Annotated in this window: 213 protein-coding genes and 1 tRNA gene (1 of these 214 running past the window's edge); 118 read left to right on the top strand and 96 right to left on the bottom strand. The window is 69.2% G+C overall.

The features are described 5' to 3' along the window. Window positions 1-1,078 carry the 5' portion of a lysine--tRNA ligase gene (locus GGR16_RS09765; RefSeq protein ID WP_183316487.1) on the bottom strand. Its footprint begins 626 nt before the window's first position, so only the first 1,078 of its 1,704 coding nucleotides appear in the window; it begins with the start codon at window positions 1,076-1,078; the stop codon falls past the left edge of the window. Between the two features lie 119 nt (window positions 1,079-1,197). Next, window positions 1,198-2,040: a transporter substrate-binding domain-containing protein gene (locus GGR16_RS09760; RefSeq protein ID WP_183316486.1), complete on the bottom strand. Its 843-nt coding sequence runs from the start codon at window positions 2,038-2,040 to the stop codon at window positions 1,198-1,200. A gap of 325 nt (window positions 2,041-2,365) precedes the next feature. On the opposite strand from GGR16_RS09760, the gene GGR16_RS09755 reads away from it, so the two are divergent. Next, window positions 2,366-4,186, top strand: a complete 1,821-nt coding sequence (locus GGR16_RS09755) for a glycosyltransferase family 2 protein (protein WP_183316485.1) — start codon at window positions 2,366-2,368, stop codon at window positions 4,184-4,186. On the opposite strand, the gene GGR16_RS09750 is transcribed toward GGR16_RS09755, so the two are convergent. Both GGR16_RS09750 and GGR16_RS09745 read right to left on the bottom strand, forming a co-directional pair. Beyond that, a complete protein-coding gene (locus tag GGR16_RS09750) occupies window positions 4,161-4,358 on the bottom strand; it encodes a hypothetical protein (RefSeq protein WP_026015126.1) in 198 nt (65 codons plus the stop codon). The genes GGR16_RS09755 and GGR16_RS09750 overlap by 26 nt on opposite strands. 132 nt (window positions 4,359-4,490) lie before the next feature. Next, the gene (locus GGR16_RS09745; protein ID WP_183316484.1) at window positions 4,491-7,283 is read right to left on the bottom strand and encodes a glycosyltransferase; all 2,793 of its coding nucleotides are present in this window, start codon (window positions 7,281-7,283) and stop codon (window positions 4,491-4,493) included. A gap of 419 nt (window positions 7,284-7,702) precedes the next feature. Between GGR16_RS09745 and GGR16_RS09740 the strand changes: the two genes are divergently transcribed. From GGR16_RS09740 to GGR16_RS09705, 8 genes are all read left to right on the top strand, one after another. Beyond that, window positions 7,703-8,059 (top strand): hypothetical protein, encoded by a 357-nt coding sequence (locus GGR16_RS09740; protein WP_019402135.1) that lies wholly within the window; start codon window positions 7,703-7,705, stop codon window positions 8,057-8,059. 315 nt (window positions 8,060-8,374) lie between these two features. Then, window positions 8,375-11,254: a monovalent cation/H+ antiporter subunit A gene (locus GGR16_RS09735; protein WP_183316483.1), complete on the top strand. Its 2,880-nt coding sequence runs from the start codon at window positions 8,375-8,377 to the stop codon at window positions 11,252-11,254. 2 nt (window positions 11,255-11,256) lie between these two features. After that, on the top strand, window positions 11,257-11,628 hold the full coding sequence (locus tag GGR16_RS09730) for a Na+/H+ antiporter subunit C (RefSeq protein WP_050996604.1): 372 nt from the start codon (window positions 11,257-11,259) through the stop codon (window positions 11,626-11,628). After that, window positions 11,625-13,160, top strand: coding sequence for a monovalent cation/H+ antiporter subunit D (locus GGR16_RS09725; protein ID WP_183316482.1), 1,536 nt, complete (start codon window positions 11,625-11,627; stop codon window positions 13,158-13,160). The genes GGR16_RS09730 and GGR16_RS09725 overlap by 4 nt, the downstream gene beginning before the upstream one ends. 3 nt (window positions 13,161-13,163) lie before the next feature. Beyond that, a complete protein-coding gene (locus GGR16_RS09720; protein ID WP_183316481.1) occupies window positions 13,164-13,655 on the top strand; it encodes a Na+/H+ antiporter subunit E in 492 nt (163 codons plus the stop codon). Beyond that, on the top strand, window positions 13,652-13,921 hold the full coding sequence (locus GGR16_RS09715) for a K+/H+ antiporter subunit F (RefSeq protein WP_019402140.1): 270 nt from the start codon (window positions 13,652-13,654) through the stop codon (window positions 13,919-13,921). The genes GGR16_RS09720 and GGR16_RS09715 overlap by 4 nt, the downstream gene beginning before the upstream one ends. A gap of 21 nt (window positions 13,922-13,942) precedes the next feature. Then, the gene (locus tag GGR16_RS09710; RefSeq protein ID WP_019402141.1) at window positions 13,943-14,335 is read left to right on the top strand and encodes a Na+/H+ antiporter subunit G; all 393 of its coding nucleotides are present in this window, start codon (window positions 13,943-13,945) and stop codon (window positions 14,333-14,335) included. Window positions 14,336-14,451: 116 nt separating this feature from the next. Beyond that, window positions 14,452-15,510: an NAD(P)H-dependent flavin oxidoreductase gene (locus GGR16_RS09705; protein WP_183316480.1), complete on the top strand. Its 1,059-nt coding sequence runs from the start codon at window positions 14,452-14,454 to the stop codon at window positions 15,508-15,510. Here the strand turns inward: GGR16_RS09705 and guaD are convergent, their stop codons facing one another. The 4 genes from guaD to GGR16_RS09685 form a co-directional block, all read right to left on the bottom strand. After that, the gene (gene guaD / locus GGR16_RS09700) at window positions 15,511-16,827 is read right to left on the bottom strand and encodes a guanine deaminase (RefSeq protein ID WP_183316479.1); all 1,317 of its coding nucleotides are present in this window, start codon (window positions 16,825-16,827) and stop codon (window positions 15,511-15,513) included. A gap of 77 nt (window positions 16,828-16,904) precedes the next feature. Further along, window positions 16,905-17,372: a DUF1178 family protein gene (locus GGR16_RS09695; RefSeq protein WP_019402144.1), complete on the bottom strand. Its 468-nt coding sequence runs from the start codon at window positions 17,370-17,372 to the stop codon at window positions 16,905-16,907. A 33-nt stretch (window positions 17,373-17,405) separates the two neighbouring features. After that, window positions 17,406-17,663 (bottom strand): glutaredoxin 3, encoded by a 258-nt coding sequence (grxC, locus tag GGR16_RS09690; RefSeq protein WP_019402145.1) that lies wholly within the window; start codon window positions 17,661-17,663, stop codon window positions 17,406-17,408. Window positions 17,664-17,720: 57 nt separating this feature from the next. Beyond that, the gene (locus tag GGR16_RS09685; protein ID WP_019402146.1) at window positions 17,721-18,497 is read right to left on the bottom strand and encodes a ComF family protein; all 777 of its coding nucleotides are present in this window, start codon (window positions 18,495-18,497) and stop codon (window positions 17,721-17,723) included. 72 nt (window positions 18,498-18,569) lie between these two features. Here GGR16_RS09685 and GGR16_RS09680 point away from each other — a divergent pair, with 72 nt between their 5' ends. From GGR16_RS09680 to GGR16_RS09670, 3 genes are all read left to right on the top strand, one after another. Next, window positions 18,570-19,475: a class I SAM-dependent methyltransferase gene (locus GGR16_RS09680; RefSeq protein WP_183316478.1), complete on the top strand. Its 906-nt coding sequence runs from the start codon at window positions 18,570-18,572 to the stop codon at window positions 19,473-19,475. Window positions 19,476-19,599: 124 nt separating this feature from the next. Then, on the top strand, window positions 19,600-20,757 hold the full coding sequence (locus tag GGR16_RS09675) for an iron-containing alcohol dehydrogenase (protein WP_183316477.1): 1,158 nt from the start codon (window positions 19,600-19,602) through the stop codon (window positions 20,755-20,757). Next, a complete protein-coding gene (locus tag GGR16_RS09670; protein WP_183316476.1) occupies window positions 20,754-21,242 on the top strand; it encodes a thioesterase family protein in 489 nt (162 codons plus the stop codon). Before GGR16_RS09675 ends, GGR16_RS09670 begins: the two co-directional genes overlap by 4 nt. Window positions 21,243-21,472: 230 nt before the next feature. Here GGR16_RS09670 and mutT read toward each other — a convergent pair whose 3' ends face one another. The 3 genes from mutT to GGR16_RS09655 form a co-directional block, all read right to left on the bottom strand. Next, entirely contained in the window at window positions 21,473-21,871 is a 399-nt protein-coding gene (gene mutT, locus GGR16_RS09665) for an 8-oxo-dGTP diphosphatase MutT (protein WP_019402151.1), read from the bottom strand. Between the two features lie 10 nt (window positions 21,872-21,881). Next, a complete protein-coding gene (argJ, locus tag GGR16_RS09660) occupies window positions 21,882-23,123 on the bottom strand; it encodes a bifunctional glutamate N-acetyltransferase/amino-acid acetyltransferase ArgJ (RefSeq protein ID WP_183316475.1) in 1,242 nt (413 codons plus the stop codon). 108 nt (window positions 23,124-23,231) lie between these two features. Continuing rightward, window positions 23,232-24,155, bottom strand: a complete 924-nt coding sequence (locus GGR16_RS09655) for a peptidylprolyl isomerase (protein WP_082312457.1) — start codon at window positions 24,153-24,155, stop codon at window positions 23,232-23,234. A gap of 377 nt (window positions 24,156-24,532) precedes the next feature. On the opposite strand from GGR16_RS09655, the gene secA reads away from it, so the two are divergent. The 3 genes from secA to GGR16_RS09640 all read left to right on the top strand — a co-directional run bounded on the left by secA (window position 24,533) and on the right by GGR16_RS09640 (window position 30,407). Continuing rightward, window positions 24,533-27,310, top strand: a complete 2,778-nt coding sequence (gene secA / locus GGR16_RS09650) for a preprotein translocase subunit SecA (protein WP_183316474.1) — start codon at window positions 24,533-24,535, stop codon at window positions 27,308-27,310. Between the two features lie 105 nt (window positions 27,311-27,415). After that, window positions 27,416-28,549: an AI-2E family transporter gene (locus GGR16_RS09645; protein ID WP_183316473.1), complete on the top strand. Its 1,134-nt coding sequence runs from the start codon at window positions 27,416-27,418 to the stop codon at window positions 28,547-28,549. 64 nt (window positions 28,550-28,613) lie between these two features. Beyond that, window positions 28,614-30,407 carry an SLC13 family permease gene (locus GGR16_RS09640; protein WP_026015128.1) on the top strand — a complete coding sequence of 598 codons (1,794 nt, stop codon included), beginning with the start codon at window positions 28,614-28,616 and terminating at the stop codon, window positions 30,405-30,407. A 189-nt stretch (window positions 30,408-30,596) separates the two neighbouring features. Here GGR16_RS09640 and GGR16_RS09635 read toward each other — a convergent pair whose 3' ends face one another. The 3 genes from GGR16_RS09635 to GGR16_RS09625 form a co-directional block, all read right to left on the bottom strand. Then, window positions 30,597-32,009: a L,D-transpeptidase family protein gene (locus GGR16_RS09635; RefSeq protein WP_183316472.1), complete on the bottom strand. Its 1,413-nt coding sequence runs from the start codon at window positions 32,007-32,009 to the stop codon at window positions 30,597-30,599. A 126-nt stretch (window positions 32,010-32,135) separates the two neighbouring features. Next, window positions 32,136-33,089, bottom strand: coding sequence for an acetyl-CoA carboxylase carboxyltransferase subunit alpha (locus tag GGR16_RS09630; protein WP_019402158.1), 954 nt, complete (start codon window positions 33,087-33,089; stop codon window positions 32,136-32,138). Between the two features lie 157 nt (window positions 33,090-33,246). Continuing rightward, entirely contained in the window at window positions 33,247-34,062 is an 816-nt protein-coding gene (locus GGR16_RS09625) for a class I SAM-dependent methyltransferase (RefSeq protein ID WP_183316471.1), read from the bottom strand. A gap of 162 nt (window positions 34,063-34,224) precedes the next feature. Between GGR16_RS09625 and gloB the strand changes: the two genes are divergently transcribed. Together gloB and GGR16_RS09615 are read left to right on the top strand one after the other, a co-directional pair. Continuing rightward, window positions 34,225-34,995, top strand: coding sequence for a hydroxyacylglutathione hydrolase (gene gloB, locus GGR16_RS09620; protein ID WP_343059713.1), 771 nt, complete (start codon window positions 34,225-34,227; stop codon window positions 34,993-34,995). Continuing rightward, window positions 34,995-35,450: a cupin domain-containing protein gene (locus GGR16_RS09615; protein ID WP_183316469.1), complete on the top strand. Its 456-nt coding sequence runs from the start codon at window positions 34,995-34,997 to the stop codon at window positions 35,448-35,450. Before gloB ends, GGR16_RS09615 begins: the two co-directional genes overlap by 1 nt. A gap of 12 nt (window positions 35,451-35,462) precedes the next feature. Here GGR16_RS09615 and GGR16_RS09610 read toward each other — a convergent pair whose 3' ends face one another. The 6 genes from GGR16_RS09610 to GGR16_RS09585 form a co-directional block, all read right to left on the bottom strand. Continuing rightward, window positions 35,463-36,749, bottom strand: a complete 1,287-nt coding sequence (locus GGR16_RS09610; protein ID WP_183316468.1) for a TRAP transporter large permease — start codon at window positions 36,747-36,749, stop codon at window positions 35,463-35,465. Continuing rightward, on the bottom strand, window positions 36,746-37,243 hold the full coding sequence (locus GGR16_RS09605) for a TRAP transporter small permease (protein ID WP_183316467.1): 498 nt from the start codon (window positions 37,241-37,243) through the stop codon (window positions 36,746-36,748). The genes GGR16_RS09610 and GGR16_RS09605 overlap by 4 nt, the downstream gene beginning before the upstream one ends. A 67-nt stretch (window positions 37,244-37,310) precedes the next feature. After that, the gene (locus GGR16_RS09600) at window positions 37,311-38,303 is read right to left on the bottom strand and encodes a sialic acid TRAP transporter substrate-binding protein SiaP (protein ID WP_183316466.1); all 993 of its coding nucleotides are present in this window, start codon (window positions 38,301-38,303) and stop codon (window positions 37,311-37,313) included. Between the two features lie 112 nt (window positions 38,304-38,415). After that, entirely contained in the window at window positions 38,416-39,309 is an 894-nt protein-coding gene (locus GGR16_RS09595) for a dihydrodipicolinate synthase family protein (RefSeq protein ID WP_183316465.1), read from the bottom strand. Between the two features lie 385 nt (window positions 39,310-39,694). Next, the gene (locus GGR16_RS09590; RefSeq protein ID WP_183316464.1) at window positions 39,695-40,156 is read right to left on the bottom strand and encodes a cyclic nucleotide-binding domain-containing protein; all 462 of its coding nucleotides are present in this window, start codon (window positions 40,154-40,156) and stop codon (window positions 39,695-39,697) included. Between the two features lie 28 nt (window positions 40,157-40,184). Continuing rightward, window positions 40,185-40,871: a response regulator transcription factor gene (locus GGR16_RS09585; RefSeq protein ID WP_019402616.1), complete on the bottom strand. Its 687-nt coding sequence runs from the start codon at window positions 40,869-40,871 to the stop codon at window positions 40,185-40,187. A gap of 144 nt (window positions 40,872-41,015) precedes the next feature. Between GGR16_RS09585 and GGR16_RS09580 the strand changes: the two genes are divergently transcribed. Then, a complete protein-coding gene (locus GGR16_RS09580) occupies window positions 41,016-41,588 on the top strand; it encodes a L,D-transpeptidase family protein (protein ID WP_183316463.1) in 573 nt (190 codons plus the stop codon). Next, window positions 41,585-42,262, top strand: coding sequence for an HAD family hydrolase (locus GGR16_RS09575; RefSeq protein ID WP_183316462.1), 678 nt, complete (start codon window positions 41,585-41,587; stop codon window positions 42,260-42,262). Before GGR16_RS09580 ends, GGR16_RS09575 begins: the two co-directional genes overlap by 4 nt. A gap of 224 nt (window positions 42,263-42,486) precedes the next feature. Here GGR16_RS09575 and GGR16_RS09570 read toward each other — a convergent pair whose 3' ends face one another. Next, a complete protein-coding gene (locus GGR16_RS09570) occupies window positions 42,487-43,173 on the bottom strand; it encodes a YggS family pyridoxal phosphate-dependent enzyme (RefSeq protein WP_210289512.1) in 687 nt (228 codons plus the stop codon). 224 nt (window positions 43,174-43,397) lie between these two features. On the opposite strand from GGR16_RS09570, the gene leuS reads away from it, so the two are divergent. From leuS to holA, 3 genes are read left to right on the top strand one after another with little or no spacing between them, the layout of a single operon-like run. Then, window positions 43,398-46,031 (top strand): leucine--tRNA ligase, encoded by a 2,634-nt coding sequence (gene leuS / locus GGR16_RS09565; RefSeq protein WP_183316856.1) that lies wholly within the window; start codon window positions 43,398-43,400, stop codon window positions 46,029-46,031. Further along, window positions 46,018-46,572, top strand: a complete 555-nt coding sequence (gene lptE / locus GGR16_RS09560; RefSeq protein ID WP_019402621.1) for an LPS assembly lipoprotein LptE — start codon at window positions 46,018-46,020, stop codon at window positions 46,570-46,572. Before leuS ends, lptE begins: the two co-directional genes overlap by 14 nt. 16 nt (window positions 46,573-46,588) lie before the next feature. After that, the gene (gene holA, locus GGR16_RS09555; RefSeq protein ID WP_183316460.1) at window positions 46,589-47,617 is read left to right on the top strand and encodes a DNA polymerase III subunit delta; all 1,029 of its coding nucleotides are present in this window, start codon (window positions 46,589-46,591) and stop codon (window positions 47,615-47,617) included. A gap of 10 nt (window positions 47,618-47,627) precedes the next feature. On the opposite strand, the gene GGR16_RS09550 is transcribed toward holA, so the two are convergent. The 5 genes from GGR16_RS09550 to mnmE form a co-directional block, all read right to left on the bottom strand. Then, a complete protein-coding gene (locus tag GGR16_RS09550; RefSeq protein WP_183316459.1) occupies window positions 47,628-48,509 on the bottom strand; it encodes a ParB/RepB/Spo0J family partition protein in 882 nt (293 codons plus the stop codon). Window positions 48,510-48,625: 116 nt separating this feature from the next. After that, entirely contained in the window at window positions 48,626-49,465 is an 840-nt protein-coding gene (locus GGR16_RS09545; protein ID WP_019402624.1) for a ParA family protein, read from the bottom strand. Beyond that, a complete protein-coding gene (rsmG, locus tag GGR16_RS09540) occupies window positions 49,458-50,117 on the bottom strand; it encodes a 16S rRNA (guanine(527)-N(7))-methyltransferase RsmG (protein WP_246372978.1) in 660 nt (219 codons plus the stop codon). Before rsmG ends, GGR16_RS09545 begins: the two co-directional genes overlap by 8 nt. Window positions 50,118-50,135: 18 nt before the next feature. Next, window positions 50,136-52,004 carry a tRNA uridine-5-carboxymethylaminomethyl(34) synthesis enzyme MnmG gene (gene mnmG, locus GGR16_RS09535; protein WP_183316458.1) on the bottom strand — a complete coding sequence of 623 codons (1,869 nt, stop codon included), beginning with the start codon at window positions 52,002-52,004 and terminating at the stop codon, window positions 50,136-50,138. 48 nt (window positions 52,005-52,052) lie between these two features. Then, window positions 52,053-53,381 carry a tRNA uridine-5-carboxymethylaminomethyl(34) synthesis GTPase MnmE gene (mnmE, locus tag GGR16_RS09530; protein ID WP_183316457.1) on the bottom strand — a complete coding sequence of 443 codons (1,329 nt, stop codon included), beginning with the start codon at window positions 53,379-53,381 and terminating at the stop codon, window positions 52,053-52,055. 136 nt (window positions 53,382-53,517) lie between these two features. Between mnmE and GGR16_RS09525 the strand changes: the two genes are divergently transcribed. Further along, the gene (locus tag GGR16_RS09525) at window positions 53,518-55,530 is read left to right on the top strand and encodes a thioredoxin domain-containing protein (protein ID WP_183316456.1); all 2,013 of its coding nucleotides are present in this window, start codon (window positions 53,518-53,520) and stop codon (window positions 55,528-55,530) included. Window positions 55,531-55,564: 34 nt separating this feature from the next. Here GGR16_RS09525 and rho read toward each other — a convergent pair whose 3' ends face one another. The 3 genes from rho to hemE form a co-directional block, all read right to left on the bottom strand. Continuing rightward, complete coding sequence (rho, locus tag GGR16_RS09520; RefSeq protein ID WP_019402629.1) at window positions 55,565-56,830, bottom strand: transcription termination factor Rho; 1,266 nt, start codon at window positions 56,828-56,830, stop codon at window positions 55,565-55,567. 217 nt (window positions 56,831-57,047) lie between these two features. Next, window positions 57,048-57,476, bottom strand: coding sequence for a protoporphyrinogen oxidase HemJ (gene hemJ, locus GGR16_RS09515; protein ID WP_183316455.1), 429 nt, complete (start codon window positions 57,474-57,476; stop codon window positions 57,048-57,050). A 40-nt stretch (window positions 57,477-57,516) separates the two neighbouring features. Then, a complete protein-coding gene (gene hemE / locus GGR16_RS09510) occupies window positions 57,517-58,557 on the bottom strand; it encodes a uroporphyrinogen decarboxylase (RefSeq protein ID WP_183316454.1) in 1,041 nt (346 codons plus the stop codon). Between the two features lie 451 nt (window positions 58,558-59,008). Here hemE and GGR16_RS09505 point away from each other — a divergent pair, with 451 nt between their 5' ends. The 5 genes from GGR16_RS09505 to dnaQ are packed head-to-tail and all read left to right on the top strand — an operon-like array spanning window position 59,009 to window position 62,695. Then, window positions 59,009-59,839, top strand: coding sequence for a pyruvate, water dikinase regulatory protein (locus GGR16_RS09505; RefSeq protein WP_019402632.1), 831 nt, complete (start codon window positions 59,009-59,011; stop codon window positions 59,837-59,839). 18 nt (window positions 59,840-59,857) lie between these two features. Continuing rightward, a complete protein-coding gene (locus GGR16_RS09500; RefSeq protein ID WP_183316453.1) occupies window positions 59,858-60,502 on the top strand; it encodes a Maf family protein in 645 nt (214 codons plus the stop codon). Beyond that, a complete protein-coding gene (locus GGR16_RS09495; protein ID WP_183316452.1) occupies window positions 60,499-61,356 on the top strand; it encodes a shikimate dehydrogenase in 858 nt (285 codons plus the stop codon). Before GGR16_RS09500 ends, GGR16_RS09495 begins: the two co-directional genes overlap by 4 nt. After that, window positions 61,353-61,976, top strand: coding sequence for a dephospho-CoA kinase (gene coaE, locus GGR16_RS09490; protein ID WP_183316451.1), 624 nt, complete (start codon window positions 61,353-61,355; stop codon window positions 61,974-61,976). The genes GGR16_RS09495 and coaE overlap by 4 nt, the downstream gene beginning before the upstream one ends. Beyond that, window positions 61,970-62,695, top strand: coding sequence for a DNA polymerase III subunit epsilon (gene dnaQ, locus GGR16_RS09485; RefSeq protein ID WP_019402636.1), 726 nt, complete (start codon window positions 61,970-61,972; stop codon window positions 62,693-62,695). The genes coaE and dnaQ overlap by 7 nt, the downstream gene beginning before the upstream one ends. A 48-nt stretch (window positions 62,696-62,743) precedes the next feature. Here dnaQ and secB read toward each other — a convergent pair whose 3' ends face one another. Further along, entirely contained in the window at window positions 62,744-63,229 is a 486-nt protein-coding gene (gene secB / locus GGR16_RS09480) for a protein-export chaperone SecB (RefSeq protein WP_019402637.1), read from the bottom strand. 343 nt (window positions 63,230-63,572) lie between these two features. Here secB and GGR16_RS09475 point away from each other — a divergent pair, with 343 nt between their 5' ends. The 5 genes from GGR16_RS09475 to GGR16_RS09455 all read left to right on the top strand — a co-directional run bounded on the left by GGR16_RS09475 (window position 63,573) and on the right by GGR16_RS09455 (window position 67,585). After that, window positions 63,573-64,289 carry a Tim44/TimA family putative adaptor protein gene (locus tag GGR16_RS09475; RefSeq protein WP_019402638.1) on the top strand — a complete coding sequence of 239 codons (717 nt, stop codon included), beginning with the start codon at window positions 63,573-63,575 and terminating at the stop codon, window positions 64,287-64,289. A gap of 143 nt (window positions 64,290-64,432) precedes the next feature. Next, window positions 64,433-65,557, top strand: a complete 1,125-nt coding sequence (gene mltA / locus GGR16_RS09470; protein ID WP_343059628.1) for a murein transglycosylase A — start codon at window positions 64,433-64,435, stop codon at window positions 65,555-65,557. Then, the gene (locus tag GGR16_RS09465; RefSeq protein ID WP_183316449.1) at window positions 65,554-66,144 is read left to right on the top strand and encodes a Smr/MutS family protein; all 591 of its coding nucleotides are present in this window, start codon (window positions 65,554-65,556) and stop codon (window positions 66,142-66,144) included. The genes mltA and GGR16_RS09465 overlap by 4 nt, the downstream gene beginning before the upstream one ends. Next, the gene (locus GGR16_RS09460) at window positions 66,141-66,521 is read left to right on the top strand and encodes a helix-turn-helix domain-containing protein (RefSeq protein WP_019402641.1); all 381 of its coding nucleotides are present in this window, start codon (window positions 66,141-66,143) and stop codon (window positions 66,519-66,521) included. Before GGR16_RS09465 ends, GGR16_RS09460 begins: the two co-directional genes overlap by 4 nt. 59 nt (window positions 66,522-66,580) lie before the next feature. Continuing rightward, a complete protein-coding gene (locus GGR16_RS09455; RefSeq protein WP_183316448.1) occupies window positions 66,581-67,585 on the top strand; it encodes an adenosine kinase in 1,005 nt (334 codons plus the stop codon). A 166-nt stretch (window positions 67,586-67,751) separates the two neighbouring features. Here the strand turns inward: GGR16_RS09455 and coaA are convergent, their stop codons facing one another. From coaA to hisA, 4 genes are read right to left on the bottom strand one after another with little or no spacing between them, the layout of a single operon-like run. Then, the gene (gene coaA, locus GGR16_RS09450; protein WP_183316447.1) at window positions 67,752-68,726 is read right to left on the bottom strand and encodes a type I pantothenate kinase; all 975 of its coding nucleotides are present in this window, start codon (window positions 68,724-68,726) and stop codon (window positions 67,752-67,754) included. Window positions 68,727-68,758: 32 nt separating this feature from the next. Then, window positions 68,759-69,097: a phosphoribosyl-ATP diphosphatase gene (locus GGR16_RS09445; RefSeq protein WP_063186804.1), complete on the bottom strand. Its 339-nt coding sequence runs from the start codon at window positions 69,095-69,097 to the stop codon at window positions 68,759-68,761. 15 nt (window positions 69,098-69,112) lie between these two features. Continuing rightward, on the bottom strand, window positions 69,113-69,877 hold the full coding sequence (gene hisF, locus GGR16_RS09440; RefSeq protein WP_019402645.1) for an imidazole glycerol phosphate synthase subunit HisF: 765 nt from the start codon (window positions 69,875-69,877) through the stop codon (window positions 69,113-69,115). Then, a complete protein-coding gene (hisA, locus tag GGR16_RS09435) occupies window positions 69,877-70,617 on the bottom strand; it encodes a 1-(5-phosphoribosyl)-5-[(5-phosphoribosylamino)methylideneamino]imidazole-4-carboxamide isomerase (protein WP_063186806.1) in 741 nt (246 codons plus the stop codon). The genes hisF and hisA overlap by 1 nt, the downstream gene beginning before the upstream one ends. Window positions 70,618-70,929: 312 nt before the next feature. On the opposite strand from hisA, the gene GGR16_RS09430 reads away from it, so the two are divergent. After that, window positions 70,930-71,214, top strand: coding sequence for a hypothetical protein (locus GGR16_RS09430; protein WP_157672607.1), 285 nt, complete (start codon window positions 70,930-70,932; stop codon window positions 71,212-71,214). Here the strand turns inward: GGR16_RS09430 and hisH are convergent. The 3 genes from hisH to hisB are packed head-to-tail and all read right to left on the bottom strand — an operon-like array spanning window position 71,195 to window position 72,944. Beyond that, on the bottom strand, window positions 71,195-71,857 hold the full coding sequence (hisH, locus tag GGR16_RS09425) for an imidazole glycerol phosphate synthase subunit HisH (protein WP_183316446.1): 663 nt from the start codon (window positions 71,855-71,857) through the stop codon (window positions 71,195-71,197). The genes GGR16_RS09430 and hisH overlap by 20 nt on opposite strands. Beyond that, window positions 71,854-72,348, bottom strand: a complete 495-nt coding sequence (locus tag GGR16_RS09420) for a DUF2628 domain-containing protein (RefSeq protein WP_183316445.1) — start codon at window positions 72,346-72,348, stop codon at window positions 71,854-71,856. Before GGR16_RS09420 ends, hisH begins: the two co-directional genes overlap by 4 nt. 8 nt (window positions 72,349-72,356) lie before the next feature. After that, the gene (gene hisB / locus GGR16_RS09415) at window positions 72,357-72,944 is read right to left on the bottom strand and encodes an imidazoleglycerol-phosphate dehydratase HisB (RefSeq protein ID WP_019403599.1); all 588 of its coding nucleotides are present in this window, start codon (window positions 72,942-72,944) and stop codon (window positions 72,357-72,359) included. 222 nt (window positions 72,945-73,166) lie between these two features. Here hisB and hslV point away from each other — a divergent pair, with 222 nt between their 5' ends. The 28 genes from hslV (at window position 73,167) to GGR16_RS09275 (ending at window position 99,968) form a co-directional block, all read left to right on the top strand. Then, window positions 73,167-73,733 (top strand): ATP-dependent protease subunit HslV, encoded by a 567-nt coding sequence (gene hslV / locus GGR16_RS09410; RefSeq protein ID WP_019403600.1) that lies wholly within the window; start codon window positions 73,167-73,169, stop codon window positions 73,731-73,733. A gap of 3 nt (window positions 73,734-73,736) precedes the next feature. Next, complete coding sequence (locus GGR16_RS09405; protein WP_183316444.1) at window positions 73,737-74,249, top strand: GNAT family N-acetyltransferase; 513 nt, start codon at window positions 73,737-73,739, stop codon at window positions 74,247-74,249. After that, window positions 74,246-75,553, top strand: a complete 1,308-nt coding sequence (gene hslU, locus GGR16_RS09400; protein WP_019403602.1) for an ATP-dependent protease ATPase subunit HslU — start codon at window positions 74,246-74,248, stop codon at window positions 75,551-75,553. The genes GGR16_RS09405 and hslU overlap by 4 nt, the downstream gene beginning before the upstream one ends. A gap of 39 nt (window positions 75,554-75,592) precedes the next feature. Continuing rightward, the gene (murJ, locus tag GGR16_RS09395; protein WP_183316443.1) at window positions 75,593-77,143 is read left to right on the top strand and encodes a murein biosynthesis integral membrane protein MurJ; all 1,551 of its coding nucleotides are present in this window, start codon (window positions 75,593-75,595) and stop codon (window positions 77,141-77,143) included. Window positions 77,144-77,212: 69 nt separating this feature from the next. Further along, on the top strand, window positions 77,213-78,262 hold the full coding sequence (trpS, locus tag GGR16_RS09390; RefSeq protein ID WP_019403604.1) for a tryptophan--tRNA ligase: 1,050 nt from the start codon (window positions 77,213-77,215) through the stop codon (window positions 78,260-78,262). Between the two features lie 60 nt (window positions 78,263-78,322). Continuing rightward, a complete protein-coding gene (locus GGR16_RS09385) occupies window positions 78,323-78,820 on the top strand; it encodes a universal stress protein (RefSeq protein WP_019403605.1) in 498 nt (165 codons plus the stop codon). 145 nt (window positions 78,821-78,965) lie between these two features. After that, window positions 78,966-79,526 (top strand): NifU family protein, encoded by a 561-nt coding sequence (locus GGR16_RS09380; RefSeq protein WP_019403606.1) that lies wholly within the window; start codon window positions 78,966-78,968, stop codon window positions 79,524-79,526. Window positions 79,527-79,618: 92 nt separating this feature from the next. Further along, window positions 79,619-80,296 carry a tRNA (adenosine(37)-N6)-threonylcarbamoyltransferase complex dimerization subunit type 1 TsaB gene (gene tsaB, locus GGR16_RS09375; RefSeq protein WP_019403607.1) on the top strand — a complete coding sequence of 226 codons (678 nt, stop codon included), beginning with the start codon at window positions 79,619-79,621 and terminating at the stop codon, window positions 80,294-80,296. Window positions 80,297-80,320: 24 nt separating this feature from the next. Then, window positions 80,321-80,821 carry a ribosomal protein S18-alanine N-acetyltransferase gene (rimI, locus tag GGR16_RS09370; RefSeq protein WP_019403608.1) on the top strand — a complete coding sequence of 167 codons (501 nt, stop codon included), beginning with the start codon at window positions 80,321-80,323 and terminating at the stop codon, window positions 80,819-80,821. A 149-nt stretch (window positions 80,822-80,970) separates the two neighbouring features. Continuing rightward, complete coding sequence (locus GGR16_RS09365) at window positions 80,971-81,345, top strand: Fur family transcriptional regulator (RefSeq protein ID WP_245258933.1); 375 nt, start codon at window positions 80,971-80,973, stop codon at window positions 81,343-81,345. A 7-nt stretch (window positions 81,346-81,352) separates the two neighbouring features. After that, window positions 81,353-82,150, top strand: a complete 798-nt coding sequence (gene olsA, locus GGR16_RS09360; RefSeq protein ID WP_183316442.1) for a lyso-ornithine lipid O-acyltransferase — start codon at window positions 81,353-81,355, stop codon at window positions 82,148-82,150. A 128-nt stretch (window positions 82,151-82,278) separates the two neighbouring features. Then, window positions 82,279-83,649, top strand: coding sequence for a tRNA (N6-isopentenyl adenosine(37)-C2)-methylthiotransferase MiaB (gene miaB / locus GGR16_RS09355; protein ID WP_183316441.1), 1,371 nt, complete (start codon window positions 82,279-82,281; stop codon window positions 83,647-83,649). Window positions 83,650-83,700: 51 nt separating this feature from the next. Continuing rightward, entirely contained in the window at window positions 83,701-84,711 is a 1,011-nt protein-coding gene (locus tag GGR16_RS09350) for a PhoH family protein (protein ID WP_019403612.1), read from the top strand. A gap of 2 nt (window positions 84,712-84,713) precedes the next feature. Further along, complete coding sequence (gene ybeY, locus GGR16_RS09345) at window positions 84,714-85,205, top strand: rRNA maturation RNase YbeY (RefSeq protein WP_183316440.1); 492 nt, start codon at window positions 84,714-84,716, stop codon at window positions 85,203-85,205. A 103-nt stretch (window positions 85,206-85,308) separates the two neighbouring features. Then, the gene (locus tag GGR16_RS09340; RefSeq protein ID WP_246372974.1) at window positions 85,309-86,439 is read left to right on the top strand and encodes a hemolysin family protein; all 1,131 of its coding nucleotides are present in this window, start codon (window positions 85,309-85,311) and stop codon (window positions 86,437-86,439) included. Continuing rightward, entirely contained in the window at window positions 86,436-88,091 is a 1,656-nt protein-coding gene (gene lnt, locus GGR16_RS09335; RefSeq protein ID WP_019403615.1) for an apolipoprotein N-acyltransferase, read from the top strand. The genes GGR16_RS09340 and lnt overlap by 4 nt, the downstream gene beginning before the upstream one ends. Then, window positions 88,088-88,519 (top strand): helix-turn-helix domain-containing protein, encoded by a 432-nt coding sequence (locus GGR16_RS09330; protein WP_019403616.1) that lies wholly within the window; start codon window positions 88,088-88,090, stop codon window positions 88,517-88,519. The genes lnt and GGR16_RS09330 overlap by 4 nt, the downstream gene beginning before the upstream one ends. Window positions 88,520-88,760: 241 nt before the next feature. Continuing rightward, complete coding sequence (metK, locus tag GGR16_RS09325; RefSeq protein ID WP_183316439.1) at window positions 88,761-89,945, top strand: methionine adenosyltransferase; 1,185 nt, start codon at window positions 88,761-88,763, stop codon at window positions 89,943-89,945. 22 nt (window positions 89,946-89,967) lie between these two features. Continuing rightward, window positions 89,968-90,657: a class I SAM-dependent methyltransferase gene (gene trmB, locus GGR16_RS09320; RefSeq protein WP_183316438.1), complete on the top strand. Its 690-nt coding sequence runs from the start codon at window positions 89,968-89,970 to the stop codon at window positions 90,655-90,657. Window positions 90,658-90,996: 339 nt separating this feature from the next. Beyond that, window positions 90,997-92,700: a 30S ribosomal protein S1 gene (gene rpsA / locus GGR16_RS09315; RefSeq protein WP_019403619.1), complete on the top strand. Its 1,704-nt coding sequence runs from the start codon at window positions 90,997-90,999 to the stop codon at window positions 92,698-92,700. A 197-nt stretch (window positions 92,701-92,897) separates the two neighbouring features. Next, window positions 92,898-93,866 carry a signal peptide peptidase SppA gene (gene sppA, locus GGR16_RS09310; protein WP_019403620.1) on the top strand — a complete coding sequence of 323 codons (969 nt, stop codon included), beginning with the start codon at window positions 92,898-92,900 and terminating at the stop codon, window positions 93,864-93,866. A gap of 25 nt (window positions 93,867-93,891) precedes the next feature. After that, on the top strand, window positions 93,892-94,221 hold the full coding sequence (ihfB, locus tag GGR16_RS09305) for an integration host factor subunit beta (protein WP_183316437.1): 330 nt from the start codon (window positions 93,892-93,894) through the stop codon (window positions 94,219-94,221). Window positions 94,222-94,234: 13 nt separating this feature from the next. Next, entirely contained in the window at window positions 94,235-94,564 is a 330-nt protein-coding gene (locus GGR16_RS09300) for a LapA family protein (protein WP_096335212.1), read from the top strand. A 90-nt stretch (window positions 94,565-94,654) separates the two neighbouring features. Further along, a complete protein-coding gene (locus GGR16_RS09295; RefSeq protein ID WP_183316436.1) occupies window positions 94,655-95,305 on the top strand; it encodes a phosphoribosylanthranilate isomerase in 651 nt (216 codons plus the stop codon). 205 nt (window positions 95,306-95,510) lie between these two features. Continuing rightward, window positions 95,511-96,686: a tryptophan synthase subunit beta gene (gene trpB, locus GGR16_RS09290; protein ID WP_425486574.1), complete on the top strand. Its 1,176-nt coding sequence runs from the start codon at window positions 95,511-95,513 to the stop codon at window positions 96,684-96,686. Further along, entirely contained in the window at window positions 96,686-97,522 is an 837-nt protein-coding gene (gene trpA / locus GGR16_RS09285; RefSeq protein ID WP_019403625.1) for a tryptophan synthase subunit alpha, read from the top strand. Before trpB ends, trpA begins: the two co-directional genes overlap by 1 nt. Before the next feature lie 186 nt (window positions 97,523-97,708). Beyond that, on the top strand, window positions 97,709-98,614 hold the full coding sequence (accD, locus tag GGR16_RS09280; RefSeq protein ID WP_019403626.1) for an acetyl-CoA carboxylase, carboxyltransferase subunit beta: 906 nt from the start codon (window positions 97,709-97,711) through the stop codon (window positions 98,612-98,614). A 31-nt stretch (window positions 98,615-98,645) separates the two neighbouring features. Continuing rightward, window positions 98,646-99,968: a bifunctional folylpolyglutamate synthase/dihydrofolate synthase gene (locus GGR16_RS09275; RefSeq protein ID WP_019403627.1), complete on the top strand. Its 1,323-nt coding sequence runs from the start codon at window positions 98,646-98,648 to the stop codon at window positions 99,966-99,968. A 49-nt stretch (window positions 99,969-100,017) separates the two neighbouring features. Here the strand turns inward: GGR16_RS09275 and GGR16_RS09270 are convergent, their stop codons facing one another. The 5 genes from GGR16_RS09270 to GGR16_RS09250 all read right to left on the bottom strand — a co-directional run bounded on the left by GGR16_RS09270 (window position 100,018) and on the right by GGR16_RS09250 (window position 103,891). After that, window positions 100,018-100,344: an HPr family phosphocarrier protein gene (locus tag GGR16_RS09270; RefSeq protein ID WP_026015388.1), complete on the bottom strand. Its 327-nt coding sequence runs from the start codon at window positions 100,342-100,344 to the stop codon at window positions 100,018-100,020. A 14-nt stretch (window positions 100,345-100,358) separates the two neighbouring features. Beyond that, complete coding sequence (locus GGR16_RS09265; RefSeq protein ID WP_026015389.1) at window positions 100,359-100,760, bottom strand: PTS sugar transporter subunit IIA; 402 nt, start codon at window positions 100,758-100,760, stop codon at window positions 100,359-100,361. Window positions 100,761-100,845: 85 nt separating this feature from the next. Continuing rightward, window positions 100,846-101,340, bottom strand: coding sequence for an HPr kinase/phosphorylase (locus GGR16_RS09260; RefSeq protein ID WP_246372972.1), 495 nt, complete (start codon window positions 101,338-101,340; stop codon window positions 100,846-100,848). Continuing rightward, window positions 101,337-103,130 carry a sensor histidine kinase gene (locus GGR16_RS09255; protein WP_183316433.1) on the bottom strand — a complete coding sequence of 598 codons (1,794 nt, stop codon included), beginning with the start codon at window positions 103,128-103,130 and terminating at the stop codon, window positions 101,337-101,339. Before GGR16_RS09255 ends, GGR16_RS09260 begins: the two co-directional genes overlap by 4 nt. Before the next feature lie 62 nt (window positions 103,131-103,192). Continuing rightward, window positions 103,193-103,891, bottom strand: a complete 699-nt coding sequence (locus GGR16_RS09250) for a response regulator transcription factor (protein WP_019403632.1) — start codon at window positions 103,889-103,891, stop codon at window positions 103,193-103,195. Between the two features lie 143 nt (window positions 103,892-104,034). Here GGR16_RS09250 and GGR16_RS09245 point away from each other — a divergent pair, with 143 nt between their 5' ends. Continuing rightward, window positions 104,035-104,766, top strand: a complete 732-nt coding sequence (locus GGR16_RS09245) for a HugZ family pyridoxamine 5'-phosphate oxidase (RefSeq protein ID WP_183316432.1) — start codon at window positions 104,035-104,037, stop codon at window positions 104,764-104,766. A gap of 409 nt (window positions 104,767-105,175) precedes the next feature. Then, window positions 105,176-106,819 (top strand): phosphoenolpyruvate carboxykinase, encoded by a 1,644-nt coding sequence (locus GGR16_RS09240; protein ID WP_210289528.1) that lies wholly within the window; start codon window positions 105,176-105,178, stop codon window positions 106,817-106,819. A 50-nt stretch (window positions 106,820-106,869) separates the two neighbouring features. Here GGR16_RS09240 and GGR16_RS09235 read toward each other — a convergent pair whose 3' ends face one another. Beyond that, window positions 106,870-108,738: a potassium/proton antiporter gene (locus GGR16_RS09235; protein WP_183316431.1), complete on the bottom strand. Its 1,869-nt coding sequence runs from the start codon at window positions 108,736-108,738 to the stop codon at window positions 106,870-106,872. Window positions 108,739-109,379: 641 nt separating this feature from the next. Between GGR16_RS09235 and GGR16_RS09230 the strand changes: the two genes are divergently transcribed. Beyond that, window positions 109,380-111,419, top strand: coding sequence for a transglycosylase domain-containing protein (locus tag GGR16_RS09230; RefSeq protein WP_371259738.1), 2,040 nt, complete (start codon window positions 109,380-109,382; stop codon window positions 111,417-111,419). Between the two features lie 6 nt (window positions 111,420-111,425). On the opposite strand, the gene GGR16_RS09225 is transcribed toward GGR16_RS09230, so the two are convergent. The 3 genes from GGR16_RS09225 to GGR16_RS09215 form a co-directional block, all read right to left on the bottom strand. After that, window positions 111,426-112,592, bottom strand: coding sequence for a multidrug effflux MFS transporter (locus GGR16_RS09225; RefSeq protein WP_183316430.1), 1,167 nt, complete (start codon window positions 112,590-112,592; stop codon window positions 111,426-111,428). Window positions 112,593-112,685: 93 nt separating this feature from the next. Further along, window positions 112,686-113,444, bottom strand: a complete 759-nt coding sequence (locus GGR16_RS09220) for a M48 family metallopeptidase (RefSeq protein WP_183316429.1) — start codon at window positions 113,442-113,444, stop codon at window positions 112,686-112,688. A gap of 65 nt (window positions 113,445-113,509) precedes the next feature. Next, a complete protein-coding gene (locus GGR16_RS09215; RefSeq protein WP_183316428.1) occupies window positions 113,510-114,784 on the bottom strand; it encodes a polyhydroxyalkanoate depolymerase in 1,275 nt (424 codons plus the stop codon). Window positions 114,785-115,106: 322 nt separating this feature from the next. On the opposite strand from GGR16_RS09215, the gene GGR16_RS09210 reads away from it, so the two are divergent. The 9 genes from GGR16_RS09210 (at window position 115,107) to GGR16_RS09170 (ending at window position 124,155) form a co-directional block, all read left to right on the top strand. Next, window positions 115,107-116,420 carry an ActS/PrrB/RegB family redox-sensitive histidine kinase gene (locus GGR16_RS09210; RefSeq protein ID WP_246373014.1) on the top strand — a complete coding sequence of 438 codons (1,314 nt, stop codon included), beginning with the start codon at window positions 115,107-115,109 and terminating at the stop codon, window positions 116,418-116,420. 104 nt (window positions 116,421-116,524) lie between these two features. After that, window positions 116,525-117,076 (top strand): ActR/PrrA/RegA family redox response regulator transcription factor, encoded by a 552-nt coding sequence (locus GGR16_RS09205; RefSeq protein ID WP_371179636.1) that lies wholly within the window; start codon window positions 116,525-116,527, stop codon window positions 117,074-117,076. Between the two features lie 112 nt (window positions 117,077-117,188). Continuing rightward, complete coding sequence (locus tag GGR16_RS26070; protein ID WP_210289509.1) at window positions 117,189-119,120, top strand: adenylate/guanylate cyclase domain-containing protein; 1,932 nt, start codon at window positions 117,189-117,191, stop codon at window positions 119,118-119,120. Between the two features lie 94 nt (window positions 119,121-119,214). Beyond that, on the top strand, window positions 119,215-119,772 hold the full coding sequence (locus tag GGR16_RS09195; RefSeq protein WP_019402408.1) for a LemA family protein: 558 nt from the start codon (window positions 119,215-119,217) through the stop codon (window positions 119,770-119,772). Between the two features lie 18 nt (window positions 119,773-119,790). Then, window positions 119,791-120,885 carry a M48 family metallopeptidase gene (locus GGR16_RS09190; protein WP_246373012.1) on the top strand — a complete coding sequence of 365 codons (1,095 nt, stop codon included), beginning with the start codon at window positions 119,791-119,793 and terminating at the stop codon, window positions 120,883-120,885. A 45-nt stretch (window positions 120,886-120,930) separates the two neighbouring features. Beyond that, window positions 120,931-121,392, top strand: a complete 462-nt coding sequence (locus GGR16_RS09185; RefSeq protein WP_183316424.1) for a MerR family transcriptional regulator — start codon at window positions 120,931-120,933, stop codon at window positions 121,390-121,392. A gap of 77 nt (window positions 121,393-121,469) precedes the next feature. Then, window positions 121,470-122,690, top strand: coding sequence for a zinc metallochaperone GTPase ZigA (gene zigA / locus GGR16_RS09180; protein WP_183316423.1), 1,221 nt, complete (start codon window positions 121,470-121,472; stop codon window positions 122,688-122,690). Window positions 122,691-122,712: 22 nt separating this feature from the next. Then, window positions 122,713-123,429 carry a DUF4198 domain-containing protein gene (locus GGR16_RS09175; RefSeq protein ID WP_053193493.1) on the top strand — a complete coding sequence of 239 codons (717 nt, stop codon included), beginning with the start codon at window positions 122,713-122,715 and terminating at the stop codon, window positions 123,427-123,429. Window positions 123,430-123,711: 282 nt separating this feature from the next. Then, the gene (locus GGR16_RS09170) at window positions 123,712-124,155 is read left to right on the top strand and encodes an ion channel (protein WP_019404816.1); all 444 of its coding nucleotides are present in this window, start codon (window positions 123,712-123,714) and stop codon (window positions 124,153-124,155) included. A gap of 18 nt (window positions 124,156-124,173) precedes the next feature. Here the strand turns inward: GGR16_RS09170 and GGR16_RS09165 are convergent, their stop codons facing one another. After that, window positions 124,174-125,346, bottom strand: coding sequence for a M20 aminoacylase family protein (locus tag GGR16_RS09165; protein ID WP_019404817.1), 1,173 nt, complete (start codon window positions 125,344-125,346; stop codon window positions 124,174-124,176). 283 nt (window positions 125,347-125,629) lie between these two features. Here GGR16_RS09165 and GGR16_RS09160 point away from each other — a divergent pair, with 283 nt between their 5' ends. The 5 genes from GGR16_RS09160 (at window position 125,630) to GGR16_RS09140 (ending at window position 131,356) form a co-directional block, all read left to right on the top strand. Beyond that, entirely contained in the window at window positions 125,630-127,225 is a 1,596-nt protein-coding gene (locus GGR16_RS09160) for an ABC transporter substrate-binding protein (RefSeq protein WP_019404818.1), read from the top strand. A 195-nt stretch (window positions 127,226-127,420) separates the two neighbouring features. Beyond that, a complete protein-coding gene (locus tag GGR16_RS09155) occupies window positions 127,421-128,401 on the top strand; it encodes an ABC transporter permease (RefSeq protein WP_183316422.1) in 981 nt (326 codons plus the stop codon). Between the two features lie 8 nt (window positions 128,402-128,409). Beyond that, entirely contained in the window at window positions 128,410-129,381 is a 972-nt protein-coding gene (locus GGR16_RS09150; protein ID WP_183316421.1) for an ABC transporter permease, read from the top strand. Continuing rightward, on the top strand, window positions 129,378-130,364 hold the full coding sequence (locus GGR16_RS09145) for an ABC transporter ATP-binding protein (protein ID WP_183316420.1): 987 nt from the start codon (window positions 129,378-129,380) through the stop codon (window positions 130,362-130,364). Before GGR16_RS09150 ends, GGR16_RS09145 begins: the two co-directional genes overlap by 4 nt. Continuing rightward, a complete protein-coding gene (locus GGR16_RS09140; protein WP_063186860.1) occupies window positions 130,361-131,356 on the top strand; it encodes an ABC transporter ATP-binding protein in 996 nt (331 codons plus the stop codon). The genes GGR16_RS09145 and GGR16_RS09140 overlap by 4 nt, the downstream gene beginning before the upstream one ends. 15 nt (window positions 131,357-131,371) lie before the next feature. Here GGR16_RS09140 and GGR16_RS09135 read toward each other — a convergent pair whose 3' ends face one another. The 6 genes from GGR16_RS09135 to GGR16_RS09110 form a co-directional block, all read right to left on the bottom strand. Next, on the bottom strand, window positions 131,372-132,589 hold the full coding sequence (locus GGR16_RS09135) for a peptide ABC transporter permease (protein WP_183316419.1): 1,218 nt from the start codon (window positions 132,587-132,589) through the stop codon (window positions 131,372-131,374). A gap of 137 nt (window positions 132,590-132,726) precedes the next feature. Beyond that, entirely contained in the window at window positions 132,727-133,629 is a 903-nt protein-coding gene (gene mmsB, locus GGR16_RS09130) for a 3-hydroxyisobutyrate dehydrogenase (RefSeq protein ID WP_183316418.1), read from the bottom strand. A gap of 37 nt (window positions 133,630-133,666) precedes the next feature. Beyond that, window positions 133,667-134,821 carry an isobutyryl-CoA dehydrogenase gene (locus GGR16_RS09125; RefSeq protein WP_183316417.1) on the bottom strand — a complete coding sequence of 385 codons (1,155 nt, stop codon included), beginning with the start codon at window positions 134,819-134,821 and terminating at the stop codon, window positions 133,667-133,669. Further along, the gene (locus GGR16_RS09120; RefSeq protein WP_183316416.1) at window positions 134,818-135,249 is read right to left on the bottom strand and encodes a type II toxin-antitoxin system VapC family toxin; all 432 of its coding nucleotides are present in this window, start codon (window positions 135,247-135,249) and stop codon (window positions 134,818-134,820) included. Before GGR16_RS09120 ends, GGR16_RS09125 begins: the two co-directional genes overlap by 4 nt. Then, window positions 135,246-135,482: a FitA-like ribbon-helix-helix domain-containing protein gene (locus GGR16_RS09115; RefSeq protein ID WP_183316415.1), complete on the bottom strand. Its 237-nt coding sequence runs from the start codon at window positions 135,480-135,482 to the stop codon at window positions 135,246-135,248. Before GGR16_RS09115 ends, GGR16_RS09120 begins: the two co-directional genes overlap by 4 nt. 68 nt (window positions 135,483-135,550) lie before the next feature. After that, a complete protein-coding gene (locus GGR16_RS09110; RefSeq protein WP_019404828.1) occupies window positions 135,551-137,047 on the bottom strand; it encodes a CoA-acylating methylmalonate-semialdehyde dehydrogenase in 1,497 nt (498 codons plus the stop codon). A gap of 262 nt (window positions 137,048-137,309) precedes the next feature. Here GGR16_RS09110 and GGR16_RS09105 point away from each other — a divergent pair, with 262 nt between their 5' ends. From GGR16_RS09105 to GGR16_RS09080, 6 genes are all read left to right on the top strand, one after another. Next, window positions 137,310-138,233: a LysR family transcriptional regulator gene (locus GGR16_RS09105; protein ID WP_019404829.1), complete on the top strand. Its 924-nt coding sequence runs from the start codon at window positions 137,310-137,312 to the stop codon at window positions 138,231-138,233. A gap of 140 nt (window positions 138,234-138,373) precedes the next feature. Then, entirely contained in the window at window positions 138,374-139,363 is a 990-nt protein-coding gene (locus GGR16_RS09100) for a sialic acid TRAP transporter substrate-binding protein SiaP (protein ID WP_019404830.1), read from the top strand. A 90-nt stretch (window positions 139,364-139,453) separates the two neighbouring features. Next, window positions 139,454-140,023 carry a TRAP transporter small permease subunit gene (locus GGR16_RS09095; RefSeq protein ID WP_183316414.1) on the top strand — a complete coding sequence of 190 codons (570 nt, stop codon included), beginning with the start codon at window positions 139,454-139,456 and terminating at the stop codon, window positions 140,021-140,023. A gap of 59 nt (window positions 140,024-140,082) precedes the next feature. Beyond that, complete coding sequence (locus GGR16_RS09090; protein ID WP_183316413.1) at window positions 140,083-141,423, top strand: TRAP transporter large permease; 1,341 nt, start codon at window positions 140,083-140,085, stop codon at window positions 141,421-141,423. Window positions 141,424-141,458: 35 nt separating this feature from the next. Beyond that, a complete protein-coding gene (gene tal / locus GGR16_RS09085) occupies window positions 141,459-142,430 on the top strand; it encodes a transaldolase (protein ID WP_183316412.1) in 972 nt (323 codons plus the stop codon). A gap of 252 nt (window positions 142,431-142,682) precedes the next feature. Next, complete coding sequence (locus GGR16_RS09080; RefSeq protein ID WP_183316411.1) at window positions 142,683-142,991, top strand: GIY-YIG nuclease family protein; 309 nt, start codon at window positions 142,683-142,685, stop codon at window positions 142,989-142,991. Here GGR16_RS09080 and GGR16_RS09075 read toward each other — a convergent pair. The 5 genes from GGR16_RS09075 to amaB all read right to left on the bottom strand — a co-directional run bounded on the left by GGR16_RS09075 (window position 142,975) and on the right by amaB (window position 149,335). Then, the gene (locus GGR16_RS09075; protein WP_183316410.1) at window positions 142,975-144,648 is read right to left on the bottom strand and encodes a thiamine pyrophosphate-binding protein; all 1,674 of its coding nucleotides are present in this window, start codon (window positions 144,646-144,648) and stop codon (window positions 142,975-142,977) included. The two genes, GGR16_RS09080 and GGR16_RS09075, sit on opposite strands and share 17 nt — an antisense overlap. A 4-nt stretch (window positions 144,649-144,652) precedes the next feature. Then, on the bottom strand, window positions 144,653-145,855 hold the full coding sequence (locus tag GGR16_RS09070) for a CaiB/BaiF CoA transferase family protein (RefSeq protein ID WP_019404835.1): 1,203 nt from the start codon (window positions 145,853-145,855) through the stop codon (window positions 144,653-144,655). Continuing rightward, on the bottom strand, window positions 145,852-146,415 hold the full coding sequence (locus GGR16_RS09065) for an endonuclease domain-containing protein (protein ID WP_019404836.1): 564 nt from the start codon (window positions 146,413-146,415) through the stop codon (window positions 145,852-145,854). Before GGR16_RS09065 ends, GGR16_RS09070 begins: the two co-directional genes overlap by 4 nt. Window positions 146,416-146,503: 88 nt before the next feature. Further along, entirely contained in the window at window positions 146,504-147,697 is a 1,194-nt protein-coding gene (locus GGR16_RS09060) for an acyl-CoA dehydrogenase (RefSeq protein ID WP_026015603.1), read from the bottom strand. A gap of 99 nt (window positions 147,698-147,796) precedes the next feature. After that, on the bottom strand, window positions 147,797-149,335 hold the full coding sequence (gene amaB / locus GGR16_RS09055; RefSeq protein WP_183316409.1) for an L-piperidine-6-carboxylate dehydrogenase: 1,539 nt from the start codon (window positions 149,333-149,335) through the stop codon (window positions 147,797-147,799). A gap of 164 nt (window positions 149,336-149,499) precedes the next feature. Here amaB and GGR16_RS09050 point away from each other — a divergent pair, with 164 nt between their 5' ends. Continuing rightward, window positions 149,500-150,423 (top strand): LysR family transcriptional regulator, encoded by a 924-nt coding sequence (locus GGR16_RS09050; protein WP_183316853.1) that lies wholly within the window; start codon window positions 149,500-149,502, stop codon window positions 150,421-150,423. A gap of 133 nt (window positions 150,424-150,556) precedes the next feature. After that, window positions 150,557-151,792 (top strand): NAD(P)/FAD-dependent oxidoreductase, encoded by a 1,236-nt coding sequence (locus GGR16_RS09045; protein WP_019404840.1) that lies wholly within the window; start codon window positions 150,557-150,559, stop codon window positions 151,790-151,792. 6 nt (window positions 151,793-151,798) lie between these two features. On the opposite strand, the gene GGR16_RS09040 is transcribed toward GGR16_RS09045, so the two are convergent. The 3 genes from GGR16_RS09040 to GGR16_RS09030 all read right to left on the bottom strand — a co-directional run bounded on the left by GGR16_RS09040 (window position 151,799) and on the right by GGR16_RS09030 (window position 154,467). Continuing rightward, entirely contained in the window at window positions 151,799-152,245 is a 447-nt protein-coding gene (locus GGR16_RS09040) for a carboxymuconolactone decarboxylase family protein (RefSeq protein WP_072249501.1), read from the bottom strand. Between the two features lie 94 nt (window positions 152,246-152,339). Then, window positions 152,340-153,263 (bottom strand): sigma factor, encoded by a 924-nt coding sequence (locus GGR16_RS09035; RefSeq protein WP_019404842.1) that lies wholly within the window; start codon window positions 153,261-153,263, stop codon window positions 152,340-152,342. Window positions 153,264-153,288: 25 nt separating this feature from the next. Then, a complete protein-coding gene (locus GGR16_RS09030; protein ID WP_183316408.1) occupies window positions 153,289-154,467 on the bottom strand; it encodes a fumarylacetoacetate hydrolase family protein in 1,179 nt (392 codons plus the stop codon). A 149-nt stretch (window positions 154,468-154,616) separates the two neighbouring features. Here GGR16_RS09030 and ugpB point away from each other — a divergent pair, with 149 nt between their 5' ends. From ugpB to ugpE, 3 genes are all read left to right on the top strand, one after another. After that, entirely contained in the window at window positions 154,617-155,930 is a 1,314-nt protein-coding gene (ugpB, locus tag GGR16_RS09025) for a sn-glycerol-3-phosphate ABC transporter substrate-binding protein UgpB (protein WP_246372970.1), read from the top strand. Between the two features lie 66 nt (window positions 155,931-155,996). Further along, window positions 155,997-156,881 carry a sn-glycerol-3-phosphate ABC transporter permease UgpA gene (gene ugpA / locus GGR16_RS09020; RefSeq protein WP_019404845.1) on the top strand — a complete coding sequence of 295 codons (885 nt, stop codon included), beginning with the start codon at window positions 155,997-155,999 and terminating at the stop codon, window positions 156,879-156,881. A 12-nt stretch (window positions 156,882-156,893) separates the two neighbouring features. Continuing rightward, window positions 156,894-157,745, top strand: a complete 852-nt coding sequence (gene ugpE / locus GGR16_RS09015; RefSeq protein WP_183316407.1) for a sn-glycerol-3-phosphate ABC transporter permease UgpE — start codon at window positions 156,894-156,896, stop codon at window positions 157,743-157,745. A 303-nt stretch (window positions 157,746-158,048) separates the two neighbouring features. Here the strand turns inward: ugpE and GGR16_RS09010 are convergent, their stop codons facing one another. The 4 genes from GGR16_RS09010 to GGR16_RS08995 form a co-directional block, all read right to left on the bottom strand. Beyond that, on the bottom strand, window positions 158,049-159,332 hold the full coding sequence (locus GGR16_RS09010; RefSeq protein WP_246372968.1) for an allantoate amidohydrolase: 1,284 nt from the start codon (window positions 159,330-159,332) through the stop codon (window positions 158,049-158,051). A gap of 15 nt (window positions 159,333-159,347) precedes the next feature. Continuing rightward, window positions 159,348-160,097, bottom strand: coding sequence for an SDR family NAD(P)-dependent oxidoreductase (locus GGR16_RS09005; protein ID WP_019404848.1), 750 nt, complete (start codon window positions 160,095-160,097; stop codon window positions 159,348-159,350). A gap of 45 nt (window positions 160,098-160,142) precedes the next feature. Beyond that, complete coding sequence (locus GGR16_RS09000) at window positions 160,143-160,910, bottom strand: glucose 1-dehydrogenase (RefSeq protein ID WP_183316406.1); 768 nt, start codon at window positions 160,908-160,910, stop codon at window positions 160,143-160,145. A gap of 129 nt (window positions 160,911-161,039) precedes the next feature. Continuing rightward, window positions 161,040-162,080, bottom strand: a complete 1,041-nt coding sequence (locus GGR16_RS08995) for an NAD(P)/FAD-dependent oxidoreductase (protein WP_183316405.1) — start codon at window positions 162,078-162,080, stop codon at window positions 161,040-161,042. A gap of 105 nt (window positions 162,081-162,185) precedes the next feature. Here GGR16_RS08995 and GGR16_RS08990 point away from each other — a divergent pair, with 105 nt between their 5' ends. Beyond that, window positions 162,186-163,391 (top strand): alpha/beta hydrolase family protein, encoded by a 1,206-nt coding sequence (locus GGR16_RS08990; RefSeq protein WP_183316404.1) that lies wholly within the window; start codon window positions 162,186-162,188, stop codon window positions 163,389-163,391. 3 nt (window positions 163,392-163,394) lie between these two features. Here GGR16_RS08990 and glpK read toward each other — a convergent pair whose 3' ends face one another. The 3 genes from glpK to GGR16_RS08975 all read right to left on the bottom strand — a co-directional run bounded on the left by glpK (window position 163,395) and on the right by GGR16_RS08975 (window position 167,598). Continuing rightward, window positions 163,395-164,894, bottom strand: coding sequence for a glycerol kinase GlpK (glpK, locus tag GGR16_RS08985; RefSeq protein ID WP_246372966.1), 1,500 nt, complete (start codon window positions 164,892-164,894; stop codon window positions 163,395-163,397). A gap of 134 nt (window positions 164,895-165,028) precedes the next feature. Next, a complete protein-coding gene (gene glpD, locus GGR16_RS08980) occupies window positions 165,029-166,549 on the bottom strand; it encodes a glycerol-3-phosphate dehydrogenase (RefSeq protein WP_183316402.1) in 1,521 nt (506 codons plus the stop codon). 140 nt (window positions 166,550-166,689) lie between these two features. Next, complete coding sequence (locus GGR16_RS08975; RefSeq protein ID WP_019404855.1) at window positions 166,690-167,598, bottom strand: LysR family transcriptional regulator; 909 nt, start codon at window positions 167,596-167,598, stop codon at window positions 166,690-166,692. A gap of 133 nt (window positions 167,599-167,731) precedes the next feature. On the opposite strand from GGR16_RS08975, the gene GGR16_RS08970 reads away from it, so the two are divergent. The 4 genes from GGR16_RS08970 (at window position 167,732) to GGR16_RS08955 (ending at window position 170,661) form a co-directional block, all read left to right on the top strand. Next, window positions 167,732-168,766, top strand: a complete 1,035-nt coding sequence (locus GGR16_RS08970; protein WP_183316401.1) for an aldo/keto reductase — start codon at window positions 167,732-167,734, stop codon at window positions 168,764-168,766. 103 nt (window positions 168,767-168,869) lie between these two features. Further along, window positions 168,870-169,343, top strand: coding sequence for a low molecular weight protein-tyrosine-phosphatase (locus tag GGR16_RS08965; RefSeq protein ID WP_183316400.1), 474 nt, complete (start codon window positions 168,870-168,872; stop codon window positions 169,341-169,343). Window positions 169,344-169,474: 131 nt separating this feature from the next. Beyond that, the gene (locus GGR16_RS08960; protein WP_183316399.1) at window positions 169,475-169,978 is read left to right on the top strand and encodes a MarR family winged helix-turn-helix transcriptional regulator; all 504 of its coding nucleotides are present in this window, start codon (window positions 169,475-169,477) and stop codon (window positions 169,976-169,978) included. Next, window positions 169,975-170,661, top strand: a complete 687-nt coding sequence (locus GGR16_RS08955; protein WP_183316398.1) for a GNAT family N-acetyltransferase — start codon at window positions 169,975-169,977, stop codon at window positions 170,659-170,661. Before GGR16_RS08960 ends, GGR16_RS08955 begins: the two co-directional genes overlap by 4 nt. Before the next feature lie 246 nt (window positions 170,662-170,907). Here GGR16_RS08955 and GGR16_RS08950 read toward each other — a convergent pair whose 3' ends face one another. The 5 genes from GGR16_RS08950 to GGR16_RS08930 form a co-directional block, all read right to left on the bottom strand. Further along, window positions 170,908-172,032: a type I restriction enzyme HsdR N-terminal domain-containing protein gene (locus tag GGR16_RS08950; protein WP_183316397.1), complete on the bottom strand. Its 1,125-nt coding sequence runs from the start codon at window positions 172,030-172,032 to the stop codon at window positions 170,908-170,910. A 176-nt stretch (window positions 172,033-172,208) separates the two neighbouring features. After that, window positions 172,209-172,285 (bottom strand) — tRNA-Arg (locus GGR16_RS08945). A 207-nt stretch (window positions 172,286-172,492) separates the two neighbouring features. Beyond that, complete coding sequence (locus GGR16_RS08940) at window positions 172,493-173,953, bottom strand: sensor histidine kinase (RefSeq protein ID WP_183316396.1); 1,461 nt, start codon at window positions 173,951-173,953, stop codon at window positions 172,493-172,495. Between the two features lie 43 nt (window positions 173,954-173,996). Continuing rightward, window positions 173,997-175,433, bottom strand: a complete 1,437-nt coding sequence (locus tag GGR16_RS08935; RefSeq protein ID WP_183316395.1) for an FAD-dependent oxidoreductase — start codon at window positions 175,431-175,433, stop codon at window positions 173,997-173,999. 31 nt (window positions 175,434-175,464) lie between these two features. Next, window positions 175,465-176,298, bottom strand: coding sequence for a TVP38/TMEM64 family protein (locus GGR16_RS08930; protein WP_019404753.1), 834 nt, complete (start codon window positions 176,296-176,298; stop codon window positions 175,465-175,467). A gap of 380 nt (window positions 176,299-176,678) precedes the next feature. Here GGR16_RS08930 and rpmH point away from each other — a divergent pair, with 380 nt between their 5' ends. The 9 genes from rpmH to GGR16_RS08885 all read left to right on the top strand — a co-directional run bounded on the left by rpmH (window position 176,679) and on the right by GGR16_RS08885 (window position 183,217). After that, window positions 176,679-176,813 carry a 50S ribosomal protein L34 gene (rpmH, locus tag GGR16_RS08925; protein ID WP_019404754.1) on the top strand — a complete coding sequence of 45 codons (135 nt, stop codon included), beginning with the start codon at window positions 176,679-176,681 and terminating at the stop codon, window positions 176,811-176,813. Window positions 176,814-176,833: 20 nt separating this feature from the next. Beyond that, window positions 176,834-177,310, top strand: coding sequence for a ribonuclease P protein component (rnpA, locus tag GGR16_RS08920; RefSeq protein ID WP_019404755.1), 477 nt, complete (start codon window positions 176,834-176,836; stop codon window positions 177,308-177,310). Further along, window positions 177,307-179,136 (top strand): membrane protein insertase YidC, encoded by a 1,830-nt coding sequence (gene yidC, locus GGR16_RS08915; RefSeq protein WP_019404756.1) that lies wholly within the window; start codon window positions 177,307-177,309, stop codon window positions 179,134-179,136. Before rnpA ends, yidC begins: the two co-directional genes overlap by 4 nt. A 94-nt stretch (window positions 179,137-179,230) precedes the next feature. Continuing rightward, on the top strand, window positions 179,231-179,896 hold the full coding sequence (locus tag GGR16_RS08910) for a CatB-related O-acetyltransferase (RefSeq protein WP_053193513.1): 666 nt from the start codon (window positions 179,231-179,233) through the stop codon (window positions 179,894-179,896). Between the two features lie 18 nt (window positions 179,897-179,914). Then, entirely contained in the window at window positions 179,915-180,589 is a 675-nt protein-coding gene (yihA, locus tag GGR16_RS08905) for a ribosome biogenesis GTP-binding protein YihA/YsxC (protein ID WP_019404758.1), read from the top strand. 40 nt (window positions 180,590-180,629) lie between these two features. Then, window positions 180,630-180,995 (top strand): DUF423 domain-containing protein, encoded by a 366-nt coding sequence (locus GGR16_RS08900; RefSeq protein WP_019404759.1) that lies wholly within the window; start codon window positions 180,630-180,632, stop codon window positions 180,993-180,995. Window positions 180,996-181,109: 114 nt separating this feature from the next. Further along, a complete protein-coding gene (argB, locus tag GGR16_RS08895) occupies window positions 181,110-182,009 on the top strand; it encodes an acetylglutamate kinase (protein WP_019404760.1) in 900 nt (299 codons plus the stop codon). 43 nt (window positions 182,010-182,052) lie between these two features. Further along, window positions 182,053-182,388 carry a DMT family transporter gene (locus GGR16_RS08890; protein ID WP_019404761.1) on the top strand — a complete coding sequence of 112 codons (336 nt, stop codon included), beginning with the start codon at window positions 182,053-182,055 and terminating at the stop codon, window positions 182,386-182,388. A gap of 82 nt (window positions 182,389-182,470) precedes the next feature. Further along, window positions 182,471-183,217 (top strand): pyrimidine 5'-nucleotidase, encoded by a 747-nt coding sequence (locus GGR16_RS08885; RefSeq protein ID WP_183316394.1) that lies wholly within the window; start codon window positions 182,471-182,473, stop codon window positions 183,215-183,217. Here GGR16_RS08885 and GGR16_RS08880 read toward each other — a convergent pair whose 3' ends face one another. Further along, window positions 183,218-184,432, bottom strand: a complete 1,215-nt coding sequence (locus GGR16_RS08880) for an MFS transporter (RefSeq protein WP_246372964.1) — start codon at window positions 184,430-184,432, stop codon at window positions 183,218-183,220. Then, on the bottom strand, window positions 184,429-185,007 hold the full coding sequence (locus GGR16_RS08875; RefSeq protein ID WP_026015590.1) for an NADPH-dependent FMN reductase: 579 nt from the start codon (window positions 185,005-185,007) through the stop codon (window positions 184,429-184,431). Before GGR16_RS08875 ends, GGR16_RS08880 begins: the two co-directional genes overlap by 4 nt. A 126-nt stretch (window positions 185,008-185,133) precedes the next feature. Here GGR16_RS08875 and soxR point away from each other — a divergent pair, with 126 nt between their 5' ends. From soxR to GGR16_RS08860, 3 genes are all read left to right on the top strand, one after another. After that, window positions 185,134-185,595 (top strand): redox-sensitive transcriptional activator SoxR, encoded by a 462-nt coding sequence (gene soxR / locus GGR16_RS08870; RefSeq protein ID WP_019404765.1) that lies wholly within the window; start codon window positions 185,134-185,136, stop codon window positions 185,593-185,595. Window positions 185,596-185,730: 135 nt separating this feature from the next. Next, window positions 185,731-186,825: an acyltransferase family protein gene (locus tag GGR16_RS08865; RefSeq protein WP_183316393.1), complete on the top strand. Its 1,095-nt coding sequence runs from the start codon at window positions 185,731-185,733 to the stop codon at window positions 186,823-186,825. A gap of 191 nt (window positions 186,826-187,016) precedes the next feature. Then, window positions 187,017-188,090 carry a lysylphosphatidylglycerol synthase domain-containing protein gene (locus GGR16_RS08860; RefSeq protein ID WP_183316392.1) on the top strand — a complete coding sequence of 358 codons (1,074 nt, stop codon included), beginning with the start codon at window positions 187,017-187,019 and terminating at the stop codon, window positions 188,088-188,090. 8 nt (window positions 188,091-188,098) lie between these two features. Here GGR16_RS08860 and GGR16_RS08855 read toward each other — a convergent pair whose 3' ends face one another. The 3 genes from GGR16_RS08855 to mtgA form a co-directional block, all read right to left on the bottom strand. Further along, the gene (locus GGR16_RS08855) at window positions 188,099-189,814 is read right to left on the bottom strand and encodes a bifunctional diguanylate cyclase/phosphodiesterase (RefSeq protein ID WP_183316391.1); all 1,716 of its coding nucleotides are present in this window, start codon (window positions 189,812-189,814) and stop codon (window positions 188,099-188,101) included. A gap of 204 nt (window positions 189,815-190,018) precedes the next feature. Further along, the gene (rpmF, locus tag GGR16_RS08850; protein ID WP_026014831.1) at window positions 190,019-190,204 is read right to left on the bottom strand and encodes a 50S ribosomal protein L32; all 186 of its coding nucleotides are present in this window, start codon (window positions 190,202-190,204) and stop codon (window positions 190,019-190,021) included. A 148-nt stretch (window positions 190,205-190,352) separates the two neighbouring features. Next, a complete protein-coding gene (mtgA, locus tag GGR16_RS08845; RefSeq protein WP_085952966.1) occupies window positions 190,353-191,060 on the bottom strand; it encodes a monofunctional biosynthetic peptidoglycan transglycosylase in 708 nt (235 codons plus the stop codon). A gap of 99 nt (window positions 191,061-191,159) precedes the next feature. On the opposite strand from mtgA, the gene GGR16_RS08840 reads away from it, so the two are divergent. Beyond that, window positions 191,160-192,080 (top strand): polyprenyl synthetase family protein, encoded by a 921-nt coding sequence (locus tag GGR16_RS08840; protein WP_183316390.1) that lies wholly within the window; start codon window positions 191,160-191,162, stop codon window positions 192,078-192,080. 78 nt (window positions 192,081-192,158) lie between these two features. On the opposite strand, the gene GGR16_RS08835 is transcribed toward GGR16_RS08840, so the two are convergent. The 3 genes from GGR16_RS08835 to GGR16_RS08825 all read right to left on the bottom strand — a co-directional run bounded on the left by GGR16_RS08835 (window position 192,159) and on the right by GGR16_RS08825 (window position 196,217). Beyond that, entirely contained in the window at window positions 192,159-194,084 is a 1,926-nt protein-coding gene (locus GGR16_RS08835; protein ID WP_156332717.1) for a potassium transporter Kup, read from the bottom strand. Between the two features lie 229 nt (window positions 194,085-194,313). After that, window positions 194,314-195,606, bottom strand: coding sequence for a flavodoxin-dependent (E)-4-hydroxy-3-methylbut-2-enyl-diphosphate synthase (gene ispG / locus GGR16_RS08830; RefSeq protein ID WP_019400507.1), 1,293 nt, complete (start codon window positions 195,604-195,606; stop codon window positions 194,314-194,316). Window positions 195,607-195,665: 59 nt separating this feature from the next. Continuing rightward, window positions 195,666-196,217 carry a Fur family transcriptional regulator gene (locus GGR16_RS08825; RefSeq protein WP_156332718.1) on the bottom strand — a complete coding sequence of 184 codons (552 nt, stop codon included), beginning with the start codon at window positions 196,215-196,217 and terminating at the stop codon, window positions 195,666-195,668. A 332-nt stretch (window positions 196,218-196,549) separates the two neighbouring features. Between GGR16_RS08825 and GGR16_RS08820 the strand changes: the two genes are divergently transcribed. The 3 genes from GGR16_RS08820 to GGR16_RS08810 all read left to right on the top strand — a co-directional run bounded on the left by GGR16_RS08820 (window position 196,550) and on the right by GGR16_RS08810 (window position 199,001). Further along, entirely contained in the window at window positions 196,550-197,335 is a 786-nt protein-coding gene (locus tag GGR16_RS08820) for a 3-hydroxybutyrate dehydrogenase (protein ID WP_019400505.1), read from the top strand. Between the two features lie 70 nt (window positions 197,336-197,405). Continuing rightward, complete coding sequence (locus GGR16_RS08815) at window positions 197,406-198,434, top strand: patatin-like phospholipase family protein (protein WP_040403478.1); 1,029 nt, start codon at window positions 197,406-197,408, stop codon at window positions 198,432-198,434. Between the two features lie 21 nt (window positions 198,435-198,455). Then, entirely contained in the window at window positions 198,456-199,001 is a 546-nt protein-coding gene (locus GGR16_RS08810; protein ID WP_183316389.1) for an O-acetyl-ADP-ribose deacetylase, read from the top strand. A 2-nt stretch (window positions 199,002-199,003) separates the two neighbouring features. Here the strand turns inward: GGR16_RS08810 and GGR16_RS08805 are convergent, their stop codons facing one another. The 10 genes from GGR16_RS08805 to GGR16_RS08760 form a co-directional block, all read right to left on the bottom strand. Continuing rightward, window positions 199,004-199,663 (bottom strand): class I SAM-dependent methyltransferase, encoded by a 660-nt coding sequence (locus GGR16_RS08805; RefSeq protein ID WP_019400502.1) that lies wholly within the window; start codon window positions 199,661-199,663, stop codon window positions 199,004-199,006. Next, a complete protein-coding gene (locus GGR16_RS08800; protein WP_019400501.1) occupies window positions 199,660-200,802 on the bottom strand; it encodes a glycosyltransferase in 1,143 nt (380 codons plus the stop codon). The genes GGR16_RS08805 and GGR16_RS08800 overlap by 4 nt, the downstream gene beginning before the upstream one ends. Window positions 200,803-200,808: 6 nt before the next feature. After that, window positions 200,809-201,132, bottom strand: a complete 324-nt coding sequence (locus GGR16_RS08795; protein ID WP_019400500.1) for a type II toxin-antitoxin system PemK/MazF family toxin — start codon at window positions 201,130-201,132, stop codon at window positions 200,809-200,811. Next, window positions 201,129-201,341, bottom strand: a complete 213-nt coding sequence (locus GGR16_RS08790; RefSeq protein WP_019400499.1) for an antitoxin MazE family protein — start codon at window positions 201,339-201,341, stop codon at window positions 201,129-201,131. Before GGR16_RS08790 ends, GGR16_RS08795 begins: the two co-directional genes overlap by 4 nt. A 69-nt stretch (window positions 201,342-201,410) precedes the next feature. Then, window positions 201,411-202,937: a UxaA family hydrolase gene (locus GGR16_RS08785; protein ID WP_053193519.1), complete on the bottom strand. Its 1,527-nt coding sequence runs from the start codon at window positions 202,935-202,937 to the stop codon at window positions 201,411-201,413. Between the two features lie 101 nt (window positions 202,938-203,038). Continuing rightward, window positions 203,039-203,488, bottom strand: a complete 450-nt coding sequence (locus tag GGR16_RS08780) for an RbsD/FucU family protein (RefSeq protein WP_019402752.1) — start codon at window positions 203,486-203,488, stop codon at window positions 203,039-203,041. A 23-nt stretch (window positions 203,489-203,511) separates the two neighbouring features. Next, complete coding sequence (locus GGR16_RS08775) at window positions 203,512-204,546, bottom strand: aldo/keto reductase (protein WP_019402753.1); 1,035 nt, start codon at window positions 204,544-204,546, stop codon at window positions 203,512-203,514. A gap of 11 nt (window positions 204,547-204,557) precedes the next feature. Continuing rightward, a complete protein-coding gene (locus GGR16_RS08770) occupies window positions 204,558-205,853 on the bottom strand; it encodes a TRAP transporter large permease (RefSeq protein ID WP_183316388.1) in 1,296 nt (431 codons plus the stop codon). Continuing rightward, window positions 205,850-206,347, bottom strand: a complete 498-nt coding sequence (locus GGR16_RS08765) for a TRAP transporter small permease (protein ID WP_019402755.1) — start codon at window positions 206,345-206,347, stop codon at window positions 205,850-205,852. The genes GGR16_RS08770 and GGR16_RS08765 overlap by 4 nt, the downstream gene beginning before the upstream one ends. 188 nt (window positions 206,348-206,535) lie before the next feature. Next, the gene (locus GGR16_RS08760) at window positions 206,536-207,534 is read right to left on the bottom strand and encodes a sialic acid TRAP transporter substrate-binding protein SiaP (RefSeq protein ID WP_019402756.1); all 999 of its coding nucleotides are present in this window, start codon (window positions 207,532-207,534) and stop codon (window positions 206,536-206,538) included. Between the two features lie 315 nt (window positions 207,535-207,849). On the opposite strand from GGR16_RS08760, the gene GGR16_RS08755 reads away from it, so the two are divergent. The 4 genes from GGR16_RS08755 (at window position 207,850) to GGR16_RS08740 (ending at window position 212,177) form a co-directional block, all read left to right on the top strand. Continuing rightward, entirely contained in the window at window positions 207,850-208,521 is a 672-nt protein-coding gene (locus GGR16_RS08755; RefSeq protein ID WP_183316387.1) for a GntR family transcriptional regulator, read from the top strand. Window positions 208,522-208,751: 230 nt separating this feature from the next. Continuing rightward, window positions 208,752-210,173 (top strand): glucuronate isomerase, encoded by a 1,422-nt coding sequence (gene uxaC, locus GGR16_RS08750; RefSeq protein ID WP_183316386.1) that lies wholly within the window; start codon window positions 208,752-208,754, stop codon window positions 210,171-210,173. Continuing rightward, complete coding sequence (locus GGR16_RS08745; RefSeq protein WP_183316385.1) at window positions 210,170-211,654, top strand: mannitol dehydrogenase family protein; 1,485 nt, start codon at window positions 210,170-210,172, stop codon at window positions 211,652-211,654. Before uxaC ends, GGR16_RS08745 begins: the two co-directional genes overlap by 4 nt. A gap of 94 nt (window positions 211,655-211,748) precedes the next feature. Continuing rightward, the gene (locus GGR16_RS08740) at window positions 211,749-212,177 is read left to right on the top strand and encodes a hypothetical protein (RefSeq protein ID WP_019402760.1); all 429 of its coding nucleotides are present in this window, start codon (window positions 211,749-211,751) and stop codon (window positions 212,175-212,177) included. 2 nt (window positions 212,178-212,179) lie between these two features. Here the strand turns inward: GGR16_RS08740 and GGR16_RS08735 are convergent, their stop codons facing one another. Next, window positions 212,180-212,416, bottom strand: a complete 237-nt coding sequence (locus tag GGR16_RS08735) for an Lrp/AsnC ligand binding domain-containing protein (protein ID WP_053193522.1) — start codon at window positions 212,414-212,416, stop codon at window positions 212,180-212,182. A gap of 53 nt (window positions 212,417-212,469) precedes the next feature. Continuing rightward, window positions 212,470-213,393 (bottom strand): 2-dehydro-3-deoxygalactonokinase, encoded by a 924-nt coding sequence (locus GGR16_RS08730; protein WP_019402762.1) that lies wholly within the window; start codon window positions 213,391-213,393, stop codon window positions 212,470-212,472. Between the two features lie 227 nt (window positions 213,394-213,620). Here GGR16_RS08730 and GGR16_RS08725 point away from each other — a divergent pair, with 227 nt between their 5' ends. From GGR16_RS08725 to GGR16_RS08715, 3 genes are all read left to right on the top strand, one after another. Continuing rightward, entirely contained in the window at window positions 213,621-214,793 is a 1,173-nt protein-coding gene (locus GGR16_RS08725) for an efflux RND transporter periplasmic adaptor subunit (RefSeq protein ID WP_050996652.1), read from the top strand. Between the two features lie 60 nt (window positions 214,794-214,853). Continuing rightward, entirely contained in the window at window positions 214,854-218,027 is a 3,174-nt protein-coding gene (locus GGR16_RS08720) for an efflux RND transporter permease subunit (protein ID WP_019402764.1), read from the top strand. A 122-nt stretch (window positions 218,028-218,149) separates the two neighbouring features. Continuing rightward, window positions 218,150-220,468 (top strand): Tex family protein, encoded by a 2,319-nt coding sequence (locus tag GGR16_RS08715; RefSeq protein WP_019402765.1) that lies wholly within the window; start codon window positions 218,150-218,152, stop codon window positions 220,466-220,468. Window positions 220,469-220,697: 229 nt separating this feature from the next. Here GGR16_RS08715 and xth read toward each other — a convergent pair whose 3' ends face one another. The 3 genes from xth to GGR16_RS08700 form a co-directional block, all read right to left on the bottom strand. Further along, window positions 220,698-221,513 (bottom strand): exodeoxyribonuclease III, encoded by an 816-nt coding sequence (gene xth, locus GGR16_RS08710; protein ID WP_183316384.1) that lies wholly within the window; start codon window positions 221,511-221,513, stop codon window positions 220,698-220,700. Window positions 221,514-221,641: 128 nt separating this feature from the next. Continuing rightward, complete coding sequence (locus GGR16_RS08705) at window positions 221,642-222,493, bottom strand: LolA family protein (protein WP_053193525.1); 852 nt, start codon at window positions 222,491-222,493, stop codon at window positions 221,642-221,644. Between the two features lie 112 nt (window positions 222,494-222,605). After that, on the bottom strand, window positions 222,606-222,935 hold a 330-nt coding region (locus tag GGR16_RS08700), incomplete at its 5' end, for a DNA translocase FtsK (RefSeq protein WP_281380562.1).

Raw genomic sequence — 222,935 nt, 5'->3', positions numbered from 1 at the left:
TCCACTCCTGCCGGCCATAGGCGTTGAGGAAGCCGAGATAATCGTCGACATGGCGCGGGATGACGTCGAAGAACAGGCGCTTGGCCTCGCGCGGCTTGTTGTACATGAAGAGGGCGAGGCTTTCGGGCGTGCCGTAGCGCAGCCACTCCTCGATGGTGAGGCCGTTGCCCTTCGACTTCGAGATCTTCTGGCCGTTCTCGTCGAGGAAGAGCTCGTAGTTGAAGCCCTCGGGCGGCGCGGCGCCGAGCGCGCGGGCGATCTGGCCCGACAGGCGCACGGAATCGATGAGATCCTTGCCCGCCATCTCGTAGTCGACGCCGAGCGCCACCCAGCGCATCGCCCAGTCCGGCTTCCACTGCAGCTTGGCATGGCCGCCCGTGACCGGCGTCTCGAAGCGCTCGCCCGTGTCGGGATCGCGCCAGACGATGGTGGCGCTGTCCTTCCTCACCTCCTCGATCGGCACCTGCATCACGATGCCGGTCTTCGGATGGACGGGCAGGAAGGGCGAATAGCTCTGCGCCCGCTCCGCCCTGAGGCTCGGCAGCATGATCGCCATCACCTCGTCATAGCGCTCGACGACGAGACGCAGCGTGTCGTCGAAGCGGCCGGCGGTGTAGCACTCGGTCGCCGACATGAAGGTGTAGTCGAAGCCGAAGGCATCGAGGAAGGCGCGCAGGCGGGCGTTGTTGTGGTGGCCGAAGCTCTCGTGCGTGCCGAAGGGATCGGGCACCCGCGTCAGCGGCTTGCCGATATGCGCGGCGAGCATGTCGCGGTTCGGCACGTTGTCCGGCACCTTGCGCAGCCCGTCCATGTCGTCGGAGAAGGCGACGAGCCGCGTCGGGATGCGATCCTCCGTCAGCACGCGGAAGGCGTGGCGCACCATGGAGGTGCGCGCCACCTCGCCGAAGGTGCCGATGTGCGGCAGGCCCGAGGGGCCGTAGCCCGTCTCGAACAGGGCCTCTTTCTTGCCCGACCGCTCCAGGCGCGCAACGAGTTTGCGCGCTTCCTCGAACGGCCAGGCGGCCGAGGCGCGGGCGGCCTCGACGAGCGCGGGATCGAGCTGGAGCGGATGCGTCATGATACTCGTCTCTTCAAGAAGGATGGGGACGCCGGCCAAGGCAAGGCTGCGGCGGGCGCGACACTAGGTAGGGCGCCCGGTTGCGTCAACGCGGCATTTCCGGCCAAATCCCGGAAAGGTCAATAGAAGCCGACCGGGAAATAGCGCAGGTAGAGCTCGGTATAGGTGCCGTTCTCCCACAGGCGCTGCAGTGCGTAGTCGAAGGCGCGCCTCAGCACCTTGTCGTCCTTGCGCAGCACGAAGCCCACGCCCTCGCCGAAATAGCGGCTCTCGAGATAGGGACCGCCGACGAAACGACAGCAGTCGTCGGCCACCCGCCCGTTGAGCCACAGGGCAAGGCTCATCCCGTCCCCGAACAGGTAATCGACCTCGCCGGCCCTCAGCGCCTCGCGCGCGGCGATGAGATTGGCATAGGGCTTCGCCTCCGCCTCGGGGAAATAGGCCTTCAGGAAGGCTTCGTGTGCGCTGTCGGCGATCACCGCGACCGTGTGACCGGCCAGCACCTCGGGCGTGAGCCTGTCCGGCGCCTTCTCGCGTCGCACGACGAAGCGGGCCGGCATGCGGTGGAAGGGAAAGGTGACCGCAAAGCCCTCCCTGAGCGTCGCCGTGACCGGAATGCCGGCCGCGACCACGTCGCCGTGGCCGGCCTCGAGCGCGGGCAGCAGCGTGTCGAACCGCCGGGCCTGGATCGTGCAGGCAACCGAGAGCACCTCGCAGGCGGCCCGCGCGAGCTCGACCGCAAAGCCCGTCGGCACGCCGTCCGGGCCGGCGAAATGCAGCGGCGGGAACTCGTCGTCGGTCATGACGCGGACCACCCGGACCCAGGACAGGTCCGGCTTCTCGATGCGGGTCCGCGTGTCCCAGAAATTGGGCACGACGGGCCCGCTCCCCTCCGCCGCGAAGACGGGTCCGCCGAGGAGGACGAGGAGGGCGAGCACGCCAAGCAGCGATCCCTTGAACACTCCGTCTCCTCCAGCGCCCGCCGACCGCGGCCGGCCGGCGCCTGTAGTTGTGCGCCAGCGGATCAATGCCGGCAAGAGGGCGCCGCAGGCGGCCAGCGATCTGCCTCGGGCGATTCCTACAAAGAAATTTACAAATCCCCGCCTGTGGATAAGCTGTGGAACGGGTTGTGGGGCAAAATAGATGAAGACAGAATTTCTATCCCCCGAAACCATCGGGGGAGCACGAAGCCATTTTGATCAAGAAGATAAAGATGTCTATTTAAGCTATACAAGTTTTACCCACGGAACGGACGGGGACGGCATCGGTTTTCTGCTGCAGCACGGCGTGTCGGGACAGGCTCTCGCCGAGGCTCGCCGATATGCACGCCTGTGGCGGGTCTCGCCGTTCGAGGCGCTGCTGGCCGCTGGCGCCATCGACGAGGAGGGGCTCTATGCCGCCGTCGCCGGGACGCTGGGCATGCCTTTCCTGCGCCGCGACGTGCGCATCGGCGCCGGCGCACGCTTTCCCGAATGCCTGACCGCCGGCGTCGTGCCGCTGCACCCCGACGGGCAGGGCCTGCGCTTCGCCATCGCGCCGGGCGTGCGGCATCTCGGCCGGTTCATGGAGCAGCACGCCCGCTGGCACGATGCCGGCGTGGCGCTCACGACGCCGCGTCTGCTGACCGGGCTGGTGCTGCGTGCCTTTCCCCGACACATCGCCCATCTTGCCGCCAATGGTCTTGCCGATGCGGCCGCCGCGCTCTCCTACCGGGGCCAGATGAGCGGCCTGCAGATCGGCCTGCTCGCGCTCGCCGTGGGCGTCATGAGCTTCCTCCTCGTCCGGGCGCCGGCTGCGGCCTTCGGCCTGTTCGCCTCGCTCTGCGGCCTCGTCTTCATCGCCATGGTGACGGTGCGCCTCGCCTGCTGCCTGGAGCCGCCCCGGCGCCCGCCGCGGCGCGGCCCGGAGGACCACGCGCTGCCGACCTATACCGTCATCGTGCCCCTGCACCGGGAGGCGCGCGTCCTGCCGCAGCTCCTCGCCGCCCTTAAGGGCCTCGACTATCCGCCGGCCAAGCTCGACATCAAGCTCGTCATCGAGAGCGACGACGCGACGACCGCCGAGGCGCTGCGCCGTCGGACGCTTCCGTCCTGGTTCGAGGTCGTCGTCGCGCCGCCGGGCCTGCCGCGCACCAAGCCCCGCGCGCTCAACCTGGCGCTGCAGCTGGCGCGCGGCGAATATACGGTCGTCTACGATGCCGAGGACGTGCCGGAGCCGCAGCAGCTGCGCCTGGCGGCCGGGCATCTTGCGGCCGCGCCTGCGCATGTCGCCTGCCTGCAGGCCCACCTCGCCATCGACAATGTCGACGACGGCCTGCTGACGCGCCTGTTCGCCATCGAGTATGCCGTGCTGTTCGACGTCATCAATCCGGGCCTTGCCGCCTTCGGCTTCCCGGTGCCGCTCGGCGGCACGTCCAATCATTTCCGGACGGCGGCGCTGCGCAGCGTCCATGCCTGGGACGCCTGGAACGTCACCGAGGATGCCGACCTCGGGCTCAGGCTGGCGCGCCTCGGCTACGCGGTCGAGGACCTGCCGTCGACGACGCGGGAGGAGGCGCCGGCGCGCCTGCGGGCCTGGCTCGCCCAGCGCACGCGATGGATGAAGGGATGGCTCCAGGTCTGCGTCACGCATACGCGCGAGCCGGTAACCGCGCTGCGGCAACTGGGCCCCGCCGGCACCCTGGGCGCCGTCGCGACGGTGGCCGGCACGGTGCTGACCGCGCTGTTCTTTCCCATCTTCCTCGTCACATCGGTGCTGATGCTCGCCGACGGCAGCCTGTTCACCGCCGATGCGCCGATGCGCCGCGTCTTCGCCGCCCTCGGCCTCACCCTCTTCGCCGCCGGCAGCCTTGCCATGGTCGTGCCCGCCCTCATCGGCCTGCGCCGCCGCAATCTGCAGCGGCTCGCGCCCTATGTCGCGCTGATGCCGCTCTATTTCGTGCTGATCTCCTTCGCCGCCTGGCTGGGCGTGATCGAGCTCATCCGCAGCCCGTTCCGCTGGAACAAGACGGAACACGGCCTCGCCCGAACCTCCGAAACGGCAAGGCGCCGCACGGATCCGGCCGATATGGCCGTCCGGCCGGTCAGAAGCAGCCGGCGATCGCGGTGAGCAGCCAGTCGGCGAAGACGGCCTGCGACGAATGGCTCCAGAAGAAGAGCCCTGCCGCCAGGAGTGCGACGCCGAAGCCCGCCGAGCCGGCAAGAAGCAACCGCCGCTGCCCGCTCGTCAGCGTGGCCTCGTCCGATGCCCGCACCCCGCCGCTCAGCTTCATGCCATCCACAGCGCACCTCGTCTCACCCGGTGAGGCCGACAGGATAGCAGCTCGCGCCCGAACGCCCAACCACCTGTCGTGACCGGTCTCGCCCGGCCGAGGCTCCCCGCTCTGGCCAGGCCCCCCCTGATCGGAACCGCGCTACGGCAGAAGCTCGAGGATCGTGTTGTTGATCCTCCAGCCGTTGTACTGGAGCGGAACGAGCTTGTGGCCGTGCAACCCACGAATCCGCCGGGCGGCGGCCCCCACGTCGAACAAGACGATCGGCCGCGCCGCCCTCAGCGCCAGCGAGAGGGTGTAGGAATAGGTCTCCGGCCACACGGAGGGCAGGAAGATGACGTCGATATCGAGGGCGTCGATGGTCTCGAGAACGGCGGCATTGTCATAGGGTCCGGTCACGGTGATCCCCGCCTGCGCCGCCTTGCCGTCGTTCTCGGTATAGCCGATGACGATGAACTCGACGGGCAGGCCGCGCAGCCGGGCATCGGTCGCGCAGTCGAGGAGCTTCTCGAAGCCCTTGATGGCGGAGATGGCGCCGAGCACGCCGACGCGCAGGATGCGGGAGCCGGGGCGCGGCCGCTTGAGCAGGGGCGTCGGCATGACGTTGTCGTGCGGCCGGATCTGGAAGCCGATGTCGGGGAAGTAGCCCTTCAGCCGTCTCGCGACGTCCTCGTCGGGCACGACCACGGCTTTCGCGCCGGCGAGCAGCTCGTGATAGTCCGCCCGCCACGCGCCGATGTCCGGCACGCCGAACTCCGTCGGGTTGGCCTGCAGGCAGGCCTGGCAGGCGGGACTGTCGGGCTCCCCGCAATAGACGCCCTTGGCGTCGATGAGGTTGATGCGCGGGCAGATGCCGAAATAGTCGTGCACGACCACCCGCCATGGCCGCTGCAGGTGCCTGAGCAGGTTCAGCACGCCCGAGGCCGGGCGGGAGCCGAAATCCATGATGTGGTGGACGTGGACCTCCGTGATCGCGAGGTCGTCCGCCAGGCGCTGGAGCAGCTGCAGGTCGAGGCCGGTGTGGATCCCCGAGAGCATCGGCATCGTCGCCACACGCGCACCCACGATGTCGAAGCGGTCGTGGAACCTCGGGTCGGCGACGGCACGGAAGACGCCGTACCCTGCCGCCTCCAGGCGCCGCATCTCCTCGCGCACGTGCTGCTCCGTGCCGCCGCCACGGATATGGCTGACGACGAGCACGTTTCTGGCCCGACATGAGCGCCGCAGGCGCTCCCGGTCGATCTGTTCGCGCGCGTGGCGCAGCGGATCCGCCTGGAGGAAGGCCTGCACCTGGGCCTGGTAATGCGGATGCCGCTCGCCGATGACCCGCATGGCGTGCTCGATCCGCTCGCGGCGCTCCTCCCGGAAGGAGGTCGCACCGAGGTGCCGGACGAAGACATTCGGGGCCGCGATGTTCTTCCAGCCGGCATCGATCGCGCGCAGCGAGAAGTCGTTCTCCTCGCCGTAGCCGGTCCCGAATGCCTCGGCATCGAAATAGCCGATCCTGTCGATGAGCCCTCTCTTGATGTACATGCAAAACCCGACGGCGGTCGGCAACTCGATGGCCTCTCCCGCATTCACCGAGGCGGCGATGCGGTCGATCTCCGCATAGGGCACCTCCAGCAGCCGGTCGTTGTCCTCGTTGAAGAAGGGATAGGAGCAGACCGTCCCGTTGTTGGTCAGGGGCGTCACCGTGCCGAAGCGCGCGTCGGCATGCGCGGCCTTCCGCAAGCGGTCGATCCAGTCGCCGAACACTTCCGTGTCGGAATTCAGCAGGATGACGTCACGGACGGGGTGAAGCTGCATCGCCTTGTTGACGGACCTGACGAACCCTTCGTTCTCATGGTTCCGGATCAGCCGGATGTAGCCCTTCTTGGCGAGGAGCCTGAGGACGTCCGACAGGTCCTCTTCCGGCGAGCAGTCGTCGACGACGACGACGCAGGAGGCTGTCTCGTTCTGGGCCGAGAGCACGCGGTAGAGACAGGTGATGGTCTCGCACTTGCCGCGGTAGACGGGAATGATGACGTCGACGGCGGCACGGGAGGCCCAGCCGAAGAGGTGCTGCATCGTCCCCGGACGCGGCAGGGCGAGGATCTTGCGCAGGTAGTGATCGGCGTCGTGATCCTCACCCGCGAAGACGGGATTCTCGGGCTTCGGCGGCAGCGGCACGCCGCGCCTGCGCTCCACCTGGCCATAGCGCACGAAATGCTCGAGCGCCGGCATGCCGCCGGCCGCCACGTCCGGATTGGCGGCGAGATAGCCGCCGGGGTTGAACATGTCGCTGGCGCAGCGACCTTCGGCGATCCCGAAGGTGACGAAATGCCGGAAGGGCTCGCCGCCCCAGCCCGCGATATCCGGATTCTTCTTGAGATAGACGGGATACGAGAACCACGGCGTCGGGCTCTTGCGCCGCCAGCGGCCCACGAGCAGGAAATGCAGCAGCGCTTCCGTCGTGATGAGGGAGCGTCCCGGGAAATGCCGCTGGTAATAGGCCGGATCGAAGAACTGGATCGGCACGACGGTCAGGTTGCCGCGCAGCAGGTCCCGCATTCCGGAGAGCCGCCCGGCCTGGTCGGGCGCCCGATGGAAATGGACGCTGCAGAGCCAGCGGCCGTACTTCTCCAGGACGAGCCCGCTGAGCGTGATCGCGATGCCGTGTCCGACGACCGGGACATGGTGCAGGAGATTGATCGATAGGAAGGCGATATAGCCGCCGGCGCCGATCAGCGTCCGTCTGGCGAGGAGATAGACCCACTGCGCCCCGTATTGCCGGGCCCGAAAGGATAGAACGCGGAAGACCTGCACCAGATAGCGGCATGCCGCGATGATCTTTGTCGCACAGGCGAAGACGATGCTGTCCAGATCCGAGAGAATCCCGGCCCTGTCCGCTTGTTGACGAACGCCGTGTGCCAGCCTGGAAACAATCTGCTGCATCTGAAAATTCCACTGTAATGAACGAACGACGCAACGAATGAAGAAAACAAAGGCGTGGGCATGCGGGAAAAACCTTCCCGCAGCTGTTCACCTCGACCAACCGGACGGATGATGCGGAGCCGGGCACCCCAACCCGGGGCGCCGATCACCGCAGCTCTTCCTTCCCCACCGGGCGGGCGCTGGGCGCCCGCGGCGTGCCGGCCCTGCCGTTGCGGCCGGCGCCACCCTGATGGTATGCGCACTGTCGGCAAATTCGACTCGACAGCGACTGGCAAACTCGGCCAAGAGGCTGACATATCACGCAAAGCTGCTTACGGCGGCTGCGGAGGCGGAAGGATGTGGAAGGTGGGAGTTTGCGTCGCCGCCACTGTGGCGCATGATGCCCGCTCCACGGGAGCGTCTCCGACGGAGGCACGACGATGGCGCCACGCCTGCCTGACCTCGCCAAGCGATCGCTGAAAACAGCCCTCGACGACTTCGGCCACGTGATGGAGCGGGTTCACACCCATGCGCTCAAGCAGCGCATGAGCCCGGATGAGTTCCGCGCGACTGTGGCCGGCCTCGGCTTCTCATCCATGCGCGAGTTCTGCGACCGCACCGGCCTGCCGGAAAGCACCATCGAGAGCTGGTTGCGCTTCGGCCTCTCCCACGATGCGGCCCAGCTGCTCAGCGCCATGATGGGCTACCGCAACCGCGTCAAGGAGGCGATCGAGGCCGCCGACAGCGTGACGAACGCCGGCATCGCCGATTTCTTCGAGGAGCGGCGGCTGCCCTGAAGCCGTTGCTGCGCCGCACAAATCGACCGGCGCGACACCTGAAAGTCTTGACCCGCGCGCAACGGGGATGGCACATCCCCCCGTCGGCATCTTTCCGCTGCCCTTCGGGCTTTCGGCTGGATGACGGCCGGGCCTGACGAGACGGGCGCCCCGTCGGAAACGACGTTGGCGGCGCCTTTCCGGCAGCGGGCATCCTGCCCGCATGCCGAGGCCCGAGGGGGGCTCACGACGTTGTGAACGGCCGTGCCCGGCGTGCCAGCGCGCCGGGGCGGGTGTTCAGATGCGGTCAATCGAAGGTGGGAACGACGCACTCGCATGAAACTGGCGCTCATCACCCTGCTACCGTTTCTCGGAGCCGTCTTCCCCGTCTTCTCCATCCGATCCGGCCGTAATGCGTGCGCCAGCCTCGCCGGGGCGTTCACGCTCGCGGCGCTCGTGCTGCTCCTCACCGAGGCGCCCGCCGTCTACCGGGGCGAGGTGCCGTCCTGGGACGTCGAGTGGCTCGCGCCGATCGGCCTGCGCTTCTCGTTCTTCGTCGACGGGCTCGGCTTCTTCTTCGCCGCGCTCATCCTCGGCATCGGCCTGCTCATCATCCTCTACGCCCGCTTCTATCTCGACCGCAGGGATCCGATGGGGGTGTTCTACACCTATCTCCTGCTGTTCCAGGGCGCCATGGTGGGCATCGCCCTGTCGAACAACGTCCTGATGATGCTGGTGTTCTGGGAGCTCACCTCGCTCTCGTCCTTCCTGCTCATCGGCTATTGGCGCCATCTGCCCGAGGCGCGCCAGGGCGCCCGCATGGCGCTGGCGGTGACAGGCGGCGGCGGGCTCTGCCTCATCGCGGGCATGCTCATCCTCGGCCATATCGCCGGCAGCTACGAGCTCACCGAGATCCTCGCGCGCGGCGAGATCATCAAGGCCTCGCCGCTCTACGGCCCGGCGCTGGTGCTCATCCTTCTCGGCGCCTTCACGAAGTCGGCGCAGTTTCCCTTCCATTTCTGGCTGCCGCACGCCATGGCGGCGCCGACGCCGGTGTCGGCCTACCTGCACTCGGCCACCATGGTGAAGGCGGGCGTCTTCCTGCTGGCGCGGCTGTGGCCGGCGCTCGCCGGCACCGACATGTGGTTCCTCATCGTCACCTCGGCGGGCCTCGTCACCATGCTCGTCGGGGCCTGGATCGCCATCTTCAAGGACGATCTCAAGGCGCTGCTCGCCTTCTCCACCGTCAGCCACCTCGGCCTCATGGTGATGTTGCTCGGTTTCGGCACGCCCATGGCGGCGATTGCCTGCGCCTTCCACATCCTCAACCACGCCACCTTCAAGGCGCCGCTCTTCATGAGCGCCGGCATCGTCGACCACGAGGCGCACACCCGCGACATCCGCCGCCTCGGCGGTCTCACGACGCTGATGCCGATCACCGCGACGCTCGCCCTCCTCGCCGCCGCCTCCATGGCGGGCATCCCGCTCCTCAACGGCTTCCTGTCCAAGGAGATGATGCTGGAGGAGGCATCGCACACCGCCTATGCCGGCATGGCCTGGCTGGTGCCCGCGCTGGCGACGCTCGGCGCGCTCTTCTCCGTCGCCTATTCGGCGCGCTTTGCCATCCGCACCTTCCTCGGCCCCGTCCGGCACGACTATCCGCACCATCCGCACGATCCGCCCTTCGGCATGTGGCTGCCGGTCGCCGTCCTCGTCGTCCCGGTCGTCGCCATCGGCCTCCTGCCGGTCCTCGCCGAGCCCATCGTCGTCCGCACGGCGACGGCGATCGTCGGCGGGCCGCTGCCGGAGTTCCACCTCGCCCTGTGGCACGGCCTGACGCCCGCGCTCTTCATGAGTCTCGTCGCGATCGCCGGCGGCGCCGCGCTCTTCGCGGCCTTCGATCCCGCCAACCGGCTGCGCCTGTCGCTGCCGCGGCCGGAGGCCAAGCGCCTGTTCGACAGGACGATCGGCGCCCTCGTCCTCGTTTCGCGCCGCTTCATCGACGCTTCGCACACGGGTTCGCTGCAGGCCTATGCGGGGGCCACCATCGTCGCCGTGGTCGTCGTCGGCCTCGTCGCCTTCTTCGACGCGCCCCATGGCGGCGGCGAGCGGGCGCCCATGGCGGTCAACCTGCCGGCCGTCATCGCCTGGTTCGTCCTCCTCGGGGCCGCGCTCGCCATCGTCCTGCGCCACGCCGACCGGCTGCTGACGCTCGTCCTCACCAGCGTCGTCGGCCTCATCGTCTCGCTTGCCTTCCTGCAGTTCTCGGCGCCCGACCTCGCCCTGACGCAGATCTCGGTCGAGGTGGTGACGACGATCCTGCTGCTGCTCGCCCTCAACCTCCTGCCGAAGGAGACGGTGCTCGAGAAGGGCATCGGCGTGCACCTGCGCGACGGGGCGATCGCCCTCGTCGCGGGCCTCGGCATCGCCGGCATCGCCTATGCGGTGATGACGCGGGACTTCACCACCATCTCGGATTACCACATCGCCCAGTCCAAGCCCGGCGGCGGCGGCACCAACGTCGTCAACGTGACGCTGGTCGACTTCCGCGGCTTCGACACCTTCGGCGAGATCATCGTGCTCGGCATCGCCGCCCTGACAATCTTCGCCTTGCTTGACAACGCCCTGCGCGGGGCTGCGGCCCGCCGGCTCGACGCCATGCGCCAGGCGTTCGCGGGCGAGGAGGGCAAGGACGCGCATCCGCTCATCCTCGTCGTCGCCACCCGCGTGCTGCTGCCGCTCGCCCTCACGGTCGCCGCCTACATCTTCCTGCGCGGCCACAACCAGCCCGGCGGCGGCTTCATCGCCGGCCTCATCGTCGCCATTGCCTTCATCATGCAGTACATCGCCAGCGGCTATACCTTCGCGGCCGGCCGCGCCCGCGTCGACGCCCAGGTCATGATCGGCGCCGGCGTCGTCATCGCCGGCCTCACCGGCATGGGCGCCTGGCTGTTCGGCAAGCCGTTCCTCACGAGCACCTTCGGCTACGTGCACCTGCCCATCGTCGGCGAGTTCGAGCTCGCCTCCGCCATGGGCTTCGACACCGGCGTCTTCCTCACCGTCGTCGGCGCCGTGATGCTCTCGCTCGCGCAGATCTCCCGCGTCGAGCAGCGGGCCGAGCGCGAGCCGGTGCCGGAGGGCCCCATGGACATCAAGCTGAAGCCGGAGGAGGCGCCCCTGCCGGTCCGCGCCGCAACCGAAGGAGCGGGCGAATGAGCATGGAATTCCTCCTCGCCAGCGCCATCGGCACGCTCACGGCGGCGGGCGTCTACATGACGCTCAGGGCGCGCACCTTCCCGGTCATCATCGGGCTCGCTCTCCTCTCCTATGCGGTGAACCTCTTCCTCTTCTCCATGGGGCGCCTCGTGGTGGACAGGCCGCCGATCATCCATCCGCTCGCCACCACCTATACGGATCCGCTGCCGCAGGCGCTGGTGCTGACCGCCATCGTCATCTCCTTCGGGATGACGGCGCTCATCGTCGTCCTTGCCCTGCGCAGCTTCCTCGAGACGGGATCGGACAATGTCGCCATGCGCGAGATGAACGAAGGCGCGAATATCGAGCCCCGGAGCGAGGAGGCGCCCCGATGAGCCACTGGATCGTCGCCCCCACGCTTCTGCCGGCGCTGACGGCCGCCTACCTCATCCTCTTCGCGCGCAACGACATCTTCCACCAGCGCATCGTCTCCGTCGCCGCGACGCTGATGCTCGTCCTCCTCACCTTCGGCCTCTACCAGCTGGCCGGCGACGGGGAATCGCGCGCCTACCTGCTCGGCAACTGGCCGGCGCCCTTCGGCATCGTGCAGGTGCTCGACCGGCTGTCGGCCACGATGCTCCTGCTGACGGCCTGCCTCGCCTTCATCGTCGTCGTCTACGCCATCCACGGCTGGGACCGGCGCGGCCGCTATTTCCACGCCCTCTTCCAGTTCCAGCTGCTCGGCATCAACGGCGCCTTCCTGACGGGCGACTTCTTCAATCTCTTCGTCTTCTTCGAAGTGATGCTGATCGCTTCCTACGGCCTCATGCTGCACGGCGGCGGGCCGCGGCGGCTCAAGGCCGGCTTCCAGTACGTCACCATCAACCTGATCAGCTCGACGCTCTTCCTCTTCGCCGTCGGCCTCATCTATTCGGTCACCGGCACGCTCAACATGGCGGACCTTGCGGCGAAAGCCGGCCAGGTCGGCGCGGGTGAGGTCGCGCTTCTGCGCACGGGCGCGCTGCTCCTGTTCATGGTCTTCGCCATCAAGGCGGCGCTGGTGCCGCTGCACTGGTGGCTGCCGACGACCTATGCCGCCGCTTCGGCGCCGGTCGCCGCGCTCTTCGCCATCATGACCAAGGTCGGCGCCTATTCCATCCTGCGCATGTACGGCCTCGTCTTCGGCGCCGACGCCGGGCCGCTGGCGCTCGTCGCGGCGCCGTGGGTGATCCCGGCCGCCATCGTCACCCTTGCGATTGGCGCCATCGGCGTCCTCGCCAGCCGCACGCTGCTCGACCTCGTCTGCTTTTCCGTCGTCGCGTCGATGGGCACGCTGTTGATCGCCCTAGGCCTCTTCGACGAGGTGGGCATCGCCGCCGCCCTCTACTATCTCCTGCACAGCACCCTGGCCGGCGCGGCGCTCTTCCTCCTCGTCGACCTCATCGCCGTGCGGCGCGGCCGGGCGCGCGACCGGCTGAACGCCGCTCCCCCCTTCCCGCGCGACTACGTCTATGGCGGGCTGTTCTTCCTCGCCGCCATCGCCATGGTCGGCCTGCCGCCCCTGTCGGGCTTCCTCGGCAAGCTGCTCATCCTCGATGCGACGCGCGAGACCGCCCATGCGGGCGTGATCTGGGCCACCGTCCTCGGCTCGAGCTTCCTTATGCTCGTTGGCTTCTCCCGGGCCGGCAGCGTGCTCTTCTGGAAGAGCGCCGCGCAGCCGCCGCAGGAGGAGGAGGAAGAGCCCAAGCGCCGGGTGCTGCCGACGGTCGCCGCCGGCGCCCTCATCGCCGGCATGGTCCTGCTCTCGGTCTTCGCCGGGCCCGTCTCCCGCGCCGTTACCGACACGGCGCAGCAGGCGCTGGACACGCGCGCCTATGTCGAAGCGGTGCTCGGCAGCATCAAGACAGCCCGCGCGACGGGACATTGAGCCATGCGCAAGATCCTCGTCCCCCACCCCATCCTGACCTTGCTCATCACGCTCGTCTGGCTGCTGCTGGCCAACGAGTTCTCGGCCGGCCACCTCGTGCTCGGCCTCATCCTCGGCGTGCTCATCCCGCAGATCACCAGCGTCTACTGGCCCGAGCGGCCGAAGATCGGCGCACCGCTCACGATCGTCGAATACGCGCTCATCGTGCTGTGGGACATTGTCGTCTCCAACGTGCAGGTCGCGCGGCTCGTCCTCTTCCGCCGCAGCGACGGCCTGCGCTCGACCTTCGTCACCGTGCCGCTCGACATCACGGCGCCGGAGGCGATCACGACGCTCGCCGGGACCATCACCATGACGCCGGGCACGGTGAGCGCCGACCTGTCCGCCGACGGGCGGGCCCTGCTCGTCCACTGCCTTGACGTCGACGACCCGGCGGCAACCGTCGCCCAGATCAAGGCCCGCTACGAGGCCCGGCTGAAGAGGATCTTCGAATGATCACGCTCGCCTGCCAGATCGCGCTTGTCGCCATCGGTCTTTCGGTGGTGTTCAACGTCTACCGCATCGTCGCGGGGCCGGACGTGCTCGACCGCATCCTCGCCCTCGACACCATGGTGATCAACGCCATCGCGCTCATCGTCGTCATCGCCATGCTCTTCGAGGCGCCAACCTATTTCGAGGCGGCCCTGCTCTTCGCCATGGTCGGCTTTCTCACGACGGTGTCGTTCTGCAAGTACCTGCTGCGCGGCAACGTGATCGAATGAACCCCGGCAAGGGACGGACCGATGCCCATCGTCGCTGAATTCCTCATCGCCGCCCTCATCGTCGTCGGCGCCTTCTTCCTGCTCGTCGGGTCCTTCGCGCTCGCCAAGCTGCCGGACATGATGCGCCGCCTGCACGGCCCCACCAAGGCGACGACCCTCGGCGTCGGCTCCGTCCTCGTCGCGTCGATGGCCTATGCGGCGGTGGTGCGCGGCACCCTGTCGATGCACGAGTTGCTCATCACGCTCTTCCTCTTCCTGACGGCGCCGGTGACGGCCTTCATGGTCTCCAAGGCGCATATCCTGCGCGATCGGCCTGAGCGCGCGAAGCTGCCGCCCACCGGCAGCGAGAAGGGCTGGGCGACGCTCGACCCCTCGCCCGGCTCGACGGACGAGCTGGCCGGCTTCGAGCGCTAATGACGGCCATGTCCCGGTCATCTCCGGAAGAGATGGCAGGGATCGCCGAAAACCATTTTTCCTGATGGGGTTCCGGCGCTATCGTTCGTCCATTCCTGAACGAGCGGATCGACATCATGCAGCGCCTCGACCTCACGCACCCGGTCATCCAGGCCCCGATGGCGGGCGGCGGCGACACGCCGGCCCTCGTGGCGGCGGTGAGCGAGGCCGGCGGCCTCGGCACGATCGGCGCCGCCTATCTGTCGCCGCAGCAGATCCTCGACGCGGCCGCCGCCGTGCGCGCCGTGACGACGCGGCCCTTCGGCATCAACCTCTTCGCGCCCCTGCCCGCCCCGCAGATGCCCGCCGAGGCTCGTGCCGCCTTCACCGCCGTCGCTCCGTTCTACGAGGAGCTGGCGCTGCCCGCCCCGCAGATGCCGGTGACAGCCGGTGACGCCTTCGCCGCCCAGGTGGAAGCGGTGCTGGCAAGCGGCGCGAGCCTCTTCAGCGTCACCTTCGGCCTGCCCGGCGCGGATGTGATGGCGGCCGTCAAGGCGAAGGGCATGCTCTTTGCGGCGACGGCGACGACTGTCGAGGAGGCTCTGGCCGTCGAGGCCGCCGGCGCCGATATCGTCGTCGCGCAGGGCAGCGAGGCCGGCGGCCATCGCGGCACCTTCGCCGCACCTTTCGAGCGGGCCATGATCGGCACCATGGCGCTCGTGCCGCAGGTGACGGATGCCGTTTCGATCCCCGTCGTCGCCTCCGGCGGCATCATGGACGGGCGCGGCATCGCCGCCGCCTTGGCGCTCGGGGCCAGCGCCGTGCAGATGGGAACCGCCTTCCTGACCTGCGCCGAGGCCGGGATCCCCGAGGCCTATCGCGAGGCCATTCTCTCGGCGAAGGAAGACGCCACCCGCGTGACCCGCGCCTTCTCCGGCCGGCCCGCCCGCGGCATCGCCAACCGCTTCATGGAGACGGTCGACGCCGGGGGCGCGATCCTCCCCTTTCCGCTGCAGAACGCCCTGACACGGCCGATGCGCACCGCCGCCGCCAAGGCCGGGCGCTCCGAATACCTCTCGCTCTGGGCGGGCCAGGGCGTGCGCCTCGCCCGCCGCCAGGGCGCGGCGGAGCTCATGGCCCGGCTGGCCGCCGAGACGGCCGAGGCCATCGCGAGGCTCTCCAGCCGCAAGGCCTGATCAGGACGCGGCGTGGATGAGCCGGCCGGCTGCATAAGTGGCGCGGACGGCCCGGTCGTCGCCCAGCGTCATGAGCACGAACAGCTCCTCCTCGAGGTCGCCGTCGATCCGGGCCATGCGGTTCGCCATCACCGGCGTCGCGCGCGCATCGAGCACCACCAGGTCGGCGAAGGCCCCCGGCTCCAGCGTGCCGATCTCGCCGGCGAGGCCGAGTGCCGCCGCATTGCCGGCGGTCGCGAGGTGGAAGGCCTCCAGCGCGCTCCAGTTGCGGCCGAGGAGCTGCTGCACCTTGTAGCCCTCGGCGAGGGTACGCAGCATGGAGAAACTCGTGCCGCCGCCGACATCGGTCGCCACCGCGACCCGCATGGCCGGCGCCTCGCGCGCCTGCCCCATCTCGAAGAGGCCGCTGCCGATGAAGAGGTTGGACGTCGGGCAGAAGACGGCGACCGAGCCCGTCTCGGCCATGCGCCGCCGCTCGGCCTCGGTGAGGTGGATGCAATGGCCGAAGAGGCTGCGCTCGCCGGTGAGACCGAAACGATCGTAGACGTCGAGATAGCCGGTGGCCTCGGGAAAGAGCCGGCGCACCGTCTCGATCTCGGCGTGGTTCTCCGACAGATGCGTCTGCACGAGAAGATCGGGATGCTCGCGCTTCAGCGCGCCGGCCGCCGCGAGCTGCTCCGGCGTAGAGGTGACGGCGAAGCGCGGCGTGATGGCGACGCGCTGGCGCCCGCGCCCGTGCCAGCGCTCGATCAGCGCCTTCGTCTCGTCATAGCCGCTCTGGGCCGTATCCGTGAGCGCCGGCGGCGCGTTGCGGTCCATCATCACCTTGCCGCCGAGCATGCCCATGCCGCGCCGTTCGGCCTCGGTGAAAAAGGCATCCGCCGAGACGGGATGCACCGAGCAGAAGGCGAGCGCCGTCGTCGTGCCGTTGCGGGCGAGCTCGTCGAAGAAGAACACCGCCTGCTCGGCCGCATGCGCGGCATCGGCGAAACGCTGCTCCTCGACGAAGGTATATCTCTCGAGCCATTCGAGCAGCTGCGCGCCGTAGGAGGCGATGACCTGCGTCTGCGGGAAATGGATGTGCGGATCGATGAACCCGGGCAGGACGAGCCCGTCCGGGTAATGATCGACCGGCGTATCGGCCGGCAGCGTCGCGAGAAGCGGGCTCGCCTCGCCGACGGCTGCGATGCGGCCGTCCCGCGCCAGCACCAGGCCATCGGCGAGATAGCGATAGCTCGCCCCGTCCCCCGCCCCGAGCGGCGGCGCAAGGAAGGTGAGGACGCGGCCGCGCACGGCGCGCCAGGCGGGATCGGCCATGGCCGGAAGCTCCATTGTTCGTGCCGATCAGATTGACGCCGGCCGGTACCGGCGTCAAAGCCGTTCACGGGGGCGGATCAGTTGCCTTCTTCGGGCAGGCGCGGTAGCGGCAGCACCTCGATGCCCTCCTCGTGGAGGGCATGCACCTCCTCGAGCGAGGCGTCGCCGTAGATGGCGCGCTCCTCCGTCTCGCCCGCATGCATGCGCCGGGCTTCGTCCGGGAAGCGCTCGCCGACGTTCTCGGCGTTCTCCAGGACGTGACGGCGCACCGCGCGCAGGACGGCGCGCATCTGCTGCTCCTTCTCCGACAGGAGTGCGACGGGCGCGGGGGCGGCAGGGGCAGCCGCCGGCACAGGCAGCCGTGGCGGACCGCCCTTGTCGGTGCGCTTCACCGCCGGCGCCATGATGGCCTTCGCCACCTTGGCGGAGCCGCAGTGCGGGCACGTGACGAGCCCGCCGGCCAGGAGCTTCTCGTAGGCGGCGCTGTCGGGGAACCAGCTGTCGAAGGCATGGTCCTTGTCGCAGACGAGGTCGTAGCGGATCATTTCACGCTCACTCCGGCGTCCGGACCGCGCGCCTCACGCCACGAGCAGCGGGTCGAGCCCGCCGCGGGCGTCGAGCGCATAGAGGTCGTCGCAGCCGCCGACATGCTGCTCGCCGATGAAGATCTGCGGCACGGTGGTGCGCCCGTCCGCCCGCTCGATCATTTCCTCGCGCAGCTCGCTGCGGCCGGTGATCTCGATCTCCTCGAACGGGACCCCCTTGCGCTGCAGCAGATCCTTGGCGGCGCTGCAATAGGGGCACCAGGACTTGGTATAGATGACGATGGGAGCCATACTCCTGCCTTACCTTCACGCGCGCCGACCCGCGGCGCCTTTCCTGTCATATAGGGGTCATTCCCCGCCGACGACAACTCGCGCGAAGGCGAGGACGTCGACCTGCCGCGCTCCGGCGCGCAGCAGCGCGCGGCTGGCGGCGTTGGCCGTGGCGCCCGTGGTCAGCACGTCGTCGACGAGGACGACCGAGCGGCCCTCCACCGCCATGCGCCGCTCCGGCGGCACGGCGAAGGCGCCCTGCAGGTTGCCGGCCCGCTGCGGTCGCGTGAGGCCCGCCTGCGGCCGCGTGCGCTTGACGCGGCGCAGCACCTCGGCCTCCCACGGCACGCCGGCGTGGCGGGAGACGACGCGGGCGAGCGCCGCCGCCTGGTTGAACCGTCGCGAGAAGAGCCGCGTGCGGTGCAGCGGCACGGGCAGGAGAACCTCCGCCTCGGCCAGGACCTCGCTGCCCGCCCGCACCATCATGCGGCCCATGGCTTCGGCGAGGTCCATGCGGTCGCCGTATTTCAGCCGGTGCACCATCTCGCGCGCCGCGCCGTCGAACCGGGCGACCGCCCGCGCCCGGGCGAAGACGGGCGGGTCGGCGATGGCCGCCGGCGACAGGAGCAGGCCGCCGATGTCTACGGCGAAGGGCGTGCCGAGCCGCTCGCAGAACGGCCGCTCGATGAAGGCGAGCCCGCCCCAGCAGCGGGGACAGAGCGCATGCGCCTCCGCCGTGGCCGCCCCGCAGGCGACGCAGCGCGGCGGATAGAGGAGGTCCGCCAGCATCGTCCCCGCCCGCCGGACGGAGCGGCGCAGGCGGACCGCGAGGGGCGAGCCGGCGACATGGCTCATGGACGAACGGCCGGCGGAAAGCTTTGACCTTGCCGGCGCAACGGCCCATAAGGCCGCAACGGATCACGCGCCATGACCAACGCCCCCCAGATCTTCGACCGCCGGCAGCAGCGGCTGCGCCTGACGCGCGCCGAGCGTCTCGGCTATGCCGATTTCCTGCTGGCGCGGGTCTGCGACGAGCTTGCCGAACGGCTCGCGGCCGTCAAGCGCAGCTTTACGCGCGCCCTCGACCTCGGCACCCCGCACCGCGGCGCCGTCGCGGCGCTCGCGGCAAGCGGCCAGGTCGAGCACGTCCTGCGCGCCGCCCCGGTTTTGGATCTTTCCCGCCCCGCCCCCTCCGGCGCGGCCGCGGTGGTGGCGGACGAGGAGCTCATCCCCTTCGCGCCGAAGAGCTTCGACCTCGTCGTCTCGCTGCTCGCGCTGCACGGCGTCAACGACCTGCCCGGCACGCTCGCGCAGATCCGCCGCTGCCTCGTCGACGACGGGCTGTTCATCGGCTGCCTGTTCGGCGGCGGCACGCTGAGCGAGCTGCGCGCCGCCTTCGCCACGGCCGAGGCGGAGGTCGAGGGCGGCGTCAGCCCGCGCGTCGCCCCCTTCGCCGATTTGCGCGATGTCGGCGCCCTCCTGCAGCGCGCCGGCCTTGCCCTGCCGGTGACGGATGTCGACACGCTCACCGTGCGCTACGACAACGCCTTCGCGCTGATGCGCGACCTGAGGGCCATGGGCCTCACCAACACGCTCGCCGAGCGGCGTCGCACGCCCTTGCGGCGGGCGACCCTGATGCGCGCCGCCGCCATCTATGCCGAGCGCTTCGCCATGGCGGACGGGCGCATCCCAGCGACCTTCGACATCGTCTGGCTGTCGGGCTGGGCGCCGCATGAAAGCCAGCAGAAGCCGCTGCGGCCGGGCTCGGCGAAGATGCGCCTCGCCGACGCGCTGAAGGGGCTGGAGCCGCCCGGAGAAGGCAAGGACGACTGAGCCCCGCCGCGAAAGCCGCCGCAAAGGTCTTGCAGCAAGGGTCTTGCCAACGGCCGGCGGCTCACGTCTCATTCGCAGGAAACCGGCTTCGGAACGAGTTCCCCGCACGGGACGGGAGGAGGCGATGCACCCCTTCACCTTCAGCACGGCGAAAACGGTCTTCTTCGGCGCCGGCAGCATCGCCCAGATCGGCGACATCGCCCGCGACCAACTCGGCGCGCGCGTCATCCTCGTCACCGACCGCGGCATCATCGACGCGAAGCTGCACGAAAGCGCGCTCGCGTCCCTCGCGGCGGCGGGCGTTGCCGTGACCATCTTCGACGGCGTGACGGCCGACCCGCCCGAGAGGGTGGTGCTCGCCGCGGCCGAACAGGCGCGGCGCGAAGGGGCGGAAGGGGTCGTCGGCTTCGGCGGCGGCTCGTCCATGGACGTCGCCAAGCTCGTGGCGCTGCTCGCCCGCGGCGAGGAGGAGCTCTCCTCCATCTACGGCGTCGGCCAGGCCAGAGGCCCGCGCCTGCCGCTGATGCTGGTGCCGACGACGGCGGGCACCGGCTCGGAGGTGACGCCGATCTCCATCGTCACCACCGGCGAAGCGGAGAAGAAGGGCGTCGTCTCGCCGGTCCTCCTGCCGGACATCGCCCTGCTCGACCCGGAGCTCACCTATGCGCTGCCGCATCACGTGACGGCGGCGACCGGCATCGACGCCATGGTGCACGCTATCGAGGCCTATACCTCGACGAGCGCCAACAACAATCCCGTCTCGCGGCTTCTCGCCAAGGAGGCGCTCAGGCTCCTCGGCGGCGACATCCGCTCGGCCGTGCGCGAGGGCACGCATGGGGAGGCCCGCGCCAACATGCTGCTCGGCGCCATGTTCGCCGGCCAGGCCTTCGCCAATTCGCCGGTCGCGGCCGTGCACGCCCTCGCCTATCCCGTGGGCGGCCACTATCACGTGCCGCACGGACTCTCGAACGCGCTGGTGCTGCCGCACGTGCTGCGCTTCAACGCCGAGACCTGCAGCCGCGCCTATGCCGAGATCGCCCCTTGCGCCTTTCCCTGGCTCGCCGAGGTGCCGGTGGCGCGGCGGGCCGAGGCCTTCGTCGAGGCGCTCACGCATCTGTGCGAGGAGGTCGGCCTCGCCCAGCGCCTGCGCGACGTCGGCATCCCGCGGGAGGACCTCGCCCGGCTGGCGCATGACGCGATGAAGCAGACGCGCCTCCTCGTCAACAATCCTCGTCCCCTGAGCGAGTCCGACGCCCTCGCCATCTACGAGGCCGCCTGGTGAACCATCGTCCGACGACGCCCGCCCCGGCCACTGACCGGCGGACGCGGCCCGCCCGCGCGGCCTATCGCCACTTCCACCCCATCGAGACGCGCTGGCACGACAACGACGCCTACGGCCACGTCAACAACGTGGTCTACTACGGCTATGTCGACACGGCGGTGAACCGCTTCCTCATCGAGAACGGCCTCATCGACATCGCCACGAGCCCGCACATCTTCCTCGTCGCGGAAACCGGCCTCACCTATTTCGCGAGCACCGCCTATCCCGACACGCTCGAGGTCGGACTCGCCGTCTCCCGCCTCGGCCGCTCGTCCGTCACCTATGACGTCGCCGTCTTCCGCGCCGGCGCGGACGAGGCCGTGGCGCGCGGCCACTTCGTCCATGTCTATGTGGAACGAGACAGCCAGAGGCCTGTGGAAATCTCGGACAAGATCAGGACGGCGCTGCAGCCGCTCGTCGCGGAGACGGAGAATATCGCCGGCTAATGATTGGTAGTGGACGTCCCGCGGATGCGAGCTGGCCGCCTGATGTCAGCCTGGCGCAATCGAAACGGAGCAGCGACGCGCAACCTCTCCGCCGTCCTGGCCGGGCTCGTCCCGGCCATCCACGCCTTACAGCCCTGGCGCAATCGTCCCGGCGTGGATGCCCGCGACAAGCGCGGGCATGACGACGGAACTGCCGGTCGGCCGACGCAGGGCATCGGCCGCGATCGCGATCACATCAGCGCCGTCAGGTGCGGGATCAGCGGCTCGTCGGCCGGCGGCATGGGATAGTCGCGCAAGCGGTTCGGCATCACCCATTTGAGTGCCTGCCCCTCGCGCGACATGGGCGTGCCCTCCCAGCGGCGGCAGACATAGAGCGGCATCAGGAGGTGGAAGCTCTCGTAGGCATGGCTGGCGAAGGTGAGCGGGGCGAGGCACGGCTCCGCGACGGTGATGCCGAGCTCCTCGTGAAGCTCGCGGATCAGCGTCTCCTCCGGCCGCTCGCCGGGCTCCACCTTGCCGCCGGGGAATTCCCACAGGCCGGCGAGCTGCTTGCCCTCGGGCCGCTGGGCGATGAGCACGCGCCCGTCGACGTCGAGGAGGGCGCAGGCGGCGACGAGGACGAGCTTCATGCCCAGCGCCTCACGAGCGGTAGTCGCCGTTGATGGCGACATATTCCTTCGTCAGGTCGCAGGTCCACACCGTCGCCTTGCCGCGGCCGAGGCCGAGGTCGACGCGGATGGCGATCTCGTCCCCCTGCATGTAGGCGGAGGTGGCGGCCTCGTCATAGGCGGGATCGCGCGCGCCTTCGTGCGCCACGCGGATGTCGCCGAAGAAGATGGCGAGCCTGTCGCGCTCGGCCGGCTCGCCCGCCTTGCCGACGGCCATGACGATGCGGCCCCAGTTGGCGTCCTCACCCGCCACCGCCGTCTTCACCAGCGGCGAATTGGCGATGGAGAAGGCGATGCGCTGGGCCGAGGCGGCACTGACCGCCCCCTCGACGGTGACGGCGACGAACTTGCGCGCGCCCTCGCCGTCCCGCGCCACCTGCTGGGCGAGGTCGAGCAGGAGCTCGCCGAGCGCCTTGCGGAAGGCGGCGAGCCTGCGATCGCCCGCCTCCTCGATGCGGGGAGCGCCGCGCTTCGCCGCTGCGCCGGTGGCGAACAGCATCAGCGTGTCGGAGGTCGAGGTGTCGCCGTCCACCGTCACCGCGTTGAAGGTGCCCTCGACGCCGCGCGCCAGGAGCCGCTGTAGGGCGGGCGCGGCGATCGGCGCGTCGGTGACGACGAAGGAGAGCATGGTCGCCATGTCCGGCGCGATCATGCCCGCACCCTTGGCGATGCCGTTGATGGTCACCGGCACGCCGCCGAGATTGACCGTGCGCGTCGCCACCTTCGGGAAGGTGTCCGTCGTCATGATGGCGCGCGCCGCCTCGATCCACGGACCGCCTGCGGCACGCTGCACGCAATCGGCCAGCACGCCCTCGAACTTCGTCGCATCGAGCGGTTCGCCGATGACGCCGGTGGAGGCGAGGAACACCTCCTCGGGCCGGCAGGCGGCGGCGGCAGCGGCGATCTTCGCCGTCAGCGCCACCGCATCGCGCCCCTTCATGCCGGTGAAGGCATTGGCATTGCCGGAATTGACGACAAGGGCCCGCGCCGTGCCGGCGGAGAGCTGCTCCCGGCACCAGTCGACCGCGGCCGACGGGCACTTGGAGCGGGTGAAGACGCCCGCCGCCGTCGTGCCCTCGTCGAACACCGCCATCAGCACGTCGGTGCGGTTCTTGTAGCGGATGCCGGCCGCGGCGGTCGCGAAGCGCACGCCCTCGACGGCGGGCATGTCGGGCACGGATTTCGGAGCAAGCGGGGAGACGGTGGTGGACATCGGATGCCTCGGGATGCCCTTGCGCGGTGCCCTCACGGGCGGCGGAGCGGAGCCTCGCGGACGAGCCCGGACGGGCCGGCCCGCGAGGAAGGATGCGCCGGTTGCTGCTCAGTTCTTCTTCGGCTCGGCGGGCGTCGCGCCCTCGGCCGGCTTCTCGCCGGGCTTCGCACCATCGGCCTTGTCGAGGCGCTCGATCTTGGCGTCCTTGCGCAAGGCGAGGATGAGGTCCTGCTGCGCCTTGCGGGCGAGATAGGCCTCGACCTGCTCTTTGACCTCGTCGAAGGTCGGCAGCGGCTTCTCGCGCTTGTCCTCGACCTTGATGACGTGCCAGCCGAACTGCGACTTGACCGGTGCCGAGACCTTGCCGGGCGCGAGCGCGAAGGCGGCCTCGGCGAATTCCTTCACCATCCGGTCCTTCGTGAAGTAGCCGAGATCGCCGCCCTCCTTGGCCGAGCCGGGATCCTTCGACATCTCGCCGGCGACCTTGGCGAAGTCCTCGCCCGCCTCGATGCGCGCGACGACCTTCTTGGCGTCTTCCTCGTTCTCCACGAGGATGTGCCGGGCGCGCACCTCGTCCTCCGGCTTCAGGTTCTTCATCGTCTCGTCGTAGAGCGCCTTGGCCGCCTCCGGCGTCACGGCCTGCTCGACCTGCTTCTGCAGGTATTCGTCGAGCAGCACCTTGTCGCGGTAGTAGGCGACGCGGCGCTCGAAGTCGGGCGTGGCATCGACTTTCGCGGCCTTCGCGGCCTTGGCGCCGAGCCTGAGGTCGATGACATAGCCGATGAGGTAGTCCTGCCGCTGGGCGTCGGCCATGGCCGGCAGCCGGTCGCCGAGATCCTGCGCCGCGATCTCGAGATCGAGGGCGGTGATGGGCTCGCCGTCGACACGGGCGAGCACCTTCGCCTCATCCGCTGCCTGGCTCTGCGCGGGCGCCGGCTGCGCCGGCGCCGACGTCTGGGCCGTGGCCGCCGCACCTGCGAGGAAAGCGGCACCGGTCAGCAGGACGAGGGCATGCGGGCGAAATCGTTTCATGGATCAGTCCGGCGCGAGCAACGTGGGACCAGCGCCGGCGGACCGCTCGCGCTGGGCCGGCCGGCATCATGGTCGGCATGAGTGGCCGATGCGCCGGCGCTTTGCAAGGGACAAATCGTCCGGGGCGCCCCTCTCCCGCTGTTGAAAGCGTTGACATTCCCGTGCCTCGATCCCATGTGGCGCAAGGGTCCCGCCCGCCAGACGGCGCCCCGGCGGACCAGCGACGCGCAACCTCTAGAGCTTATGCTGGACCGGCGCGCCCGCGCCGGGTAATTGTCGCGCGGCGACGGGAGTTCCGCCGTCCCGGCGGTACCCGAGGCGCATGCCCCGCGCGCAGGATCGTACCGCAAGAATTGTATCGTCCGGAAAGGCCATCGATGTTCGGCGCTCTCGCAAAAAAAATCTTCGGCTCGGCCAACGATCGCCGTCTCAAGACGTACCAGCCGAAGGTTGCGGCCATCAACGCGCTCGAGCCCGAGCTTGCGGCGCTGAGCGACGAGGCGCTGCGCGCCCGTACCGAGGAATTCAGGCGCCAGGTCGCGGAAGGGCGCAGCCTCGACGACCTCCTGGTGCCCGCCTTCGCCACCGTGCGCGAGGCGGCGAAGCGCGTGCTCGGCCAGCGCCACTTCGACGTCCAGCTCCTCGGCGGCATGGTGCTGCACGAGAGCGGCATCGCCGAGATGCGTACCGGTGAAGGCAAGACGCTCGTCGCCACCCTGCCGACCTATCTCAACGCGCTCTCCGGCAAGGGCGTGCACGTCGTCACCGTCAACGACTATCTCGCCCGCCGCGACGCCGAATGGATGGGCCGCGTCTACCGCTTCCTCGGCCTCACCGTCGGCATCATCGTCCACGGGCTGGATGACGGTGAGCGCAAGGCGGCCTACGCCTGCGACATCACCTACGGCACCAACAACGAATACGGCTTCGACTACCTGCGCGACAACATGAAGTACGACTTCGCGCAGATGGTGCAGCGCGGGCACAACTTCGCCATCGTCGACGAGGTGGACTCGATCCTGGTCGACGAGGCGCGCACGCCGCTCATCATCTCGGGCCCGCTCGACGACCGCTCCGAGCTCTACAACGCCATCGACGCGGTGATCCCGAAGCTCGTCAAGGAAGACTACGAGGTCGACGAGAAGCAGCGCGCCGTCTCCCTCACGGAAAAGGGCAACGAGCACATCGAGCAGCTTCTCGAGGAGGCAGGCATCCTCAAGGAGGGCTCGCTGTACGAGGCGAACAACGCCACCATCGTCCACCACGTCAACCAGGCGCTGCGGGCCCACACGCTCTTCCAGCGCGACAAGGATTACATCGTCCGGGGCGACGAGGTCGTCATCATCGACGAGTTCACCGGCCGCATGATGCCGGGGCGCCGCTATTCGGAAGGCCTGCACCAGGCGCTCGAGGCCAAGGAGCGCGTGCAGATCCAGCCCGAGAACCAGACGCTCGCCTCCATCACCTTCCAGAACTACTTCCGCCTCTATGACAAGCTCGCCGGCATGACCGGAACCGCCGCGACCGAGGCGGACGAGTTCGCCGACATCTACCGGCTCGAGGTGGTCGAGATCCCGACCAACCTGCCCGTGCAGCGCCTCGACGAGGACGACGAGGTCTACCGGACCGCCGAGGAGAAGTACAAGGCGATCATCCGCGAGATCGAGGCCGCCTCCGCCAAGGGCCAGCCGATCCTCGTCGGCACGACTTCCATCGAGAAGTCGGAGCTGCTCGCCGAGGTGCTCTCCCGCGGCGGCTTCAAGCAGATCGACTTCGGCCGCGAGGATGCCCTGAAGCCGCTGTTCGAGGCGGCCCGCTCAGGCAAGCCCTCGAAGCACTTTGCCGTGCTCAACGCCCGCTTCCACGAGCAGGAGGCCTTCATCGTCGCCCAGGCCGGCGTGCCGGGCGCCATCACCATCGCCACCAACATGGCCGGCCGCGGCACCGACATCCAGCTCGGCGGCAATGCCGACATGCGCATCGAGCACGAGCTCGGCGACATGGCCGAGGGCGAGGAGCGCCGGGCGAAGGAAGAGGCGATCCGCATCGAGGTTGCCCAGTTCAAGCAGCGCGCGCTCGAGGCCGGCGGCCTCTACGTGCTCGGCACCGAGCGCCACGAGAGCCGGCGCATCGACAACCAGCTGCGCGGCCGCTCCGGCCGTCAGGGCGACCCCGGCCGTTCCAAGTTCTACCTGTCGCTTCAGGACGACCTGATGCGCATCTTCGGCTCCGACCGCATGGACGGCATGCTCCAGCGCCTCGGGCTGAAGGAGGACGAGGCCATCATCCATCCGTGGATCAACAAGGCCATCGAGAAGGCGCAGGGCAAGGTCGAGGCGCGCAACTACGACATCCGCAAGAACATCCTGAAGTACGACAACGTCATGAACGACCAGCGCAAGGTCGTGTTCGAGCAGCGCCGGGAGTTCATGGCGGCCGAGTCGGTGCGCGAGACCATCGACGACATGCGCCAGACGGTCATCGACGACATCGTCGCCCGGCACATCCCGCCGGGCGCCTATCCCGAGCAGTGGGACGTCCCCGGGCTCGAGGAGAGCGTCGGGCGGGTCCTCAACCTCGACGTCCCCGTCGCCGACTGGGCGAAGGAGGAGGGCATCGCCGACGAGGAGATGCGCGAGCGCCTGCACAAGGCGGCGAACGAGGCCTATGCCGCCCGCCTCGAGAAGAACACGCCCGAGGTGATGACCTATGTCGAGAAGCAGGTGCTGCTGCAGACGCTGGACCATCTCTGGCGCGAGCATCTCGTCACCCTCGATCACCTCAGGCAGGTCATCGGCTGGCGTGGTCTCGCCCAGCGCGATCCGCTCAACGAATACAAGGCCGAGGCGTTCCAGCTCTTCGACGGCCTCATCGACCATCTGCGCGAGCATGTGACGGCGCAGCTCATGCGCGTCGAGGTCATGTTCCAGCCGCCGGCCGAGGCGGAGCTGCCGCCCATGCAGGCGCACCATCTCGATCCGCTCACGGGCGAGGACGAGCTGGCGCTGGCCCTCGCACCGGCCGCGACCGAGACGGGCGCGCAGGCGGCGCGTGATCCGAGCGATCCCGCGACCTGGGGCAAGGTCGGGCGTAACGATCCGTGCCCCTGCGGCTCGGGCAAGAAGTACAAGCACTGCCACGGCGCCTTTGCCTGACGGGCCCGCAGGGCCGGCGGCGGATGCGCGGAACAATACGACCCGCAGCACGTTGCTTCGCACAGCCATCGCGCGGTGGCGTGCGGGCGGTAACGGGCGGTCGTCATGGATCTGCGCAACTACAGGCGTCGACTGCGCTGGCCCGCATTGTCCCACCGGCGGGACGCGCCTCCCGCCGATCCGGCCGGGATGACGCCCGTCGACGAGGAACTCTTCTGGAAGACGATCACGCGCCTCGCCGTGATCGGCATCTTCGTGATGGCCTTCGGCGCGGTGCTGATGGCGACGCGGGCCGTGACCGCGCCCGTCTGCGCCGCCATCATCGTCGGCAGCATCGTCGGCCCCCTGGTGGAGCACATGGCGCGCCGGGGCGTTCCGCCGTTCCTGAGCTCCATCGGCCTCGTGTCGATCTTCGTCGCGGCGCTCTATCTCCTGGCGCTCACCTTCTCCGACCAGGTCAACACGTGGATCGAGCGCGCGCCGGAGATCGGCGGGATCCTCGAGGAGCGTTTCCAGGCCATGCGCGAATCCGTGGGCTTCCTGCGGCGCATCGAGCGCGGCCTGTCGGATGTCGGCCGGGGCGGGGCGATCGACGTGCAGGTGAGCGAGACCTCGCTCCTGGAGACGGCGCTCGCCGCAGCGACGCCCGCCGTGGCACAGTTCCTTCTCTTCGCCGGCACGCTCATCTTCTTCCTCGCCGGACGGGCGCAGATGAAGCGCAAGCTGGTCGTCGGCTTCATGACGCGCGAGGCGCGTCTCATGGCGCTGCAGATCGTCTCCGAGATCGAGCGGGCACTCGGCCGCTATCTCGGCACGGTCACGATGATCAACGCGGGCCTCGGCATCGCGACCGGCATCGCCATGTGGCTCATCGGCCTGCCCAGCCCCGCGCTATGGGGCCTGCTCGCCTTCGTGCTGAACTTCGTGCCCTATATCGGCGCGGTCCTCACCACGCTGACGATCTTCGCCGTCGGCCTCGTCTCCTTCGAGACGCTCGGCATGGCGGTCCTGCCGCCGGTCGTCTTCCTCGCGCTGACCACGCTCGAGGGCCAGTTCATCACGCCGAGCGTCGTCGGCCGCCGCCTCACGCTGAACCCGTTCATCGTCTTCCTCGCCGTGGCCTTCTGGACCTGGATCTGGGGCCCCATCGGCGCCTTCCTGGCGGTTCCGATCCTCATCGTCACCGTTGTGCTCCTCGAACATGTTTTCCCCAAGGACGAGGTAAGCCTGCCGGGCTGATCTTGCGCACCGCCCCTCCGGCCCGCCAACATCTCAGCCGGTCCCCCCGCCCCCGCGAGGCTGCATGACGCAACCGCAGATGATCCTCTTCGCCCTGATGGGCAGCATCCTCGCCCTGCTGCTCTGGGGGCGGATCCGGCACGATCTCGTCGCCATGGGGGGACTGCTCGTCGGCGTGGTTGTCGGCGTCGTGCCCGAGAAGGATGCCTTCAGCGGCTTTTCCCATCCGGCGGTGATCGTCGTCGCGCTCGTGCTCATTGCCTCGCGCGCGCTGGAGAACAGCGGCGCCCTCTCCCTCATCGCCCGGCGCATCGTCCGGCCCGGCCGCCCCATCGCCATCCATATCGCCGTCATCGGCGGCGTGGGCGCCGCCCTGTCGGCCTTCATCAACAATGTCGCGGCGCTGGCGCTGCTGATGCCCATCGACATCAACACCGCCCGCAAGGCCGGCCGCTCGCCGCGGCTGACGCTGATGCCGCTCGCCTTCGCCACCATCCTCGGCGGCCTGACCACCCTGATCGGCACCCCGCCCAACATTGTCGCCTCAACCTTCCGGCAGGATGCGCTGGGCGCGCCCTACAAGATGTTCGACTTTGCCCCGGTCGGGCTCATCTGCGCCATCACGGGCATCCTCTTCATCGCGCTCGGCGGCTGGCGCCTCATCCCCCGTGCGACGGCGGGCCGGCAGGTGCCGGAGCCGGCCCGCATCGACGACTTCGTCGTCGAGCTCGCCGTCTCGGCCCAATCGCCGGCCATCGGGCGCCTCGTCGCCCAGCTCGACGAGGAGAGCGAGGCAGCGGACGTCGTCATTCTCGGCCTGATCCGCGACGGGCGGCGCCTGCCCGGCCGCGCCCGCTTCGCCACCATCCGCGAGGGCGACCTCTTCGAGGTCGAGGGCTCGGCGGACGCCGTGGCGGCCTTCATCAAGGCGCTCGGCCTCGAACAGGCCAAGGACGACATCTCGGTCGACGCGCCGGAGGCGGAGGACGCCGCCCGCACGGGCGGACCGGCGCTCGTCGAGACCGTGGTGCGAGCCGATTCGCGCATCGCCTGGCGCTCGGCCGAGGCCTTCCGCCTGCGCTCGCGCTTCGGCGTGACCCTGCTCGGCATCTCCCGGCAGGGACGCACCTTCCGCGAACGGATCAGCTCGCGCATCATCGAGCCGGGCGACATGCTGCTGCTGACGGGGCCGCAGGCCGCGCTCGCCCATGTCGTCAACTGGCTGGGCACGATGCCGCTCAGCGAGACGAGCGTGCAGGCGGCCCGCACCTGGCGCATCGTCGTCGCCCTCGGCCTTTTCATCGGCGCGATCATCGCGGCGAGCGCAAGCTTCATCTCCTTCACCACCGCCATCGCCATCGCCGTCGTCGGCTATGCCGCCACGGGCCTCGTGACGCCGCGCGAGGTCTACGATCAGGTCGACTGGCCGGTCGTCGTCATGCTCGCCGCCCTCCTGCCGCTCAGCGCCGCCTTCGAGAGCGTCGGCGGCACGGCTCTGGTCGCCAACGCGATCGTCGCGGTGACGGCAGGCCATTCGCCTGTGGTCGCCCTTGTCGGCCTGATGCTCGTCACCGTCATCCTGTCGGACATGCTGAACAACGTCGCGACCATGGTCATCGCCGGCCCGGTGGCCATCGAGACGGCGCGGACATTGTCGGTCAATCCCGACGCCTTCCTGATGGCGACGGTGGTCGCGGCCTCGCTCGCCTTCCTCACGCCCATCGGCCACAAGAACAACACGCTCATCATGGGCCCCGGCGGTTATTCCTTCGGCGATTACTGGCGCCTCGGCCTGCCCCTAGAGATCCTGATGGTGATCGTGTCCGTCCCCGCCATCCTCATCGTCTGGCCGCTGTAGCGCATCGTCCGCCGAAGCGGTGCCCGCTCGGAGAAGAACCGAAGGTCCGCGTCAGCGACGAGGCTCTATTCTCGAGAAGATAGGCGCTCGTTCCGATTCAGTTGAATCAGAAGGGCTGTAGCGCCGCAAAACGAAAGCGGCCGTCGGGACGGCCGCTTCTGCCTGGAACCGGGATAAGGGCGGAGAGGCTCAGTTCGCCTGTTCCGTATAGGCCGACAGGCCCGACGGCAGGGCCGCCTGGGCACCGCGCATGAGCGGCGGCAGCGCGGCCTGCCGGTCCTTCTTGCCGGCCGCGGAAGAGGCGTCGGCGCCGCGGCGCCGGGGTGGCAGCGGGGCGTCGGTTGGTGCCGGCACCGCCGCGGTCTCGGCCTGCGGCTCGTCCTTGGAGCCGAACAGGCCGCCGAAGGACAGGAGACGGTCGACCAGCGGCCGTCCGTTCGGTCCGTTCGATGCCGAGGCGACGACGGGCTGCGCCTGCGGCGCGGGCGTCACGATGGTCGTCGCAGCCGGGACGGGCGCCGGGGCGGCAGCCGGTGCCGCGACCTGGACCGGCCTCGGCGCCTCGACGGGCCTCTCGCGGCCGCTGCTGTCGAGCTCGACGACCTGCGGGCCGCTCGCCAGCGCATCCGGCCGGCTGACCTCGAGCTCCGGCCGGTTGGACTGCGCGAAGACGCCGACGTTGCTCTCGGCGACGGCGGTCATCTGGCGGCGGAAGGATTCATGCTGGCCACCATCGGCATAGACCAGCTTGATGGCCTTGGTGCCGCTGTTGACGAGATCGGCGACCTTCGCCTCGTCGGCGCGCTGCTTCTGCGCGACGGCCATGGCGATGCCCTCGTCGACATCGAGCGGCGGGCAGGCCGCGGCAGGATCGAGGCGCTGGCCGTTGGCCGCGGTGGCATTGAAGACGTAGCGCTTGCCGCAGACGGCGACCTGCGGCTCCTGCTTCGACACCTCGAAGTGGTCCGCGCCTTCCTTCAGGTTGCGCCAGAAGGCCATGTTCTGGTCGTAGCGATGCTTGGCGAGGTTCTCCGCCGTCATGTGGAAGGGCATCGCCTGCATCTGCACGGCCTTCTGCCCCCCGGCGAAGGCCTCGCGCACGATGGCGTAGACCTCGGCGATCTGCTCGTCCGTCATGGAGTAGCAGCCGGCCGAGGAGCAGGCGCCGTGGACCATCAGATGGGCACCCGTGCGCCCGTAGGCGCGGTCGTAGGCGTTCGGATAGCCCATGTTGAACGAGAGATAGTAGCTCGAGTTCGGATTGAGCTGGGCCGGCGTGATGGCATAGAAGCCTTCCGGCGCCTGCCGGTCGCCCTCGCGCTTCTTCGGGCCGAGCTGGCCCGACCAGCGGCAGATGGGAAAGGTCTTCAGGAGCGCGTACTTGCCGGACTTGGTCTGCTTCCAGACCTCGAGCTCCGATTCCTTCTTGTAGGAGCGGATGAGGACCGGCGCATAGCGCGACATGTCCTTCTGCTCCATCAGCGCGAGCGTCTTGCTCGGAACGGGCTGGGAGGCGCGCACGCTGCGGGAGTAGGTGCCATCGTCCTCACAGGCTGCCACTGCAAGGGCCATCGTCGAGACCAGCAGCAATCGCTTGAGCATAACGCAACCTCTCGCTTCCCTGATGCCGGGCGCGGGGGCCACCGGCACCATCGAGCTTTAAACCCGTTAGCGTTACTCGAACCTTACCGGTGCACGCCGCCACGCACCGGGTCGGTTAACAGATTGTTAAAGCTGGCGCCCGATGGCCAGGAACTTGTCAGCACGCAAGGACCGGATCTCGTCGGGCGAAAGCCCGGCCAGATCCTGAAAAGCCGCTGCGACCGCATCGCCCGCAGCGTTCATGGCTGCCGCCGGATCGCGATGCGCTCCCCCCGACGGCTCGGGGATAATGCCATCGATGACCGAGAAGCGTAAGAGATCTTGTGCGGTGATCTTCATGTTGGTCGCCGCGTCCTGGGCACGCGAGGAATCGCGCCACAGGATCGAGGCCGCGCCCTCCGGCGAGATCACCGAATAGATGGCGTGTTCGAGCATGAGCACGCGGTTGGCCGTGGCGAGCGCGATGGCCCCGCCCGAGCCGCCCTCGCCGATGATGACGGAGACGTTGGGCACGCCGAGCGCAAGGCAGGCCTCGGTCGAGCGCGCGATGGCCTCGGCCTGGCCGCGCTCCTCCGCGCCGATGCCCGGATAGGCGCCGGCGGTGTCGACGAAGCTGATGACGGGAATGCCGAAGCGGTCCGCCATATCCATCAGCCGCACGGCCTTGCGGTAGCCCTCGGGCTTGGCCATGCCGAAATTGTGGCGCAGGCGCGCCTCGGTGTTGGCGCCCTTCTCCTGGCCGATCACGCAGACGCTCTCGCCGCGGAAGCGGCCGAAGCCACCGAGGATAGCCTCGTCCTCGCCGAACTTGCGGTCGCCGGCGAGCGGCGTGAAGTCCTCGATCAGCGCGGCGCAGTAGTCGACGAAATGCGGGCGCTGCGGATGGCGCGCCACCAGCGTCTTCTGCCACGGCGTCAGATTGGCGTAGAGATCCTCGAGGGCCTTGTCCGCCTTGGCTTCGAGGCGGGCGATCTCGTCGCCGATGGAGACAGCGCTGCCGCCTTCGGCCATGGCGCGCAGTTCCTCGACCTTGGCCTCGAGCTCGGCGACGGGCTTTTCGAAATCCAGATAGCTTCGCATGCGATATGGGGCGCCGGGGTTGTCCATCTTCGGGTGGCCCGTCCGCGACATCCGGCCGGGAGGACCCCCGCGGGGTCGGCGCGGGCGGACCTTGGCGACTGGCTGGCGCCAAGTCAAGACGAAGTCAAGAGGAAGTCAGGATCGGTCGGACGCCCGCTCACGACGGCCCCCGTTCGCGATGTGCCCGGCAGCCCGGCGGCCGCACCGTCGGCGGCGACATGTCGTCGCCCGTCGCGAAGCGCGGCGACAGCGCCCCCTGCGCCGGCACCAGCACGGGCCGCAGGCGTGCCGCGCGCCGCATCGCCCGCACCGCGACGGGCCGGTGCAGCTGCTTGACCGCCTCGATGACATGCACGCCGGCGAAGGGCAGCGACAGGCCGGCCCCCGCCCTTTCCCAGGCCACCGCCGAACGCAGGAAGAGCTGGCGCTGCAGCGGCGGCACATAGAGCGCCTCCAGCCAGTTCTCCGGCGAGAACAGCGTGCGGCGCATGAGGCTTGTGAGCTGCGAGCGGCTGTAGGGCTGGCCCTGGCCGAAGGGCGTCGTGTCCATGCGCGCCCACAGGCCGCGCCGGTTGGGTGCGACGAGAAGGACGCGACCACCCGGGCTCAACACCCGCCAGACCTCGCTCATCAACTCGTCCGGCGCCTCGCTCGTCTCGAGCGCGTGGACGACGAGCACGCGGTCGATGCAGGCATCCGGCAAGGGCAGCATGGTGGGCTCGACGAGGGCGGAGGCCGACGGGCCCGACGGCGGCCAGTTCACCACGCCCTGCGCCGCCGGCATGAAGGCGAGCGTGCGCTCGCTGCCGCTCTTGAGGACCGCGAGATAGGGCGTCGCGTAGCCGATGCCGAGAAGCCGCTGGCCGGTAAGGTCCTTCCACAGCCCCTCGACCGCGCGCAGCACGAGGCGCCGCGCCACCACGCCGAGCGGGCTCACGTAGAAATGCCTCAGATCGACCACATCGACCGCCAAAGGGGCTCCTCCTTCCCCCTGATCATCGGGATCGGAACCGCCGGTTGCAAGATGATGGCGCTTCGCGACAGAACGAACACCCGTGATTCGCCTGGCTGGGAAGAGGCTGTAAGGTCGCCTCGATCGTACGGTCGCCCCGGGGGCCGGAAGCCAAGGAGGACCATCGTGCCAGCCGACATCCATGTCTTTCCCTGCCGCAGCGACAATATCGGCGTCCTCGTCCGCGATGCGACGAGCGGCGCCTGCGCCACCATCGACGCGCCGGAGGAGGCCGCGGTGCGCCGGGCCCTCGCCGATACCGGATGGCGCCTGACGCACATCCTCGTCACCCACAAGCATCCCGACCACGTCGAGGGCATTCCCGGCCTCAAGCGGGAGACGGGCGCCACCGTCATCGGGCCGGCGGCGGAGGCGGCCGCCATCCCCGACCTCGACCGGACCGTCGCGGAAGGCGACGTGGTCGCGGTCGGCGATCTCAGCGGCGAGGTCATCGCCACGCCCGGGCACACGCTCGGCCACATCGCCTACTGGTTCGCCGGCGAGCGGGCGCTCTTTGCGGGCGACACGCTGTTCGCGCTCGGCTGCGGACGCCTGTTCGAGGGCACGCCGGCGGACATGTGGGCCGCCCTCGGGAAGCTTGCCGCCCTGCCGGACGACACCCGCCTCTACTGCGGCCACGAATATACGCTCGCGAACGCGCGCTTCGCGCTCGCCGCCGATCCGGACAATGCCGTGCTCGCCAAACGCGCCGCCGACATCGAGGCGACGCGGGCGCGGGGCGAATTGACGGTCCCGTCCCTCCTCGGCGAGGAGAAGGCGACCAATCCCTTCCTGCGCGCGGGCGAACCGGCCCTCGCCGCCGCCGTCAACCTCCCCGGCCGGCCGGCTGAGGACGTCTTCGCCGCGCTCCGCGCCTGGAAGGACCGGTTCTGATGCTGCCAGCGAACGGACAGGAAGCGCTCACGGCGGAGGCCATCGTCCGCCTGCTCGATCTTCAGCCCCACCCGGAGGGCGGCTGGTTCCGCGAGACCTATCGCGACCCGCGGGCGGCAGAGGGCGGGCGCGCCGCCTCGACGCTGATCTACTACCTGCTGGGGCCCGGCGGCACGTCCCACTGGCACCGCGTCGACGCCGCCGAGGTCTGGCACTGGTATCTCGGCGCGCCGCTGGTGCTGACCCTGTCGTCCGACGGGCACGAAACGCAAGCCCATCGTCTCGGCGCCGACCTTCCCGCGGGCGAGCGGCCGCAATGCGTCGTGCCCGCGGGCTGGTGGCAGACGGCGACGAGCCTCGGCGCCTTCACCCTCGTCGGCTGCACGGTGGCGCCGGGCTTCACCTTCGACGGCTTCGAGATGGCGCCGCCCGGCTGGCGGCCGATCCCGCGCTGAGGCCGCGAGGCCTCACCGCCCCAGCACGAGCCCCGGCAGCCAGGTCGTCAGCGGCGGCCAGAAGGTGGCGGCGAGCAGTACCGCGACAAGCGGCAACATCCACGGCACGATGGCCCGCGACATCGCCTCGAAGCGGATGTTGGCGATGCGCGCCGTGACGAAGAGGACGACGCCCACCGGCGGCGTGATCGTGCCGATCATCAGGTTGAGCACGAAGATGAGGCCGAACTGCACGGGATCGATGCCGAACTGGACGGCGATGGGCACCAGGATCGGGATGAGGATGAGCATCGCCGCCAGCGCCTCCATGACGCAGCCGACGACGAGCAGCAGCACATTGACGATGAGAAGGAAGACGAGCGGGTCGCCCACGGCGCCGATGATCATCGGCCCGAGCGTCTGCGGGATGCGCGAGATCGACAGGCACCAGGCGAGCGCCGCCGCGGTCATGACGAGTGCCAGCACGATCCCGGTCGTCTCCACGGTGTCGACGATGATGCGCGGCAATTGCCTCAGGTCGAAGTCACGGTAGACGACGAGCCCGAGGAAGAGGGCATAGACGGAGGCCACGGCGGCGGCCTCGGTCGGCGTCATGATGCCGCTCATCATGCCGCCGAAGAGGATGACCGGCGTCATCAGCGCCCAGTGCGCCCGTCGGTAGGCGACGGCGAGGGTCCTCAAGCCTGCGAAGGGATGGCGCGGCATGGCGCGCCGCGTGGCGACGACCGTGACCATGGCGGAGAGGGCGAGCGCCATCAGCAGGCCCGGAATGACGCCGGCGAGGAACAGCCCGCCGATGGAGACATCGGCGCTGACCCCGTAGATCACCATGGGCAGCGACGGCGGGATGATCGGCCCGATGGTCGCCGAGGCGGCCGTGATGGCCGCGGCGGTCTCCGGATCGTAGCCCTCCTGGCGCATCGCCTTGATCTCGAGCGAGCCGACGCCGCCCGCATCCGCCACGGCCGAGCCCGACATGCCGGCGAAGATCACGCTGGCGAGGATATTGGCGTGGCACAGCCCGCCGCGCATCCAGCTAACGCAGGCGCGGGCGAAGGCGAAGATCCGGTCCGTGATGCCGGCCGAGTTCATGATGTTGCCCATCAGGATGAACAGCGGCGCGGCGAGGATGGGGAAGGAATTGGCCGCCTGGGCGATCTTCTGCGGCACGATGTCGACCGGCATGCCGTTGATGACGACGAAGGCGAAGGCCGCAAGCCCCATGGAGGCGAAGAGCGGCAGGCCGAGCAGGAGCGCGGCGAACCAGACGACGAGGATCTCGGCCATCACGGCGGTCATGGCGCGGCCCCCGCCTCGGAATCGCGCCGGCGTGCGCCAGCGAGCACCTCCGCGATCTCGACGAGCGCCTGCGCCACGACGGCGAAGCCGGCGATCGGCATCGGCACGTAGACGAGCGCAGCCGAGAGCGGCAGGCTGACCCACTCCACGTCGAAGTTGCGCTCGATCAACCCGAAGCTGCGCGACAGGAGCACCATGCCGAGCGCGGCGACCGCGAGCTGGATCAGCACCTCGGCCCCCCGGCGCAGGGGCGGCGGCAGCTGGTCGATGACTACCGTGATGCGGATGTGGCTGCGCCGCCGCGCGGCCAGGATCCAGCCGACGAAGGCCGTCCATACCATCAGGTATTGCGCCATCTCGTCGGACCAGGCGAGCGGCTGGTTCACCAGCCTGAACACGACGCCGAGAAAGACGCAGGCAAGAAGCGCAAGGAGAAGCAGGACCGCGGCGGCGGCAACCGCCCGGTCCGCGAGAAGCCCGGCAAGGCGCAGCATGGCAGCATCCGAAGTCGGGGCGGGGCCTCCACCGGAGACCCCGCATCAGGAGAGGACAGGCGAAACGTCAGAGCGCGGCAAGCGCGTCCCAGGTGCCCTTACCCCATTTCTCCTCGAACTTCGGCGGCAGCTGCTCCAGCACCGGTTTGCGGAAGCTCTCCACGTCAGGCTCGATGATCGTCATGCCCGCCGTCTTCAACGTGCCGATGAGCTCGCCTTCCTGGCGCGAGAGCTCGGCATCCTGCCACTTGGCCCCGTTGGCGATGGCCGCGTCGAGGATCGCGCGGTCCTCCGCCGAGAGCCCCTTCAGGGCCGCCTCGTTGGCGATGACGAGCCGCGGCGTGATGATGTGGCCGGTCAGGACAAGATATTTCTGCACCTCGGCGAGCTTGGCGCTGTGAATGGTCGGCAGCGGGTTCTCCTGCCCGTCGACCGCCCCTTGGCTCAGGGCGAGGTAGAGCTCGTTGAAGTTGATCGGCGTCGCACGCGCCCCCCAGGCCTCGGCCATGGCGCGGAACGTGTCGACCGGCGGCACGCGCAGCTTGAAGCCGGCCATGTCGGCCGCCGAGCGTACCTCCTTGCTGCCCGTCGTCAGGTGGCGCTTGCCGTAATAGGTGATGGCGAGCATGCGCAGGCCGCGCCGGCTGACGAGATCCTCGTTCATCTTGGCGAAGATGGGCGAGGAGCCGGCCTTCGTCATGTGGGCGGCATCGCGCCACAGATAGGGCGCCTCGATCACCGAGAGCTGCGGCAGCAGCGCGCCGAGGGCCGCCGCGCCGTCCGTCGTGAACGCAAGGGCGCCGGAGACGACGGCGTCCATCATGTCCTTGCCTGATCCGAGCTGGCCGTTGGGGAAGCTCTGGATGTCGATGCGCCCGCCGGATTTCTCCTTTACCTCGGCCGCGATGCGGTCGATCATCTGCACCTGCGGGTGCGACTGGGGCAGCATCTCGCCCCAGCGGATCACCGTGGCCTGCGCCCTCGCGATCGCCGGCATGAACACGCCGGCCCCGAGCGCCGCACTGCCGGCGAGAAACGTCCGTCTGCTGACACCGTGCATCGTTTGTCCTCCCATTGGATCATGGCGCGGCTTTGCCGTCGTTCTTGACCCGGCCGATGGGCGGCCGGGCGATCCGTGCCCCATAGCGGCGACAGGCCGCCGCGGGATGGTCTCAGGCGCCAGCCGGCTCGCCGGTGATGGCCTCGAAGGCGGCAACGAGCTGATTCCGATCCGCCGCGGCGAGCGGCACGAGCGGCGGGCGCACGCGACAATAACCCTCGTCGCCGCGCCGGTGGGCGACAAGGGCCTTCACCGCCGGCAGCACTGGCAGGCTCACGATGGCTTCGACGAGCGCATTGACGTGGCGGTCGTCGCGGCCCTCGTGGACGAGGGGCCGCAGCAGCGCCGGGGTGATGTTGGCGAGGCCGCAGATGCTGCCCTCGGCGCCGTGGCGCACCGCGCGCGCCAGCAGGCGCTCGTCGCCGACGAGGACGGCGATGTCGCCGTGGTCGGCGAGGAAGCGCTCCGTCGTCGCCCAGTCCCCCGAGGAATCCTTGATGCCGGCGATGACGCCGCCGAAGGCATCGCGCAGGCGCCGCACCAGGCTGCTCGACAGCGGCACCGCCGTCTGCCCGGGGATATGGTAGAGGATGACGCCGCGCGCCTCGCCGCCGAGGCGCCCGAGAAAATCGCGGAACCAGCCGTAGAGCCCCTCGTCGTCGACGCCCTTGAGATAGAAGGGCGGCGCCACCAGCAGGCCGCGCACGCCGGCCGACAGGGCGAGCTCCGCCTGTTCGGCGGCCTCGGCCACGGTCGTTGCCGATACGCCCGCATAAACCTTGTCCAGCGAAATGCCGGCTCCCGCCACGGCGCCGAGCATGGCGGCGCGCTCGCGCAGCGGGAGGGAGAAGCCTTCGCCCGTCGTGCCGAAAAGCGTGATGCTGTCGCAGCCTTCGGCGAGGACGGCGCGGGCATGGCCGACGAGCCGTGCGAGATCGGGCCCGCCCCGCTCGTCGAACGGTGAAACCAGGGCGGCGGACAGGCCGAAACGTTGCGGCTCGCTCACGTGGATCCCCCCAAAGGATCGTCCCCGCAATGATCAGGGACCGCTTTTATGTTCTTTCTGACATGTTAGCGCGTTCCCGAAGCAGCGCAAGCGCCGCGCGAATCGCGTGCCGGCGCGCGGTCGACAGACATGGTTTGTGAAATGATGCGGGGAGCCGCTTTTGGTGGGCGGCAACATGAACGCAATGGAAATTCAAGTCGCCGCGCGGGGGACTTGATCCCTCCCCTCAAGGGGAGGGTGGATCGCGCCGCAGGCGCGAGACGGGCGGGGTCAAGGCCGGTGCTCTGATGTCAACCGCGCGCCCCCTCCGTCGCCGCTTCACGGCGCCACCTCCCCCATATGGGGGAGGATCGATGCGCGTACCGATTTAAAGCGATCAGGCGCTCTAGCGCTCGATGGACAGGAGGGCGCGCCGCACGGCCGCGAGGTCGCCCGCCATGTCGTTCAGCCGCTCGGCGAAAACCGCGCGCAGATGAACCGCTGCGTCGGGGAACTCGACGAGCACGCGCCGCAGGACGCTGCGCGGCAGCTTCGTCACGGAGGAAGGCTCGCGCGCGATGGCCGTCGCCGGCCGCTTCGTTTCGGCAAAGAGCGCGAGCTCGCCGATGAGCACGCCCGGCCCGACCACGTGATCCGTCGGCGAGCCGTCGTCGCGCGCATCGAGCGCGATCGCTCCCGAGCGCACCAGATAGCCCGCGTCGGCGAGCTCGCCACGGCGGAAGAGGATGTCACCGGCCCTCAGGATCCGCGATTCGGCCGCGAAGGCGATGAGCCGCAGCGCCTCGCGCTCGACGCCGGCGAAGGTCGGCACCACTTCGAGCGCCGCGATATCGTCGTTCAGTCCCATATCTGGCCGCCCGTCAGCGCTCCGATCATCACGGGATGAGTTTGTAGCCGCCCTGCTCGGTCACGAGAATGCGCGCGTTGGAGGGATCCTGCTCGATCTTCTGCCGGAGGCGGTAGATATGCGTCTCGAGCGTGTGGGTCGTGACATTGGCGTTGTAGCCCCAGACCTCGGCGAGCAGCACCTCGCGCGTCACCACCTTCTGCCCGGCGCGATAGAGGAAGCGCAGGATCGCCGTCTCCTTCTCCGTGAGCTTGAGCTTGGAGCCACGCTCGTTGACCAGCAGCTTGGCGCTCGGGCGGAACGTATAGGGCCCGATGGAGAACACCGCGTCCTCGCTCGCCTCGTACTGGCGCAGCTGGGCGCGGATGCGTGCCAGCAGCACCGCGAAGCGGAAGGGCTTGGCGACATAGTCGTTGGCGCCGGCATCGAGGCCGAGCACCGTGTCGCTGTCGGTCGCATGGCCGGTCAGCATGATCACGGGGCTGCGGAAACCGCCCTCGCGCATGCGCTTGACGGCGTCGCGCCCGTCCATGTCCGGCAGGCCGACATCCATGATGACGAGATCGATGTTGTTCTCCTTCACCACATCGAGCGCCTCGGCGCCGGATGCGGCGGTGGAGAGCGTGAACTCGTCGGTCAGCGCGAGCTGCTCGCTCAGCGTCTCGCGCAGGTCTTCCTCGTCGTCCACGATGAGCAGATGGCGGGCGTGGGGCATTGTCCTTCCATTGTTGGGCAGGAGATGCCGGCGCGGGCGGGCCGGAGCGACCCGGCGGCGCAGGAACGCATCCGGGCGAGGAAGTCCTAGACTAAGCGATCCGCGCCGGGCAACAAGTAGGCGAGGTCGACGCACCGGCTTGTGATGAAACGAACCTTCCTTCGCACCGTCAGGGTCCTTCCACGTCCGCTCGATGCCTCGCGCGGGCTTCTCGTCGCAGGACATGTCGTGCTGCCCTGCGCGCTCGGCAAGGGCGGCGTCACGCGCGTGAAGCGCGAGGGCGACGGCGCAACCCCGCTCGGCCGCTTCGCCCTCGGCGTTCTCTACCTGCGCCCCGACAAGGGCGCCCGCCCGCGCGCCGGCCTTCCCGCGCGCAGGACGCGCCCGGACGACGGCTGGTGCGACGCCCCCGGCGACCGCCGCTACAACCGTCCGGTGCGCCTGCCCTATCCGGCGAGCCACGAGCGGATGTGGCGCGAGGACGACGTCTATGACCGCGTGCTCGACATCCGCTACAACCGCGAGCCCATCCGCCCCGGCCGCGGCAGCGCCATCTTCATGCATCTTGCCCGGCCCGGCTTTGCGCCGACGGCGGGCTGCGTCGCCCTGCGGCGGGCCGACCTCAATCGGCTCCTGCCGCGCCTCGGCCCCAAGACCCTTCTCGTGATCGGCAGCGATCCGCGCCGGTCGTCCCCTCCCCGAAAGCAGAAACGATGAGCCGCCCCGCCTTCCTCTTCGACCTCGACGGCACCCTGACCGAAACCGACCACCTGCATTTCGAGGCCTTCAACGCCATGCTCGCCGGCTTCGGCCGCAGCATCACGCCCGAGGCCTATGCGCGAGAGGTGCAGGGCCGTGCCAATGCGGCGATCATGCGCGACATGTTCCCGGACCTGCCCGAGAGCGAGCACATCCGCCTCGCCGACGCCAAGGAAGCCGCCTTCCGCACCATGGCCGAGAGCCAGCTGCAGCCCGCGCGCGGCCTTCTCGACTTCCTGGCGCTGGCGGAGGGGCGGGCGATCGGCTGCGCCGTCGTCACCAACGCGCCGCGCGCCAATGCCGAGATGATGCTCGGCGCCATCGGCCTCGGGCGCCGCTTCGAGGCGATCGTCATCGGCGACGAGCTGCCGCGGCCCAAGCCCGATCCCCTGCCCTACCGCATGGGGCTCGACCTCCTGCGCGCCGACGCCGCGCGCTCCCTCGCCTTCGAGGATTCGGCCTCCGGGGTGCAATCCGCCCACGCGGCCGGGCTTTTCGTGGTCGGCCTGATGACGACCCTCTCCGCCGAGGCGCTCGAGGCCGCCGGCGCGAGCCTCGCCATCGCCGACTTCACCGACCCGCGGCTGATGGAGGTTCTGGACGCGCGGCTCGGCGGCAGCCCCAGAGGATAAGCGAAAACGCCCCTGATCCTCGCTGGCAGAGCCGTGAAGACCGATTCACACGGCCCGAACTGCGGGCGGTGAAGCGCAACGCCTCCTGCCGTCATGCCCGCGCCCGTCGCGGGCATCCACGCCGCTTCGATCGCATGAGGCGGCAAGGCATGGATGGCTGGGACAAACCCCGGCCAGGACGACTGAGAGGCATCCAGGAGCCGTTCCCAGGCCTCCCGCAAGGGCTAATGACGCGCCCCGAAAATGGCGCTGCCGACGCGCACATGGGTCGCGCCCAGCATCACCGCCTGCTCGAAATCGGCGCTCATGCCCATCGACAGGTCGGAGAGCCCGTTGCGCGCTGCGATCTTGGCGAGCAGGGCGAAATGCGGCGACGGCGGCTCGTCCGCCGGCGGGATGCACATGAGCCCGACCACGGGCAGGTTCCAGACATCGCGGCACTGCGCGATGAAGGCGTCGGCCTCGCCCGGCGTGACGCCAGACTTCTGCGCCTCCTCGCCGGTGTTGACCTGCACGAAGAGCCGCGGCCGGCGACCCGTCTTGTCGATCTCGCGCTTCAGCGCCTCGGCGAGGGAAGGCCGGTCGAGGGAATGGATCACGTCGAAGAGCAGGACGGCGTCATGCGCCTTGTTCGATTGCAGCGGCCCGATGAGGTGCAGCTCGACGTCCGGATAGCGCTCCTTGAGCGCCGGCCATTTCGTCTTCGCCTCCTGCACGCGGTTCTCGCCGAAGACGCGCTGCCCGGCCGCGAGCACCGGCTCGATGGCCTCCGCCTCGAAGGTCTTCGACACCGCGATCAACGTCACGGAAGCGGGATCGCGCCCCTCCTCGCGTACCGTGCGCGCGATCGATTCCGCGACGGCCCTCAGTCGCTCGGCGGCCAGCTGCGCCCTGTCGTCCACGGTCCTCATCCTCCTCGTGACCTCTCCAACCGCCGCGGGCGCGTCACGACACCGCGAAAGCGGCGCCGGGCGTTGACCGCAAACGGCATTCGTGTCCTAGTCCGCCCGGCAGCAACGATGCAATGGGTGTCCGCGCCGCGGCGCGGCAGGCCGCGTTGTCGTGCCGCCTCACCGGCCCGCCGCATTGACTGCGACCGGGCCATTTTCGCGAGCATTCCGACTTGACCGAGACCATGACGGTGGAACGATACAACCCCAAGGAGGCCGAACCCAAGTGGCAGGCCGTCTGGGAAGAGCGCGGCATCTTCCATACGCGCAACGACGACCCGCGCGACACGTATTACGTCCTCGAGATGTTCCCCTATCCGTCGGGGCGCATCCACATGGGCCACGTGCGCAACTACACGATGGGTGACGTCGTCGCCCGCTTCATGCGCGCCAAGGGCTACAACGTTCTCCACCCCATGGGCTGGGACGCCTTCGGCATGCCGGCCGAGAATGCCGCCATGGCCAACAAGGTCCATCCCAAGGAATGGACCTACGCCAACATCGCCACCATGCGCGGCCAGCTGAAGTCCATGGGCCTGTCGCTCGACTGGAGCCGGGAGATCGCTACCTGCGATCCCTCCTACTACCGGCACCAGCAGAAGATGTTCCTCGACTTCCTCGCGACCGGCCTCGTCGACCGCAAGACGGCCAAGGTCAACTGGGATCCCGTCGACCAGACCGTGCTCGCCAACGAGCAGGTGATCGACGGCCGCGGCTGGCGCTCGGGCGCGCTCGTCGAGCAGCGCGAATTGACCCAGTGGTTCTTCAGGATCACCGCCTTCGCGGATGACCTCCTCACCTCCCTCGACCGGCTGGAGCGCTGGCCGGAGAAGGTGCGGCTGATGCAGAAGAACTGGATCGGCCGCTCCGAGGGCCTCCTCGTGCGCTTCGCGCTCGATGCGGCGACGACGCCGAACGGCGAGAACGAGCTCGAGATCTACACCACGCGGCCGGACACGCTCTTCGGCGCCCGCTTCATGGCGGTCGCGCCCGACCACCCGCTCGCCACCGCCGCCGCCAGGACCAACCCGGAGCTCGCTGCCTTCATCGAGGAGTGCAAGCGCACCGGCACGGCCGCGGAGCTGATCGAGAAGGCCGAGAAGAAGGGCTTCGATACCGGCATCCGCGCCGTGCACCCCTTCGATCCGGACTGGAAGCTGCCGGTCTATGTCGCCAATTTCATCCTGATGGACTACGGCACCGGCGCCATCTTCGGCTGTCCGGCGCACGACCAGCGCGACCTCGACTTCGTCAATGCCTACGGCCTCGGCGTCACCCCCGTCGTCTGCCCGCCGGGCACGGATCCCGCCGCCTTCACGATCACCGACACCGCCTATGATGGCGAGGGCACGCTGATCAACTCGCGTTTCCTCGACGGCATGACCATCGCCGCGGCGAAGGAAGAGGTCGCCCGCCGGCTCGAGACCGAGATGCGCGGCGGCCGGCCGGTGGGTGAGCGGCGCGTCAACTTCCGCCTGCGTGACTGGGGCATCTCGCGCCAGCGCTACTGGGGCTGCCCGATCCCGATCATCCACTGCGACGACTGCGGCGCGGTGCCGGTGCCGGACGACCAGCTGCCGGTGGTGCTGCCGGAGGACATCGATTTCGACAAGCCCGGCAACCCGCTCGACCGGCATCCGACCTGGAAGCACGTCGCCTGCCCGCGCTGCGCGAAGCCGGCCCGTCGCGAGACGGACACCATGGACACCTTCGTCGATTCGTCCTGGTATTACGCGCGCTTCACCGATCCGCACCTCACGAGCCAGCCGACGAACCGCGAGGTGGTCGACCGCTGGCTGCCGGTGGACCAGTATATCGGCGGCATCGAGCACGCCATCCTGCACCTGCTCTATTCGCGCTTCTTCACCCGGGCGATGAAGGCGACCGGCCACGTGGGGCTCGACGAGCCCTTCGCCGGCCTCTTCACCCAGGGCATGGTGGTGCACGAGACCTACCGCGACGCCGGTGGCGCCTGGGTGCAGCCGGCCGAGGTGCGCATCGAGAGCGAGGGCGGCGCCCGCACGGCCTTCCACATCAGCACCGGTGAGCCGATCAGCATCGGCAGCATCGAGAAGATGTCGAAGTCCAAGAAGAACACCATCGACCCGGACGAGATCATCGGCACTTACGGCGCCGACACGGCCCGCTGGTTCATGCTCTCCGATTCCCCGCCCGAACGCGACGTGATCTGGACGGAGGAGGGCGTGCAGGGTGCCCACCGCTTCGTGCAGCGCCTGTGGCGCCTGATCGGCGAGGTGGTGGCCGTCACCGACGCGACCGACGGGTCGGCCGAGACGACGCTCGACGATGCCTCCCTCATCCTGCGCAAGGCGGCCCACCGCGCCCTGGCGACCGTCGAGGACGACGTCCTCAAGCTGCGCTTCAACCGCTGCGTCGCCCAAGTCTACGAATTGTCGAACGCGCTGCAGGCGGCCCTCAACGGCATCCGCGACGGCGAGCCCCCGGCCGCCGACATGCGCTTTGCCCTGCGCGAGGCAGCCTCGATCCTGGTGCAGCTCGTCGCGCCGATGATGCCGCATCTGGCGGAGGAGTGCTGGAAGGTGCTCGGCTTCGAGACGCTCGTCGCCGAGACGCATTGGCCCAAGGCCGACAAGGCCCTCCTCGTCGAGGACGTCATCACCCTGCCCGTGCAGGTCAACGGCAAGAAGCGCGCCGACGTGACGGTGCCGCGCGACGCGGACAACGCGGCCGTGGAAGCCGCGGCGCTCGCGCTCGAGGCCGTCCAGCGCGCCACCGAGGGGCGGCCCGTCCGCAAAGTCATCGTCGTCCCGCAGAGGATCGTCAATGTCGTCGCCTGACCGTCTCTCCCGCCGCGCTGCCGCCGGGCTGCGCCTTGCCGCCGTCGTCACGCTCGGCCTCGGGCTCGCCGGCTGCCTTCGCCCGCTCTATGCCGAGCGCGCGGACGGCACGACCATGCAGGATACGCTGCGCACCATCGAGGTCGGGTCGATCCCCGACATCGCCGGCCAGGAGCGGCTCGCCCATTACCTGCGCAACGAGCTCGTCTATGAGCTCACCGGCGGCAACGGTGCCCTCGAGCCACGCTACCGGCTGGAGGTCTCGCCGGCAGGCATCCAGGTGCGGACGGCGATCGTCGATACGATCAGCGGCAATGCCCAGTCGGCCAACCTGCAGGCCACCGCGAACTTCGTCCTCACGCGCATCGGCGAGGAGAAGCCCGTGATGACCGGCAAGGCCACCGCCTCGGCGAGCTACGACCGCAACCCGCAGCGCTTCGCCTCGACGCGTGCCGCGCGCGATGCGGAGATCCGCGTCGCCAAGGAGCTCGCCGACCAGATCAGCACGCGCATCGCCGCGACGCTCGCGACCCGCGGCTGAGAAACGGGACTTCAGGATGGTGGCGATCAAGGCGGGCGACGTCGATGCGGCCATCGCCCGGCCGTCGCCGCAGACGGCCGTCTTCCTCGTCTACGGGCCGGACAGCGGCCTCGTGGGCGAGCGCGTGCGCCGGCTCGTCGCCGGGGCCGTCGACAATCCCGACGATCCCTTCCAGCTGGTGCGCCTCGACGGCGACGAGCTCGCGTCCGATCCCCTGCGCCTCGCCGACGAAGCCCACACCGTGCCGCTCTTCGGCGGCCGCCGGGCCATCTGGGTGCGGGCCGGGAGCCGCAATCTCGCACCCGCCCTGACACCGGTGCTGCAGACGCCGCCGCAGGATGCCGTGGTGATCGTGGAGGCGGGCGATCTTTCCCGCACCGCTCCCTTGCGCCAGCTCTGCGAGAAGATGCCCGCCGCCGCGGCCCTGCCCTGCTATGCGGACAGCGCCCGCGACATCGGGGCGCTGATCGACGACATGAGCCGCAAGGCCGGCCTGCGTGTCGAGGCCGATGCCCGCGAACTGCTGCTCGCCTCGCTCGGCGCCGACCGGGCGGCGAGCCGGTCGGAACTCGACAAGCTCCTCACCTATGCCCATGGCCGTGACGTCGTCACGGTCGAGGATGTCGCCGCTGTCGTGGGGGATGTCTCGGCCATCGCCTTCGACGCCGCCATCGACGCCGCCTTCCTCGGCGATTTCGCCACGCTCGACCGCAGCTTCACGCGGCTGCAGGCCGAGGGCATGGATGCCGGTGTGCTCCTCGGCTTCGCCCTCCGGCACGCGCTCACCCTCATGGCGGCGCGGCAGGCCGTCGACATGGGCTCCCCGCCCGCGGTGGCCATCGGCAGCTTCCGCGGCCTGCATTTCAAGCGCAAGGCGGCGGTGGAGCGCCAGTTGCGCCTGTGGACGACGGCGAGCCTCAACCGGACCGCGATGGAGGTCGGCCAGGCCGTCAGCGCGACGCGGCGCCATCCGCAGCTTGCCACACAACACGCCCTGAAGACGCTCTGGGCCGTCGCCGGTATGGCCCGGCGCGCGGCGCGGTAGGTGCCGGGAATCACCCCCGCAGGCGGCGGCAGAGCGCGTCGAGCTGCTCCAGCGTCTTGTAGCGGATGCGCACCTCGCCGCCCTGCGCCTTGTGCTCCACGCTGACGGCAAGGCCGAGCACGTCCTCGAGCGCCTGTTCGAGCGCCCGGGTGTCCGGATCCTTCTCCTTGCGCGGCCGCGGCTCGCGCCCGGGCTCCTCGCCACCGCGCGCTTCCTCCTGCGCGATGCGCTCGACATCGCGCACGTTGAGGCCCTGGGCGACGACGCGCTCGGCGATCGCCTCCGGGTCGCTGACGGACAGGAGGGCCCGCGCGTGGCCGGCCGAGAGCACGCCGTCGTTGACCTTGCTCTTGATGCTGTCGGGCAGGCGCAGGAGCCTCAGGGTATTGGCGACATGGCTGCGGCTCTTGCCGATGACCTGGGCGAGATCGTTCTGCGAATACTGGAACTCCGCCATCAGCTGCTCGTAGCCGACCGCCTCCTCGATCGGATTGAGATCGGCCCGCTGCACGTTCTCGATGATGGCGATCTCGAGCGCCAGGCGATCATCGGCCTCGATGACCACCACCGGCACCTCGTGCAGGCCGGCCCGCTGCGCGCCGCGCCAGCGCCGCTCGCCCGCGACGATCTCGAAGACATCGACGAGATTGGGCACGGCCCGGACGACGATGGGCTGGATCAGGCCACGCTCGCGAATGGAATTCGCCAGTTCGTCCAGGGCCTCGTCGTCGAAGACCTTGCGCGGATTGCGCGGGTTGGGCCGCAGGAACTCGATGGGAACGGCACGCTGCCCGCGAGGACCGCGCCCGGCATCACCGAAGTCCTCGCCAACCTCCCCGATGAGAGCGGCAAGTCCACGACCGAGGCGGGAACGGGCAGGATCATCGACCATCTTTCAACTCCACCATCGCTTGTGCGGCCATCGCATCATCCGGCCGCGACCCGCAACAACACGGCACCGAAACGACATCCCGGCGGCTGCAACGCAGGGGCCGGGAATTTGGCGCCTCAGGCCGCCCGCAGGGTTTTCTCTCGCTGGATGATTTCCGACGCGAGCTTCAGATAGGCCTGCGCGCCAGCGCATTTGAGGTCGTAAAGGAGCACCGGCTTGCCGTGCGACGGCGCCTCGGAAACGCGGACATTGCGTGGAATGATGGTTTCGTAGACCTTCGATCCCATGAACTGGCGCACATCCGCGACCACCTGCCCCGAGAGGTTGTTGCGCGGATCGAACATGGTGAGCACCACGCCGTGGATCGTCAGGCGGGGATTGAGCGCAGAGCGTACCTGCTCCACCGTCCGCAGGAGCTGGCTCAAGCCCTCGAGGGCGAAGAACTCGCACTGCAGCGGCACCAACACCGCATCGGCGGCCGTCAAAGCGTTGATGGTGAGCAGGTTGAGCGACGGCGGGCAGTCGATCAGCACATAGCTGTAGGCAGGCTGCCCGCCCTCGTCCGGTGGCAGGGCCTTGATGGCGGCTGACAGGCGCTGCGCCCGGTCGCGATGGGCGGCGATCTCGAGCTCGACGCCGAGCAGGTCCAGCGTGCTGGGCGCCACCGCCAGGCCCGGAACCGCCGTCTGCAGCGCCGCCGCCTCCAGCGTCGCCGTGGCCGTCATCACATCGTAGGTCGAGACGCGCCGGCTCTTGCGGTCGATGCCGAGGCCGGTCGAGGCGTTGCCCTGCGGATCGAGGTCGATGATCAGGACCCGCTCGCCGATCGCCGCCAGGGCCGTGCCCAGATTGATGGCCGTCGTCGTCTTGCCGACGCCGCCCTTCTGGTTGGCGAGGGCCAGCACCCGCGGCTGGCTGCGGGCAGGCACATGAATGGGTGAGCCGATATCAGCCATGATCCGGACCATGCTCCCGCAGCTGACGGACGATGCAGATGCGCCCCTGAGGATCGGTGACGCTCGGAACAATGTCGTAGTCGATATTCCAAGATTTAGCGGCCACCGTCAATTCGGCCTCTAAATCTTGTCCCTTGGGAAAGACGCCGATCGCCCCGGTTCTCAACAGATCTTTGCCGAGATCAAGGAGATCCGTCAGCGGCGCAAGCGCCCGCGCGGTGAGCACATCCGCTTGGCCGAGGCTGGGCAGGACATCCTCGATGCGGCCGGCATGGACCTGCGCCCGCGCACCTGTTTCACGTGAAACAGCCCGCAGGAAGGCGCATTTGCGGCTGTTGCTCTCGACCAGGTGAACCTCGCCATCCTCGCGATTCCGCAGCAGGATCGCCAGCACCAGGCCCGGGAACCCCGCTCCGGATCCGATATCGATCCACTTCCGCGCCGTCGGCGCCAGTGGCAGCAGCTGTGCCGAATCGGCGATATGGCGCGTCCAGACATGATCGAGTGTCCGTGGCCCCACCAGGTTCTTCACATCCTGCCAACGCCGCAGGAGGTCGACGTAAATATCCAAGGCTGACAGCGCGCCGTCCGGGATCAGACCCAACGACAAGGCTGCTGCGCGATCCCCTCCGGTCGAATTCTTGTTCAGCATGATCGGTCCGGCTCCGAATCATTCTGCCGCAGCGGGGCGACGGGCTCGAGCGACTTCCGCGGCGAGGATGGTCAGCGCCGCCGGCGTCATCCCCTCGATGCGGCCCGCGTGGCCCAGCGTCCGCGGCCGGATCGTCACGAGCTTATGTCGGAGCTCCGCCGACAGTCCGGGCAGCAGGCTGAAATCCAGTCCTTCCGGCAGGACCGCCGCTTCGTCTCGCCGATAAGACGCAATATCCGTGGCTTGCCGGTCGAGATAGACCGAATAAATGGCATCCGTGCTCACACGCTCACGCGTCTGCCGATCGAGCGCCCCGATCTCCGGCCAGATTGCCGCCAGGCGATCGAATGTCACGTCCGGATGAGCCAGCAGCTGGAAGGCCGTGCGACGGCGCCCGTCCCGGTTGATCCACAATCCATGCGCCGCCGCCTCGTTGGGCGTGAGCGCCAGCTGGTCGAGCAACGCCCGTGCTTCGTCGAGCCGCTGGCGCTTGGCCCGATAGGCGGTAGCGCGTCGTCCACCGACGCAGCCGATGGCGATGCCGCGCTCCGTCAGCCGCTCGTCAGCATTGTCAACCCGCAGGGACAGCCGGTATTCGGCACGGGACGTGAACATCCGATAGGGCTCGGTCACGCCGCGGGTGACGAGGTCGTCGACGAGGACGCCCATGTAGCTCTCGGCGCGGTCGAAGACCACACCCTCTCCACCGCCGGCACAACGCGCTGCATTGAGGCCCGCGAGCAAACCCTGCGCCGCCGCTTCCTCATAGCCGGTCGTGCCGTTGATCTGGCCGGCGAGAAACAATCCTCTGACCGCCTTCGTCTCGAGCGTCGGGCGAAGTGCGCGCGGATCGACGAAATCATACTCGATGGCATAGCCGGGCCGGAGGATCTCCACCCGCTCGAGCCCCGGTATGGTCGCGATCATGGCCCGCTGCACGTCTTCCGGCAGCGACGTGGAAATGCCGTTCGGATAAACCGTGTGATCGTCGAGCCCCTCCGGCTCGAGAAAGATCTGGTGGCCGTCGCGATCGCCGAAGCGGACGACCTTGTCCTCGATGGACGGGCAATAGCGCGGACCGCGGCTTTCGATCTCGCCCGAATACATGGGCGCGCGATGGAGATTCGCCCGGATGATCGCATGGGTTTCCGCCGTCGTGCGGGTGATGCCGCATTCGATCTGTGGATTGGCGATCCGCTCCGTCAGAGTCGAAAAGGGTTCCGGCTCAGGATCTCCCGCCTGGCGCTCGAGGCTCGACCAGTCGATCGTCCGACCGTCGAGGCGCGCCGGCGTCCCCGTCTTCAGCCGCCCCAAGGGGAAGCCGAAACGCGCCAAGGCTTTCGACAGGCCGTGCGCCGGCGCCTCGCCCATGCGGCCGGCCGGGATCTTTACTTCGCCGATATGGATGAGGCCCCGCAGGAACGTTCCCGTGGTCAGCACGACGGCGCCTGTCTGCAGGACATCGCCGGACGCCATGACCACGGCGGTGACGCGGTTGCCGTCAAACAGGAGATCGTCCGCTTCTCCTTCGACGACGACAAGATTCTCGGTCGCGCGAATCTCGGCCTGCATCGCCTCGGCATAGAGCTTGCGATCTGCCTGGGCACGCGGACCACGCACGGCCGGGCCCTTGCGGCGGTTGAGCACGCGGAACTGGATGCCACCGGCATCCGCCACCCGCCCCATGAGACCGTCGAGGGCGTCCACCTCGCGCACGAGATGACCCTTGCCCAACCCACCGATCGCCGGATTGCACGACATGGCACCGATGGTGTCGAAGCGATGCGTCACCAGCGCCGTTGACGCGCCCATGCGGGCAGCGGCGGCAGCGGCTTCGACGCCGGCATGCCCACCCCCGATCACGATAACGTCGAACGAACGGTCCATGCGCACAACCTTCGGTCGAATCAGCCCTGTTTCACGTGAAACAGGGACTCATTTTCCGATGCAGAATCCGGCAAAGAGACGGTCGAGAACATCCTCGACATCGACCGTCCCGGTGACACGCCCGAGATAGCGCATCGCCAGGCGAATGTCTTCTGCAAAGAACTCGCCCGGATGATCGGGACCGGCCGAGATCGCGCGTTCCAGCAGGGTGAGCGCCCCCACGAACGCCTCCCGATGCCGCTCACGGGTCACCAACCCACCGTCTGCCACGACATCTTTGGCAACAGCTTCAAGCTTCGCCACGAGCGCTTCGATGCCCTCGCTGGTCGTGGCCGAAAGCTGCAGCTCATCGGCCTGTGCGCCGATGTCACTGTGCTCCGTAGCAAGATCGATCTTCGTCCGGATGGGAATGATCACGGCACCGGGAGCATCTCGAAGATGTTCCGTCGGCGAATCGAATGGGCGGAGCGACAGGATGACGTCGGCGGTCCGTGCCCGATCGCGGGCACGCCGCACGCCCTCCTGCTCGATCGGATCCTGGCTCTCGCGCAGGCCGGCGGTGTCGACCAGGGTGACCGGCACGCCGGCGAGATCCCAGTGCACCTCGATACTGTCCCTGGTGGTCCCCGGTATGTCCGAGACGATGGCGACGTCGCGCCGCGCCAGCGCGTTCAGCAGTGTCGACTTGCCGGCATTTGGCGGACCCGCGATGACCACGGTCAGCCCGCTCCGAATCCGCTCGCCGTTGCGGGCCCGCGCGATCTCCCGGCGTAGCTCATCCGCCACCGAGGTCAGCAGGCCCGTGGCACGCTCGCGCAGACCATGCGGCACATCCCCCTCGTCGGCGAAATCGAGCTCCGCTTCGACGAAGGCCGATGCCTCAATGAGGGTCGTCCGCCACCGCTCCACGGCCTCGCGCAGGTCTCCCTGCATCTGCCGCATCGCCTGTCGGCGTTGCATCTCGGTTTCGGCATCGATGAGGTCGCCCAAGCCCTCGACGGTGCTGAGATCCATCTTGCCGTTGAGGAGCGCGCGGCGGCTGAACTCTCCCGCCTCCGCAAGCCGGCAACCGGGAATGACGACCAGGGCGCCCAGGACGGCAGCGACCACGGCCCGGCCGCCATGGACGTGCAGTTCCGCGACATCCTCCCCGGTAAAGCTGTTCGGGGACGGAAAGAATGCCACCAGGGCCTCGTCGAGCATCTCTCTGGAGCCCGGGTCCCGCAGCGTGCAGAGCTCCAGGCGCCGGGGCTTCGTCACTCGGCCTGAAATCGTTTCGAGGACGAATCGGCATGCCGGACCGGAGATGCGCACCACGGCGATCCCGGCGCGGCCTGCGCCGCTCGCCAGGGCGATGATCGTGTCGTTTCGGTCCATCTGCATCGTTGCGCTGTCGAATCGATTGCTGGGGGGCCATATGGCCACGCCCGAAGCTATACTGGCGTGGGATTTTCCCTTGTGACGGATCTTCCGGCGCTACCGTCTGTTGGGCCGGAAACGGAGGACAAGAATCATGAACCGCCTCGCCAACGAGACCAGCCCCTATCTCCTCCAGCACAAGGAGAACCCCGTGGACTGGTGGCCCTGGGGCGAAGCCGCGCTCGCCCGGGCCCGCAGCGAGAACAAGCCCATCCTCCTCTCGGTCGGATATGCCGCATGCCACTGGTGCCATGTCATGGCCCACGAGAGCTTCGAGGACCCCGCGACGGCCGAGGTCATGAACGAATTGTTCGTCAACATCAAGGTCGATCGCGAGGAACGGCCGGACGTGGACTTCATCTACATGTCGGCCCTGCATGCCCTCGGCGAGCAGGGCGGCTGGCCGCTCACCATGTTCCTCACGCCGGACGGCGAACCGTTCTGGGGCGGCACCTATTTCCCGAAGGAGAGCCGCTTCGGCCGGCCTTCCTTCGTCACCGTCCTGCGTGAGATCGCCCGCCTCGTCGCCCAGGAGCCGGCCCGCGTGGAGCACAACCGCCGCGCGATCGCGACGGCGCTCGCAGCGGAGGCCGACACCGGACCGGTCTTCGGGGAGGAAGCCCTCGGCCAGCTGTCCGAAAAACTCGCCCGCCTGGTCGATCCCGTGAATGGTGGCCTCCCCGGCGCGCCGAAATTCCCCAACCCTCCCCTCATCGAGCTGCTCTGGCGGCATGCCGCCCGTACCGCGCGCGAGGACGACCGCAGGGCCTTCGCACTGACGCTCGAGCGCATGGCGCGCGGCGGCATCCACGATCATCTCGGCGGCGGCTTCGCCCGCTATGCCGTCGACGAACGCTGGCTCGTGCCGCACTTCGAGAAGATGCTCTACGACAATGCCCAGCTGCTGGAGCTCTATGCCCTTGCCGCCCGGGACAACGGTGACCCGCTGTACGAGAGAGCGGCGGAGGGGATCGTTGCCTGGCTCGCGCGCGAGATGACCCTGCCCGGTGGCGGCTTCGCCGCCAGCCTCGATGCCGATTCGGAAGGTGAGGAGGGACGCTTCTACGTCTGGTCTGCCGAGGAAATAGACACCATCCTCGGCCCGGAAGCACCGTTCTTCGCCCGGCACTACGACGTCTCACCAAGCGGCAACTGGGAAGGCAAGGTCATCCTCAACCGACTCGCCGGCGTCCCCGCGACGCCGGAGGAGGAGGAGCGGCTCGATGCCCTGCGCGACAGACTGCTCGCGCAGCGCGCGGGCCGCGTGCCTCCCGGGAAGGACGACAAGATCCTGGCCGACTGGAACGGCCTGATGATCGCCGCCCTCGCCCGCGCCGCCCTCCTCCTGCACCGGCCGCAATGGCTGGCCCCGGCGGAAGGTGCCTACCGTTTCATTGCCGAATCGATGCGGCGGGATGGCCGGTTCGGCCACTCCTGGCGGGATGGTCGCCTGCTCTTCCCCGGAATGGCCAGCGATCATACGGCCTTGGTCCGCGCGGCCCTCGCGCTATACGAGGCAACCGGCAAGAACGGCTATCGGGATGATGCGCAGGCCTGGACCGAACTCGTCGAACGGCACTACCTCACCGACGACGGCATCCTTGCCATGTCGGACAGCGAGGCGGACGACATCATCCTGCGCCCGAAGCCGACGCACGACGACGCCGTGCCCAATGCCAACGGCATGCATGCCGAGAACCTGCTGCGGCTCGCCGCGCTCACCGGCGAACCCGCGGATCAACTCAGGGCCGACCGGTTCCTCGATCAGCTTCTGACGCATGCGGCAAGGGCGCCCCTTGCCCACGCCACCGCCCTCAACGCGCTCGACTTCCGGCTGTCCGGAGCGGCCATCGCGGTGGTCGGGGCTGGAGCTGACGACCTTCTCGCCGTTGCACGGGATGTTCCGTATCCGAATCGAACGGTCGTGGATCTCTCCGGAAGCGATGCGGCAAGTTACCCCGGTATTGCCGCGGGCGTTTCACCCGCTGCCGGCCGCTCCGCAGCCTTTGTTTGCTCCGGCGGCACATGCTCGCTGCCCGTCACGGATCCGAATCGGTTGGGGGAAACGCTGCAGGGCCTGCGGGGAAATAAAAAAGGGCGGGTCTGAACCCGCCCTTTGCGCAACCGTCGTGCCTGACGCGTCAGGTATTCATCGATTCGAAGAAATCCGAATTGGTCTTGGTCTGGCGCAGCTTGTCGAGCAGGAACTCGATGGCGTCGACCGTGCCCATCGGATTGAGGATGCGGCGCAGGACATACATCTTCTTGAGCACGTCCGACGGCACCAGCAGCTCCTCCTTGCGGGTGCCGGAGCGGGTGATGTCGATGGCCGGGAAGACGCGCTTGTCGGAGACCTTGCGGTCGAGGATGATCTCCGAATTGCCGGTGCCCTTGAACTCCTCGAAGATCACCTCATCCATGCGGCTGCCGGTATCGATCAGCGCCGTGGCGATGATGGTGAGGGAGCCGCCCTCCTCGATGTTTCGCGCCGCGCCGAAGAAGCGCTTCGGCCGCTGCAGGGCATTGGCGTCGACACCACCGGTCAGCACCTTGCCCGAGGACGGGACGACGGTGTTGTAGGCGCGGCCGAGACGGGTGATCGAATCGAGCAGGATGACGACGTCGCGCCCGTGCTCGACAAGGCGCTTGGCCTTCTCGATCACCATTTCCGCAACCTGCACGTGGCGGGCCGCCGGCTCGTCGAAGGTCGAGGAGATGACCTCGCCATTCACCGAGCGCTGCATGTCCGTCACTTCCTCCGGCCGCTCATCGATGAGGAGGACGATGAGATAGCATTCGGGATGGTTGGTCGTGATGGACTTGGCGATATTCTGCAGAAGCACCGTCTTGCCGGTGCGCGGCGGCGCCACGATGAGGCCGCGCTGGCCCTTGCCGATGGGCGAGACGATATCGATGATCCGCGAGGAGAAGTCCTTGCGCGTCGGATCCTCGATCTCGAGCTTGAGGCGCTCGTCCGGATAGAGCGGCGTCAGGTTGTCGAAGTGAACCTTGTGCCGGATCTTCTCCGGGTCCTCGAAATTGATGGTGTTGACCTTGAGCAGGGCGAAATACCGCTCGCCCTCCTTCGGGCTGCGGATGGGACCCTCGACGGTGTCGCCGGTGCGCAGGCCGAAGCGGCGGATCTGCGACGGCGAGACATAGATGTCGTCCGGCCCGGGCAGGTAGTTCGAATCGGATGAACGCAGGAAGCCGAAGCCGTCCTGCAGCACTTCGACGACACCCTCGCCGATGATTTCCGTATCGCTCGCCGCCAGCTGCTTCAGGATGGCGAACATGAGCTCCTGCTTGCGCATCGTGCTCGCGTTCTCGACCTCGAGCTCCTCGGCAAAGGCCAGCAGTTCGGTCGGCGACTTCGACTTCAGATACTGAAGTTTAATCTCCCGCATCGGGGACTCTCTGTTTTGATGGTTATGGTTGCCGGAAAAGGCAGACAAGACAGGTGGGAAACTCAGGCTCGGGCGGCACATCCGCAGTGGGGGCCGCCTCTCGGGATCGCGCAGACCTTGCAGACGAGCTGCAGCGACGCCAGCCTGATCGTTGGGAAGGCATCATGCAATAACGCCTTTTCCCGTCCCGCTCAAGCCCCTCGCCGAGCGAAACGGATCAGAAGGGCTTCAGCACCACGAGCAGGACGATGCCGATCATCAGCACCGTCGGCACCTCGTTGAGGATGCGATAGTAGCGGCTGGGACGCGTGTTGCGGTCCGCCGCGAAATCCTTGAAGCGCCGCACGAGAACCCCATGCACGGCGGACAGGAGGATGACGAGCGTGAACTTGCCGTGGAACCAGCCGGACCTGAACCAGCCGCCCTCATAGGCGAGATAGAGGCCGGCGAGCCAGGTCACGATCATCGCCGGGTTGATGATCGCCTTGAGCAGCCTCCGCTCCATGACCTTGAAGGTCTCGGACGTCTCCGAACCGGGCGCGGCGCCGGTGTGATAGACGAACAGCCGCGGCAGATAGAGCATGCCCGCCATCCACGAGATGACGGCGAGGATGTGCAGTGCCTTGATCCATTCGTAAAGCGCCATTGTCCCGCCCCGCTCTTTCGCTCCAGGCTTCTATCCTGTCTCAAACGCCCCTGACGCGGCGCAGCATCTGCTCGACATGGGCGACGGGCGTCTCCGGCAGGATGCCGTGCCCGAGATTGAAGATGTGCGGCCGGCCGGCGAAGGTCGCGACGATCCGGTCGACGGCCGCATCGAGCTGGCTGCCGCCGGCGACGAGCGACAGCGGGTCGAGATTGCCCTGCACGCAGACATGTGCCTGGACATGCTCCTGCGCCCAGTCGGGATCGACCGACCAGTCGAGGCCGACGACATCGGCGATGCCGGACTGCGCCAGCACCTCGAGCCGCTGCGCGGCGCCACGCGGGAAGATGAGGATGCGCGCCTGCGGTCGCGCCGCGCGCACGCCGGCCGCAATGCGGCTGATCGGCTCCAGCGACCAGCGGTCGAACAGCGCCGGCGGCAGGGCCCCGGCGAAGCTCTCGAAGATCTGCACGGCATCGACACCGGCATCGAGCTGCGCCACGAGATACGTCACCGAGGCATCGACGAGGCGCTCGACGAGCGCCGCGAAGAAGTCTTCGTCCCGATAGGCGAGAAGGCGGGCCGGCGCCTGGTCCGGCGTGCTCTTGCCGGCGATCATGTAGCTCGCCACGGTCCAGGGCGCGCCGCAGAACCCAAGAAGAGCCGTCTCCGCCGGCAGCGCCGCGCGCACCCGCTTCACGGTCTCCAGAACCGGCGCCAGCCGATCGAGATCGAAGGCCGGCGTGAGGGCCTCGAGCCCCTCGGCATCGGTGACGGGCCGCAGGCGCGGGCCCTCTCCTTCGGCAAAGGTGACGTCCTGCCCGAGCGCGTGAGGAATGACGAGGATGTCGCTGAAGAGAATGGCCGCGTCGAAGCCGAAGCGCCGGATCGGCTGCAGCGTCACCTCGGTGGCGAGATCCGGGTTGTAGCACAGGTCGAGGAAGGAACCGGCCCTGGCGCGCACCTCCCGGTATTCCGGCAGATAGCGGCCTGCCTGTCGCATGAGCCAGACCGGCGGACGCTCGCTCGGCTTGCCGTCGATCACGCTGAGAAGCAGGGGCTTCGTCGTTGCAGGCTCCACTGTGCACCCTTGAGAGAGAAAGAAAGAATGATTGAAAGGAATCTTTTTGTTTTTCCTGTTGGGCAGCGGATTAGCGTGCCTCATCCCGATCCACAATCCATCCCCAGCCTTCCGGTCCGCTGCCGATGGTCGCACGCGGCCTGCCGGGTCGCCGCCTCGCTTCGGAAGCTTAACGGTTTCTTAACCTTTCCGATCCGTTAACGCATCGGCGATCAGCTTCATTCATGACCCGTCCCCAAAGCCGTGATCGAGGAACCTGAATCCTCCCACAGCTGCGGACCTGTTGATCGCGCCGGCGACACGCGCCACAGTGCCGGCCGCAGCGGGCGCTCCGAAGCGGGCTTGTCCACATTCCTCGACTCCCGGTCCCCAGGGGCGGCCGACGAGGTGGTCGACGGGCCCGTCGACAGGCATCTGATGCCGCCGTCGCTGCCATGCCGGAGCTCGTGCCTTGGGTCGCAACTTCTTCCATCTCCACCTCGTCTCTGACGCCACGGGCGAGACGCTGATCGCAGTCGCCCGCGCGGCGGCCGCGCAATATGAAGGTGTCTCGGCGATCGAGCACATCTATCCTCTCATCCGCTCGCGCGCCCAGCTCGAGCGGGTCATCGAGGAGATCGACGCGGCGCCGGGCGTCGTCCTCTACACGATGGTGGAGGCCGAATTCGCCGAGCGGCTGGAAGCGGCCTGCGCCGCCGCCGCCTGCCCCTGCCTGTCGGTGCTCTCGCCGGTGCTCAATCTCTTCCAGTCCTATCTCGGCGCCGCGCAGGCGTCCCGGCCCGGCGCCCAGCACGTCCTCAACAGCGAGTATTTCAAGCGCATCGACGCCATGAACTACACGCTGCTGCACGACGACGGGCAGATGGCCGACGATTTCGAGGACGCGGATGTCGTGCTCGTCGGCGTCAGCCGCACGTCGAAGACGCCGACCTCGATCTATCTCGCCAATCGCGGCATCAAGACCGCCAACATTCCCCTCGTGCCGGGCATCCCCCTGCCGGACAGCCTGCAGAATGCGAAGAAACCCCTCATCGTCGGCCTCGTCGCGAGCCCTGAGCGCATCGTGCAGATCCGTCAGAACCGGCTGCTCAGCCTCAACGCGGACGAGGATTCGCCCTATGTCGACCGCGACAGCGTCGCGGAGGAGATCGCCCAGTCGCGGCGCCTCTTCGCCCGCAGCCAATGGCCCGTGATCGACGTGACGCGCCGGTCGATCGAGGAAACGGCCGCCGCCATCATCGACCTCTACAAGGCCCATCGCATGAAGTTCATCGCGATCTGAGCCGGCCGGGACAGCGACATGCAAGGCAGCGCGCAAGGCCACGCGACAGGCCTCTGGCTCGATCCCCATCCGCTCGTCCTTGCCTCGACGAGCCCGACCCGGCGCGATCTGCTCGTTGCGGCCGGGCTCGCGCCCGAGATCGAAGCGCCATCGGTCGACGAGCGGGCGGTCGAGGCCGAGAAGCTGACGGCCGATGCCGATGCGGCGAAGGCCGCGCTGCTCCTCGCCCGCGAGAAGGCTCTCGACGTCAGCCGGCGGCGGCCAGGCCGTCTCGTGCTCGGCGCGGACCAGACCCTCGCTCTTGCCGACGGATCCCGCCTCACCAAGCCGCGCGATGCGGACGAGGCCGCCTCCCAGATCGCCCGTCTCGCCGGCACCACCCATCGTCTCTGCAGCGCTTGCGCCATCGCCCGCGACGGCGAGATCGTCTTTTCCACCTCAGCCGAGGCGCGGCTCACCATGCGGCCGTTGTCGGACGCCTTCATCCGGCGTTATGTGGCGCTCGCCGGGTCCGGTGCGCTCGGCAGCGTCGGCGGCTATCAGCTCGAAGGGCTCGGCATCCATCTCTTCGAGCGGATAGACGGCGATCATTTCACCATTCTCGGCCTGCCGCTGCTGCCCCTTCTCGAGGGGCTGCGCACGATGGGAGCTCTTGCCCGATGACCGATCCCACCCGTCCCGTCCCCAAGGCCTGCATCATCGGCCACCCGGTCGCCCATTCGCGCTCGCCGATGGTGCACGGTTTCTGGCTGAGGGAGTTGGGTCTAGCGGGCGACTATACGCGCGAGGACGTGCGGCTGGAGGATCTGGCCGGCTTCGTCGCCTCGCTGCGGGAGCGCGGCTATGTCGGCGCCAATGTCACGGTGCCGCACAAGGAGGCGGTGCTCGGCCTCGCCGATGTCGTGAGCGAGACGGCACGGGCCATGGGTGCCGCCAACACGCTCTGGTTCGAGAACGGCGTCCTCCACGCCGACAACACGGATGTGCCCGGCTTCCTCGCCAATCTCGACGAGCGGGCTCCGGGTTGGGACAGATCGGGCGGGACGGCCACCGTGCTCGGCGCCGGCGGCGCGGCCAGGGCCGTCATCTACGGGCTTCTCGCGCGCGGCTTTTCGACCATCCATCTCGTCAACCGTAGCGAGGAGCGCAGCCTCGCCCTCCAGGCGGCCTTCGGTCCCGCGGTGAAGCCGTGCGGCTGGGACGCGCTCGCCGCGGTCCTGCCGGCGACGGACCTTCTCGTCAACACGACCTCGCTCGGCATGTCCGGCCAGCCGCCGCTTGTCCTCGACCTCAAGGCGCTGCCGGATACGGCGCTCGTGCACGACATCGTCTATATTCCCCTGACGACGGGCCTTCTGTCTGCGGCGCGCGCCCGCGGCCTTGCGACGGTCGACGGTCTCGGCATGCTGCTGCACCAGGCGGTGCCGGGCTTTGCGCATTGGTTCGGCAGGACGCCGACGGTGACGGAGGACCTGCGGGCGCTCCTGGTGCGCGACATCGAACGGGCGGCGGCGTGACCTTCATCCTCGGACTGACCGGATCGATCGGCATGGGCAAGTCGACGACGGCCGCCATGTTCCTCGGGCACGGCGTGCCGGTGCACGATGCCGACGCCGCCGTGCACCGGCTCTATCGTGGCGAGGCTGCCGGTCTCATCGAGGCGGCCTTTCCGGGCACAACCGGCGACGAAGGTGTCGATCGGCAGAAGCTCAGCGCCGCGGTGCTCGGCAAGCCCGAGGCCCTGCGGAGGCTGGAAGCCATCGTGCATCCGCTGGTGCGGCGCGAGGAGGAGCGCTTTCTCGCTTCCTGCCGGCAGGCCGGCGCGTGGCTCGCCGTGCTCGACATTCCCCTCCTCTTCGAGACGGGCGGCGACGGGCGCTGCGATGCCGTGCTCGTGGTCACGGCCGATCCGGACATCCAGAAGGCGCGCGTCATGGCCCGGCCCGGCATGACCGAAGAGCGCTTCGCGATGATTCACGTGAAACAGATGCCGGACGCCGAAAAGCGCCGGCGGGCGCATTTTCTCGTGGATACCGGCCGTGGCTTCGCTGCCGCTAAGGCCCAGGTCGCGTCTATCGTAAGGGCGCTCGCCGGGCGTCCCGGCCGCCCACGGTCGCAGGAAGGAACGACATGCTGAGGGAGATCGTCCTCGATACGGAAACGACCGGTGTCGATGCCCTCAAGGGGGATCGCATCGTCGAGATCGGCTGCGTCGAGCTTCTCAACCACATCCCGACCGGCCGTCACTACCACGTCTACATCAACCCGCAGCGGCCGGTCTCGCGCGGCGCCTTCGAGGTGCACGGCCTGTCGGACGAGTTCCTGGCGGACAAGCCGACCTTCGAAGCGATTGCGGGCGAGTTCCACGCCTTCGTTGCCGATGCGAAGCTCGTCATCCACAACGCGGCCTTCGACGTCGGCTTCATCGACATGGAGTTCGGCCGCATCGGCCTTCCGCGCGTCGTGCCGGAGAACGTCATCGATACGCTCTCCATGGCGCGCCGCAAGCATCCCGGCGCCTCCAACAGCCTCGACGCCCTGTGCGCCCGCTACGGCATCGACAATTCGCGCCGCACCAAGCACGGGGCGCTGCTCGATGCGGAGATCCTGGCAGAGGTCTACATCGAGCTGATCGGGGGCAAGCAGGCCGATCTCGGCTTCGGCGTGGTGGAGACGGTCACGACCCTCGCCGTCTCCACGCAGACCGCCATCCGGCGCACGCACGAGGCGCTTCAGCGGCCGATCGCCCTTCCCGCTGCGATCACCGACACCGAACGGTCGGCTCACGCGGCCTTCATCGCCGAGCTCGGGGAAAGCGCCCTGTGGCGCGAATACATCCGTCCCGAGGCGGAATAGCAGAACCACGAGAACGGCGCGCCCCGAGGAGCGCGCCGCCGTCTTTTGTCAGGACACGGTCTGCTGCTGCGCGGCCTGCATCTCGCCGAGCTTCTGGCGGTAGAGCGCGGTGAAGTCGATCGGATCGATGAACAGGGGCGGGAAGCCGCCGTTGCGCACCGCATCCGCCACGATCTGCCGGGCGAAGGGGAAGAGCAGCCGCGGGCACTCGATCATGACGACCGGGTGCAGCTGGTCCTTCGGGATGTTGCGCACGCGGAAGACGCCGCCATAGGTCAGCTCGAAGGCGAAGAGCACGTCCTGGCCGATCTGCGCCTTGCCTTCGAGGGCGAGCGTCACCTCGAAATCCGTCTCGGACAGCTGGTTGGCGCCGACATTGACCTGGATCGAGATCTCGGGGCTCTGCTGCTGCGGGGCGAGCGAGCGCGGGGCGTTCGGGTTCTCGAAGGAGAGGTCCTTGATGAACTGGGCGAGGGCGTTCAGCGACGGCGTCTGGTCGGCGTTCGCTGCGCCGTTGGTCGGGTTGTCGGTCATGTCGAAACTCCTCCGGGAGGAATGGTGATTGTCTCGGGGTCGTGATCGGTTCACAGTAGCCGGGCCCTCCGTGGACCGCCCGAAGGGACGACCCCGGCGGAAAAGAACCGGAATGCTCGCACTCTGCGTCAGAACGACCGTTTTGTTGAGCCCGTGCGGGCTACCACGGAAGCATTTGGCAAACAAGGCGACACGCGCGGGCGACCGCGGACTTGTCCGCACGCGGGGTGGATGTTACGAGCGCTCGCCCCCATATGCGAAGGTGGTTATCATTTCCGCTCCGACGCTGGACAGATGGGCAGACGATGGGGCTGCCCCCCGGGCTTGAGACGACAGAGAGGCCATGCAGGACACCTTCGACATCACGACGATCGTCTTTCTCGCTCTGGCCGTGTTCGTCATCTGGCGGCTGCGTTCCGTCCTCGGTCAGCGGACCGGCAACGAGCGGCCGCCGCAGGACCCCTTCGCCCGCCGTGAGCAGGCGAAGCAGCCGGGCGAGGACAATGTCGTGCGCCTTCCCGGCGCCGCCAACGATCGCGGGGAGATGGCCGAGGTCGGCGCCCAGGCGCGACCAGACCGCTGGGCCGGCGTCGCGGAACAAGGCTCGCCGACCGCGCGCGGCTTCGATGCCATCGCCGCCATCGAGCCCCAGTTCGACGCCCGCAGCTTCCTCGAAGGCTCCCGCCTCGCCTATGAAATGATCGTGACCAGCTTCGCCGCCGGCGATCGCAAGGCGCTGAAGGGCCTGCTGTCGCGCGACGTCTTCGAAGGCTTCGACAAGGCCATTGGCGATCGCGAGACGCGGGGCGAGAAGGTGGAGACCACCTTCGTCTCCATCGACGACGCCAAGGTCGAGCAGGTGGAGGTGCGCGGCAAGGCCGCCCAGATCACGGTGCGCTTCCTGTCCAAGCTCATCACGGCGACGCGCGACAAGGACGGCAAGGTCATCGACGGCGATCCGGAAGCCGTGGCCGACGTGGTGGACGTCTGGACCTTCTCGCGCACCCTCGGCGCACGCGATCCCAACTGGCTGCTCGTCGCGACCGAATCCGGGCAATGAGCCCTGGGCGACAGGCAGCGGATCGTTTCCTCCACTCCGGGACGCAGACGGCCTCCCAGAGTGTTGGCGTTGTCCTCGGGCGATCGCTCCCGGTTCTCATCGCGCTCGCAGCCTGGGCGTGCGGCGCCGCTGCAGAGCCGAACGTGCTTGCCGGCGCGCGTCTTGTCGAGCGCAGCTATGCCGACCTGACCGGCTGGCGGACCGACGCGCAGGCGAAGACGCTCGCCGCCTTCCGCCGCTCCTGCGACGTCATGGCCGATACCGCCGCCGCCCGGCGCGCCACCGGCTTTCCGCCCGATGGCCTGGCCCCGGCCTGTGCCGCGGCGCAGCGCCTGCCGCTGGAGGCCGGCGATGCCGAGGCGCGGGCCTTTTTCGAGGCCCATTTCGTGCCTTACCGCGTCGTGCCCCCGACCGGAGACGGCTTTCTCACCGGCTATTTCGAGCCGGAGGTGCAGGGTTCGCTGAAACCGTCGGCCCGCTTCACGACGCCCCTCCTCGCCCTGCCGGACGATGTCGTGCCACTTGGCGACGGTGACGTCCCGGCCCATCTCGCCGGCTTCACGGCCGCACGCCGGACGCCGGACGGGCTCGCTCCCTACCATGACCGTGCCGCCATCGAGGACGGGGCGCTCGGGGCGCAGGCGCGCCCGCTCGTCTATCTCGACTGGATCGACGCCTTCTTCGTCCATGTCCAGGGATCGGCGCGGGTGCGCATCGGGCCGAGCGCAGGGGATGTCGTGCGCGTCGCCTATGCCGGCCGCAACGGTCATCCCTATGCGTCGCTCGGCAAGCTCGTCGTCGCCGAGACCGGTATTCCGCCTGAACAGATGACGGCCCCGGCCCTCATCGCCTGGCTTAGGGCCAATCCCGAGGCCGGCCGGCGTCTGATGCGCGAGAACCGGTCCTACATCTTCTTCCGCCGGGCGGACGAGCTCGATCCGGCCGAGGGGCCGCTCGGCGCCGGCATGACCCAGCTCATTCCAGGCCGCAGCCTCGCCATCGACCGCGCGCTCTGGCCCTACGGCCTGCCCGTCTGGGTGGAGGCGGAATTGCCCGAGCCCGGCAGCGAGGCCCTGCGTCCGCTGCGCCGCCTCTTCATCGCGCAGGACACCGGCACCGCCATCCGCGGCCCGGCCCGGGCCGATATCTTCTTCGGCAGCGGACCCGCAGCCGGCGAAGCCTCCGGCATCGTCCGCCACGCGCCCTCCGCCTTCGTCGTGCTGCTGCCGAAGGGAAGCCCGCCCGCCGGCCGGGAGCGCAAGCCATGAGCCGTCGGCGCCGGCGCGAGCTGGACGAGGCCGAGCTGACCCTGTGGCGCCATGTTCTGAGGGACGTGAAGCCCCTGCCCGGCCGCGCCCTGCCGCAGCCGGAGGCGCCGAAGGCGCCACCTGCACCGCCCGAGGAGGCGGCGACGGCGACGATGGCCCTGCGCACCGCCGACACCGGGACCACGGGCCGTGGCCTCAAGACGAAAACCCTGCCGCTCGCACCGCTGGAGCGGCGCCTGCGCCAGGCGCTCAACCGCGGCACGCGCGCCGTCGATGCCAAGATCGACCTGCACGGCCTGCGCCAGAGCGAGGCGCACGCCGCCTTGCGGGCCTTCTTGCTGCGGGAACAAGCGCGCGGCAGCCAGCTCGTCATCGTCGTCACCGGCAAGGGCGGTACCGAGGCTCATTCCGCCGACCTTTTCGGCGGCGAGCGCGGCGTGCTGCGGCGCCTGGTGCCGCAATGGCTGTCGCTGCCCGATCTGCGCGTCGTCGTGCTCGGCTTCGAGGAGGCCGGCCGCACCCACGGGGGCGCCGGCGCCCTCTACGTGCGCCTGCGCCGCCGCAAGGGCGCGGGAGGCGCGCTGTGACGCCCTTCGGCGAGCGCGTGCGGGCGATGCGGGCCGAGCGCGGGCTGACGTTGAAGGACATGGCCGAGGCGCTCGGCGTCTCCAGCGCCTATCTCTCGGCCCTCGAGCACGGCAAGCGGGGCCGGCCGAGCTGGCCGCTGCTGCAGGCCATCATCCAGTATTTCAACGTGATCTGGGACGAGGCGGACGAATTGCAGCGGCTCGCCGAGCTCTCGGCGCCGCGCTCGGTCATCGACACGGCCGGCCTGTCGCCGCGGGCGACCGCCCTTGCCAACCGCCTCGCCGGCGAGATCGCCCACTTGAGCGAGGACGAGATCGGCGCCCTCGACGCTGTCCTCGATGCGGCCCGCAGGCGCAGGTCCGGCCCCGGCGCTTGACCGCCCGCGGAGGAGCGGGCAAAGCGGAGCCGGTTCCCGGTTCTTCCCGAAAGGCTCCCATGTCCCATCATCGCTACGACGTGCTCGGCATCGGCAATGCCATCGTCGACATCATCGCCCATACCGACGAGGCCTTCCTCGTCAGCCAGGACGTGCACAAGGGCGCGATGATCCTGATCGACGAGCCGCGGGCGGAAGCCCTGTACGAGGCCATGGGCCCGGCCGTGGTGATCTCGGGCGGCTGCGCGGCGAACACGGTGGCGGGGCTCGCCTCCTTCGGGGGGCGCGGTGCCTTCATCGGCAAGGTCCGGACGGACGAGCTCGGCGGGCGCTTCACGCACGACATCCGCGCGCTCGGCATCCACTTCCCGACGGCGCCCGCGGCCGACGGCCCGGCGACGGCGCGCAGCATGATCCTGGTGACGCCGGACGGCGAGCGCACCATGAACACCTATCTCGGCGCCTGCCAGAACCTCACCCCGGCCGATATCGACCGCGATACGGTGGAAGCCTCCGGCATCGTCTATCTGGAAGGCTATCTCTGGGATCCGCCGGCGGCCAAGGAGGCCTTCGTCAAGGCGGCCGACATCGCCCATGGCGCGGGTGGCCGCGTCGCCATCACGCTGTCCGATTCCTTCTGCGTCGACCGCTACCGGGACGAGTTCCTGGCGCTGGTGCGCGACGGCAAGGTCGACATCGTCTTCGCCAATGAGCACGAACTGAAGAGCCTCTATCAGACGGCGGATTTCGACACGGCCGTCGCCGCCTTCCGCCGCGAGGGCGCGCTCGGCGTCGTCACCCGCTCGGAAAGGGGCTGCCTCGTCGTCGAGCGGGAGGAGACCGCGGCGGTGCCGGCCTTCCCCATCGACAGGCTCGTCGATACCACCGGTGCGGGCGATCTCTTCGCCGCGGGCTTTCTCTTCGGCCTCGCCCGCCACTACGACCACCGCACCTGTGCCCGCCTCGGCGCCCTCGCCGCGGCCGAGGTCATCCAGCACCTCGGTGCCCGCCCGCAGAAGAGCCTCAGGGACATGGCGATCGACAACGGCCTGCCGGTGGAGTGAGGCCCAATAGAGGGCCGGCCGTCATGCCCGCGCTCGACGCGGGCATCCCCGCCTTTGACAAGAAGCGTGCACGGCCGGGACGAGCCGGCCGTGACGGCAGAAAGCGCGCCGGGCATCGGCATGATTCACGTGAAACACCGTCAGCCGGGCGCTATTCGCCCGGCGCTCACAGCCGTCGCAGCGCCACTTCCTCGATGCGGTGGTCCTCGCCCTTGCGCAGGATGAGGCTGGAACGCTGGCGCGTCGGCACGATGTTTTCGCGCAGGTTGACGAGGTTGATGCGCGACCACAGCCGCTCGGCGGTGGCGAGCGCCTCGTCCTCGGTTACGTCGGCATATTTGCGGAAATAGGATTTCGGGTCGCGGAAGGCCGTCTCGCGCAGGCGCATGAAGCGCCGCACGTACCAGTTGTGCAGCAGCGCCTCCTCCGCATCGACATAGATCGAGAAGTCGAAATAGTCGGACACGAAGGGAATGGCCTTGCCGTCGCGCGGCATGCGGGCGGGCTGCAGCACGTTGAGCCCCTCGACGATGAGGATGTCCGGCCGGTCGACCGTCACCGTCTCGCCGGGCACGACGTCATAGACGAGGTGCGAATAGACGGGCGCGGAGACGTTGCGCTTGCCGGCCTTGATGTCGGCCAGAAAATGCAGCAGCGCCTGCGTGTCGTAGCTCTCGGGAAAGCCCTTGCGCTCCATGAGGTTGAGGCGCGTGAGCTCGGCATTCGGCAGGAGGAAGCCGTCCGTCGTCACGAGGTCGACCTTCGGCGTGTTCGGCCAGCGCGCCAGAAGCGCCTTCAGCACGCGTGCGGTCGTCGACTTGCCCGCGGCCACCGAGCCGGCGATGCCGATGATATAGGGCACCTTGCCGTCCTCCTCGGCGAGGAGAAAGCGCTGGGTCGCGCGGAAAAGCCCTTGTGTTGCAGCCACATAGAGCGAGAGCAGGCGCGACAGCGGCAGATAGATGGCGGCGACTTCGGCGAGCGAGATCGGATCGTTCAGCGACTGCAGGCGCACCACCTCCTCGGCGGTGAGCGTCAGCGGCGTGTCGGCGCGCAGCTTCGCCCATTCCTCGCGCGAGAAGGTGCGGTAGGGCGAGATGTTGTCTTCCAGCGGCACAAGGCCAGGCACGGGCTTGTCCATATGCGTCTCCCGTCCGGCGGGGCCGGCCGTTCCTACTTCTGCCGGGACGCTTTCTCCGCAAGGCCCGATTGTGCGGTGCGGCGCGCCAGCTCCTGCATGACATCCTGCAACGGCACGCCGCCGGCATGAAGTACGACCATCAGATGATAGAGCACGTCGGCCGCTTCCGCGACGAGCTGCTTTTTGTCGCCCTCGACGGCGGCGATCACCGCCTCGACGGCCTCCTCGCCGAACTTCTTGGCCGCCCGCCCCTGACCGTCCGCGACGAGCCTGGCGGTATAGGATTCATCCGGGCTCGCCTTGGCGCGCTCGGCCACGATCCGTGCGAGGTCGTCGAGAGAAAAAGTGCCGCTCGAGAAAGTGCCGCTCATTGGCAGGCCTCCGGCTCAGGTGTCGAGGCGCATGGGCAGGCCGGCCGCAGCCATGTGGCGCTTGGCCTCGCCGACGCTGTGCTGGCCGAAATGGAAGATCGAGGCCGCGAGCACCGCGCTCGCATGGCCCTCGCGCACGCCGGCCACGAGGTCGTCGAGCGTGCCGACGCCGCCCGAGGCGATGACGGGCACGGAGACCGCATCGGCAATGGCGCGCATCAGCGCAAGGTCATAGCCGGAGCGCGTGCCGTCCTTGTCCATGGAGGTGACGAGCAACTCGCCGGCACCGAGCGAGACCACCTCGCGCGCAAAGGCGATGGCGTCGATGCCTGTCGCATTGCGGCCGCCGTGGGTGAAGATCTCCCACCGGCCCGGCCCGACGGCCTTGGCGTCGATGGCGACGACGATGCACTGGTCGCCGAACTTCTCGGCCGCTTCCTTCACGAAATCGCGATTCTTCACCGCCGCCGTGTTGATCGACACCTTGTCGGCGCCGGCGAGCAGGAGCGCCCGGATATCGTCCACCGTGCGCACGCCGCCGCCGACGGTGAGCGGCATGAAGCAGGCCTCCGCCGTGCGCTGCACGACGTCGAGCAGGATGCCGCGGTCCTCGTGGCTCGCGGTGATGTCGAGGAAGCACAGTTCGTCCGCGCCGGCCGCGTCATAGGCGATGGCGCATTCGACGGGATCGCCGGCATCGCGCAGGTCGAGGAACTTCACGCCCTTGACGACGCGGCCGTCCTTGACGTCGAGGCAGGGGATGACGCGGATCTTGAGCATCAGGCGGCCCCGCGGCTGGCGCGGATGAGCGCCATGGCCTCCGCCGGGTCGAGGCGCCCGTCGTAGAGCGCCCGGCCGCTGATGGCGCCGGCGATCTTCTGGCAGTCGGGCTGCAGCAGCCGCTGCACGTCCTCGATCGAGGCGAGCCCGCCCGAGGCGATCACGGGGATCGACACCGCCTCGGCGAGGCGCAGCGTCGCCTCGATGTTGAGGCCCATGAGAATGCCGTCGCGGGCGATGTCGGTATAGATGATGGCGGTGACGCCCGCGTCCTCGAAGCGGCGGCCGAGGTCCTCCGCCGTCATTTCCGAGGTCTGGGCCCAGCCTTCCACCGCGACGCGCCCGTCGCGCGCGTCGATGCCGACGGCGACGCCGCCCGGATGGCGCCGCGCCGCCTCGCGCACGAAATCGGGATCGCGCACGGCCGCGGTGCCGATGATGACGCGGCGGACGCCCTTCTCGAGCCAGCCCTCGACGGTGCGCAGGTCACGGATGCCGCCGCCGAGCTGCACCGGCAGCGCGATGCGGGCGAGGATGGCGTCGACCGCGGCGGCGTTCATCGGCCGGCCGGCGAAGGCCCCGTCGAGGTCGACCACGTGCAGCCATTCGAAGCCCTGCTCCGCGAAGCGCGCCGCCTGGTCGGCGGGGTCGTCGTTGAACACGGTGGCCTTGTCCATGTCGCCCTGGACGAGGCGCACGCACCGGCCTTCCTTGAGATCGATAGCGGGAAACAGGATCATTTTTACAGCGCCGCGATCATGTTGATAAATGTAGATAAGTCGCACCCTGTGGACGAGGCCAAAAACTGCATTATATTACAGTGCATTAGGCGTCGATGGCGATGCCGTCCTGTGGACGGCGAGCCTTGACTCGACTCGTTGCCCTATCGATCATGAAGATAGGCCATAAGAAAAGCCGGGTTGCCAGACCCGGCTTTTCGAATCCGCAGCGGTTTGGCGCCGCGGAACGCAGTTCATCTGCCCCTGCAGTGAATCAAACTGCAGCTGTGTGGTCAAGGCGCCATTCGATACGTGCCCTCGAGGAGGGAGCGAATGGCTGTGTCCGAATCCGTAGCAGTAAATTTTTGGATCGAGCGTGTTAAAGGCCGCAAGATAAGGGAGATCTGCGCTGCCTACGACGTCGATCCTCGTCGTCTTTATGAAGTGTTCGCGGGTCAGGTGCATCCAAGTAGCCTCGATAAGGCGCGGAGAGAGCTCGAAGAACACAGTCCGTCGCTGCTTAACAGTCCCAAGCTCCGCTTTCACCAGCCGACGAGGCAGGTAGTAAAAAGGGCTTCTGATCTGCAGTACGACTTGTTCACGGGCGCCAACCGATGAAGTTCTTGATGAGGGCGAGACCGAGCTTCTGGCTCTTCTCCGGGTGAAACTGCGTGCCGGCGATATTGTCGCTGGCGACGGCCGCCGTCACCGGCCCGCCGTAGTCGGTCACTGCGACGAGATCGTCGGCATCCGCCGGCGTGAGCGCGTAGGAATGCACGAAATAGGCGTGCCAGCCGTCCGTCCCCGTCGGGATCCCGGCGACGAGCGGATGGGCGCGCCGCACCTCGAGCGTGTTCCAGCCCATGTGCGGGATCTTGAGCGTGGTGTCGGCCGGCGCGATGGCCGCGACATCGCCGCCGATCCAGTCGAGGCCCGGCGTCGTCTCGTATTCGAGGCCGCGCGTGGCGAGAAGCTGCATGCCGACGCAGATGCCGAGGAAGGGCCGGCCGCGGCCGCGCACCGTCTCCTCGAGCGCCTCCACCATGCCCGGCACCGCATTGAGCCCGCGGCGGCAGTCGGCGAAGGCGCCGACGCCCGGCAGCACGATGCGCTCGGCCCGGCGCACCGCGTCGGGGTCGCTGGTGACGCTCACGCGCGCGTCGCTGCCGGCCTCGCGGGCCGCGCGCTCGAAGGCCTTGTGCGCCGAATGCAGGTTGCCGGAGCCGTAGTCGATGATGGCGATGGTCGGCGCTGCGCTCATGGCCGGCGCTCCGTTTCAGGGAAGAGGCCGATGACCGGCGCCTCGCGCGCCTGGGCCGGCATGGCGGGCGCGGCGATGGGGCCGCGCGGGGCCGGCGCCGGCGCTTCCCGTGACAGCCAGCGGGCGAAGGCGCGCACCTCGGCGCTTTCGAGATCGTCGGCGACGACCGCGTCGACGGCGGCGAGGCCGCGCCGTTCCAGCGCCCGGCGCCGGAAGGCATTGGCCTCGAGCGCGAGGAGCACGGCAAAGAGGATGCCGAGCAGCGTCGTCGCCCCCTGCGTCAGGTTGAAGACCCGTCCGGCGGCGGCCACCAGCACGGACGCCCCGAGGGCCGCGAGCGCGCCGAGCCACAGGCGGTTCCAGAGAAACCAGACGAGCGGGAAGATCAGCGCCCACCAGGCGATGCCGTCCTTGACGATGACGGCTTCGTCGAGCGCGCGGGCATCGCCCGGTTGCGCGCCCGCCGGCAGGTGCAGCGTATAGACCGCCATGGCGTCCTCTACAGGGATCCCTTGGTCGAGGGCACGCGGCCCTCCTCGCGCGGATCGAGGGCCACGGCGCGGCGCAGCGCGCGGGCGAGGCCCTTGAAGCAGCTCTCCGCAATATGGTGCTGGTTGTCGCCGTACAAGGTCTCGACGTGCAGCGTGATGCCGGCATTCATGGCGAAGGCCTGGAACCACTCGCGCACCAGCTCCGTGTCGAAGGTGCCGATCTTGTCGCGCGCGAAGGCGGTGCGGAAGACCAGGAAGGGCCGGCCCGAGATGTCGAGCGCGACGCGCGTCAGCGTCTCGTCCATGGGCAGGTGGACGTCGGCATAGCGCGCGATGCCGCGCTTGTCGCCGAGGGCCTGCGCGAAGGCCTGGCCCAGCGCGATGGCGCTGTCCTCGACCGTGTGATGGTCGTCGATATGCGTGTCGCCGGTGACGGAGACGGTGAGGTCGAAGAGCGCATGGCGGGCCAGGAGATCGAGCATGTGGTCGAGAAAGCCGACCCCGGTCGCTATCTCGGCCTTGCCCGCGCCGTCGAGGGCAAGCTTCACCGAAACGTCCGTCTCGCTCGTGCGGCGTGACACGCTGGCGGTGCGCATGGGTTCTCATCTCCGTCAGAGCCGCTGTCGCGGCGCACGCCTTCTAGCAAGCGACGCCGCCCGGCGCCACCCTGCGCTTCGTCGCGCCCGCCCGTCACCCGGCCCTTCTGTTGCGGGCGGCGTTGGCCGACGGGCGAAAAACGCCTACATGAAGGCGATGTTGCAGGATGATCGACCGGTCGCCGGCAGGTCGGATACCGGTGCGAGGGAATGGTGAGCTTGATGCAGACAGCGGCGGACGGGCAGTTTCACGCGACGACCATCCTCATGGTCCGCAAGGACGGGCGCACCGTGATCGGCGGCGACGGCCAGGTGAGCCTCGGCCAGACGGTGATCAAGGGCAACGCCCGCAAGGTGCGCCGCCTCGCCAAGGGCGCGGTCATCGGCGGCTTCGCCGGCGCGACGGCAGACGCCTTCACGCTGTTCGAGCGGCTGGAGGCCAAGCTCGACCAGTTCCCCGGCCAGCTCATGCGCGCCTGCGTCGAGCTCGCCAAGGACTGGCGCACCGACCGCTACCTGCGCCGCCTCGAGGCGATGATGCTGGTGGCCGACAAGAACATCGGCCTCCTTCTCTCGGGCACCGGCGACGTGCTGGAGCCGGAGGCGATCCACGGCACCTCCATCATGGCGATCGGCTCCGGCGGCAATTATGCGCTCGCGGCGGCACGGGCGCTCGCCGACAGCACCCACGATGCCGAGGACATCGTGCGCCGCTCGCTCGCCATCGCCGCGGACATCTGCGTCTACACCAACGGCAACCTCGTCATCGAGACCCTGGAGAACGCCTGAGGCATGTCCGCGTCCCCCTACTCCTTTGAGCCGGTGACGGAGGCGGATCTCGGCCTCCTCGGACGCTGGATCGCGACGCCGCATGTCGCGGCCTGGTGGGGCGAGGTCGAGAGCGAGCTCGAAGGCATCCGGTCCGATCTGGCCGACCCGGCCATGGAGGCCTTCATCGTCGCCCATGCCGGGCGGCCGATCGGCTTCCTGCAGAGCTACGTGGTGCACGCCGAGCCCGACCACCCCTATGCCGACCAGCCGGCGGGCGCGCGCGGCATCGACCAGTTCATCGGCGAGGCCGACATGGTCGGCCTCGGCCACGGCACGGCCTTCATCCGCCGCTTCTGCGAGATGCTGGAGAGGGCAGGCGTGCCACGGATCGTGACGGATCCGAATCCATCGAACGCCCGGGCCATCCGGGCCTATGAAAAGGCCGGCTTCCGGCCGCTCGAGGAAAGAGATACGCCCTTCGGCCGCGTGCTTCTGATGGCGCGCGACGGCGCGGCGCAACGAGGACAGCAATGACCAACTTCTCCCCCCGCGAGATCGTTTCCGAGCTCGACCGCTACATCGTCGGGCAGAAGGAGGCTAAGCGCGCCGTCGCCATTGCGCTGCGCAACCGTTGGCGCCGCCAGCAGCTCGAGGGGCCGCTGCGCGAGGAGGTCCTGCCCAAGAACATCCTCATGATCGGCCCGACCGGCTGCGGCAAGACTGAGATATCGCGCCGTCTCGCGCGGCTCGCCAATGCGCCTTTCCTCAAGGTCGAGGCGACGAAGTTCACCGAGGTCGGCTATGTCGGCCGCGACGTCGAGCAGATCGTGCGCGACCTCCTCGAGGTTGGCATCTCCCTCGTCAAGGAGGCGCGGCGCAAGGATGTGGAGGCGAAGGCCCAGCTCGCCGCCGAGGAGCGGGTGCTCGATGCGCTCGTCGGCGCCACCGCGAGCCAGGCGACGCGCGATTCCTTCCGCCGCAAGCTCAGGGCCGGCGAGCTCGACGACAAGGAGGTCGAGGTCGAGCTGCAGACGCAGGCGAGCGGGCTGCCCATGTTCGAATTGCCCGGCATGCCCGGCGCCTCCGTCGGCGCCATCTCGCTCGGCGACATCTTCGGCAAGGGCTTCGGCACCCGCGCCAAGCCGCGCCGCATGAGCGTGCGCGACGCCTACGAGCCGCTGGTGGCGGAGGAGAGCGACAAGCTCATCGACCAGGACCAGATCGTGCAGGAGGCCATCCGCGAGGTCGAGAACAACGGCATCGTCTTCCTCGACGAGATCGACAAGATCTGCGCCCGCGAGGGCCGCGGCGGGGCCGACGTCTCGCGCGAGGGCGTGCAGCGCGACCTCCTGCCGCTCATCGAGGGCACCACGGTCTCGACCAAGCACGGGGCGGTGAAGACCGACCACATCCTCTTCATCGCCTCCGGCGCCTTCCACGTGGCGAAGCCTTCGGACCTGCTGCCGGAGCTGCAGGGCCGCCTGCCCATCCGCGTCGAACTGTCGTCGCTCGACGAGGCGGACTTCCGCCGCATCCTGACGGAGACGGAGGCGAGCCTCGTCAAGCAGGCGGTCGCCATGATGGCGACGGAGGGCGTGACGCTCGCCTTCACCGACGACGCCATCGACGCGCTCGCCCATATCGCCGTCGAGGTCAACCGCACCGTCGAGAACATCGGCGCCCGCCGGCTGCAGACGGTCATCGAGCGGGTGCTCGACGAAATCTCGTTCACGGCGCCCGATCGCGGCGGCGAGACGGTGACGGTCGACGGCGACTACGTGCGACGCGAGGTCGGGGAACTCGCCCAGAATGCCGACCTCAGCCGCTTCATCCTCTGATCGGTCCGGCGCCGAATCGATTTGTCGCGGGCAGCGGCGGTGAGCGCGCCTGCGGCCGAAACGGCCTCCCCGCTGCCCCGCGCGGGGCTTCTCGTCGGGCTCGGCGCGGCCGGCTCGCGCATCCTCGGCTTCGTTCGCGACGTCGCCATCGCCGCCGTCATCGGCGCCGGCCCGGTGGCCGATGCCTTCCTCGTCGCCTTCCGCCTGCCCAATCTCGTGCGCCGCGTCCTCGCCGACGGCGGGCTGAACGGCGCCTTCGTGCCCCTCCTCCTGCGCATCGGCGCGGAGCGGGGCCCGGCGGCCGGCAGACGTTTCGCGGCCGAATCGATCGCCGCGACGGCCCTTCTCGGTCTGGTGCTCGTCGCGCTCGTCGCGCTTTTCTCCCCGCTCGTCGTCCTGACGCTGGCGGCGGGCTATGCCGGCGGGGACGAGCGCCTGCCGCTTGCCGCGTCCTACTTGCGGCTTGCCGCCCCCTTCATCGGCTTTTCGCTCATCGCGGCGCTGCTGACGGCGCTCCTGTCGGCTGAGCGGCGCTTTTCCGCCGTCGCCGCGATCGCGCTCGCGGCCAATGTCGTGCTCCTCGTCTTGCTGGCCGTCCTGTCCGGTCTTGCGCTCGACGAGGCGCGGGCGGCGACCTGGCTTGCGCTCGGCGTCGGCCTCTCGGGGCTTCTGCAGCTCGTCGCCGTGATGGGGGCCTGTCGCGGGGTATGGCCGGGTCTTGCCCGGCCGCGCTGGAGCCCCGACATGCGGCGGCTCTTCGCCCTGAGCGGCCCGGCCCTCGTGGCCAATGCCGCGCCGCAGCTCATGGCCGTGGCGGCGACGCAGCTCGCCTCGGCCATACCCTCGGCCGTGTCCTGGTTCTACTATGCCGAGCGGCTGTTCCAGCTGCCGCTCTCCTTCGTGTCGCTCGCGGCCGGCATGGTCGTCCTGCCGGAGATCGCCGCCCGGGCGGCCGGTGCAGATGCGCGCCGTGCCGTGGCCGCCCGTGCCGGCGAGGCGGCGCTCGCCCTGTCCCTGCCGGCTGCCGCCGCCTTCCTCGTGCTCGCCGAGCCGATGGCGGCGGTGCTGTTCGTTCGTGGCGCGTTCTCCGCGCATGATGCGACCATGACCGCCGATGCCTTGCGGGCGCTCGCCGTCGGCCTGCCGGCGGCGGCACTGGCGCGCGTCTTCATGCAGGCGGCCTTTGCCGAGGGCGACATGCGCGTGCCGGTCATGGCGACGCTCGGCGGTGTCGCCGCCACCCTTCTGGCAGGCGTGGCCCTGAAAGGCCTGCCCGGCGCCACCGGCGTCGCGCTCGCGATGTCCGCCGGGCTTGCGGTAAATGCGGCCCTGCTCCTTCTCTCCCCTGCCGTACGGCGGGCCGCGATGGCGCTCGATGCCGGCCGCATCTTGCGCCTCGGGCTGGCGAGTGCCGTCATGGCCGCGGCGGTGGCCGGCCTCGCCGCATCGGGTGCCGACAACCTGACGCCGACGGGCAATGGAATCCTTAGCCTTGCCCTCCTCGCCGCCATCTGCCTCGCCGGCCTCGCGATCTACGGCGCCCTGTGCCTCGCCCTGCGGGTCGACCCGCGCCGGCTCCTGCGCCATTGAGCGCGCCGCATCTTGCGCGAAGCGCCCGGCATTGCGATAAGGCCGCGCCTCGTGTCAGGGGAGCAGGCAATGGCGGTTTTCAAGGAACGGGTGTTTTCCGGGGTACAGCCGACGGGCAACCTCCATCTCGGCAATTATCTCGGCGCCATCTCGCGCTTCGTGCCGCTGCAGGAGACGTACGACTGCATCTATTGCGTCGTGGACATGCACGCCATCACCGTGCCGCAGGATCCCGGCGAGCTGCGCCGGCAGATCCGCGAGGTCACGGCGGCCTTCCTCGCGGCGGGCATCGATGCCGAGCGGCACATCGTCTTCAACCAGAGCCAGGTGGCAGAGCATGCCGAGCTCGCCTGGATCTTCAACTGCATCGCCCGCATCGGCTGGCTCAACCGCATGACGCAGTTCAAGGAGAAGGCCGGCAAGGACCGCGAGAACGCCTCCGTCGGGCTCTATGCCTATCCGACCCTGATGGCCGCCGACATCCTCGCCTATCGCGCGACGCACGTGCCCGTCGGCGAGGACCAGAAGCAGCATCTCGAGCTGACGCGCGACGTCGCGCAGAAGTTCAACAACGACTATGCCGCCGCTATCGCGGAGAACGGCCATGGCGACATGTTCTTCCCGCTGACCGAGCCGCTGATCCAGGGCCCGGCCATGCGCATCATGTCGCTGCGCGACGGCTCCAAGAAGATGTCGAAGTCGGACCCGTCCGACTATTCGCGCATCAACCTGACCGACGATGCCGACGCCATCGCCCAGAAGATCCGCAAGGCCAAGACCGATCCCGAGCCGCTGCCGAGCGAGGAGGCCGGCCTCGAGAGCCGGCCCGAGGCGGCGAATCTCGTCGGCATCTTCGCCGCCCTCAAGGGTGTGGAGAAGTCGCAGGTGCTGCACGAGTTCGGCGGCGCCCAGTTCTCCTCCTTCAAGGGTGCGCTGGTCGATCTCGCCGTGGAGAAGATGGGCCCCATCGGTGCCGAGATGAAGCGCCTCGTCGCGGATCCCGGCCATATCGACGCCGTGCTCGGCAGGGGGGCGGAGCGGGCGCGCGTCATCGCGCGCGAGACGCTCGACGCCGTCTATGACATCGTCGGCTTCATTCGTTCCGCGCGTAACAGTTGATCCGCGCCGCGCCGCTTGGCAGCATCGGGGCGACAGCGGCGGACACGAAGGCGGTGATCGATGACCGGCAAGCGGCGGCGATCCTATGAAGCGGGCCATCGCGCCAAGTTCCTGGTGGTGGTGGACGACACGCCCGAGTGCGACCGGGCCATCTATTTCGCCGCCCGCCGGGCGGCGCGCACCGGCGTCTCGGTGACACTGCTCAGCATCGTCCCGCCGGGAGAATACCAGCACTGGCTCGGCGTCGGCGAGCTCATGCAGGCCGAGGCGGTGGAGGAGGCGAACGAGTTTCTCGATACGGCGAGCGCTCGCGTGCGCGACATCGCCGGCCTCGAGCCCGAGCGCGTGGTGCTCGTCGGCAACAAGTCCGAGGAGATCGTCCGGCATATCGAGGAGGACGAGGACATCGCCCTTCTCGTCCTCGCCGCCGGCACCGGCTCCGAAGGGCCAGGGCCGCTCGTCTCGATGATGGCGGGCAAGGCGGCGGCGAGCTTCCCCATCCCCGTCGCCATCGTGCCGGGCCATCTCACCGACGAGGAAATCGACGCGCTCGCCTGAGCGACCCGCGCCGAACCTTGCGCCGGACAAAAGAACCGCCACATTGAAGGGTGTATTGTCTGTTGGAATCGTTCTAAGGAATGAGCCGACAGCCGCAGCATTTTCACCGCCGGTTCTTGACCCGGTCGCGTGAGGAGAGACCCGAATGTTCATCCAGACCGAAGCCACCCCGAACCCGGCGACCCTCAAGTTCCTGCCCGGGCGCACCGTTCTGCCCGAGGGCACGCTCGACCTGCGCTCGGGCGAGGACGCCTCGCGCTCGCCGCTGGCCGAGCGGCTGTTCGCCATCGACGGCGTGGCTGCCGTCTTCTTCGGCTACGACTTCATCACCGTGACCAAGACGGGCGGCGAGTGGCAGCACCTGAAGCCCGCCATCCTCGGCGCCATCATGGAGCATTTCATGTCGGGCGCGCCGCTCCTGCGCGAGGATGCCGGCGTCGACATGGACGATGCGGACGAGTTCTTCGCCGAGGAAGATGCCGCGACCGTGGAGACCATCAAGGAGCTGCTCGACACGCGCGTGCGCCCGGCGGTGGCCGGCGACGGCGGCGACATCACCTTCCGCGGCTATCGCGACGGCGTGGTCTATCTCGCCATGAAGGGCTCCTGCTCCGGCTGCCCCTCCTCGACGGCGACGCTCAAGCACGGCATCCAGAATCTCCTGCAGCACTTCCTGCCCGACGTGCGCGAGGTTGAGGCCGTCTGAGGGCTTGGGGCCAGGCCCGGCGGAACGCGAAAAACGGTTGCCAGCGTCGCGCGCGGCGATCTAGAGGACGTGCCAGCGAGGGAGACTTCAGTTTGCGCGTTCTCGGCATCGACACGGCGCTCGGCGCCTGTTCCGCCTGCGTTCTCGACGGCAGCACGGTTCTTGCGGAAGAGACCATGGTGCTCGCGCGCGGCCACGCCGAGGCGCTGCTGCCGCTCGTCGAGCGCGTCATGGCGGCCGTGCCGGGCGGCTTCGAAACGCTCGACCGCGTCGCGGTCACCGTGGGTCCCGGCAGCTTCACGGGCCTGCGCGTCGGCATCTCGGCGGCCCGGGCCATCGGCCTTGCCGCCGGCGTGCCGGTCGTCGGCGTCACCACCTTGTCGGCCTTCCTCGCGCCGCTCGTCGCGGCCGGCGGCAACCGCCTCAATGCCGCGGCCATCGATGCGCGCCACGGCCATCTCTACTTCCAGTGCATCGCGGCCGGCGGGCGCACCATCGTGCCGGCCCGCCACGTCTCGGTGCGCGATGCCGCCCGCGTCATCGGCTCGGGCCCCATGACCATCGCCGGCTCCGGCGCGGCGATCCTCGGCCACGAGCTGCGCAATCTCGGCGTCGACGCCAAGATCGCCGATGCCGAGATCGCGCCGCACATCGCCTGGGTGGCGCGGCTCGGCATGGCGGCCGACCCGGCGACGGCGCTGCCCAAGCCCGTCTACCTGCGCGCCCCCGACGCCAAGCCGCAGGAACACATGCGCATTCCCCGGCGCTGAGCCATCGGTGATAATCGGCGCGCCATGATTCTCGACCGCTGGCTGGGCCGCGCTTCATCCAATCTTCCCGCAGCCTCCGTCAGGCCGCTGTCGCCTGCCGACGCGGCGGCGGTCGCGGCCATCCACGCCGCCTCCTTCGCCCGCGGCTGGGAGGCGAGTGAGTTCGAGCGGCTCATCGCCGCAGGCACCAACGTGGCGGAGGGCGTCCTTGCGGCGGATGGCCGGGCCCTCGACGGCTTTGCCCTGTCGCGCATCGCCGCCGACGAGGCGGAGATCCTGACCATCGCCGTCGCCGAGGCGCGGCGGGGCCGGGGGCTCGCCCGCCACCTCCTCGCCCATCACCTCGGCTCGCTCGCCGGACGCGGCGCCCGGCGCATCTTCCTCGAGGTCGAGGCCGAGAATGCCCCGGCCCTGGCGCTCTACCGGCGCTTCGGCTTCGAGGAGGTCGGCCGGCGTAACGGCTATTATCGCAAGGCCGACGGCAGCACGGCGACCGCCCTCGTCATGGCGCGCGACCTGTCGTGAGCCGCGCTTCCGGCCGGCATGGACGCGCGTCATCCGGCTTCCTATAAGAGCGGGATGATGAGGAAAGGGAGGCGGGCCGCTTGGCGGGGGTGAAGCGCAGACTGCAAGGCAACGCCATCGAACGCGCCTGCGTCGCCCGCGGGATGCGCATGACCGGCCCGCGCCGCGTCATCGCCAAGGTGCTCGGCGATGCCGACGACCATCCCGATGTCGTCGAGCTGCACCGGCGCGCGGCGGCCGTCGACGAGCGCATCTCGCTGTCTACCGTCTACCGCACCGTCAAGCTCTTCGAAGACAAGGGCATCATCGAGCGACACCAGTTCGGCGACGGCCGCGCGCGCTACGAGCGCGCCCCGAAGGAGCACCACGACCACCTCATCGACATGAATACCGGCGACGTCATCGAATTCCACTCCGAGGAGATCGAGCGGCTCCAGGCCGAGATCGCCCGGCGCCTCGGCTACCGCCTGGTGCACCACCGGCTCGAGCTCTATGCCGTGCCGCTCGAGGACAAGGCGGACTGAACGAGCCATGCTGTCGCTGCGGGGCATTCTGCGCCTGTCGCTCATCGTGCCGGCGACGCTCGTCGGTATCCCGCTGCAGGCGCTCGCGGTCAGGCTCGACAGCCGGGCGGCGCGCCTCATCCCCCTCGTCTACCACCGCTTCATCTGCCGCGTGCTCGGCATCCGCATCAAGGTGGAGGGCAGGCCGCCGAACGGCCGCGAGGCGGCCCTCATCCTCGCCAACCACGTCTCGTGGCTCGATATTCCCGTCATCTCGACGCTGACGCCGCTCTCCTTCATCGCCAAGGCCGAGGTGAACGGCTGGCCGGTCGTCGGCCTGCTCGCCCGGCTGCAGCGCACGGTCTTCATCGACCGCACGCGCCGCAAGGCGACGGCGGCAACCAATGTCGAGGTGGCGCACAGGCTGCGCCGGGGCGACGCCATGGTGCTCTTTGCGGAGGGCACCACAGGGGACGGCCTGCGCATCCTGCCCTTCCGCTCCGCCCTCGTGGGGGCCGCGCGCGATGCGGTGGCCGATGCCGAGGCGCCCGCGTCCGAGATCGTGCTGCGGCCCCTCGCCATCACCTATGTCGGCCGCCACGGCCTGCCGCTCGGCCGCAACGAGCGGCCCGACATCGCCTGGCACGGGGACATGGAGCTTGCGCCGCACCTCGCCGCGGTCATCTCGGGAGCGCCGTTCGACGTGCGCATCACCTGGGGCGAGCCCATCGCCTTCAACGGCGGCAGCGACCGCAAGGAGGCGACGAAGGCGGCCGAGGACGTGGTGCGCGCGGCCGCGCGGGCGGCGCGGGCGAGCGGCCCCTGAGGCCGCCGGCCACGTCATTCATCCGCCGTCTTGCCTTGCCTATTCTCTCCGGAGGCGAGAAGCCTTAAACAGGAGGGACGGGCAGGTCGGCCCGGAGCGTTGAGTCGAAAGCGGGTGGCAGGCAGGCAGTGAAGAAGGTTTTCGTCAAATCCTACGGCTGTCAGATGAACGTCTACGATGCGGAGCGCATGGCGGACGCGCTGGCAGCCAAGGGCTATGTGGAGGCCGGAACGGCGGAGGACGCCGACCTCGTCATCCTCAACACCTGCCACATCCGCGAGAAGGCCGCCGAAAAGGTCTATTCGGAGCTCGGCCGCCTGCGCGAGATGAAGAAGGAACGCGCCACCGAAGGGCGCGGGACGCAGGTCGTCGTCGCCGGCTGCGTGGCCCAGGCCGAGGGCGGAGAGATCGTGCGCCGCGCGCCGGTCGTCGACCTCGTGGTCGGGCCGCAGAGCTACCACCGCCTGCCCGAGCTCCTCGCCGAGGCGAGCGCGCGTCCCGGCGTCGTCGACACGGAATTCCCGGCCGAGGACAAGTTCGACCACCTGCCGGCCCCGGCGCGGGAGAAGATCCGTGCCCGCGGCGTCTCGGCCTTCCTCACCGTGCAGGAGGGCTGCGACAAGTTCTGTACCTTCTGCGTCGTGCCCTATACGCGCGGCGCCGAGGTCTCCCGCCCCGTCGCCAAGATCCTCGCCGAGGCCGAGCGGCTCGCCGGGGCGGGCGTGCGCGAGATCACCATCATCGGCCAGAACGTCAACGCCTATCACGGCGAGGGGCCGGACGGGCGCGACTGGACGCTCGGCATGCTGCTCGAGCGCCTGGCCGAGGTGCCTGGCGTCGCGCGCCTGCGCTACACCACGAGCCATCCGCGCGACATGGACGAGACGCTGATCGCCGCCCATCGCGACCTGCCGGCGCTGATGCCCTATCTCCACCTGCCGGTGCAGGCGGGCTCGGACGGCATCCTCGCCGCCATGAACCGCCGCCATACCGGCGACGAATACCGGCGCATCATCGACGCGGTGCGCAAGGCCCGTCCCGACATCGCGTTGTCGTCCGATTTCATCGTGGGCTTTCCCGGCGAGAGCGATGCCGATTTTGAGGCCACCATGCGCCTCGTCGCCGACATCGGCTTCGCCAGCGCCTATTCCTTCAAGTACAGCCCGCGCCCCGGCACGCCGGCGGCGGAGATGGAGGGGCAGGTGCCCGAGCCCGTCAAGGCCGAGCGGCTCGCGCGCCTGCAGGCCGCCCTCGACGAGGACCGGCGCGCGTTCAACGCGGCGACCGTCGGGCGCACGGTCGATGTCCTCATCGAGCGGCCCGGGCGCCATGCCGGCCAGCTCGCCGGCAAATCGCCCTATCTGCAGGCGGTGCAGCTCGAGGCCGAGGGCCTCACCGTCGGCGACATCGTCCCGGTCGAGATCGTCGGGACGGCCCCCAACAGCCTGTTCGGCCGGCTCGCTGCCGGCCCGCCCGAAGAGAGGGCGAGCGCAGCCTAGGACGCGAGGAGAACGAGCTTGAAGCCAGACGATGGTCTGCCGCAGCGTCAGGTGAAGGACAGATCGCAGGCCTATGGCGGAGCCCGCGATGCCCCGGAGATCAAGATCGCCTTCGAAGACAACCGGCTCGCCAGCGTCGTCGCCGGCCAGTACGACCAGAACCTCGCCCATCTCGAGCGGCGTCTCGGCGTGCTCGCCAACGCCAACGGCAACCACATCGTCATCCGCGGCACGAGCGAGGCGGCCGAGCAGGCGCGCCGCGTGCTGCAGAGCCTCTACGAGCGGGCGCGCGCCGGCGAGATCGTCTCCATCGGCGACGTCGATGGCGCCATTGCCGAGAGCGCCCGCCAAGGCTCGCTCTTCCCGCCGGCGGACGAGGCGCAGCAGCGCTCGACCTTCGAGCAGATCGCGACGCGCAAGCGCGGCGCCGTCAGGGCGCGCAACGCGGCGCAGGACGCCTATCTGCGCCTCCTGCGCCGCTGCGAGCTCGTCTTCGCCGAGGGCCCGGCCGGCACCGGCAAGACCTGGCTCGCCGTGGGCCATGCCGTCTCGCTGCTCGAGCAGGGCGTCGTCGAGCGGCTCGTCCTGTCGCGCCCGGCGGTGGAGGCGGGCGAGCGCCTCGGCTTCCTGCCCGGCGACATGCGCGAGAAGGTCGACCCGTATCTCAGGCCGGTCTACGACGCGCTCTACGACTTCATGGAGGCGCGCCACGTCGAGCGCGGCCTGTCCACCGGCGTCATCGAGATCGCGCCGCTCGCCTTCATGCGCGGGCGCACGCTCACCAATGCCGCGATCCTGCTCGACGAGGCGCAGAACTGCACGTCCATGCAGATGAAGATGTTCCTGACCCGGCTCGGCGAAGGCTCGCGCATGATCGTCACGGGCGATCCCTCGCAGATCGACCTGCCGCCCGGGCAGGTGTCGGGCCTCGTCGAGGCGGTGCGCATCCTCGACGGCGTCGAGGGCATCGGCCGCATCACCTTCAAGGAGGCGGACGTGGTGCGGCATGAGCTCGTGCGGCGCATCGTCAAGGCCTATGACGAGGTCGGCCGGGGGATCTGAGCGTGAGGGGCGCCAATATCGACATCGCCGTCGAGAGCGAGGGCTGGGACGAACTGGCCGGCGCGGATGCGCTCGTCGCGCGCGCGGCGCAGGCGGCCCTCGATGCCGGCGGGCGCGCCTTCGCGCCGGGCGCCGAGGTGAGCATCGTCCTTGCGGACGACGAGGCGGTGCGCGCGCTCAACGCCCGCTGGCGCGGCAAGGACAAGGCGACAAACGTGTTGTCCTTCCCCGCATGCCCTCCTCAACAACTGGCCTCGGCACCCCATATCGGCGATGTCATCATCGCCTTCGAGACCACGCGGCGGGAGGCGGACGAGGAGGGCAAGGCCCTGGCCGACCACCTCTCCCATCTCGTCGTGCATGGGATGCTGCATCTTCTCGGTTATGATCACGAGACGGACGTCGAGGCCGAGGAGATGGAAGGTCTCGAGATCCGCATCCTGGCGGGGCTCGGCATCGCCGATCCTTACGCCGGTGCGGCCTTGGGCGAGTGAAGGGTGGCGGGATCATCCCGCCCCCAAGTCGTTGTTAGTGCATGAAGCGCCTCCGAACGGGCCGCGGCCCTTGGCGATCATGCTCCTGGAGCCAAGAAGGACGATGAGCGAGGATCGAAGTTCGAGCGAGGAAGCGAGGCCCGCCCCACACGGGCGGGATGGAGAGCACGAAAGCTGGATAGAGCGGCTGCTCACGGGCCTCAGGCTGAAGGCCGGCCCCTCGATCCGCGAGGATCTCGCGGATGCGCTCGACACAAATTTGCCCGGCGGAGAATTCACGCCGATCGAGCGTTCCCTGCTCAAGAACGTCCTGTCGCTGCGCGAGCTGCGCGTCAACGACGTGATGGTGCCGCGCGCCGACATCGTCGCCGTCCAGGCTTCCGCCACCCTCGCGAGCGTGCTGCACCTCTTCCGCACGGCCGGCCATTCGCGCATTCCCGTCTATGGCGAGAATCTCGACGAGCCGCTCGGCATGGTGCACATCCGCGATTTCGTCGACTACATCGCAGCGCGGGCCGAGACGGCCGGGCGCGAGCGCCTGCGCCGCAACGTCGGGCGCGGCCGCGGCGATGCGCCGGTGGAGGTGCAGGCCCAGGCCATGCGGCTCGGCGTCGACCTCGAGGCCCCGCTCTCGCGGGCCAGCATCCTGCGCCCGGTGCTCTTCGTGCCGCCGTCCATGCCGGCCATGGACCTGCTCGTGAAGATGCAGACCACGCGCACGCACATGGCCCTCGTCATCGACGAATACGGCGGCACCGACGGCCTCGTCTCGATGGAGGACATCGTCGAGATGATCGTGGGCGACATCGAGGACGAGCACGACGACGAGGAGGCCTCGCAGATCGTCGCCGACGGCGATGAGCGCTGGATCATCGATGCACGCGCCAGCCTCGAGGACGTCTCGGAAGCCCTCGGCGTCGAGCTCGCCGAGGCGGATATCGCCGAGGAGGTCGACACGCTGGGCGGCCTCATCGTCACCCTCGCCGGCCGCGTGCCGGTGCGCGGCGAGCTGGTGCCGGGGCCCGAGGGCCTCGAGTTCGAGGTGCTCGATGCCGACCCGCGCCGCCTGAAGAAGATCCGCATCCACAAGGTCAGGACCGAGCCGGCCCCGGTGCGCCGCGCCGGCCGCAGGGCCGAGGGCGGGGGGGCCGAAGCGCCCACGCCCGTGACGGAAGGCACCGTGGCTCCGGCGCGGGACGCGCTGGAGGATCAGAAGCCGGGGGCCGCCGCTTGACGCTCGCCGGCTTCGCGCGCGGCGTCGTCCTGTCCTGGGGCTGGCGACGGCGCCTCACGGCCTTCGCGGCAGGGGCGCTCGCCGCCCTCGCCATGCCGCCCTTCGGGCTGTGGCCCATCCTTTTCATTAGCCTGCCGCTCGCCGTCTGGCTCATCGACGGGGCGGGCGGGCGCACGCCGACGCGCACGGTGCTGGCGGCCGCGGCGATCGGCTGGTGGTTCGGCTTCGGCTATTTTCTCGCCGGCCTGTGGTGGCTCGGCGCCGCCTTCCTGGTGGAGGCGGACGAGTTCGCCTGGGCGTTGCCGCTCGGCGTCCTCGGCCTGCCCGCGGGGCTCGCCTTCTTCTATGCCCTCGGCTTCGGCCTCGCACGGCTCATCTGGTCCCCCGGCCCGGCCCGCATCCTCGCCTTCGCCGCGGGCCTTGCCGTTGCCGAATGGCTGCGCGGCCACATCCTCACGGGCTTTCCCTGGAACAGCCTCGGCATGGCCCTCGGCCAGCAGCAGCACCTGGCGCAGGTGGCGTCCCTCGTCGGGCTCTACGGCCTGACCGTGCTCGCGGCGGCGATTCTCGCGGCACCGGCGACCCTCGCCGACGACGGCGGGCGCTGGCGCCGTGCGGGGCCGAGCGTCGCCGGCCTCGTCATCCTGGCCGCGATGGCCGGCTATGGGCTGTGGCGCGTGCCCACGGCGCCCTCGCCGACGGTGCCGGGCGTCGCGCTGCGCATCATGCAGCCCAACCTGCCGCAGGATGCCAAGTTCCGGCCCGACAACCGGGAGGCGATCCTCAACCGCTATCTTGCTCTCAGCGACAACGGGCCCGCCGCGCAGGGTGCCGGCGTCACGCCGGCCGGCGCGGCTCGGGGCATGGACGGCGTCACCCATCTCGTCTGGCCGGAGAGCGCCTTTCCGTTCCTTCTGGCGCGCGACCCGGATGCCCTCGGCGCCATCGCGGCGCTCCTGCCGCCCGGGGCCGTGCTCGTCACGGGCGCGGCGCGGGCGATGGAGCCGCTCCCCGGCGAGACGAGCCTGCGCTTCTTCAATGCGGTCCAGGTCGTCGACGACGAAGGCCGCATCACCGGCATCTACGACAAGGTTCACCTTGTCCCCTTCGGCGAATACCTGCCGCTGGACGGGCTGCTGCGCCGTCTGGGCCTGCGCCAGTTCGTGCATGCGCCGGGCGGCTTCGAGGCCGGGCGCGAGCGAACCGTCCTGCCGGTGCCGGGCCTGCCGCCGGTGGCGGCGCTCATCTGCTACGAGGCGATCTTTCCGGGCGCGGTGCTGCCGCAAGACGGTACGCGTCCCGGCGTCCTGCTCAACGTCACGAACGACGCCTGGTTCGGGGAAACGCCGGGACCTTACCAGCACATGGCCCAGGCCCGGCTGCGCAGCATCGAGGAGGGCATTCCCCTGGTGCGCGCGGCCAACACGGGCATCTCGGCGGTCGTCGACGGCTACGGCCGGATCATCGCCTCGCTGCCGCTGGGGACGGAAGGCGTCCTCGACGCCCCCTTGCCCGAAGCCCTGTCACCGACGATTTATGCCCGGCTCGGGGATGTGGTATTCTGGTTCTTCACCTTGAGTGTAGCCGCCGGCGCGATGACCGCACGGCGACGTGGCCGGGTGGGCCGCGACGAACGGACGGGAAGACCATGAGAACAGCGCCTGCGAGCGTCAAGAAAGTCCCCAATCCGATCGACAAACATGTCGGCAGCCGTGTGCGCATGCGACGCATGTTCGTCGGCATGAGCCAGGAAAAGCTTGGCGAATCCCTCGGCCTGACTTTCCAGCAGGTGCAGAAGTACGAGAAGGGCACGAACCGCATCGGCGCGAGCCGCCTGCAACAGATCGCCAAGGTGCTTGGCGTGCCGGTGGAATTCTTCTTCGACGGCGCGCCGGCGGCCGACGGGGTGGCCGGCGGCTTCGCCGAGGCGCCGTCCTCGAGCTATGTGTCCGACTTCCTGTCGACCAGCGAGGGCGTGCAGCTCACCAAGGCCTTCATCCGCATCAAGGACGCGAAGGTGCGCCGGCGCATCGTCGACCTCGTCGTCGCTCTCGCCGACACGGAAGGCGAGGACGCCTGACGCCGTCCGTTTCGTTCGCTCTATCGAACCCGTCCGTCATTCCATCTTGACCCTGTGCGTCCGGGCTGTCACAACACCTCGCCTTCGGGCCAGAGCCCGTTCCGATCGGACTGCGATGCGATCCGGTCTGTAAAACGGTCTCTTTCTTAAAGCTCGGAGGCGGATTCCCGATCAGGTCGTTTCAACCTGATCGGGAATCCGCCTCCAGGCGGCCTCGGCGTGTGACGAAAGGATCGGGAACGTGGCGCGTTCGGACTATCTCTTCACCAGCGAATCCGTTTCGGAAGGCCATCCTGACAAGGTCTGCGACCGGATCTCGGATACGATTGTCGACGCCTATCTCGGCGCCATGCCGGAGGCGCGCGTCGCCTGCGAGACGCTGGCGACCACCAACCGCGTCGTCATCGCCGGCGAGGTGCGCGGCCCGTCCGACATCACGAACGACTACATCGCCCACCTCGCCCGCCTCGCCATCAAGGACATCGGCTACGAGCAGGAAGGCTTCCACTGGGAGACCGCCAAGGTCGAGGTGCACCTGCACGCCCAGTCGGCGCACATCGCGCAGGGCGTCGACGCTTCCGGCAACAAGGACGAGGGCGCCGGCGACCAGGGCATCATGTTCGGCTACGCCTGCCGCGAGACGCCCGAGCTGATGCCCGCCCCGATCTACTACGCCCACGAGATCCTCAAGACGCTGACCGCCGCCCGCAAGTCAGGCGAGACCGGCCTGCTCGGCCCGGACGCCAAGAGCCAGGTGACGGTGCGCTACGCCGACGGCAAGCCGGTCGGCGTCACCCAGATCGTGGTCTCGACGCAGCACATCGAGAGCCATGCCGGCAAGGAGCTGACCTCGCACGACATCCGCGCGATCGTGGAGCCCTATGTGCGCAAGTCGCTGCCCGCGGGCTGGATCGACGACAAGACCATCTGGCACGTCAACCCGACGGGCAAGTTCGTCATCGGCGGCCCGGACGGCGACTGCGGCCTGACCGGCCGCAAGATCATCGTCGACACCTACGGCGGTGCGGCCCCCCACGGCGGCGGCGCCTTCTCGGGCAAGGATCCGACCAAGGTCGACCGCTCGGCCGCCTATGCCGCGCGCTACCTCGCCAAGAACGTGGTGGCGGCGGGCCTCGCCCAGCGCTGCACCATCCAGCTCTCCTACGCCATCGGCGTCTCCAAGCCGCTGTCGCTCTATGTCGACCTGCACGGCACCGGCGAGGTCGAGGAGGCGCGGCTCGAGCGCGTGCTGATGGACGTGATGGACCTGTCGCCGCGCGGCATCCGCGAGCACCTCGGCCTCAACCGGCCGATCTACGCCCGCACCTCGGCCTACGGCCATTTCGGCCGCGCCCCCGAGGCGGACGGCGGCTTCTCCTGGGAGCGCACCGATCTCGCCGGCGCCATCCGCGCCGCGCTCGGCTGAGGCAGGTATCCGGACGGCACGCGTGATCGCGGAGCAGGACAGGGGCGGCGCCTTCTACGGGCGCCGCAAGGGCCACAGGCTGCGCGACAACCACGCCCGCCTGATGGCGGAGGTGCTGCCGCGCCTGCGTCTGCCGGCGGGCACGGAGCCGCTCGCCCCCGCGGACCTGTTCCCGCATCCGGTCCGTGAGGTCTGGCTCGAGATCGGCTTCGGCGGCGGGGAGCACCTTCTCGCCCGCGCCCGCGAGAACCCGGACATCGGCTTCATCGGCTGCGAGCCCTTCGTCAACGGCATGGCGAAGCTCCTCGCCGGCGTCGAGGAGCACGCCATCGCCAACCTGCGCGTCTGGGACGACGATGCGGCTCTCGTCCTGCCGCGCCTGCCGGAAGCGGCGATCGGCCGCGTCTTCGTGCTCTATCCCGACCCCTGGCCGAAGCGCCGCCACCGCAAGCGCCGCTTCATCGGCGAGGAAACCCTCGCCGCGCTCGCGCGCGTCATGCGGCCGGGCGCCGAGCTGCGCTTCGCCACCGACATCGACGACTATGCCGCCTGGGCGCTGGCGCGGATCGACCGCAGCGGCCTCTTCGCCTGGCAGGCCGAGCGGGCGGACGACTGGCGCCGGCCCTGGGCGGGCTGGCCCGGCACGCGCTACGAGGCCAAGGCCCTGCGCGAGGGGCGGCCGCCGATGTATCTCACCTTCGCGCGGCGCTGACCGGCTCCTTTTCCCTTTCGCCCGGCCGTTTCCGCTTGTGGAAAAGCCGCGTTTTCGTTATGACACCACCGTTCGGTGGGGCGCTGCATCCTGTGTGCGGCGGAGTTTTCCATTTCCTTCGTGCGAAATGGGCTCCGTGCCGCAAGACCCCGCTCCCCGACATGATCAGACGCTCTCCGTCGCCGGTTCAAGACGCCGGCACGGCCGCCGAGCCGCAAGGTGCAGGCGGGCGGCCACTACCGCATGGAATGCGTGCGTATTCCGTGCGGCCGGCGACAGGGGGCGTGATGCAACACCAGCCGCCGGCGTTGTCCGCCTTGATCGGCGTTAGGAGACCGAATGTCCGTATCCGCTCACCAGGCCCCGTCCCGTGAAGATTTCGCGGCGCTTCTCGAAGAGTCCTTCTCGCATGCCGAGCCCGTCGAGGGTTCCGTCGTCAAGGGCCGCGTCGTCGCCATCGAGAAGGACGTCGCCGTCATTGATATCGGCCTGAAGACCGAAGGCCGCGTTGCTCTCAAGGAATTCGTCGGTCCGGGTCGGGACCAGTCGCTCGACGTGGGCGACGAGGTCGAGGTTTACCTGGAGCGCATCGAGAATGCGCTCGGTGAAGCCGTCATTTCGCGCGACAAGGCGCGCCGGGAAGAGAGCTGGGTCAAGCTCGAGAAGGCCTTCGAGGACAACGAGAAGGTCACCGGCATCATCTTCAACCAGGTCAAGGGCGGCTATACCGTCGACCTCGACGGTGCCGTGGCCTTCCTGCCGCGCTCGCAGGTCGACATCCGTCCGGTGCGCGACGTCACCCCGCTCATGGGCGTGCCGCAGCCGTTCCAGATCCTCAAGATGGACCGCCGCCGCGGCAACATCGTCGTCTCGCGCCGCACGGTGCTCGAGGAGACGCGTGCCGAGGCCCGTTCCGAGCTCGTGGCCAACCTCGAGGAGGGGCAGGTCGTCGAGGGTGTGGTCAAGAACATCACCGAATACGGCGCCTTCGTCGACCTCGGCGGCATCGACGGCCTGCTGCACGTCACCGACATGGCGTGGCGGCGCGTCAACCACCCGACCGACGTCGTCTCGATCGGCCAGACCGTCAAGGTCAAGATCATCAAGATCAACCACGAGACGCACCGCATCTCGCTCGGCATCAAGCAGCTGCTGGCCGATCCGTGGGAAGGCATCGCCGGCCGCTACCCGGTCAACGCCCGCTTCAAGGGCCGCGTGACGAACATCACCGACTACGGTGCGTTCGTCGAGCTCGAGCCGGGCATCGAGGGCCTCATCCACGTCTCCGAGATGAGCTGGACGAAGAAGAACGTCCACCCCGGCAAGATCGTGTCGACCTCCCAGGAGGTCGAGGTGCAGATCCTCGAGGTCGATCCGGTCAAGCGCCGCATCTCGCTCGGCCTCAAGCAGACCCTGCAGAACCCGTGGGATGCCTTCGCCGAGAAGTTCCCGATCGGTTCCGTCGTCGAGGGCGAGGTCAAGAACAAGACCGAGTTCGGCCTCTTCATCGGTCTCGACGGCGACGTCGACGGCATGGTCCACCTGTCGGATCTCGACTGGAACCGTCCCGGCGAGCAGGTCATCGAGGAGTTCAAGAAGGGCGACGTGGTGCGTGCCGTCGTTCTCGACGTCGACGTCGAGAAGGAGCGCATCTCGCTCGGCATCAAGCAGCTCGAGGGCGACCCCTTCGCCGATGCCGGCGATGTCAAGAAGGGCGCCGTCGTCACCTGCGAGGTGGTCGAGGTGAAGGATTCCGGCATCGAGGTGAAGATCGTCGACACCGACATGACCGCCTTCATCCGCCGCGCCGAGCTCGCGCGCGACCGTTCCGAGCAGCGCCCCGAGCGCTTCGCCCCGGGCGAGAAGGTCGATGCCCGCGTCGTGCAGTTCGACCGCAAGGCCCGCCGCATCCAGCTCTCCATCAAGGCCCTCGAGGTCGCGGAGGAGAAGGAGGCGATCGCCCAGTACGGTTCGACCGACTCGGGCGCCTCGCTCGGCGACATCCTCGGCGCCGCCCTCAAGCGCGCCAACGAGAAGAAGTAAGCCGCGATCTTCGTTGCGGGACGGCCATGCCGCCCCGCAGCACGATCTGCAGGTGATCTTCGCAAGCGACCCGCCCGGCCTCCGGGCGGGTTTTGCTTTGCCTGCTTTTTGTCACCACCCCGCCTTGCCCGTGACGGGGCCCGGGGCTAGTGTCCACGGCGTCCCGACCAGCCGAGGTGAAGAGCCGAGCTTCGCCAATGACATACGATGCCGACATCATGGCAGACCGCCGGCGCCTGAGGCGCAAGCTCTCGTTCTGGCGCGTCCTTGCCGTCTTCGCCCTCATCGCCGTCGTGGTCGCGCTCGGTGCGCGGTTCGGCGCGGGTTCGGTGGTCACGGGTGACCAGATCGCCGCCATCCGCATCGGCGGCTTCATCAGTGGCGACCAGCGCACGCTCGACCTCATCAGGCGAGTCAAGGACGCCCGCTCGGTGCGCGCCGTGCTGGTGCGCGTCGACAGCCCCGGCGGCACCACCTCCGGCGCCGAGGCGATCTATACGGCGCTGCGCGAGCTCGCCGCGGAGAAGCCGACGGTCGCGCTCGTCGACGGCCTCGCCGCCTCCGGCGGCTATATCACCGCCCTTGCGGCCGAGCGCATCGTCTCGCGCGATACCTCGCTCGTCGGCTCCATCGGCGTCCTGATCCAGTATCCCAACCTCGCCGGCCTGCTCGACACCCTCGGGGTGAAGGTGGAGGAGGTGAAGTCGAGCCCCCTCAAGGCGGCGCCGAACGGCTTCGAGCCCACCTCGCCGGAGGCGCGCGCCGCGCTCGAGAGCGTGGTTCGTGATTCCTTCGCCTGGTTCAAGGGCCTCGTCGGCCAGCGTCGCTCCCTCTCCGGCCCGGCGCTCGACCAGGTGTCCGACGGGCGCGTCTTCACGGGGCGTCAGGCGAAGGATCTCGGCCTCGTCGACGAGCTCGGCGGCCAGCGCCAGGCGGTGGCCTGGCTCGAGAGGGAGAAGAAGCTCGCCAGCGATCTGCCGGTCCGCGAATGGAAGCCCGAGAGCGAGCGTCTCGGGCTGTCCCTCTGGTCGCTCCTCGGTCGCGCGGCAGCTTTCGCCGGCTATGACGACCTCGCCGGCGCGCTCAGGACGGTTGCGCTGCGCGAAGAAGCGGGACGGCTTGACGGCCTCCTTGCCGTCTGGCACCCTTCGCTTCAAAATAATTGAAATTTCAAAGGGATAGGCGGGGGATATGATCAAGTCCGAGCTCGTGATGCGGATTGCCGAGCAGAATCCGCACCTCTACCAGCGCGATGTCGAGAACATCGTCAATGCGATCCTCGAAGAGATCACCCGCGCGCTCGCGCGAGGCGATCGGGTCGAGCTGCGCGGGTTCGGCGCCTTTTCGGTCAAGCAGCGCAATGCGCGCGTCGGCCGCAACCCGCGCACGGGCGAGACGGTCGATGTTGCATCGAAGATGATTCCCGTCTTCAAGACCGGCAAGGAGATGCGCCTGCGCCTCAACGGCAGTGCCGCCGCCCCGGCGACGGGCAGGAAGGCCGCCGTGAGCGTGAGCGCGTGAGGGAAGTGGAGCCGTGACGGTGAAGCGCTTCGTCAAGTTCCTGGTGCTCGCGCCGGTCGCGGTCGTCATCGTGCTCCTGGCGGTGGCCAACCGCGCGCCGGTCGAGCTGTCCTTCGACCCCTTCTCGCGCACCGAGCCGGCCCTTGCCGTGACGGTGCCGTTCTTTGTCGTCATCTTCGCCGCGGTGATGCTCGGCGTCCTCGTCGGCGGCATTGCCGCCTGGCTCGCCCAGGGCAAGCACCGCAAGGCGGAGAAGCGCTATCGCCGCGAGGCGGACCGATGGCGCAGCGAGGCCGAACAACTGCGCGGCGCCGCGGGGCGGGCCGCGCTGCCGAAGGTGTGAGCCGCTGAAGCATTTCGGCCGGCTTCGCTGTCGCGTAACCGGACGGCACCCGATGGACAAGCCGGTGCCGCCATGCCACTTGCAGGCGTCATGTCCACCATCGTCAAGATCTGTGGGTTGAGAAGCGCCGAGGCCGTCGCCGCGGCGCTCGCGGCGGGCGCCGACATGGTCGGCTTCGTCTTCTTTCCCAAGAGCCCGCGCAACGTCTCGCTCGCCGAGGCTATCGCCCTCGCCGGGGCCGTGCGCGGCCGCGCCGAGATCGTCGCGCTCACCGTCGATGCCGACGATGCGGCGATCGCCGCCATCCGCGACGGCCTCAGGCCCGACTGGTTCCAGCTCCACGGTGAGGAGACACCGGAGCGGGTGGCCGCCATCCGGCGGCTCGCCGGCACGCAGGTGATGAAGGCGATCGGCGTCAGCGAGCCGGCGGACCTTGCCCGCCACGCCCCCTATGCGCCGGTCGTCGACCGCCTTCTGTTCGACGCCAAGCCGCCGAAGGGGGCAGAGCTGCCCGGCGGCAACGGCGTCGCCTTCGACTGGGACATCCTCGCGACAGGGGCCGGCGGCCGGCCCTTCATGCTCTCGGGTGGGCTCGATCCGGACAACGTGGGCGGTGCCGTGGCGCGGCTCGCCGCCGTCCCCGGCTTCCTCGGGGTCGACGTGTCCTCCGGGGTGGAGCGCGCCCCGGGCGAGAAGGACGTGGGCAGGATCAAAGCTTTTCTCGCCGCGGCGCGGGCGTGAAGGCGTCACGACCGCGGTGGCCCTGGCGGCCGCTTTGGCTTATGCAACGGGAAGCCACGGCGGCGAGCCGTCCCCGTTGTCGCACGAACAGAGAATGGACGAGGCGCGGGCCGAGGCTCCGCCGCTTGAGAAGGATGAAGGTCGCGTGACTGTGCAACCGCTCAACTCCTATCGCTCGGGGCCCGACGAGCGCGGCCATTTCGGCATGTTCGGCGGCCGCTTCGTCGCCGAGACGCTGATGCCCGTCATCCTCGAGGTCGAGAAGGCCTATGCCGCGGCCAAAGACGATCCCGCCTTCCAGGCGGAGATGGACGGCTATCTCGCCCATTACGTCGGCCGGCCGAGCCCGCTCTATTATGCGGAGCGCCTGACGGAGCACCTGCGTGAAGGTGCCGGCGGCAAGGGCGCGAAGATCTATCTCAAGCGCGAGGAGCTCAACCACACGGGCTCGCACAAGGTCAACAACGTGCTCGGCCAGATCCTGCTGGCCCGCCGCATGGGCAAGAAGCGCATCATCGCCGAGACCGGCGCGGGCCAGCACGGCGTCGCGACGGCCACGCTGTGCGCGCGCTTCGGCCTCGAATGCGTCATCTACATGGGCGCCGTCGACGTCGAGCGGCAGAAGCCCAACGTCTTCCGCATGCAGATGCTCGGGGCCACGGTGGTGCCCGTCCAGTCCGGCTCGCGCACCCTCAAGGACGCCATGAACGAGGCGCTGCGCGACTGGGTGACGAATGTCGCCACCACTTATTACTGCATCGGCACGGTGGCCGGCCCCCATCCCTATCCCGCCATGGTGCGCGACTTCCAGGCCATCATCGGCAAGGAGACGCGCGAGCAGGTGCTCGCCGCCGAGGGGCGGCTGCCGGATTCGCTCGTCGCCTGCATCGGCGGCGGCTCCAATGCCATGGGTCTGTTCTATCCCTTCCTCGACGACAAGGATGTCGAGATCCACGGCGTCGAGGCGGCCGGCCACGGCCTTGCGAGCGGCCAGCACGCGGCCTCGCTCACTGGCGGGCGGCCGGGCGTGCTGCACGGCAACCGCACCTATCTGCTGATGGACGACGACGGCCAGATCGCCGAGGCCCACTCCATCTCGGCCGGGCTCGACTATCCCGGCATCGGCCCCGAGCACGCCTTCCTGCACGAGACCGGCCGCGTCACCTACATCTCGGCGACGGACAAGGAGGCGCTCGAGGCCTTCATGCTCCTGTCGAAGCTCGAGGGCATCATCCCCGCCCTCGAGCCGTCGCACGCCATTGCCAAGGTGGTCGAGCTCGCGCCGCAGAAGCCGCAGGACCACATCATGGTCGTCAATCTCTCCGGCCGCGGCGACAAGGACGTGCCGCAGGTCGCCGACATCCTCGGAGGACAGTTCTGATGAGCCGCATCGACCGGCGCTTTGCCGCCTGCCGCGCCGAGGGCCGCGCGGCGCTCGTGACCTTCGTCACGGCCGGCGATCCGGATGCCGACACCTCGCTCGCGATCCTGAAGGCGCTGCCCCGCGCCGGCGCCGACCTCATCGAGATCGGCATGCCCTTCACCGATCCGATGGCCGACGGCCCGGCCATCCAGCTCTCCTCGCAGCGGGCGCTGAAGGGCGGCCAGACGCTGACGAAGACGCTCGACATGGTGCGCGCCTTCCGCGCGGGCGAGGCGGACACGCCCGTCATCCTGATGGGCTATTACAATCCCATCTACATCTACGGCGTCGCGCGCTTCCTGAAGGATGCGCGCGAAGCCGGCGTCGACGGCCTCATCGTGGTCGACCTGCCGCCGGAGGAGGACGACGAGCTCTGCGTCCCGGCGCTGAACGCGGGTCTCTCCTTCATCCGTCTCGCCACGCCGACGACGGACGACGCGCGCCTGCCGGCCGTGCTCGCCAACACCTCGGGCTTCGTCTACTACGTCTCGATCACCGGCATCACCGGCAGCGCGACGCCGGATTTCGGCGCCGTGGCCCAGTCGGTGGCGCGCATCAAGGCCCATACCGACCTGCCGGTCGTTGTCGGCTTCGGCGTCAAGACCGGCGGGCACGCCGCGGCCATCGCGCGCGGGGCGGACGGCGTCGTGGTCGGCTCCGCGCTCGTCGAGGCCGTGCGCGCCTCGCTCGACGGGGAAGGGCGCGCGACGGCGACGACGGTCACCGCCGTCGAGACGCTGGTGGGCGAGCTCGCCGCCGGCGTGCGCTCGGCCGCCAAGGCGACCGCTGCGTGAGGACGAGGCCCTCTCCCGTTCGCCGGAAGAGGGAGAGGTGCCATCCCTTGCAACACCGTCGCACCTAGCGAAAAGCCTCGCGAAGGTCTATGTGAAGGCCGCATGACGATATTTCAGGGTTGCGGCCAGGTTCCGTGACCCTTTCGGGCGTGGCAGGTCCACGCCGGGACACCAGAGGTTGCCCCCGTGAACTGGATTTCCGACGTCGTACGGCCCAAGATCAAGACGCTGTTCAAGCGTGAGGTGCCGGAAAATCTCTGGATCAAGTGCCCCGAGACGGGGCAGATGGTCTTCCACAAGGACGTCGAGGCCAACCTCTTCGTCATCCCGGGCTCCGACTATCACCTGCGCATGGGCGCCAGGGCGCGCCTCGCCTCCTTCTTCGACGGCGGTGCGTGGGAAGAGATCGCCCTGCCGGAGGTACCGACCGACCCGCTCAAGTTCCGCGACGAGAAGCGCTATGTCGACCGCCTGCGCGACGCCCGCGCCAAGACCGGCGTGCAGGATGCCGTCCAGGTCGGCGTCGGCGAGGTCGAGGGTGCGACCATCACCGCCGCGGTGCAGGACTTCGAGTTCATGGGCGGCTCGCTCGGCATGGCCGCAGGCGAGGCGATCATCACCGGCATGGAGACGGCGCTCGCCCGCCGGACGCCCTTCGTGCTCTTCGTCTCCTCGGGCGGCGCGCGCATGCAGGAGGGCATCCTCTCGCTCATGCAGATGCCGCGCACGACGGTGGCGGTTCGCAAGCTCAACGAAGCGCGCCTGCCCTATATCGTGGTGCTCACCAACCCGACGACCGGCGGCGTCACCGCCTCCTACGCCATGCTGGGCGACGTGCACATTGCCGAGCCGGGCGCCCTCATCGGCTTCGCCGGCCCGCGCGTCATCGAGCAGACGATCCGCGAGAAGCTGCCGGAAGGCTTCCAGCGCTCGGAATATCTCCGTGAGCACGGCATGGTCGACATGGTCGTGCACCGCCGCGACGTGAAGGGGACCGTCGCCAGGCTGTGCCGCCTGCTGATGAAGCAGGACAAGCCCGCCGTCGTCGAGCCTCCTGCGGACATGCCGGCGCTCGACGCCGCCGCGGAATAGGGATCAGCCCCAGACCGGGCCGGGGACCGCCATGGAATCGTCCGATGCCATGCTCGCGCGCTTTCTCGCGCTGCATCCCAAGACGATCGATCTGTCCCTCGGCCGCATCGAGCGGCTGCTGACGCGCCTCGGCGCGCCGCAGCGCCAGCTGCCGCCGGTCATCCACGTGGCCGGCACCAACGGCAAGGGCTCGACCATCGCCTTCATGCGCGCCGTTCTGGAGGCGGCCGGGCTCGTCGTCCACGTCTACACCTCGCCGCATCTGGTGCGCTTCCACGAACGCATCCGGCTCGGCCGCCCCGGCGGCGGCCGCTTCGTCGGCGAGGACCGGCTCGTCGAGGCCCTGGAACGCTGCGAGGACGCCAACGCCGGCGCCCCGATCACCGTTTTCGAGATCACGACGGCGGCGGCCATGCTGCTCTTCGCCGAGACGCCGGCCGACGTTCTGCTGCTCGAGGTCGGGCTCGGCGGGCGCCTCGACGCCACCAATGTCGTCGACGAGCCGCAGGCCTGCGTGGTGACGCCGGTCTCGCTCGACCATGCGGATTATCTCGGCGACAGCGTCACGCGCATCGCCGCCGAGAAGGCCGGCATCTTCAAGCGCGGCGCGCCGGCGATCATCGCGCCGCAGGAGCCGGAGACCACGGCCGTCCTCGAAGCGGCGGCGGAGCGCGTCGGCGCCCGCTCGATCCTCGTCGGCGGGCAGGACTTCCATGTGCACGAGGAGGGCGGGCGCCTCGTCTACCAGGACGAGCAGGGGCTCATCGACCTGCCCCTGCCGCGGCTCGCCGGCCGTCACCAGCTCGTCAACGCCGGGACGGCGCTCGCCACCTTGCGGGCGGCCGGCTACGGACGCCTGCCGGCAGAGGCCTTCGAGGCCGGCATGACCCGCGCCGAATGGCCGGCCCGCATGCAGCGCCTGCGCCGGGGCGGCCTCGTCGATCTTGCGCCCGAGGGGGCCGAGCTGTGGCTCGACGGCGGCCACAACCCGGACGGCGGCCGCGCGCTCGCCGCCGCCTTCGCCGAGCTCGAAGAGCGGCATCCCGCCCCGCTCGTCATGATCGTCGGCATGCTGGGCACGAAGGATGCCGACGGCTTCCTGAAGCCCTTCGTCGGTCTCGCGCAGGAACTCGTCGCCGTCCCCATCCCCACGCAGCTGGCCGCCCGCCCGGCCGAGGAGGTCGCGGCCATCGCCCGCTCCGTCGGCCTGAAGGCGCGGGCAGGCGACAGTGTCGAGGCGGCACTCGTGGGGCTGAAGGCGAAGGAATGGGAGCGCCCGCCGCGCGTCCTCGTCACGGGCTCGCTCTATCTCGCCGGCGACGTGCTGGCGGCCAACGGCACCGTCCCGCAATAGCTTTCAGGGGCGCGGACCGCGGCGGGATGCGGCGGCCGAGAGAGCACGGCTACTCGTCCTCGCCGAAGCGCTCGGCGAGCAGCGTGGTGATGGCGTCGAGGCAGGCCTGCGCGTCCTCGCCCTGGGCCGTCACGGTGATGCTGGTGCCCTGGGCGGCGGCGAGGGTCAGAAGGCCCATGATGGAGCGCCCGCCCACGGTCTCGCCGCAGCGGGTCACCGTGACGTCGGCGCCGAAGCGCTCGACGGTCTGCACGAACTTGGCCGAGGCACGGGCATGCAGGCCCTTGCGGTTGATGATCGGCAATTCGCGCGCCAGCGCGCCGTCCGGCACCGGCGCCGGGGGGCAGTCGTCATTGTCGAAGGTGTCGATGTCCATTGCGACGACCGCCGTCACTTGCCGGCGAGCACCCGGCTCGCCACGTTGATATATTTGCGGCCCGCCTCCTGCGCCTGCAGGACGGCATCCTCCAGCGGCTTCTCGTCGCGCACGCTGGCGAGCTTGATGAGCATGGGCAGGTTGATGCCCGCCACCACCTCGACCTTGCGCCCGTTCATCACCGAGATCGCGAGATTCGAGGGGGTGCCGCCGAACATGTCGGTGAGCACGACCACCCCTTCGCCCGTGTCGACCTGGCCCACCGCCGCCAGGATGTCCCTGCGGCGGCTCTCCATGTCATCATCCGGACCGATGGTGATGGTTTCAAACTGTTTCTGAGGGCCAACCACGTGCTCCAGCGCGGCGCGAAACTCCGTCGCCAGGCAGCCGTGGGTCACCAGCACAAGACCGATCATTCAAGAACCCGTGGCCCCGCCACCCAAAAGGAAGCGCCCATTTTGTGCATTGCGGCGGCAAGTGCAAGTGCCTGCGACCATTTGGTCATCGTTCCGACAAAACGTGCAGCATCGGACGCTCGAATCGCGGCAGCAAGCCCAGGATTACGGCTGCCGTAACGCCTCCCTCGCCCGCGAGGACGCGAATTCGCGGCAAGGTGACGCCTTCGACGGTCACCGTCCGGTCTGTGGATTGCGGGTATCGTTCCGGCGCCTCGGTGTCGCAGTCGACGACGAGGCGTACGACCGCCGCTCCCTCGGCCTCCATCTCGACGAGCCCGAGGCCCCGCACCTCGAGGAGCCCGGCAAGGGCTGCCGGGGGGCGGGCGACGAGCCGCCCGTTCGAGGCGCTCACGCTGCAGCGATCGTCGCTGACGAGGCGGGCGAACCGCCCGCTCGCCTGCGCGCCGGCGACGAGGGCGAGCGCCAGTCGCGACTTGCCCGTCCCCGACGCGCCGCGGATCAGGATGCCCGCCTCGTCGACGAGGACGCAGCCGGCATGGATGGTGGGAGGCGGGGCCGGAGCGGCAGTGCCGGTCATGAGCGTACGGCGGCCGGCAGGCGCACCACGAAGCGCGCGCCGAGGCATGGCGGCTCCGCGCCGGCAGCGGGCGCCATCCGGTTCTCGCCCCAGACGCGGCCCCGGTGCGCCTCGACGATCTGGCGCGAGATGGAGAGGCCGAGGCCCGAGTTCTGGCCGAAGCCCTGCTCCGGCCGGTCGGTGTAGAAGCGCTCGAAGATGCGCTCCAGGGCATGGGGCGGAATGCCCGGCCCGTCGTCGTCCACGGTGATGTCCACCTCGCCGCGGATGCGCTGCATGGTCACGCGCACCTCGTGGCCCGGCGGCGAGAAGGAGCGCGCGTTGTCGATGAGGTTGTTGACGACCTGGCCGAGGCGGCTGTCGTGGCCCATGACGAGATAGGCGTCGCGCTGCGGGCTGTCCTTGATCGTGAGGCGGATCGGGGCTGATTCGGCGCCGCGCACTTCGTTGGCAACCGTGACCACGGCCTCCAGCAGCCGGCGCAGGTCGACCGGCTCGGCCTCGGCGCGGGCGAGCTCGGCATCGAGCCGCGAGGCGTCCGAGATGTCGCTGATCAGCCGGTCGAGCCGCTTGACGTCGTGCTGGATGACGGCGAGCAGGCGCTTGCGCGAATCCTCGTTGCGGGCGAGCGGCAGGGTCTCGACGGCGCTGCGCAGCGAGGTGAGCGGATTCTTGAGCTCGTGCGCCACGTCCGCGGCGAAGGTCTCGATGGCCTCGATGCGGTTGTAGAGCGCCCGCGTCATGTCGCGCAGCGCGCCGGAGAGATGGCCGATCTCGTCCGAGCGGTCGGTGAAATCCGGGATCTCCTGCCGCGACTTGATGCCCCGGCGCACGCGCTCCGCCGCCTCGGCGAGGCGCCGCATCGGGCCGGCGATGGTGCCGGCGAGCAGCACCGACAGCACGAGCATCACGGCGGCCGCGACCGCGAAGACCCGAAGCAGCGCCCAGCGCTCGGCGGCGATGATGGTGTCGATGTCGCCGCCCTGGGTGGAGAGGACGAGCGCCCCGCGCACGGTGCGGAAGCGCTGGATGGGCACGGCGACCGACACGGTCGTCTCGCCGCGGGTATTGACCCGCACGACGCTGCCCGGCAGGCCGGTCAGCGCCTTCTGCACCTCGGGCAGGGACTTGCCGCTCGTCGCCGTGATGTCGTCGGCGAAAGGCGTTCCCGGGCGGCCGAAGAGGCGCTTCAGCCACTTCCAGCTACTCTCGAGCAGCGTCGGCTCCTCCTGCGAGATCGGCGGCAGGTCGAAGCTCAGGATATCGCCGCGCGAATAGAGATTGCGCGAATCGAGGAGGAGATAGCCTTCCCGGTCGTAGATGCGCGCGCGCGTGCGCGTGGGCGTCACCAGCCGGCGCAGCAGCGGCGCCACGCGCTCGGGATTGATGGAGAACTCGAGCGGCGAGAAGTCCTCCTGCAGGCCCGAGCTCTCGCCCGCCTGCAGCTGCAGCAGCTTGTCGGGATCGATGGTGATGGTGTCGGTCTCGACCGTCGCCGAGGCGGCGATGGCGCCGGCGATGATCTCGCCCTGGGTGAGCAGGCTCTGCACGCGCGCGTCGATGAGGCCGGCGCGGAACTGGTTGAGATAGAGGAAGCCGAGGAAGAGGGCGACGAGCCCGGCGAGGTTCAGGACGACGATGCGCCGCGTCAGGCTCGACGACAGGCGCGTGACCACCGCCTGGCCGACGCGGCTCACCCGGCGGGCAAGGCCGGCACGGGCCGGCGCCTGCGCACCGGCCTCGGCGCCGTCAGCCGGCGCCCGCGTCTCGTCGAAAGGTTCGGCGGTCATGCTTCCTCGCGACCGCATCGACGCGCCGGCCGGTGGCCGGCGGCTCTCGTGCCCATCTGCCGTCAGGTTTCCTTGAACCGGTAGCCCACTCCGTACAGCGTCTCGATCATGTCGAAGCTGTTGTCGACGGCCTTGAACTTCTTGCGCAGGCGCTTGATGTGGCTGTCGATGGTGCGGTCGTCGACATAGACCTGGTCGTCATAGGCCGCGTCCATCAGCGCGTTGCGGCTCTTCACGACGCCGGGGCGCTGGGCCAGCGCCTGCAGGATGAGGAACTCGGTCACCGTCAGCGTGACGGGATCGTTCTTCCACGTGCAGGTATGGCGCTCGGGATCCATCTTGAGGAGGCCCCGCTCCAGCACCTTGGCGTCGCTCTCGCGAACGGTCCCCTGCTCGCGCGGGCTCACGCGCCGCAGCACGGCCTTCACGCGCTCGACGAGGAGGCGCTGCGAGAAGGGTTTGCGGATGAAGTCGTCGGCGCCCATCTTGAGGCCGAACAATTCGTCGATCTCCTCGTCCTTGGAGGTGAGGAAGATCACGGGCATGTCCGTCTTCTGGCGCAGGCGGCGCAGCAGCTCCATGCCGTCCATGCGCGGCATCTTGATGTCGAGGATGGCGAGATCCGGCGGGTTGGCCTTGAGGCCGTCCAGGGCCGACGCACCGTCCGTATACGTCTGTATGCGGTACCCCTCGGCTTCCAGTGCGATGGAAACGGAGGTCAGGATATTGCGGTCGTCGTCGACGAGGGCGATTGTCGGCATACTGGCTCGCTCGTTCGCAGGCATCAGTGAAGCCGAGCCTCCTGCGGGACGAGGACGGCCGAAATATGACGATGACTGCCGGGTGATCCTACAGCTTTCGGGCGCATAACGCCATGTCCGCCCCTTTACCGGAGACAATATTGATGTCCGCCGCCGCCGATTCAACCGCCGCGTTCGATCCGCGCTCCGCCGCCGCCCACCTGCTGCGCCGTGCCCGCTTCGGTGCCCTGGGGACGCTCGCGGCCGACGGCGCGCCCTATGTGTCCCTCGTCAATGTCGCGACGGCCATCGACGGCACGCCCGTTACCCTCATCTCGACGCTCGCCCTGCACACGCAGAACATCACCCGCGATGCGCGCGTGTCGCTCCTCCTGACGCAGGTTGGCGCGGGGGATCCGAGCGCCCATCCGCGCATCAGCCTCGCCGGCCGCGCCGTCGCGAGCGACGACGAGGCTCTGAAGCGCCGCTTTCTCGCCCGCCATCCCCTGTCGGCCGGCTATGCCGGCTTCAAGGATTTCGCCTTCTACCGCATCGAGATCACCGGAGCCCATCTCGTCGCCGGCTTCGGCCGCATCGTCGACCTTGCGCCGCAGGACCTCGTCGATGACCTGGCCGGCGCGGAGCACCTCGTCGAGAACGAGGCCGGCGCCGTCGCGCACATGAACGAGGACCATGCCGATGCCTTGGCGCTCTATGCGACGAAGCTGCTCGGCCTGCCCGAGGGGAACTGGCGCGCGAGCGGCATCGACCGGCGCGGCCTCGACCTCGTCTGCGGCGACCTGACCGGGAGACTGGACTTCCCGGCCCCGATCGGGGCGCCGGGCGAGCTGCGGCATGTCTTGAAGGACCTCGCCGCCGAGGCGCGCCGGCGCTGACGCCTGCGACAGATACCGCCGGCCGGCCTGTCCGGCTTTAGCCCGAGTGGCTGACGGCGTCGGCAATGCAGCGCAGACCTTTCCGCCGTCTTGGCCGGGCTTGACCCGGCCATCCACGCCTTTGACGTTGTAGAACGTTCTACCGCGTGGATGCCCGCGACGAGCGCGGGCATGACGGCGGGTGCGATTGTGCTTCAACGCCGCGGCGCCGCGAGAAGGGAGCGTCGGATCTTCACCGGTCACGCTTCGCGGCCGCACGCCGTTGCCAGCAAGGAAGCAATTCCCTTCAATCGATTCGATGGAACGAGCAGCCTGTCCCCGCACTTGAAAGTCTGCCATATGCCGGGCATCGATGGTTCCGGCGGCTGCGGTGCGCGGACGTGGAGGCCTCGCGGCCTTGAGGTCCATCATGCGTGGCGGCGGGGGCGCAAGGAGGTCATTCGTGGACAACGTCGGCGTATTCAACGGCGCATGCGGCGCCGAGAGCTTCGGCTTCAAACGGCTCAAGCGCGTTTTCTGGAATTTCGAGGCCCCGCGCCTCTACGAGGAAGCGCTCAAGCGCGGCGAGGCGGTGCTCGCCAAGGGCGGCGCGCTCGCGGCTGAGACCGGCGTCCATACCGGCCGCAGCCCGAAGGACAAGTTCATCGTCAAGGACGATGCGACGCGCGATGAGGTCTGGTGGGACAACAACGGCGCCATCACGCCGGATCAGTTCGACACGCTGCTCGCCGATTTCCTCGCCCATGCCGAGGGCAAGGAGCTCTTCGCGCAGGATCTCTACGGCGGGGCCGACCCGGCCTATCGCGTCAATGCCCGCGTCTTCACCGAATATGCGTGGCATTCGCTCTTCATCCGCAACCTCCTGATCCGCCCCGACGAGAGTGAGCTCGCCCGCTTCGCGCCGCAGCTCACCATCGTCGACCTGCCGTCCTTCCGGGCCGATCCCGCGCGCCACGGCGTGCGCTCGCAGACCGTGATCGCCTGTGATTTCTCGCGCGGCATCGTCCTCATCGGCGGCACGTCCTATGCCGGCGAGATGAAGAAGTCGGTCTTCACCTTCCTCAACTACGCCCTGCCCGGAAAGGGCGTGATGCCGATGCACTGCTCCGCCAATGCCGGCGAGCGCGGCGACGTCGCCGTCTTCTTCGGCCTGTCCGGTACGGGCAAGACGACGCTGTCGGCCGATCCCTCGCGCACGCTCATCGGCGACGACGAGCACGGCTGGAGCGCCGGCGGCGTCTTCAATTTCGAGGGCGGCTGCTATGCCAAGACCATCCGCCTGTCGCGCGAGGCCGAGCCCGAGATCTACGCGACGACCGAGCGCTTCGGCACCATCCTCGAGAACGTCGCGCTCGATCCGCTGACGCGCGCGCCGGATTTCGACGACGGCTCGAAGACCGAGAACACGCGCTGCGCTTATCCGCTCGACTTCATCCCGAATGCGAGCGCGACCGGCCGCGCCGGCATGCCGAAGAACATCGTCATGCTCACCTGCGACGCCTTCGGCATCCTGCCGCCCATCGCCAAGCTGACGCCCGCCCAGGCCATGTATCACTTCCTCTCCGGCTACACGGCCAAGGTCGCCGGCACGGAGAAGGGGGTGAAGGATCCGGAGGCCACCTTCTCGACCTGCTTCGGCGCGCCCTTCATGCCGCGCCATCCGTCGGTCTACGGCAACCTGCTGCGCGACCTCATCGCCAAGCACGGGGTCGACTGCTGGCTGGTCAACACCGGCTGGACCGGCGGCAAGTACGGCGTCGGCCGGCGCATGCCGATCCGCGTCACAAGGCGCCTCCTGACGGCGGCGCTCGACGGCTCGCTGAACCGCGCCGACTTCCGGCAGGATCCCTATTTCGGCTTCGCGGTGCCGACCTCGGTGCCCGGCGTCGAGCCGCACATCCTCTATCCGGTGAAGACCTGGGCCAGCAAGGCCGAGTTCGCCGAGACGGCGAAGCGCCTCGTCGGCATGTTCCGGGACAACTTCAAGAAGTTCGAGGACCACGTCGACGCCGACGTGCGCTCGGCCGGCCCCGATCTGTCGATCGCGGCCTGATCAACGCTCGCGGGCGCGGGAGACGCGCCCGCGGCCCCCAATGCGGGCCGTCAGAGGCGCTCGTTGCGCTTCGAGAGCGCCGCCCGCAGACGGTCCCCGAGACGGCCCGTCGCCTCGGCGAGCCGGGCCTGCAGCGGGCCGAGGCGCGCGAGCGTCCCGGCCATCAGGCGCTCCAGCCGCGTCGTCGGCACGACGGCGGCGACATCCGCATCCTCGCTGTCGAGGATGAGCGAGATCGTATGCGCCACGCCGTCGTCGACCCCGCGGGCGACGAGCGTCACCGGCCCGAGCGCGATGCGGTCGCCCTCGCGCACCCCCTCCTCGAAGGTATCGCTGAACAGGCTTCCGACCGTCTGGTCGCTGATGTCCTCGTCGACGGCGATGCCGTAGGTCTGCGCAAGCTCGCCCAGCCTGATCTCGGGACCGAAGCTGAACACGCCGGCCGAGGCGCGCCCCTGGTGGCCCTCGAAGGGGGCGAACAGGCGGTCGAGCCGGTTGACGCGCTGCGGCGGCGCCAGGAAGTAGCCATAGTCGCCGACGCGCAGCACGCCCGCCTCCTCGGGGGTGAGGACGGCGTTGCGCCGCACGATGAGCACCGCGCGCGCCCAGGGCGGCAGCCCGCCCCGGTCCATCACCGGGCTGTCCGCGAGCACGGGATAGCCGACCATCTCGTAGTCGAGCTGGCCCGGCAGGTCGATCTCGACGCGGCTCACCTCCGGCGCCGGGTCGGCGAGCGCCACCCCGGTGCTCTGCGCCACGCGGGTCACGGTCCAGCCCTGCAGCAGCAGCGAGACGAGCACGACGAAGAAGGCGACGTTGAAATAGACCTCCGCCTGCGGCAGCTGCGACAGCATCGGGATGGCGGCGAGGAAGATCGACACGGCCCCGCGCAGGCCGACCCAGGAGATGAAGAGCTTCTCGCGCACCGGGAAGCGGAACGGCGTCAGGCAGAGCCAGACCGCGGCGGGGCGCCCGATGAAGATGAGGAACAGGGCGATCGCGAGCGCCGGCACGGCATGCCCGACGAGATCGGCGGGCGTCACCAGGAGGCCGAGCATCAGGAACATGACGATCTGGCACAGCCAGGTCGCCGCGTTGTGGAAGCTCAGGATCGAGGCGAAGGCCCTCACCGGCCGGTTGCCGACGATGATGCCGGCGAGATAGACGGCGAGGAAGCCCGACCCGTTGACCAGCGACGTCATCGCATAGATCGCGACGGCGCTGGCGACCACGAGCAGCGGGTGCAGGCCGGAGGGAAAGGTGACGCGGTTGAGGACGAAGGTGATGGCGAAGCCGCCGGCGATGCCCGCCGCCGCGCCGACGATGCCCTGACGCAGGAGGAGGTCGACGAGGTCGGCCACCGAGGAGGTGCCGTCGGCGCCGATGAGCTGCACCAGCAGGACGACGAGGAAGACGGCGGCGGGATCGTTGGTCGCCGATTCGACCTCCAGTGTCGCATTGACCCGCCGCTTCAGCTGCAGGCCGCCGGCGCGCAGCAGGAAGAAGACCGCCGCCGCATCCGTCGAGGCGACCACCGAGCCGACGAGCAGCGCCTCGATCGGCCGCAGGTCGAGCACCAGCATGGCGACGAGCCCGGTCAGCCCCGCCGTGATGACGACCCCGGCTGTGGCGAGCAGCGCCGCCGGCGCCACGGCCCCGCGGATGCCGGCGAAACGCGTGCGCAGGCCGCCGTCGAAGAGGATGATGGCGAGCGACAGCGAGCCGACGAGATAGGTGGCGCGGTAGTCGCTGAAGGGGATGCCGCCGATGCCGTTCTCGCCCGCCAGCATGCCGATGGCGAGGAAGACGAGCAGCAGCGGCGCGCCGAAGCGCGAGGCGACGAGGCTCGAGGCGATGCCCACGACGACGAGGCCGGCGCCGAACAGAAGCAGGGAATTGAGAATGACGATGCTGGTCATGCGTCTTTCGGGGGCAGGCCATGGCTGCCGCCCGGCGCGGACGGCGCCGGCCGGCGGAGGAACCGGTGTGACATGAGGTTGAACCAGAATCCGGCGAAAACCGAATCGTTCGTCCATATGACAGCCGAGGAAGCCGGAATTCAGGCAAAATCGCGCAGAACTGCATGGCAAATCGCATTGTTCCAAAGGTGTTGCGGCCGTGCCGCACTCCCCTTGTCCCGTGCGCTGCACGGGGGTAACCGCCCCTTAATCCGCCACATTTATAGCTTGGTTGAAACGCTGCCCTGCAGTGGCCGCGCGTGCGGCCCGCGCACCTGCGCAAACGGAGAGACATGGCGTTCGACCAATGGCACGACCGGCAGCCCGTGCCCGGCCCTCAGGACGGAGCACGGCGCCGCGCCGCGGATGACGGATTCGACCTGCGCCTGTCGCCGGAAGACCGGCCCACCGGCATCGCCGCCGGCGCGCAGCGCCGCACGGCTCGCCCGTCGCCGGGCCCGCGTCCGCAGGAGCGGCGCGAGCCGGCGTTCTCGGCGACGCCTGCCGGCGTGGAGGATCCCGGCCGATATCCGGCATCGGACGGCGTGGACGGCCTGGGGGAGAGCCTTCCCGGGGACGGCCTTTTCCACGAGGAGGACGTGATGGCGAGGCGTGCGGCGGGTCGCCGCTCCCGCAAGGGCGGCGGGCGCGGCAACGGGGGAGGCGGCTCGGGCGGGGCGCGTCGCGGCGGCGGCCGCCGGCGGCGCTCGTTCCTCGGCTGGGTCGTGCGCAGCTGCTTCGTGCTCGCCATCTGGTGCGGCATCGCCGTTGCGGGCGTCGTCGCCTATCATTTCGCGCAGCTGCCGCCCATCGACCAGCTGACGGTGCCGAAGCGCCCGCCGAACATCGCCATCGCCGCCTCCGACGGCACGCTGATCGCCAACCGTGGCGACATGGGCGGGCGCGAGGTGAAGCTCGCCGAATTGCCGCCCTATCTGCCGAAGGCCTTCATCGCCATCGAGGACCGGCGCTTCTATGACCATTTCGGCATCGATCCGCTCGGCATCACGCGCGCCATGGTGCGCAACGTGACCTCGCGCGGCGTTGCCCAGGGCGGCTCCACGCTGACGCAGCAGCTCGCCAAGAACCTCTTCCTCACCCAGGACCGCACGCTTTCGCGCAAGATCCAGGAGGCGATCCTGGCGCTGTGGCTGGAGCAGAAGTTCACCAAGGACGAGATCCTCGAGCTCTATCTCAACCGGGTCTATTTCGGCGCCGGGTCCTATGGCGTCGAGGCGGCGGCCCTGCGCTATTTCGGCAAGTCGGCGCGCGAGGTGTCCCTGTCCGAGGCGGCGATGCTCGCCGGCCTCGTCCAGGCCCCGTCGCGCCTCGCCCCCAACCGCAACCCGGACGGGGCCGAGAAGCGCGCCCAGCTCGTGCTCTCGGCCATGGCGGACGAGGGCTTCATCTCCGAGGCCGCGGCCAAGAACGCGCTGATGGAGCCGGCGACGGCCATCAAGCCGCGCGGCGCCGGCTCGGCCAACTATGCCGCCGACTACGTCATGGACGTGCTCGAGGACTTCATCGGCCCCGTCGAGCGGGACGTGGTGGTGGAGACGACCATCGACGTCGGCATGCAGCGCGCGGCTGAGAAGGCGCTGGTCGAGGCGCTCGACAAGCAGGGCGGCAAGTACGGCGTCGGCCAGGGGGCGCTCGTCTCGCTCGCCACCGACGGCGGCATCCGCGCCCTCGTCGGCGGGCGCAACTACGGCCAGAGCCAGTTCAACCGCGCGACCGTGGCGATGCGCCAGCCGGGCTCCTCCTTCAAGCCCTTCGTCTATCTCGCCGCGCTCGAGAACGGGCTGACGCCGGACACGGTGCGCGAGGACGGGCCGGTCAACCTCAACGGCTGGCGCCCCGAGAACGCGAGCCGCAAATATGCCGGCCCCGTGACGCTGACCACGGCGCTGGCGCGGTCGATCAACACGGTCACGGCGCAGCTCATCGCCGAGATGGGGCCCAAGGCGGTGGTGCGCACGGCGCAGCGGCTCGGCATCACCTCGCCGCTGCAGCCCAACCTCTCGCTGTCGCTCGGCACCTCCGAGGTGCGGCCCATCGAGCTCGTCGCCGCCTATGCCGCCTTCGCCAACGGCGGCACCGGCGTCATCCCCTATCTCATCCGCGAGGTGAAGACGCCGGACGGCAAGGTGCTGTTCCAGCGCACGCCGACCGACCTCGGCCGCGTCATCGAACAGCAGCACGTGGCGGACATGAACATGATGCTGCGCCAGACCCTGCTGACGGGCACCGGCCGCCGAGCCGAGATCGCGGGCTGGGAGGCCGCCGGCAAGACCGGCACCAGCCAGGAATACCGTGACGCCTGGTTCCTCGGCTATACCGGCAGCCTCGTCACCGGCGTGTGGCTCGGCAACGACGACAGCAAGCCGACGAAGAAGGCCTCGGGCGCCAACCTGCCCGCCGAGATCTGGAAGACCTACATGACTGCGGCCCTGAAGGGCCAGTCCCCGGTGCCGCTGCCCGGCGGGCCGTTCAACCGCCTGCCGCCCGCCGACGACGAAGCGCTCGTCGCCGACGGCGGCTATGCCGGCGCTCCCCCGCCGGCCGCCGGCGGCGGGCCGCCCGCCCAGGCGGCTGCGCCGCAGCGCCAGCGCGGCCTGCTGGAGATGCTCTTCGGCGGGTGAGGTGGATCAGGCGCCGGCGCGGATGCGCCGGCTGCCCGTGAAGAGGGCGAAGGCCCCGACCCCGATCATCGCGATGGTCGCCGTGAGCGGCACGGCGGAGACCGCGACGACGTGGCCGACATAGAGCCCGACGAGGGCCGCAAACGTCATCTGGCAGATGCCGAGCAGGGAGGAGGCCGCGCCCGCCCGCTCCGGGAAGGGCATCATCGCCGCGGCCGCGGTCTGCGGCATGACGAGGCCGACGCCGAAGGTGTAGACGGCCATGGGCAGCACCACGGCAAAGACCGAGGCGACCCCGGCGAGCGCGAACGCTAGCATCACGAGGCCGCCGGCGGCGAGGCAGGCCGTGCCGAGGGCGATGGTGCCGTCGAGGCCGCGCCGGCCGACGAGGCGCTGGGCCAGCACCGTGCCGCTGATATAGCCGATGACCACCGTGCCGAAGGACAGGCCGAAGGCGATCTCGCCGAGGCCGTAGAGGTTCTGCAGCACGAAGGACGAGCCGGAGATGAAGCTGAAGAGCCCGGCATAGGTCAGCGCGGCGAGGCCGACATAGACGCGGTAGAGCCGGCTCGCGATGACGATGCGGAATTCGGCGCCGATGCGGGCCAGCGACAGCGGCCGCTCGGGGCGCTGCCGCAGGGTCTCGGGCAGCGCCGTGGCCACGACGGCGGCGAGCGCGAGGCCGCAGCCGAGCGTGACGGCGAAGCTCGCCCGCCACCCATAGAGCGCCTGCAGGACGCCGCCGAGCGCCGGAGCGAGCGCCGGCACGAGGCCCATGATCGTGCCCATGCGGGAGAGTTCGCGTCCCGCCCGCGGCCCCTCGTAGAGATCGCGCACGACCGCGCGGGCGAGCACGATCGGGCCCGAGGCGCCGAGCGCCTGGACGAAGCGTGCAGCCGTCAGCCATTCGATCGAGGGGGCCAGCGCGCAGGCCGCGGTCGCGGCGGCGAAGAGGCCGAGCCCGGCGAGCAGCACCGGCCGGCGGCCGTAATGGTCGGACAGCGGCCCGTGCACGAACTGGCCGGCCGCGAAGCCGAAGAGGAAGGCCGACAGGGTCATCTGCGCCTCGGCCGAGCCGGTGCCGAAGAAGGCGGCGATGACGGGCAGCGAGGGCAGGTACATGTCCGTCGACAGCGGCCCGAGCGCGGTCAGCAGGGCGAGCGTCGCGGTCATCGCGAGGGTGTCGGGTGAAAGGCGCATGGGAACCGGGCAGCCGGGAGGTGAGGGCATCCTCCTCTAGGCGTCGCGGGGGCGCCTGTCGAGCCTTCAGCCGTAGCGGTGCAGGGCGGTGCCGTGGCGCTTGAGCCAGGCCTCGGCCTCGTCCGTGCGCGGGCACAGTGCCTTCGTCAGCCGCCAGAAGCGCACGGAATGGTTCATCTCCTTGAGATGCGCCACCTCGTGCGCGGCGAGATAGTCGAGCACGAAGGGCGGCGCGAGGATGAGCCGCCACGAGAAGTTGAGGCGCCCGGCCGCGCTGCACGAGCCCCAGCGGCTCGTGGTGTCGCGGATGGTGACGGCGCTGGCCTTGCGGCCGAGGGCGTTCGTGTGCCGCTCGACGGCCGCGCGTAGGTCGCGCTCGGCTTCGCGCACGAGGAAATCGCGCAGCCGCCGCGGCACGTGCACCGCCTCGCCGCCGACGCTGATGATGGCGGCTCCGTCGCCGTCGCGGCCCGCCGCAGCGGGCGAGCGCTGTCCCGCAAGGTGGACGATGCGGTGCAGCTCGCCGCGTAGCGGCACCAGCGAGCCGGGCAGCAGGGGCACGCGCTCCGGCACCCGCTCGAGCCGCGTCGCCAGCCAGCCGCCGTGGGCGTCGGCGAATTGCCGGGCGCGTGCGAGCGGCGTGCGCTCCTGCAGGGTGAGGATGGCTTCGCCGGTCGCACCCGAGACGCGCAGCGTGATCCGCCGCGCGCCGGCGCGCCGCTTCACCGTGACCCGGTAGTCCTCGCCCGCATGGCGGACGAGGATATGGTCCGGATCGCCGGTGTGATCGTCGGGAGGTTTGATGCGCCGGAAGAGGCTTCGCATGAGCGGATGATGGCGATTCGGCCGGAACCCGTCACCAGAAATGCGGAGGGCCGTGGCCCGTCCGCTCACTCGGCTGCGACGCGCCGCGGCTTCCTCTTGCCGTGCATCGTTTCGATCGTGGCGATGAAGTCGGCGATGCGCGGTGCGATCTCGGCGCGGAAGCGCGAGCCGTTGAACACGCCGTAGTGTCCGACACTCTTCTGCAGGTGATGGACCCGCATCTCCGCCGGGATGTTGACGCACAGGTCGTGTGCCGCCTCGGTCTGCCCGACGCCGGAGATGTCGTCCTTCTCGCCCTCCACAGTCATCAGCGCGACGCGGCGGATGGCCGTGAGGTCGACCGGCTTGTCGCGGTGCATCATCTCGCCCTTCGGCAGGGCCTGGCGGACGAAGACCGTGTCGACCGTCTGCAGGTAGAACTCCGCCGTCAGGTCCATGACGGCCATATACTCGTCGTAGAAGTCCCGGTGCTTGTCGGCCGAATCGCCGTCGCCCTCGACGAGGTGGTTGAACATCTCGAGATGCGCCGAGATGTGCCGGTCGAGGTTCATGGCCATGAAGCCCGAGAGCTGCAGGAAGCCGGGATAGACCGAGCGCATGAAGCCCGGGTTCGGGAACGGCACGCGGAAGATGCAGTTGCGGCGGAACCACTCGGTGCCGCGTTCCTCGGCGAGCTTGTTCACGGCGGTGGGCGAGCGGCGCGTGTCGATCGGACCGCCCATCAGCGTCATCGAGCGCGGCACGAACGGATCGTTCTGCGCCTCCATGCGCGCGATGGCCGCGATCACCGGCACCGCCGGCTGGCAGACGGCGAGGACGTGCACGTCCGGGCCGAGCACGTGCAGCATGGAGATGACGTAGTCGATGTAGTCGTCGAGGTCGAACCGGCCCTCGGACAGCGGGATCATGCGCGCGTCCGCCCAGTCGGTGATGTAGACCTCGTGCGTCGGCAGGAAGGTCTCGACCGTGCCGCGCAGCAGCGTCGCATAGTGGCCGGACATCGGCGCGACCACGAGCATCTTCGGCTGGTTGGGGGTGCCCCCCGGCATCGACCGGTCGAAATGGACGAGATTGCAGAACGGCCGCTGCCAGACGATGCGCTCCCTGACGCGGGCGCGCTGCCCGCCGACGGCGGTGGTGCCGAAGCCGAACTCGGGCTTGCCGTAGCGGCGTGTCGACCGCTCGAACAGCTCGCAGGCGGCGGAGACCGAGCGCCCGTAGGGGGTGTTCGTCAGAGGGTTGGCAGGGTCGGAGAAGACGGCCTGGGTGGCGCCGGACAGGAGCCGGGCGGGACCGACCGCCGCATGCGCTGCCTCGTACCAGTAGTAGGCGAGATTCATTCCCACCTCCTTGATTCGTTTGCGCGCCGCAGCGAATCACACGCGATGCTGCAGTGCAATATCGCCCCGACTGTATCGCCGATTTGGATCGATTCAAACCTTTAAGTTATCAACAACCCATTAAACAAACGTCCAAAGGACAGCTTTGATCCATCGGAAAGAATGCCTGACGCCTATTGCAACGCACATGGGGAATACGAGCCGATCATTGTGCACGCGCGCGCAGCGTGCTTGGTAGGCGCCAGGGCAGGTTCCGGGCGCGTTTCCGGGCCCGTTTCATGCCGCCGCCCCGAAAGGGCAGCGAGGAGGGCAGCACATGCCGATGGCCGACGAAGCCTTCGTCGTTTTCAACCGACACGCGCAGCAGCTGCGGCTCGACACGCTGGTGCGCCTGCGCTGGCTCGCGGTCATCGGCCAGAGCACGGCGGTGGCCGGCGTTCACTTCGGCCTCGGCTTTCCCCTGCCGTTCGGCCTGTGCTTCCTCGTCATCGCCGTCTCGGCCTGGCTCAACATCGCCCTGCGCATCCGCTATCCGGTCAGCTACCGCCTCGGCGACGGCGCCGCCTCGGTGCTGCTCGGCTATGACATCCTGCAGCTCGCGGCGCTGCTCTATCTGACGGGCGGGCTGGACAACCCGTTCTCGCTGCTGTTCCTCGCGCCGGTGCTCATCTCGGCGACGGCGCTGCCGCCCTGGCGGACGCTGGCGCTCGGGCTTCTCGCCATGGCCTGCGCCACGGGGCTCGCCTTCGTGCACCAGCCGCTTCCCTGGCGGCCTGGCGAGGTGTTCCAGCTGCCCTTCCTCTACACCGCCGGCATCTGGGCGGCGATCTTCCTCGGGCTGAGCTTCACGGGCATCTATGCCTGGCGTGTCGCGGAGGAGGCGCGCCAGCTCGCCGATGCGCTGAGCGCGACGGAGCTGGTGCTGGCGCGCGAGCAGCACCTGTCGCAGCTCGACGGCCTTGCCGCCGCCGCCGCCCACGAGCTCGGCACGCCGCTCGCCACCATCGCGCTCGTCGCCAAGGAGCTCAGCCGCCAGTCCTCGCCCGACAGCGCCATGGGCGAGGACATCGCCCTCCTGCGCGAGCAGGTGGAGCGCTGCCGCGGCATCCTCGGCAAGCTCACCTCCCTCGGCACCGAGGAAGCGAGCCCGCTGGAGAGCCTGACGCTGCACCACCTCATCGAGGAGGTGGCCGGACCGCAGCGGCCGTTCGGCGTGCCGATCTCGGTGTTCTTGTCGGGCGAGCCGCCGGAGCCGGTCTGCCGCCGCAATCCCGGCATGCTCTACGGGCTCGGCAATCTCGTCGACAATGCGCTCGATTTCGCCCGCTCCAAGGTCGACATCCGCGCCTATTGGGACGCCGAGACCGTGTCGATCGCCGTGGCCGACGACGGGGCCGGCTTTGCCCCCGAGGTGCTGCTGCGCCTCGGCGAGCCCTATGTCACCACCCGCGGCGTCGGCCGGCGGGCCGGCGGCGAGGCCTCGGGCCTCGGCCTCGGGCTCTTCATCGCCAAGACGCTGCTCGAGCGTTCCGGCGCCACGCTCGCCTTCCGCAATGCCGCCGCACCGGCCCAGGGCGCCGTCGTGACCATCTCCTGGCCGCGCGCGGCCTTCGAACGCACCTCCGTGGTGGCCTGACGACACGGTTTTTCGTGACAGGAAGGGGAAACTTCCTATCTATAAGGTCGGGAGGTCGAAGCGCGCAGCTCGCGCGTGCGCGCGGCTGTCAAACGAGGATGATGATGCAGGCGAGTGCGAGTGAACCCGGTTCCGACCAGAGCCTCCTCATAGTCGACGACGATCGGCCGTTCCTGACGCGCCTGGCGCGCGCCATGGAGAGCCGCGGCTATTCCGTGCGGACGGCTGAATCGGTGGCCGAGGGGCTCGCCGCGATCGACGAGGATCCGCCCGCCTTCGCGGTGATCGACATGCGGCTCGGCGACGGCAACGGCCTCGACGTCGTCACGCGCCTCAAGGAGCGCCGGCCCGACGCCCGCGGCATCATGCTGACAGGCTACGGCAATATCGCCACCGCGGTTTCGGCCGTGAAGCTCGGCGCCTACGACTATCTCGCCAAGCCCGCCGATGCGGACGAGATCCACGCCGCCCTGATGGCGCGCGGCGGGGTGCGCGCCGCGCCGCCGGAAAACCCGATGTCGGCGGACCGGGTGCGCTGGGAGCACATCCAGCGCGTCTACGAATTGTGCGGCCGCAACGTCTCCGAGACGGCGCGGCGGCTCAACATGCACCGGCGGACCCTGCAGCGGATCCTCGCCAAGCGCGCGCCGCGCTGAGCCTGTTGCGAGCAGCGGGGGCGGCGATGCGCGCCGGGATGTGCGTTTCGGCACGGATCGCGGTCGGGATCCGCTCTAGCTCTCGCCCATAGCAGGACCGGAGCCTTCGGGCATGAAGCGCAGGATCGCCGCCATTCTCGCCGCCGACGTGGCCGGCTATTCGCGGCTCGTCGCCGAGGCGGAGGAGGAGACGCTGCAGAGGCTCGCCGCCTATCGGGAAGTGTTCGACGAATTCGTCGGCCGGCACGGGGGGCGCATCTTCAACACCGCCGGCGATTCGGTGATGTGCGCCTTCGACAGCGCGGTGGAAGCGACGCGCTGCGCCATCGACATCCAGGAATCGCTGCGCACCCGCAACCTGTCCCTGCCCGCCAACCGGCGCCTGCAGTTCCGCATCGGCATCAGCATCGGCGACGTGGTCGAGCGCGACGGGGACATGCTGGGCGACGGCGTCAACATCGCCGCGCGCCTCGAAAGCCTCGCCGAGCCCGGCGGCATCTGCGTCTCGCGCTCGGTGCACGAGACGGTGGCGAACAAGATCTCCGTGCCCTTCCGCGACATCGGCGCGCGCGAGGTGAAGAACATCCCGCAGCCCGTGCACGCCTTCGTCGTCGCCTGGCCACAGCAGGTCGCGGAGGTCGCGGACAGGCGCGCTTTGGGGGGCCTTTTCGCGGCCCTGCCGCGGCCCGGCGCCCCGATGCTCATGGCGCTTGCCGCGGCCGTGGTTGTCGCCGTCGCGGTCATCCTGTGGGCCGCCGGCGCGCTGACCGGCCGGGCGCCCTCGACAACCCCGCCGACCGCAGGCACGCCGCCGTCCGGCCATGCCACCGGCGCCGCGGAGCCCGGCGGGCAGGATGACGCTGCCGCCTTCGCCGCGCTTGCCCGGCGCGGCGGCATCGTGCCCGACGCCTCGAGCGCCGCCGAACTCTACCACAACGCCCGGCTCTATGAGGCGCGCGGCGACACGCCCGAGGCACGCCGTGCCTATCTCGTCCTGGCCCGGCTCGGCGGCGAGCAGGTCGATCCCCTCCTGCGCCTTGCGGCGCTGCTGCGCGCAGGGGAGGGGCGGGCCGGCGCGCGGGAGGTTTTCGGCGAGCTTCTCGCCCGTCGCGCGACGCGCGCGGCCACCCTCGTCCACGCTTTGCAGTTCGAGGGGGCCGAGCGGCGGACGAAGGTCGAGGCCTTCGCCGCCGCCCATCCCGATTTCGCGCCGGCCTTCTACCTGCTCGCCGGCGAATATGGCGAAGGGCGCCTCGGCACCCGCACGCTGACCGACCGGCGGCTGGAATTCGAGGCGCTCGAGCGCTTCCTCGCCGCGGACGAGGAGGGGCGGCTGCCGCCCTTCTTCCTCGACCAGTCGGTGCTGGCCGAGTGGCTCGACGATGCGCGCCGGCGCCGGGGCGAGACGGAGGCCTTCTTCGCCACCGGCACGACGCGGCCGGTCGCCTCCTTCACGCGCTCGAACGCCGGCTGGCATGCCGCGCTGTCCATGCCTGAGCCTGCGACGGCCATCAGCTACCGCATCGGGGACACGGGCGAATTCCGCGTAACGGGCACGAGCCAGGTCCTCGACCCGCGCACCGGCAAGCCGGCGCCGCTGACGAGCTTCCCCCTGCCCGCCGACCAGGAGAAGACCTCCGTCTACGTCATGTACGACGATGCGGCCGGCCGGCCGGTCGGGCCTTTCGTCATCGACTTCGACCCGCATGCGGCGCTCGTCGCCGGCCAGCGCGACGCGCTCAGGCAGGCCCCGGGCGCCTGGATCGCCTTCCGCGCCGACGGGCCGACGCTCGTCTATTACACCCATCTCGTCAGCTACCGCTGCGCCCTGCAGAGAGCAGTGATGGGCATCGACGGCGGTCCGCTGGAGACCGTGCTGCCGCTGCCGCCCTGCGACGAGAGCAATCCTTATGCGGTGCCGGCGAACGTGCGGCCCTATCTCATCGTCCCCGACGACACGCGCACCGTCTCCGTGCAGCTCGTCTTCGCCGACGGCAGCCGCTCGCAGGTGGAGACCTTCCGCCGGCCCGCCGCCCGGGACTGAATGATCTCATGCCGCACGCGGTCTTTTCGCGCGCCTGCGCCCATGGCATCGTCGCCGCGCCGTGGCGGGCCGCGGCGCTGAGGAGGGTTTTGCGATGGAATGGGCGATTCTCGGCATCGTCGTCGTGGCGGTGCTCTATGCGATCATGGTCTACAACGGCCTCGTGTCGCTGCGTCAGCGGGTCAACCAGGCCTTTGCCGACATCGACGTGCAGCTGAAGCAGCGGCATGATCTCATCCCCAACCTCGTCGAGACCGTGAAGGGCTATGCCGCCCACGAGCGCGGCACGCTCGACGCCGTCGTGCAGGCCCGCAACGCCGCGCTCGGCGCGCACGGCCCGGCCCAGCAGGCGGCGGCCGAGCAGGCGCTGAGCGGGGCGCTCGGGCGCCTCATCGCCCTCGCCGAGGCCTATCCCGACCTCAAGGCCAACACCAATTTCCAGCAGTTGCAGGTCGATCTCTCCGACATCGAGAACAAGCTCGCGGCGGCGCGGCGCTTCTTCAACAATGCGGTGTCGGAATACAACGCCGCCATCCAGGCCTTCCCCGCCGTGCTGTTCGCCGCGAGCTTCGGCTTCACCCAGCGCGAGTTCTTCGACGTCGGCGAAACGGCCCGCCAGCAGCTCGACGTCGCCCCGCAGGTCAAGTTCTGACGAGGGGGGCCGGGCATGCTGCCCGCCTTCGGCCTCTACAGCCACATCCGCAACAACCGCATCCGCTCGGGGCTGCTGCTCGCCGGGCTGTTCCTCCTTGTCTACGTGCTGACCTATGCCGGGGCGCTCATTGCCGAGGCAATGAGCCGCGACGACACGCTTGACGGCTACCTTCGCGGCGCCTTCGGCGGTCTCCTCACCGCCTTTCCCTGGGTCACGCTCGGCACGGGGCTGTGGCTCGCCATCGCTTGGAAGTTCCACCAGGGCATGATCGCGCTTCTGACCGGCTCGCACAGGGTGACGCGCGAGGAGGAGCCGAAGCTCTACAACCTGCTCGAGAACCTGTGCATCTCGCGCGGCCTGCCCATGCCGCGCCTCAGCATCATGGAGAGCGAGGCGCTCAACGCCTTCGCCACCGGGCTCAACGAGGAGCAATATGCCGTCACCGTGACGCGCGGGCTCATGGGCGCGCTGAACGATGCCGAGATGGAGGCCGTGCTCGCGCACGAGCTCACCCATATCCGCAACGGCGACGTGCGCATGATGGTCATCGCCGTCGTCATCGCGGGGGTCGTCTCCTTCTTCGGGGAGCTCATGTTCCGCGGCCTGACGCGCATGTCGTGGCGCGGCTCGTGGCGCGGCGGCTCATCCCGGCCGTCCTCGTCCTCATCGTCCGGTAGCCGCAAGGGCGGCGGTGGGGCGGTGGCCATCGCCATCCTCATCGCCGTCGTCCTCGTCGTCCTCTCCTGGCTCCTGTCCATCCTCATCCGCTTCGCGCTGTCGCGCTCGCGTGAATATCTCGCCGACGCGGGGGCGGTGGAGCTCACCAAGAACCCGGACGCCATGATCGGCGCGCTCCTGAAGATCTCCGGCCGGGGAGAGCTGGCGAACGTGCCCTCCGGCCTCATGGAGATGTGCGTCGACAACCCGCGCTCCGGCTTTACCGACCTTTTCGCGACGCATCCCTCCATCGACGATCGCATCGATGCCCTCGTGCGCTTTGCCGGCGGCCGGCGGCCCGAGCCGGTCGAGACCGTGCCGCACATCGCCGGGCGGCCCGACGCCGATCCGCCCCCCTCCGACACGTCGCCGCCGCACGGCCCGTGGGGCTGAGCTTGCGGGATGCCTGGTCCCTCCATATCTGTAGCCTTTACAGATATGGAGATGAGCATGCGCCCGAACCTGCCCGAGGACCTGTCCATCGGTGCCCTGTCGCAGGCGACGGGCGTCAATATCGAGACCATCCGCTACTACGAGAAGATCGGCCTCCTGCCGCCGCCGCCGCGCACCGAGGGCCGGCAGCGGCGCTATGACGGCACGGCGGTGCGGCGCCTGCGCTTCATCCGGCACGCCCGCGACCTCGGCTTTTCCGTCGACGCGATCCGCGATCTCATCGCCATGGCGGCCGACCCGGCGGCCTCCTGTTCGGGCGCCGACGCCATCGCCCGTGCGCATCTCAAGGATGTCGAGCGGCGCATCGCCCAGCTCGCGGCCCTGCGCGACGAGATCGCCCGCATGCTCGACCATTGCGGCGACGGCACCATCGCCGATTGCCGCGTCATCGAGGTGCTCGCCGACCACGGCCAGTGCCTGCACGAGGACCATCGCACGCCGGCCTGACAGGCTGCCGCCTCCCTCTTGCCACTGTCCGGCCGCTTCGATATGTAATGTTACAACGTTACATTTTGGAGATTGCCATGACCGTCGACGGACGTCTTCCGGTCACTGTCCTGTCGGGCTTCCTCGGCGCCGGCAAGACGACGCTGCTCAACCACCTGCTCAACAACCGCGACGGGCGGCGCATCGCCGTCATCGTCAACGACATGAGCGAAGTGAACATCGATGCCGACCTCGTGCGCGCCGGCGACGCCGACCTTGCGCGCACGGACGAACGCCTCGTGGAGATGACCAACGGCTGCATCTGCTGCACGCTGCGCGACGACCTGCTCGAGGAGGTGCGCCGCCTCGCCGAGGCCGGGCGCTTCGACTATCTTGTCATCGAGGGCACCGGCATCGCCGAGCCGCTGCCGATCGCGGCGACCTTCTCGTTCCGTGACGTCGAAGACCGGTCGCTGTCGGACGTCGCCCGGCTCGACACCATGGTCACCGTCGTCGACGCGGTGAATCTGACCCGGGACTATGGCAGCCGCGACTTCCTCAGCGACCGCGGCGAGACCGCCGGCGAGGAGGACGAGCGCACGCTCGTCGACCTGCTCGTCGACCAGATCGAGTTCGCCGACGTCATCGTCCTCAACAAGGTCGGCGATGCGACGCCCGGGCAGCGCGAGAGCGCCCGCACCATCGTCAAGGCGCTCAATCCGACGGCCCGGCTGATCGAGACGGACTTCTGCCGCGTCGAGCCCGAGGCCATCCTCGACACCGGCCTCTTCGACGAGGAGGAGGCCGCCCGTCATCCGCTCTGGTACAAGGAGCTCTTCGGCCACGCCGACCATGTGCCGGAGACCGAGGAATACGGCATCACGAGCTTCGTCTACCGGGCGCGGCGGCCGTTCCATCCCGAGAAGTTCAACGCCTTTCTCGCCCGCACCTGGCCGGGCCTCATCCGCGCCAAGGGCCATTTCTGGCTGGCGACGCGGCCGGACTGGGTGGGCGAGATGAGCCTCGCCGGCGCCATCTGCCGCACGGAGGCCCTCGGCTTCTGGTGGGCCGCGGTGCCGCGCGCGCGATGGCCCCGGCACGAGAGCTGGAAGGGGCTCATCGCCCGCCACTGGCACCGTGTGTGGGGCGACCGCCGGCAGGAGCTCGTCTTCATCGGCGCCGACCTCGACGAGGCGGCCATCCGCGCCGCGCTCGACGAATGCCTCGTCGGCCGGCCGGACGCCCTGCGCTTCAACCCGGCCGATTTCGCGGGCCTGCCCGATCCCTTCCCCACCTGGCGCCGCGCCATGGCGGCGTGACGTCTCTCTTGCGGAGAATCCCATGCGTCTTCTGTCCCTTGCGGCGGCGCTCGCGCTCGCCTTCCCCTCGCTTGCCCAGGCGCACGGCATCTGGATCGCCCAGCGCACGGGCGAGCTCGCCATCGTCTACGGCCATGGCGGCTCCGACGACGCCTATGATCCCGCCAAGGTCAGATCCATCGCGGCCCGGACAGCCGCGGGCGCCGAGGCGCCCGTGAAGATTGCCCGACGCGAGAAGAACGTCGTCATCACTCCGGCCGAGGAGGCAGCCGTCGTCACAGCCGTCTTCGACGGCGGCTTCTGGGCGAAGACCAGGGAGGGCAAGTGGGTCAAGAAAGGGCGCCGCGACGTGCCGGATGCCGAGAGCGCCAGCCATTCGCTGAAATACAACACGACGGTCCTCGCCGGCACCGGCGGCCCGCTCCCGCCGCAGGGCCTGCCGCTCGAGATCGTGCCGCTCGCCGACCCGATGACGCTGAAGCCGGGCGACGACCTGCCCGTCCAGGTGCTGAAGGGCGGCAAGCCGCTGGCGGGCGCGGGCGTCATTTCCGATTACGTCAACGAGAGCCACGGCGCGCCGATGACGACGGATGCCGAGGGCAAGGCGGTCGTGGTGGTGCGCAACGACGGCCTCAACGTCATCGCCGTCTCCGCCTCCGAGCCGACGCCCGGCGATGCCGACGTCGACCGCAAGGGCCTGTTCGCCACCCTGTCCTTCATGCTGCCGCACGTCGAGTAGGCCGGGCAGGGCGGCGATCAGGTCAATCGCATATGAGGAGCGAATTGATCCCTCCCCTTTTGGGGGAGGGTGGATCGCGCCGTAGGCGCGAGACGGGTGGGGTCAAGGCGGGAATGGTGTTCACAATCTGAGCTGCGGTCCCCTCCGTCGCTGCTACGCAGCGCCACCTCCCCCGTGCGGGGGAGGATCAGGGCGTCGATCGCCCCTTCCGGTACCGCATCCGGGCCGCTATAGCGGATCCGGCCGCCCTGACCGGGCGGTCGGATCCGCGGGGGAAGCGACATGATGGCGAATATCGCGGTCGGCATCTCGGTCAGCATGATCAACGTCGGCCTGCACGCCCTCGTCTCGGTGGCGCTGGTCCATTGGCTCGACCGGCGCGGCCTCGGTCACCGGCGCCATCGCCGGATGACGCTCGCCGTCGTCATGGGCGCCATCGGCGGCCTGCTCACGCTGACGCACATGGCCGAGGTGGCGCTGTGGGCCCTCGTCTATGTCCTCATCGGGGCGGCTCCCGCGAGCGGCAATGATTTCTACTTCGCCTTCGTCAATTACACGACGCTCGGCTACGGCGACCTCCTGCCCGACGAGGGATGGCGCCTTCTCGGCCCGATGGCAGCGGCGAACGGCGTGCTTCTCTTCGGCTGGTCGACGGCACTCATCTTCGGCGCGCTGCAGCGCGCCGCCCACAGGCTCGGCTTGGAGAAGGGACAGGGCGCGGCATAGGCGCCGCGCCCCGTTTCTTCAGTTCGCGGGCATCGCCGTCTCGACCAGCGTCGCCCAATAGCCGACGCCGACGGGGATGGCCTCGTCATTGAAGTCGTAGGCGGGGTGGTGCAGGCCCGCCGAATCGCCGTTGCCCATGAAGATGAAGGCGCCGGGGCGCGCTTCGAGCATGAAGGAGAAGTCCTCGGCGCCCATGGTCGGCGGCACCTCGAGGTCCACCGCGCCGGCACCCGCGGCCACCTTGGCGGCGATGCCGGCGGCGAATTCCGTCTGCGCCGCATGGTTGCGCGTGACGGGATAGCCGCGCTCGTACTCGACCGTCGCCGTGGCGCCGAAGGCGCGCGCGATGGTGGTGACGATCTCCTTCAGTCGCGTCTCGCACAGGTCGCGCAACTCCGGCGTCAGCGTGCGCACGGTGCCCATGAGCTCGGCCGTCTGCGGGATGACGTTGAAGGCCTCGCCCGCCTTGAAGGCGGTGACCGAGACGACCGCCGATTCGAGCGGATCGGCGTTGCGGGAGACGATCGACTGCAGGGCCGTGACGATATGGGTCGAGACGAGGAGGGTGTCGATCGTCTCGTTGGGCTTGGCGGCATGGCCGCCCTTGCCCTCGACGCGGATGCGGAAGCGGTCCGCCGCCGCCATCAGCGGGCCGGGGCGCAGCGCGAAGGAGCCGACCGGCAGCCCCGGCATGTTGTGCATGCCGTAGACCTCCTGCACGCCGAAGCGGTCCATCACCCCGTCGTCGATCATGGCCCGGGCGCCGCCGCCGCCTTCCTCGGCGGGCTGGAATAGGAGGACCACGGTGCCGTCGAAATCGCGCGTCTCGGCGAGATAGCGCGCCGCGCCGAGGAGCATCGCGGTGTGGCCGTCGTGGCCGCAGGCGTGCATCTTGCCGGACACCTTCGAGCGATAGGGCAGGTTCGTCTCTTCCTCGATCGGCAGCGCGTCCATGTCGGCCCTGAGGCCGATGACCTTGCCCGAGCCGCTGCTGCGCCCGCGGATGACGCCGACGACGCCGGTGCGGCCGATGCCGGTCACGACCTCGTCACAGCCGAAGGAGGCCAGCTTCTCGGCGACGATGCCGGCGGTGCGGTGGACGTCGTACAGCAGCTCCGGATTGCTGTGGAAGTCGCGGCGCCAGGTGGTGATCTCATCCTTGAGCGCGGCGATACGGTCGGTTTTCGGCATGGGAAGAACGGCCCCTCGTGGCTGGTTCGCGCCCGGCCGGGCGCGCTTTCCCCAGCAAAACGAAGCCGTCCGGTCAGGTCAACCGCGCAGCGCGCATGGGCTGCGGCCTCAGGGCCCGGTGCGCGCATGCGCAGTCCGACACGGCGCTGAATGGCCACTAGACCGTTGCAGGTGACACTGTCTATTGTTCGCATCAGAGCCGAATGAAACGGCCGGCGGCGCGTCCGCCACCCAGATCGAGCCTTGACCCGCGCCAAGACGGGTCGTGCCAGAGAGGACCATCATGCTGAAATTCGTCAGGGGGGCTGCCGTCGCGTCCTTCGCCGGCTTGCTGCTGGCCAGTGCGCCGCTGCAGGCCAAGACGCTGCGCTTCGCCTTCCAGGGCGACTACAAGTCGCTCGACCCCTATACGCTCAACGAGACCTTCACCCTCGGCATGCATGCCGCGGCCTACGAAGGCCTCACCAAGCGCGATCCAGAACTCAAGATCATTCCGGGCCTCGCCGAACGCTGGGAGGTGCTGGAAGACGGCAAGCGCTGGCGCTTCTACCTGCGCCAGGGCGTGAAATTCCACAACGGCAACGATTTCAACGCCGACGACGTGCTGTTCTCGGCTGACCGCGTGCGCGCCGACGGGTCCGACCTCAAGACCCGCATCCCGCCCGAGGCCAAGTTCGTCAAGGTGGACGACTACACGGTCGACGTGGAGCTGCCCGCCCCCAACCCGATCCTGCACTACGAGTGGGATACGTGGTACATCATGGACAAGGAGTGGTCGGAGGCCAACAACGCCGGCAAGCCGACCCCCGCCGCCGCGACCACGCCGAGCCATGCCGCGCTCAATGCCAACGGCACCGGCCCGTTCGTGGTCGAGAGCCACCAGCCCGGCGTCAAGACCGTCTGGAAGCCCAATGCGGGCTGGTGGGACAAGCCGCAGCACAACCTGACCGAGGCCATCTTCACGCCGATCGCCTCCGACGCCACGCGCGTCGCCGCCCTCCTCTCCGGCGAGGTGGACTGGATCGACCCCGTGCCGCTGCAGGATGTCGACCGCGTGAACGCGAGCGCCAATGCCTCGGTCATGCAGGGGCCTGAACTGCGCACCATCTTCCTCGGGTTCGACCAGTATCGCGACGAGCTGCTCTATTCCAACGTGAAGGGCAAGAACCCCTTCAAGGACAAGCGCGTGCGCGAGGCCGTCTACAAGGCCATCGACATCGAGGCGATCAAGGACAAGGTCATGCGCGGGGCCGCGACGCCGACCGCGCTCATGATCTCGCCGCTGCTGTTCGATCTGTCGGAGGACTTCAAACGTCCGGCGGCCGATCCCGAAGGGGCGAAGAAGCTCCTGGCGGAGGCCGGCTACGGCGAGGGCTTCGAGGTCGGCATGGATTGTCCGAACGACCGCTACGTCAACGACGAGCGGATCTGCCAGGCGGTGGTCGGCATGCTGGCGCGCGTCGGCATCAAGGTGAACCTCAACGCCCAGCCGAAGGCCAAGTACTTCGCCAAGGTGCTCGCGGCCGGCGGCTACGACACGTCGTTCTACCTGCTGGGCTGGACGCCGGGCTCCTTCGATTCCTACAACGTCCTCGCCAACATGTACCGTTGCCGCGACGAGAAGGGCAACGGCGGCAACAACAATCTCGGCAACTACTGCAACCCGAAGATGGAGGAGCTGATCAAGCAGGTCCTCGGCGAGACGGATACGGCCAAGCGCAACGAGCTCATCAAGGAGGCCTATACCCTCGGCCAGGTAGAGGACTGGGGCTACGTGCCGCTGCATCAGCAGGCGCTGGCCTGGGGCGTCGCCAAGAACACCAAGGTGGTGCAGCGGGCCGACAACCAGTTCCTGTTCTACTGGGTGACCAAGGAGTAAGGGGGCGAAAGGCTGCACGCTCGCGTGCAGCCTTGTCCGAGGCGAACCGCCCCCGCGTTCTCGCGTGAATGCCGTGCCCGGTGATGCCGGGCACGGGAAGGGCGGCGGTTTATCTGGCCGGCGGGAAGCCGGCGCCGGAGCGGTGCCCCGCGTCCTCGGGTGCGGGCCGCCGTCGCCCAACACGAAGAGCAGTCCATGCTTGCCTTCATCATCCGCCGCCTCGTCCAGTCCATCGGCGTGCTGCTGGCGGTGGCCTTCATCGCCTTCGCGATGTTCCGCTTCGTCGGCGATCCCGTGAACCAGATCGTCAGCATCGAAGCCTCCGCCGAGGAGCGGGCGCAGATCCGCGAGAGCCTCGGCCTCAACGACCCCTTCGTCGTGCAGTTCGCGCGCTATGTCGGCCGGGCGGCGAAGCTCGACTTCGGCATCTCCTACCAGTTCCGCCAGCCGGTGACGAAGCTGCTCGGCGAGCGCATGCCGGCGACGCTGGAGCTCGCCTTCGTCTCCGCCGTCTTCGCCCTCGTCGTCGGCATCCCGATGGGCGTCTACACGGCGCTCCGGCGCGACAGCTGGCTCGCCAAGCTTTTCCAGGCCGTGTCGCTCGTCGGCGTCAGCCTGCCGACCTTCCTCATCGGCATCCTGCTCATCTATGTCTTCGCCGTCACCCTCGGCTGGCTGCCCTCCTTCGGGCGGGGCGAGGTGGTGCGGCTCGGCGACTGGTGGACGACGGGCTTCCTCACCACCTCGGGGCTCAGGGCGCTCATCCTGCCGTCGATCACGCTCGGCCTCTTCCAGATGACGCTGATCATGCGCCTGGTGCGCGCCGAGATGCTCGAGGTGCTGCGCACGGACTACATCAAGTTCGCCCGCGCCCGCGGGCTGACGCGCCGGGCCATCAACTTCGGCCATGCGCTCAAGAACACGCTGGTGCCGGTCATCACCATCACGGGCCTGCAGCTCGGCTCCATCATCGCCTTCGCCATCATCACCGAGACGGTGTTCCAGTGGCCGGGCATGGGCGTGCTCTTCCTGCAGGCGGTGCAGAACGTCGATATTCCCATCATGGCCGCCTACCTGCTGCTGATCGCCTTCCTCTTCGTCGTCATCAACCTCGCCGTTGACCTTCTCTACGCGGTCGTCGACCCGCGCCTGAAGGTCACGGTGCGCGCCGCGTGAGGAACGAGATGCCCTACGTCACGCAGGAAGAAGCCAAGGCCTCCCCGCCGACGGTGGCGACGCCGGCGCCCGGCTGGTTCGCGCGGGTGATGGACCATGACCTCATGGCGAGCTTCCTCGCCTCCCGCGTCACGGTGCTCGCCGCCCTCGTCACGCTCGCGCTCGCCGTCCTCGCGCTCTTCGCGCCGCTGATCGCGCCCTACAATCCGTTCGACCCGGCGGAGGTCTTCCTCATCGATTCGCTCAATCCGCCGCGCTGGCTGCCGGCGGGCGACGCCCGCTTCCTGCTCGGCACGGACGACCAGGGGCGGGACCTCTTCTCGGCCATCCTCTACGGCCTGCGCGTGTCGCTCATCATCGGCGTGCTCGGCGTGCTGATGGCGGCCGCCATCGGCATCACGCTCGGCCTCGTCGCCGGCTATGTCGGCGGGCGGGTCGATGCGGTGATCATGCGCATCGCCGACGTGCAGCTCACCTTCCCGGCCATCCTCATCGCGCTCCTGGTCGACGGCGTGGTGCATGCGCTGCTCAAGGGGGCGAGCCGGGAGGACACGGCCTTCGGCGTGCTCGTCTTCTCCATCGGCCTGTCGTTCTGGGTGCAGTACGCGCGCACCATCCGCGGCTCGACGCTGGTGGAGAAGAACAAGGACTACATCCAGGCGGCGCGGCTCGTCGGGCTTCCACCCATCGTCATCATGGCGCGGCACGTGCTGCCCAACGTCATCGGGCCGGTGCTCGTCATCCTCACCATCAACCTCGGCCTCGCCGTCATCACCGAGGCGACCCTGTCCTTCCTCGGCGTTGGCCTGCCGCCGACGCAGCCCTCGCTCGGCACCCTCATCCGCATCGGCAACGACTATCTCTTCTCCGGCGAGTGGTGGATCGTCGCCTTCCCCGGCCTCACGCTCGCGGCCCTCGTCCTCGCCGTCAACCTGCTCGGCGACTGGCTGCGCGATGCCCTGAACCCGAAGCTCAGATGACAGAACCCGTCCTCTCCGTCCGCGACCTCAAGGTCCAATTCGTCACCCGCCGCGGCGTGCTGAAAGCCATCGACGGCGTCTCCTTCGACATCGCGCCGGGCGAGGTGCTCGGCGTCGTCGGCGAGTCGGGCGCCGGCAAGTCGGTGACGGGCTCGGCCGTCATCGGCCTCATCGAGCCGCCCGGCCGCATCGCCGGCGGCGAGATCCGCCTGAAGGGCGAGCGCATCGACAATCTCTCGCCCGAGGCGATGCGCCGCGTGCGCGGCAAGCGCATCGGCATGATCTTCCAGGACCCGCTGACGAGCCTCAATCCGCTCTACACGGTTGGCGAGCAGCTGGTGGAGACCATCAGGACGCACCTGCCCCTGTCGGCCGGGCAGGCGCGCCGGCGCGCCATCGATCTCCTGGCCGAGGTCGGCATCCCGGCGCCCGACCGGCGCATCGACGGCTATCCGCACGAGTTCTCCGGCGGCATGCGCCAGCGCGTCGTCATCGCGCTCGCGCTATCGGCCGAGCCCGAGCTCGTCATCGCCGACGAGCCGACCACGGCGCTCGACGTCTCCGTGCAGGCGCAGATCATCACGCTCATCAAGCGCCTGTGCGCGGAGCGCGGCACCGCCGTCATGCTCGTCACCCACGACATGGGAGTCATCGCCGAGACGGCCGACCGGGTGGCGGTGATGTATTCGGGCCGCATCGCCGAGATCGGCCCGGTGCGCGACGTGGTCAAGCACCCGCTGCACCCCTATGCGGTGGGGCTGATGGGCGCCATTCCCTCGCTCGAGACCCATGCCGACCGGCTGGTGCAGATCCGGGGCGCCATGCCGCGCCTCTCGGCCATTCCGCCGGGCTGTCCGTTCCATCCGCGCTGCGAGCGCGCCTTCGCCCGCTGCGCGGTGGACCGGCCCGAGCCGCTCGACCGCGACCGGCGCAAGGTCGCCTGCCATCTCTATGACGAGGCGCATGCGGAGATTGCGTCATGACCGAGACCCCCTTCGTCGCGGTGCGCAATTTGAGGCGCGTCTTCGACGTCTCCAAGCCCTGGCTCAACCGCATGCTGGAGGGCGGGCAGAAGCAGTATCTGACGGCGGTGGACGACGTCAGCTTCACCATCCGGCGCGGCGAGACCTTCGCGCTCGTCGGGGAATCGGGCTCCGGCAAGTCCACGGTGGCGCGCATGGTCGTCGGCCTCATGCCGCCCTCGGCCGGCGAGGTCGTCATCGATGGCGTGCCGATCAACGATCCGCGCCGCGCGGCGGACGTGCGGGCGCTGCGCCGGCGCATCCAGATGATCTTCCAGGACCCTTACGCCAGCCTCAATCCGCGCTGGCGCGTGGAGCGCATCATCGCCGAGCCGATCCGGGCCTTTTCCCTGAGCGCCAGCGCCCGCGAGGTGCACGAGCGGGTGGGCGAGCTGCTGACGCTCGTCGGCCTCCATCCGGCGGACGGGGACAAGTTTCCGCACGAGTTCTCCGGTGGCCAGCGGCAGCGCATCGCCATCGCCCGGGCGCTTGCCTCTAAGGCCGAGTTCATCGTCTGCGACGAGCCGACCTCGGCCCTCGACGTGTCGGTGCAGGCGCAGATCCTCAACCTGATGCGTGACCTGCAGGACCGCTTCGGCCTGACCTATCTCTTCATCAGCCACAATCTCGCGGTGGTCCGCCACATGGCGAGCCGCATCGGCGTCATGTATCTCGGCCGCATCGTCGAGATCGGCGGCGGGCGCGACCTCTTCGTGCGGCCGCAGCACCCTTACACGCGCATGCTGCTCAACGCCGTGCCCGACATCGCCATGACGGGCCGACTGCGCGAGGCGGTGCAGGGCGAGATCCCGAACCCCATCAACCCGCCGTCGGGCTGCACCTTCCACCCGCGCTGCCCCTTCGTCTTCGACCGTTGCCGGCGCGAGGTGCCGCCGCTCGAGGCGGGCGTCGCCTGCCATGCGGTCGCCGAGGGGCGCATCGCCGCGGCCTGACAGGGCCGCCGTCGTTCAAGGCTTGCCGAGACGGCCGAACAGCCGCGCCTTGGGCCGCGTCGTGCGGAACTGGCCGCGCTCGATGGCGAGGAAGGCGATGACGGCGATGCCGATCAGTGTCAGCCACCAGGCCTGCGTCGTCGCCATGCCCGAGGCGGCGACGACGAAGGCGACCGTGAAGGTGGCGATGGCCGCCGGAACGAGCGAGGCCGTCATGCCGCCGGCGGCGCGGATGGCGAAATAGAGCAGCACCGCCAGCGTCGTCGCGCCGACGACGCCGAGGTCGTACCAGATCTCGAAGGGCAGCGAGAGGGGCGCCTCGCGCGGCACGAGGCCGACGAGGCGGCCGCGCAGGCTGGCGTCGAGCCCGTGGCCGGTGATGAGGCGCAGGGGATCGCTGCGCACGATATCGGCCCAGACGCGGATGGACTGCACCGCCGGGCTTGCCGTGCCCATCAGCGCCTTGGCGAGGGGACGCAGCAGAAAGGGCAGGAGCGGGGCGGCGAGGATGACGGCGGCGACCGCGACGCGCAGCACGTCCCGGCCGACGAGCGGCCGCCATGACGTCAGGGCGAACATCGTCGCGCCGGCCGCGAGCGCGAGCAGCGGGATGAAGCTGCCGCCGACGACGACAGCGAGGCCGGCGACCGCGCCGAGCGCCAGCGCGACAAGCCCGTGCCCTCGCGAGACGAGCCAGCCGATCGCCGGCCACACCAGGACCGAGAGCGTGATGAGGCCGCGCTCGAGGCTGCCGGGATCGATCGTGTCGCGGCCGAGAAGGCCGAGGGCGACGAGAATGGCGAAGATGGACGCGGCGGCGGCGCCGATGCCGGTGAGATAGAGGTTGGAGGCGCGCATGCGCTCCGGCAGGGCGGCGATGCCGGCAAAGGCCATGGCGGCGGCGCCGAGAGCGTTGAGCAGCTTGTCGAGCGCCGTGTTCGCCTGCGGCGCCCAGGCGATCGAGAGCGCGGCCCAGCCGATGAGCAGCAGCGCCGCGAGGCCGGCCGGGGACACGAAGGTGCGCCGGAGGCTGCGGTTGAAGCCGCCGTTGGCGCCGTCCATCAGCGCGGCGAGGACCATGAGGATGATCCCGATCGGCACCAGGACCACCGCGGCGCGGCGCGCCACGAGCGCCGTGATCGGCACGGCGACGAGAAGGGTCGCAAAGCCGATGCGGCGCAGCAGGATGGCGGCGTCGAGCGCCGGATCGAGAGCGGGTGTGGGCGAACGCATGGGCCTACGCTTCAACCGACCGGCGGGCGGCACCGTGCCACCCGCAATTTCGGTCACGCTAGCGTGACTGCCGCTGTGATGCTGTAGGGCGAATGCAACACTCGCCGCCGCGATGCGGCCGGATGGCCGGACCGGCCTTATGCTTTCGTCGATTCCACGCCGGCGAGCCCGCGCAGGAAGTGGATGATGCCGGAAAAGTCCTCCCCGCCGTGGCCGGCGCCGGCATAGAGGGCGTAGAGCTGAGCCGCGGCGGCGCCGAGCGGCGTTGCCGCGCCGCTCGCCAGCGCCGCATCCTGCGACAGCCGCAGGTCCTTCAGCATGAGGTCGGCCGCAAAGCCTGGCCGGTAGCCGTTGTTGGCCGGCGACGCCGGTACCGGGCCCGGCACCGGGCAATAGGTGGTGATCGACCAGCACTGCCCGGAGGAGGTGGAGGCGACGTCGAACAGCGCCTGGTGCGAGAGGCCGAGCTTCTCGGCGAGGGCGAAGGCCTCGCACACCCCGATCATCGAGATGCCGAGGATCATGTTGTTGCAGATCTTGGCCGCCTGGCCGTTGCCGGCCGGGCCGCAATGCACGATGCGCTTGCCCATGGCCTCGAGGATGGGCTTGGCCCGCGCGAAGGCGCCGTCGGTGCCGCCGGCCATGAAGGTCAGCGTTCCGGCCTTCGCCCCGCCGACGCCGCCCGAGACCGGGGCATCGATCGCGTCCATCCCCGCCTCGTGCGCCATGGCATGGGCGCGGCGCGCGCTCTCGACGTCGATGGTCGAGGAATCGATGAAGAGCGTGCCGGCCTTCGCCGCCGGCAGGATCTCCTTCCACACGGCGATGACGTGCTTGCCCGCCGGCAGCATGGTGACGACCGCTTCGCTCGCCGCGACGGCCTCCGCCGCGCTCGCCGTGATGGTGACGCCGTCCTCGGCCGCAGCCTCGCGCAAAGATGCGACGAGGTCATAGCCGAGGACCTTGTGGCCGGCCCTGGCGAGATTGGCGGCCATGGGGCCGCCCATGTGGCCGAGGCCGATGAAGGCGATGGTGGTCATGGATTCCTCCCTGCCCGCGCTCTCGGCGGGCTTGTTCTCAGTTGCCGCTGCCGCGCCCGACGAGGCTTCTCGCCACGATGAGGCGCATGATCTCGTTGGTGCCCTCGAGGATCTGGTGGACCCGGAGGTCGCGCACGATCTTCTCGATGCCGTAGTCGGCGAGATAGCCGTAGCCGCCGTGCAGCTGCAGCGCCTGGTTGGCGATGTCGAAGCCGCGGTCGGTGGCGATGCGCTTGGCCATGGCGCAGAGCCGCGTCGCCTCCGGATCGCGCGCATCGAGCGCCGCCGCCGCCCGCCACAGGAAGGTGCGGGCCGCCTCGAGCTCGGTCGCCATGTCGGCGAGGGTGAACTGCAGCGCCTGGAAATCGCTGAGGCTGCGGCCGAAGGCCTTGCGCTCGCGCATATAAGCGAGGCTCTTGTCGAGCGCCGCCTCGGCGCCGCCGAGCGAGCAGGCGCCGATGTTGAGCCGCCCGCCGTCGAGCCCGGCCATGGCGATCTTGAAGCCGATGCCCTCGTCGCCGAGCCGGTTCGCCGCCGGCACCCGGCAGTTCTCGAGGATGACCTGCCGCGTCGGCTGCGCGTTCCAGCCCATCTTCTTCTCGTTGGCGCCGAAGGAGAGGCCGGGCGTGTCCTTCTCCACGACGAAGGTGGAGATGCCGCCGGGGCCGGCCTCGCCCGTGCGCACCATGACGACATAGATGTCCGAGGTGCCGGCGCCGGAGATGAACTGCTTGACGCCGTCGATCACGTAATGGTCGCCGTCGCGCACGGCGCGCGTCTTCAGCGCCGCAGCGTCGGAGCCGGCGCCGGGCTCGGTCAGGCAATAGCTGGCGAGATGCTCCATCGCCGCGAGCTTCGGGATGAAGCGCCGGCGCTGCTCGTCGTCGCCGAAGCGGTCGATCATCCAGGTCGCCATGTTGTGGATGGAGATATAAGCCGCGACCGAGGGGCAGCCGGTGGCCAGCGCCTCGAAGATGAGCGCGGCGTCGAGCCGCGTCATGCCGGAGCCGCCGACATCCTCGCGCACATAGATGCCGCCCATGCCGAGCCCCCCGGCCTCCCGGATGACGTCGACGGGAAAGTGCTTCTCCTCGTCCCAGCGTACGGCATGGGGCGCAAGCTCACGGGCGGCGAAATCGCGCGCCATGTCGCGAATGGCGATCTGGTCGTCGTTGAGGGTGAACTGGGTCATGGCCGTTGCTCGGGGCGCCAGTCGGTGAGGTGTACGATATGGCTCGCCAGCGGTGAGCCTGCGAATTTGCGGATGAGATGGCCGTCCGCCGTGACCAAATAGGAGCCCATGCTGCGGGCGAGCTCGACATAGAAGCAGTCGTAGAGCGAATGGTCATAGGCCAGAGCCATCGTCCAGGCCGCGTCGCGCAACTCCTGCAGCGGGACGTATCCCGCCATCAGACGGTCGATCGTCTCCACCATCGCCATCGCGGCATCGCGCGTAAGCTCCTTCTTGCGGACATAGCGGAGAGCTGCGCTGCGAATTTCGGCGATGAAGAGATCGGGCGCGACGAGGGCCGCCGGCGTGCGAGGCAATCCGTAGACCTCGCCGCCGGGATCGGCCGGCATGAACCATCGGATCGCCGCGCTCGCATCGACCACGATCATCGCCGCTCGCGCTCCTCGCGGATGAGATCCTCGGGAGGCGTCCTGATCCCGAGCGGTCCGTGCTGGCGCCGGAATTCCTCGATGAGCGCGACTTTCTCGTCGGCGGACAGGGGCGCAATCGCCTTGAGGGCATCACGCATGAAGGTCTCGAAGGAGACGCCTGCCAGGCGGGCCTTGACCTTCAATCCCTCGATCACCTCGTCGTCGAGGTTGCGGATGAGCACCTGCCCCATCTGACACTCCAATGCTATCAAAAATGATAGCATATGGCCGGCGGCAGGTCATGCCGCCGGCCGCAGCATCAATTCATCGTCGGGATGACGAACTCCGCCCCCTCCTTGACGCCGGAGGGCCAGCGCGAGGTCACGGTCTTCGTCTTGGTGTAGAAGCGGATCGAATCCGGCCCGTGCTGGTTGAGGTCGCCGAAGCCCGAGCGCTTCCAGCCGCCGAAGGTGTAATAGGCGATCGGCACCGGGATCGGCACGTTGACGCCGACCATGCCGACATTGACCTTGGCGGCGAAATCCCGCGCCGCGTCGCCGTCGCGGGTGAAGATGGCGACGCCGTTGCCGTATTCGTGCTCGGACGGCAGCTTGAGCGCCTCCTCGTAGTTGTGGGCGCGCACGATGGACAGGACCGGGCCGAAGATCTCCTCTTTGTAGATGCGCATGTCCGGCGTCACGTGGTCGAACAGGCACCCGCCCATGTAGAAGCCGTTCTCGTAGCCCTGCAGCGTGAAGTTGCGCCCATCGACGACGAGCTTCGCCCCTTCCGCGATGCCGAGCTCGACATAGGACTTTACCTTGTCGAGATGGGCCTTGGTGACGAGTGGGCCGTAGTCGGCGCTCGGATCGGTCGAGGGGCCGATCTTGAGGCTCTCGACGCGCGGGACGAGCTTCTCGACGAGCCGGTCCGCCGTCGCCTGGCCGACGGGCACGGCGACGGAGATCGCCATGCAGCGCTCGCCGGCCGAGCCGTAGCCGGCGCCGATGAGGGCATCGACCGCCTGGTCCATGTCGGCGTCGGGCATGATGATCATGTGGTTCTTGGCGCCGCCGAAGCACTGCACGCGCTTGCCGTTGGCCGAGCCGCGCGAATAGATGTACTGGGCGATCGCCGACGAGCCGACGAAGCCGACCGCCATGACGTCATGATCGTCGAGGATGGCGTCGACCGCCTCCTTGTCGCCGTTGACCACGTTGAGGATGCCTGCCGGCAGCCCGGCCTCGATCATCAGCTCGGCAAGGCGCATGGGCACGCCCGGGTCGCGCTCCGAAGGCTTCAGGATGAAGGCGTTGCCGCAGGCGATGGCCGGCGCGAACTTCCACATCGGGATCATGGCGGGGAAGTTGAACGGCGTGATGCCGGCCACCACCCCGAGCGGCTGGCGCATGGAATAGACGTCGATGTTGGTGCCGGCGCCCTCGGTGTACTCGCCCTTCATCAGGTGCGGCACGCCGCAGGCGAACTCGACCACCTCGAGCCCGCGCTGGATGTCGCCCTTGGCGTCGGGAATGGTCTTGCCGTGCTCGCGGGCGAGCAGCTCGGCGAGACTGTCGTAGTCGCGCTGGACGAGTTCGAGGAACTTCATCATCACGCGCGCGCGGCGCTGCGGGTTCGTCGCGCCCCAGGCCGGCTGGGCCGCCCTGGCATTCTCGACGGCGGCCCTGACCTCGGCCGCCGAGGCGAGGGCGACCTTGGCGCCGACCTCACCCGTCATGGGCGTGAAGACGTCGCCGAAACGTCCCGATTGCCCTTCGACCTCGCGCCCCCCGATGAAATGTCCGATCGTGCGCATCTTGCGTTCTCCGATGCTCTGCCGGTTCTGTTCTGCTGTGCCGGCGCTGGGCGCGATGCCTTGCGGGAAGGGGCGCCGGAGCGCTCCCTCGCATCGGCCGGCGCCGGCCCTTGTCTTCGATAGTGGGAGCGAAATCGGCGAAAGCCAACGTGCCGATGACGTTCCGTCGGTCCTTCCGCACTACCATTGTCATTCGCGCACGACTATAGGACATTTCAAATCCGGTGCGTGCAAAGATACCAAAACGGGAGGCAAGCTGGGCATGAATCGCTTCGACTGGGACGACCTTCGCTTCTTCCTCGCCGTGGCTCGCGCGGGCCGCCTCACCGTGGCGGCGCGGCGGCTCGGGGCCGACCATGCGACGGTGTCGCGCCGCATCACGGCGCTGGAGGATGCATTGAAGGCCAAGCTCTTCGAGCGCCGGCCACAGGGCTATGCCCTCACCGAGCACGGCGAGCGCCTGCTCGCCAAGGCGGAGACCATCGAGAGCGAGGCGCTCGCGGCGCAGAGCGAGATCGGCGGAGCGGACCTTGCCCTGTCCGGCACCGTGCGCATTGGCGCTCCGGACGGCTTCGGCACCTTCTTTCTCGCCCCGCGCATCGGCCAGCTCGCCGAGCGCTACCCGGAGCTGGAGATCCAGCTCGTCGCCATGCCGCGGCTGCTCTCGCTCTCCAAGCGCGAGGCGGACATCGCCATCTCCCTGAACCCGCCGAAGGAGGGCAAGATCGTCGCCCGCAAGCTGGCGGATTACCGCCTCGGCCTCTACGCGGCGCCGGCCTATCTCGCCGCCCACCCGGCCATCGCCGCGCCGCAGGACCTCTTCGAGCACCAGCTCATCGGCTATATCGACGACCTCATCTTCACGCCCGAGCTCGACTATCTCGACGACATCGCCAAGGGCCTCAGGCCGCGCCTGCAGAGCTCGAACCTCATCGCGCAGATGCATGCGACCATCGCCGGCGCCGGCCTCTGCGTGCTGCCCGATTTCATGGCCGCGGGCGATCCGCGCCTCGTCCCCGTGCTGCGGCGCGAGGTCGAGCTGGTGCGCTCCTTCTGGCTGATCGTCCACGCCGATCTGCGCGACGTCGCGCGCGTCCGGGCGACGGTCGATTTCCTCGTGCGCGAGGCCAAGGCGGCGCGGGCCGTCCTGATGCCGCAGGACGAGGTCGAGGCGGGCGCCGCCTGAGCGTTGCGGGGCCCTTGTGCATGCCGTGTGAAGCAGCTTGCATTTTCGCTTCACACCGATTTAAACGATTCAGAGAGCCTTTAAATCGCTCAGCTGAAAGCCGGCGCAGACCGGCGGATCGCATTCTGGAGGAGACAATGATGGATCTGACCCGCCGCGCCGCCCTCGGCGCGCTCGCCCTTGCCGCATCCTTCGGCCTCGCCGGCCCCGCCGCCGCCCAGACGACCCTCAAGTGGGCCCACGTCTACGAGGCGAGCGAGCCCTATCACAAGTGGGCCCTGTGGGCCGGGGAGGAGTTCAAGAAGCGCACCAACGGCAAATATGCCATCGAGGTGTTTCCGGCCTCCTCGCTGGGCAAGGAATCCGACATCAACGAGGGCCTGTCGCTCGGCACCGTCGACATCATCTATACGGGCCAGCTCTTCGCCGGCCGCGCCTACGGCCCGCTCGCCATCGGCGGCGCGCCCTACATGTTCCGCGATTTCGCGCACTGGAATGCCTTCCGCAATTCCGACCTCTTCAAGGAGCTCGGCGAAGGCTACAAGAAGCGCACGGGCCACGACGTCGTCACCCTCACCTATTACGGCGAGCGCCACGTCACGGCGAACAAGGACATCAACAAGCCGGAGGACATGAAGGGGCTCAAGATCCGCGTGCCCGACGCGCCGCTCTACACCATGTTCCCGCGCGCCGTCGGCGCCAACCCGACGCCGATCGCCTTCGCCGAGGTCTATCTCGCCCTCTCCCAGGGCGTGGCCGACGCGCAGGAGAACCCCCTGCCGACCATCCAGGCCAAGAAGTTCTACGAGGTCCAGAAGAACATCATCCTCACCGGCCACATCACCGACGCCCTGCTCACCATCGTCTCGAGCGGCACGGCGCAGCGCCTGAGCGACGAGGAGCGCACGACGCTGTTCGCCATCCTCAAGGAGGCGGCCGACAAGTGCACGGACGACATCGTCCAGGCCGAGAAGGATCTCGTCGCCTGGTTCAAGGACCAGGGCAAGAACGTGGTCGAGGTGGACCGCGCGCCCTTCCGCGAGGCGACCGTCAAGCTGCACTCCGGGCCGGACGCCACCTGGGACAAGGCCACCTACGACAAGCTGCAGGGCCTCGCGGCCTCGAACTGACGAGACGACGCCGGGGCGCTGCCGCGCCCCGGCCCGCACGGCCCGGCGCGCGGCGCCGGGCTTCCCGAACGCCGGATGCGGGGGCGACGCGTGACGCAATCGAACGACAAGGACAGTCCGGAGGTCGACACGACCGAGGCCATGTTCGAGCAGTGGCGCGAGCAGGAAAGCCGCGTGCCGCTCGACGACCTGCGCCCGCAGGACGGCATCGTCTTCCTGATCTACTGGGCGCTCTTCGCCGTCGTCCTGCTGCAGTTCTGGACGCGCTACGTCCTCAACGATTCCTACGGCTGGACCGAGGAGATCGCCCGCTACCTGCTCATCGCCGTCACCTTCATCGGCTCGGTGACGGCCATGCGCAAGGGCTCGCACATCGCCGTCGAGGCCGTGATCACGCTGGCGCCGAAGGCGGTGCGGCACTGGACGCTCGTCATCATCGACGGGCTCGTCACCCTCTTCTGCGGGGCCATGGCCTGGTACGGCTACGAGCTCGGCGCCCGCGCGCCCGGCTACATGGTTTCGGTCGATATCCCGAAATCGGTCATCTACTGGGTCGTGTCCGCCGGCCTTGCGGCCATGACCGTCCATGCCGCGATCCGCTTCGTGCAGCGGCTCAAGGGGAAGCTCGAGGATGAGACCTCGGGTGCCATCCTCGACTGACATCCCGCCCTTTCAATCGATGACCCGGCCGTGACCCCCGCCACTGGAGGCCAGCGCGTATGTTGATCGCCCTCATGTTCGTCGCGCTCTTCGCCATGATCATCCTCGGCGTGCCAATCGCCGTGGCGCTGGCCGGTTCGTCCCTGCTCTACATCTTCCTGTCCGGCATCGCGCCCGAGATCACGGTGATCCACCGCATGGTCAACGGCGTCGATTCCTTCCCGCTGCTCGCCGTGCCCTTCTTCATCATGGCCGGCAACCTGATGAACTCGGCCGGCATCACCAAGCAGATCTTCGATTTCGCCACCGCGGCCGTCGGCTGGCTCAAGGGCGGCCTCGGCCATGTCAACGTGGCGGGCTCGGTCATCTTCGCCGGCATGTCGGGCACCGCGGTGGCGGATGCCGGCGGCCTCGGCACCATCGAGATCAAGGCGATGCGCGACCACGGCTACGACGCCAAGCTCGCCGTCGGCATCACCGCCGCCTCCTCGACGATCGGACCCATCATTCCGCCGTCGCTGCCGCTCGTCATCTACGGCGTCGTGGCCAATGCCTCGATCAACGCGCTCTTCGTTGCCGGCATCCTGCCCGGCCTGCTGATGGCGCTCTTCCTCTCGGCGACCGTCGCCATCTACGCCCATCGCAAGAAGATCGGCGCCGATGCCCGCTTCTCGGTCAGGCGCCTCGGCGTCACCTTCGTCGACGCCTTCCTGCCGCTGCTGACGCCGGCCATCATCATCGGTGGCATGAGCTTCGGCATCTTCACGCCGACGGAAGCGGCGGTCTTCGCCTGCGCCTACGCCCTGCTGCTCTCGGTCGTCATCCACCGCGTCCTCAACCTCGCCATGGTCGCCTTCGGCCGACCGGCGAAATATTCGGTCCTGTCCCTGCGCCAGTTCGTGCGCGTGACGATGGACACCATCGAGACGACGGCGGTCGTCCTCTTCATCGTCGCCGGCGCCTCCATCTTCGGCTGGGTGCTGACCACGACGCGCACCACCGAGGCGCTCGGTGCCTGGATCCTCGCCGTCGCCAGCGATCCCGTCACCTTCCTGCTGCTGATCAACGTCTTCCTGCTGGTCGTCGGCTGCTTCATGGAGACCATCGCGGCCATCACCATCCTGACGCCGGTGTTGCTGCCGGTCGCGCTGACGCTCGGCATCGACCCCGTGCATTTCGGCATCATCATGGTGCTCAACCTGATGATCGGCCTGCTGACGCCGCCGGTCGGCATGGTGCTCTACGTGCTCTCGCGCGTCGCCAGCATCTCCTTCGAGGATTGCGTCAAGGCCGTGGTGCCCTTCCTGATCCCGCTCTTCCTCGTGCTCGCCCTGATCACCTTCGTGCCTGCGACGACGATGTGGCTGCCGGAGGTCTTGAAGGCCTATGGGTATCTGTGATCCAACCGCAGTGAGAAACTGACGGGAGAAGACCGATGCCCTCCAAGCTCGACCAGCTGCGCGCGATGACGGTCGTCGTCGCCGACACGGGCGACATCGAGGCCGTGCGACGCCTCAAGCCGCAGGACTGCACGACGAACCCGACGCTGCTGCTCAAGGCCGTCGAGACCCCGGCCTATGGCCACCTGCTCGACGAGGCGATCGACTGGGGCCGCAAGCAGGCCGGCTCCGCCGAGGCGGTCACCGCTGCGGTCTGCGACCGGCTTGCCGTCTCCTTCGGCGCGGAGCTGACGAAGATCGTGCCCGGCCGCGTCTCCACCGAGGTCGACGCGGACCTGTCCTTCGACACCGAGGGCTCGATCGCCAAGGCGCGGGCGCTCATCGCCGCCTACGAGGCACGCGGCGTTTCGCGCGACCGCATCCTCATCAAGGTCGCCTCGACCTGGGAGGGCATCCGCGCCGCGGAGGTGCTGCAGCGCGAGGGCATCGACTGCAACCTGACGCTGCTGTTCTCACTCGTACAGGCGGCCGCCTGCGCCGATGCCGGCGTCTTCCTCATCTCGCCCTTCGTCGGCCGCATCCTCGACTGGCACGTCAAGGCCGGCGGCGGCCCCTACACGGCCGAGACCGATCCCGGTGTCCAGTCCGTGCGCGCCATCTACGCCTATTACAAGGCCCACGGCATCAAGACCGTTGTCATGGGCGCTTCCTTCCGCAACACGGGCGAGATCGAGGCGCTCGCCGGCTGCGACCGGCTGACCATCGGCCCCGCCCTCATGGACCAGCTCGCCGCCGACGAGGGCCCGCTGCCGCGCCAGCTCGACCCCGCCAATGCCGGCGAGGCTCCGGCGAAGATGACCCTCGACGAGAAGAGCTTCCGCTTCCTCCTCAACGAGGACGCCATGGCCACCGAAAAACTCTCCGAGGGCATCCGCCTCTTCGTCAAGGACCTGCGGGCCCTGCGGGGGCTTGTCGGCAAGCGCCTGGAGCAGGCGAAGGCGGCGTGAGCGTCAAGCCCGAGGAACGCGGCTCGCTCGCTTATTGAGCCAATCTCTGGGCCCCGGTTCTGCACCGCATCACTTCGTGCTGCGGCGCGCCCGGGGCACGAGGGTGTTCTCATATACGATCGTTCGTTTGCGTTACGTGTCCGTTTCGGTGCAAGCTTATCGCATATTCACGCGCTCGTTCCCCGGACGCATGCAGCGAAGCGGAATGCGATCCGGGTCCAGCGCAAAGAATTGCGCAGCTCCGAATTTCGTATGGACAATTACACCGTCTATATTCTCGCGAGCGGCCGTAACGGCACGCTCTACGTCGGCGTCACCAACAACCTCGCCCGCCGCATCTTCGAGCACAAGCAGAAGACCGTGCCGGGCTTCACCCGCCGCTACGGCGTCGATCGGCTCGTCTGGTGTGAACATTACCGGTCGATTGGCGAGGCGCGCCAGCGCGAAGCCTCGCTCAAGCGCTGGCGCCGGGCGTGGAAGCTGTCGCTCGTCGAGGCGATGAACCCGGCGTTGAGACGATCTGAACGACCGCCTCAACGCCGGATCACCCCTTCGCCTTGAGCGCCTTCTCGCGGATGGCGGAGAGCGTCGTCGCCGGAGTGATGACTTCCGGGTCGATGAGGCAGTGGATGATCGCCGGCTTGCCGGAGGCGAGCGCCCGCTCGAAGGCGGGGGCGAACTCTTCCGTGCGCTCCACGCGCTCGCCGTGGCCGCCGAAGGCGTGGGCGTAGGCCGCGAAATCCGGGTTCTTCAGCATCGTCCCCGAGACGCGGCCGGGATATTCCCGCTCCTGGTGCATGCGGATCGTGCCGTAGATGCCGTTGTCGACGACGATGACCACGATGGGAAGGTCGTATTGCACGGCCGTGGCGAATTCCTGCCCGTTCATCAGGAAGCAGCCGTCCCCGGCGAAGGCGACGACGGTGCGCTCCGGATGGAGCCGCTTGGCGCCGACCGCCGCCGGCACGCCATAGCCCATGGAGCCGGAGGTTGGCGCGAGCTGCGTGCCAAAGCGCCGGAAGCGGTGGAAGCGATGCAGCCAGATGGCGTAGTTGCCGGCGCCGTTGCACATGATGGCGTCAGCCGGCAGCTTCTCCTCGAGGTAGGCCATCACCGCGCCCATCTGCAGGGTGCCGGGCGTGCGCACGGGCGCCGGATCGCTCCAGGCGAGATAGGCCGCGCGGGCCTCCTCCCGGTTGCCGCCCCAGCCGATCGCCTTCGGCGGCTGCAGGCCTTCGAGCGCGGCCGAGAAGGCCGAGGGCGAGGCGTTGATGGCGAGCGCCGGGCGATAGACGCGGCCGAGCTCGCCGGAATCCGGGTGCACATGGACGAGCGTGCAGCCCGGCTCGGGGATGCCGAGGAGCGAGTAGCTCTGGCTCGGCACCTCCGACAGCCGTCCGCCGACGAGGAGCACGGTGTCGGCCGCCTTGACCCGAGCGACGAGCGCCGGGTTCGCGCCGAAGCCGATGTCGCCGATGTAGTTCGGGTGGTCGGCGGGAAACAGCATCTGCCGGCGGAAGGAGACGGCGACCGGCAGGTCGAAGCGCTCGGCGAAGCGCACGAAGCGCTCCACCGCCTTCTCGCTCCAGCGCGTGCCGCCGAGAATGGCGAGCGGCGCCTTCGCCGCCCACAGGAGCTTCTGCAGCTCCGCCATCTGGGCGAGGGCGGGATGCGTCTCGACCGGCTCGTAGGGCAGGGCATCGGCGACCGCGGCCGTCTCGACCAGCATGTCCTCCGGCAGCGCGATGACGACCGGCCCCGGCCGGCCGGAGGTGGCGACGCGGAAGGCGCGCGCAACGATCTCCGGAATGCGCGCGGCATCGTCGATCTCGGTGGCCCACTTCGCCATGGTGCCGAAGACGGCGCGGTAGTCGAGCTCCTGGAAGGCCTCGCGCTCGCGCATGCCGCGCTCGATCTGGCCGACGAAGACGATGAGCGGCGTCGAATCCTGCTTGGCGATATGGATGCCCGGCGAGGCGTTGGTGACGCCCGGCCCGCGCGTGACGAAGCAGATGCCGGGCCGGCCGGTGAGCTTGCCGTGGGCCTCGGCCATCATGGCCGCTCCGCCCTCCTGCCGGCAGACGGTGACGTCGATCGACGCATCGTGCAGCGCGTCGAGCACGGCGAGATAGCTCTCGCCCGGCACGCAGAAGGCGTGACGGACACCGTGGACGAGAAGCTGGTCGACGAGGATCTGCCCGCCGGTGCGCGCGTTCATGGCTTCATCCCTGTTGCTGGCGGGGTGCCTCTGCGCCCCAGGCCGGATCGTTGAGCACGTCCTCGGTATCGGCGCCGAGCCGCGGCGAGGGCCGCCCGGCGACCATCGGCGCCCCGTCGATGACGATGGGCGAGCGCACGGTCGGGATCGTGCCGCCCTCGGCCTCGGGGCAGGGGAGGTCCACCCGCATGCCGCGGGCGATCACCTGCGGGTCGGCGAAAACATCCGCCACCGAGTTGATCGGCCCGGCCGGCACGCCCTCGGTCTCGAGGCGGGCAAGCAGATCGTCGCGCTTGAGACGCCTCAACGCGCCGGCGAGGATCGCGACGAGGGCGCCACGGTTCTCGACCCGCGCCTTGTTTGTGGCGTATTCGCTCTGCTCGCCGAGCGCCGGCATGCCGATGACGGTGCAGAAGCGGCGGAACTGCCCGTCATTGCCGACGGCGACGATGACGTGCCCGTCCGCCACCTCGAAGACCTGGTAGGGCACGATGTTGGGATGGGCATTGCCGAGCCGGCGCGGTGCCTTGCCCGAGACGAGGTAGTTCATCGCCTGGTTGGCGAGCACGCCCACCTGCACGTCGAGCAGCGCCATGTCGACATGCCCGCCCTCGCCCGTCATGTCGCGCCGGCGCAAGGCGGCGAGGATGCCGATGGTGGAATAGAGGCCGGTGAAGATGTCGGCGAAGGCGACGCCGATCTTCTGCGGCTCGCCGTCGGGCGCGCCGGTCAGGTCCATGATCCCGCCCATGCCCTGGATCATGAAGTCGTAGCCGGCCCGCTCGCGGTACGGCCCGTCCTGGCCGAAGCCGGTGACCGAGCAATAGATGAGGCGCGGGTTGACGGCCTTGAGGCTCTCGTGGTCGAGCCCGTATTTCTTGAGGCCCCCGACCTTGAAGTTCTCGATGAGGACGTCGGCCTCGGCCGCGAGGCGGCGAATGATTGCACGCCCCTCCTCCGTCTCGAAATCGACGGCGATGGAGCGCTTGCCGCGGTTGCAGGCATGGAAATAGGCCGCCGACAGGTCGCCGCCGTCGGCCGCCGGCACGAAGGGCGGCCCCCAGCCGCGCGTGTCGTCGCCGCTGCCCGGCCGCTCGACCTTGACGACATCGGCGCCGAGATCGGCGAGCTGCTGGCCGATCCACGGCCCGGCGAGGATGCGCGCGAGTTCCAGAACCTTGAGGCCCTGAAGGGGGAGGGTGGTCATGTGTCGGGCCCTTCTCTGGCGTCGCGGCTCTCGGGGGCGCGCGGCACTGATCCCTCCCCTTGAGGGGAGGGTGGATCGCGCCGCAGGCGCGAGACGGGTGGGGTTACGGTCAGGGCCGCGTAAATCGTATCCATCACCACCCGTCGCTCACGGTCGACATCCTGGTTCGAGAAACGCAAGACACGAAAGCCGAGGCTCGCGAGATAGGCATCTCTCGCGCAGTCCGTTGCACGATGATCATCCCGTCCATGCTGATCGCCGTCGACCTCGACGACCAGTCGCTGCTTGAGGCAGGCGAAATCCACGACGTATCGGCCCATGGGAACCTGCCGCCGAAAATGATGCCCCGTCGGCACGATCTCCTCCCGCAGCCAGTTCCACAGCTTGACCTCCTGCGGCGTCATGCGCTTGCGAAGCCCACGCGGAACATGGTTCGGAAGGTCCGTGCGCGAGCGGTGACCCCACCCGTCCGGCGCTGCGCGCCGGCCACCCTCCCCTTGAGGGGAGGGATCAACGTTCCCGGTCACCGCCTCGTCATCCCCGCCCACGGCCAGCTCCATTCGCTCGCGCTTCGATCCCCTTTGGGGGAGGGTGGATCAGCCCGCAGGACAGAGACGGGTAGGGATCCTCTGCCGCTCGGCGTCCACCTCAGAAGAACGCCTGGATGCCCGTCTGCGCCCGGCCGAGGATGAGGGCGTGCACGTCGTGGGTCCCCTCGTAGGTATTCACCGTCTCGAGGTTCTGGGCGTGGCGCATCACGTGGTATTCTTCCTGGATGCCGTTGCCGCCGTGCATGTCGCGCGCCATGCGGGCGATGTCGAGCGCCTTGCCGCAGTTGTTGCGCTTGACGATGGAGATCATCTCCGGCGCCATGCGGCCCTCGTCGAAGAGGCGGCCGACGCGCAGGGACCCCTGCAGGCCGAGCGCGATCTCAGTCTGCATGTCGGCGAGCTTCTTCTGGATGAGCTGCGTGGCGGCGAGCGGCCGGCCGAACTGCTTGCGGTCGAGCGTGTACTGCCGGGCGCGGTGCCAGCAGTCCTCCGCCGCGCCCATGGCGCCCCAGGAGATGCCGTAACGCGCGCGGTTGAGGCAGCCGAAGGGCCCGGCAAGGCCCGAGACGTTCGGCAGCAGCGCCTCTTCGCCGACCTCGACATTGTCCATGACGATCTCGCCGGTGATGGAGGCGCGCAGCGAGAGCTTGCCGCCGATCTTCGGCGCCGAGAGGCCCTTGAGGCCCTTGTCGAGCACGAAGCCGCGGATCTTGTTGTCATGGGCGGCGGACTTCGCCCAGACCACGAAGACGTCGGCGATGGGCGAGTTGGAGATCCACATCTTCGAGCCGATGAGGCGGTAGCCGCCATCGATCTTCTCGGCACGCGTCTTCATGCCGCCGGGGTCGGAGCCTGCGTCGGGCTCCGTGAGGCCGAAGCAGCCGACCCATTCGCCCGAAGCGAGCTTCGGCAGATACTTGCGCTTCTGCTCCTCGCTGCCATAGGCGTTGATCGGATGCATGACGAGTGAGGACTGCACGCTCATCATCGAGCGGTAGCCGGAATCGACGCGCTCCACCTCGCGCGCCACGAGGCCGTAGGCCACGTAGCTCGCGCCCGCGCCGCCGAATTCCTCCGGGATGGTGACGCCGAGGAGGCCGAGCTCGCCCATCTCGTTGAAGATGGCTCGGTCCGTCTTCTCGTGCGCATAGGCCTCGAGCACGCGCGGCTGCAGCTTCTCCTGCGCATAGGCGCGGGCCGTGTCGCGGATCATCCGCTCGTCGTCGGTGAGCTGGTCGTCGAGCAGGAAGGGATCCGCCCAGTTGAAGGCGCCCATTGTATCCTTGGCCATCTGCGTTTCGTCCTTGGCAGGTCTGTTCAGTGTTCGGTGCGGCGCGCGAGATACCCCTCCCCCGCAAAGGGGGGGAGGGAGAAGGTTGCGCCCGGCCGCTCACGCGTCCACGTCGAAGGTCACGCCCTGCGCCAGCGGCAGGGCCGTGCCGTAATTGATGGTATTGGTGGCGCGGCGCATGTAGGCCTTCCAGGCGTCGGAGCCCGCCTCGCGGCCGCCGCCCGTCTCCTTCTCGCCGCCGAAGGCGCCGCCGATCTCGGCGCCCGAGGGGCCGATGTTGACGTTGGCGATGCCGCAGTCCGAGCCCTCCGCCGAGACGAAGCGCTCGGCCTCGCGCATGTCGAGCGTGAAGATGGAGGAGGAGAGGCCGGCGCCGACGCCGTTGTGCAGGGCGATCGCCTCCTCCAGCGTGTCGTATTTCACCACGTAGAGGATGGGCGCGAAGGTCTCGCGCAGCATCGGGCCGCTCTGGCCCGGCATCTCGACGAGGGCCGGGCGGGCGTAATAGGCCTCCTCGCCGCCGATGCCGGCGACGCGCCCGCCGCCGTGCACCGTGGCGCCGAGGCTCTTCGCCTCGGCGAGCGCCTTCTCCATGCCGTCGAAGGCGGCCTTGTCGATGAGCGGGCCGACGAGCGTGCCCTTCACGCGCGGATCGCCGATGGCGACGTTGCCGTAGACCTTGGCGAGGCGCGGCACCAGCTTGTCATAGACGCTGGCATGGACGATGAGCCGGCGCAGCGTCGTGCAGCGCTGGCCCGCCGTGCCCATGGCGGCGAAGGCGATCGCCCGCAAGGCGATGTCGAGGTCGGCCGAGGGGGCGACGACGGCGGCGTTGTTGCCGCCGAGCTCCAGGATGGCGCGGGCGAAGCGCTCGGCGAGCTTGGGGCCGACCTTGCGGCCCATGGCGGTGGAGCCGGTGGCCGAGACGAGCGGCACGCGCGCGTCGGCGACCAGGGCCTCACCGGCCTCGCGGCCGCCGATGACGAGTTCGAAAAGGCCCTCGGGCACGCCGCCGAAGCGCTTGGCCGCCCGTTCGGCGATGGCGGTCACGGCGAGCGCGGTGAGCGGCGTCTTCTCGGACGGCTTCCAGATCACCGGGTCGCCGCAGACGAAGGCGAGCGCGGCATTCCACGACCAGACGGCGACGGGGAAGTTGAAGGCGGTGATGACGCCGACGGGGCCGAGCGGGTGCCACGTCTCCATCATGCGATGGTCCGGCCGCTCGGTGGCGATGGTGAGGCCGTAGAGCTGGCGCGATAGGCCGACGGCGAAGTCGCAGATGTCGATCATCTCCTGCACCTCCCCGAGGCCTTCGGAGACGATCTTGCCCGCTTCCAGCGTCACCAGAAGGCCGAGGTCCTCCTTGGCGGCGCGCAGCTCCTCGCCGAGGAGGCGCACGAACTCGCCGCGCCGCGGCGCCGGCACCCTGCGCCATTCGGCGAAGGCTTTTTCGGCGCGGTCGACAGCCGCGCGGGTCTCGGCGGCGCCGGCCTCCCGGATATGGGCGATGATCTCGCCGGTGACGGGCGAGCGGGCGGCGAGGCCCGTCGAAGCGAAGGCGGTGTCGGACACGCCGAGGCGCTTCAGGATGGCGAGCGCCTCCTCGCGGGCGGAAGCGGCGGCGGTGTGAACGGTCATGTCTCTTCCCGGAGCGTTGTGCGGCCCCTGCCTCAACGGGGGTGAGGCGGCCGCCGTCTGATGCATCGCGGATGCAGGGTCTCGTCGTCGCGACAGGATGGCGGTTTCATGTCCGCGTTTCAAACGATATGTTCTCACGAGTTCATGATGAAATGGAATGAATGATGCGCGATGTCCAGCAGCGTCTCGCCTTGCCCTCGCTGACCGCGCTCGCCGCCTTCGAGGCGGCGGCGCGGCACCTGTCCTTCACCAAGGCGGCGGAGGAGCTCAACCTGACGCAGGGCGCCGTCAGCCGCCAGGTGGCGGCGGTGGAGGCGCAGCTCGGCCTCAAGCTCTTCGAGCGGGTGCGCCAGCGCGTGGTGCTGACGGCGGCCGGCAGCGCCTATGCCGGGGAGGTGCGCGAGGCGCTGGCGCGGCTCACCGCCGCGACCGTCAACGCCATGGCCTTCCGCGGGGCCGGCGGCATCCTCGACCTCGCCATCCTGCCGACCTTCGGCACGCGCTGGCTCATCCCGCGCCTGCCCGGCTTCTTCCAGCGCCATCCGGGCGTCACCATCAACTTCGCCACGCGCATCCTGCCCTTCGACTTCGCGCGCGAGGGGCTTGATGCGGCGATCCATTTCGGCGAGGCGGTGTGGCCCGGTGCCCGCATGCACCGGCTGATGGGCGAGGTGATCGTGCCGGTGGCGAGCCCGGCGCTCGTCGCCCGCCTTGGGCTCGCCGAGGTGGCGGACGTGCTCACCGTTCCGCTGCTGCAACAGGCGACGCGCCCGCGCGCCTGGGGGCTGTGGCTCGCGGCCCAGGGGCTCTCGGCCGACCGGGCCGTCATGGGCCCGCGTTTCGAGCAGTTCGCCATGGTGGCGCAGGCGGCCGTCGCCGGCCTTGGCCTCGCCATCGTGCCGCGTTTCCTCGTCGAGGACGAATTGCGCGCCGGCGCCCTCGTCGTGCCCTTCGAGCGGCCGATCACGAGCGAGGAGGCCTATTACCTCGTCTATCCCGAAGAGAAGGCGGACCGCCCGGCGCTCGCGGCCTTTCGCGACTGGCTGCTGGCGGAGTGCGGGACGGAGGCAGCCGGGCAGGTGGGGTGAGGGGCTTGCTCTCCGCAGCTGCGACGCCAGCAGCCCATGGACAAGCCACGCCGCATGCGGCAATCATGCGGGCTGCTCATGAAGCCGCCATCCGCGACGCTTCGCCTCCGCTCACTTCGGCGCTGCCAGGATCATGTCCCAGACCCCCAACGGTTCCACCCCTTCGGCCGAGACCGCCGACGTCGTCATCGTCGGCGGTGCGGTGATGGGCTCCTCCGTCGCCTTCCATCTCCTGTCCGATCCCGCCTTTTCCGGCCGGGTCGTCGTGATCGAGAAGGATCCGACCTACGCGCGCTCCGCCTCGGCGCTGTCGGCGGCTTCCATCCGGCAGCAGTTCTCGAGCCCGGTGAACATCCGCATCTCGCTCCACGGCATCGCCTTCCTGCGCGACATCGGCGCGCGCCTTGCCGTCGGCGACGAGCGGCCGGTGATCGATCTCACCGAGGGCGGCTATCTCTATCTCGCGGCAACGCCCGAGGGGGCCGAGACGCTCGCCAGCAATCGCGCGGTGCAGGAAGCGGAGGGCGCCGACATCGCCGTCTTCGATCCCGCCGGGCTCAAGGAAAAATTCCCTTGGCTCGCCACGGACGATCTTCTCGCCGGCGCCTGGGGCCGCAGCGGCGAGGGCTGGTTCGACGGCTGGGGCCTCCTGCAGGCCTTCCGCAAGAAGGCGCGGGCGCTCGGGGCCGAGTACCGCACCGGCGAGGTCGCGCATCTCGAGCGGCAGGGCGGCCGCGTCGTCGCCGTGCACCTTGCCGACGGCAGCCGCATCGCCTGCGGCGCGGTGGTCGATTGCGCGGGCTCGGACGGGCGGCGCATCGCCGCGAGCGCCGGCATAGACATCCCCGTCCATGCCAGGAAGCGCTATGTCTTCAGCTTCACCTGCAAGGGGCCCGTCGACAACTGCCCGCTGATGATCGACACCTCCGGCGCCTATGTGCGGCCCGAGGGCCATCGCGGCGCCGAGGGGCAGATGTTCATCTGCGGCATCTCGCCGGAGGCCGAGGCCGATCCCGACTGGGACGGCGATGCGGAGGCGGTCGACTGGTCGCTGTTCGAGGAGGTGATCTGGCCGGCGCTCGCCATGCGCGTGCCCGCCTTCGAGCACATCCGCCCCGGCCGGGCCTGGTCCGGCCCCTACGACATGAACCTCCTCGACCACAACGCCATCGTCGGCCGTGCCGGCGAGGTCGAGAACCTCTTCCTCGCCAACGGCTTCTCCGGCCACGGCCTGCAGCAGGCCCCCGCCGTCGGCCGCGGCATCGCCGAGGAGATCGTGCACGGGCGCTTCGTGACGCTCGACCTCTCCGACCTCGGCTACGGCCGCATCCTCGCGCAGCGGCCGCTGCGCGAGGCGAACGTCATCTGAGGTCGATCAGACCGGCGCGTGCTGGGTGCCGAAGCCGACCGCGATGCGGTTCCAGAAGTTGATCATGGCAAGGAGCGCCGTCAGCGCGACGACCTCCTTCTCGGAGAAATGCTCGTCGAGGGCGGCCGAGGCCCGGACGAGGGCGGCATGGTCGTCCATGCGTGTCATCGCTTCCGCATAGGCGAGGGCGGCGCGCTCGCGCGCATCGAAGGCGGGCGATTCCCGCCATGTCGGCAGGAGATAGAGCCGCTCCGGCTTCTCGCCGTATTTCTTCACCGCATCGCCGCCGTGCATGTGCACGCAATAGGCGCAGCCGTTGATCTGCGAGGCGCGCGTCTTCACCAGCTCGACGAGCGTCATGTCGAGGCCGAGCCCCTCGATGTCGCCGTTGAGCCGGCGCGCCGTGGCGAAGACGTCGGGGATGATACCGTAGGCGTTGATGGTTCTCGTCATCATGTGCTCCTGTGCACGGCCGAGCGAGGCCGCATGCCCTTGAAGACGCTGCACAGGGACGCCTTGTGACAGGGAAGCCGCAAAAAACTTCGGCTCAGCCGTCCGCGGGCATGCGGACGAGCTTGTCCGGATTGAGCACGAAATAGATGGCCGTGATCCGCTCGCCGTCGCTCGCCGCCATCACGATCCGCACCGGGCGTTCCTCCTCGTAAGTGACGAACCCTGCTTCGCCGGCAAAGCGCGCCGGCCGGTCGACGCGGCCGCGGCCGAGCTTGCGGGCGACCCCCAGCACCAGTCGCACGATCCGCCCGGCGCCGCGCACGATGTTGCGGGCGGCAAGCACCTTGCCGCCGCCGTCGGTCGTGATGGTCGCGTCAGGCGCCAGCAGGCGGATGAGGCGCTCGGCATCCCCGGCGGCGAGCGCGAGGCGGAACTCTTCCATGAGGGTTTCATGCCGCCGACGGCGCGCCAGGGCATCGGCCGGCGCCGCGGGGAGCTGCCCGTCGCCGAGCCGGCGCCGCGCCCGGGCGACGATCTGCCGGCAGGCCGCCTCGCTGCGGCCGAGCACTTCGGCAAGGCGGGCATAGGGCATGTCGATGAGCTCGCGCAGCACGAAGGCGCAGCGCTCCACCGGGCCGAGGCGCTCCATCAGCACGAGGACGGCATAGGGCAGGTCGCCGGTGAAGACGTCGCCGTCGTCCGATCCCGTCCAGGGCTCCGGCAGCCACGGCCCGTCATAGGCGGCGCGCTCGCGCCGCGCGGCCCGCAGCCGGTCGATGGCGAGCCGGCTCGTCACCGTGACGAGCCAGGCCTCCGGATTGTCGATTGCCCCGCCGGCGGCATGGAAGCGCAGGAAGGCATCCTGCACCACGTCCTCGGCGTCGCCCATCGTGCCGAGCATACGATGGGCGATGGCAAGGAGCCGCGGCCGCACGGCGAGGAACGCGGCCGCTCCATCATCCGCGATGGCATCGCCGGCGGCTGTCCCGGAGGCTGGCGGTCGGCGATGCTGGTTCATGTCCGGTTCCGGCCCGCGGGGCGGCTCAGAGGAGGCCGCGCTTGGCGAGGTTGCGCATCAGCTGCCCGGTGCCGAAGGTCCACGGTGCGCAATCCTGGCTGTGGCGCATGCGGTTGACGAGGCTGCCGAGCTGCGGGGCGGCGATGGTGACGATGTCGCCCACCTTGTGGGTGAAACCCTTGCCCGGCGCATCGCGGTCCTCGACCGGCGCGAACAGCGTGCCGAGGAACAGCACCGCCCCGTCCGGATACTGGTGGTGCTTGCCGATCATCTGGGCGGCGAGATCGGCCGGATCGCGGCTGATCTTCTCGATGGTGGAGAAGCCCTCCATGCGGAAACCGTCCTCGCCCTCCACCGTCAGCGTCACGTGCATGCGGCGCACGTCGTCGAGCGAGAAGCCGTCGTCGAAGAAGCGCAGGAAGGGGCCGACCGCACAGCTCGCGTTGTTGTCCTTCGCCTTGCCGAGGAGCAGGGCCGAGCGGCCCTCGACGTCGCGCAGGTTGACGTCGTTGCCGAGGGTGGCGCCGACGATGCGCCCGTCCGAGGCGACGACCAGCACCACCTCGGGCTCGGGATTGTTCCAGGTAGAGATGGCGTGGATGCCGGCATCCGCCCCCGTGCCCACGCTCGACAGGGGCTGGGCCTTGGTGAAGATCTCGGCGTCCGGCCCGATGCCGACCTCGAGATACTGGCTCCAGGCGCCTTGGGCCACGAGCACCTCCTTGAGGCGCATGGCCTCGGGCGAGCCGGGCTTGAGGCGGGCGAGGTCGTTGCCGACGAGGCGGTTGATCTCCTCGCGGATGGCCGCCGCGGCATCCGCATTGCCGCGCGCGCGCTCCTCGATGACGCGCTCCAGCATGGACACGGCGAAGGTCACGCCCGCCGCCTTCACCGCCTGCAGGTCGATGGGGGCGAGGAGGTAGGGCCGAGTGGAATCGCGCGTCGCCTCCACCGAATTGGCGAGGATGGCCTCGAGCGGGCCGAGTGATTCGCCCTCGGCCCCGCGCAGGGCGGCCGCAGGTGCGGAAGTTTCGCATAGGTCACGCATCGTCGCGAAAGCGCGGCTGATATCGAAAACCTCGCCCTCGCGAACGGTCACCACCGACGGGCCGGCGGCATCGGGCCGGAAGACGCGGCCGGCCAAGGCTGCCTTGGAGAAATCAGTCGGCAGAGTGGTGGCGGTGGAAAGGGTCAGGCCCCCCATGGATACGCTCCTCGTTGAAGTCTCGAATTTCGTTTCGCTTGCGTTTGTCGTCGATTATTCATTGAACTGTCATGTCATTGTCATGCTATGCTCGCTAGCAACGAAGAGAAGGGTCCCCGAGGGGGGCTCCGGGAGATGGGGAGGCTATCATGGCATCTCGTATTGTAACCATGGCAAGTGCGGCGGCCTTCATCGCCGCGGCGGGACCGGCTGCTGCCCAGACGCAGATCCAGTGGTGGCATGCCATGTCGGGCGCGCTCGGCGAGAAGCTCGAGAAGATCGCGAACGACTTCAACGCCTCGCAGAGCGAGTACAAGGTCGTCCCGGTCTTCAAGGGCAGCTATCCCGAGACCATGACGGGCGCCATCGCCGCCTTCCGCGCCAAGCAGCATCCGACGATCGTGCAGGTCTTCGAGGTCGGCACGGCGACGATGATGGCGGCCAAGGGCGCCGTCTATCCGGTCTACCAGCTGATGGCGGACGAGAACGAGCCGTTCGATCCGCAGGCCTATCTGCCGGCGGTGACGGGCTACTACAGCGACACGCAGGGCAACATGCTCTCGTTCCCGTTCAATTCCTCGACGCCGATCCTCTATTACAACAAGGACCACTTCAAGAAGGCGGGCCTTGACGAGAACACCCCGCCCAAGACCTGGCCGGAGGTCGAGGAATTCGCCAAGAAGCTGCAGGCGGCGGGCGTCGCGTGCGGCTTCACGACCCAGTGGCCGTCCTGGGTGCATGTCGAGAACTTCTCGGCCATGCACAACATCCCGCTGTCGACCGAGGCCAACGGCTTCGGCGGCCTCGGCACCGAGCTCAAGATCAACAACTCGACGCTCGAGAAGCACTGGACGGCGCTCGTCGACTGGCAGAAGTCGAAGGTCTTCGACTACGGCGGCCGCCAGGGCAAGTCGGATCCGAAGTTCCTCTCCGGCGAATGCGCCATGACCTTCGCCTCCTCGGCGGCGCGTGCCAACATCATGGCCAACGCCAAGTTCGGCGTCGGCTACGGCATGCAGCCCTACTGGCCGGACGTGCAGGGCGCCCCGCAGAACTCCATCATCGGCGGCGCGACGCTCTGGGTCCTCGCCGGTCGTCCGAAGGAGGAATACAAGGGCGCGGCGAAGTTCTTCGCCTACCTGTCGAAGCCCGAGGTCCAGGCCTGGTGGCACCAGCAGACCGGCTACCTGCCGATCACCAAGGCCGCCTACGAGCTGTCGCAGACGGAGGGCTTCTACGAGAAGAACCCCGGTTCCGACATCTCGATCAAGCAGATGAACCTCAATCCGCCGACCGACAACTCCAAGGGCCTGCGTCTCGGCAACTTCGTCCAGATCCGCGACATGATCGAGGAGGAGCTGGAGAACGCGCTGACCGGCAAGAAGTCGGCGAAGGACGCACTCGACGCGGCGGCGAAGCGCGGCAACGAGCTGCTCCGCCAGTTCGAGAAGTCCAACTCCTGAATAGCGTAACGTGAATGGCGGCGCCCGGACTGCACCGGGCGCCGCCCTGTTCCTTCTGGGGGGCCGATGCAGGCAAAACGGGTCACCTTCGGCGGCGGCATCGTGCCTTATCTGCTGCTTGCGCCGCAGCTCGCCATCACCATCATCTTCTTCCTGTGGCCCGCCGGTCAGGCGCTCTACACCTCGCTCTTCGCCGAAGACGCCTTCGGCCTGTCGCGCCAGTTCGTCGGCCTCGCCAATTTCGTCGCGCTCTTCGAGGATCCGAGCTACCGGGCGAGTTTCGCCATCACGGTCGTCTTCTCCGCCTCGGTCGCGGGCATCTCGCTCGGCCTCGGCCTCCTCTTCGCGCTCGCCGCCGACAAGGTGGGGCGCAAGGCGATGGTCTACCAGACGCTGCTCATCTGGCCCTATGCCGTGGCCCCCGCCGTCGCCGCCATTTTGTGGTGGTTCATGTTCGATCCCTCGGTCGGCGTCGTGGCGCGTGGCCTCCGGGCCATCGGCATCTACTGGAACCACCACCTCAACGGCACTGATGCGCTCATCATGGTCATCCTCGCCGCCTCGTGGAAGCAGGTGAGCTACAACTTCCTCTTCTTCCTCGCCGGGCTGCAGGCCATCCCGCGCACCCTCGTCGAGGCCGCGGCGCTCGACGGGGCGGGTCCCTGGCTGCGCTTCCGCAAGATCGTCTGGCCGCTGCTCGCGCCGACGACCTTCTTCCTGCTCGTCGTCAACATCGTCTACGCCTTCTTCGACACCTTCGGCATCATCCACGCGACGACCGGCGGCGGTCCCGGCCAGTCCACCACCATCCTCGTCTACAAGGTGTTCAAGGACGGCTTCGAATCGCTCAATCTCGGCGCGTCCGCCGCCCAGTCGGTGGTGCTGCTTGTCATCGTCATCGGCCTGACGGCGCTGCAGTTCCGCCATATCGAGCGCAAGGTCCATTACTGAGGGGGCGGGGACATGGTCGAATCCGGCCGCAAGCTGACTTTCGCCGCCCATGCGGCGCTCATCCTCGGTGTCGCCGCCATGGTGCTGCCCGTGTGGCTCGCCTTCGTGGCGTCGACCCATCCGGGCACCGACTTCCTCACCGGCCGCATCGGCTTCCTGCCGGGGCCGGGCCTCATCGCCAACTACAAGGAAGCGCTGTTCACCGGCTCCAGCGTCTCGGGCTTCCCGCCCGTCGGGCCGATGCTGTGGAACAGCTTCGTCATGGCCATGGCAATCGCCATCGGCAAGATCGCCATCTCGCTGCTCTCGGCCTTCGCCATCTGCTATTTCCGTTTCCCCTTCCGGGTCACGGCCTTCTGGCTCATCTTCATCACGCTGATGCTGCCGGTCGAGGTGCGCATCCTGCCGACCTTCGAGGTCGTGGCCAATCTCGGCATGCTCAACAGCTATTCGGGCCTCGCCATCCCGCTCATCGCCTCGGCGACGGCGACCTTCCTCTTCCGCCAGGTGTTCATGACCATCCCGGACGAGCTGACGGAGGCGGCGCGCATCGACGGGGCGGGGCCGCTGCGCTTCTTCTGGTCCATCCTGATGCCGCTGTCGCGCACCAACATCGCCGCGCTCTTCGTCATCCTCTTCATCTACGGCTGGAACCAGTACCTGTGGCCGCTGCTCGTCACGACGGACCAGAGCTACTACACCATCGTCATGGGCATCCAGCGCCTCGCGGCCGCGGCGGCCGAGGCCGATCCCGTCTGGCACCTCGTCATGACGACGACCATCCTCGCCATGCTGCCCCCGGTGGCGGTGGTCATCGCGATGCAGCGCCTGTTCGTGAAGGGGCTGGTCGAGACGGAGAAGTGAGCGGCGGCGCCCTGCCGGCCGCTCCTCTCACGCGTTCGGTCGCCGGCATCCGCGAAAACCGTAGACCATGAAAAACACGGATGGCCGGTTTGTGCGTTGCATGGATGCGACGAGCGCAACCCGTTCCTCTCGTCGTGGCCGGGCTTGTCCCGGCCATCCACGCGTTTGGCGTTGCTCGCACTTTCAAGGCGCGGATGCCCGCGACAAGCGCGGGCATGACGACGGGATCGATGACGCACCGGTGACGTCACGCCTTGTGCGTTACAGCCGGACAGGGCGGGAGTCGCAGGCGTTCCCTGCCCCTCACCCGTTGCGCGCGGCAAAGGCCTTGATGGCGTCGACGAGGACGCGCACGGCGACATCCGCGTCGTCGGCGGTGATCGATTCGGCCGGATTGTGGCTGATGCCGCCCTTGCAGCGCACGAAGACCATCGCCGAGGGGCACAGGCGCGCCATGGCCATGGCGTCGTGGCCGGCGCCCGACGGCAGGTGCCGCGCGGCGATGCCCTGGCCCGCGACGGCCGTCTCCAGCGCGCGCATCAGGCCCGCGTCCATGGCGGTGGCCGGCGCGTCGAAATAAAGGTCGAGGTCGAGTGCCACATGGCGCCGGGCGGCGATGTCGCGCATCTCGGCCACCATCTCCTCGACGATGGCGTGGCGCACGGGATCGTCCGGCGCGCGCACGTCGAGCATGAAGTCGACGCGGCCCGGAATGACGTTCGAGGCGTTGGGCGACACCTTGGCCATGCCGATGGTCGCCACGGTCGAGGGATCGCGGGCGCCGATGCGCTCGACCGCGAGGTTCATCTCGCTCAGCGCGGCGAAGGCGTCGCGCCTCAGCGCCATCGGCACGGTGCCGGCGTGGCCGGCTTCGCCCGTCACCACGCCGCGCGCCCGGGTGATGCCGTTGATGGCGCTGACGATGCCGACCGGCAGGTTCTCGCGTTCCAGCACCGGCCCCTGCTCGATGTGAAATTCGATGTAGCCCTTGACGGAGCCCGCATCGCGGCCGAGCCGCGTCACGGCCTCGGGGTCGCCGCCGAAGGCGAGGAGAGCCTCGCGCAGGCTCACCCCGTCGTAGTCCCTGCCGTCGAGCCACGCCGGGTCGTAGGTGCCGGCGATCGCCTGCGAGGTCGAGAGATTGGTGGGGAAGCGGACGTTCTCCTCGTCGCCGAAGGCCAGCACCTCGATGGCGAAGGGCATGCGCTCCCCGCGCCGGGCGAGCTCCTCCACGGCGACGATGCCGGCCAGCACCCCGAGCATGCCGTCATAGCTGCCGGCATCGACCACGGTGTCGATGTGCGAGCCGACGAGCAGCGCCGGCGCGCCCGGCTCGATCCCCTCGTAGCGGCCGACGACGGTGCCCGCGGCGTCGATATGCGCGCTCATGCCCGCCGCTTCCATCATCCGCTTCACCGCTTCGGCGGCGGCGCGATGGGCCGGCGAGAGGTAGAGGCGCGTCAGGCGCCCCGGCTCGTCGGAATATTGGTTGAGGTCGGCGGCGAGCGTCATCAGGCGCTCGCCGAGCACGGTGGTGGGCAGGGGCGGCATGGCGATCATGGCGGTCAAGCTAGCGGGCCCGGCCATGCCGCTCAAGCGCCATCAATAGGTGGCGCGCCCGCCGGACAGGTCGAAGACGGCGCCCGTGGTGAAGCTGTTGTCCTCCGAGGCGAGGAAGGCGACCATGCCCGCCACTTCCTCGACCTCGACGAAGCGCCCGCGCGGGATCTTCGACAGCATGTACTGGATGAATTCCTCGCTCACCTGTTCGAGGATGCGCGTCTTGGCGGTGGCCGGCGTGATGCAGTTGACGGCGATGTTGCGGTCGGCGAGCTCCTTGCCGAGCGACTTGGTGAAGCCGATGACGGCGGCTTTGGACGCCGAATAGGCCGAGGCGTTGGGATTGCCCTCCTTGCCGGCGATGGAGGCGACGAGCACGATGCGGCCGTAGTTGCGCGCGCGCATGCCGGGCACGAGCGCGCGGCAGCAATGGAAGGTGCCGTCGACGTTGATCCGCTGCACGCGCGCCCACTCCTCGAGCGGGTATTCCCAGGCCTTGAAGGTCGGCCCGGCGATGCCGGCGCTGTTGACGAGGATGTCGACGGCCCCGTGCGCCGCCTCCGCCGCCCTGGCGGCGGCTTCGACGGCGGCATAGTCGGTGATGTCGACGGCGCGGGCCGAGACACCCGCGCCCATCTCCTTCGCCGCCGCTTCCGCCAGGGCGCCGTCACGGTCCCACAGCTCGACGTGCTTGGCGCCGGAGGCCTTGAAGCGCTCGGCCACCGCGCGGCCGATGCCCTGGGCGCCGCCGGTGACGACCGCCACGCGCCCCGTCAAATCGATTTGATTCATGTGTTTCCTTCCCGAATATCCCTGTTTTTCGAAGCTGTTCGCGGGTCAGAGCGAGCCGGTGACGCCGCCGTCGACATAGAGCACGTGGCCGGTCACGAAGTCCGAGGACGGCGCGGAGAGATAGATGGCGGCGCCGGCGAGTTCCTCCACCTTGCCCCAGCGGCCGAGCGGCGTGCGCTTCGTCAGCCAGGCGGTGAAGTCGGCGTTCTCGACGAGGGCGCTGTTCATCTCGGTGGCGAAGAAGCCGGGGCCGATGCCGTTGACGCGGATGCCGTGGCGGCCCCAGTCCGCCGCCATGCCCTTGGTCAGCATCTTCACCGCGCCCTTGCTCGCGGCATAGGGCGCGATGGTCGGACGCGCGAGCTCGCTGATGACGGAGCAGATGTTGATGATCTTGCCGTAGCCGCGCGGGATCATGTGCCGCGCCGCCGCCTGGCCGACGTAATAGACGCTGTCGAGATTGGTATGGATGATCTGGTGCCAGTCCTCGTCGGCGAAATCCTCCAGCGGGGCGCGGCGCTGGATGCCGGCGTTGTTGACGAGGATGGTGAGCGGCCCGACCTCATGCTCGATGCGGGCGACGCCCTCGCGCGCCGCCGTGGCGTCGGTCACGTCGAACGGCATCGCCACCGCCTCGCCACCCGCCGCGCGGATGAGCCCGGCCGCCTTGTCGAGCTTGGCCGCGTCACGCCCGTTGAGGACGACGCGCGCGCCCGCTGCGGCAAGGCCGCGGGCGATGGCGAGCCCGATGCCCTGGCCCGAGCCCGTGACGAGGGCCGTCCGGCCCGACAGATCGAAGATCGACAGTGTCATCCCACCTCCCCCGTCAGTGGCATCCGCCGCCGTGCGCCGGATGCTCGTTGAGGGCATGTGACGACGCCGGGGCGGCCAGCGTCAAGCTGCGGGCGAGCCGGGTTGGCATGTCCGCGACGCAGGGCGGCCTCAGGCGTGGACTCCGAGCTTCTTCTGCAGGCTGGTGGAGGAGGTCGTGTACTGGAAGACGAGGCGCTTGTCCGGATAGACGTAATGGAACACGCGCTGGGCGGCGAGCGCCCCCTCGTGGAAGCCGGAGAGGATGAGCTTCAGCTTGCCCGGATAGCTGTTGATGTCGCCGATGGCGAAGATGCCGGGCACGCTCGTCTCGAACTTCTCGGTATCGACCGGGACGAGGTTCTCGTGGAGGTTGAGGCCCCAATCGGCGAGGGGGCCGAGCTTCATGGTGAGGCCGAAGAAGGGCAGCAGCACGTCGCAGGCGATGGTGAAGGTCGAGCCGTCGTCGCGGCGCACCACGGCCCCCTCCAGCACCGGTGCCTTGCCCTCGAGCTTGACCACCTGGCCGAGGTGGAAGTCCATCGCTCCCGCGGCGACGAGGGCGCGCATCTTGTTGACGGTATCGGGCGCCGCGCGGAAGGCGTCGCGCCGGTGCAGCAGCGTCAGGCGCTTCGCCAGCGGCGCGAGGTTCACCGTCCAGTCGAGGGCCGAGTCGCCGCCGCCGACGATGAGGATGCGCTTGTGGCGGAAGGGCTCCATCTGCCGCACGGCATAGAACACGCTGGAGCCCTCGAAGCCCTCGATGCCGGGGATCGGCGGCTTCTTGGGCTGGAACGAGCCGCCCCCGGCCGCGATGATGATGGCCTTCGTGACGAATTCGGTGCCCGCGTCGGTCCTGAGGCGGAAGAGCGGCGCCTCGGCTGTGCCGAGGCTCTCGAGCGTCTCCACCATCTCCGAGAGATGGAAGGTCGGGTGGAAGGGCTCGATCTGCGCCATGAGATTGTCGACGAGACCCTGGCCGGTGACCATGGGGAAGCCGGGAATGTCGTAGATCGGCTTCTCCGGGTAGAGTTCCGCGCACTGGCCGCCGACCTTCGGCAGGATGTCGATGAGATGGGCCCGGATGTCGAGGAGGCCGAGCTCGAAGACGGCGAAGAGCCCGACGGGCCCGGCGCCGACGATGACGACATCGGTTTCTATACGGTCGCTCATGGACGTAAGATGCCTCCGCTCCACGCGCGGCTTCGCGCAATCAGCCAGTTTTGCCACTAATGCCCCCTCGCGGGGGCGGGGATCAACACGTATCGGGAGAAACGCATGGCGGCCATCGAACGCACGGCGACGCGCATTGCGGGATTTGCCAATCCAGAGCTCGATTTCCAGCTCATGCGCATGCTGGGCGCCGCCAGCTATGGCGGCGGCGCGCCGGGGGAGATCTTCGCCGCCCGGGCCGGGCTCGACGAAACGCCGCGCGAATGGCCGCGCCGTTTCGCCGATCTCGCCGCCGGCATCGAGCGCCTGGCCGATGTCGCGCTCGGGCGCGGCCATCGCGTCAGCGCGCGCGAGCATTACGGCCGGGCCTCGATGTACTACCGGTCGGCCGAATATTTCTGCGATCCCTTCGTCGGCGAGGCGCTGCAGTACGGGCTCGCCAGCCAGCGCTGCTTCGCCGCGGCGATGCCCCTCTTCGCCGACAACGTCATCGCCATCGACATCCCCTTCGGCGACGTGCTGCTGCCCGGTTATTTCTGCGCGCCGGCGGGCGGTGCCGTCGACGGGCGCACGCTCGTCGCCATCACCGGCTTCGACGGCACCAACGAGGAGATGTTCTTTTCGGCGGCCCGCGCCGGCCTGGAGCGCGGCTTCAACGTGCTGCTCGCCCAGGGGCCGGGGCAGGTCTCGGCGATGCGCCGCTATCCGGACCTCGTCTTCCGGCCGGACTACGAGGCGCCGCTCGCCGCCGTCATCGACGCGGCGCTGGCGCGGCCGGATGTCAACGGCGACAGGCTCGGGCTCTACGGCGTGAGCTTCGGCGGCTATTTCGCGACACGGGCCGCCATCCACGATCCCCGGCTCAAGGCCCTCGTCCTCAACTCGCCCATCGTCGACCTCAAGGCCTATCTCCTCGGCTTCATGCCGCCCGGGGCGGAGGAGATGGAGGACCTGCCGCTCGCCTATGTGGACGAGATCCCGGACGAGATGATGCCGGTGACGATGAAGCTCTCCTTCAAGTCCGCCTGCCGGCGCTACGGCGTCGACGGCACGCATGCCTGGCTGAAGCGTCTCGCCGACTTCCGCGCCGAGGAGGGGCTCGAGCGCATCGCCTGCCCGACGCTCGCCGTGGTCGGCGAGGGGGAGGGCGAGGAGGCGCTGCGCCAGCTCGACGTCTTCGCGGCCAAGGTTGGAGGCCGCGTGACGCGCCACGTCTTCACCCGCGCCGAGGGGGCGGATATGCACTGCCAGGTCGGCAACCTGCCGCTCGGCCTCGCCGTCGTCTACGACTGGCTGGAGGAGGTGCTGTAGGGCCTAACCCACCGGCATGACGAGCCGCGCCACGGCCTCGCGCCAGCCGGCGAGCTTGGCGCTGCGCAGCGATTCGCTCATGGCGGGCGCGAAGCGCCGCTCGACCCGCCAGAGATCCGCGAACTGCGCCGGGGCGGGGAAGACGCCGGCGGCGAGGCCGGCGAGATAGGCGGCGCCGAGCGCCGTCGTCTCCTTCACCACCGGCCGGTCGACCGGGGCGGCGAGCAGGTCGGCGAGGCGCTGCATCGTCCAGTCGGACGCCACCATGCCGCCGTCGACCCGGAGCACCGTCTCGGCGCCGTCCGCCTGCGGCCAGTCGGCCCGCATGGCGGCGAGGAGGTCGGCGGTCTGGTAGCAGACGCTCTCCAGCGCCGCGCGGGCGAGCTCGGCCGGGCCGGTGCCGCGCGTGAGGCCGAAGAGCGCGCCGCGCACGTCCGGGTTCCAGTAGGGCGCGCCGAGGCCGACGAAGGCGGGCACGAGATAGACCTGCTGCGTCGGGTCGGCATCCTCCGCGAGCTGGCCCGTCGCGGCCGCGTCCTTGATGATGCCGAGCCCGTCGCGCAGCCACTGCACCGCCGCCCCGGCGACGAAGATGGAGCCCTCGAGCGCATAGGTGCGCCGGCCGTCGAGCTGATAGGCGATGGTGGTGAGCAGCTTGTTCTTCGAGGCGACGGGGGCAGCGCCCGTGTTGACGAGCGCGAAGCACCCCGTGCCGTAGGTCGATTTCACCATGCCGGGCGTGAAGCAGGCCTGGCCGACGGTGGCCGCCTGCTGGTCGCCGGCGATGCCGCAGATGCTGATCGGCGCGCCGAAGAGCGAGGCATCGCTCTCGCCGAACCTGCCCGAGCAGTCCCGCACCTCGGGCAGCATGGAGCGGGGCACACCGAGGAGGCGCATGAGCTCCTCGTCCCACTCCCCCTTGTGGATGTCGAAGAGGAGCGTGCGCGCCGCGTTGGTCGCGTCCGTCGCATGCACCCTGCCGCCGGTGAGCTGCCACAGGAGGAAGCTGTCGACGGTGCCGAAGGCGAGCTCGCCGCGTTCCGCCCGCGCGCGCGCGCCGGGTACGTTGTCGAGGATCCAGGCGATCTTGGTGCCCGAGAAATAGGGATCGAGGATGAGGCCGGTGCGCGCCGTGAACAGCGGCTCGTGCCCCTCTTCCTTCAGCCGGGTGCAGAGCGGTGCCGTGCGCCGGTCCTGCCAGACGATGGCGCGGTGGATGGCCCGGCCGCTCGCCCGGTCCCAGACCACCGTCGTCTCGCGCTGGTTGGTGATGCCGATGGCGGCGACCTCGCGCGCCGAGGCGCCGGCCTTGTCGAGCGCTTCGCGGCAGGTCGCGAGCGTCGTCTCCCACAGGTCCTTCGGCTCGTGCTCCACCCAGCCCGAGGCCGGGAAGTGCTGCGGGAACTCGCGCTGCGCCACGGCGGCGATGGAGGTGTCGGGCCGGAAGAGGATGGCCCGCGAGGAGGTGGTGCCCTGGTCGATGGCGAGAACGTAGGTGGCCAAGGAATGTTTCCTCCGGTTCGGCTTCTTGCGGTTCGGCTTCTTGTCGTGGCCGACGCTAGCGGACGCGCATCGCCCGCGCCAGAACCGCATCCGATCAGGTTGAAGCCAACCTCAACGGAATGGGTTCTCGCGGCTCAGGCGGCCTGCCTGAGCCGCGCGGCCATGAAATCGTCGAGCGCGGCCGCCTCCTCCCGCGTCAGGCGCAGGCCGAGCTTGGAGCGGCGCCACAGGACGTCCTCGGCCGTCATCGCCCATTCCTCGCCCATGAGATAGTCCACCTCGCGCTCGCTGAGGCCGGCGCCGAACTGGCGGCCGAGGTCCGCCATGGTGCGGGCTCCCTCGAGGATGGCGAAGGCGCGCGTGCCGTAGGACCGGGCGAGGCGCGCCGCGATGCCGCCGCCGAGATAGGGATGCTCGCCGGCGATGCGGCGCGTCAGCGCGTCGTAGCCGTCATGCGGGAAATCGCCGCCCGGCAGCGGCGCGCCCGCCGTCCACCCCGCCTTGGCGCGCGCCGCCTCGGGCAGCTGCGGCGCGAGCTTGTCGAGCACCGCCTCGGCGAGGCGCCGGTAGGTGGTGATCTTGCCGCCGAAGACGGAGAGGAGGAAAGGTTCGTTTCCCTCGCCCTCGCGCTTGAGCACGTAGTCGCGCGTCGCCTCCTGAGCCTTGGAGGCGCCGTCGTCATAGAGCGGGCGCACGCCCGAATAGGTCCACACCACGTCCTCGCGCCGCACGGGCTTTGCGAAATATTCGCTCGCCGCGGCGCAGAGATAGCCGATCTCCTCCTCGCTCGCCCTGACGGCGGCGGGGTCGCCGCGATAGTCGAGGTCCGTCGTGCCGATGAGCGTGAAGTCGTGCTCGTAGGGTATGGCGAAGATGATGCGGCCGTCGCTGTTCTGGAAGATGTAGCAGCGGTCGTGGTCGAAGAGCTTCGGCACGACGACGTGGCTGCCCTGCACGAGGCGCACGCCCGCCGGCGCCTTCTCGCGCACGATGCCGGCCAGCACGTCGGCCACCCAGGGGCCGGCGGCATTGACCAGCATGCGCGCCTTCACCGCCACGCGGGCGCCGTCGCTCCGCCGCTCGGCGCTGACGACCCAATGGTCGCCGCGCCGCTCGGCGCCGGTGACGCGCGTGCGCGGGTGGATGGCGGCGCCCCGCTCGGCCGCGTCGCGGGCGTTGAGCACGACGAGGCGCGCGTCCTCCACCCAGCAGTCGGAATATTCGAAGGCCGTGGAATAGCCGCCCTTGAGCGGCCTGCCGACCGGGTCGCGGCGCAGGTCGAGGCTGCGCGTCGCCGGCAGCAGCTTGCGGCCGCCGAGATGGTCGTAGAGGAAGAGGCCGAGGCGCAGCATCCAGGCGGGCCGAAGCCCGGCATGGTGCGGCAGCACGAAGCGCAGCGGCCGGATGATGTGGGGCGCGAGCTTCCACAGCACCTCGCGCTCCATCAGCGCCTCGCGCACCAGGCGAAACTCGTAATATTCCAGATAGCGCAGGCCGCCGTGGATGAGCTTGGTAGAGGCGGAGGAGGTGGCGCTGGCAAGGTCGTTCTGCTCGAACAGGACGGTCGAAAGCCCCCGCCCGGCCGCATCGCGTGCGATGCCGCAGCCGTTGACGCCGCCTCCGATGATGGCGAGGTCGAAGACCTTCTCCTGCACGCCTTGCTCCGTTCGCTTGCCCTGGTCGCGCAGCCGCCGGCTGCGCCCGCTCAACTTGCGGCAGCATAAACGAAATAGCTAGCGAAAACAATTCGGCCACAACGAAAGCGAAAACGAAAATATGCGCGCCGGAGGCCAGTTCAGCCGACCCGCGCGTGGGCCGCCAGGTAATCGAGGAACACGCGCACCCGGGCCGGCAGTTGCGCGCCCTGGCCGATGAAGACGGCATGGATCGTTTCGGTATCGCCGGGATTCAGGTCGGCCAGCACCTCGACGAGCCGGCCGGCGGCGAGGTCCGGCCCGATGTGGAAATGCGACAGACGGGCAAGGCCCGCCCCGGCGAGCGCGAGCCGGCGCGCGCTCTCGCCGTCGCCGACGAGGACATTGCCCACGGGCGGCACGGTGACGGTCGCGCCTGAAGCGTCGCGAAAAGGCCAGCCGGCGACGAGGCGGGTGAAGTTGAAGGCGATGCGGTTGTGCCTTTCGAGCTCCTCGAGCGTCGCCGGCGCGCCGTGGCGGGCGAGATAGTCCGGCGAGGCGACGACGGCCATGCGGCTCTCGCCGAGCTTGCGGGCGATGAGGGGCGAGGCGCGCATGGGCCCGACGCGGATGGCGACGTCGGCGCGCTCGTCGATGAGGTCGATGACCATGTCGGTCGCGACGATGTCGAGGGTGATCTCGGGATAGAGCGTGAGGAAGTCGGGCACGAGCCCCGTCAGCCAGTGCAGCCCGAAGGGCACGTTGCTGTTGACGCGCACCCGCCCGCGCGGCACGGCGCCCGCCGCCACCTCGCGCTCGGCCTCGGCGATCGCGGCGAGGACGGCGCGGCAGCGGCCGTAGAACGCCTCGCCCTCGGGCGTGAGCCGCAGCTGGCGCGTGGAGCGGTGCACGAGCCGCGCGCCGAGCCGACCTTCGAGCCGCGCCACGAGCTTGCTGACCGCCGACGGCGTCATGCCGATGCGGCGCGCCGCGGCCGAGAAGCCGCCGAGCTCGACGACGCGCGCGAAGACCTCCATCTCGCCGGAGCGGTTGATGTCGAGACGACTCATGACGCCGTTCTATCCCGTTCGATGTGAACTGAAGTCACAGATCCTGTGCCTTCCACCATGCTAGTTCACGCCGCCGGCCGGTTCCATCTCTCACCGCGAGCGGCCGGACGGCCGGACGAGCAGGAGATGGACGATGGAATTCAGGCGGTTGGGAGCATCGGGGCTGAAGGTGCCGGTCCTGTCCTTCGGCGCGGGGACCTTTGCGGGCAAGGGGCCGCTCTTCGGCGCATGGGGCAACACGGATGCCGGCGAGGCGCGCCGTCTCCTCGACATCTGCCTCGAGGCCGGGCTCAACCTGTTCGACACGGCCGATGTCTATTCCGATGGCGCCTCGGAGGAGGTGCTGGGCGAGGCGATCCGCGGCCGGCGTGACAAGGTGCTGATCTCCACCAAGACGGCGCTGCCGATGGGCGAGGGGCCGAACGACGCCGGCGCCTCGCGCGCCCGGCTCGTGAAGGCGACCGAGGATGCGCTGCGCCGCCTCGGCACGGATTACATCGACCTCCTGCAGCTGCATGCCTTCGACGCCGGCACCCCCGTGGAGGAGGTGCTGGCGACGCTGGACGCGCTCGTGCGCGCCGGCAAGGTGCGCTATGTCGGCGTCTCCAACTTCGCCGGCTGGCAGCTCATGAAGTCCCTCGCCGCCGCCGAGCGGCACGGCTGGCCGCGCTACGTGGCGCACCAGGTCTATTACTCGCTCGTCGGCCGCGACTACGAGTGGGACCTGATGCCCCTTGCGCAGGACCAGGGCGTCGGCGCCCTCGTCTGGAGCCCGCTCGGCTGGGGCCGCCTGACCGGCAAGATCCGCCGCGGCGCGCCCGTGCCCGCCGGCAGCCGCCTCAACGAAACCGCCGATTTCGGCCCGCCGGTGCCGGAGGAGCGGCTCTACCGCGTCGTCGACGCGCTCGACGAGATCGCCGCCGAGACCGGCCGCACGGTGCCGCAGATCGCCCTCAACTGGCTCATCGCGCGCCCGACGGTGGCCTCCGTCATCATCGGCGCGCGCAACGAGGCGCAGCTGCGCGACAACCTCGGCGCCCTGGGCTGGCGCCTCACCGCCGAGCAGATGGCGAAGCTCGATGCCGCGAGCCGCGTGACGCCGCCCTATCCGCATTTTCCCTATCACCGGCAGGAGGGTTTTGCGCGGCTCAACCCGCCGATGGTGTGAGGGCGGTCCCGCCCCGCGCCGCTGTGCAGGAGCGATGCGGCCGGCGATTGTGGTAAAGGACGGGCGGCGGCCCCCTCCCGGCCGTCGCCTTGGGAAAGCTTCGATGCCCGATAGACCCGCCGTGCTCTTCGTCTGCCTCGGCAACATCTGCCGCTCGCCGCTGGCGGAGGCGGCCATGCGGGCCGAGGCGTTGCGGGCAGGGCTCGACCTCCTCGTCGATTCGGCCGGCACGGGGCACTGGCACGTCGGCAAGGCGCCCGACAGGCGGGCGCAGGCCGTGGCCGCCCGCAACGGCATCGACATCAGCGGCTATCGCGCCCGACAGGTGGTGCGCGAGGACTTTTTGCATTTCACCCATGTCGTCGCGCTCGACCACGACAATCTCGCCCGGCTTCTCGCGCTGCGCCCGGCAGGCGCAGGCGCCGAAGTGAGCCTGCTGCTCGACCACGTTCCCGGCCGCGCCGGCGAGGCGGTGGCCGATCCCTATTACGGCGAAGCGGCCGGCTTCGACACGACCTGGGCGGATGTGACGGCGGGCGCGCGGGGGCTCGTGGCGCGGCTGTCGGGAGTTTTGTGAGGCGGGCGGAAACTGCCGTGCCGGGGGATGGACTCGTCAGCGGTCCGTTCGGGCCAAGGATCGCAAGATGATGCCCGGCCGCTCGGGTCTCCACCTTGACATGCTGTTATTTATATAACACGATATATAACATGTTAAATAAATCCTCACCCGAAGACACGCTCCGCTCCCTTGGCCTGATGACGCTCGGCAGCCGGTTGAAGCGGCTCGGCGAGCGGCTGCAGGCGGAGGCGCAGCCGATCCTGAGCGAGCTGGCGCCGCCGGTGGCCGCGGGCCAGCATCCGCTCCTCGCGGCGCTGTCGAAGCACGGCGCGCTGACCGTGGGCGAGCTCGCGGCGCTGCTCGGCGTCGCGCAGCCGGGGATCACCCGGGCTGTCGGCCAGCTCGCCGGGATCGGCCTCGTCGCGGTCACCACCGCGGCGGAAGACGGCCGCCGGCGGCTCGTCTCCCTCTCGCCGGACGGGGAGGCCTTCGTGGCTGCCGCGCGGGAGGGGGTCTGGCTCCGCGTCGAGAAGGCGGTGGCCGATCTTTGCGCGGGATTCGGCGACGAGCTTCTGGCGCATCTCGGCAGCATCGAAGACGGGCTCGCGCGACGGCCGCTGACGGCGCGTGCCGGGGAGGACCGAGAGAAATGACCGCGCATGAGCTCGATCGCCCGGCCTGGGCTTCGCTGACCTCGCGGCACGAGGCCTTCGCCGACGGAGATGCGAAGGCGCGGCGATATCGCCCCTCGATCGTGCCGTTCGCGGCAAGCACCGACGACAGCCCGGAAAGCCTCGAGGCCCTCGGGACCCTGCTGGAGCCGGGCGACACGGCAATCCTCCTGCAGGCCGGCGAGATCCGCCTGCCCGCGAGCCTCCGCGCCATCCGGCGAGCCGAAGGCGTCCAGATGGTGGCCGACGGCGGCCACGCACCCTTCGAGGACGAGAGGATTGTGAAGCTCGGGCCGGCGGATGCCGCGGACATGCTGGCGCTCGCCGCGCTCACCGAGCCCGGCCCGTTCACGCTGAGGGCGCTCGACATCGGCCGCTTCTGGGGCGTGCGCGACAACGGCCGGCTGGTCGCCATGGCCGGCGAGCGCATGGCCCAGCCGGGTCACGTCGAACTCAGCGGCGTCTGCACCCATTCCGAAGCAAGGGGCCGCGGCCTCGGCCGCCTGCTGTCGCGCTACGTGGCGGGACGGATCGCGGAAGGTGGAGACCGGCCCTACCTGCACGCCTTCGCCAGCAACACGGCCGCCATCCGCCTCTACGCGTCGATCGGCTTCACCTTGCGCACGACGATGCAGGTCGCCGTGATTGAGCGCGCCGACGATTGACGCGGCGCGCTGTGAGCGTGTGAGGGGCGGCGCGCGGCGCGTCTGCCGTATGGGCGTAGAATGGCGGTCGCCTCGAATTCGATGGCTTCGTCAATTCCGCCAATCTAGGTCACTGGCACGTCGGCAGGGCGTCCGACAGGGGGCGCTGCCCCAATTGATGACGATAGGTTTGGAAACAGAGCTTAAATATGCGGCTAGCGACAGAAGGCTAGCCGCATACAAGAGGATATAAGGCGTTAGCTTTAGTTAATTAGAATCAGTGCGGGTATTTTCCTCGACCCTCTTTAGGAATGCTGCGAGAAGGGCTGCGTCGATTTTCCCATCAGTTAAATCGTCCGTTGTAATTTCTCCGGCATCGCCGAATGAGAAGCGGAATTTTGGCGTATCACCCTCAATGAAATCAAACAAGCGCCCTTTGCGTTCTCTGCGATAGAACACGACAAATTTCCCTTGATAGTCCTTGTAATTAATTCTTTCTATTTCTCGAAAAAGCTTTTCATCCTTAACCAAGAACGCAAGTCGCTGTTTTGTATAATTGAAAATAGCGATCTCTGAATCTGTCGTGATAATACGTTCTTCAATCTTGCTCATAGAAGGCGAGTTGTCGACAACGATCGGCTCACCGCTCGGTTTTTCGGTTTCTTTTGTTGGCAGATCGAGGCGTTTCAGAATTCTTAGATTGATAAATTCGCGAAATGCGGAGCGAATAATGTCCTGATATTCAGTCAAGGCCTTAGCCCTAACATGACTAAGTCCGGCACTTTGGAGCAACATACGAGTGAATGGCTCAGATGGTGCCTCAGAAAGAGCGGTCAATTGCTGTACTATGCTCTGAAATACAAGCTTTCTCTTGGCTTCTGCGCCAATATTTTCCGGATCAAAGGAATTCTTCTGAAGACCTATTAACCCATCTAGTACGGAATCTTCCAGTTTCCCTTTCGAAATTTGTCGTAAATCAACAATTAGGAATGCAGATTGATCCATCATATTCGGTTCATCTGAATCCGCATAAAATTCATAAACGATTCCGTCCGTAAGAACTCCCATCTTTACTGTCGGGGCGGCATTAAAATAGGCCCTCAACTGTCCCCTCTCGTCTTTTAAAGCTGAACCGCAGCACTTACATTCAATTGCTATAACGGGTTGGTCTTTCTTTAAGATGGCAAAATCGACTTTATTCTTATATTTATCAGAGAAGTCGGCGCTATGCTCAGGGCAAACCTCATGAGGATCCTGGCAATTATATCCAAGAACACTCAAGAAGGGGAGTATAAGGAATAATTTCGTGCTCTCTTCGTTCGCGCAACGAGGCGCTAGCTCAACGGCTCTCGTTGCAAACAACGTTAACTTTTGGCGGAAATCTTCGGTCATAGCAGTCCCCCAGCAGCGTTTTAACGCTCGCAGGCGAATGCTAGCACCAACTGAAGTAAGTTCGCAAAAGGGCTTTTGATTCACATTCGCGGAAGGGAGTAGAGCCTTCAGTCGAACTCGCAGTGCGGCGGCTTCAATAGCGGCCTAAATGTCGCCCTGGTCGTGAACGGGAAAAATGGCGCGCCCGAAAGGATTCGAACCTCTGACCCCCAGATTCGTAGTCTGGTGCTCTATCCAGCTGAGCTACGGGCGCAACCAGCACCGGCTTCACGTGACGTGTCCGGCGACGAGGCCGTTCAATTAAAGCCTCGCGGGCGGCTTGGCAAGCCCCGCCGTGCGATATTCCTCGGCGTTGTCCACCGGTCGGGCCGGCCGGTCGTTCGAGAGGGTGGCTGGGCCGGCGGGGCTCGGCTGCGGCGGGTCGGCGCGCAGCCGGGGAAGGCGATGCAGGCGCCGCCGCTCAGGCGCCGTTGCCGTTCGTGCGGTCCGGCAGGTGGATGCGGAAGGTGGCGCCGGGGCCCTCCTCCTCGAGCACGATGTGGCCGCCGTGCAGGGCGACGAGCTCGGCCGTGATGGCGAGGCCGAGGCCGACGCCGCCGCGCCGGCTCGTGCCCTGGAAGGCCTCGAACAGGTGCTCGCGCGCCTTGGCCGGCACGCCCGGGCCGTTGTCGCCGACGCGGATCACGGTCGAGCGGCCGTCGCGCCGGGCGGCGATGGTGAGCGTCGGCGCGGAGGGGCCGGCGCCCGCCTGGGCCAGGGCCTGCACGGCGTTGCGGCCGAGGTTGATGAGGATGCGCGAGAGCTGGTCCGGGTCGGCGTCGACGGTGATGTCCTCATCCATGTCGACGACGAAGGTGATGCCGTTGCCGGCAAGGTCGAGGAAATCGGCGAGGTCGCGCACCAGCGGCGCCAGCCTGACGACGCGCCGGCGCGGCTGCGGCTCGGCCGCGCGGCCGTAGGCGAGCGTCGCCTCGCAGAAGGCGATGGCGCGCCCCAGCGTCGCGATGAGCTTGGGCGCGACGCGCCGCACCGTCGGGTCCGACAATTGGCTCAGCCGGTCGGAGAGGAGCTGGGCCGAGGCGAGCAGGTTGCGCAGGTCGTGGTTCACCTTGCTGACGGCGAGGCCGAGGTTGGCGAGGTGCTTCTTCTGCAGGAGCTCGCGCGACAGCGTCTCCTGCATTAGGGCGAGCGCGCGCTCGACCTCGCCGATCTCGTCGCGCCGCTCCGAGGGGCGGATGACCCGCTCCGCATCCTCCGGGTTGTGCTCGAAGGCCGTGACATTGGCCGCGAGCCGGCGCACCGGGCGTACGATGATGAGGTGGAGCGCGAGATAGACGAGGAAGGCCGTGATGCCGGAGATGGCGAGCGACAGGATGAGGATGTTGCGCGAGAAGGTGAGCATCGCCACCCTGAGCGGCCGCTCGTCCATCACGATCTCGACGAAATCCGCTCCCCCCTTGCCGGCCCCGATGACGCGCACCGGCCCGTCTGCCGGAAAGACGAGCGTCTCGAAGGCGTCGGCGATCAGCGTCGCCCAGTGGGCGTCGCGCAGGTCGATGACGCGGGCGACCTCGGGCGGCATCTCGGCGGTGGCGAGCAGGCGCCGCGCACCGCCGACGCGCACCGCCACGGCCCGGGCGCCGACGCCGGCGAGCAGCTTCTCCTCGAAGCCGGAGGGGACGCCGCCGGGCGGCACGGCCTCCAGCACGACGCCTGCCACCTGGGCGGCGGCGAGCCGGTCGTTCAGCCAGTTGCGGCGGAAGTTGGCGACCGAGGGCACATAGATCAGCACTTCCGCCAGCATGACGAAGAGGCCGGTGAGCACGAGCAGGCGCGCCGACAGGCCGAAACGGACGGACCCACGCGGGTCGCCCGCCGGCGCGCGCTCGCTCTCGATGTTCTCGTCCGGCCGTGCGTCCATGACGCTCCGTCTTCGTCGCCCTGCCTTGTCCGCCTGCGCCTGTTCAGCCGAACCGGCGCAGGAAGCCGATGAGCCGCCTCACCATGGGCTTGGCGGCACTCGGCGTATAATATGACATGGCGACGCGCCGCGAGATTTCGGAGATTGTGGGGTAGGGCACGGTGAGCCCGGCGAGATCCCTGATCCTGAGGTTGCGGGTCATGGCGAGCGTCCAGGGGGTGATGAGCTCGCCCGCGCCGGGCGCGGCGATGCCGCAGCCGAGGATGCGCCCGCCGCGGCCGAGGATCACCTTGATCTCGCCTTCGGTCCGCCGCTCCGCCTGGGCGCGGTCGTTCTCGGCCACCGGCCAGCGCAGCACGCTGATGCGCCCGCCGTCCGCCCGCGCCTCCTCCTCCGTCATGCCGACCACGGCGAGTTCCGGATCGGTGAAGGTGACGCGCGGCATCGTCCGCATGTCGACGCGTGGCCTGAGGCGGAAGAGGGCGCTGCGGATCACGAGCCCGGCATGATAGTTGGCGACATGGGTGAACTGCCGGCCGCCGCCGTCCGGCCCGGCGCAATCGCCGATGGCGTAGACGCGCCGGTTGCTGGTGCGAAGGTGCTGGTCCACCGCGATGCCGCGCTCGTCATGGGCGATGCCGGCCGCCTCGAGCTCGAGCCCGTCCGTCACCGGGCGGCGGCCGGTGGCGACGAGGAGGTGGCTCGCCTTCAGCTCCGTGCGGGTGCCCCGGTTCTCGATGACGAGGCGGATGTCGCCGTCCTCGCCCGCGACCTCGCTGACGGTGGCGCCTTCGCGGATGACGACGCCGTCGCGGCGCAAGGCGGCGAGGACATGGGCGGCAAGCTCGGGATCCTCCCGGCCGAGGGCGCGTCCGGCCTCGATCACGGTGACCGGCGCGCCGAGGCGCCGGTGCGCCTGCGCCAGCTCGAGGCCGATGGTGCCGCCGCCGACGATGACGAGATGCTCGGGCCGCCGCGTCAGGTCGAAGGCCGTCTCGTTGGTGAGGAAGGGCACGCTGTCGAGGCCGGCGATGGCCGGCACGGCCGGGCGCGAGCCGGTGGCGAGGACGAAGCGGCGCGGCTTCACGATGACGTTGCCCGCTTCCAGCGTGTCGCGGGCCACGAACCGGGCGCTGGCGCGCACCACGCGCACGCCGAGGGCGGTGAAACGCGCCACCGAATCGTTCGGCGCGATGGCGCCGATGACCGAGCGCACATGCTCGCGCACGCGGGCGTAATTGACCTGCGGGTCGAGCGTGCCGAGGCCGAACTCGCCCGCCTGGCGGATGTCGTGGGCGCGCCTTGCCGCGGCGATCAGGGCCTTCGACGGCACGCAGCCGACGTTGAGGCAGTCGCCGCCCATCTCCCCGCGCTCGATGAGCACCACCGGCACGCCGAAGGCGGCGGCCGCCGCCGCGACCGACAGGCCGGCCGAGCCGGCGCCGACGATGCACAGGTCCGGACGCAAGGTCTCCGTCACGGCACACTCCCAGGTTGTTTCGGAACGAGGGTTACGGGACCGGACCGTTCCCGTCGAGCCCCTTGTCAAGCCCGCAGAGGCGGCGCGCGAACAGCCGGCGCATCAGCGGCGGCAGGAGGGCGATGAAGCCGAGCGCGGCGAAGGCGATGAAGATGTGCTTGTTGATCAGCGTCTTCTTGTTGAGCGTCAGGGTGCAGGCCTCGCGCGCCGCCGCGAGGCAGGCCTCGTAGGCCTCCTGCTGGGCGGCGACCGCGCCGTCGAGCCCGGCGCCGGCGAAGGCGAAGGCGAAGGTGCCGGGCACGATGCCGACGACGGTCGTCAGCGCATAGGTGGCGAAGGGTACCCCGAGGAGGGCGGGGGCGATGTTGACGAGCCAGAACGGAAAGACCGGCACGAGCCGCAGGAAGAGCATGTAGGCCACGGCGTCGCGGCGGAAGCCGGCGGCGAGCCTCTGCAGGAAGGGCCCGGCCTTCGCCGCCAGCACGTCGCCGAGCGAGGTGCGCGCCGCGAGGAAGATGACGAACGCGCCGCTCGTCGCCGCCACGAGGGCGGCGAGCCCGCCGATCAGCCAGCCGAAGAGAAAGCCGCCGAAGATGGTGAGCACGAGCCCGCCGGGCAGCGACAGGGCAACGACCAGCGCATAGCCGAGGACATAGAACACGAGCGAGCTGGCGAGATTCCCGTCGACATAGTGCCTGAGCTCGACGCGCCGGGCGAGCAGCTGGTCGAAGGACAGGTGGCGGTGCAGGCCGAAGGCGAGGGCGAGCGCCATGCCGGCGAGGATGACGGCGAGCGGCAGGAAGCGCCGCACGGGATGCCGTGCCCGCGGGCCGCGCTTCGTGCCCCCATCCCCGTCCGCCCTCATTGCCGGTTCCTTGCGTTCCTGCTTCTCTTGTCCTTGGCGGCCCGGCGACGGGCCACGCGTCAACCCCGGTGCAACTTGCCGGAAGATGGCAGGTCAGGCCAGCCCGGCAAAGGGTGCGTCACCGCCTCGTGATGCCCGGCCGGCGGGCCGGAGCCGGCAGGTCGATGCGGCGCGTCCGCGCATTGACTTTCCCGCCTCCATCCGCCATAAGCCGCGCAGGTTGGGCGGCGCTCGTCGGGGCGCCGCTTGTCGTTCTGCGACGTCCCTCGTCGCCTTGCGGCAGCCAACGACAAAGAACAAGCAGCAGATGTGCCGCGTGACGGCACGCGGCGCCGGGCGGTCCCACCGGATCGACGGCGCCCACGATCGGAGATGAGGCCGTGAAGAGGACCTACCAACCGAGCAAGCTCGTGCGCAAGCGCCGCCACGGCTTCCGCGCGCGGATGGCGACGAAGGGCGGGCGCAAGGTGATCGCGTCGCGTCGCGCGCGCGGCCGCAAGCGTCTGTCGGCCTGAGGCCGGCCCTCGGCGATGCCATGCAGGGCGCTCCGGCAGCTGTACAGCGGCGCGGGCGCCTGCCCCGCCTGCGCAAGCGCGCCGAGTTCAAGGCGGCGGCGGGCGGCCGACGGTTTCACACGAGCCGCATGAGCGTCCAGGCCCTGCTGCGCGGCACGCGGCCCCAGGGAACCGCCGTTCCCGCAGGCCCGCGCTTCGGTCTCACCGTCACGAAGAAGACCGGTGGCGCCGTCGAGCGCAACCGCATCCGGCGCCGCCTGCGGGCGGCGCTCGGCGCGATCGCGCCGCGCTGGCCGCAGGCCGACATCGATTTCGTCGTGGTGGCCCGGCGCGATGCCCTGACGGCGCCCTTTCCGGCCCTCGTCGAGGATCTCGACCGGGCTCTTGCGACCCTCACAGAAAAGACCACATCCACAACGTCCGGCGCAAAGCGTGTCCGGGCGCAGTCGGCGTTGGCCGCGGCACCTTTTCCCGGAACTGAAACGGATCGTCCATGACCGGCGATAACAAGAACCTGCTCTTCGCCATCGTCCTGTCCGTCATCGTCCTGATCGGCTGGAACTATTTCTACGGCGTGCCGCAGATGGAGCAGCAGCGCCGCGAGGCGCAGCAGCAGAGCCTGCAGCAGGGCGAAGCCGGCTCCACGGCGCCCGTCCCCTCCGGGACCAACGGCGCGGGCGCGCCGACGGCGGGCACGGCACCGGCGGTGGTGGTGACGCGCGACGAGGCGCTCGCCCAGGCGCCCCGCGTCGTCATCGACACGCCGAAGATCGCCGGCTCGTTCTCGCTGCGCGGCGCGCGCATCGACGACATCTCGCTCAAGGCCTATCGCGAGACGGTGGACCCGCGCAGCCCCAACATCGTCCTCCTGTCGCCGGCCGGCAGCCCGCATCCCTATTATGCCGAGTTCGGCTGGGTGACCGGTGCGGGCGCGAGCGTGAAGGTGCCGGACGCCAACACCGTATGGACCGCGGACCGGGACCGCCTGACGCCGTCCGAACCCGTGACGCTCACCTTCGACAACGGCGAGGGCCTCGTCTTCCGGCGTCAGATCGCCGTCGACGACGACGCGATGTTCACGATCAAGGACAGCGTCGAGAACACCGGCGGCGAGCCCGTCACGCTGCATCCCTTCGGTCTCGTCTCGCGCCACGGCGTGCCGGCGACGCAAGGCTTCTACATCCTGCACGAGGGCCTCATCGGCGTCCTCGGCGACGATGGCCTGAAGGAGGTCTCCTACTCCGGCCTCGAGAAGGATCCCGTCCTCGTCGGTGACATGCGCGGCCAGGTCTACAAGGGCGTGACCGGCGGCTTCATCGGCATCACCGACAAGTACTGGGCGGCGGCCGTCGTCCCGAACCAGGACCAGCCCTACGACGGGCGCTTCTCGGTGTCGCCGGGTGCGCACGGGCCCCGCTTCCAGTCGGACATGCTGGGCGGACCGCAGACGGTTGCGCCGGGTGCCACGACCGAGGTGACGACCCGCCTCTTCGCCGGCGCCAAGGAAGTCGCGGCCATCGACCATTATGAGCAGGCGCTCGGCATCAAGCGCTTCGACCTGCTCATCGACTGGGGCTGGTTCTACTTCATCACCAAGCCCCTGTTCAGGGTGATCGACTTCTTCTTCAAGATGTTCGGCAACTTCGGCGTGGCGATCCTCATCGTCACGGTCATCATCAAGGCCATCTTCTTCCCGCTCGCCAACCGCTCCTACGTGTCGATGGCGAAGATGAAGGCGGTGCAGCCGGAGATGATGGCGATCCGCGACCGCTATGCCGACGACAAGATGAAGCAGCAGCAGGCGCTGATGGAGCTCTACAAGAAGGAGAAGATCAATCCGCTCGCCGGCTGCTGGCCCATCCTCATCCAGATCCCGGTCTTCTTCGCGCTCTACAAGGTGCTCTTCGTCACCATCGAGATGCGCCACGCGCCGTTCTTCGGCTGGATCAGGGATCTTGCCGCGCCCGATCCGACGACGGTCTTCAACCTCTTCGGCCTCATCCCGTGGGATCCCTCGCAGGTGCCGGTCATCGGCCACTTCCTGATGCTCGGCGTCTGGCCGATCATCATGGGCTTCACGATGTTCGTGCAGATGAAGATGAACCCGGAGCCGACCGATCCGATCCAGAAGACCATGTTCGCCTGGATGCCGGTGATCTTCACCTTCATGCTGGCGTCGTTCCCGGCCGGGCTCGTCATCTACTGGTCGTGGAACAACCTGCTCTCGGTGCTGCAGCAGGGCTTCATCATGCGCAAGAACGGCGTCAAGATCGAGCTGTGGGGCAACCTGCGCAACACCTTCTCGGGCCGCGCCAAGGCCTGACCGGCCGGAGCTGTGCCCACGAAGAACCGCGCCCGGCTCCGGCCGGGCGCTGTCGTTTGAGGCCGCCGCGCCGGCCTGAGATCGGGAGACCGGGATGAAGCGCCCGCCCGCCCCGCCCGCCGGCTGCGGGCCCCACCCGCTCGATCCGGCCCCGCTGCCCGGCCATCCCCGCGTCGGTTTCCTGAAGGCCTTCGTCGACCGTCCGAATGTCGAGGTGGGCGACTACACCTATTACGACGATCCCGCCGGGCCGCAGCACTTCCTCGAGCGCTGCGTGCTGCACCACTACGATTTCCTCGGCGACCGGCTCGTCATCGGCCGCTTCTGCGCCATCGCCACCGGCGTCACCTTCATCATGAACGGCGCCAACCACGCCATGACGGGCCTCTCGACCTACCCCTTCAACATCTTCGGCAACGGCTGGGAGGAGGGGTTCGACATGGGCTCCATCGCGGCGGGCCTGCGCGGCGACACCATCATCGGCAACGATGTCTGGATCGGCCACGAGGCCATGCTGATGCCGGGCGTCACCGTCGGCGACGGCGCCATCATCGCCGCACGCGCGGTGGTCGCGGGGCCCGTGCCGGCCTATGCCATCGTCGCGGGCAATCCGGCGCGCGTGGTGCGCATGCGCTTCACCGAAGCCGAGATCGAGGCGCTCAGCGCTATCCGCTGGTGGGACTGGGACGCGGCAAAAATCACACGCAACCTCGCTCTCATCCGCGGCAACGACGTCGATGCCTTGCGGCGGGCGCGCTGACGGCCTAAGCCTCGGACGATGAACGAGGCAACCGACGACGCCACCGACCACGCCGAGATCGGCCGCAAGCTGTTCGCGGGCGAGGCCGGTTTCATCTGGGCGACCGCCTCCCTCGGCGGCCTGCCGCCCATGGAGGGGCTCGAGATCGCCTTCGCCGGCCGCTCCAACGTCGGCAAGTCGAGCCTCGTCAACGCGCTGACGGGCCGCAAGGCGCTGGCGCGCACCTCGAACACGCCCGGCCGCACGCAGGAGCTCAACTTCTTCCGCATCGGCCCGGAGGACGGGGCCCCGCGCCGGCTGACGCTCGTCGACATGCCCGGCTACGGCTATGCGGCCGTCGGCAAGGAGAAGGTTGCCGCCTGGACCGACCTCATCCACGCCTATCTGCGCGGGCGCGCCAATCTCGCGCGCGTCTACGTGCTCATCGATGCGCGCCACGGCATCAAGCCCATCGACGCCGGCGTGCTCGACCTTCTCGACAAGGCGGCGGTCTCCTACCAGATCGTGCTGACCAAGACCGACGCCCTGTCACGAGCCGAGCTCGACAAGCGGCTCGCGGCGACGGCCGCCGCCCTCGCCAAGCGCGCGGCGGCCTTCCCGGTCATCTTGCCGACGTCGAGCCGCACCGGCGAGGGCATGAGCGAGCTGCGCGAGGCGGTGGCGCGGCTGATGGACGAGCGCGGCGCCCTCTAAGGGTGCCCGCAAAGCGGCGAGGGATCAAAAAGGGGGCGGCATGAGCGACCGGTTCTTTGTCTTCGTCGGCGGGCTCTTCGGCTTCTGGGGTGTCGCCGCGGCGGCTGCGGCGGCGCATATCGCCGGCACCGGCATGCTGGCGACGGCGGCGAGCATCCTCCTCGTCCATGCCGTGCTGCTCGTCGCCCTGCCGGCCGCGCTCAACGCCTGGGTGGCGCACCGGGGGCTGATGCGCATCGGCGGCTGGCTGCTCGCCGCGGGCGTCCTCCTCTTTACCGGCGACCTGACGCTGCGCGCCCTCGTCGACGACGGCCTCTTTCCGATGGCGGCCCCGGCCGGCGGCATCCTCGTGATGCTCGGCTGGGCGGCGATCGGCACGTCGGGCCTCGTCTCGAGCCGCCTGTGAAGGCGTGTTCCCGTTTGCCATGAGGCGTCGGAGCGGGGGCGACAGCCGCCTCCCTCCCTGCTAAAAGACGGCCTCGCGAAGCAACCCTTCCCTCAACCTGCGCCGCGACACGACATGACCGACCTTCCCGATCTACCCGACGTGCATACCCAGGCCGAGACGCTGGTGCAGGCGCTGCCGCACATGCAGCGCTACGACCAGGAGATCGTGGTCATCAAATACGGCGGCCATGCCATGGGCGACGCCGCGGCGGCGGAGGATTTCGCCGAGGACGTGGTGTTGCTCGAGCAGTCCGGCGTCAAGCCGATCGTCGTGCACGGCGGCGGCCCGCAGATCGGCCGCATGCTGGAGAAGCTCGGCATCAAGTCCGAATTCGCGGCCGGCCTCAGGATCACGGACAAGGCCACCGTCGACATCGTCGAGATGGTGCTCGCCGGCGCCATCAACAAGCAGATCGTCGGCACCATCTCGGTCGAAGGCGGCAAGGCCATCGGCCTGTGCGGCAAGGACGGCAACATGGTCGTCGCCCGCAAGGTGACGCGCACGGTGGTCGATCCCGATTCGAACATCGAGAAGATCGTCGACCTCGGCTTCGTCGGCGAGCCCGAGAAGGTCGACCGCACCGTGCTCGACGCGGTGCTCAAGGCCGAGCTCATCCCCGTGCTCGCGCCCGTCGCCGTCGGCCACGACGGGGCGACCTACAACGTCAATGCCGACACCTTCGCCGGCGCCATCGCCGGGGCCATGCGCGCCAAGCGCCTGCTCCTCCTCACCGACGTGCCGGGCGTGCTCGACAAGGACAAGAACCTCCTGCCCGAGCTCACGGTGGAGGACTGCCGCCGCCTCATCGCCGACGGCACCATCACCGGCGGCATGATCCCGAAGGTCGAGACCTGCATCTATGCGCTGGAGCAGGGCGTCGAAGGAGTCGTCATCCTTGACGGCAAGGTGCCCCATTCGGTGCTGCTCGAGCTCTACACGGACCACGGCGCCGGCACGCTCATCCGCCGCTGACGGGCGGCGGGAGGGCCGGCGAAACGGCGAGGCACGGCAGGACATGGCGACGGGCTATCTCTATCTCCTCATCGCCATCGTCGGTGAGGTCATCGCCACGTCGGCGCTCAAGGCGTCCGAGGGCTTCACCAGGCCGTTGCCGTCCCTCGTCACCGCCGTCGGCTACGGCGTCGCCTTCTACTGCCTGTCGCTGACGCTGCGCACGATCCCGGTCGGCATCGCCTATGCCATCTGGAGCGGCATCGGCATCGTGCTCATCTCGCTCGTCGGCTTCTTCGCCTTCCGGCAGGGCCTCGATGCGCCGGCGCTCGTCGGCATCGGCCTCATCCTGGCCGGTGTCGTCGTCATCAACGTCTTCTCCTCCTCCGTGCCGCATTGAGGCTTCCGCCGGGCCGGACGAGCTTGCAATCGCCGCTCCGGCACCCCATCTCCTTCCTCCTTTCACGCACGAGAGGTCGCAGATGAAGATGATCGACACGGTGCCGGCCGCAGGGGCGGAGAAGGCCCGCCGCGGCTTCGCGCATGTCGATACCTGGATCTTCGATCTCGACAATACGCTCTACCCGCACGAGGCGCAGCTGTGGCCGCAGGTCGACGAGCGCATCACGCTCTTCGTCTGCGACTTCTTCGGCATGGACGGCCTCTCGGCCCGTGCCCTGCAGAAGTATTATTACAACCGCTACGGCACGACCCTGCGCGGCCTCATGGAGGAGCAGGGCATCGACCCGCGCGACTTCCTCGCCTTCGCCCACAGCATCGATTATTCGCTGCTCGCGCCCGATCCGGCGCTCGCGACCGCCATCGGCGCCCTGCCGGGGCGCAAGCTCATCCTGACCAACGGCTCGCGCGGCCATGCGGAGGCGGTGGCGGAGCGGCTCGGCATCGGCGCGCATTTCGAGGACATCTTCGACATCGCCGACGCGGGCTTCGTGCCGAAGCCCGAGCCGGCGACCTATGCGAGCTTCCTCGACCGCCACGGCATCGAGGCCTCGCGCGCGGCGATGTTCGAGGACCTCGCCAAGAATCTCGCCGAGCCGCACCGGCTCGGCATGACGACCGTGCTCGTGCTGCCGAAGACGCCCGACCCCTTCCGCGAGCTGCACGAGCAGGAAGAGGTCGTCGCCTCCCACATCGAATATACGACCCGCGACCTCTCCGGCTTCCTCGTGCGCGACACCGGCATCGGCCGGGCCGACGCCGGCCCCTGATCAGGGCCGCCCGCGCCCGGCGAGGACGAGGCCGGTCATGGCCATGGCGGCGAGGACGACGGCCATGTCCCGGAAGGTCGCGGCATAGCCGAAGGCGCCGATCCATGGCTGGCTGACGAGCGGCGAGAGGAACTGCCCGAGGAAGATGCTGGCCGTGAGCCCTCCGGCCACCCGCCCGCGCAGGGCCGGCGGCGCCACGGTGAGCGCGGTTGCGCCGAGATTGGGGATCACCAGCCCCATGCCGAAGCCGGTGACGACGATGGCGGCGACCACGGCGACGTAGCTTTCGGCCATCGCCACGAGGCCGTAGCCGGCCGCCATGAGCCCGAAGCCGATCCCGAACAGCGTCGTGCTCGACCAGCTGCGGCGCAGCCGGCCGAAGCCGAGCGCGACGACCGCCTGCGCGAGCGTGAAGAGGCCGATGGCGAGGCCCGCCCGGCTCGGCGCCGCATGGCCGAGCTCGCGCAGATGGAACGGCAGCTGCGTCGGCACGAGGTAGAAGATGACGCTGTTGAGCATGGCGGCCGTCAGCAGCAGGGCGAGCGCCGCGGGCGAGCCGCTTGGCGCCTCGCCCGGTGCCGGCCGGGCGGCTCCGCTGCGCGCCGGCTCGGCGATGAAGGCGATGACCGCCGGCATGAGCAGGAAGGCCATGCCGTAGATGGCGAAGGGTGCCCGCCAGTCGATCTCGGCGAGGAGCCCGCCGCCCGTGAGGCACAGGAGGCCGCCGCCGCCGATGGCGGCGGATTGCAGGCCGAGGAACCGGTCACGCGCCGGACCGGCGAGATAATCGCCGACGAGCGCGGTCGCCGTCGTCATGATCATCGCCACGGCGACCCCGAGCAGCGCCCGGCTGGCGAGAATGGCGCCGAGCGAATCGAGCACCAGCCCCGACATGCCGGCGATGCCGTAGAGGCCGATGGCGCCGATCAGGAACGGGCGCCGGCCCCAGCGGTCGATGAGGCCGCCGGCAGGCAGGGCGACGAGCGCGATGGCGAGCGCCGGGATGGTGAGGACGAGCCGCGTCATCAGGGCCACCTGCTCCGTGCCGGCGAAATGCGCCTGCATGGCCGGCAGCGCCGGCGCGATGGTGGCGGCGGACATGATGGTGAGCACGCCCGTCGCGAGCAGCGTCGCGTTGCGGGCGCCGGCCCTGGGCCCGGCGGCGGCCGGAACCGCCTCGCCGCCGGCGAGCTCGCCCTGGCGCATCGGCCTCATGCGGCCACCTCGCTGTAGGCCGAGGCCTGGCGCGCGTCGCGCAGGGCGCGGGCCCACCAGGCGAGCCGCGCGAGCAGCAGGGCCATGGCCTTGTAGGCGCCGTCGCCCTCCGGCAGCGACCCGTCGGGGCGGAAGCGCTCGTGCGCCTGGGCGAAGGACACGCAGTCGCGGATCGTCGCCGCATGCAGCTCGCCGAAGACGAGCCGCAGCTGCTCGACGGCGCGCAGCCCGCCCGAGATGCCGCCGTAGGAAACGAAGGCGACGGGCTTGGCGTGCCATTCGTGACTGGCGCAGTCGATCATGAACTTGAGCGGCGCCGGATAGCCGCGGTTGTACTCCGGCGTCACCACGAGGAAGGCGTCCGCCGCCGCGATCGCCTGCCTGAGGCCGGCGACGGCCGGATCGTCGCGGCTCGGGTGGCGCAGCGACAGGTCGAGCCCGGCCGGGTCGAGGCGCAGGAGGGAGAAGGCGCCGCTCTTGTCGACTTCCGCCGCCGCCCAGTCGGCGACGGTGTCGCACAGGCGCCCTTCGCGGTTGCTGCCGTAGATCATCGCGAGCCGGATGGGCAGGGTCATCGGCATGGGTGCTCCATGGTTCGGCGTGCGCTGGCACGCGGGGAGCCGCAGTGATAAAACCTGAACTTAGCTTGAGGTCAATGCCCGGCTTCGAGCCTGGAAAGACCTGAGACCTGGAGGGCGAGCATGACGATGCCCGATCCTGTGGCGGTCGGCCGGGATCTGACGGTGGGCGAGGTCGCGCGGCGCAGCGGCGTCGCCGTTTCGGCCCTGCATTTCTACGAGCGGAAGGGGCTCATCCGCAGCCTGCGCAGCGCCGGCAACCAGCGCCGCTATCCGCGCGAGGTGCTGCGGCGCGTCGCCGTCATCAAGGTGGCGCAGCGGGTCGGCATTCCCCTCGCCGCCATCGGCGAGGCGCTGGCCGCATTGCCCGAGGGGCGCACGCCGACCGAGGAGGACTGGCGGGCCCTGTCGCTGAGCTGGCGGCAGGAGCTTGACCTGCGCATAGACCGCCTCACGCGGCTGCGCGATCAGCTCGACCAGTGCATCGGCTGCGGGTGCCTGTCGGTGAAGGCCTGCCGCCTGCGCAACCCGCACGATGCGCTCGCCCGCGAAGGCCCCGGGGCGCGGCTCCTCGATCCGGGCTGAGCGCTGCAGGGATCGCCATCCGCCACTCGCAGCCTACGACGTTCTGCACCCATAGGTTGATAATATCGCTCGCGATCGCGCGTTGAGGGCGTTCCCGCTGCGCGGCAAGGGGACGGCAACAGATCGGGTGGGGCGATGACGATACGGGAAGCATTTGAAACGCGGGCCAACAACTTCGACCTCCTGCGCCTCGTGGCGGTGCTGCTGGTGCTGTGGAGCCACAGCTACACGCTGACCGGCACCGGGGCGGAGCTCTTCCACTGGCTGACGGATGGCTACGACACGGGCGGGGGCATGGGCGTCGCCATCTTCTTCGCCATCAGCGGCTTCCTGGTGGCGCGTTCGGTGACCGTGCACGCCTCGGGTCAGTATCTCCTCAACCGCGTCCTGCGCATCGTGCCGGCGCTCGCCCTCGTGACGGTGTTCGATATCTTCTGCCTCGGCCCCATGGTCACGAGCCTCGGCCTCGCCGACTACCTGCTCCATCCCGAGACGCTGCAGCACGCACGCAACATCTTCGTCTTCGGCGTGTCCTTCAATCTGCCCGGCGTCTTCACGAACCTGCCCCATACCGGGGTCAACGGCTCCATCTGGACCCTGGCGCTCGAATGCGGGTTCTACCTGCTCCTGCCGGTCGCCATGGTCTGCGGGCTCCTGTCGCGCCGCGGCGTGCTGCTGCTCGTCGCCGCCGTCGCGGGGCTCGTGCTCTGGGGCAGCCAGGTGTGGGGCCTGTCCTGGGGGAACATGGGCGGCGAGCTCTGGGCTGGCGCCTCGCTCTTCCCGGTCCTGCGCTACGGCCTCGTCTTCGTGCTCGGCGCGGCGCTGTGGGTGCACCGGGCAACGGTCCCGGTCAGCGCCGGCCTCGCCCTCGCCTGCCTGATATTGCTCTACGCCTTCGCGAACCGGCCGGGCGCACAGTTCGTCTATCTCCTGGCCCTGCCCTATCTCGTCATCTATGCCGCGCTGGCGCATCCGCTGTCCTTCGACGTGAAGGAGCGGTTCGGCGACATGTCCTACGGCGCCTACCTGTTCGCCTTTCCGCTGCAGCAGCTGCTGATCTGGGCCTTCGGGCCCGAGGTCGGCCCGACGGCCATATCGCTCATGGCGACGCCGCTGGCGCTGGCGGCGGGCTTCGTCTCCTGGCATCTGGTGGAGCGCCCGGCGCTGGACCTCAGGTACCGGCGGGGCGCGGCAGCCGGTCTCGCCCGCCGCCCGGCGCCCACCGTCTGACGCCTGCATCGCGCCTGCGGCAGGGACGGCCCGGCCAGCCCTGCAGCCCCGGCACGGGCGCCATGCCCGCAGCGGATTTCCCTGCCCGCCGCCTTGCACTCGCCGCACCCCGCCCCCATAACCGGGCGGGGTGCGGCGCCTCTTCGAGGTCCGCGCCGCGCATGTGAAACGGGATGGGACGCGTCCGCAGCATGGAGGCAGGAGAGCACGAGGCCGGCGCCGTGGACGGGGACCGGGGACGTGCCGGGGCCGTTCAGCCCGCAGCCGGGCCGGGCACTGCGCTCGCCGCGCCCCCGCCGAGCCCGCCCGTCGAGGTCACCGGCGACACGCGCCGCCGGCTGTCGCTCATCGGCACCGTGGTCAGCGTCGCGCTCTTCCTCGCCTCGATGGTCGTGCTGTGGCGCATCATCGGAGAGATCAGCCTTGCCGAGCTCAGGAACGCCTTTGCGGCCGCCAGCGTGCGGCAGATCGCGCTCGCCATCCTCTTCACCTGCGTCAGCTACCTGCTGCTGACGGGATACGACGCCCTCGCCCTGCGCCAGCTCGGCCGCAGCATCGCCTATCGCGTCACGGCGCTCGCCTCCTTCACGAGCTACGCCGTCAGCTTCACGCTGGGCTTTCCGCTCGTCACCTCCGGGGCGGTGCGCTACCGCATCTATTCGCCCTACGGCATCAAGGCGCCGACCATCGTCGGCCTCACCGTCATCGCCGGCATCACCTTCTGGCTCGGCATGAGCGCGGTTCTGGCCTGGAGCCTGATGCGCGAGAGCCTCGCCGTCGCGGCGCTGACGGGCACGGTCGTGCGGCTCAACGAGGGGCTGGGCATCGCCATCGTCGCCGCCCTCGTCGGCTATCTCGCCTGGGTCGGCGTCAAGCGGCGCAGCGTCAGCGTGCAGGGCTGGCGCCTCGAACTGCCGGGCTTCCGGCTGTCCATCGGGCAGATGCTGCTCGGCGCGGGCGACGTCTGCGCGGCGGCGGGCGTCCTCTTCGTGCTCCTGCCGGGCGGCCACGGCCTCAGCTACGAGACCTTCCTCGCCATCTATGTCGCGGCCTGCATGCTCGGCATCGCCAGCCACGCCCCGGGCGGCATAGGCGTCTTCGAGGCGACCATGCTGATCGCCCTGTCGCACTTGCCGCGCGAGGGGGTCCTCGGCGCCCTGCTGCTGTTCCGGCTGTATTACTATCTCGTGCCCTTCGCCTTCGCGCTGCTGCTGCTCGGGGCTCACGAGATCGGCGCGCGCCTCGGCGATCCGGGGCGGCGCTGACGGCCGGCTCAGGCTGACCTGGCCCGCTCCCTGGCACGCTCCACGGCGAGGCCGGCCGGCTCGGGCCAGGCCGTCACCGGCGCGATGTGCTCGCCCTGCAGGTAGTCGACCCCCCATTGGGTGAGGAGGCGGGCGGTGTCCTCGTCCTCCACCCATTCGGCGACCGTGGCGATGCCGAGATGCTGGGCGAGGTCGACGAGCGTGCGCACGAAGAAGCGGTCGTCGCTCGACCGCGCGAAGTTCTGCACGAAGGCGCCGTCGATCTTGAGCAGGTCGATGGGGAAATGGCGCAGGTGCCGGAAGGAGGTGTGTCCGGCGCCGAAATCGTCGATGGCGATGAAGACGCCGAGCGCCTTCATGGCGTCGAGCGAGGCCCGCGTGGCGCCCGGGTCCTCGACGGCCGCCGTCTCGGTGATCTCGATGATGAGCCGCTCGGCGACGCCGGGGCAGGCGCCGAGCTGGGCGGCGAGATTGCCGAGCCAGGCGCGGCTCGCGAGCGTGCGCGGCGAGATGTTGAGGGCGATGCGCAGCCCCGGCTCGCCCATCATGCGGGCGGCGATCAGCTCGAGCATGCGGTGGTCGACGGCCTCGATCAGCCCGACCTTCTCGGCCGCGGGCACGAGGCGCGCGGCCCCGGCCTCGCCCCCGTCGGGCAGTCGCAGGCGCAGCAGGGCCTCGTGGAAGGCCGGCTGGCGCGTCACGGCATCGACGATCGCCTGGCGCGCGGGCACGATCCGGCGTTCGTTGAGGGCGGCGAGGATGTCGATCCCGTCCGCCGTGGCACGGCGTGTGGTCATGGTGGCAGCCAGTTGCGGTCCGTAGAAGACAAAGCCGCTGCCGCTCAGCCGCCGCGCCTCGTCGAAGGCGAGATTGGCGTTCCGCATCAGCGTTTCCGCATCGTCGGCATGCTGGGGCGCCGTCGCGGCGCCCATGCGCAGGCGCACCGCCGCCGCAGCCCCGCCGGCCGCCGCGGCGAGCCCGGCCATGCGCGCGGCGGCGACCGTCGCCTGCTGGGCGGAGCAGCCGCGCATGACGAGCGCGAAGCGGTTGCTGCCGTGGCGGATGAGCAGGTCGCCCTGCCGCAGCTGCCGCATCAGGACCTGCGCGGTGGCCGCGATGATGTCGTCGCCCCGCGCATAGCCGAGCGCCGCATTGATGGCCCCGAGATTGTCGATGGCGAGGAAGATCAGTGTCAGCGGCGTGCGGCGGCCGCAGTCCTCGGCGAAGAGGGCGCCGATCGTCCTGGCGAGGTCAGCCCAGCCGTCGGCCCGTGCGACGCCGGACTGCGCGGGCTCGCGCGCGATGCGCATGACGCCGTGCACGGTCGCCGGGCGCCCGTCGGGGCCCCCATACCAGCGCCCGCTGTCCTCGACGGCGACATCCGTGGCGCCGGCCCTGAGGCGGTAGTGGAGGCGGAAGGGCACGCCGGCGCCGGTGTCCTCGCCTGCGGTGGTGCGGAAGAAGGCGCAGCGGCCGGGGCCGGAGGCGACGTCGATCAGCCGGTCGAAGGCCGCGCCGGTCGCGAGCGCACCCCTGCAGTCGAGGCCGATGACCTCGGCGCCGTTGCTGCCGAAGCTGAGCCGGTCGCTGGCAAGGTCCCAGTCGTAGACCACCTCCCCGAGCGACGTCAGCAGCCGGCGGGGATCGAGCGGCGCGGCAGCGGCATCGGGCGTGAGCGACGCCGGATGGTCCGCGCGACGAGCGACGCCTGTCCAGTCTGCCATCGGCTGCCGGGTCCTGCCTGTCTGGGAGCTTGCCGCGTCTGGCACCGGAGGCGGCGGCTGAACCGGCGCGCAGAAACGCTAGCGGGCATCATGAACGGCAAGGGTTAACGGCCGGTAAAGAGTGGCGATCTCTGCACGCCGGCAACAAAAAAGGGCCGGTGAACCGGCCCTTCCTGTCGTATCGCTCGATGGAGCGTCCGCCTCTCACGCCTCGGCGCGGGGCTTCAGCACCTGCCGGCCGCGATACATGCCGGTCTTGAGGTCGACGTGGTGCGGACGACGCAGCTCGCCCGAGTCCTTGTCTTCCACGTAGGTGGGCTGCTGCAGCGCGTCGGCGGAGCGGCGGTGGCCGCGCTTCATCCGCGACGTTTTTCTTTTCGGAACGGCCATGGCTCAACTCCGGTCGATGGCTTCTGCGGGCCTGCGCGCGCAAAGGGGCGCAGGTCCCTCGTTGACGAAACTGTCTCTGGGACGCGGGCTTATACAGGCTCAGCGCCGGATTGGCTAGCCCTCGGCGGCAGAAAGTGGGATTTTCCCTTTACGCGCCGAGGCAGGAGACGTTCTCGTTGCCCATGCGGCCCATGATGCGCGAGGCATAGGTGGACAGATAGCGGGTCGGGCGGGCCGGGTTGCGCGCGATCGGATTGGGCAAGGCGGCCACGAGGAGGGCCGCCTCGCGCCGCGTCAGATCCCGCGCGCTCTTGCCGAAATGGCGCCGCGCCGCCGCCTCGGCGCCGAAGACGCCCTCTCCCCACTCGGCGATGTTGAGATAGGCCTCCATCACCCGGCGTTTCGGCCAGACGGTGTCGACGACGAGCGCGAGCGGCAGCTCGAGCCCCTTGCGCAGGTAGGAGCGGCCCGGCCAGAGGAGGATGTTCTTCACCGTCTGCATGGTGATGGTGGAGGCCCCGCGCGAGGCGCCGTCGCCGAATGCATCCTCGATGACGCTCTGCAGGGCGAACCAGTCGATCCCCGCATGCATGCAGAACCGCGAATCCTCCGCCGCGATGGCCGCCCGGGCGAGATGCGGCGATATGTCCGACAGCGGCATGTAGATGCGCTCAACCGGCTGCAGCGTGAGCCAGCGCCCCAGCATCAGCGTGGAGACGGGCGGCAGGACGCGGTAGACGGCGATGGAAACGGCCCAGAACAGCATGATGGCGAGCACCGCGCGCATGGTCCAGCGCAGCACCGTCCGGCCGATGGCCAGCCTCCCCCGGCTTCTTGCTTGCACGTTTGCGGTCATCTCCCTGCCCCTGAGTGGCCCATAGGCTTGACCGATCCGGGCGTCTCGGGCAAGCGACGCTTGCCTTCACGTTCCGGTGGCGACCTGGGAGAAACGACCATGGCGAGCTTGAGCGCCGCTTTTACCGAGCGTCTCGAGGCCGCGGCCCGCGCGCTGGAGCCACTGCTCGAGGCGCTTCTCGGCGGCACGCCGCTCGCCGGCGAGATCGCCCGCCCGCCCCGCCTTCTCGCCGCCATGCGCCATGCCGTGCTCGACGGTGGCAAGCGCCTGCGTCCTTTCCTCACCGTCGAGACGGCCCGGCTCTTCGGCGAGACCGGGGAGGGGGCGCTGCGGGCGGGGGCCGCCATCGAGCTCCTGCATTGCTATTCCCTCGTCCATGACGACCTGCCGGCCATGGACGACGACGACCTGAGGCGCGGCCGCCCCACCGTGCACCGCGCCTTCGACGAGGCCACCGCCATCCTTGCCGGCGACGCGCTGCTGACGCTCGCCTTCGACGTGCTCGCCGATCCGGCCCTGACGGCGGAGGCGGCCGTCCGTGCCGAGCTCGTGCTCGGCCTTGCCCGGGCGGCCGGGCTCGGCGGCATGGTCGGCGGGCAGATGCTGGACCTCGAGGCCGAGAGCCGGTCCACGCCCTTCGCGGAGGCCGAGGTGCGCCGCCTGCAGGCCATGAAGACGGGAGCGCTCATCGCCTTTGCCGTCGATGCGGGCGGGATTGTCGCGCGGGCGGGGGCCGAGGAGCGGGGTCGCCTCGCGGTCTATGGCCGGGCCCTCGGCGCAGCCTTCCAGATTGCCGACGACATCCTCGACCGGGAGGCGAGCACGGACGCGCTCGGCAAGCGCGCCGCCAAGGATGCCGACAGGGGCAAGGCGACGCTCGTCGACGTGCTCGGCATCGAGGCGGCGCGGGCGGAGCGCGATCGCCTCGCCGAGGAGGCCGTGGCGGCGCTCGCCCCCTTCGGCCCGGCGGCGGACACGCTGCGCGAGGCGGCGCGCTTCGCCGCCGCGCGCCGCAAGTAGGTCTTATCGGATCGCGTGGCCGCGGGCCTGGTGCTCCCTCTCCCCGCCAGCGGGGAGAGGGGGGGCTGGGCGCGGCGCCTACACCGTCACCTGGGTGCCGACCTCGACGACGCGGCCGGTGGGGATCTGGAAGAAGTCCGTCGCGTCGTTGGCGTTCTTGGCGAGCGAGATGAACAGCCTGTCCTGCCACATCGGCATGCCCGACTGGGCGGCGGGCCGGATGGAGCGGCGCGAGAGGAAGAACGACGTCGACATGATGTCGAACTTGAAGCCCCGCTTGCGCAGGATGGCGAGGCCCTTCGGCACGTTGGGCATCTCCATGTAGCCGAAGGTCATCTCCACCCGCCAGAAGCCGTCGGCGATGGGCTCGATGTTGACGCGCTCCTCGTCGTTGATGCGCGGCACGTCGGCCGTCCTGACGGTGAGGATGGCGTTCTTCTCGTGCAGCACCTTGTTGTGCTTGAGGTTGTGCAGCAGCGCCGAGGGGGCGGTCTCCGGATCGCTCGTCAGGAACACGGCCGTGCCCTTGATGCGGTGCGGCGGGCTCTTCTGCAGCATCTCCACGAGCTCGACGAGCGGCACGTCCACCTTGCGCGTCTTGGCGAAGAGGATGGCGGTGCCCTTCACCCAGGTCCACATCACGACGATGAGCACGCTCGCCAGCAGCACCGGCACATAGCCGCCGGAGAACAATTTGAGCAGGTTCGCCGAGAAGAAGGCGATGTCGATCGTCAGGAACGGCACGATCAGCAGGACGGCGGCGGCGAGGCTCCAGCGCCAGCCCTTCCAGATGACGAGGATGGCGAGGATGCCGTCCACCACCATCGCGCCGAAGACCGAGATGCCGTAGGCGTGGGCGAGGCCGCTCGAGGAGCCGAACATGGCCACGAGGAAGAGCACGCCGATGAGCAGCATGGCGTTGACGCGCGGCAGGAAGATCTGGCCCTGGTGCGAGGCCGAGGTGAAGCGCACCTCGAGCCGCGGCAGCAGGCCGAGCTGGATGGCCTGGCGCGTGAGCGAGAAGGCGCCGGTGATGACGGCCTGGCTCGCGATGATGGTCGCCACCGTCGCCAGGATGGTGAGGGGCAGAAGGCCCCAGTCGGGCACCATGCGGTAGAACGGGTTCTCGATGGCGTCCGGATGGGCGAGCACGAGCGCGCCCTGCCCGAAATAGTTCAGCACCAGGGCGGGAAAGACGAAGCACAGCCAGGCCGCGCGGATGGGGCCGCGCCCGAAGTGGCCGAGATCGGCATAGAGCGCCTCGGCTCCCGTCACGGCCAGGCAGACGGCGCCGAGGACCGCGAAGGCGACGACCGAGTGGTTGATGAGGAACATCAGCCCGTAGTGCGGCCACAGCGCCCGGAAGACGTCCGGATCGTCCATGATGTGCAGGATGCCCGTCACCGCCAGCACCGTGAACCACACGCCCATGATCGGCCCGAAGAACGCGGCGACCTTGCCGGTGCCGCGGCTCTGCACGGCGAAGAGCGCGACGAGGATGGCGACGGTGATGGGCACGACATAGTCGCCGAGCTCCGGCGCCGCGAGCTTGAGGCCCTCGACGGCCGACAGCACCGAGATCGCCGGCGTCAGCATGGAATCGCCGTAGAACAGCGCGGCGCCGGTGATGCCGAGCGCGAGGACGAGGGCGTGCGAGCGGCCCATCGCCCGCTGGGCAAGGGCCACGAGGCTCAGCGTGCCGCCTTCGCCCTTGTTGTCGGCCCTGAGCAGGATCACCACGTATTTGATCGTCACCACGAGGATGAGCGACCACAGGATGAGCGACAGCACGCCGATGATCGTTTCGCGGGCGATGGGCCCGTCGCCGTCCGAGACGGCATGCACCGCCTCGCGCAGCGCATAGAGCGGGCTCGTGCCGATGTCGCCGTAGACGACGCCGACGGATCCGAGCGCGAGGGCGAAGAAGCTGGAGGGCGCATGCACCCCGGCCTGTCCCATGTCGCCGGCAGCCTGCTCGCTGCTGCTGCCCTGACCTGCGAGCATGGAGGCTTTGGTATCTGAAACCATATGGATGAAGGCCTATGGTTGGCCACACATGAATGCCGCCGGCAGCCGGCCGCACGGCGCGCTGTTACCCTTCGGGGCGGCTGGGCCGCGACGAAGGCACCCTTAGGGCCGGCGGTGTTTACCACAAGCGGCAGGCCGGGCAAACGCCCCATGCGCCGATCGCCGGAAAGTGTGAATTGTCAAACGGATAGGATGGGACGGCAGGCTACTCGGCGGCCTTCGACAGGCGCTGCCCGAAGCGCCTGTCGATGTAATCGGCGACCAGCGTCTTGAATTCCGCCGCAATCGTCGGCCCGCGCAGGGTCGTGGCCTTCTGCCCGTCGATGAAGACCGGCGCGGCCGGCATTTCCCCCGTGCCGGGCAGCGAGATGCCGATGTCGGCATGTTTCGATTCGCCCGGCCCGTTGACGATGCAGCCCATGACCGCGACGTTGAGCGCCTCGACGCCGGGATAGCGCGTCTTCCACTCGGGCATCGAGGTCGAGATCCAGTCCTGGATGTCGCGGGCGAGCTCCTGGAACACGGTGGAGGTCGTGCGCCCGCAGCCGGGGCAGGCGGCGACCAGCGGCACGAAGGTGCGGAAGCCCATGGTCTGCAGCAGCTCCTGGGCCGCCTTGACCTCGAGCGTGCGGTCGCCCCCGGGCTCGGGCGTCAGCGAGAAGCGGATCGTGTCGCCGACGCCTTCCTGCAGGAGGATGCCGATGGCCGCGGCCGAGGCGACGATGCCCTTGGAGCCCATGCCGGCCTCGGTGAGGCCGAGATGCAGGGCATAGTCCGAGCGCGCGGCGAGGTCGCGGTAGACGGCGATGAGGTCCTGCACCGCCGAGACCTTGGCGGAGAGGATGATCCTGTCGCGTGCAAGGCCGATCTCCTCGGCCCGCTCGGCCGACAGGAGCGCCGAGCGCACCAGCGCCTCGCGCGTGACGGCGCGCGCATCGACGGGCCGGGGCGAGCGGGCGTTGATGTCCATGAGGTGCGTCAGCAGCTCCTGGTCGAGCGAGCCCCAGTTGGCGCCGATGCGCACGGGCTTCTGCCAGCGGATCGCCGTCTCGACGATCATGCCGAACTGCCGGTCCTTCTTGTCCTTGAAGCCGACGTTGCCGGGATTGATGCGGTACTTGTCGAGCGCCTCGGCGCAGGCCGGATGGTCGGCGAGCAGCTTGTGGCCGATGAAGTGGAAGTCGCCGACGATGGGCACGGCGATGCCCATCCGCGCCAATTTGTCGCGAATGTGCGGCACCGCTGCCGCCGCCTCGGCCCGGTCGACGGTGATGCGCACGAGCTCGGACCCCGCGCGCGCGAGCGCGGCCACCTGCCGCACCGTCGCCTCGACATCGGCCGTGTCGGTGTTGGTCATCGACTGGACGACGATGGGCGCCCCGCCGCCGACCGCGACGGAGCCGACCTTGACGCCGACGGTGCGGTGCCGCGCGCCTGCGCCCGCAGGGGCAGGCGTCAGCGCCTCGGTGCCCGGCAGATGGGTGATGTCAGCTGTCATGCGATCGGCTCGGAAGGCTCGTTTGGACGATCGAAGGTCTTGCTGCGCCTCTCGCGCCGTCAGGTCAAGGCTTGACTTTCGCCTTTTGCGCCTGCCCGGCAATGGGCACACGTGCCGGCGATCTCGACGACCTGGGCCCGCGGCTTGAAGGCGGCGCCGGTCAGCACCCGCCTGAGGGCCGCGCCGACCTCGGGCGAGGAGGCCTCGTCGACGCCGCCGCAGGTCTCGCAGATGAGGAAGACGACGAGCTCCCCGGGCTCGTGATGGTGCGGGCAGGCGACGAAGGCGTTCTTCGTCTCCAGCTTGTGCACGAAGCCCTGCTCCAGGAGGAAGTCGAGGGCGCGGTAGATCGTGATCGGCGCCACCCGCCGCTCGTCCTGCCGGGTCAGCGCCTCGGCGAGGTCGTAGGCGCCGAGCGGCCGGTGCGTGGCATAGAGCGTCTCCAGCACGGCGCGGCGGATCGGCGTCAGCCGCTGGCCGCGTGTCCGGCAGGCGGCCTCGGCCGCATCGAGCGCGGCAGGCGCCTCCTTCAGCCGGGCGGCGGCATGGGCGCAATCCCCGTCCTCGCCGTGGTGATGGTGATGGTCGTGGCCTGCCTCGATCTCGTGCATCGTGTCGCTGTCTGTCCCGTGGCCGTTGCCCGCCGCCGCTGTCATCAGGCGGTGGCGATACGGTGCCTCAATGCGAACATTATAGCGTTACTCGCCCGGCGAGGCACCGCACCGAGCGCATGTCCGCCGCGGCCTCGTGCCACCGGTTGCGCGAAGGGACTCGCGGCGAGCGGTCCCCGTGCGACGTGGGTTTGCAGTGCGGCGCAACATAGATAGGGTCTATCACCCCAGTTGCCCACCCCGCGGCGGCGCTTCGCCGCGAAGAGGGCCTTGCGAGAAGAGTTCTTCGTCGCGTCCAGGAACATCATAACAGCAGCCATCGGGAGCAACACATGTCGCTGAAATCGCGCACCGCCGTCGTCACCGGTTCAACGAGCGGCATCGGGCTCGCCATCGCCCGGGCCCTGGCCGCCGAGGGTGCCCACGTCGTCATCAACGGCTTCGGCGAGCCGGCTGCCATCGAGCGGGAACGGGCGACGATCGAGCGCGAGTTCGGCGTCAAGGCCATCTATTCCGGCGCCGACATGACGAAGCCGGCCGAGATCGCCCAGATGATCGCCGATACCGAGAAGTCCCTCGGCTCCGTCGACGTGCTCGTCAACAATGCCGGCATCCAGCATGTCGCGCCCGTTGAGGAGTTCCCGGTCGAGAAGTGGGACCAGATCATCGCGATCAATCTCTCCTCCGCCTTCCATGGCATCCGGGCGGCCGTGCCCGGCATGAAGGCGCGCCGCTGGGGCCGCATCATCAACACCGCTTCCGCCCATGCCCTCGTCGCCTCGCCCTACAAGTCGGCCTATGTGGCGGCCAAGCACGGCATCGCCGGCCTCACCAAGACGATCGCCCTCGAGGTCGCGACCCACGGCATCACGGTGAACGCCATCTGCCCCGGCTATGTCTGGACGCCGCTCGTCGAGAAGCAGATTCCCGACACGGCCAAGGCCCGTGGCATCAGCGAGGCCGAGGTGAAGGAGAAGGTGCTGCTCGCCGGCCAGCCGACGAAGGAATTCGTGACGGTGGACGAAGTCGCCGCCTACGCCGTCTTCCTCGCCTCCGACGCCGCGCGCTCCATCACGGGCGCGATCGCCACCATCGACGGCGGCTGGACGGCCGAATGACCGGCCGCGCCCCCCGCGTCCGCCATCCTGCCGGCAAGCCCCCGGCAAGCCGGCGGGCGGCTTTGCCGGCATCGCCGGCCCGAAGGCCGAGAAGAGCATCTGCCTTGCCCTGCAGGGCGGCGGCGCCCACGGCGCCTTCACCTGGGGCGTCGTCGACGCCCTGCTCGAGGATGGCCGGCTCGCCATCGAGGCGATCTCGGGCACGAGCGCCGGCGCCATGAACGCCGTCGTCATGACTCAGGGCTTCATCGAGGCCGGCATCGACGGCGCACGGCGCGACCTCGAGACCTTCTGGCGGCGCGTCAGCCGCGACGGGGCGCTGTCGCCGCTGCAGCGCTCGCTCGTCGACCGCATGCTCGGCATCTGGGGCGGGGGCGACGAGCCGCCCGGCCTCCTGTGGTTCGACATGGTGTCGCGCTTCGCCAGCCCCTACGACTTCAACCCGCTCAACATCAATCCGCTCCGCGACCTCATCGAGGAGCTGATCGACTTCGACAAGGTGCGCGCCTGCAACTCGGTCTCGCTCTTCATCGCCGCGACCAACGTGCGCACGGGCAAGATCAAGCTCTTCGAGCGCCCGGAGCTGACCGCCGACCACATCATGGCCTCGGCCTGCCTGCCCATGGTCTTCCAGGCGGTCGAGATCGACGGCGTGCCCTATTGGGACGGCGGCTACATGGGCAATCCCGCCCTCTTTCCGCTGTTCTACGGCGCGGCGAGCGACGACGTGCTCCTGGTGCAGATCAATCCGATCGAGCGGGAGGAGACGCCGCGCTCCGCCCGCGAGATCCAGAACCGCCTGACCGAGATCACCTTCAACGCGACACTCCTGCGCGAGATGCGCGCCATCGAATTCGTCACGCGCCTCATCGACGAGGGCAAGCTGTCGAAGGACGAGTACAAGCGCGTGCTCATGCACCGCATCGACGCCGACCTCCTGATGAAGCGCGTGACGGCGGCCTCGCGCCTGTCGGCGGACTGGAGCCTCCTGCAGCGCCTCGCCGATCTTGGCCGGCAGGCCGCGCGCAAATGGCTCAAGGAGAGCTATGATGACGTCGGCGTGCGGTCGACGCTCGACCTGCGCCACGAATTCGCCTGACGAAGCGCGGAAGGACCGGCCATGGGCGACTGGCCGCATCGGGCCGCCGTTCCCGGCGGCATCATCGAGATCGTGGTGGGGGACATCACGCGTCTCGCCGTCGATGCCGTCGTCAACGCCGCCAACCGCACGCTCCTCGGCGGTGGCGGCGTCGACGGAGCGATCCACCGGGCGGCGGGGCCGGAGCTTCTCGCCGAATGCCGCACCCTCGGCGGGTGCGAGACCGGCGAGGCGAAGATCACGCGCGGCTATCGGCTGCCGTCGGCCCATGTCATCCACACGGTCGGTCCCGTCTGGCGGGGAGGCGCGGAGGGAGAGGCGACGCTGCTCGCCGCCTGCTACGGCAATGCGCTTGCCCTCGCCGATGCGCACGGCCTTGCCCGCATCGCCTTTCCCGCCATCTCCACCGGCGTCTACGGCTTTCCCCCCGAGGAGGCGGCGCCGGTCGCGGTGGGCACCGTGCTGGCGAGATTGCCGGATATTTCCATCGAACGCGTCGTCTTCTGCTGCTTCTCGGCCGGCAGCGCCGTTCTGCACCGCGAGGCGCTCGAGACCCTCACGCGCTGATCTCAGGCCTCGCGAAAGGCCCAGACGCTCGTCTTCTTGATCTCGTTGTCTTCGAGCGCCCGCGTCACCGGCACCTCATAGGTGGCGAGCGCGGCGAGCCGTTCGCGCGCCAGATAACTGCGGCCGGGGTCGCCGATGAGCACAGTGGCGCCGCGCGCGGCGAGGCGCGACAGCCAGTCGGTGACGGCAGCGGCGAGATCGCGCTCGTAGCAGATGTCGCCGGCCAGCACGCAGTCCCACCCCTCGTCCGTGCCGACGAGATTGTCCTGGCGGACGGTGAGGGCGACACCGTTGGCCTCGGCATTCACCGCAATGGCCGCCGCCGCGAAGGTGTCGATGTCGCAGGCGTCCACCTGTGCCGCGCCGGCCCGTGCGGCGGCGATGGCCACGAGCCCCGAACCCGACGCGAAATCGAGCACGCGCTTGCCGGTGACGATGGCCGGGTGATCGAGGATATAGCGCGCCAGCGCCTGCCCGCCAGCCCAGGCGAAGGCCCAGAAGGGCGGCGGCAGCCCCATGGCGCCGAGCTCCTCCTCGGTCTTCTCCCACAGGGCCGTCGCTTCGTCCGCCACATGCAGCACGATCTCCGGCGCGTGCGGCACCGGCAGGAGCCGCGTATGGGTGCGGACGAAAGCGGCCTTGTCCGTTGCGAGGCGCGTCATGGCCGCTCGTCGAGCATGCGGCGGTAGAGGTCCTTCAACCCGTCCATCACGTGGCGCTCCGTGAAGCCGTCGAGCACGCGCGCGCGCGCCGCAGCGCCCATGGCGGCGACGCGCCGCGGATCGGCCGCCAGCTGCGCGATGGCCTCGGCGAGAGCCGCTGCGTCGTCCGGCGGCACCACGAGGCCCTCGATGCCGTCGCGCACCAGCGTACGGCAGCCGGGCACGTCCGTCGTCAGGACGGCGCGGCCGCTCACCGCCCCTTCGAGCAAGGTGCGTGGCAGGCCCTCGCCGCCGCGCGACGGCAGGCACGAGACGTGGTGCTCGCGCCAGACGCCGGCGATGTCGCGCGTCGGGCCGCGCCAGGCGATGCCGGGCTCCTCCGACCATTGCCGGAGCGTCGCCTCCGGCACCGCCTTGGGATTGTCGGGATCCGGCGCGCCGAAGAGCGAGAGCTCGACCGCGACGCCGTCCGTGCGGGCGCGGCGGACGGCCTCCACCGCGAGGTCGATGCCCTTCGACCACAGCATGCGCGCGACGACGGCCACCCTGAGCGGTGGCTGCGGCGGCAGCGGCGCCACGGGATAATCCGCTGGCTCGACACCGGCGCCGCCGACGATGGTCACGTTCGGCGCGCGCGGATCGAGCCCGATGAGACGCGGGTCGTCCTCGTTCTCGAAGAGGTAATGCGTGCCGCGGCCTTCGAGCCCGCCGCGGATGACGAGGCGAAGCCCGGCCCGCGCCACGCGCGCGACGGCATCGCGGCGGGCGCCGAGGAAGCCGAGGCCGGTCAGCGCATAGACGCGGCCGGCGATGCCGGCGAGACGCGCCGCAAGGCCGCCGAGCACGATGGAGCGCAGGGCGATGGCGTGCACGATGTCGGGGCGCTCCTCGGCGAGCACTCGGCGCATGGCACCGACGGTGCGCAGGATGGCGAGGGGGCTCATGCTGCGCCGGTCCGCCTCGAGCGCCAGCACGCGCGCGCCCGTCGCCTCGATCACCTCCCGGTGCGCCCGCACCCGCGCCACCACCGTCACGGCAAGCCCCATCTCGCGCGCGGCCCGCGCCATGGGCAGGAAATGCGAAGCGAAGAACCAGTCCTCGGTGACGAGGAAGAGAACGGAACGGGGCCGGTCGGTCACGATGCCTCACGCAAAGCCGAGAAAGAGCGCGAGCGCGCGGTTTACCGCGAGAAGGTCCGTCTCGTCGAGCCGGCCGAAAGGCTCGCCCACCTTGCCGCGGGGCACCGTGTGAGCCTTGTCGACCATGATCTGCGAGACCTTCTGCAGGCCGTTGCGCTCGTTCGGCTCGACCGTGATGCGCAGGAGCGGCGCCGCGACGAGTTCACTCGTCACCGGCAGCAAGGTGAAGGAGGGATGCGTGCTGAAGAGATCCGACTGGACGATCAGGGCCGGTCTGGGTTTGCCATAGGCCCCGGGAAGAGCCACGGTGACGAGATCACCGCGCCTCATTCACGCCAGCCCCGATGGTCCGAGACCGCTTCGATGAAATCGAGGATCTCGTCTTCCTCGGCGCTCTTGGCGATGAGTTGCGACTGGCGCCGGCATTCCTCGGCAAAGCCGGGCTGCGCCGGGTCCGGTATCCAGATCTGCACCGGCTTCAGCCCGGCCGCCCGCAATCGCTCGCGATGGCGCTGCACGCGCTTGGCGACACCTGCCATTTCAGTCTCCGACCTGTGTTACATGTAACATAGGTCGTCGCCTGTGGGACCGCAAGCGCTCCGCTATTCTCACATCGTCGCGCCGATCTGCCAGGGCACGAATTCGGCGTCGCCGTAGCCGAGCTCCTCGGACTTGGAGCGCTCGCCGGAGGCGACCTTCAGCACCTTCTCGAAGATCTCGCGGCCCTTGTCCTCGATCGACACGCCCTCGACCACGTCGCCGCAGTTGATGTCCATGTCGTCGACCATGCGCCGGTACATCTCGCTGTTGGTGGCGAGCTTGATCGACGGCGTCGGCTTGCAGCCGTAGGCCGAGCCGCGGCCGGTGGTGAAGGCGAGGACATTGGCGCCGCCGGCGACCTGGCCCGTTGCCGAGACCGGGTCGTAGCCGGGCGTATCCATGAAGACGAAGCCCTTGGCGGTGACCTTCTCGGCATAGCGGTAGACGCCCGTGAGCGTCGTCGTGCCGCCCTTGGCCGCGGCGCCGAGCGACTTCTCGAGGATCGTCGTGAGCCCGCCTGCCTTGTTGCCGGGCGAGGGGTTGTTGTTCATCTCCATCTTGTTGCGGGTGGTGTAATCCTCCCACCACTTGATGAGCTCGACGAGCTTCTCGCCGACCTCGCGGGTGGCCGCGCGGCGCGTCAGGAGATGTTCGGCGCCGTAGATCTCCGGCGTCTCGGAGAGGATCGCCGTGCCGCCGTGCTTGACGAGCAGGTCGGCGGCCGCGCCGAGAGCCGGATTGGCCGTGATGCCGGAATAGCCGTCGGAGCCGCCGCACTGCAGGGCGAGCATCAGCTCCGACGCCGGCACCGTCTCGCGCCGCGCCCTGTTGGCGACGGGCAGCATCTCGCGGATGGCGGCGGCGCCGGCCTCCACCGTCTTCTTCGTGCCGCCGATCTCCTGGATGGTGAAGGAGCGGAAGGTGTCGCTCTCCGTGATGCCGTAGATCTCCTTCCAGCGCGCGATCTGGAAGCCTTCGCAGCCGAGGCCGACCATGACGACCGCCGCCATGTTGGGGTTGGTCGCATAGCCCCACTGGGTGCGCTTGAGGACCTCGTAGCCCTCGCCCTTGACGTCGAGGGCGCAGCCGCCGCCGTGTACCAGCGGGATGACGCCGTCGACATTCGGATAGTCGTCGAGAAGCCCTGAGCGGCGGATTTCCTCGGCCATGTAGCGGGCGACCGTCGCCGAGCAGTTCACCGAGGTGAGGATGCCGATGTAGTTGCGCGTGCCGACCTTGCCGTTGGCCCGGCGGAAGCCCTCGAAGGTCGCCTGCTGCTCGACGGGCAGGATGTCCTCCTCTCGCGCCGCCTCGGCGAAGCGGTAGTCGCGGGCGAAATCGTGCATCTCGACATTGTGCTCGTGCACCCACTCGCCGGGGGCGATGGGCTTCGACGCAAAGCCGATGATCTGGCCGAACTTGACGATGGGCTCGCCCTCGGCCACCGGCACCACCGCCATCTTGTGGCCGCGCGGCACGCGCTGCGTCACCGCGACGCCGTCGACGGAAGCGCGGGGCTCCAGCGCATCGACGGCGACGATGACGTTGTCGCTGGCGTTGAGGCGAAGGGTACGGGGGGTGACGGGACGGTCCATGGGCGTGTTTCCGGGCGGGCTGGTTGGCCGCTGATATGGTTATTTGAATCGTTTTATACTACGCGGCTCCAGCCGATGCGAGCCCGCCGGGGTCGCCGGTTTCACTCCGCCAGCACCACGCCCTTGCGGATGAGGAAGCAGCCGTAGGGGCGCATGTCGCCCACCTGCACGACCGCGAAGGCCCCGCTCGCCGCCTCGTAGAAGGCATAGCGCTCGATGCCGACGAGCGGCAGCGCCTTGCCGGCCGCCCGGTCGATCACCGCCTGCACTTCGCTTTGGATCGGCGGCACCGTGACGGCATCGCCCACCACCTCCATGCGCCGTACCGGATCGTCGACGAAGGTGTCGACGGGCAGCAGCGACAGCACGGCCTCCGCGGCGCGCGCCATGGTGAGGCCGGGGATGCGCACGAGCTCGCCCGAGGTGGTGCGGCGCGCCACCGTCTCGGCCGGGAAATTGGCGTCGACGAGGGCGAGGTCGTCGCCGTGGCCCATGGCGGCGAGCACCCAGAGGAGGTCGGGCGTCAGGACGGGGTCGAGACCCTTGAGCATCGTGTCGGCTCCGGTGGTGGCGATCAGGCGGGCGTCGGCGCGTCGGGAGCGAGCAGGCCCTCGCTCTTCAAGTCGCTCCACAGCCCCGCGGGCGGGGGGGCGGCGAAGGCGGCGACGTTGCGGCTCACCTCCTCGGGCGCGACGCCGCCGAGCACGAGGCTCGCGACCGCGGGATGGCCGAGGGCGAAGTGCAGCGCCGCATGGGCGAGCGGGACGGAATGGGCCCGGCACACGGCCTCGATGCGGCGCACCTTGTCCATGACGGCATCGGGCGCGGGGGCGTAGTTGTAGCGAGCGCCCGGCACCGCGCCCGTGGCGAGGATGCCGGAGTTGAACACGCCGCCGAGCATGACGCCGATGTTCTTTTCCTGCGCCAGCGGCAGGAAGCCCTCGAGCGCCGGCTGCTCCAGGAGCGAATAGCGCCCCGCGAGCAGCATGCAGTCGAAGTCGCCGGCGCGGGCGAAGCGCTCGCACATGTCGGCCTCGTTGATGCCGACGCCGATGGCCTTGATCACCTTCTGGTCGCGCAGGTCGGCGAGGGCCCGGTAGGCGCCGTCCATCGCCTCCTTGAAGCGGGCCTCGATGCCGTCGGCGCCATGGGTCCAGACGTCGACGTCATGGATGAGCAGCACGTCGATGCGGTCGGTGCCGAGGCGCAGCAGCGACTGCTCGAAGGAGCGCATGGCGCCGTCGTAGGAATAATCGAAGGAGGCCTTGTGCGGCAGGCCGCCGGCGAAGCCGGGCGAGATCACGTCGCTCCGCGCTGGCGTCGCCGGCCGCTGGCGCGGATCCATCACCCGCCCGACCTTGGTCGAGAGCACGACGTCGCTGCGCTCGTGGCGCCGGAGCGCCGTGCCGCAGCGGTGCTCGGCAAGGCCGTTGCCGTAGTGCGGCGAGGTGTCGAGGAGCGTGATGCCGGCCGCGAGCGCGGCCTCGACGGTGGCGACGGCCGTGGCATCGTCGAGCCTCGCATAGAGGTCGCCAAGCGGCGCCGTGCCGAAGCCGAGGACCGTGACCTTGAGGTTGCTGCGTCCGAGCGTGCGTGTCGCCAGGCTCATCGATATCCTCCCTAACCGGTGTAGCCGAACTGGCGCGGCAGCCACAGCACCGTCTCCGGCACGAGGATCATCAGGAGGAGCGCGGCCAGGAGAATGAAGAGGAACAGCCACATCTCGCGGATGATGTCGCGCAGGGGGATGCCCGTCAGTCCGTTCATCACGAACAACAGCACGCCATAGGGGGGCGTGACCAGCCCCAGCATGATGTTGACGACGATGACGACGCCGAAATGCACGAGGTCGATGCCCATTTCCCGCGCCGCCGGCAGGAACAGCGGCACCAGCACGAGCAGCATGGTCGTCGCGTCGAACAGGCAGCCGAGCGCAAGGAACAGCAGGTTGACGAGCAGCAGGAAGACGAGCGGATGCACGTCCACCCCGCGCATCCAGCCGGCGACGAGCTGCGGGATGTTCTCGCTCGCGACGATGTAGTTGAAAATGAAGGCGCCGGCGATGATGAGCGCGACGACGGTGGTCGAGCGCGCGGATTCGGCAAAGAGCCGGAAGGCCTCCCGGATTGTCAGCGACCGATAGACGAGGCCGGCGAGCATGAGCGCATAGAGCGCCGCGAGCGAGGCGGCCTCGGTCGGCGTCGCGGCCCCGCCGTAGATGCCGTAGAGCAGGATGACCGGCAGCATGAGCGCCGGGAAGGCGCGCACGGTGGCGCGGGGCAATTCGCGTATCGGCACGGTGTCGTCGCGCGGGAAGTCGCGCTTGCGGGCGACCCAGGCGATGGCCCCCATCAGCGCGGCGGCCATGATGAGGCCGGGAATGATGCCGCCGAGGAAGAGGTAGCCGACCGAGGTATCCGAGACGAGCGCATAGAGCACCATCGGGATCGACGGCGGGATGATCGGCCCGATGGTCGAGGAGGCGGCCGAGATGGCGGCCGCGAAGCCTGGCGTATAGCGCTTCGTCTTGACCATCATCTCCGTGAGCAGCTTGCCGACGCCCGCCGCATCCGCGATGGCCGAGCCCGACATGCCCGCGAAGATGATGCTGGCGACCACGTTGACGTGGGCGAGCCCGCCGCGGAAGCGCCCGACGAGCGCCTGGCAGAAGAGCAGCATGCGCTCGGAGACGCCGCCGGCGTTCATCAGGTTGGCGGCGAGGATGAACAGCGGCACGGCGAGCAGCACGAAGCTGTCGACGAGATTGTTGAGGATCTGCTCGGAGAAGAGGCCGACGTCCTTGCCGGTGACGAAGAGATAGCCGATCGCCGCCACGAACATGGCATAGGCGATGGGCATGCCGATGGCCGCCAGCCCGAAGAAGGCGGCGAGCAGGAAGACGAAGGATGCGCTCATTCGCTGAAACCGGAAGGACGTTCGTCAAGCACCTCGCCCCAGCGGCGCGAAAGGAGGCGCGCGACGCGCAGGCCCTGGCGGATGACGACGCAGACGACGAAGACGATGAAGATGGAATAGAGGATGTCGTAGCGCAGGCCGAGGACCGGTGTCTTCTCGATGCGCATGAAGCTGATCCAGTCCACCGTCGCCGGCAGGGCGGCGAGGAAGGCGCCCAGCGTCACGAGCGCGCAGACGAAGGCGAGCCAGCGCTGCACGCGGCGCGGGCTTGCGAGCACCACCATGTCGAAGGTGATCTGGTCCTTGTCGCGCGTCAGGAAGGCCGCGCACCAGAAGACCACCCAGACATATGAGATCAGCGTCGCTTCCTGCGTCCAGGCCGTCGGGTCGTTGAGGACGTAGCGCGTGAAGATCTGCAGGATGAAGGCGGCGAACATGGCCATGAAGCCGAGCGCCGCCGCGATCGTCGCCAGGAAACGCAGCCGTTTCACCACAACGGACAAGGGTGCCTCCGGTACGCAGGGTCTGTTTTGGGGCAGTCGGCATCCTCCCTTCCCCCTTGCGGGGAGGAGAAGGGGCGGGGAGCGTGACACGCAGCGATGGCGCCTTCAGGCTGCCCCCTCTGCCCTCCACGCTGCGGGAGAGGGCAGAGGGGAGCACCGGGCCCCCCGGCCGGTTGCTCTTACTTCACCGCGTTGATGCGTTCGACCATGCCCTTGGGCCAGGTCTTGGAGAATTCCGATTCGAGGTAGGCCTTCTGCACATGGGTGCGGAAGGCCTCGACGTCGGGCCGGTAGACCTTGAGGCCCTGCTGCGCGAAATCGGCCGCGAGCTGCCTCTCCTCGCCGATGCGCCCCTCGTTGTTGAAGGCCACGGCGGCCTTGGCGGCTTCCAGCACGGCTTCCTTCTGCTTGTCGTCGAGCTTGTTCCAGGTCGCGCCGGCGAGCGAGAGGAAGATGGAATCGACGAGGTGGTCGGTGAGCACGATCTGCTTGGTCACCTCGTAGAACTTCGCGGCCCGCACGGTCGGCAGCGGGTTGTCCTGGCCGTCGATGGCGCCGGTCTGCAGCGCCGTGTAGATCTCGCCGAAGGCGAGCGGCAGCGGGTTGGCGCCGAGCGCCTTGCCGAGGAACAGCCAGGTGTCGGAGCCCGGCATGCGCAGCTTGACGCCTGCGAGGTCCGCCGGGGTCTTCACCTCCTTCTCGATGCGCAGGTTGAGCTGGCGCGTGCCGAGATAGCCGACGGAGAGCACCTTGATGCCCATCTTGTCCTCGACGAGCTTGTACATCTCCTCGCCGATGTCGCTCGCGAAGACCTTCTGCTGGTGCTCGGGGTCGCGGATCAGATAGCCGGCGGTGAAGATCGACCACTCGGGGATCTGCTTGGCGATGTCGAAGGCCGAGATCATCGCCATCTCGAGATTGCCGCGCTGCATGGCGGCCGGCTCGGTGCCCTGCTTGAACAGCGTGGCGTTGAGGTGGATCTCGACGTCGAACTGGCCGGGCGCCCGCTTCTCGAGCTCCTCCTTGAAGACGGGGAGCATCTTGGCATGCCAGTCGGCTTCGACGGCGGGCGTCGAGATGCGCAGCTTGACCGGATCGGCGGCGAGCGCCGGGCCGGCGATGAGCGGGCAGGAGAGGGCAAGGCCGAGGACGAGCCGGCGGCTCAGCGAAAATGCCATGGTGACGATCCTCCCGGGATAACGGCTTGTTTGAGCGCCCGTTCCGGGCGCGATCGGCCGCATATTGCCGAAGCGGTGGAATGCTTGCAAACAAAAAACAACCAGCTAACATGTCAGCCGAGAAAAAGAGCCGTCGAGGGCCTGCGCAGGTCCTCGGCACGCGTGGCGCTTCTGCCCGACGGCCTGTCCCTGGGGCCCTGTCCGGGGCGCTCCGCCCGAAGGGCCTTGGCCGATGCCGTCGCCGGCTTTATGGGGATCGCGAGGCCAGGGCGCGCCATCGGCCCCGACGCCGAAGACATTGAGGAGGAGGACGAGATGGACCGGCCAGCGGACGACGGTGCCCCTCTCAAGCTGCGCGAGAAGGCCTATGACAGCTTCACGCAGCACCTTCTCGCGCGCAATGTCCGGCCGGGCCAGTTCATCTCCCAGCGCGAACTCGTGGCCCTGACCGACCTGCCGCTCGGCGCCATTCGCGAGCTCATCCCGCGTCTCGAGGCCGAGGGCCTCATCAAGACCGTGCCGCAGCGCGGCATGCAGGTCGCCCATCTCGACCTCAACCTCATCCGCGACGCCTTCCAGTTCCGCCTCTTCATGGAGCGCGGGGCCATGGACCTGTTCGTGCAGTCCGCCTCCGACGAGACGCTCGCCGCCGTGCGCCGCCAGCACGAGGATGTGCTGGCGCGGGCCGAGGCGCAGGGCGACACGCCCGAAATCGTCGCCGAGGGCCAGGCGGTCGACTGGGGCTTCCACGACATGCTGGTCGATGCGCTCGGCAACGAGATCATCACCAAGGCCTACCGCGTCAATTCCATCAAGATCCGCCTCATCCGGCAGGAGCTGGTGCGAATCGACGGTCTCGTGGCGCCGGTGATGCGCGAGCATCTCGGCATCATCGCCGCCATGGAGACGCGCGATCCGCAGAAGGCCGTGGCCGCCCTCTCGGCCCATATCGACAACGCCCGCAACCGTGCGCTCGGCCTGCGCTGACGGTTGAAGGACAGCCGCGCCGTCGGCCTGCCGGCTCCTCCCCGGCGCGCTCTGTCGGCTTGCCCGGACGGCCTGCGCGCGCTATTTCCAAATCGATTCAAACGGCGCCGAGAAAGCAGTTCACACCGGCTGCTCCGCTGGTTAGGGTTCGCCGCGCGACGCGCGGCGTCGCCATCGGGGGGCGCTTTTCGTCAAAAGGCTTGAAGCCGTTATCAGGAAAGGAAGTGCCGATGCGCGAGGGCCGCCTGCCGCTCGTCCACGAGGACCGCCTCTTTCCCGCCGATCCGTCCGCACGCGCCGTGGCGCGCCGGCTCTATGCCCATGTGAAGGACCTGCCGATCGTCTCCCCGCACGGGCACACCGATCCGCGCTGGTATGCCGAGAACGAGCCCTTCCCGGACCCCGCCCGCCTCTTCGTCGTGCCCGACCACTACATCTTCCGCATGCTCCACAGCCAGGGCGTGCGGCTCGAGGATCTCGGCATCGCGACGAAGGACGGCGCCGAGGTCGAGACCGACGGGCGCAGGATCTGGCGGCGCTTCGCCGAGCGATACCATCTCTTCCGCGGCACGCCGACGCGCACGTGGCTCGACCACGCCTTCGCCACGCTGTTCGATTTCGACGTGCGGCTCTCCGCCGAGACGGCCGACCTCTACTACGACCGCATCGCCGAGCGGCTGGCCGAGCCCGCCTATCGCCCGCGGGCCCTGTTCGAGCGCTTCAACATCGAGGTCATCGCCACCACCGAGAGCCCGCTCGATCCGCTCGTCCACCACAAGGCGATCCGCGACAGCGGCTGGAAAGGGCGCGTCGTCACGGCCTACCGGCCGGACCCGGTCGTCGATCCCGAGTTCGACGGCTTCAGGGCCAATGTCGAGGCCTTCGGCGAACTGACCGGCTGCGACGTCTCGACCTTCGCCGGCTATCTCGAGGCCCACCGCAAGCGCCGCGCCTTCTTCAAGGACATGGGCGCCACCTCGACCGACCACGGCCATCCGAGCGCTCGCACGGCGGACCTCTCGCCCGTCGAGGCCGAGGCGCTTTACACCCGCATCATGCACGGCAACGTCACGAGCGAGGATGCGGAGCTCTTCCGCGCCCAGATGCTGACCGAGATGGCGGCGATGAGCCTCGAGGACGGGCTCGTCATGCAGATCCACCCCGGCTCGATGCGCAACCACAACGCCGGGCTCTTCGCCCGCTTCGGCCGCGACATGGGTGCCGACATCCCGGCCGCGACCGACTATGTCCATGCGCTGAAGCCGCTGCTCGACCGCTTCGGCAACGAGCGCGAGCTCACCATCATCCTCTTCACGCTCGACGAGACCGCCTATTCGCGCGAGCTCGCGCCGCTCGCCGGGCACTATCCGTGCCTGAAGCTCGGCCCGGCCTGGTGGTTCTTCGACAGCCCCGAGGGCATGCGCCGCTACCGCGAGCTCGTCACCGAGACGGCCGGCTTCTACAACACCGTCGGCTTCAACGACGACACGCGGGCCTTCCCGTCGATCCCCGCCCGGCACGACGTGGCGCGTCGCGTCGACTGCGCCTTCCTCGCCGAGCTCGTCGTCACCCACCGCCTCGACGAGGACGAGGCGCACGAGCTCGCCCACGATCTCGCCTATCGCCTGGCCAAGGAGGCCTACAAGCTGTGACGCAGACGGCCCGCCTCAACACTGCGCGCCTCCCGGACCTGCCGCCCGATGTCGCCCGCCCGGCCTATGATCGCAAGGCGATGAAGACCGGCATCGTCCACCTCGGCATCGGCGCCTTCCACCGCGCCCACCAGGCGGCCTACACGGATGCGGTCATCGCCGGCGGCGACCAGCAATGGGGCATCGTCGGCGCCAGCCTGCGCAGCCCCGACACGCGCGATGCGCTGAAGGCCCAGGACGGGCTCTACACCCTCGCCGTGCGCTCGGGCGAGGGCGAGAAGCTCGCCGTCATCGGCGCCATCCGCGAGGTCGTGGTGGCGCCGGAGGATCCGGCGGCGCTCGTCGAGCGCATGAGCCATCCGGACGTGAAGGTCGTCACCCTCACGGTGACGGAGAAGGGCTATTGCCACGATCCGGCGACCGGGCGGCTCGACGAGAAGCACCCCGACGTGGTGCACGACCTCGCCAACCTCAACCGCCCGCGCTCGGCCATCGGCTTCCTCGCCGCGGCCATCGCCCGTCGCCGCAGCCTCGGCCTTGCGCCCTTCACCGTGCTGTCGTGCGACAACCTGCCGTCGAACGGCCGGACGCTGCACCGCATCCTCACCCGTTTCGCGGAGCTCGTCTCGCCCGACCTCGGCGCCTTCGTGCGCGACAAGATCGCCTGCCCGGACAGCATGGTCGACCGCATCGTGCCGGCGACGACCGACGAGGACAGGGCCGCCGTGGCGGCGCGCCTCGGCGTCGCCGACGCCTGGCCGGTGATGACCGAGCCCTTCACCCAGTGGGTGATCGAGGACCATTTCCCCTCCGGCCGCCCCGCCTGGGAGACGGTGGGGGCGACGCTCGTCACGGACGTTGCGCCCTATGAGGCCATGAAGCTGCGCCTGCTCAACGGCAGCCACTCGGCCATCGCCTATCTCGGCTATCTCGCCGGCTACCAGACCGTGTCCGAGGCCATGGCGGACGAGAGCCTCGCGTCCTATGTCGCCGCCCTCATGGACGACACGACGGCGACGCTGACGATCCCGCCCGGTGCCGACGTGGAGGCCTACAAGCGCTCCCTGCGCGAGCGTTTCCGCAATCCGGCGCTCAAGCACCGCACCTGGCAGATCGCCATGGACGGCTCGCAGAAGCTGCCGCAGCGCCTGCTGGGCACGATCCGCGACCGGCTCGCGGCCGGCTCCGACATCGCCCGCCACGCTCTCGCCGTGGCGGCCTGGATGCGCTACGTCACGGGCACGGACGAGAAGGGCGACGCCATCGACGTGCGCGACCCGCTGGCGGCGGACCTTGCCGCGATCGCGCGGTCCGCGGGCGGCGACCCCGCCGCGCTCGCCAGGGCGCTCGCCGGCGTCGAGGCGGTGTTCGGCGCCGACCTGCCGGCCGAGCCGCGCTTCCTTGCCGCGGTGAGCGAGGCCCTGGCGCGGCTCTACCGGGACGGCGCCCGCGCCACGCTCGCAAGCCTCGCGCACGGATGAGCAGGTAGCGTAAGGCACGGCTGCGCGGCCGTGCCGTTAACTTTTCGTTAACCATCGGGGCGCACGCTTCCAGGGTCACAAGGAGGGTGCGCCGATGTCGCTGCCGACTTTGTCCGACGACGAGTTGCGCGTTCCCGGGCGGGACGGGGAACTGCGCACGATCCTGAGAGCCGTCCCCGTCATCTACGACCTGCTGCGCGCCACCTACGGGGCCTGGCTCGCGCGCGACCCGCAGAACGCCGACAGTCTGGTGCGCCTGCACGGGGCGCTCATCATCATGTCGCTGGCGGATCTGCCGGAGGAGGAGCAGCGGCCGGTCAGCCGCCGGCTCGTGGCGCTGATGCGCGAGAGCGGCCTGACGGCGCAGCATATCCGCCAGCTCGACGCCGCGGTCGCGCTCGAGCTGATGGCCGTGGTGCGGGCGCAGAACCGCTGCTCGCAGCGCCGGCAGCGGCATCTCGCCGCCGTCATCGCGGCGCGGCTCGGCGCGATGGATTCGCGCGCGACCGCTGCCGCGGCCTGAAATCAGAAGGCCTTGAAGGTGATGATGGTGCGCGTGTCGGCGATGTCGTCGATGGTCTGCACCTTCTCGGCGACGAAATGGCCGATGTCGACGTCGCGGTCGACATGGAACTTGGCGATGATGTCGTAGTCGCCGGCGATCGAGTAGATCTCCGAGGCGATCTCACGGTCGGCGAGCTCGCTGGCGACCGCATAGGTCTTGCCGAGCTTGCACTTGATCTGGACGAAGAAGGTCTGCATTCCGCAACTCCTGCCACCGGGCCCCTTGCGAATCAACATCCGTGGCGGCGAGCTTATCGGCTCGCCAGCGCCGCCGCCCGCGCGATCGCCCATAAGCCCCGCGTCGCGATGTCCTCGTCGGCGATGGTCGTGCGCACGCCGAGGGCCTCCGCCGCATCGCGATAGCGCGCGCTGAGGCCGGCACTGCCGACGACGACGACCGGCTCGGCCGGCGGCTGCGGCCCGAGGGCGTCGGCGATCTCCGCGCCGATCATCAGGCCCGACATCAGGCTCGCCGCCGCCGCGGGGTCGAGGCGGTCGAACAGGCCGAGCGTGCGCACGCCGAAGAGGAGGTTGAGCAGCCCCCCAGGCCCGCGGCCGCGGGCCTCCTGCGCCATCCCGACGCCCTTCGCGAAGGCCGCCGCGTCGTGGACCGCGCCCTCGCTTATCTGGCGCCCGAGGATGGTGTGGTCCTTCAGGGCGGCGAAGGCTTCGCCGGTCATGTAGGAGCGGAAATCGAGGATGCGCCCGGCGGCGAGGCGCACCCACTTGCAATGGGTGCCGGGCATGCAGACGAGGCGCTCGGCGCCGCCGACGCCGTCCATCAGGCCGAGCAGCTGGGTCTCCTCGCCGCGCATGACGTCGGGCGCGCTGCCGGACTGGGAATCGAGCCCTGGCACCACGAGCACCCGGCGGGGCGCGTGCGGGGCGCTCACCAGCCCCTCGACGAGGCCGTCGAGCGTGCAGGGCGTCGTGATGTAGCGCGCCTCGATCCAGCCCTGGCGGCTGCCGACCATGCCGCAGAGCAGGGCCGGCGTGTCTGCGCCGGCGCCGAGCTCGCCGCAAAGCTCCTCGAGGAGGTCTCCATAGGGGACGCTCATGCGGGTGATGCCGGTCGGCCGCGCCGTCTTGGCGCGAACGGAGCCATCGGCCGCAAAGGCATAGGCCCTGAGGTTGGTGGTCCCCCAGTCGACGCCGACGAGCACCGTTTCCTGCATTCCTTCGTCCTCCCTTATTGGCGGTTACATGCCGGAAGGTGCGCGCCCTGTCCACGGGCAAGCGTCGATACGCTCGACGCCGCTGCCGCGCACCGTTAACCTGTTTGTTGCAATGTTCCGTTAGTGGCGTAGGGCGACTGTCGCGATAAGAGCGCTCCTTCGGCCCCTTTGCTCTGGTGCCGCGGGCAGCCGCCAAACTCTGGAGGGGGGCCGTCATGGACGCGTTGATCCGTTCCATTCGTCGCCATGGCAGACGTATCCTGCCGGTCGCCCTGGTCGCCGCGAGCCTTGCCGCCTGCAGCGAGGAGAACGCCTACGTTCCGCCGCCGCCGGCCAAGGTGCTGGTGGCCACGCCCGTCGAGCAGCCGGTGACCAATTACATGGCGCTCACCGGCAACACCCAGGCCTTCAACGCGGTCGATCTCGAGGCGCGGGTGCAGGGCTTCCTCACCTCCATCGACTACAAGGACGGCGCGGCGGTGAAGAAGGGGCAGCGCCTCTTCACCATCCAGCGCGACACCTATCAGGCCCAGCTCGACCAGGCGCAGGCGAACCTCGAGGGTGCCACGGCCCGCCAGATCAACGCCCAGAACGAGTACAACCGCCAGTCCCAGCTCGGCCAGCAGGACTTCGCCTCCAAGGCGCGGGTCGAGGACGCCAAGACCAACCTCGACCAGGCGACGGCCGACGTCGCGGCGGCCAAGGCGAACGTCGCGCTCGCCACCATCAACCTCGGCTACACCGAAGTGGTGGCCCCCTTCGACGGCATCGTCACCAACCATCTCGTCGATGTCGGTGCCCTCGTCGGCTATGCCGGGCCGACGAAGCTCGCGACCATCGTGCAGACGCATCCGATCTACGTCTACTTCAACGTCGACGAGCAGCAGGTGCTCCGGGTCCTGGAGGCGCTCGCCGCGCAGGGCCGGACGCCGGATCAGCTGAAGGACGTGCCGGTGGAGATCGGCCTGCAGACCGAGATGGGCTATCCGCACAAGGGCGTCATCGACTACATCGCGCCGCAGGTCGATGCGGGCACCGGCACGCTGATGGTGCGCGGCCTCTTCGAGAACAAGGACCTCGCCCTCCTGCCGGGCCTGTTCGTGCGCGTGCGCGTGCCCATGCGGCAGATCGACAAGGCGCTGCTCGTCGCCGATACGGCCATCGGGTCGAGCCAGCTTGGCAGCTACGTCTTGGTCGTCGGCGACGACGAGGTCGTCGAGCAGCGCACCATCACCACCGGCGCCTTGCAGGACAATGGCCTCAGGGTCGTCGAGAGCGGCCTCAAGGCGGGCGAGCGTGTCGTCGTGTCCGGGCTCCAGCGGGCCGTGCCGGGCAACAAGGTGGCGCCCGAGACGACCGAGATGGCCGGCAGGCGCTCCACCGCTGCCGCCAGGCCCTGAACCTGCGCCAGCCGCGGGCGCCCGCGCCGGGCGCCGTCCCCGAACGCCGAGGCAGCACCCATGTTTTCGCGCTTCTTCATCGAGCGGCCGGTCCTGTCGAACGTCATCGCGCTCGTGACGGTCCTCATCGGCGCCGTGGCCCTGCTGCGCCTGCCGGTCTCGCAATATCCCAACGTCACACCACCCACCGTCTCCGTGACGGCGCGCTTTCCCGGCGCCAGCGCCCAGACGGTGATGGAGACCATCGCCCTGCCCATCGAGCAGCAGGTGAACGGCGTCGAGGGCATGATCTACATGCAGTCGACGAGCGGCAGCGACGGCTCCTACAATCTCACCGTCACCTTCGCGATCGGCACCGACCCCGACTTCGCGCAGATCCTGGTGCAGAACCGCGTGTCGGCCGCGCTCGCGCAGCTGCCGCAATCGGTGCAGGTGCAGGGCGTCAACGTCCAGAAGAAGTCGACGGCCGTGCTGATGTTCGTGGCGCTCACCTCGCCCGACAAGCGCTACGACAGCCTCTTCCTCGCCAATTACGGCGTCATCAACCTGCAGAACGAGCTCGCCCGCGTGCCGGGCGTCGGCAGCGTCAGCATCTACGGTGCGGGCGAATATGCCATGCGCCTGTGGCTCGACCCGGACAGGCTGCAGGCCTTCAGCCTGACGCCGAGCGACGTCATCTCGGCCGTGCAGCAGCAGAGCCAGGAGGTCACGGCCGGCGTCGTCGGCATGCCCCCGACCCCGCAGGGCCAGAACTTCCAGTACACGCTCAACGTCACCGGCCGCTTCGAGAGGGCGGAGGACTTCGAGAACATCGTCGTCAAGGTCGACGGCGCGAACGGCGGCCGCATCACGCGCGTCAGGGACGTGGGCCGGGTCGAGCTCGGCGCCCAGACCTACAGCTACGCCTTCTCCCTGCAGGGGGCGCCGGCGGCGGGCATCGGCATCTTCCAGCTGCCCGAGGCCAATGCCATCGAGGTGGCCGAGGCGGTGCGGGCCAAGATGGACGAGCTGGCGCAGCGCTTCCCGCCCGGCCTCACCTATTCCGTACCCTTCGACACGACGACCTTCGTCGAGGCCTCCATCAGCGAGGTCTACAAGACGCTGATCGAGGCCGGCATCCTCGTGCTCCTCGTCATCATGCTCTTCCTGCAGGACTGGCGGGCGATGCTCGTGCCGGCGACGACGGTCCCCGTCACCATCATCGGCGCCTTCGCGGCCATGGCGGCGCTCGGCTTCACGGTCAACATCTCCACGCTCTTCGCCATCGTGCTCGCCATCGGCATCGTCGTCGACGACGCCATCGTCATCGTCGAGGGCGTGGCCCACCACATGTCGCGCGGCCTGTCCGGCCGCGAGGCGGCGGTGAAGGCCATGAACGAGCTGACGGGGCCGGTGATCGGCATCACCCTCGTGCTCATGTCGGTCTTCCTGCCGGCCGCCTTCATGCCGGGCCTGACCGGGCAGATGTACCAGCAGTTCGCGCTCGTCATCGCCGCCACCGCCCTCATCAGCGCCATCAACGCCATGACGCTGAAGCCGACGCAGTGCGCCCTGTGGCTGCGCCCGCCGACGCCGCCGGAGAAGCGCAATGTCATCTACCGCGGCTTCAACCGGGTCTATGACGCCTGCGAGCGCTGGTATGCCGGCCTCATCCACCACATGGTGAAGGCGAGCTACGTGATGGTTGTCGTGGCGCTCGGCCTCATCGGCCTCGCCTTCTGGGGCATGTCGCGCGTGCCCACGGCCTTCATCCCGCTCGAGGACCAGGGCTACATGATGGTCAACGTGCAGCTGCCCGACGGCGCCTCGCTGGAGCGCACCGACCGGGTGCTGGACGACGTGCAGAAGGTCGTCTCGCAGGTGCCCGGCGTCGACCAGGTCTTCACCATCAGCGGCATCTCGCTCCTCGACAACAACGCCTCGCTGCCCAGCGCCGGCGCCGTCTACGTGATGCTGAAGGACTGGTCGGTGCGCGAGAAGGATCCCGCCCAGGGCATGCTCGGCCTCTATCGGGTGCTGACGCGCGTCCTCGAGGAGAACATCCTCGACGCGCGCACCATGGTCATCCCGCCGCCGCCGATCCAGGGCATCGGCAATGCCGGGGGCTTCAGCTTCGTCGTCCAGTTGCGGGACGGCAGCGGCGACCTCGGGAAGCTGCAGGGCGCGACCGACGAGGTCGTCGCCAATGCGGTTTCCCAGTCGGCCGTCAGCTCCGCCTTCACCAGCTTCCGCGCCACGGTGCCCCAGTTCCACATCGGCGTGAACCGCACCAAGGCCGAGACGCTCGGCGTCACGGTCGGCCAGGTGTTCCAGGCGCTGGAGAGCTATATCGGCTCCACCTATGTCGGCCAGTTCAACCGCTTCGGCCAGGTGTTCCAGGTCTATGCCCAGGCCGAGGGCTCCTTCCGCCAGACGGTGGACACGATCAAGGGGCTGAAGATCAGGACCCAGACCGGCGAGATGGTGCCGCTCGGCACGCTCGTCGACGTCACGCCCATGGAGGGGCCGTCGATCGTCTCGCTCTACAACCTCTATCCGGCCGCGACCATCACCGGCATGCCGGCGCCCGCCTTCAGCTCGGGGCAGGTGATGCAGCTCATGGAGCAGATCTCCGCCCATACCCTCCCGGCGGGCATGGGCCACGAATGGACCGGCATGTCCTTCCAGGAGAAGATCGTGGGCAACCAGATCTTCTTCGTCTTCGGCCTCGCCGTCGTGCTCGTCTATTTCGTGCTCGCCGGCCAGTACGAGAGCTGGATCCAGCCGCTCTCGGTGATCCTCGCCGTGCCGCTGGCGCTGCTCGGCACCGTCGGCGCGCTCACCGCCCTCGGCATCGCCAACAACCTCTACACGCAGATCGGCCTCATCCTGCTCATCGCGCTGTCGAGCAAGAACGCCATCCTCATCGTCGAATATGCGCGCGAGCAGCGGGCCGAGGGCATGGCGATCGTGGATGCCGCGGTGGAGGCGGCGCGCCGGCGCTTCCGGCCCATCCTGATGACCTCCTTCGCCTTCATCCTCGGCGTCGTGCCGCTGGTGCTCGCCGAGGGCGCCGGGGCCAACGGGCGCAAGTCGATCGGCATCGCCGTCTTCAGCGGCATGCTGGCCTCGACCTGCCTCGCCGTGCTCTTCGTGCCGTCCTTCTTCACGGTGCTGCAACGGTTCGAGGAATGGTGGACCGGGCGCAAGGCACCCGAGGCGGGCACGGCCGCGGAGCCGCCGGCGGCGGTCTGAAGGCGCGCCTCAGGACTTTCGCATGTGGATGACGCGAGGCGGGGGCCCGCGCGTCCTGTTGGCTCGGCGGCGCCGGCTTTCTATTGTCGCGCCTTCCTGCGCCACCCAACCATGGAAGCCGCATGTCCGACATTCTGGAACGCATCGCCCCCGTCATCGCAGCCGACATCGCCGCGCGGCCGGCCCAGGTCCTTGCCGCCGTCCGGCTCATCGACGAGGGCGCGACCGTTCCCTTCATCGCCCGCTACCGCAAGGAGGCGACGGGCGGCCTCGACGACGCGCAGCTGCGCAAGCTCGAGGAGCGGCTGACCTACCTGCGCGAGCTCGAGGCGCGGCGCGCCGCCATCCGCGAGGAGATCGGCCGGCAGGGCAAGCTCACCGATGAGCTCGACGGGCGCATCGCCGCCGCCGCCACCAAGGCCGAGCTCGAGGACCTCTACCTCCCCTACAAGCCCAAGCGCCGCACCCGCGCCGAGATCGCCCGCGAGAAGGGCCTCGGCCCGCTCGCCGAGCGCATCCTCGCGGATCGCACGGTGGTGCCGGCGACGCTGGCGGAGGGCTACCTCGGGCCCGAGGTGCCGGACGTGAAGAGCGCCCTTGACGGCGCGCGCGACATCCTCACCGAGACCTTCGCCGAGAACGCCGACCTCGTCGGCCGCCTGCGCCGCTACATGCACGAGAAGGCCTTCGTGCGCGCCCGCGTCGTTGCCGGCAAGGAGGAGGCGGGCGCCAAGTTCTCCGATTATTTCGACCACGCCGAGCGCTGGGCGACGACGCCGAGCCACCGCGCGCTCGCCATGCTGCGCGGCCGTAACGAGGAGGTTCTCACCGTCGACATCGAGATCGATGCGGACGATCCGTCTCCCGTGAAGCCGGTGGAGCGCATGATCTGCGCGGCCTATGCCATCGCCCCGGACGGCGGCGCGGCCGACCGCTGGCTCGCCGAGGTGGCGTGCTGGTGCTGGCGCGTGAAGCTGTCGCTGCACCTTTCGGTCGACCTCATGTCGACCCTGCGCGAGCGCGCGGAGGAGGAGGCGATCCGCGTCTTTGCCCGCAACCTCAAGGACCTTTTGCTCGCCGCCCCCGCCGGCTCGCGCGCCACCATGGGGCTCGACCCCGGCATCCGCACCGGCGTCAAGGTCGCGGTCGTCGACGGCACCGGCAAGGTGGTGGACACGGCGACCGTCTATCCCTTCCAGCCGCGCAACGACGTCTCCGGTGCCCAGGCCGTGCTCGCCGCGCTCGTCGCGCGCCACAAGGTCGACCTCGTCGCCATCGGCAACGGCACGGCGAGCCGCGAGACCGACCGGCTCGTCGCCGACCTCCTGGCGCAGCTGCCGGCCGACAGGCGGCCGATCAAGGTGGTGGTCAGCGAGGCGGGGGCCTCGGTCTACTCGGCCTCGGAGGTCGCCTCCGCCGAGCTTCCCTCGCTCGACGTCTCCCTGCGCGGGGCCGTCTCCATCGCCCGGCGCCTGCAGGATCCGCTCGCCGAGCTCGTGAAGATCGAGCCGAAGTCGATCGGCGTCGGGCAGTACCAGCACGACGTCGACCAGCACCAGCTCGCCCGCGCGCTCGACGCGGTGGTCGAGGATGCGGTCAATGCCGTCGGCGTCGACCTCAACACGGCCTCCGCCCCGCTGCTCGCCCGCGTCTCGGGCCTCGGCGCCTCTCTCGCCGAGGCCATCGTCGCGCACCGCAACGCCAACGGCCCGTTCCGCACGCGCCGCGACCTTCTCTCCGTCGCGCGCCTCGGCCCGCGCACCTTCGAGCTGAGCGCCGGGTTCCTGCGCATCCGCGACGGCGACGAGCCGCTCGACGCCTCCTCGGTGCACCCGGAAGCCTACGGCCTCGCGAAGCGCATCGTCGCCGCCTGCGGGCGCGACGTGCGCACGCTCATGGGCGACAGCGCGGTGCTGCGCGGCCTCGATCCGGCGGCCTTCGTCGACGCGCGCTTCGGCCTGCCGACCGTGCGCGACATCCTGGCGGAGCTCGAGAAGCCCGGCCGCGATCCGCGCCCGCAGTTCAAGACCGCGAGCTTCGCCGAGGGCGTCGAGGAACTGTCGGATCTGAAGCCCGGCATGATGCTGGAGGGCACGGTGACCAACGTCGCCGCCTTCGGCGCCTTCGTCGACATCGGCGTCCACCAGGACGGCCTCGTGCACGTTTCCCAGCTCGCCGACCGCTTCGTCAAGGACCCGCACGAGGTCGTCAAGGCGGGCGATGTCGTCAAGGTGCGCGTCGTCGAGGTCGACGTGAAGCGCAAGCGCATCGCGCTCTCCATGCGCAAGGACGACGGCAGCGCGGCGCCGAGGCCGCGGGGTCCATCATCGGGCGCCGACAAGGCGCCGCGCCCCCGGCGCGACGACGGCCCGGCGAAGGGCGCCCAGCAGGGCGCCCTCGGGGCGGCGCTGGCCGACGCCATGCGGCGGAAGACGCGGTAGGATCCGAAGCGGGTGGCCGCGCCGAGGCTGTCCCCCTCCCCTCGCTTGCGGCGGGGAGGGGTCAGGGGTGGGGGGCCGCGCCGCCAATGCGCCGTTTATCGTGTCGTGCCGCTGATGCGCGGGAATTGCCGGTGACCGCCTGCCTGCGGAACCGCCCCCCACCCCGGCCCTCCCCGCCGCAAGCGGGGGGAGGGAGAGTGGCGCGCCAGCAATATCTCTTGCGCAATCGTCAAAGCTCCAGCGTCACCGTCACCGGTGCGTGGTCTGACGGGCGTTCCCAGCCGCGGGCGGCCTTGCCGATGTTCGCTTCCTTCAGCGTCGGGACGAGCGAGGGCGCGAGCCACACGTGGTCGAGCCGCCGGCCCTTGTTGGCAGCGGCCCAGTCGGGCGAGCGGTAGCTCCACCAGGTGAAGACCGGCTCCGGCACCGGCGTGAGGTGGCGGATGGCGTCGACATAGCCGGCGGCCTGCCGCCACTCCTCCATGCGCGTCGTCTCGATGGGCGTGTGGCTGACGACGTTCAGCAGCGCCTTGTGGTTCCAGACGTCGCTCTCGTAGGGCGCGATGTTGAGGTCGCCGACGAGGATGCTCGGCGCGGCCGTGGGCTTCGCCCGGTCGCTCCACTGCAACAGCTCGTCGAGGAAGGCGAGCTTGTGGGCGAAGCGCGGGTTGAGGTCCGGGTCGGGAATGTCGCCGCCGGCCGGCACGTAGTAGTTATGCACCGTGATGCCGCTCGCCGCCCCGGCGCCGGGGCCGAAGGTGACGGCGAGGTGGCGCGCGTCGTCCTTGCCGCAGAAGCTCATCGATTCGGTCGTCGAGAAGGGCAGGCGCGAGAGGGTGGCGACGCCGTGGTAGCCCTTCTGCCCGTGGAAGGCGATGTGCTCGTAGCCGAGCGCCTTCAGCGCCTTCAGCGGAAAGCGGTCGTTCGGGCACTTCGTCTCCTGCAGGCAGATGACGTCCGGTTGGGCCTCGGCGATGTGGCGCGCGACGTGGTCGATGCGCAGGCGCACCGAATTGATGTTCCAGCTGGTGACGGAGAGCTTCATGCCTCGGCTTTCGGCCTCATCGGCCGCAAGCGATTCGGCCGGACGGAAACGGGGCCCCGAACTTGGCCCCTGGCGCGGCGCGTTGCAAGGGATGGCGCGCCACACGTTCCATCCGGATCGGGCTGGGCTTACCGCGGCACGATGTTGACGTCCTGCAGGGCCACGGAGGTCTCGTAGCCCTGCGGGTCGACGACGATCCATTGCCGGAGGACATTGGCCTTGGCGTCGTAGACGAGCGTCACCTTCGACGTGCCGCCGAGCGTCGAGCTGTCCTCGAAGATCACCTCGACGACGCCGGATGGCGCGGTACGCACGTCGAGCACCTTGACGTCGCGGGCGAGGTCCACCCGGTCCTGCACCAGGAATTTCAGCGGCGTCTGGCCGATGGAATAGACGTCCTGGGTCCTCAGCTTCTTGTCGCGGATGGCGACGGAGCGCCCGTCGGCGACGATCTCGAGCGTGCTCGGCGGGTTGTACTGGAAGCGCAGCTGGCCCGGGCGCTTCACGTAGAGCGAGCCCGTCGCCTGTCGTCCGTCGCCGCTGTATTGGAGGAAATTGGCGGTGAGCGTGTCGATGCCGTTGAGATAGGCGTTGACCCGCGCCAGCGCCGCCTGGGGATTGGTCGGTACCGCCGCAGCGGGCGGCGGCGCGGCGGGTGCCGGCGCGGGCGGCGCCGGCCGTGTGGCGGTTTCGCCGGGGCTTGCAGCCGGCGCGGGGGCGCCGCCCGTTGGAAGGTCGGCCGGCCGGCGCGGCGGCAGCGGGTGGGACGCGGGCAGGGAGGCCTGCGGCGCGGCGCTGGGCGGGGAGGCCGGTGTGGGAGCGGGCGCGGGCGCGCGTGGCGCGGCGGGTTGGGCCGGAGGGGCCGGCCTTGCCGGCTGCGCCGCGGGCGGATGGATCTGCAGGGGCTGGGCCGCCACGAGCGTGGCGGCAAGGGCAAGGACCGGACCCGAAACGAGGCTTGCGAAACGTAGCGTCTTCATCGTCTTTCCAACGGCCGGCCGGCGGTGTCGGTTCCGGCCGGGGTGGCGCGCTGGCGCGCCGCGCCTGCGCGTGAGGTCAGGTATGCCATCGCTGTGGCGAAAGCGCGACGCCTCATTCGTCGCCGCCGGCCGGCGGCTCGATCAGGATCTCGCGTTTTCCGGCGTGGTTTGCGGGTCCGACGATGCCCTCGTTCTCCATGCGCTCCATGAGCGAGGCGGCCCGGTTGTAGCCGATCTGCAGGCGGCGCTGGATGTAGGAGGTCGAGGCCTTCTTGTCGCGCAGCACGATGGCCACCGCCTGGTCGTAGAGGTCGCTTCCCGGCGCGCCGAACGACGTGTTGTCGAACACGGCGCCGTCGGCCTCCGGTGCCGCGCCCTCCTCGTCGGCGGTGACGGCGTCGAGATATTGCGGCCGCCCCTGCGCCTTCAGGTGCGCCACCAC

It is taken from the genome of Chelatococcus caeni (genome assembly GCF_014196925.1).
Lineage (GTDB): Bacteria > Pseudomonadota > Alphaproteobacteria > Rhizobiales > Beijerinckiaceae > Chelatococcus_A > Chelatococcus_A caeni.
Note: the sequence above shows the minus strand (reverse complement) of the source record. Positions and strands in the feature narration are given on the sequence as shown.

What these genes read in the sequence shown, in the direction of transcription:
- hisH (WP_183316446.1), bottom strand. Translation starts at nt 71,857, where the DNA reads ATGAGCGCAGCGCCGACCATCGCCATCATCGACTACGGCTCCGGCAAC.
- holA (WP_183316460.1), top strand. Translation starts at nt 46,589, where the DNA reads ATGGTGGCGATCAAGGCGGGCGACGTCGATGCGGCCATCGCCCGGCCG.
- GGR16_RS08965 (WP_183316400.1), top strand. Translation starts at nt 168,870, where the DNA reads ATGCCCGATAGACCCGCCGTGCTCTTCGTCTGCCTCGGCAACATCTGC.
- GGR16_RS08720 (WP_019402764.1), top strand. Translation starts at nt 214,854, where the DNA reads ATGTTTTCGCGCTTCTTCATCGAGCGGCCGGTCCTGTCGAACGTCATC.
- GGR16_RS09170 (WP_019404816.1), top strand. Translation starts at nt 123,712, where the DNA reads ATGATGGCGAATATCGCGGTCGGCATCTCGGTCAGCATGATCAACGTC.
- GGR16_RS09385 (WP_019403605.1), top strand. Translation starts at nt 78,323, where the DNA reads ATGACCGGCAAGCGGCGGCGATCCTATGAAGCGGGCCATCGCGCCAAG.
- GGR16_RS09245 (WP_183316432.1), top strand. Translation starts at nt 104,035, where the DNA reads ATGTCCGCCGCCGCCGATTCAACCGCCGCGTTCGATCCGCGCTCCGCC.
- GGR16_RS09740 (WP_019402135.1), top strand. Translation starts at nt 7,703, where the DNA reads ATGGCGCCACGCCTGCCTGACCTCGCCAAGCGATCGCTGAAAACAGCC.
- GGR16_RS09230 (WP_371259738.1), top strand. Translation starts at nt 109,380, where the DNA reads ATGGCGAGGCGTGCGGCGGGTCGCCGCTCCCGCAAGGGCGGCGGGCGC.
- GGR16_RS09455 (WP_183316448.1), top strand. Translation starts at nt 66,581, where the DNA reads ATGTCCCATCATCGCTACGACGTGCTCGGCATCGGCAATGCCATCGTC.
- GGR16_RS09175 (WP_053193493.1), top strand. Translation starts at nt 122,713, where the DNA reads ATGCGTCTTCTGTCCCTTGCGGCGGCGCTCGCGCTCGCCTTCCCCTCG.
- mutT (WP_019402151.1), bottom strand. Translation starts at nt 21,871, where the DNA reads ATGAAGCTCGTCCTCGTCGCCGCCTGCGCCCTCCTCGACGTCGACGGG.
- ugpA (WP_019404845.1), top strand. Translation starts at nt 155,997, where the DNA reads ATGCAGGCAAAACGGGTCACCTTCGGCGGCGGCATCGTGCCTTATCTG.
- GGR16_RS08770 (WP_183316388.1), bottom strand. Translation starts at nt 205,853, where the DNA reads ATGAGCGCATCCTTCGTCTTCCTGCTCGCCGCCTTCTTCGGGCTGGCG.
- GGR16_RS09195 (WP_019402408.1), top strand. Translation starts at nt 119,215, where the DNA reads ATGGAATGGGCGATTCTCGGCATCGTCGTCGTGGCGGTGCTCTATGCG.
- GGR16_RS09495 (WP_183316452.1), top strand. Translation starts at nt 60,499, where the DNA reads ATGACCGATCCCACCCGTCCCGTCCCCAAGGCCTGCATCATCGGCCAC.
- GGR16_RS09330 (WP_019403616.1), top strand. Translation starts at nt 88,088, where the DNA reads ATGAGAACAGCGCCTGCGAGCGTCAAGAAAGTCCCCAATCCGATCGAC.
- GGR16_RS09100 (WP_019404830.1), top strand. Translation starts at nt 138,374, where the DNA reads ATGGATCTGACCCGCCGCGCCGCCCTCGGCGCGCTCGCCCTTGCCGCA.
- rsmG (WP_246372978.1), bottom strand. Translation starts at nt 50,117, where the DNA reads ATGCTGAACAAGAATTCGACCGGAGGGGATCGCGCAGCAGCCTTGTCG.
- hisF (WP_019402645.1), bottom strand. Translation starts at nt 69,877, where the DNA reads ATGCTCAAGATCCGCGTCATCCCCTGCCTCGACGTCAAGGACGGCCGC.
- GGR16_RS09035 (WP_019404842.1), bottom strand. Translation starts at nt 153,263, where the DNA reads ATGAACCAGCATCGCCGACCGCCAGCCTCCGGGACAGCCGCCGGCGAT.
- GGR16_RS09675 (WP_183316477.1), top strand. Translation starts at nt 19,600, where the DNA reads ATGCACCCCTTCACCTTCAGCACGGCGAAAACGGTCTTCTTCGGCGCC.
- GGR16_RS09255 (WP_183316433.1), bottom strand. Translation starts at nt 103,130, where the DNA reads ATGACCGCCGAACCTTTCGACGAGACGCGGGCGCCGGCTGACGGCGCC.
- GGR16_RS09710 (WP_019402141.1), top strand. Translation starts at nt 13,943, where the DNA reads ATGCCCATCGTCGCTGAATTCCTCATCGCCGCCCTCATCGTCGTCGGC.
- GGR16_RS09075 (WP_183316410.1), bottom strand. Translation starts at nt 144,648, where the DNA reads ATGAACGCGCGCACCGGCGGGCAGATCCTCGTCGACCAGCTTCTCGTC.
- leuS (WP_183316856.1), top strand. Translation starts at nt 43,398, where the DNA reads ATGACGGTGGAACGATACAACCCCAAGGAGGCCGAACCCAAGTGGCAG.
- GGR16_RS09070 (WP_019404835.1), bottom strand. Translation starts at nt 145,855, where the DNA reads ATGACCACCCTCCCCCTTCAGGGCCTCAAGGTTCTGGAACTCGCGCGC.
- GGR16_RS09420 (WP_183316445.1), bottom strand. Translation starts at nt 72,348, where the DNA reads ATGGCGGTCTATACGCTGCACCTGCCGGCGGGCGCGCAACCGGGCGAT.
- GGR16_RS09005 (WP_019404848.1), bottom strand. Translation starts at nt 160,097, where the DNA reads ATGAATCAAATCGATTTGACGGGGCGCGTGGCGGTCGTCACCGGCGGC.
- GGR16_RS08910 (WP_053193513.1), top strand. Translation starts at nt 179,231, where the DNA reads ATGAAGCGCCCGCCCGCCCCGCCCGCCGGCTGCGGGCCCCACCCGCTC.
- soxR (WP_019404765.1), top strand. Translation starts at nt 185,134, where the DNA reads ATGACGATGCCCGATCCTGTGGCGGTCGGCCGGGATCTGACGGTGGGC.
- rnpA (WP_019404755.1), top strand. Translation starts at nt 176,834, where the DNA reads ATGCAGGGCGCTCCGGCAGCTGTACAGCGGCGCGGGCGCCTGCCCCGC.
- GGR16_RS08930 (WP_019404753.1), bottom strand. Translation starts at nt 176,298, where the DNA reads ATGAGGGCGGACGGGGATGGGGGCACGAAGCGCGGCCCGCGGGCACGG.
- GGR16_RS09215 (WP_183316428.1), bottom strand. Translation starts at nt 114,784, where the DNA reads ATGAATCTCGCCTACTACTGGTACGAGGCAGCGCATGCGGCGGTCGGT.
- xth (WP_183316384.1), bottom strand. Translation starts at nt 221,513, where the DNA reads ATGAAGCTCTCCGTCACCAGCTGGAACATCAATTCGGTGCGCCTGCGC.
- GGR16_RS08810 (WP_183316389.1), top strand. Translation starts at nt 198,456, where the DNA reads ATGGGCGACTGGCCGCATCGGGCCGCCGTTCCCGGCGGCATCATCGAG.
- GGR16_RS09150 (WP_183316421.1), top strand. Translation starts at nt 128,410, where the DNA reads ATGCCCTACGTCACGCAGGAAGAAGCCAAGGCCTCCCCGCCGACGGTG.
- GGR16_RS09240 (WP_210289528.1), top strand. Translation starts at nt 105,176, where the DNA reads ATGCGTGGCGGCGGGGGCGCAAGGAGGTCATTCGTGGACAACGTCGGC.
- ihfB (WP_183316437.1), top strand. Translation starts at nt 93,892, where the DNA reads ATGATCAAGTCCGAGCTCGTGATGCGGATTGCCGAGCAGAATCCGCAC.
- GGR16_RS09275 (WP_019403627.1), top strand. Translation starts at nt 98,646, where the DNA reads ATGGAATCGTCCGATGCCATGCTCGCGCGCTTTCTCGCGCTGCATCCC.
- GGR16_RS08885 (WP_183316394.1), top strand. Translation starts at nt 182,471, where the DNA reads ATGAAGATGATCGACACGGTGCCGGCCGCAGGGGCGGAGAAGGCCCGC.
- GGR16_RS08975 (WP_019404855.1), bottom strand. Translation starts at nt 167,598, where the DNA reads ATGAGTCGTCTCGACATCAACCGCTCCGGCGAGATGGAGGTCTTCGCG.
- GGR16_RS09550 (WP_183316459.1), bottom strand. Translation starts at nt 48,509, where the DNA reads ATGGTCGATGATCCTGCCCGTTCCCGCCTCGGTCGTGGACTTGCCGCT.
- GGR16_RS09445 (WP_063186804.1), bottom strand. Translation starts at nt 69,097, where the DNA reads ATGAGCGGCACTTTCTCGAGCGGCACTTTTTCTCTCGACGACCTCGCA.
- GGR16_RS08880 (WP_246372964.1), bottom strand. Translation starts at nt 184,432, where the DNA reads ATGAGGCCGATGCGCCAGGGCGAGCTCGCCGGCGGCGAGGCGGTTCCG.
- GGR16_RS09115 (WP_183316415.1), bottom strand. Translation starts at nt 135,482, where the DNA reads ATGGGGCAGGTGCTCATCCGCAACCTCGACGACGAGGTGATCGAGGGA.
- rho (WP_019402629.1), bottom strand. Translation starts at nt 56,830, where the DNA reads ATGCGGGAGATTAAACTTCAGTATCTGAAGTCGAAGTCGCCGACCGAA.
- GGR16_RS09225 (WP_183316430.1), bottom strand. Translation starts at nt 112,592, where the DNA reads ATGACCGCGACGCTCGCCCTGCTGACCGCGCTCGGGCCGCTGTCGACG.
- GGR16_RS09010 (WP_246372968.1), bottom strand. Translation starts at nt 159,332, where the DNA reads ATGGCCGGGCCCGCTAGCTTGACCGCCATGATCGCCATGCCGCCCCTG.
- GGR16_RS09575 (WP_183316462.1), top strand. Translation starts at nt 41,585, where the DNA reads ATGAGCCGCCCCGCCTTCCTCTTCGACCTCGACGGCACCCTGACCGAA.
- GGR16_RS26070 (WP_210289509.1), top strand. Translation starts at nt 117,189, where the DNA reads ATGAAGCGCAGGATCGCCGCCATTCTCGCCGCCGACGTGGCCGGCTAT.
- secB (WP_019402637.1), bottom strand. Translation starts at nt 63,229, where the DNA reads ATGACCGACAACCCGACCAACGGCGCAGCGAACGCCGACCAGACGCCG.
- GGR16_RS09065 (WP_019404836.1), bottom strand. Translation starts at nt 146,415, where the DNA reads ATGGAGCTGGCCGTGGGCGGGGATGACGAGGCGGTGACCGGGAACGTT.
- secA (WP_183316474.1), top strand. Translation starts at nt 24,533, where the DNA reads ATGTTCGGCGCTCTCGCAAAAAAAATCTTCGGCTCGGCCAACGATCGC.
- GGR16_RS09090 (WP_183316413.1), top strand. Translation starts at nt 140,083, where the DNA reads ATGTTGATCGCCCTCATGTTCGTCGCGCTCTTCGCCATGATCATCCTC.
- GGR16_RS08785 (WP_053193519.1), bottom strand. Translation starts at nt 202,937, where the DNA reads ATGGACCGTCCCGTCACCCCCCGTACCCTTCGCCTCAACGCCAGCGAC.
- GGR16_RS08835 (WP_156332717.1), bottom strand. Translation starts at nt 194,084, where the DNA reads ATGCTCGCAGGTCAGGGCAGCAGCAGCGAGCAGGCTGCCGGCGACATG.
- GGR16_RS09135 (WP_183316419.1), bottom strand. Translation starts at nt 132,589, where the DNA reads ATGCGTTCGCCCACACCCGCTCTCGATCCGGCGCTCGACGCCGCCATC.
- GGR16_RS09645 (WP_183316473.1), top strand. Translation starts at nt 27,416, where the DNA reads ATGGATCTGCGCAACTACAGGCGTCGACTGCGCTGGCCCGCATTGTCC.
- GGR16_RS08865 (WP_183316393.1), top strand. Translation starts at nt 185,731, where the DNA reads ATGACGATACGGGAAGCATTTGAAACGCGGGCCAACAACTTCGACCTC.
- mtgA (WP_085952966.1), bottom strand. Translation starts at nt 191,060, where the DNA reads ATGACCGCAAACGTGCAAGCAAGAAGCCGGGGGAGGCTGGCCATCGGC.
- GGR16_RS09430 (WP_157672607.1), top strand. Translation starts at nt 70,930, where the DNA reads ATGGCTGTGTCCGAATCCGTAGCAGTAAATTTTTGGATCGAGCGTGTT.
- GGR16_RS09610 (WP_183316468.1), bottom strand. Translation starts at nt 36,749, where the DNA reads ATGACCGCCGTGATGGCCGAGATCCTCGTCGTCTGGTTCGCCGCGCTC.
- GGR16_RS09260 (WP_246372972.1), bottom strand. Translation starts at nt 101,340, where the DNA reads ATGACCGGCACTGCCGCTCCGGCCCCGCCTCCCACCATCCATGCCGGC.
- GGR16_RS09715 (WP_019402140.1), top strand. Translation starts at nt 13,652, where the DNA reads ATGATCACGCTCGCCTGCCAGATCGCGCTTGTCGCCATCGGTCTTTCG.
- rpmF (WP_026014831.1), bottom strand. Translation starts at nt 190,204, where the DNA reads ATGGCCGTTCCGAAAAGAAAAACGTCGCGGATGAAGCGCGGCCACCGC.
- GGR16_RS09155 (WP_183316422.1), top strand. Translation starts at nt 127,421, where the DNA reads ATGCTTGCCTTCATCATCCGCCGCCTCGTCCAGTCCATCGGCGTGCTG.
- GGR16_RS09525 (WP_183316456.1), top strand. Translation starts at nt 53,518, where the DNA reads ATGAACCGCCTCGCCAACGAGACCAGCCCCTATCTCCTCCAGCACAAG.
- mnmG (WP_183316458.1), bottom strand. Translation starts at nt 52,004, where the DNA reads ATGGACCGTTCGTTCGACGTTATCGTGATCGGGGGTGGGCATGCCGGC.
- GGR16_RS09270 (WP_026015388.1), bottom strand. Translation starts at nt 100,344, where the DNA reads ATGGACATCGACACCTTCGACAATGACGACTGCCCCCCGGCGCCGGTG.
- hisA (WP_063186806.1), bottom strand. Translation starts at nt 70,617, where the DNA reads ATGATCCTGTTTCCCGCTATCGATCTCAAGGAAGGCCGGTGCGTGCGC.
- GGR16_RS08715 (WP_019402765.1), top strand. Translation starts at nt 218,150, where the DNA reads ATGTCCGACATTCTGGAACGCATCGCCCCCGTCATCGCAGCCGACATC.
- olsA (WP_183316442.1), top strand. Translation starts at nt 81,353, where the DNA reads ATGCTGTCGCTGCGGGGCATTCTGCGCCTGTCGCTCATCGTGCCGGCG.
- GGR16_RS08890 (WP_019404761.1), top strand. Translation starts at nt 182,053, where the DNA reads ATGGCGACGGGCTATCTCTATCTCCTCATCGCCATCGTCGGTGAGGTC.
- hslV (WP_019403600.1), top strand. Translation starts at nt 73,167, where the DNA reads ATGCAGACAGCGGCGGACGGGCAGTTTCACGCGACGACCATCCTCATG.
- grxC (WP_019402145.1), bottom strand. Translation starts at nt 17,663, where the DNA reads ATGGCTCCCATCGTCATCTATACCAAGTCCTGGTGCCCCTATTGCAGC.
- GGR16_RS08960 (WP_183316399.1), top strand. Translation starts at nt 169,475, where the DNA reads ATGTTAAATAAATCCTCACCCGAAGACACGCTCCGCTCCCTTGGCCTG.
- GGR16_RS09145 (WP_183316420.1), top strand. Translation starts at nt 129,378, where the DNA reads ATGACAGAACCCGTCCTCTCCGTCCGCGACCTCAAGGTCCAATTCGTC.
- GGR16_RS08780 (WP_019402752.1), bottom strand. Translation starts at nt 203,488, where the DNA reads ATGCTCAAGGGTCTCGACCCCGTCCTGACGCCCGACCTCCTCTGGGTG.
- hemJ (WP_183316455.1), bottom strand. Translation starts at nt 57,476, where the DNA reads ATGGCGCTTTACGAATGGATCAAGGCACTGCACATCCTCGCCGTCATC.
- trpA (WP_019403625.1), top strand. Translation starts at nt 96,686, where the DNA reads ATGAGCCGCATCGACCGGCGCTTTGCCGCCTGCCGCGCCGAGGGCCGC.
- GGR16_RS09720 (WP_183316481.1), top strand. Translation starts at nt 13,164, where the DNA reads ATGCGCAAGATCCTCGTCCCCCACCCCATCCTGACCTTGCTCATCACG.
- GGR16_RS08775 (WP_019402753.1), bottom strand. Translation starts at nt 204,546, where the DNA reads ATGAGCCTGGCGACACGCACGCTCGGACGCAGCAACCTCAAGGTCACG.
- argB (WP_019404760.1), top strand. Translation starts at nt 181,110, where the DNA reads ATGACCGACCTTCCCGATCTACCCGACGTGCATACCCAGGCCGAGACG.
- GGR16_RS09040 (WP_072249501.1), bottom strand. Translation starts at nt 152,245, where the DNA reads ATGACGAGAACCATCAACGCCTACGGTATCATCCCCGACGTCTTCGCC.
- GGR16_RS09220 (WP_183316429.1), bottom strand. Translation starts at nt 113,444, where the DNA reads ATGCGAAGCCTCTTCCGGCGCATCAAACCTCCCGACGATCACACCGGC.
- lptE (WP_019402621.1), top strand. Translation starts at nt 46,018, where the DNA reads ATGTCGTCGCCTGACCGTCTCTCCCGCCGCGCTGCCGCCGGGCTGCGC.
- argJ (WP_183316475.1), bottom strand. Translation starts at nt 23,123, where the DNA reads ATGTCCACCACCGTCTCCCCGCTTGCTCCGAAATCCGTGCCCGACATG.
- GGR16_RS09465 (WP_183316449.1), top strand. Translation starts at nt 65,554, where the DNA reads ATGAGCCGTCGGCGCCGGCGCGAGCTGGACGAGGCCGAGCTGACCCTG.
- GGR16_RS09695 (WP_019402144.1), bottom strand. Translation starts at nt 17,372, where the DNA reads ATGATCCGCTACGACCTCGTCTGCGACAAGGACCATGCCTTCGACAGC.
- GGR16_RS09630 (WP_019402158.1), bottom strand. Translation starts at nt 33,089, where the DNA reads ATGCGAAGCTATCTGGATTTCGAAAAGCCCGTCGCCGAGCTCGAGGCC.
- GGR16_RS09600 (WP_183316466.1), bottom strand. Translation starts at nt 38,303, where the DNA reads ATGCACGGTGTCAGCAGACGGACGTTTCTCGCCGGCAGTGCGGCGCTC.
- trpB (WP_425486574.1), top strand. Translation starts at nt 95,511, where the DNA reads ATGTTCGGCGGCCGCTTCGTCGCCGAGACGCTGATGCCCGTCATCCTC.
- mnmE (WP_183316457.1), bottom strand. Translation starts at nt 53,381, where the DNA reads ATGGACCGAAACGACACGATCATCGCCCTGGCGAGCGGCGCAGGCCGC.
- GGR16_RS09585 (WP_019402616.1), bottom strand. Translation starts at nt 40,871, where the DNA reads ATGCCCCACGCCCGCCATCTGCTCATCGTGGACGACGAGGAAGACCTG.
- GGR16_RS08825 (WP_156332718.1), bottom strand. Translation starts at nt 196,217, where the DNA reads ATGCACGAGATCGAGGCAGGCCACGACCATCACCATCACCACGGCGAG.
- GGR16_RS09730 (WP_050996604.1), top strand. Translation starts at nt 11,257, where the DNA reads ATGGAATTCCTCCTCGCCAGCGCCATCGGCACGCTCACGGCGGCGGGC.
- GGR16_RS09110 (WP_019404828.1), bottom strand. Translation starts at nt 137,047, where the DNA reads ATGCGCACGATCGGACATTTCATCGGGGGGCGCGAGGTCGAAGGGCAA.
- GGR16_RS09380 (WP_019403606.1), top strand. Translation starts at nt 78,966, where the DNA reads ATGTTCATCCAGACCGAAGCCACCCCGAACCCGGCGACCCTCAAGTTC.
- GGR16_RS08795 (WP_019400500.1), bottom strand. Translation starts at nt 201,132, where the DNA reads ATGAGGCGCGGTGATCTCGTCACCGTGGCTCTTCCCGGGGCCTATGGC.
- GGR16_RS09235 (WP_183316431.1), bottom strand. Translation starts at nt 108,738, where the DNA reads ATGACCAGCATCGTCATTCTCAATTCCCTGCTTCTGTTCGGCGCCGGC.
- GGR16_RS08875 (WP_026015590.1), bottom strand. Translation starts at nt 185,007, where the DNA reads ATGACCCTGCCCATCCGGCTCGCGATGATCTACGGCAGCAACCGCGAA.
- GGR16_RS09120 (WP_183316416.1), bottom strand. Translation starts at nt 135,249, where the DNA reads ATGATCGTGGTCGATGCGAGCGCGGCGATCCGATGGTTCATGCCGGCC.
- uxaC (WP_183316386.1), top strand. Translation starts at nt 208,752, where the DNA reads ATGCGCGAGGGCCGCCTGCCGCTCGTCCACGAGGACCGCCTCTTTCCC.
- GGR16_RS09210 (WP_246373014.1), top strand. Translation starts at nt 115,107, where the DNA reads ATGGCCGACGAAGCCTTCGTCGTTTTCAACCGACACGCGCAGCAGCTG.
- rimI (WP_019403608.1), top strand. Translation starts at nt 80,321, where the DNA reads ATGATTCTCGACCGCTGGCTGGGCCGCGCTTCATCCAATCTTCCCGCA.
- GGR16_RS09185 (WP_183316424.1), top strand. Translation starts at nt 120,931, where the DNA reads ATGGAGATGAGCATGCGCCCGAACCTGCCCGAGGACCTGTCCATCGGT.
- GGR16_RS09640 (WP_026015128.1), top strand. Translation starts at nt 28,614, where the DNA reads ATGACGCAACCGCAGATGATCCTCTTCGCCCTGATGGGCAGCATCCTC.
- GGR16_RS08900 (WP_019404759.1), top strand. Translation starts at nt 180,630, where the DNA reads ATGAGCGACCGGTTCTTTGTCTTCGTCGGCGGGCTCTTCGGCTTCTGG.
- GGR16_RS09615 (WP_183316469.1), top strand. Translation starts at nt 34,995, where the DNA reads ATGCTGCCAGCGAACGGACAGGAAGCGCTCACGGCGGAGGCCATCGTC.
- GGR16_RS09590 (WP_183316464.1), bottom strand. Translation starts at nt 40,156, where the DNA reads ATGGGACTGAACGACGATATCGCGGCGCTCGAAGTGGTGCCGACCTTC.
- guaD (WP_183316479.1), bottom strand. Translation starts at nt 16,827, where the DNA reads ATGGCCGATCCCGCCTGGCGCGCCGTGCGCGGCCGCGTCCTCACCTTC.
- GGR16_RS09745 (WP_183316484.1), bottom strand. Translation starts at nt 7,283, where the DNA reads ATGCAGCAGATTGTTTCCAGGCTGGCACACGGCGTTCGTCAACAAGCG.
- yihA (WP_019404758.1), top strand. Translation starts at nt 179,915, where the DNA reads ATGAACGAGGCAACCGACGACGCCACCGACCACGCCGAGATCGGCCGC.
- zigA (WP_183316423.1), top strand. Translation starts at nt 121,470, where the DNA reads ATGACCGTCGACGGACGTCTTCCGGTCACTGTCCTGTCGGGCTTCCTC.
- GGR16_RS09635 (WP_183316472.1), bottom strand. Translation starts at nt 32,009, where the DNA reads ATGCTCAAGCGATTGCTGCTGGTCTCGACGATGGCCCTTGCAGTGGCA.
- GGR16_RS08955 (WP_183316398.1), top strand. Translation starts at nt 169,975, where the DNA reads ATGACCGCGCATGAGCTCGATCGCCCGGCCTGGGCTTCGCTGACCTCG.
- GGR16_RS09050 (WP_183316853.1), top strand. Translation starts at nt 149,500, where the DNA reads ATGCGCGATGTCCAGCAGCGTCTCGCCTTGCCCTCGCTGACCGCGCTC.
- GGR16_RS09500 (WP_183316453.1), top strand. Translation starts at nt 59,858, where the DNA reads ATGCAAGGCAGCGCGCAAGGCCACGCGACAGGCCTCTGGCTCGATCCC.
- GGR16_RS09165 (WP_019404817.1), bottom strand. Translation starts at nt 125,346, where the DNA reads ATGCCGAAAACCGACCGTATCGCCGCGCTCAAGGATGAGATCACCACC.
- GGR16_RS08755 (WP_183316387.1), top strand. Translation starts at nt 207,850, where the DNA reads ATGGACCGGCCAGCGGACGACGGTGCCCCTCTCAAGCTGCGCGAGAAG.
- GGR16_RS09105 (WP_019404829.1), top strand. Translation starts at nt 137,310, where the DNA reads ATGAATCGCTTCGACTGGGACGACCTTCGCTTCTTCCTCGCCGTGGCT.
- GGR16_RS09725 (WP_183316482.1), top strand. Translation starts at nt 11,625, where the DNA reads ATGAGCCACTGGATCGTCGCCCCCACGCTTCTGCCGGCGCTGACGGCC.
- GGR16_RS08705 (WP_053193525.1), bottom strand. Translation starts at nt 222,493, where the DNA reads ATGAAGACGCTACGTTTCGCAAGCCTCGTTTCGGGTCCGGTCCTTGCC.
- GGR16_RS08760 (WP_019402756.1), bottom strand. Translation starts at nt 207,534, where the DNA reads ATGGCATTTTCGCTGAGCCGCCGGCTCGTCCTCGGCCTTGCCCTCTCC.
- GGR16_RS09205 (WP_371179636.1), top strand. Translation starts at nt 116,525, where the DNA reads ATGCAGGCGAGTGCGAGTGAACCCGGTTCCGACCAGAGCCTCCTCATA.
- tal (WP_183316412.1), top strand. Translation starts at nt 141,459, where the DNA reads ATGCCCTCCAAGCTCGACCAGCTGCGCGCGATGACGGTCGTCGTCGCC.
- GGR16_RS09265 (WP_026015389.1), bottom strand. Translation starts at nt 100,760, where the DNA reads ATGATCGGTCTTGTGCTGGTGACCCACGGCTGCCTGGCGACGGAGTTT.
- hisB (WP_019403599.1), bottom strand. Translation starts at nt 72,944, where the DNA reads ATGCGCACCGCCAGCGTGTCACGCCGCACGAGCGAGACGGACGTTTCG.
- GGR16_RS09405 (WP_183316444.1), top strand. Translation starts at nt 73,737, where the DNA reads ATGTCCGCGTCCCCCTACTCCTTTGAGCCGGTGACGGAGGCGGATCTC.
- GGR16_RS09030 (WP_183316408.1), bottom strand. Translation starts at nt 154,467, where the DNA reads ATGGGGGGCCTGACCCTTTCCACCGCCACCACTCTGCCGACTGATTTC.
- GGR16_RS09140 (WP_063186860.1), top strand. Translation starts at nt 130,361, where the DNA reads ATGACCGAGACCCCCTTCGTCGCGGTGCGCAATTTGAGGCGCGTCTTC.
- GGR16_RS08995 (WP_183316405.1), bottom strand. Translation starts at nt 162,080, where the DNA reads ATGAGCGACCGTATAGAAACCGATGTCGTCATCGTCGGCGCCGGGCCC.
- trpS (WP_019403604.1), top strand. Translation starts at nt 77,213, where the DNA reads ATGGCGGTTTTCAAGGAACGGGTGTTTTCCGGGGTACAGCCGACGGGC.
- GGR16_RS08855 (WP_183316391.1), bottom strand. Translation starts at nt 189,814, where the DNA reads ATGGCAGACTGGACAGGCGTCGCTCGTCGCGCGGACCATCCGGCGTCG.
- ugpB (WP_246372970.1), top strand. Translation starts at nt 154,617, where the DNA reads ATGGCATCTCGTATTGTAACCATGGCAAGTGCGGCGGCCTTCATCGCC.
- GGR16_RS09125 (WP_183316417.1), bottom strand. Translation starts at nt 134,821, where the DNA reads ATGACCCAGTTCACCCTCAACGACGACCAGATCGCCATTCGCGACATG.
- GGR16_RS08740 (WP_019402760.1), top strand. Translation starts at nt 211,749, where the DNA reads ATGTCGCTGCCGACTTTGTCCGACGACGAGTTGCGCGTTCCCGGGCGG.
- GGR16_RS09045 (WP_019404840.1), top strand. Translation starts at nt 150,557, where the DNA reads ATGTCCCAGACCCCCAACGGTTCCACCCCTTCGGCCGAGACCGCCGAC.
- GGR16_RS09545 (WP_019402624.1), bottom strand. Translation starts at nt 49,465, where the DNA reads ATGGCTGATATCGGCTCACCCATTCATGTGCCTGCCCGCAGCCAGCCG.
- GGR16_RS09365 (WP_245258933.1), top strand. Translation starts at nt 80,971, where the DNA reads ATGACCGGCCCGCGCCGCGTCATCGCCAAGGTGCTCGGCGATGCCGAC.
- rpsA (WP_019403619.1), top strand. Translation starts at nt 90,997, where the DNA reads ATGTCCGTATCCGCTCACCAGGCCCCGTCCCGTGAAGATTTCGCGGCG.
- dnaQ (WP_019402636.1), top strand. Translation starts at nt 61,970, where the DNA reads ATGCTGAGGGAGATCGTCCTCGATACGGAAACGACCGGTGTCGATGCC.
- GGR16_RS08735 (WP_053193522.1), bottom strand. Translation starts at nt 212,416, where the DNA reads ATGCAGACCTTCTTCGTCCAGATCAAGTGCAAGCTCGGCAAGACCTAT.
- GGR16_RS08970 (WP_183316401.1), top strand. Translation starts at nt 167,732, where the DNA reads ATGGAATTCAGGCGGTTGGGAGCATCGGGGCTGAAGGTGCCGGTCCTG.
- GGR16_RS09705 (WP_183316480.1), top strand. Translation starts at nt 14,452, where the DNA reads ATGCAGCGCCTCGACCTCACGCACCCGGTCATCCAGGCCCCGATGGCG.
- GGR16_RS09475 (WP_019402638.1), top strand. Translation starts at nt 63,573, where the DNA reads ATGCAGGACACCTTCGACATCACGACGATCGTCTTTCTCGCTCTGGCC.
- GGR16_RS08805 (WP_019400502.1), bottom strand. Translation starts at nt 199,663, where the DNA reads ATGACGCGCCTCGCAACGGACAAGGCCGCTTTCGTCCGCACCCATACG.
- mmsB (WP_183316418.1), bottom strand. Translation starts at nt 133,629, where the DNA reads ATGACCACCATCGCCTTCATCGGCCTCGGCCACATGGGCGGCCCCATG.
- GGR16_RS09295 (WP_183316436.1), top strand. Translation starts at nt 94,655, where the DNA reads ATGTCCACCATCGTCAAGATCTGTGGGTTGAGAAGCGCCGAGGCCGTC.
- GGR16_RS08820 (WP_019400505.1), top strand. Translation starts at nt 196,550, where the DNA reads ATGTCGCTGAAATCGCGCACCGCCGTCGTCACCGGTTCAACGAGCGGC.
- GGR16_RS08860 (WP_183316392.1), top strand. Translation starts at nt 187,017, where the DNA reads ATGGAGGCAGGAGAGCACGAGGCCGGCGCCGTGGACGGGGACCGGGGA.
- GGR16_RS08790 (WP_019400499.1), bottom strand. Translation starts at nt 201,341, where the DNA reads ATGGCAGGTGTCGCCAAGCGCGTGCAGCGCCATCGCGAGCGATTGCGG.
- amaB (WP_183316409.1), bottom strand. Translation starts at nt 149,335, where the DNA reads ATGACCGTTCACACCGCCGCCGCTTCCGCCCGCGAGGAGGCGCTCGCC.
- GGR16_RS09160 (WP_019404818.1), top strand. Translation starts at nt 125,630, where the DNA reads ATGCTGAAATTCGTCAGGGGGGCTGCCGTCGCGTCCTTCGCCGGCTTG.
- GGR16_RS09655 (WP_082312457.1), bottom strand. Translation starts at nt 24,155, where the DNA reads ATGAAACGATTTCGCCCGCATGCCCTCGTCCTGCTGACCGGTGCCGCT.
- GGR16_RS09680 (WP_183316478.1), top strand. Translation starts at nt 18,570, where the DNA reads ATGACCAACGCCCCCCAGATCTTCGACCGCCGGCAGCAGCGGCTGCGC.
- GGR16_RS09080 (WP_183316411.1), top strand. Translation starts at nt 142,683, where the DNA reads ATGGACAATTACACCGTCTATATTCTCGCGAGCGGCCGTAACGGCACG.
- coaA (WP_183316447.1), bottom strand. Translation starts at nt 68,726, where the DNA reads ATGGACAAGCCCGTGCCTGGCCTTGTGCCGCTGGAAGACAACATCTCG.
- GGR16_RS09685 (WP_019402146.1), bottom strand. Translation starts at nt 18,497, where the DNA reads ATGAGCCATGTCGCCGGCTCGCCCCTCGCGGTCCGCCTGCGCCGCTCC.
- GGR16_RS08730 (WP_019402762.1), bottom strand. Translation starts at nt 213,393, where the DNA reads ATGCAGGAAACGGTGCTCGTCGGCGTCGACTGGGGGACCACCAACCTC.
- hslU (WP_019403602.1), top strand. Translation starts at nt 74,246, where the DNA reads ATGACCAACTTCTCCCCCCGCGAGATCGTTTCCGAGCTCGACCGCTAC.
- GGR16_RS09000 (WP_183316406.1), bottom strand. Translation starts at nt 160,910, where the DNA reads ATGACACTGTCGATCTTCGATCTGTCGGGCCGGACGGCCCTCGTCACG.
- GGR16_RS09605 (WP_183316467.1), bottom strand. Translation starts at nt 37,243, where the DNA reads ATGCTGCGCCTTGCCGGGCTTCTCGCGGACCGGGCGGTTGCCGCCGCC.
- GGR16_RS08990 (WP_183316404.1), top strand. Translation starts at nt 162,186, where the DNA reads ATGGCGGCCATCGAACGCACGGCGACGCGCATTGCGGGATTTGCCAAT.
- ispG (WP_019400507.1), bottom strand. Translation starts at nt 195,606, where the DNA reads ATGACAGCTGACATCACCCATCTGCCGGGCACCGAGGCGCTGACGCCT.
- GGR16_RS09250 (WP_019403632.1), bottom strand. Translation starts at nt 103,891, where the DNA reads ATGCCGACAATCGCCCTCGTCGACGACGACCGCAATATCCTGACCTCC.
- GGR16_RS09735 (WP_183316483.1), top strand. Translation starts at nt 8,375, where the DNA reads ATGAAACTGGCGCTCATCACCCTGCTACCGTTTCTCGGAGCCGTCTTC.
- GGR16_RS09580 (WP_183316463.1), top strand. Translation starts at nt 41,016, where the DNA reads ATGAAACGAACCTTCCTTCGCACCGTCAGGGTCCTTCCACGTCCGCTC.
- yidC (WP_019404756.1), top strand. Translation starts at nt 177,307, where the DNA reads ATGACCGGCGATAACAAGAACCTGCTCTTCGCCATCGTCCTGTCCGTC.
- GGR16_RS08840 (WP_183316390.1), top strand. Translation starts at nt 191,160, where the DNA reads ATGGCGAGCTTGAGCGCCGCTTTTACCGAGCGTCTCGAGGCCGCGGCC.
- GGR16_RS08950 (WP_183316397.1), bottom strand. Translation starts at nt 172,032, where the DNA reads ATGACCGAAGATTTCCGCCAAAAGTTAACGTTGTTTGCAACGAGAGCC.
- GGR16_RS09340 (WP_246372974.1), top strand. Translation starts at nt 85,309, where the DNA reads ATGAGCGAGGATCGAAGTTCGAGCGAGGAAGCGAGGCCCGCCCCACAC.
- GGR16_RS08940 (WP_183316396.1), bottom strand. Translation starts at nt 173,953, where the DNA reads ATGGACGCACGGCCGGACGAGAACATCGAGAGCGAGCGCGCGCCGGCG.
- GGR16_RS09060 (WP_026015603.1), bottom strand. Translation starts at nt 147,697, where the DNA reads ATGGCCAAGGATACAATGGGCGCCTTCAACTGGGCGGATCCCTTCCTG.
- sppA (WP_019403620.1), top strand. Translation starts at nt 92,898, where the DNA reads ATGACATACGATGCCGACATCATGGCAGACCGCCGGCGCCTGAGGCGC.
- ugpE (WP_183316407.1), top strand. Translation starts at nt 156,894, where the DNA reads ATGGTCGAATCCGGCCGCAAGCTGACTTTCGCCGCCCATGCGGCGCTC.
- GGR16_RS09570 (WP_210289512.1), bottom strand. Translation starts at nt 43,173, where the DNA reads ATGAGGACCGTGGACGACAGGGCGCAGCTGGCCGCCGAGCGACTGAGG.